202 protein-coding genes and 4 pseudogenes are annotated in these 230686 nt (G+C 59.8%); 105 read left to right on the forward strand and 101 right to left on the reverse strand.

Annotated elements, in window-relative coordinates; genetic code table 11:
- Both NCR40_RS31640 and NCR40_RS20545 read left to right on the forward strand, forming a co-directional pair.
- Positions 1-237 (forward strand): hypothetical protein (locus tag NCR40_RS31640; protein ID WP_502801009.1); only part of this gene is annotated, 237 nt, incomplete at its 5' end.
- Positions 238-840: 603 nt separating this feature from the next.
- Positions 841-1152, forward strand: coding sequence for a hypothetical protein (locus NCR40_RS20545; protein WP_250510491.1), 312 nt, complete (start codon positions 841-843; stop codon positions 1150-1152).
- 87 nt (positions 1153-1239) lie between these two features.
- On the opposite strand, the gene NCR40_RS20550 is transcribed toward NCR40_RS20545, so the two are convergent.
- The 3 genes from NCR40_RS20550 to NCR40_RS20560 all read right to left on the reverse strand — a co-directional run bounded on the left by NCR40_RS20550 (position 1240) and on the right by NCR40_RS20560 (position 3913).
- Positions 1240-2160, reverse strand: coding sequence for a LysR family transcriptional regulator (locus NCR40_RS20550; RefSeq protein ID WP_250510492.1), 921 nt, complete (start codon positions 2158-2160; stop codon positions 1240-1242).
- Positions 2161-2191: 31 nt separating this feature from the next.
- The gene (locus tag NCR40_RS20555) at positions 2192-2893 is read right to left on the reverse strand and encodes an SDR family NAD(P)-dependent oxidoreductase (protein ID WP_250493943.1); all 702 of its coding nucleotides are present in this window, start codon (positions 2891-2893) and stop codon (positions 2192-2194) included.
- A gap of 117 nt (positions 2894-3010) precedes the next feature.
- Positions 3011-3913 carry an SDR family oxidoreductase gene (locus NCR40_RS20560; RefSeq protein WP_284507818.1) on the reverse strand — a complete coding sequence of 301 codons (903 nt, stop codon included), beginning with the start codon at positions 3911-3913 and terminating at the stop codon, positions 3011-3013.
- A 268-nt stretch (positions 3914-4181) separates the two neighbouring features.
- On the opposite strand from NCR40_RS20560, the gene NCR40_RS20565 reads away from it, so the two are divergent.
- The 4 genes from NCR40_RS20565 to NCR40_RS20580 all read left to right on the forward strand — a co-directional run bounded on the left by NCR40_RS20565 (position 4182) and on the right by NCR40_RS20580 (position 6078).
- Positions 4182-4562: a hypothetical protein gene (locus tag NCR40_RS20565; protein WP_250493945.1), complete on the forward strand. Its 381-nt coding sequence runs from the start codon at positions 4182-4184 to the stop codon at positions 4560-4562.
- Positions 4563-4684: 122 nt separating this feature from the next.
- Entirely contained in the window at positions 4685-4870 is a 186-nt protein-coding gene (locus NCR40_RS20570) for a DUF2934 domain-containing protein (RefSeq protein ID WP_250510493.1), read from the forward strand.
- 105 nt (positions 4871-4975) lie between these two features.
- Positions 4976-5347 carry a CidA/LrgA family protein gene (locus tag NCR40_RS20575; RefSeq protein WP_250467901.1) on the forward strand — a complete coding sequence of 124 codons (372 nt, stop codon included), beginning with the start codon at positions 4976-4978 and terminating at the stop codon, positions 5345-5347.
- Complete coding sequence (locus NCR40_RS20580; protein WP_244831223.1) at positions 5344-6078, forward strand: LrgB family protein; 735 nt, start codon at positions 5344-5346, stop codon at positions 6076-6078. The genes NCR40_RS20575 and NCR40_RS20580 overlap by 4 nt, the downstream gene beginning before the upstream one ends.
- A gap of 15 nt (positions 6079-6093) precedes the next feature.
- Here NCR40_RS20580 and NCR40_RS20585 read toward each other — a convergent pair whose 3' ends face one another.
- From NCR40_RS20585 to NCR40_RS20600, 4 genes are all read right to left on the reverse strand, one after another.
- Positions 6094-7023 (reverse strand): LysR family transcriptional regulator, encoded by a 930-nt coding sequence (locus NCR40_RS20585; protein WP_250510494.1) that lies wholly within the window; start codon positions 7021-7023, stop codon positions 6094-6096.
- 98 nt (positions 7024-7121) lie between these two features.
- On the reverse strand, positions 7122-8240 hold the full coding sequence (locus NCR40_RS20590) for a porin (RefSeq protein ID WP_250510495.1): 1119 nt from the start codon (positions 8238-8240) through the stop codon (positions 7122-7124).
- Between the two features lie 171 nt (positions 8241-8411).
- Positions 8412-9110, reverse strand: coding sequence for a VOC family protein (locus tag NCR40_RS20595; RefSeq protein ID WP_250510496.1), 699 nt, complete (start codon positions 9108-9110; stop codon positions 8412-8414).
- A gap of 44 nt (positions 9111-9154) precedes the next feature.
- Complete coding sequence (locus NCR40_RS20600) at positions 9155-10426, reverse strand: MFS transporter (RefSeq protein ID WP_250510497.1); 1272 nt, start codon at positions 10424-10426, stop codon at positions 9155-9157.
- A gap of 527 nt (positions 10427-10953) precedes the next feature.
- Here NCR40_RS20600 and NCR40_RS20605 point away from each other — a divergent pair.
- Both NCR40_RS20605 and NCR40_RS20610 read left to right on the forward strand, forming a co-directional pair.
- Entirely contained in the window at positions 10954-11463 is a 510-nt protein-coding gene (locus tag NCR40_RS20605) for a redoxin domain-containing protein (protein ID WP_244831228.1), read from the forward strand.
- Positions 11460-11990 carry a DsbA family protein gene (locus tag NCR40_RS20610; RefSeq protein WP_250510498.1) on the forward strand — a complete coding sequence of 177 codons (531 nt, stop codon included), beginning with the start codon at positions 11460-11462 and terminating at the stop codon, positions 11988-11990. The genes NCR40_RS20605 and NCR40_RS20610 overlap by 4 nt, the downstream gene beginning before the upstream one ends.
- A gap of 100 nt (positions 11991-12090) precedes the next feature.
- Here NCR40_RS20610 and NCR40_RS20615 read toward each other — a convergent pair whose 3' ends face one another.
- The 5 genes from NCR40_RS20615 to NCR40_RS20635 all read right to left on the reverse strand — a co-directional run bounded on the left by NCR40_RS20615 (position 12091) and on the right by NCR40_RS20635 (position 18606).
- Positions 12091-14352 (reverse strand): xanthine dehydrogenase family protein molybdopterin-binding subunit, encoded by a 2262-nt coding sequence (locus NCR40_RS20615; RefSeq protein ID WP_250510499.1) that lies wholly within the window; start codon positions 14350-14352, stop codon positions 12091-12093.
- Positions 14349-14825, reverse strand: coding sequence for a (2Fe-2S)-binding protein (locus NCR40_RS20620; RefSeq protein ID WP_244831231.1), 477 nt, complete (start codon positions 14823-14825; stop codon positions 14349-14351). The genes NCR40_RS20615 and NCR40_RS20620 overlap by 4 nt, the downstream gene beginning before the upstream one ends.
- Positions 14822-16042 (reverse strand): c-type cytochrome, encoded by a 1221-nt coding sequence (locus NCR40_RS20625; RefSeq protein ID WP_502801012.1) that lies wholly within the window; start codon positions 16040-16042, stop codon positions 14822-14824. The genes NCR40_RS20620 and NCR40_RS20625 overlap by 4 nt, the downstream gene beginning before the upstream one ends.
- Before the next feature lie 163 nt (positions 16043-16205).
- On the reverse strand, positions 16206-17420 hold the full coding sequence (locus NCR40_RS20630; RefSeq protein ID WP_250510501.1) for an MFS transporter: 1215 nt from the start codon (positions 17418-17420) through the stop codon (positions 16206-16208).
- A 37-nt stretch (positions 17421-17457) separates the two neighbouring features.
- Positions 17458-18606, reverse strand: coding sequence for an FAD binding domain-containing protein (locus tag NCR40_RS20635; protein ID WP_250510502.1), 1149 nt, complete (start codon positions 18604-18606; stop codon positions 17458-17460).
- Positions 18607-18759: 153 nt separating this feature from the next.
- On the opposite strand from NCR40_RS20635, the gene NCR40_RS20640 reads away from it, so the two are divergent.
- The 4 genes from NCR40_RS20640 to NCR40_RS20655 all read left to right on the forward strand — a co-directional run bounded on the left by NCR40_RS20640 (position 18760) and on the right by NCR40_RS20655 (position 27321).
- On the forward strand, positions 18760-19689 hold the full coding sequence (locus NCR40_RS20640; RefSeq protein WP_250510503.1) for a LysR family transcriptional regulator: 930 nt from the start codon (positions 18760-18762) through the stop codon (positions 19687-19689).
- A gap of 405 nt (positions 19690-20094) precedes the next feature.
- On the forward strand, positions 20095-20736 hold the full coding sequence (locus NCR40_RS20645; protein ID WP_244831936.1) for an HD domain-containing protein: 642 nt from the start codon (positions 20095-20097) through the stop codon (positions 20734-20736).
- A 38-nt stretch (positions 20737-20774) separates the two neighbouring features.
- Positions 20775-26360 (forward strand): AAA family ATPase, encoded by a 5586-nt coding sequence (locus NCR40_RS20650; protein WP_250510504.1) that lies wholly within the window; start codon positions 20775-20777, stop codon positions 26358-26360.
- Positions 26361-26499: 139 nt separating this feature from the next.
- Positions 26500-27321, forward strand: coding sequence for an alpha/beta fold hydrolase (locus tag NCR40_RS20655; protein ID WP_244831237.1), 822 nt, complete (start codon positions 26500-26502; stop codon positions 27319-27321).
- On the opposite strand, the gene NCR40_RS20660 is transcribed toward NCR40_RS20655, so the two are convergent.
- From NCR40_RS20660 to NCR40_RS20695, 8 genes are all read right to left on the reverse strand, one after another.
- A complete protein-coding gene (locus tag NCR40_RS20660; protein WP_250510505.1) occupies positions 27308-29098 on the reverse strand; it encodes an ATP-binding protein in 1791 nt (596 codons plus the stop codon). The two genes, NCR40_RS20655 and NCR40_RS20660, sit on opposite strands and share 14 nt — an antisense overlap.
- Positions 29099-29298: 200 nt before the next feature.
- Positions 29299-30213 carry a helix-turn-helix transcriptional regulator gene (locus NCR40_RS20665; RefSeq protein ID WP_250510506.1) on the reverse strand — a complete coding sequence of 305 codons (915 nt, stop codon included), beginning with the start codon at positions 30211-30213 and terminating at the stop codon, positions 29299-29301.
- Between the two features lie 152 nt (positions 30214-30365).
- The gene (locus NCR40_RS20670) at positions 30366-31469 is read right to left on the reverse strand and encodes an amidohydrolase family protein (RefSeq protein WP_250510507.1); all 1104 of its coding nucleotides are present in this window, start codon (positions 31467-31469) and stop codon (positions 30366-30368) included.
- Between the two features lie 37 nt (positions 31470-31506).
- The gene (gene actP / locus NCR40_RS20675) at positions 31507-33150 is read right to left on the reverse strand and encodes a cation/acetate symporter ActP (protein ID WP_250510508.1); all 1644 of its coding nucleotides are present in this window, start codon (positions 33148-33150) and stop codon (positions 31507-31509) included.
- Positions 33147-33512, reverse strand: a complete 366-nt coding sequence (locus NCR40_RS20680; RefSeq protein ID WP_244831242.1) for a DUF485 domain-containing protein — start codon at positions 33510-33512, stop codon at positions 33147-33149. Before NCR40_RS20680 ends, actP begins: the two co-directional genes overlap by 4 nt.
- A gap of 16 nt (positions 33513-33528) precedes the next feature.
- The gene (locus tag NCR40_RS20685; RefSeq protein WP_250510509.1) at positions 33529-34758 is read right to left on the reverse strand and encodes an FAD binding domain-containing protein; all 1230 of its coding nucleotides are present in this window, start codon (positions 34756-34758) and stop codon (positions 33529-33531) included.
- Entirely contained in the window at positions 34755-35240 is a 486-nt protein-coding gene (locus tag NCR40_RS20690; RefSeq protein ID WP_244831244.1) for a VOC family protein, read from the reverse strand. Before NCR40_RS20690 ends, NCR40_RS20685 begins: the two co-directional genes overlap by 4 nt.
- A 179-nt stretch (positions 35241-35419) precedes the next feature.
- Positions 35420-36139 (reverse strand): TetR/AcrR family transcriptional regulator, encoded by a 720-nt coding sequence (locus NCR40_RS20695; RefSeq protein ID WP_250467922.1) that lies wholly within the window; start codon positions 36137-36139, stop codon positions 35420-35422.
- A gap of 194 nt (positions 36140-36333) precedes the next feature.
- Here NCR40_RS20695 and NCR40_RS20700 point away from each other — a divergent pair, with 194 nt between their 5' ends.
- The 9 genes from NCR40_RS20700 to NCR40_RS20740 all read left to right on the forward strand — a co-directional run bounded on the left by NCR40_RS20700 (position 36334) and on the right by NCR40_RS20740 (position 45724).
- The gene (locus tag NCR40_RS20700; RefSeq protein WP_250510510.1) at positions 36334-38511 is read left to right on the forward strand and encodes an FUSC family protein; all 2178 of its coding nucleotides are present in this window, start codon (positions 36334-36336) and stop codon (positions 38509-38511) included.
- Positions 38508-39989 (forward strand): efflux transporter outer membrane subunit, encoded by a 1482-nt coding sequence (locus tag NCR40_RS20705; RefSeq protein WP_250510511.1) that lies wholly within the window; start codon positions 38508-38510, stop codon positions 39987-39989. The genes NCR40_RS20700 and NCR40_RS20705 overlap by 4 nt, the downstream gene beginning before the upstream one ends.
- Positions 39973-40173 carry a DUF1656 domain-containing protein gene (locus tag NCR40_RS20710; protein WP_244831248.1) on the forward strand — a complete coding sequence of 67 codons (201 nt, stop codon included), beginning with the start codon at positions 39973-39975 and terminating at the stop codon, positions 40171-40173. The genes NCR40_RS20705 and NCR40_RS20710 overlap by 17 nt, the downstream gene beginning before the upstream one ends.
- Before the next feature lie 20 nt (positions 40174-40193).
- Entirely contained in the window at positions 40194-41156 is a 963-nt protein-coding gene (locus NCR40_RS20715) for an HlyD family secretion protein (RefSeq protein WP_250467925.1), read from the forward strand.
- Positions 41157-41350: 194 nt separating this feature from the next.
- On the forward strand, positions 41351-42037 hold the full coding sequence (locus NCR40_RS20720; RefSeq protein WP_244831250.1) for a response regulator transcription factor: 687 nt from the start codon (positions 41351-41353) through the stop codon (positions 42035-42037).
- Positions 42038-42347: 310 nt separating this feature from the next.
- Positions 42348-43304, forward strand: a complete 957-nt coding sequence (locus tag NCR40_RS20725) for a helix-turn-helix domain-containing protein (RefSeq protein ID WP_250467926.1) — start codon at positions 42348-42350, stop codon at positions 43302-43304.
- A 61-nt stretch (positions 43305-43365) separates the two neighbouring features.
- The gene (locus NCR40_RS20730; RefSeq protein WP_250493972.1) at positions 43366-43785 is read left to right on the forward strand and encodes a hypothetical protein; all 420 of its coding nucleotides are present in this window, start codon (positions 43366-43368) and stop codon (positions 43783-43785) included.
- 54 nt (positions 43786-43839) lie between these two features.
- A complete protein-coding gene (locus NCR40_RS20735) occupies positions 43840-45303 on the forward strand; it encodes an ATP-binding protein (RefSeq protein WP_250510512.1) in 1464 nt (487 codons plus the stop codon).
- 37 nt (positions 45304-45340) lie between these two features.
- Positions 45341-45724 carry a response regulator transcription factor gene (locus NCR40_RS20740; protein WP_250493974.1) on the forward strand — a complete coding sequence of 128 codons (384 nt, stop codon included), beginning with the start codon at positions 45341-45343 and terminating at the stop codon, positions 45722-45724.
- A 220-nt stretch (positions 45725-45944) separates the two neighbouring features.
- Here the strand turns inward: NCR40_RS20740 and NCR40_RS20745 are convergent, their stop codons facing one another.
- The 3 genes from NCR40_RS20745 to NCR40_RS20755 form a co-directional block, all read right to left on the reverse strand.
- A complete protein-coding gene (locus NCR40_RS20745; protein ID WP_250510513.1) occupies positions 45945-46868 on the reverse strand; it encodes a DNA-3-methyladenine glycosylase family protein in 924 nt (307 codons plus the stop codon).
- Between the two features lie 108 nt (positions 46869-46976).
- On the reverse strand, positions 46977-47345 hold the full coding sequence (locus tag NCR40_RS20750; RefSeq protein ID WP_250510514.1) for a hypothetical protein: 369 nt from the start codon (positions 47343-47345) through the stop codon (positions 46977-46979).
- A gap of 119 nt (positions 47346-47464) precedes the next feature.
- Positions 47465-48211: a GntR family transcriptional regulator gene (locus NCR40_RS20755; RefSeq protein ID WP_250493976.1), complete on the reverse strand. Its 747-nt coding sequence runs from the start codon at positions 48209-48211 to the stop codon at positions 47465-47467.
- Positions 48212-48374: 163 nt separating this feature from the next.
- Here NCR40_RS20755 and NCR40_RS20760 point away from each other — a divergent pair, with 163 nt between their 5' ends.
- The 5 genes from NCR40_RS20760 (at position 48375) to NCR40_RS20780 (ending at position 56366) form a co-directional block, all read left to right on the forward strand.
- On the forward strand, positions 48375-49595 hold the full coding sequence (locus NCR40_RS20760) for a pyridoxal-phosphate-dependent aminotransferase family protein (RefSeq protein ID WP_244831258.1): 1221 nt from the start codon (positions 48375-48377) through the stop codon (positions 49593-49595).
- Positions 49592-50356 carry a 2-keto-4-pentenoate hydratase gene (locus NCR40_RS20765; RefSeq protein WP_250510515.1) on the forward strand — a complete coding sequence of 255 codons (765 nt, stop codon included), beginning with the start codon at positions 49592-49594 and terminating at the stop codon, positions 50354-50356. Before NCR40_RS20760 ends, NCR40_RS20765 begins: the two co-directional genes overlap by 4 nt.
- A gap of 76 nt (positions 50357-50432) precedes the next feature.
- Positions 50433-53471: an FAD-binding and (Fe-S)-binding domain-containing protein gene (locus tag NCR40_RS20770; RefSeq protein WP_250510516.1), complete on the forward strand. Its 3039-nt coding sequence runs from the start codon at positions 50433-50435 to the stop codon at positions 53469-53471.
- Positions 53472-53754: 283 nt separating this feature from the next.
- The gene (locus tag NCR40_RS20775; protein ID WP_250510517.1) at positions 53755-55044 is read left to right on the forward strand and encodes an MFS transporter; all 1290 of its coding nucleotides are present in this window, start codon (positions 53755-53757) and stop codon (positions 55042-55044) included.
- Positions 55045-55220: 176 nt separating this feature from the next.
- A complete protein-coding gene (locus NCR40_RS20780; protein WP_250510518.1) occupies positions 55221-56366 on the forward strand; it encodes a DSD1 family PLP-dependent enzyme in 1146 nt (381 codons plus the stop codon).
- Here NCR40_RS20780 and NCR40_RS20785 read toward each other — a convergent pair.
- The 3 genes from NCR40_RS20785 to NCR40_RS20795 all read right to left on the reverse strand — a co-directional run bounded on the left by NCR40_RS20785 (position 56363) and on the right by NCR40_RS20795 (position 60108).
- Positions 56363-57373, reverse strand: a complete 1011-nt coding sequence (locus NCR40_RS20785; RefSeq protein ID WP_250510519.1) for an FUSC family protein — start codon at positions 57371-57373, stop codon at positions 56363-56365. The two genes, NCR40_RS20780 and NCR40_RS20785, sit on opposite strands and share 4 nt — an antisense overlap.
- A 124-nt stretch (positions 57374-57497) precedes the next feature.
- Positions 57498-58994, reverse strand: a complete 1497-nt coding sequence (locus NCR40_RS20790) for a sensor domain-containing diguanylate cyclase (protein ID WP_250510520.1) — start codon at positions 58992-58994, stop codon at positions 57498-57500.
- 238 nt (positions 58995-59232) lie between these two features.
- Positions 59233-60108, reverse strand: a complete 876-nt coding sequence (locus NCR40_RS20795; protein ID WP_250510521.1) for a FadR/GntR family transcriptional regulator — start codon at positions 60106-60108, stop codon at positions 59233-59235.
- Between the two features lie 179 nt (positions 60109-60287).
- On the opposite strand from NCR40_RS20795, the gene NCR40_RS20800 reads away from it, so the two are divergent.
- From NCR40_RS20800 to NCR40_RS20830, 7 genes are all read left to right on the forward strand, one after another.
- Positions 60288-61496: an ABC transporter substrate-binding protein gene (locus tag NCR40_RS20800; RefSeq protein WP_250510522.1), complete on the forward strand. Its 1209-nt coding sequence runs from the start codon at positions 60288-60290 to the stop codon at positions 61494-61496.
- A 73-nt stretch (positions 61497-61569) separates the two neighbouring features.
- Positions 61570-62430, forward strand: a complete 861-nt coding sequence (locus NCR40_RS20805; protein WP_244831266.1) for a branched-chain amino acid ABC transporter permease — start codon at positions 61570-61572, stop codon at positions 62428-62430.
- Between the two features lie 23 nt (positions 62431-62453).
- Positions 62454-63452 (forward strand): branched-chain amino acid ABC transporter permease, encoded by a 999-nt coding sequence (locus NCR40_RS20810; RefSeq protein ID WP_250510613.1) that lies wholly within the window; start codon positions 62454-62456, stop codon positions 63450-63452.
- A complete protein-coding gene (locus tag NCR40_RS20815; RefSeq protein ID WP_250510523.1) occupies positions 63449-64216 on the forward strand; it encodes an ABC transporter ATP-binding protein in 768 nt (255 codons plus the stop codon). The genes NCR40_RS20810 and NCR40_RS20815 overlap by 4 nt, the downstream gene beginning before the upstream one ends.
- Positions 64216-64914 carry an ABC transporter ATP-binding protein gene (locus tag NCR40_RS20820; RefSeq protein WP_502801010.1) on the forward strand — a complete coding sequence of 233 codons (699 nt, stop codon included), beginning with the start codon at positions 64216-64218 and terminating at the stop codon, positions 64912-64914. Before NCR40_RS20815 ends, NCR40_RS20820 begins: the two co-directional genes overlap by 1 nt.
- A 49-nt stretch (positions 64915-64963) precedes the next feature.
- A complete protein-coding gene (locus NCR40_RS20825; RefSeq protein WP_250510524.1) occupies positions 64964-66223 on the forward strand; it encodes a Zn-dependent hydrolase in 1260 nt (419 codons plus the stop codon).
- Between the two features lie 2 nt (positions 66224-66225).
- Complete coding sequence (locus NCR40_RS20830; protein ID WP_250510525.1) at positions 66226-67713, forward strand: M81 family metallopeptidase; 1488 nt, start codon at positions 66226-66228, stop codon at positions 67711-67713.
- A 3-nt stretch (positions 67714-67716) separates the two neighbouring features.
- On the opposite strand, the gene NCR40_RS20835 is transcribed toward NCR40_RS20830, so the two are convergent.
- The 3 genes from NCR40_RS20835 to NCR40_RS20845 form a co-directional block, all read right to left on the reverse strand.
- On the reverse strand, positions 67717-68508 hold the full coding sequence (locus NCR40_RS20835) for a hypothetical protein (protein WP_250510526.1): 792 nt from the start codon (positions 68506-68508) through the stop codon (positions 67717-67719).
- Positions 68509-68623: 115 nt separating this feature from the next.
- Positions 68624-69943, reverse strand: a complete 1320-nt coding sequence (locus tag NCR40_RS20840; RefSeq protein WP_250493986.1) for an MFS transporter — start codon at positions 69941-69943, stop codon at positions 68624-68626.
- A gap of 155 nt (positions 69944-70098) precedes the next feature.
- The gene (locus tag NCR40_RS20845; RefSeq protein WP_244831272.1) at positions 70099-71184 is read right to left on the reverse strand and encodes a tartrate dehydrogenase; all 1086 of its coding nucleotides are present in this window, start codon (positions 71182-71184) and stop codon (positions 70099-70101) included.
- A 108-nt stretch (positions 71185-71292) separates the two neighbouring features.
- On the opposite strand from NCR40_RS20845, the gene NCR40_RS20850 reads away from it, so the two are divergent.
- From NCR40_RS20850 to NCR40_RS20870, 5 genes are all read left to right on the forward strand, one after another.
- Positions 71293-72213, forward strand: a complete 921-nt coding sequence (locus NCR40_RS20850; protein WP_250493987.1) for a LysR family transcriptional regulator — start codon at positions 71293-71295, stop codon at positions 72211-72213.
- A 196-nt stretch (positions 72214-72409) separates the two neighbouring features.
- Positions 72410-73618, forward strand: a complete 1209-nt coding sequence (locus tag NCR40_RS20855) for an efflux RND transporter periplasmic adaptor subunit (RefSeq protein ID WP_250510527.1) — start codon at positions 72410-72412, stop codon at positions 73616-73618.
- Between the two features lies 1 nt (position 73619).
- Positions 73620-74312 carry an ABC transporter ATP-binding protein gene (locus NCR40_RS20860; RefSeq protein ID WP_250510528.1) on the forward strand — a complete coding sequence of 231 codons (693 nt, stop codon included), beginning with the start codon at positions 73620-73622 and terminating at the stop codon, positions 74310-74312.
- A 3-nt stretch (positions 74313-74315) separates the two neighbouring features.
- Complete coding sequence (locus NCR40_RS20865; protein ID WP_244831276.1) at positions 74316-75470, forward strand: ABC transporter permease; 1155 nt, start codon at positions 74316-74318, stop codon at positions 75468-75470.
- Between the two features lie 9 nt (positions 75471-75479).
- Positions 75480-76646, forward strand: coding sequence for an ABC transporter permease (locus tag NCR40_RS20870; RefSeq protein ID WP_244831277.1), 1167 nt, complete (start codon positions 75480-75482; stop codon positions 76644-76646).
- A gap of 12 nt (positions 76647-76658) precedes the next feature.
- On the opposite strand, the gene NCR40_RS20875 is transcribed toward NCR40_RS20870, so the two are convergent.
- The 5 genes from NCR40_RS20875 to NCR40_RS20895 form a co-directional block, all read right to left on the reverse strand.
- Entirely contained in the window at positions 76659-79148 is a 2490-nt protein-coding gene (locus tag NCR40_RS20875) for a glycosyl hydrolase 2 galactose-binding domain-containing protein (RefSeq protein ID WP_502801011.1), read from the reverse strand.
- An 84-nt stretch (positions 79149-79232) separates the two neighbouring features.
- Positions 79233-80246 carry a DUF1839 family protein gene (locus NCR40_RS20880; protein WP_250510530.1) on the reverse strand — a complete coding sequence of 338 codons (1014 nt, stop codon included), beginning with the start codon at positions 80244-80246 and terminating at the stop codon, positions 79233-79235.
- The gene (locus NCR40_RS20885; RefSeq protein ID WP_370652278.1) at positions 80243-81310 is read right to left on the reverse strand and encodes an amino acid--[acyl-carrier-protein] ligase; all 1068 of its coding nucleotides are present in this window, start codon (positions 81308-81310) and stop codon (positions 80243-80245) included. The genes NCR40_RS20880 and NCR40_RS20885 overlap by 4 nt, the downstream gene beginning before the upstream one ends.
- Before the next feature lie 5 nt (positions 81311-81315).
- Positions 81316-82581 (reverse strand): acyl-CoA dehydrogenase family protein, encoded by a 1266-nt coding sequence (locus tag NCR40_RS20890; protein ID WP_250510531.1) that lies wholly within the window; start codon positions 82579-82581, stop codon positions 81316-81318.
- On the reverse strand, positions 82578-82829 hold the full coding sequence (locus tag NCR40_RS20895) for an acyl carrier protein (protein ID WP_244831941.1): 252 nt from the start codon (positions 82827-82829) through the stop codon (positions 82578-82580). The genes NCR40_RS20890 and NCR40_RS20895 overlap by 4 nt, the downstream gene beginning before the upstream one ends.
- Before the next feature lie 405 nt (positions 82830-83234).
- Here NCR40_RS20895 and NCR40_RS20900 point away from each other — a divergent pair, with 405 nt between their 5' ends.
- Positions 83235-83951, forward strand: coding sequence for a YdcF family protein (locus tag NCR40_RS20900; RefSeq protein ID WP_244831281.1), 717 nt, complete (start codon positions 83235-83237; stop codon positions 83949-83951).
- A gap of 4 nt (positions 83952-83955) precedes the next feature.
- On the opposite strand, the gene NCR40_RS20905 is transcribed toward NCR40_RS20900, so the two are convergent.
- Positions 83956-86637 carry an excinuclease ABC subunit UvrA gene (locus NCR40_RS20905; RefSeq protein ID WP_250510532.1) on the reverse strand — a complete coding sequence of 894 codons (2682 nt, stop codon included), beginning with the start codon at positions 86635-86637 and terminating at the stop codon, positions 83956-83958.
- A 137-nt stretch (positions 86638-86774) separates the two neighbouring features.
- Between NCR40_RS20905 and NCR40_RS20910 the strand changes: the two genes are divergently transcribed.
- Positions 86775-87020, forward strand: a complete 246-nt coding sequence (locus NCR40_RS20910) for a hypothetical protein (RefSeq protein ID WP_250510533.1) — start codon at positions 86775-86777, stop codon at positions 87018-87020.
- Positions 87021-87069: 49 nt separating this feature from the next.
- Here the strand turns inward: NCR40_RS20910 and NCR40_RS20915 are convergent, their stop codons facing one another.
- A complete protein-coding gene (locus NCR40_RS20915) occupies positions 87070-87474 on the reverse strand; it encodes a hypothetical protein (protein WP_250493997.1) in 405 nt (134 codons plus the stop codon).
- 486 nt (positions 87475-87960) lie between these two features.
- On the opposite strand from NCR40_RS20915, the gene NCR40_RS20920 reads away from it, so the two are divergent.
- Entirely contained in the window at positions 87961-88713 is a 753-nt protein-coding gene (locus NCR40_RS20920) for a FadR/GntR family transcriptional regulator (protein ID WP_244831285.1), read from the forward strand.
- A 216-nt stretch (positions 88714-88929) separates the two neighbouring features.
- Here NCR40_RS20920 and NCR40_RS20925 read toward each other — a convergent pair whose 3' ends face one another.
- Positions 88930-89736 (reverse strand): alpha/beta fold hydrolase, encoded by an 807-nt coding sequence (locus NCR40_RS20925; RefSeq protein ID WP_250510534.1) that lies wholly within the window; start codon positions 89734-89736, stop codon positions 88930-88932.
- Between the two features lie 52 nt (positions 89737-89788).
- Positions 89789-90697, reverse strand: coding sequence for an AraC family transcriptional regulator (locus NCR40_RS20930; RefSeq protein WP_244831287.1), 909 nt, complete (start codon positions 90695-90697; stop codon positions 89789-89791).
- 225 nt (positions 90698-90922) lie between these two features.
- On the opposite strand from NCR40_RS20930, the gene NCR40_RS20935 reads away from it, so the two are divergent.
- The 3 genes from NCR40_RS20935 (at position 90923) to NCR40_RS20945 (ending at position 94208) form a co-directional block, all read left to right on the forward strand.
- The gene (locus NCR40_RS20935; RefSeq protein WP_250467954.1) at positions 90923-91765 is read left to right on the forward strand and encodes an oxidoreductase; all 843 of its coding nucleotides are present in this window, start codon (positions 90923-90925) and stop codon (positions 91763-91765) included.
- A 162-nt stretch (positions 91766-91927) separates the two neighbouring features.
- Entirely contained in the window at positions 91928-92569 is a 642-nt protein-coding gene (locus NCR40_RS20940) for a carbonic anhydrase (protein ID WP_250510535.1), read from the forward strand.
- Between the two features lie 70 nt (positions 92570-92639).
- Complete coding sequence (locus tag NCR40_RS20945; RefSeq protein ID WP_250510536.1) at positions 92640-94208, forward strand: SulP family inorganic anion transporter; 1569 nt, start codon at positions 92640-92642, stop codon at positions 94206-94208.
- A 16-nt stretch (positions 94209-94224) separates the two neighbouring features.
- Here NCR40_RS20945 and NCR40_RS20950 read toward each other — a convergent pair.
- A pseudogene (locus tag NCR40_RS20950) lies at positions 94225-94894 on the reverse strand (O-methyltransferase).
- Positions 94895-94978: 84 nt separating this feature from the next.
- Positions 94979-96256: a LysR family transcriptional regulator gene (locus NCR40_RS20955; RefSeq protein WP_250510537.1), complete on the reverse strand. Its 1278-nt coding sequence runs from the start codon at positions 96254-96256 to the stop codon at positions 94979-94981.
- Positions 96257-96407: 151 nt separating this feature from the next.
- Between NCR40_RS20955 and NCR40_RS20960 the strand changes: the two genes are divergently transcribed.
- The gene (locus NCR40_RS20960; protein ID WP_250510538.1) at positions 96408-96911 is read left to right on the forward strand and encodes a universal stress protein; all 504 of its coding nucleotides are present in this window, start codon (positions 96408-96410) and stop codon (positions 96909-96911) included.
- 6 nt (positions 96912-96917) lie between these two features.
- On the opposite strand, the gene NCR40_RS20965 is transcribed toward NCR40_RS20960, so the two are convergent.
- From NCR40_RS20965 to NCR40_RS20975, 3 genes and pseudogenes are all read right to left on the reverse strand, one after another.
- On the reverse strand, positions 96918-97364 hold the full coding sequence (locus NCR40_RS20965) for a GntR family transcriptional regulator (protein WP_250510615.1): 447 nt from the start codon (positions 97362-97364) through the stop codon (positions 96918-96920).
- 24 nt (positions 97365-97388) lie between these two features.
- A pseudogene (locus NCR40_RS31330) lies at positions 97389-97622 on the reverse strand (GntR family transcriptional regulator); the annotation flags it as partial.
- 211 nt (positions 97623-97833) lie between these two features.
- Entirely contained in the window at positions 97834-98607 is a 774-nt protein-coding gene (locus tag NCR40_RS20975; protein ID WP_250510539.1) for a glutaredoxin domain-containing protein, read from the reverse strand.
- 177 nt (positions 98608-98784) lie between these two features.
- Here NCR40_RS20975 and NCR40_RS20980 point away from each other — a divergent pair, with 177 nt between their 5' ends.
- The 9 genes from NCR40_RS20980 (at position 98785) to NCR40_RS21020 (ending at position 107017) form a co-directional block, all read left to right on the forward strand.
- Positions 98785-99672, forward strand: a complete 888-nt coding sequence (locus tag NCR40_RS20980) for a LysR family transcriptional regulator (RefSeq protein ID WP_250510540.1) — start codon at positions 98785-98787, stop codon at positions 99670-99672.
- 41 nt (positions 99673-99713) lie between these two features.
- Complete coding sequence (locus NCR40_RS20985; protein WP_250510541.1) at positions 99714-100442, forward strand: GntR family transcriptional regulator; 729 nt, start codon at positions 99714-99716, stop codon at positions 100440-100442.
- A gap of 284 nt (positions 100443-100726) precedes the next feature.
- Positions 100727-101677: an ABC transporter substrate-binding protein gene (locus tag NCR40_RS20990; protein ID WP_244831297.1), complete on the forward strand. Its 951-nt coding sequence runs from the start codon at positions 100727-100729 to the stop codon at positions 101675-101677.
- Between the two features lie 92 nt (positions 101678-101769).
- Positions 101770-102546 carry an ABC transporter ATP-binding protein gene (locus NCR40_RS20995; RefSeq protein WP_250467964.1) on the forward strand — a complete coding sequence of 259 codons (777 nt, stop codon included), beginning with the start codon at positions 101770-101772 and terminating at the stop codon, positions 102544-102546.
- A complete protein-coding gene (locus tag NCR40_RS21000; protein ID WP_250467965.1) occupies positions 102543-103301 on the forward strand; it encodes an ABC transporter permease in 759 nt (252 codons plus the stop codon). Before NCR40_RS20995 ends, NCR40_RS21000 begins: the two co-directional genes overlap by 4 nt.
- Entirely contained in the window at positions 103298-104074 is a 777-nt protein-coding gene (locus tag NCR40_RS21005; protein ID WP_250510542.1) for an ABC transporter permease, read from the forward strand. The genes NCR40_RS21000 and NCR40_RS21005 overlap by 4 nt, the downstream gene beginning before the upstream one ends.
- Positions 104075-104076: 2 nt before the next feature.
- Positions 104077-105495 (forward strand): 3-isopropylmalate dehydratase large subunit, encoded by a 1419-nt coding sequence (gene leuC / locus NCR40_RS21010; protein ID WP_250510543.1) that lies wholly within the window; start codon positions 104077-104079, stop codon positions 105493-105495.
- Positions 105492-106109: a 3-isopropylmalate dehydratase small subunit gene (leuD, locus tag NCR40_RS21015; protein WP_250510544.1), complete on the forward strand. Its 618-nt coding sequence runs from the start codon at positions 105492-105494 to the stop codon at positions 106107-106109. The genes leuC and leuD overlap by 4 nt, the downstream gene beginning before the upstream one ends.
- 35 nt (positions 106110-106144) lie before the next feature.
- Positions 106145-107017: an isocitrate lyase/PEP mutase family protein gene (locus tag NCR40_RS21020; protein WP_244831303.1), complete on the forward strand. Its 873-nt coding sequence runs from the start codon at positions 106145-106147 to the stop codon at positions 107015-107017.
- A 15-nt stretch (positions 107018-107032) separates the two neighbouring features.
- On the opposite strand, the pseudogene NCR40_RS21025 reads toward NCR40_RS21020, so the two are convergent.
- Positions 107033-108408, reverse strand: a pseudogene (locus NCR40_RS21025) (GntT/GntP/DsdX family permease).
- A 304-nt stretch (positions 108409-108712) separates the two neighbouring features.
- Here NCR40_RS21025 and NCR40_RS21030 point away from each other — a divergent pair.
- Positions 108713-109435 (forward strand): haloacid dehalogenase type II, encoded by a 723-nt coding sequence (locus tag NCR40_RS21030; protein ID WP_250510546.1) that lies wholly within the window; start codon positions 108713-108715, stop codon positions 109433-109435.
- 59 nt (positions 109436-109494) lie between these two features.
- On the opposite strand, the gene NCR40_RS21035 is transcribed toward NCR40_RS21030, so the two are convergent.
- The 3 genes from NCR40_RS21035 to NCR40_RS21045 all read right to left on the reverse strand — a co-directional run bounded on the left by NCR40_RS21035 (position 109495) and on the right by NCR40_RS21045 (position 111793).
- On the reverse strand, positions 109495-109788 hold the full coding sequence (locus NCR40_RS21035; RefSeq protein ID WP_244831306.1) for a DUF1330 domain-containing protein: 294 nt from the start codon (positions 109786-109788) through the stop codon (positions 109495-109497).
- Positions 109789-109908: 120 nt separating this feature from the next.
- The gene (locus NCR40_RS21040; protein ID WP_244831307.1) at positions 109909-110790 is read right to left on the reverse strand and encodes an isocitrate lyase/PEP mutase family protein; all 882 of its coding nucleotides are present in this window, start codon (positions 110788-110790) and stop codon (positions 109909-109911) included.
- A gap of 88 nt (positions 110791-110878) precedes the next feature.
- Positions 110879-111793: a LysR family transcriptional regulator gene (locus tag NCR40_RS21045; RefSeq protein ID WP_250510547.1), complete on the reverse strand. Its 915-nt coding sequence runs from the start codon at positions 111791-111793 to the stop codon at positions 110879-110881.
- 112 nt (positions 111794-111905) lie between these two features.
- On the opposite strand from NCR40_RS21045, the gene NCR40_RS21050 reads away from it, so the two are divergent.
- From NCR40_RS21050 to NCR40_RS21065, 4 genes are all read left to right on the forward strand, one after another.
- Complete coding sequence (locus NCR40_RS21050) at positions 111906-112649, forward strand: SDR family oxidoreductase (RefSeq protein ID WP_250510616.1); 744 nt, start codon at positions 111906-111908, stop codon at positions 112647-112649.
- Positions 112574-113452 (forward strand): sugar phosphate isomerase/epimerase family protein, encoded by an 879-nt coding sequence (locus tag NCR40_RS21055; RefSeq protein WP_250510548.1) that lies wholly within the window; start codon positions 112574-112576, stop codon positions 113450-113452. The genes NCR40_RS21050 and NCR40_RS21055 overlap by 76 nt, the downstream gene beginning before the upstream one ends.
- A gap of 35 nt (positions 113453-113487) precedes the next feature.
- Positions 113488-114843, forward strand: a complete 1356-nt coding sequence (locus NCR40_RS21060) for an MFS transporter (RefSeq protein WP_250510549.1) — start codon at positions 113488-113490, stop codon at positions 114841-114843.
- 65 nt (positions 114844-114908) lie between these two features.
- Complete coding sequence (locus tag NCR40_RS21065; protein ID WP_250510550.1) at positions 114909-116087, forward strand: alpha/beta hydrolase; 1179 nt, start codon at positions 114909-114911, stop codon at positions 116085-116087.
- A 39-nt stretch (positions 116088-116126) separates the two neighbouring features.
- Here NCR40_RS21065 and NCR40_RS21070 read toward each other — a convergent pair whose 3' ends face one another.
- Complete coding sequence (locus tag NCR40_RS21070) at positions 116127-117026, reverse strand: phytanoyl-CoA dioxygenase family protein (protein WP_284503899.1); 900 nt, start codon at positions 117024-117026, stop codon at positions 116127-116129.
- 734 nt (positions 117027-117760) lie between these two features.
- Here NCR40_RS21070 and NCR40_RS21075 point away from each other — a divergent pair.
- Positions 117761-118948, forward strand: a complete 1188-nt coding sequence (locus NCR40_RS21075; protein ID WP_250467975.1) for an acyltransferase family protein — start codon at positions 117761-117763, stop codon at positions 118946-118948.
- Between the two features lie 17 nt (positions 118949-118965).
- Here NCR40_RS21075 and NCR40_RS21080 read toward each other — a convergent pair whose 3' ends face one another.
- Complete coding sequence (locus NCR40_RS21080; RefSeq protein WP_250510551.1) at positions 118966-120351, reverse strand: sigma-54 dependent transcriptional regulator; 1386 nt, start codon at positions 120349-120351, stop codon at positions 118966-118968.
- Between the two features lie 499 nt (positions 120352-120850).
- Here NCR40_RS21080 and NCR40_RS31645 point away from each other — a divergent pair, with 499 nt between their 5' ends.
- Positions 120851-121681: a response regulator gene (locus tag NCR40_RS31645; protein WP_284507825.1), complete on the forward strand. Its 831-nt coding sequence runs from the start codon at positions 120851-120853 to the stop codon at positions 121679-121681.
- A 15-nt stretch (positions 121682-121696) separates the two neighbouring features.
- Here the strand turns inward: NCR40_RS31645 and NCR40_RS21095 are convergent, their stop codons facing one another.
- From NCR40_RS21095 to NCR40_RS21135, 9 genes are all read right to left on the reverse strand, one after another.
- Positions 121697-122632: a diguanylate cyclase domain-containing protein gene (locus NCR40_RS21095; protein ID WP_250510552.1), complete on the reverse strand. Its 936-nt coding sequence runs from the start codon at positions 122630-122632 to the stop codon at positions 121697-121699.
- Position 122633: 1 nt separating this feature from the next.
- A complete protein-coding gene (locus tag NCR40_RS21100) occupies positions 122634-126584 on the reverse strand; it encodes a response regulator (protein WP_250510553.1) in 3951 nt (1316 codons plus the stop codon).
- 280 nt (positions 126585-126864) lie between these two features.
- Entirely contained in the window at positions 126865-127512 is a 648-nt protein-coding gene (locus NCR40_RS21105) for a VC0807 family protein (protein ID WP_250510554.1), read from the reverse strand.
- Positions 127513-127585: 73 nt separating this feature from the next.
- Positions 127586-128254 carry an RraA family protein gene (locus NCR40_RS21110; RefSeq protein WP_250467980.1) on the reverse strand — a complete coding sequence of 223 codons (669 nt, stop codon included), beginning with the start codon at positions 128252-128254 and terminating at the stop codon, positions 127586-127588.
- Positions 128251-129291: an amidohydrolase family protein gene (locus NCR40_RS21115; RefSeq protein WP_250510555.1), complete on the reverse strand. Its 1041-nt coding sequence runs from the start codon at positions 129289-129291 to the stop codon at positions 128251-128253. The genes NCR40_RS21110 and NCR40_RS21115 overlap by 4 nt, the downstream gene beginning before the upstream one ends.
- 19 nt (positions 129292-129310) lie before the next feature.
- Complete coding sequence (locus NCR40_RS21120; protein WP_244831320.1) at positions 129311-130663, reverse strand: MFS transporter; 1353 nt, start codon at positions 130661-130663, stop codon at positions 129311-129313.
- A 137-nt stretch (positions 130664-130800) separates the two neighbouring features.
- A complete protein-coding gene (locus NCR40_RS21125) occupies positions 130801-131703 on the reverse strand; it encodes a LysR family transcriptional regulator (protein WP_250510556.1) in 903 nt (300 codons plus the stop codon).
- Positions 131704-131797: 94 nt separating this feature from the next.
- Positions 131798-132100 carry a hypothetical protein gene (locus NCR40_RS21130; protein ID WP_250510557.1) on the reverse strand — a complete coding sequence of 101 codons (303 nt, stop codon included), beginning with the start codon at positions 132098-132100 and terminating at the stop codon, positions 131798-131800.
- Positions 132101-132182: 82 nt separating this feature from the next.
- Positions 132183-133064, reverse strand: coding sequence for a LysR substrate-binding domain-containing protein (locus NCR40_RS21135; protein WP_250510558.1), 882 nt, complete (start codon positions 133062-133064; stop codon positions 132183-132185).
- An 88-nt stretch (positions 133065-133152) separates the two neighbouring features.
- Between NCR40_RS21135 and NCR40_RS21140 the strand changes: the two genes are divergently transcribed.
- A complete protein-coding gene (locus NCR40_RS21140) occupies positions 133153-133923 on the forward strand; it encodes a sulfite exporter TauE/SafE family protein (RefSeq protein ID WP_250510559.1) in 771 nt (256 codons plus the stop codon).
- A 151-nt stretch (positions 133924-134074) separates the two neighbouring features.
- Here NCR40_RS21140 and NCR40_RS21145 read toward each other — a convergent pair whose 3' ends face one another.
- Both NCR40_RS21145 and NCR40_RS21150 read right to left on the reverse strand, forming a co-directional pair.
- Positions 134075-134425: a hypothetical protein gene (locus tag NCR40_RS21145; protein WP_250510560.1), complete on the reverse strand. Its 351-nt coding sequence runs from the start codon at positions 134423-134425 to the stop codon at positions 134075-134077.
- 333 nt (positions 134426-134758) lie between these two features.
- On the reverse strand, positions 134759-134962 hold the full coding sequence (locus tag NCR40_RS21150; protein WP_008347993.1) for a cold-shock protein: 204 nt from the start codon (positions 134960-134962) through the stop codon (positions 134759-134761).
- Positions 134963-135204: 242 nt separating this feature from the next.
- Between NCR40_RS21150 and NCR40_RS21155 the strand changes: the two genes are divergently transcribed.
- Positions 135205-135990 carry an aldolase gene (locus tag NCR40_RS21155; RefSeq protein ID WP_250510561.1) on the forward strand — a complete coding sequence of 262 codons (786 nt, stop codon included), beginning with the start codon at positions 135205-135207 and terminating at the stop codon, positions 135988-135990.
- 9 nt (positions 135991-135999) lie between these two features.
- Here the strand turns inward: NCR40_RS21155 and NCR40_RS21160 are convergent, their stop codons facing one another.
- The 5 genes from NCR40_RS21160 to NCR40_RS21180 all read right to left on the reverse strand — a co-directional run bounded on the left by NCR40_RS21160 (position 136000) and on the right by NCR40_RS21180 (position 141640).
- On the reverse strand, positions 136000-137265 hold the full coding sequence (locus NCR40_RS21160) for an ABC transporter permease (protein WP_250494032.1): 1266 nt from the start codon (positions 137263-137265) through the stop codon (positions 136000-136002).
- Positions 137266-137334: 69 nt separating this feature from the next.
- Positions 137335-138852 carry a sugar ABC transporter ATP-binding protein gene (locus tag NCR40_RS21165; RefSeq protein ID WP_250510562.1) on the reverse strand — a complete coding sequence of 506 codons (1518 nt, stop codon included), beginning with the start codon at positions 138850-138852 and terminating at the stop codon, positions 137335-137337.
- 9 nt (positions 138853-138861) lie between these two features.
- A complete protein-coding gene (locus NCR40_RS21170) occupies positions 138862-139836 on the reverse strand; it encodes a substrate-binding domain-containing protein (RefSeq protein ID WP_250467991.1) in 975 nt (324 codons plus the stop codon).
- 53 nt (positions 139837-139889) lie between these two features.
- The gene (locus NCR40_RS21175) at positions 139890-140960 is read right to left on the reverse strand and encodes a LacI family DNA-binding transcriptional regulator (protein WP_244831330.1); all 1071 of its coding nucleotides are present in this window, start codon (positions 140958-140960) and stop codon (positions 139890-139892) included.
- Positions 140961-141055: 95 nt separating this feature from the next.
- The gene (locus NCR40_RS21180) at positions 141056-141640 is read right to left on the reverse strand and encodes a DUF1349 domain-containing protein (protein WP_250510563.1); all 585 of its coding nucleotides are present in this window, start codon (positions 141638-141640) and stop codon (positions 141056-141058) included.
- Between the two features lie 171 nt (positions 141641-141811).
- Here NCR40_RS21180 and NCR40_RS21185 point away from each other — a divergent pair, with 171 nt between their 5' ends.
- Positions 141812-143209, forward strand: coding sequence for an HdeD family acid-resistance protein (locus tag NCR40_RS21185; RefSeq protein WP_250510564.1), 1398 nt, complete (start codon positions 141812-141814; stop codon positions 143207-143209).
- Positions 143210-143212: 3 nt separating this feature from the next.
- Here NCR40_RS21185 and NCR40_RS21190 read toward each other — a convergent pair whose 3' ends face one another.
- From NCR40_RS21190 to NCR40_RS21200, 3 genes are all read right to left on the reverse strand, one after another.
- Complete coding sequence (locus NCR40_RS21190; protein WP_244831333.1) at positions 143213-143476, reverse strand: hypothetical protein; 264 nt, start codon at positions 143474-143476, stop codon at positions 143213-143215.
- Positions 143477-143533: 57 nt separating this feature from the next.
- Positions 143534-144616 (reverse strand): glycosyltransferase family 2 protein, encoded by a 1083-nt coding sequence (locus NCR40_RS21195; protein ID WP_244831334.1) that lies wholly within the window; start codon positions 144614-144616, stop codon positions 143534-143536.
- Between the two features lie 638 nt (positions 144617-145254).
- The gene (locus NCR40_RS21200) at positions 145255-146307 is read right to left on the reverse strand and encodes a LacI family DNA-binding transcriptional regulator (RefSeq protein ID WP_250510565.1); all 1053 of its coding nucleotides are present in this window, start codon (positions 146305-146307) and stop codon (positions 145255-145257) included.
- A 145-nt stretch (positions 146308-146452) separates the two neighbouring features.
- Here NCR40_RS21200 and NCR40_RS21205 point away from each other — a divergent pair, with 145 nt between their 5' ends.
- Both NCR40_RS21205 and NCR40_RS21210 read left to right on the forward strand, forming a co-directional pair.
- Entirely contained in the window at positions 146453-147511 is a 1059-nt protein-coding gene (locus NCR40_RS21205; RefSeq protein ID WP_409015514.1) for a fatty acid desaturase family protein, read from the forward strand.
- A gap of 22 nt (positions 147512-147533) precedes the next feature.
- Positions 147534-147842, forward strand: a complete 309-nt coding sequence (locus NCR40_RS21210) for a non-heme iron oxygenase ferredoxin subunit (protein WP_244831337.1) — start codon at positions 147534-147536, stop codon at positions 147840-147842.
- 12 nt (positions 147843-147854) lie between these two features.
- On the opposite strand, the gene NCR40_RS21215 is transcribed toward NCR40_RS21210, so the two are convergent.
- Entirely contained in the window at positions 147855-149810 is a 1956-nt protein-coding gene (locus NCR40_RS21215; protein ID WP_250510566.1) for a methyl-accepting chemotaxis protein, read from the reverse strand.
- A gap of 425 nt (positions 149811-150235) precedes the next feature.
- Between NCR40_RS21215 and NCR40_RS21220 the strand changes: the two genes are divergently transcribed.
- Entirely contained in the window at positions 150236-151519 is a 1284-nt protein-coding gene (locus tag NCR40_RS21220) for an MFS transporter (protein ID WP_244831339.1), read from the forward strand.
- A gap of 61 nt (positions 151520-151580) precedes the next feature.
- On the opposite strand, the gene NCR40_RS21225 is transcribed toward NCR40_RS21220, so the two are convergent.
- The gene (locus tag NCR40_RS21225; RefSeq protein ID WP_309847794.1) at positions 151581-152582 is read right to left on the reverse strand and encodes a LacI family DNA-binding transcriptional regulator; all 1002 of its coding nucleotides are present in this window, start codon (positions 152580-152582) and stop codon (positions 151581-151583) included.
- Positions 152583-152768: 186 nt separating this feature from the next.
- On the opposite strand from NCR40_RS21225, the gene NCR40_RS21230 reads away from it, so the two are divergent.
- The 3 genes from NCR40_RS21230 (at position 152769) to NCR40_RS21240 (ending at position 156049) form a co-directional block, all read left to right on the forward strand.
- The gene (locus NCR40_RS21230; RefSeq protein ID WP_244831341.1) at positions 152769-153596 is read left to right on the forward strand and encodes an NAD-dependent epimerase/dehydratase family protein; all 828 of its coding nucleotides are present in this window, start codon (positions 152769-152771) and stop codon (positions 153594-153596) included.
- Positions 153596-154495, forward strand: coding sequence for an SMP-30/gluconolactonase/LRE family protein (locus NCR40_RS21235; RefSeq protein ID WP_250510567.1), 900 nt, complete (start codon positions 153596-153598; stop codon positions 154493-154495). Before NCR40_RS21230 ends, NCR40_RS21235 begins: the two co-directional genes overlap by 1 nt.
- A 210-nt stretch (positions 154496-154705) precedes the next feature.
- Positions 154706-156049, forward strand: a complete 1344-nt coding sequence (locus tag NCR40_RS21240; RefSeq protein WP_244831343.1) for an MFS transporter — start codon at positions 154706-154708, stop codon at positions 156047-156049.
- 55 nt (positions 156050-156104) lie between these two features.
- Here the strand turns inward: NCR40_RS21240 and NCR40_RS21245 are convergent, their stop codons facing one another.
- The gene (locus NCR40_RS21245) at positions 156105-156881 is read right to left on the reverse strand and encodes a FadR/GntR family transcriptional regulator (RefSeq protein WP_404989398.1); all 777 of its coding nucleotides are present in this window, start codon (positions 156879-156881) and stop codon (positions 156105-156107) included.
- A gap of 158 nt (positions 156882-157039) precedes the next feature.
- Here NCR40_RS21245 and NCR40_RS21250 point away from each other — a divergent pair, with 158 nt between their 5' ends.
- From NCR40_RS21250 to NCR40_RS21270, 5 genes are all read left to right on the forward strand, one after another.
- Complete coding sequence (locus NCR40_RS21250) at positions 157040-157897, forward strand: NAD-dependent epimerase/dehydratase family protein (protein WP_250510568.1); 858 nt, start codon at positions 157040-157042, stop codon at positions 157895-157897.
- Positions 157898-157990: 93 nt separating this feature from the next.
- Positions 157991-158737 carry an amino acid ABC transporter permease gene (locus NCR40_RS21255; protein ID WP_250468002.1) on the forward strand — a complete coding sequence of 249 codons (747 nt, stop codon included), beginning with the start codon at positions 157991-157993 and terminating at the stop codon, positions 158735-158737.
- Positions 158734-159387, forward strand: coding sequence for an amino acid ABC transporter permease (locus NCR40_RS21260; protein WP_250510569.1), 654 nt, complete (start codon positions 158734-158736; stop codon positions 159385-159387). The genes NCR40_RS21255 and NCR40_RS21260 overlap by 4 nt, the downstream gene beginning before the upstream one ends.
- Positions 159371-160099 (forward strand): amino acid ABC transporter ATP-binding protein, encoded by a 729-nt coding sequence (locus NCR40_RS21265; protein WP_244831348.1) that lies wholly within the window; start codon positions 159371-159373, stop codon positions 160097-160099. Before NCR40_RS21260 ends, NCR40_RS21265 begins: the two co-directional genes overlap by 17 nt.
- 42 nt (positions 160100-160141) lie before the next feature.
- Positions 160142-160936 carry a transporter substrate-binding domain-containing protein gene (locus tag NCR40_RS21270; protein WP_244831349.1) on the forward strand — a complete coding sequence of 265 codons (795 nt, stop codon included), beginning with the start codon at positions 160142-160144 and terminating at the stop codon, positions 160934-160936.
- 40 nt (positions 160937-160976) lie between these two features.
- On the opposite strand, the gene NCR40_RS21275 is transcribed toward NCR40_RS21270, so the two are convergent.
- The 7 genes from NCR40_RS21275 to NCR40_RS21305 all read right to left on the reverse strand — a co-directional run bounded on the left by NCR40_RS21275 (position 160977) and on the right by NCR40_RS21305 (position 167451).
- Positions 160977-162209, reverse strand: coding sequence for an AGE family epimerase/isomerase (locus NCR40_RS21275; protein ID WP_250468003.1), 1233 nt, complete (start codon positions 162207-162209; stop codon positions 160977-160979).
- Between the two features lie 170 nt (positions 162210-162379).
- Positions 162380-163276, reverse strand: a complete 897-nt coding sequence (locus tag NCR40_RS21280; protein WP_244831351.1) for a helix-turn-helix domain-containing protein — start codon at positions 163274-163276, stop codon at positions 162380-162382.
- Between the two features lie 113 nt (positions 163277-163389).
- Positions 163390-163842 (reverse strand): MaoC family dehydratase, encoded by a 453-nt coding sequence (locus tag NCR40_RS21285; RefSeq protein ID WP_244831352.1) that lies wholly within the window; start codon positions 163840-163842, stop codon positions 163390-163392.
- Positions 163839-165032 carry a CaiB/BaiF CoA transferase family protein gene (locus NCR40_RS21290; RefSeq protein ID WP_250510570.1) on the reverse strand — a complete coding sequence of 398 codons (1194 nt, stop codon included), beginning with the start codon at positions 165030-165032 and terminating at the stop codon, positions 163839-163841. Before NCR40_RS21290 ends, NCR40_RS21285 begins: the two co-directional genes overlap by 4 nt.
- A gap of 25 nt (positions 165033-165057) precedes the next feature.
- Positions 165058-166221, reverse strand: coding sequence for an acyl-CoA dehydrogenase family protein (locus tag NCR40_RS21295; protein WP_250510571.1), 1164 nt, complete (start codon positions 166219-166221; stop codon positions 165058-165060).
- On the reverse strand, positions 166218-167021 hold the full coding sequence (locus NCR40_RS21300; RefSeq protein WP_244831355.1) for an enoyl-CoA hydratase/isomerase family protein: 804 nt from the start codon (positions 167019-167021) through the stop codon (positions 166218-166220). Before NCR40_RS21300 ends, NCR40_RS21295 begins: the two co-directional genes overlap by 4 nt.
- A gap of 4 nt (positions 167022-167025) precedes the next feature.
- Positions 167026-167451, reverse strand: a complete 426-nt coding sequence (locus tag NCR40_RS21305) for a MaoC family dehydratase (RefSeq protein ID WP_244831356.1) — start codon at positions 167449-167451, stop codon at positions 167026-167028.
- Between the two features lie 327 nt (positions 167452-167778).
- Between NCR40_RS21305 and NCR40_RS21310 the strand changes: the two genes are divergently transcribed.
- The 5 genes from NCR40_RS21310 (at position 167779) to NCR40_RS21330 (ending at position 173526) form a co-directional block, all read left to right on the forward strand.
- Positions 167779-168813 carry a TRAP transporter substrate-binding protein gene (locus tag NCR40_RS21310; protein WP_244831357.1) on the forward strand — a complete coding sequence of 345 codons (1035 nt, stop codon included), beginning with the start codon at positions 167779-167781 and terminating at the stop codon, positions 168811-168813.
- Positions 168810-169382, forward strand: a complete 573-nt coding sequence (locus NCR40_RS21315) for a TRAP transporter small permease (protein WP_250494045.1) — start codon at positions 168810-168812, stop codon at positions 169380-169382. Before NCR40_RS21310 ends, NCR40_RS21315 begins: the two co-directional genes overlap by 4 nt.
- Before the next feature lie 12 nt (positions 169383-169394).
- Positions 169395-170666: a TRAP transporter large permease gene (locus NCR40_RS21320; protein WP_244831359.1), complete on the forward strand. Its 1272-nt coding sequence runs from the start codon at positions 169395-169397 to the stop codon at positions 170664-170666.
- Between the two features lie 161 nt (positions 170667-170827).
- A complete protein-coding gene (gene poxB, locus NCR40_RS21325) occupies positions 170828-172549 on the forward strand; it encodes a ubiquinone-dependent pyruvate dehydrogenase (RefSeq protein ID WP_250510572.1) in 1722 nt (573 codons plus the stop codon).
- A gap of 113 nt (positions 172550-172662) precedes the next feature.
- Complete coding sequence (locus NCR40_RS21330) at positions 172663-173526, forward strand: alpha/beta fold hydrolase (protein WP_250510573.1); 864 nt, start codon at positions 172663-172665, stop codon at positions 173524-173526.
- Here NCR40_RS21330 and NCR40_RS21335 read toward each other — a convergent pair.
- Positions 173523-174203, reverse strand: a complete 681-nt coding sequence (locus NCR40_RS21335; protein ID WP_250510574.1) for a dihydrofolate reductase family protein — start codon at positions 174201-174203, stop codon at positions 173523-173525. The two genes, NCR40_RS21330 and NCR40_RS21335, sit on opposite strands and share 4 nt — an antisense overlap.
- 170 nt (positions 174204-174373) lie before the next feature.
- On the opposite strand from NCR40_RS21335, the gene deoC reads away from it, so the two are divergent.
- From deoC to NCR40_RS21375, 8 genes are all read left to right on the forward strand, one after another.
- Positions 174374-175384 (forward strand): deoxyribose-phosphate aldolase, encoded by a 1011-nt coding sequence (gene deoC, locus NCR40_RS21340; RefSeq protein ID WP_250468009.1) that lies wholly within the window; start codon positions 174374-174376, stop codon positions 175382-175384.
- 32 nt (positions 175385-175416) lie between these two features.
- Complete coding sequence (locus tag NCR40_RS21345; RefSeq protein ID WP_250510575.1) at positions 175417-177807, forward strand: aldehyde dehydrogenase family protein; 2391 nt, start codon at positions 175417-175419, stop codon at positions 177805-177807.
- Positions 177808-177880: 73 nt separating this feature from the next.
- The gene (locus tag NCR40_RS21350) at positions 177881-178354 is read left to right on the forward strand and encodes an RbsD/FucU family protein (protein WP_244831365.1); all 474 of its coding nucleotides are present in this window, start codon (positions 177881-177883) and stop codon (positions 178352-178354) included.
- The gene (gene rbsK, locus NCR40_RS21355; RefSeq protein ID WP_250510576.1) at positions 178351-179283 is read left to right on the forward strand and encodes a ribokinase; all 933 of its coding nucleotides are present in this window, start codon (positions 178351-178353) and stop codon (positions 179281-179283) included. The genes NCR40_RS21350 and rbsK overlap by 4 nt, the downstream gene beginning before the upstream one ends.
- Positions 179280-180323, forward strand: coding sequence for an ABC transporter permease (locus NCR40_RS21360; protein WP_250494051.1), 1044 nt, complete (start codon positions 179280-179282; stop codon positions 180321-180323). The genes rbsK and NCR40_RS21360 overlap by 4 nt, the downstream gene beginning before the upstream one ends.
- A 63-nt stretch (positions 180324-180386) precedes the next feature.
- Positions 180387-181391: an autoinducer 2 ABC transporter substrate-binding protein gene (locus NCR40_RS21365; protein ID WP_250468013.1), complete on the forward strand. Its 1005-nt coding sequence runs from the start codon at positions 180387-180389 to the stop codon at positions 181389-181391.
- A 55-nt stretch (positions 181392-181446) separates the two neighbouring features.
- Positions 181447-182976 carry a sugar ABC transporter ATP-binding protein gene (locus NCR40_RS21370; RefSeq protein WP_244831368.1) on the forward strand — a complete coding sequence of 510 codons (1530 nt, stop codon included), beginning with the start codon at positions 181447-181449 and terminating at the stop codon, positions 182974-182976.
- Complete coding sequence (locus NCR40_RS21375) at positions 182973-184034, forward strand: ABC transporter permease (RefSeq protein WP_244831369.1); 1062 nt, start codon at positions 182973-182975, stop codon at positions 184032-184034. The genes NCR40_RS21370 and NCR40_RS21375 overlap by 4 nt, the downstream gene beginning before the upstream one ends.
- A gap of 54 nt (positions 184035-184088) precedes the next feature.
- Here NCR40_RS21375 and NCR40_RS21380 read toward each other — a convergent pair whose 3' ends face one another.
- Positions 184089-184814 (reverse strand): DeoR/GlpR family DNA-binding transcription regulator, encoded by a 726-nt coding sequence (locus NCR40_RS21380; protein WP_244831370.1) that lies wholly within the window; start codon positions 184812-184814, stop codon positions 184089-184091.
- Between the two features lie 189 nt (positions 184815-185003).
- Here NCR40_RS21380 and NCR40_RS21385 point away from each other — a divergent pair, with 189 nt between their 5' ends.
- The 8 genes from NCR40_RS21385 (at position 185004) to NCR40_RS21420 (ending at position 193314) form a co-directional block, all read left to right on the forward strand.
- Positions 185004-185987, forward strand: coding sequence for a DNA-binding protein (locus NCR40_RS21385; protein ID WP_250510577.1), 984 nt, complete (start codon positions 185004-185006; stop codon positions 185985-185987).
- Positions 185988-186164: 177 nt separating this feature from the next.
- Positions 186165-186788 (forward strand): LysE family translocator, encoded by a 624-nt coding sequence (locus tag NCR40_RS21390; protein ID WP_250468015.1) that lies wholly within the window; start codon positions 186165-186167, stop codon positions 186786-186788.
- 187 nt (positions 186789-186975) lie between these two features.
- Entirely contained in the window at positions 186976-187377 is a 402-nt protein-coding gene (locus NCR40_RS21395; RefSeq protein ID WP_244831373.1) for a thioesterase family protein, read from the forward strand.
- Between the two features lie 55 nt (positions 187378-187432).
- Positions 187433-188782 (forward strand): phenylacetate--CoA ligase family protein, encoded by a 1350-nt coding sequence (locus NCR40_RS21400; protein ID WP_250510578.1) that lies wholly within the window; start codon positions 187433-187435, stop codon positions 188780-188782.
- Positions 188779-189546 (forward strand): enoyl-CoA hydratase/isomerase family protein, encoded by a 768-nt coding sequence (locus NCR40_RS21405; protein WP_250495267.1) that lies wholly within the window; start codon positions 188779-188781, stop codon positions 189544-189546. The genes NCR40_RS21400 and NCR40_RS21405 overlap by 4 nt, the downstream gene beginning before the upstream one ends.
- Entirely contained in the window at positions 189543-190262 is a 720-nt protein-coding gene (locus tag NCR40_RS21410; protein ID WP_250495268.1) for an HAD family hydrolase, read from the forward strand. The genes NCR40_RS21405 and NCR40_RS21410 overlap by 4 nt, the downstream gene beginning before the upstream one ends.
- Complete coding sequence (locus NCR40_RS21415) at positions 190259-191401, forward strand: branched-chain amino acid ABC transporter substrate-binding protein (RefSeq protein ID WP_250510579.1); 1143 nt, start codon at positions 190259-190261, stop codon at positions 191399-191401. The genes NCR40_RS21410 and NCR40_RS21415 overlap by 4 nt, the downstream gene beginning before the upstream one ends.
- Positions 191402-191487: 86 nt before the next feature.
- Positions 191488-193314 carry a sigma-54 interaction domain-containing protein gene (locus NCR40_RS21420; protein ID WP_250510619.1) on the forward strand — a complete coding sequence of 609 codons (1827 nt, stop codon included), beginning with the start codon at positions 191488-191490 and terminating at the stop codon, positions 193312-193314.
- On the opposite strand, the gene NCR40_RS21425 is transcribed toward NCR40_RS21420, so the two are convergent.
- The gene (locus tag NCR40_RS21425; protein WP_350029316.1) at positions 193311-194372 is read right to left on the reverse strand and encodes an FUSC family protein; all 1062 of its coding nucleotides are present in this window, start codon (positions 194370-194372) and stop codon (positions 193311-193313) included. The two genes, NCR40_RS21420 and NCR40_RS21425, sit on opposite strands and share 4 nt — an antisense overlap.
- 766 nt (positions 194373-195138) lie before the next feature.
- Here NCR40_RS21425 and NCR40_RS21430 point away from each other — a divergent pair.
- Positions 195139-196467 (forward strand): hypothetical protein, encoded by a 1329-nt coding sequence (locus NCR40_RS21430; protein WP_250510581.1) that lies wholly within the window; start codon positions 195139-195141, stop codon positions 196465-196467.
- A gap of 37 nt (positions 196468-196504) precedes the next feature.
- On the opposite strand, the gene NCR40_RS21435 is transcribed toward NCR40_RS21430, so the two are convergent.
- From NCR40_RS21435 to NCR40_RS21450, 4 genes are all read right to left on the reverse strand, one after another.
- Positions 196505-197737, reverse strand: a complete 1233-nt coding sequence (locus NCR40_RS21435; RefSeq protein WP_502800701.1) for an O-antigen ligase family protein — start codon at positions 197735-197737, stop codon at positions 196505-196507.
- A gap of 65 nt (positions 197738-197802) precedes the next feature.
- Positions 197803-199248 (reverse strand): hypothetical protein, encoded by a 1446-nt coding sequence (locus tag NCR40_RS21440; protein WP_250510582.1) that lies wholly within the window; start codon positions 199246-199248, stop codon positions 197803-197805.
- Positions 199249-199364: 116 nt separating this feature from the next.
- Positions 199365-201674: a polysaccharide biosynthesis tyrosine autokinase gene (locus NCR40_RS21445; RefSeq protein ID WP_250468024.1), complete on the reverse strand. Its 2310-nt coding sequence runs from the start codon at positions 201672-201674 to the stop codon at positions 199365-199367.
- Between the two features lie 477 nt (positions 201675-202151).
- On the reverse strand, positions 202152-203651 hold the full coding sequence (locus tag NCR40_RS21450) for a tyrosinase family protein (protein ID WP_250468025.1): 1500 nt from the start codon (positions 203649-203651) through the stop codon (positions 202152-202154).
- A gap of 522 nt (positions 203652-204173) precedes the next feature.
- On the opposite strand from NCR40_RS21450, the gene NCR40_RS21455 reads away from it, so the two are divergent.
- Positions 204174-205433 carry an oligosaccharide flippase family protein gene (locus NCR40_RS21455; protein WP_250468026.1) on the forward strand — a complete coding sequence of 420 codons (1260 nt, stop codon included), beginning with the start codon at positions 204174-204176 and terminating at the stop codon, positions 205431-205433.
- 47 nt (positions 205434-205480) lie between these two features.
- Here the strand turns inward: NCR40_RS21455 and NCR40_RS21460 are convergent, their stop codons facing one another.
- Both NCR40_RS21460 and NCR40_RS21465 read right to left on the reverse strand, forming a co-directional pair.
- Complete coding sequence (locus tag NCR40_RS21460) at positions 205481-206698, reverse strand: glycosyltransferase family 4 protein (protein ID WP_250468027.1); 1218 nt, start codon at positions 206696-206698, stop codon at positions 205481-205483.
- 75 nt (positions 206699-206773) lie between these two features.
- Positions 206774-207889 (reverse strand): glycosyltransferase family 4 protein, encoded by a 1116-nt coding sequence (locus NCR40_RS21465; RefSeq protein WP_250468028.1) that lies wholly within the window; start codon positions 207887-207889, stop codon positions 206774-206776.
- Positions 207890-209416: 1527 nt separating this feature from the next.
- On the opposite strand from NCR40_RS21465, the gene NCR40_RS21470 reads away from it, so the two are divergent.
- The 3 genes from NCR40_RS21470 to NCR40_RS21480 all read left to right on the forward strand — a co-directional run bounded on the left by NCR40_RS21470 (position 209417) and on the right by NCR40_RS21480 (position 211987).
- Complete coding sequence (locus NCR40_RS21470) at positions 209417-210142, forward strand: Crp/Fnr family transcriptional regulator (RefSeq protein ID WP_244831387.1); 726 nt, start codon at positions 209417-209419, stop codon at positions 210140-210142.
- A gap of 73 nt (positions 210143-210215) precedes the next feature.
- Entirely contained in the window at positions 210216-210548 is a 333-nt protein-coding gene (locus NCR40_RS21475; RefSeq protein WP_250510583.1) for a hypothetical protein, read from the forward strand.
- A gap of 65 nt (positions 210549-210613) precedes the next feature.
- Positions 210614-211987 carry a UDP-glucose dehydrogenase family protein gene (locus tag NCR40_RS21480; RefSeq protein ID WP_250510584.1) on the forward strand — a complete coding sequence of 458 codons (1374 nt, stop codon included), beginning with the start codon at positions 210614-210616 and terminating at the stop codon, positions 211985-211987.
- Between the two features lie 68 nt (positions 211988-212055).
- Here NCR40_RS21480 and NCR40_RS21485 read toward each other — a convergent pair whose 3' ends face one another.
- Positions 212056-213234, reverse strand: coding sequence for a glycosyltransferase family 4 protein (locus NCR40_RS21485; protein WP_250510585.1), 1179 nt, complete (start codon positions 213232-213234; stop codon positions 212056-212058).
- 426 nt (positions 213235-213660) lie between these two features.
- Here NCR40_RS21485 and NCR40_RS21490 point away from each other — a divergent pair, with 426 nt between their 5' ends.
- The 3 genes and pseudogenes from NCR40_RS21490 (at position 213661) to NCR40_RS21500 (ending at position 215793) form a co-directional block, all read left to right on the forward strand.
- Positions 213661-214542, forward strand: a complete 882-nt coding sequence (locus NCR40_RS21490; protein ID WP_250510586.1) for an ATP-grasp fold amidoligase family protein — start codon at positions 213661-213663, stop codon at positions 214540-214542.
- A 63-nt stretch (positions 214543-214605) separates the two neighbouring features.
- Positions 214606-214731 (forward strand): annotated as a pseudogene (locus NCR40_RS21495) (IS3 family transposase); the annotation flags it as partial.
- Positions 214732-215406: 675 nt separating this feature from the next.
- Entirely contained in the window at positions 215407-215793 is a 387-nt protein-coding gene (locus NCR40_RS21500; RefSeq protein WP_250495277.1) for a hypothetical protein, read from the forward strand.
- Positions 215794-215848: 55 nt separating this feature from the next.
- Here NCR40_RS21500 and NCR40_RS21505 read toward each other — a convergent pair whose 3' ends face one another.
- From NCR40_RS21505 to NCR40_RS21555, 11 genes are all read right to left on the reverse strand, one after another.
- Entirely contained in the window at positions 215849-216664 is an 816-nt protein-coding gene (locus tag NCR40_RS21505) for an IclR family transcriptional regulator (RefSeq protein WP_250469892.1), read from the reverse strand.
- 57 nt (positions 216665-216721) lie between these two features.
- Positions 216722-217528, reverse strand: coding sequence for a shikimate dehydrogenase family protein (locus NCR40_RS21510; RefSeq protein WP_250510587.1), 807 nt, complete (start codon positions 217526-217528; stop codon positions 216722-216724).
- A gap of 2 nt (positions 217529-217530) precedes the next feature.
- Positions 217531-219144, reverse strand: coding sequence for an acyl CoA:acetate/3-ketoacid CoA transferase (locus NCR40_RS21515; RefSeq protein WP_250510588.1), 1614 nt, complete (start codon positions 219142-219144; stop codon positions 217531-217533).
- Positions 219145-219204: 60 nt separating this feature from the next.
- The gene (locus NCR40_RS21520) at positions 219205-220056 is read right to left on the reverse strand and encodes a fumarylacetoacetate hydrolase family protein (protein WP_250510589.1); all 852 of its coding nucleotides are present in this window, start codon (positions 220054-220056) and stop codon (positions 219205-219207) included.
- Between the two features lie 22 nt (positions 220057-220078).
- Positions 220079-220840, reverse strand: coding sequence for a hypothetical protein (locus tag NCR40_RS21525; RefSeq protein WP_250510590.1), 762 nt, complete (start codon positions 220838-220840; stop codon positions 220079-220081).
- Positions 220837-221649: an enoyl-CoA hydratase/isomerase family protein gene (locus tag NCR40_RS21530; RefSeq protein ID WP_250510591.1), complete on the reverse strand. Its 813-nt coding sequence runs from the start codon at positions 221647-221649 to the stop codon at positions 220837-220839. Before NCR40_RS21530 ends, NCR40_RS21525 begins: the two co-directional genes overlap by 4 nt.
- 17 nt (positions 221650-221666) lie before the next feature.
- Entirely contained in the window at positions 221667-222509 is an 843-nt protein-coding gene (locus tag NCR40_RS21535; protein ID WP_244831400.1) for an ABC transporter ATP-binding protein, read from the reverse strand.
- A 21-nt stretch (positions 222510-222530) separates the two neighbouring features.
- Complete coding sequence (locus tag NCR40_RS21540; RefSeq protein ID WP_250510592.1) at positions 222531-223004, reverse strand: MaoC/PaaZ C-terminal domain-containing protein; 474 nt, start codon at positions 223002-223004, stop codon at positions 222531-222533.
- 62 nt (positions 223005-223066) lie between these two features.
- Complete coding sequence (locus NCR40_RS21545) at positions 223067-224071, reverse strand: ABC transporter substrate-binding protein (RefSeq protein WP_244831402.1); 1005 nt, start codon at positions 224069-224071, stop codon at positions 223067-223069.
- Between the two features lie 82 nt (positions 224072-224153).
- The gene (locus NCR40_RS21550; RefSeq protein WP_244831403.1) at positions 224154-224972 is read right to left on the reverse strand and encodes an ABC transporter permease; all 819 of its coding nucleotides are present in this window, start codon (positions 224970-224972) and stop codon (positions 224154-224156) included.
- 400 nt (positions 224973-225372) lie between these two features.
- Positions 225373-226263, reverse strand: a complete 891-nt coding sequence (locus NCR40_RS21555; RefSeq protein ID WP_250510593.1) for a DMT family transporter — start codon at positions 226261-226263, stop codon at positions 225373-225375.
- Between the two features lie 1345 nt (positions 226264-227608).
- Here NCR40_RS21555 and NCR40_RS21560 point away from each other — a divergent pair.
- Positions 227609-228526 (forward strand): LysR family transcriptional regulator, encoded by a 918-nt coding sequence (locus NCR40_RS21560; protein ID WP_250510594.1) that lies wholly within the window; start codon positions 227609-227611, stop codon positions 228524-228526.
- 156 nt (positions 228527-228682) lie between these two features.
- On the opposite strand, the gene NCR40_RS21565 is transcribed toward NCR40_RS21560, so the two are convergent.
- Entirely contained in the window at positions 228683-229837 is a 1155-nt protein-coding gene (locus NCR40_RS21565) for a fatty acid desaturase (RefSeq protein WP_250510595.1), read from the reverse strand.
- Complete coding sequence (locus tag NCR40_RS21570; protein ID WP_250510596.1) at positions 229821-230666, reverse strand: aspartyl/asparaginyl beta-hydroxylase domain-containing protein; 846 nt, start codon at positions 230664-230666, stop codon at positions 229821-229823. The genes NCR40_RS21565 and NCR40_RS21570 overlap by 17 nt, the downstream gene beginning before the upstream one ends.
- Between the last annotated feature and the right edge of the window lie 20 nt (positions 230667-230686).

Raw genomic sequence — 230686 nt, forward strand, 5'->3', positions numbered from 1 at the left:
GCATCGCCATCACGCGGCCGCGATGCGTTGATGCGCGGCTTCATCGATCAGGTCCGGGCGGTCGAGCTGATCGACCCACCATTGCAGCGCGCGTCCGACGCGATCGCTGCGCCACGCGAGATAGAAGTACGTGATATCTCGCATGCCGATGACTTCCTTGCTGACGAGCGTGCCGCGCCGGAGATGTTCATCGGCGAGACATTCGGGATCGACGCACGCACGCTAACTGATAAGTAAAAGATCGATTTGTTGGCCTTAAAGCGGCTCTTTCCAATTAGACGCTGACACCCGATATACATACTAATGTTTTAACCAACAAATTCGCTTGCATTCAATGAGCGCCATCAATTGAGCGGGAAATACTTTGACTAAAAAAATAAGACAAACCTCATGGTGGAGATTGGAGTTTGTGCTTTATTATTTTTCTGCCTTAGCATTGGCGCATACAAAGATTGTAGATGCTGACATCATAAAATTCGAAACAACGAATCATTAAAAAGCCCTCTTAATTCAGCTGGCTGAAGATGATTAAGTCGCAGGAGAGCACACTTCGGATTACGCGGTTTTAATCGACATAAGTAAAGCCGTTTTGTCGTGTTGTTTTGACGAGCAACACGACCCACGCATATGCGTGGTGATTTTAAATGTTCAATTCTTCGGAATGAAATGAATACGGCAATAATCTTACGCCGGCCATTTCCCCAAGAGGCTCTCACTACCTTCCTCAGGCAATTGGCAACCTCTTCGACGCCAAAACCTATATCATCAATTTCGTGGGATCTCAGTCGGTTTCAATTTCCGGAACACGTCAGAACGGTCGCTAATGTCACCGAATTCGATATGAACTTCATCTGGGTAACTTTTTACGCCGTCGGATTGATGTATCCAGTGCTTCAGATAATCTACCTACAGCGCCAAAAGACGCGGCGGATGATTCTGGTATGGGCGGCCGCGGCATCGCTCGTAATTGCGGGCGGGACATTGACCGCTTGGACGGCGGTTGAAGCGCCTGAACTCAATGTCATTGCAGCATTAGGAATTGCCGTTGCCACTATCGGGGCCGCGTGGGGAAGCATTGGGCTGGTGATCAATCTATGTGTCTGGTTTTATAAGCGCATCAGACGATCTCCGCGACCACCTGTATGCCGCTAAAGGCTTATACCGTTTGATCGCAGCGCGGGTCTGTATGCAACTGTTTTTAACCCGCTGCCTCGCACGAAAGGAAGCCGTGCATCGCCATCACGCGGCCGCGATGCGTTGATGCGCGGCTTCATCGATCAGGTCCGGGCGGTCGAGCTGATCGACCCACCATTGCAGCGCGCGTCCGACGCGATCGCTGCGCCACGCGAGATAGAAGTACGTGATATCTCGCATGCCGATGACTTCCTTGCTGATGAGCGTGCCGCGCCGGAGATGTTCATCGGCAAGACATTCGGGAATGGTGCCGGCCGCGATGCCTTGCAACTGCGCGTGCAGTTTGGCTTCGAGCGACGGCACGGTGAGCACTTCCTGATTCGGCCCAATGGCGATGGTGCGCGGCGCGAGTTCACGCGAGGTATCGCCGATGGCAACGGCGCGGTGCTGCGCGACGGTATCGGCGGAAAGCGGCCCTTTTGCCGACGCGAGCGGATGATTGGGCGCGACCACGAACACATGCTTGAGCGAGCCGATTGGCTTGGCGATGAGATCGGGAATGAGCGGCGGCTCGCCTGCCGCGCCGACGACGAGATCCGCGCGGCGCGTGAGCAGCGCGTCCCACGAACCGCCGAGCACTTCCTTGGAGAGCACGAGGCGCGTGTCGAGCTTGAGACTGTAGAAGGCGCTGACGGGCTTCCACAACATGTCGAACGGAATGATTTCGTCGATGCCGAGCCGCAGTTCCGTTTCCCAGCCGTGCTGCACGCGTTTGGCTTTGCGTTCGAGATCGGCGGCGGCTTCGAGCAAACGGCGGCCTTCATCGACGACGAGGCGTCCTGCCTGCGTGAGCGTCGCGCGCCGCCCGGTGCGGTCGAAGAGCGTCACACCGAGATCGAGCTCCAGCTTCTGAACGAGATACGTCAGCGACGAGGGGACTTTGTGAAGCGCTTCCGCCGCTTTTGCGAAGGTTCCGGTGCGGTCGATGGCGTCGAGGGCTTGGAGGACTTCGAAGGAGAGGTTCATGGGGAGCGTCGGTATCGAAAGGAAAATCCCCTCAAAACGTCTCCACCCAAGGCCGAACCTCGATCTCCCAGGACCACGCACTGCGATGCTGTCGCAGCAAATCCAGATAAGTTTGCGCGATGGCATCCGGATTGAGCGTGCTGTCGGGCTTGTCCACGGGATCAGGCCGATGCTCCGCCCGCACGCCGCCATCGACGACGATATGCGCGACATGAATGCCCTTCGGCGCCAGTTCGCGCGCCGCGCTCTGCGCAAGACCGCGTAGCGCGAACTTGCCCATCGCGAAAGGCGCGGAGAGCGCAAAGCCCTTGATGCCCGCTGTCGCGCCTGTCAGCAGAATGGCGCCTTTGCCCGCCGGCGTCATGCGCTTCGCCGCTGCCTGCACCGCGTAGAACGCGCCCAACGCCGTGACGCCGAGCGCTTTCCCGACCTCCGCCGGATCGAGTTCCGCAATGGGACCGCGCACTCGCCCGCTCGCGTTGTACACGACGATCTCCGGCGCGCCGATGCGCGCTTCGGTTTCCGCAAAGAGCCGCTCGACCTGAGCGGGATCGGCGGCATCGACGGTCAGGGCGATGGCGCCGGTTTCATCGACGAGCGGCTTCAGCTTGTCGATGTTGCGCGCGGCAATCACGACCGGCAGACCGGCGTCGCGCAAAAGCCGGGTGAGCGATCCGCTGATGCCGGAGCCCGCTCCGATGATCAACGCGTTGCGGTAGGGCATCTCGGTCATGGTTTCTTCGCCTAAGGGAGCATGGTTCGGTTCGGTTCGGCTCTGGCGTCGAGGCGCCAGAGCCATGACGAGCATCATAAATGTTGATCGCGAATCGCGCCCGCCCGCGCCGAGGCATCACGGCAAGTGATTGCCGCCTGTCACACCATAGACTTCTCCGGTCACGAAACTAGACTCTTGCGATGCAAGCAGCACGTAAATGGGCGCGAGTTCGGCGGGCTGGCCGGGCCGCTTCATCGGCACTTCGGAACCGAATACCTCGATCTTGTCCTGCGGCTGGCCGCCACTCGATTGCAACGGCGTCCACACCGGGCCCGGCGCCACGGCATTCACGCGCACGCCCTTCGATGCGACCTGTTTGGCGAGCGCATGCGTGAACGCAGTGATCGCGGCCTTCGAAGGCGCATAATCGAGCAAGGACGGGCTCGGCTGATAGCTCTGGATGGACGTCGTATTGATGATGGTCCCGCCCGGTGGCATATGCGGGAGCGCCGCCTTGCACAGCCAAAACATCGCGAAGACGTTCGTGCGGAAAGTGGCTTCGAATTGCTCCGTCGTCAGTTCAGCGATGGTTTCCACCGACGTTTGCTTGCCCGCCACGTTGACGAGAATATCCAGTCCACCCAGTTCGGCAACCGTGCGGCTGACGAGATCGCCGCAGAAGGCTTCGCTGCCGATGTCGCCTGGCAGCGCCACGGCCTTCACGCCTGCGGCTTGCACGAGTTCAAGCACTTCGCGCGCGTCCGGCTCCTCGGACGGCAAATAATTGAGGACGAGGTCCGCGCCCTCACGCGCAAAGGCAATCGCCACGGCGCGGCCAATGCCGCTGTCGGCGCCCGTGATCAGTGCGCGGCGGCCCTTGAGACGGCCGAACCCTTGATAGCTTTCCTCGCCGTGATCGGGACGCGGCTTCATGTCCCGAGCGAGGCCGGGCGCGGACTGCGGCTGGCGCTCGAAGTCGGGACCGGGGTACTGCTTGAGCGGGTCCTGCATCGTGTACTGGTTCTTCGTTGCGGTCATCGTTTCGTTCCTTACTTGCAAAAAGGGATGAGTGTTCGCGGCGTCATTTCAGGGCGCTGATTCTGGATTTAGCGTACGCGACGGTTACGGCTCGGCTCTGCAATGGCCATGCCTAGCGACAGCGGTAGTCGCTCGCAGCCCGATCCACAGTCTTCCGATGCATGTGAAACGCACTGCGGCCGTGCGCTTGCGCACAGTCGTCGGAGAGAAAGTCCGTCCCGGCACGCCGCCTGCTTGTCGTAACTCAAATGCTGCAACGGAGAGAGCCATGAGATTCGCATTTCTTCAGAACGTGGACTTCGAACGCGTGTCATTCGACATGGGTCGCCAGTTTTCCCAGTTTCTGAAGGGGAAAGGTCTGGTCGATGAGGAAAGCGCTGCCCAAAGGAACATCGATTCCGCCGACGTATTCGGCGCGGTCGACGACAGCTTTTCCGAAGCGGTCAACTTTCGCTTCAATGTGCGTGGCGTGGAACACCGCGGAGCCGTCACGCACGACGCCTTGCGCGATCGTCACGGCGTGCCAGGTGTGTCCGAGCCCGAACTCGCTCTGTTCATCAGGCATGCGCCGGCAATCGGCCGGGCGGCGATGATCAAGCAGGCGCGCAGCCGATCCGGCTTCGTCGTGCTGGAAAGTGGCGATCTATGACAAGACCTCGTTGGTCGGACTGGTATCGCGGCAATAAGCGTTGTTGAGGGTATTCACAATTGCCGGGGCTTCGACTTTAGGTAGCGCGTCGGCGCCGGTTCGTAGCCAATCATGGAGAAGACATGGAAGATCATAAGGAACAGGACCGCATTCGCCGCCGCGCCTATGAACTATGGGAGCGAGAAGGCAGCCCCGATGGACGTGCCGAAGAATTCTGGGAGCAGGCACGCACTCAACTGGAAGCCGAGGACCCGGATAGCTTCACGAGCGAAGAACCTGCCACGGCCAGCGCCACGCAAGGCAAATAACGTCTCTTCGCAGCCAAGGCACCCGATGCGTCACGCGGCGCATCGGAGTTCGATTGACTAGAATACGGGCGCATCGCGTACTCTCAATCGGACCACACAGACTCCATGCTCGCAGCGCTAGCCACCTTGCTCGTCTTCCAGTGTCTGGGCGAAGGCGTCTCCTATTTGTTCAGCATTCCCGTTCCTGGACCTGTCGTCGGCATGCTCATGCTGCTCGGCTTTCTCGCGATACGTCCGCAGGCAGCCAACGCGCTCGAACCCACCGCGCTCGAAATACTCCGTCATCTTTCGCTACTGTTCGTGCCTGCAGGCGTCGGCATCATGGTGTCGGCGAAAGCGCTGAGTGGCGACCTCGTCGCGGTCGTCGTGGCCATCGCGGTTAGCACGACGCTGGCGATTGCGGTCACCGCGCTCGTCATGCGCGCGATGCTGCGCCGCCAGCGCCGCCTCTCCAACGATACGAAAGGCGCCGCATGACCGCGATCCCACGCCTCGGAGGTATTTGGGTCTATCTGGCGGCCACGCCGCTGCTCGGGCTCACGATCACGCTGCTCGCTTACCTCATTGCGCAGCGCATCTACGCAGCCTTCAAATTCAATCCGCTGGCAAACCCGGTGTTGATCGCGGTGGCGATCGTCGTCGTCGTGCTAAAGACCAGCAACACGCCGTACGACACGTACTTCGATGGCGCGCAGTTCGTGCATTTTCTGCTCGGACCCGCGACCGTCGCGCTCGCGTTGCCGCTTTACCGGCAGCTCGCGAATCTGCGGCGGCTCGCATTGCCGATCATCGTAAGCCTTGCGGCGGGCTCGTTGACGGCGATCGTCTCGGCGGTGTCGGTGGGCGCGCTCATGGGCGCATCGCGCCAGACGGTGGCATCGCTTGCGCCGAAGTCGGCTACGACGCCTATCGCCATGGCGGTTGCCAAACAGGTCGGCGGTGTGCCGTCGCTCACGGCGGTGCTGGTGATATCGACGGGCGTCTTCGGTGCGGTTGCCGCGCGGGGCATCCTCAACCTTCTCCGTGTGAACGAAGTCGAAGCGCGCGGGTTTGCGCTTGGCGTGGCGTCGCACGGCATCGGAACGGCGCGCGCGTTTCAGGTGAGCGAGGAGATGGGCGCGTTTGCCGGGCTTGGAATGGGGCTGAACGGTGTGTTCACGGCGTTCGTCGTGCCGGTGTTGTTGCCGATGCTGGCGCGGTTTGTTTGATGCGGTATCGACGGACTAAGGCCCGGTTCTGACCGCATGACCCGGCGCCGCAATCGCGCGCTGTGCGAAGTCTATGAACGCATGCACCTTTCGCGAATGACGCCGGTTAGGCAGGTAAGTCGCATAGACGAAAGCGTCGCCGCCCTCCGGCGTGACCTGGGCGTCGTCGAACAAGGCAGTCAACGATCCGTCGCGTACCGACGCCCCGACGAGCCATTGCGGCAGCAGAGCGATGCCCAGCCCGCCGAGCGCCGCGCCCGCGAGCATGTCGAGATTGTTCGTCAACAATTGACCGCCGACATCGACGGACTCGCTTCTGTCAGGGTAGCGGAATACCCACTTCTGCCGGTTGCCGGGCTTATACGCAAACCGCAGACAGTCGTGTGCAACGAGTTCCGAAGCTGTGTTTGGATGGCCTCGCCTCTGCAAGTACGCCGGACTTGCCACGACGCATCGCGCACTGTGGCCGAGCCGCTTCACGATGAGACGAGGGTCGGCGGTCGGCACGCCAACGCGCAAGGCCAGATCGATCTTCTCGCTGACCAGATCCATGTGACTGTCAGACACGACCAGTTCCAGATTCACGCGCGGATGCTGCCGTAGAAACGTCGCGATATGCGGGGCGATATGCAGCCGGCTATAAGTTGCCGATACGCTCACGCGCAGCGAGCCCATGGGATCGATACCGGTGTCGATGACGCTATCGTCGGCGCCCGCCAGATCGGCCAGCACCTGGCGCACTTGCTCGACGTAGGTCACACCGGCGTCGGTGAGCGTGACGCTGCGCGTCGTGCGTGTCAGAAGCGACGTGCCGAGCGACGCTTCGAGTCCGTCCATCAGTCGCATGACGGAAGACGTCGTCTTGCCGAGTTCATGCGCGGCTGCCGTGAAGCCGCCGGATTCCGCTACCGCCAGCAAGGTTCTCAATGCCAACAGCTTGTCCATGTGCTCTCTATGAGTTCGACGCCGCGACCTTCGAGCGTCGCTGACAGTGTACTCATCCAGAAAGAGGAGGGCAGACTCGGTGCATCGAATGATCGCGTTCAGAACTTGTGACGAATGCCGAGCGTCACCACGAGCTGACGCTTGCTGCTCGACGGTCCGTAGCCGAGCACGGTGGCGTGCGTGGCATCGCCCGCAGCTTGCTGGGCGAAGGCGAGCATGGCGATATCCGTGCGCTTCGAAAGAATGTAATCCACCGTGATGTTCAGTTCGTGCCACATCGGCGACTGGTCGGGATCGTCGTATTTCCCGCGCGTGAAAACGTAGGCGGTGCCGATCAGCAAGTCGGGCCGAATGTTGTAGTTGACGCTCACGTTGAAATTTTTCAGATTCAGGTGACTCTGGTCGAGATAGCTGTAATCCACGTTCGTGAACATTGCGCCTAAGCGAAGCGGCCCTGCTACATAGAAGCCGCCGGTGCCGAGAATTCTTTGTTTGCTGGCATAGGCCTTCGAAGGCAACGCGCTGTGCGTGAATAGCAGGTACGTGGGCGAGTAATCGTTGTCGACGGCGCCCGTTTGGTTGGTGTTGCTGTAGGGCGAGTCGTACTCCGCATACGCAACGTTCCAGTTGAAGGGGCCGTGGTCGTATCGGAGGCCGAGGCTGAAGGCACGATTGTCCGCAAAGCCGCCGGATGAGTTGCTGAAGCCATACAAGGCAGTGGCCTTGATACCGTGGAAGTCCGGGCTCGCATACTTCAACGAATTCTGGATGCGAATATTGTTGAAGGTGTTGTCGCTATCGCCAATACTCCCGAGCCAGCTCCATGCCGTATTGGGTCCCAGATAGTCGACGACGGCATCGTACTGACGGCCAGCGGTAAGCGTACCCCAAGCGTCGCTCGAAAGGCCGACAAAAGCCTGTCTGCCGAACTCGCGGCCGTTGTTGCTCAATGCGCCGTTCAACGCATTGAAGCCGTTTTCGAGCGTGAATACCGCCTTCAGGCCCGAGCCGAGATCTTCGATCCCACGCAGTCCCCAGCGCGGGCTCTGATTTTGTCCGGTGATGGCCTGATACGTATGATGACCGGATTGATTCGGCGAATAAGCGACGCCCACCGATATCAACCCGTACAACGTAACGCTGCTTTGCGCATGCGCAATCGGGACTTGCAGGCCAGTCAAAAGTCCTGCCGCAACAGCGAGGTGCTTGAACTTCACGTGATACTCCATGATTTTGGCGCGACAAACGGGCTCGTCATGGTCGCGACGATCGATATCGGCAATACGAAATGGGTCGATGCGGTTGTCCCACCCGTCACGGTGAGACGGACGTGGGCGTCGGGCTAAAGGCCGGTCACTGCCTTTGCGCCGTTTGCGATGTCGGGAAGCTCAAAGCTGCACGGACGCGCGGCGGATCTCCCGTTCTCCGTCGCTCGTTCTCACGCCGAGCGCATAGAGTCCCGAGGTCTTGCCGTTGTAACGAATCTCGAACGGGAAATCGGAAGGTCGTGCAATCTCGCCGAGCCACTTGGCCAGCGCGCTTTCGTCTTCGCCGATCTCGATCCAGTCGAGACCTTCGCCGCGTACGCTTCCAGTTCCCGGTTCCACGGGCAGACTCGCGGTATGCGGAGCGTTACCGGGCTTGAAGTACAAATTTGGCTTGCCAATAGGCCACGCTGTCATCGCGCTGGGCGTTTGCAGCGCAAAGCCGCGATTGCCGTTCATCATCTGGCGCCCGGCATCCTTGCCGGTCGTGCTTTCATCGATCACTGTTCCGTGATGCCGGGCGAACGCTTTCAGTTCATCGAGCGAATCGGTCCGCAGGCACCAGCCGACGAAACAGTCGCCATTTCGTGTTTGTTGCTCGAAAAACTTTGGCAGAGGTTGATCGCGCTGGAGAACGGTGTGATCGACGATTCCTTCTACTTCGATATAAATATCCGGCGCGAGCGGTACGACTTTATGGCCGATGCCGTAGAGTGGAAAGAAGCCGCCGTCGTAGTTGCCTAAGCCGGTTTCACGGCTGAGCCGGAACGTGGCTTCATAGACGTTGAGCGCTGCAAGGCAGACATGGTCGAAGTGGATCATTGCGTCATTCCTGATGAAATAATACGTACTCGTTATGTGACTGCTCAATCGGTCGAGGTCAGTCCGAAGTTCTCTTGCCGGTGCGCGTCGCCAGCGGTGCCGTCGTAACGTGGCAGCAAGAGGAAAGTGAAGGCGGCGCCAGCTGCCAGCGCGGCGCACAGCACGAGCGCCGGTTGATAGCTGCCGAGACGATCCGCGAGCCAGCCGATACCAAGCGGGCCCACACCGGCCGCGATGCACAACGAGCCGTACTGCCATGCATAAGCGCGTGGAAACATGCGCAACCCGAAGTAGCGAGTGCACATATAAGCGACCAAATCGATCTCTCCGCCGAATGCCCAGCCGACCGTGAAGGCATAGAGCGGTGCAAAGGCGAGGCCGCCCAGTTTGAGCGACAGGACGCCGCCCATCCCGACGAGGCAGGAGAACGCCATGAGGCGCGGCGCATGCACGTGGTCGGAGAGCCAACCGACGATCAGGCGCACGAAGATCGTGCCCACGCCGATCAGGCTCATATACTTCGCCGCCGAGGTCGGTGTCGCACCGAGTTCACGAAGCATCGGCGCCATGTGCTGCGCGCTGCCTGCAACGAATAGCGTCGACAACGTGAAGGCCACGAACATGAGCCAAAAAGTCCGGCTTCGCTTGACCGCCGCAAACTCCTTCGCCAGCGCTTTCGGATCGGCGACTTCGGGATTGTTTGAAGCGTTCGAGATGTCTTGCTGATTGTCCCGAAGGATCAGTAGCGAGACGGGTGCACCAATAGCCGCGATCGCCGCGAGCATCAGATAACCGGCATGCCAGCCGGATCGGGCGATCGTCATGGCGATGATCGGCGGCAAAATGGCTCCGCACAGTCCCAGCCCGACTTGTGTCAGACCCAGCGCGAATCCGCGACTGCGGTCGAACCAGCCGCTGATTACCCGTGTGAACGTGAGGCCGCTCGTGCCGCCGCCGAAGAATCCGGCCAGGCCCACGAGCACGATATACGCGATGGGCGTGGAGATGAACGCCGCCATCCCTGCGAAGCACGCAGCCAGAGCGAGGGCGCTGCCTGCTGCGGTGCGGGCGGCGCCGAAACGCGAAAGCAGCCGTCCCCACATTTGCAGGCCAATGGCGAGTCCGAGCGTGAATGCCAGATAGCCCGCGCCGTATTGCGTCTTCGTCAGGCCGACCGCACTTTGCAGGTCTTTGGCGAACAGGCCGAGATTGTAGGAGCCCAGGCCGATTACGCCAATTCCAAGGCCGACGGTCGAGCCGATCAACTGCGCCCATCCGCGTCTGAATTCGCCTGGTGTGTTCGTTGAGACATTCATGGAAGCAATCGCCAATTATCGGTTGATCAATAGAAGTTCGGCACGACGCGTAAATGTGCGCAGCGTTGAGCGTTCAGCAGGGCAGACAGCTCAAGATGGAACAGAACTCACGATTCCACTTGAACCGGAGGACCCGGTGTATCTCCACTTGTTATGTAGCTTATTGATGCCAAAAAAATTGATAAACGGGGCTTCAAGGCAACGCAGCATTGCATTCGCTGCCATGCAGAGGGGTTGAAGCGGCGCGGAAGCAGGCGCGCCAATGCCGGCAGAATAGGGACGTGAAGAAGAAAGACGGAGTCGCGGCGGCAACTCAAGCATCGCCCACCGCCCCATTCTTTGCAAAACCGTTCCTTAAACGCACGGCAGCGTCGCCGACTATACGAAGGTCTATAGAAATCCACCTCGGTCGTGATCCGGCAATCCCCACGGATAGCTTTTTACGCAGCGACATCCGGCCTATCCTCCTCTACACGACGACCGCTGCGGCAGGGCGGTTCACCCACATCGGAGGAAACAAGCCGGCCATGACCACCTCGCTTTCTCACGCGGCACCCATCGTTCAGATTGGCACGAGCGCGCCGGACTTCACCTTGCAGGCCACGCCGGATCAGAAAATCTCGCTCTCCGAATTGCGCGGCACGCCGGTAGTCATCGCGTTTTATCCGGCGGACTGGAGTCCAGTTTGCGGCGATGAACTCGGTCTCTTCAACGCCGCGCTATCGTCGATCCATCGGCTGGGTGCGCAGCTCGTCGGCATCTCCGTGGATAGCGCGTGGTCGCACGCGGCGTTCGCATCGCAACGCAAGCTGCACTTTCCGCTGCTCGCCGACTTCGAGCCGAAAGGCGAAGTGGCGCGACGCTACGGCGTGTATCGCGTGGCCGAAGGCGTCGCCGAGCGCGCGTTGTTCGTGCTCGATGCCAACGGCGTGGTGCGCTGGGCCTACGTTTCTCCGATCACCGTGAATCCGGGCGTCGATGGAATTCTCGACGCGCTCGAGCAATTGAACTCATCCACGAAACAGGACGCGCAATGAGCCATCTTTCTCCGCCGGTCGGCCCGCTCGCTCACATTCAGGGCGACGCCGAAGCACCCGTGACGCTCGTCGAATACGGCGATTTCGAATGCCCCTATTGCGGCGCCGAGTACGGCGTAATCAAGGCCGTGCAGGCGGCCATGGGCGCGCAATTGCGGTTCGTCTTCCGGCATTTTCCGTTGACCGACATGCACGCGCATGCGCTTCATGCGGCCGAGTTCGCGGAAGCCGCGGCGAGCATCGGCAAGTTCTGGGAAGCGCACGATGTGTTGTATGAGCACCAGGCGTCGCTTGGCGATCGCGCGCTCGCGCAATACGCGGCGCAACTCGGCGTGCCCGCGCACGCGCTTTCGAATGCGTTCGATGGCGCCTTCGACGCGCGCATCCAGCAAGACTTCGATGGCGGCTTGCGAAGCGGCGTGAATGGCACGCCGACGTTGTTCATCAACGGGCATCGCTATGACGGCGAGCGCGATGCGGCGAGCTTGCTCGAAGCGTTGCGGGCGGTGCTCGATCGCGTGCAATAACCGAAGCACGAGCGCCTCAAGTCTCCAGGGGGCGCTGCCTCGCGTGAGTTCTCGTCAGTCAGCGGCATGTGTTCCAACCCGCTGCATTCGTGCGCGGCGGCTAGTCCAACCGCCGCCGCAGCTCGTCGCCCGCTAGCGGCATGTCACGCAGCCTCTTCCCCGTGGCGTCGAAGAGGGCGTTACCGAGCGCGCCCGCGGTTGGTCCCATCGACGCTTCCGCTGCACCGAGAAACGGCGCGCCCGGTCTATCGATCAGATGCACGTTGACCGCGCGGGGCACGGCGGAAAATCGCAGGATCGGGTAACTGCTCCAGTCGAAGCTGCGGATGCGCTTCGTATCGAACTGCAATTCCTCGTACAGCGTCCAGCTCGCCGACTGCAGCACGCCGCCCTCGATCTGATTGCGAATACCGTCGGGATTCACGATCTGCCCGGAATCCACCGCGACCTCGGCATGTTCCAGTACCACCTGACCGGTTTCGGGAACCACGGACACCTCGACCGCTATCGCCACATAAGCCATCAGATTCTTGTATTTGGCGAATGCGAAGCCGACGCCGTGATTGCGCTGGCGCGGCGCACGCGGCCAGCCGAACTCCTCCGCCGCAAGCGCGATGACATCGCGGGCGCGCGGGTCGTGCATATGCTTCAGCCGGAACGCGACGGTGTCCGCGTTCGCGGCCGCCGCCAGTTCGTCCATGAACATCTCGATGGTGAACACGTTCATATGCGCGCCGAGCGAACGCATGGCTGACGTATGCAGCGGCATCGTCGGCGAGAAGTTGTTCATCACGTGAAGATTGGGGAACGTGTAGAGCGGAATGGCGTTGCGGTCGCCGCCGCCTTCAGGCTGCACCATCGGCGTCGAAGGCGCGGGCGCGAACGGATGTTCCAGCATCTGCGCCGGAATCAACCGGCCCGCGTTCACGATCCGTTCGTTATGCGAGCTGCTCCAAAGCGCATAATTCCAGTCGACGATATTCCCGCCAGCGTCGAGCGACGCGCTCACTTCAGTGACCATCGCGGGCGTGTAGTGGTCCCACGTGTGCTCCTGTTCGCGCATCCATTGCACGCGCACGGGCTGGCCTTCCAGTTCCCGTGCGATGAGCGCGGCGTGCGCGGCGACATCGTCCGCGCCGTTGTGACCGTAGCAGCCCGATCCTTCGACATGGATGCAACGTACCTTTTCCTTCGGCATGGACAGCATCTCGGCGAGGCCGTCGCGTAACGGATACACGCCTTGCGAATGCGTCCATACAGTCATCGCGCCGTGCTCGAACATAGCGACGGCGCAGGATGGTCCGATCGAGCCGTGCATCATGTAGCGGCGCGTGTAGCGAGCGTCGAGCGTCTTTGCCGGCGTGCCAGCCGCGCCGTGTGTATCGGCGATCTCGATATGCTGCGTCGAGATCGTCTTCAAATCGCGATGCACGGTGGCCGGATCGGGTAACGCACGCCCCGCGCTCCACTGGCTTCCCGCGGCGAGCGCGCGTTGCGCCTGCACCGCTTGCCATTCGCCTTTGGCCACCACGGCAAGCATGCTGCCGTTTCTGATGACCTTGATGACGCCCGGCATCTTCATGATGGCGGGCGTGTCGGTTTCCATGAGCCGCGCCTCGTACACGGGCGGCATCGCCACGCGGGCGTGGACCATGCCGGGCATCGTCATGTCCTGAACATAGCTCACGCCGCCCGTGACCATGCGCGGAATATCCACGCGCGGCAACGACGTGCCGATCATGTCGAAGCTCGCGGGATTCTTGAGCGGCGAGACCGCCGACGCCACGCGATGCAGATCGATCATGCCGACCGCTTCGCCGTACGTCATGCTTCGTCCGTCTGGCGCTTCGATGACCGCATCGTGCGTGCGGAGCACATTGCTGGCGACGCCGAAATGACGAGCGGCCGCATCGACGAGAAGCCCGCGCACTTGTGCCGATGCGTTCAGCAACGCGCTGCCGCTATCGGCAATGGTGTGACTGCCCGCGGTGAGGCCTTCGTCCGGCGAGGCGCCCGTATCGGCGGTGAGGAAGTCGATGAGCGCGGGCGCCATGTCCAGTTCCTCGGCGGCGATCTGCAGGAGCGCGGTTCGCACGCCCGTGCCTAGCTCGACCTTGCCGGTGTAGACGGTGACCTTGCCCGTGCGATCGATCTTGATCCACGAATCGAGATACGGATTGGTCTTGAGGCTGCCCGCGAGCGCCTGCGTCGCCCGGCCGATGTGCACTTCGGCGCCTTCGTCGGCGATCACTTCCTGGGCCATGGCGCTCACGCCGGGAAGCATGCTGAAGCTCACGACGAGCGCGCTGGACATGAGAAAGCGTCGTCGTTTCTCGTCGATCCTGTCTTCCGCGACGCTCATTGCGCGCCTCCGTTCGGTGCGCTCAGATGCGCGACTTCGCGGATCGCGGCGAGAATCCGCATGTGCGTGCCGCACCGGCAAAGGTTCGGCTCCATGTGTTCGAGCAGTTCGCTCTCGGTCGGATGCGGATTGCGGTCGATGAGCGCCTGCGCGCGCATGATCATGCCGGCGATGCAGTAGCCGCACTGCGCGGCCTGATGATCGATGAACGCTTTTTGCAGCGCGCCGGGATGCTGGATCGTGCCGAGACTCTCGATGGTCCGCACAGGCCGCTTGCCGATGGCCGCGACAGGAATCAGGCATGAGAACACGGCTTCGCCATCCACGATCACGGTGCAAGCGCCGCATTGCCCGAGGCCGCAGCCGAACTTCGCGCCATGCAGTTGCAGGTTCTCGCGCAGGGCATAGAGCAGCGGTGTCGAAGGATCGATGTCGAGCGCGTGCTGCGCGCCGTTGACGGTGAGGTTGATCATCGCGCGTGATTCTCCTTTCTGATGCTGGCCGCCATGGCGTCGATGCCGGTCCACGGATCGCGTTGCGAGTACGTCGCCCGAATGTAGGACGCGAGATCGGCGATCTGCCGGTCGTCGTAGATCTGGCCGAAGCCGGGCATGTAGTTCGTGCTGTCTTCGCCATGCCAGCCGTTGCCGCTCAACATCATCTGGATTGCGTTGCGCGGCGTCGCGGCATTGGCGGCGCTGCTGAACGCGAGCGTGGGGCGCTCGCCGATAGACTGCATCGGCGCGGCCGGGCCGTGGCATTGCGCGCACGATGCGGCGAAGAGCGTCGCGCCACGTCGTATCGCGGGCGATGTGCCTTCCGGCGCGACGCTATCGGCGATGGCGGGCCGTGCTTTCTGTATCGACATGAGATACGCGGCGATTGCCTGCACGTCTTCTTCGGGCACGGTTGCGAGATCGCGCGTGACGGGCAGCATGGGGCCGGCGGCCGCGCCGTGTTCGCTTGCGCGACCGGTACGCAGATACGTCACGAGTTGCTCGCGCGTCCACGGCTTCGGCGCTGCATACAGTGCGTTGAGCGCGGGCGCTTCCCAGCCGTCGACGATGCCGCCATCGAACGCACGTCCAGCCTTTTCTCCGCCGATCGGATTGAGCGGCGAATGACACGATGCACAGTGACCGAGGCCATCTACGAGCAGCTTGCCGCGATTCCATTCGGCATCTTTGGATGCATCCGGATGCTCCGGGCCAGGCCGCAAAAAGAGAACGTTCCAGAAGGCGAGCAAGGGCCGGAAGTTCAACGGAAAGATGAGCCGATTGGCGGGCGCGCTTGCTTTCACGGGTTCGCGCGTCATCAGGTAGGCATAGGCTGCCGCGATATCGCTGTCAGGCATACGCGTGAAGTGGATATACGGAAAGGCGGGATACAGCAGGTGCCCGTCGCGCGCGATTCCATGGCGCAACGCGCGCGTGAAGGCTTCGAGCGACCAGTCGCCGATGCCTGTCGCAACGTCCGGCGTGATGTTGGTCGCGTAGATCGTGCCGAAGGGCGTGGCGAGCGGCAGGCCGCCCGCGAACGGCTTGCCGCCCTTGGCCGTGTGACACACGATGCAGTCGCCCAACGCGACGACGCGCGCGCCCGCGAGCCGCGTGTTTGCGTCGAACGACGCCGGCGCGGGTGGCGTGACCGGTGCGATGGCCGGTTGCCACATCAGCCATGCGGCGATCATCAGCGCGGCGGCGACCACCACGCTTACGCCCGCCAGCAATCGGGACTTGCGAGTCATTCACGCACCTTTGGAAGTGGTCATGCAACTACCGGTCAAAGTATCGACCGCCCGCGAAAATGTCCTGAAGCGGCGCTGAAATCTTGTTAAGGCAAACGAGCTTTCATTAAGCGTGACGAGCCGCATGTCCCCGTCCAATGGCGAGATAGTGCGTGAGCGCGATCAACGGAAACGCCGTTGCCACCGTTGCCACCAGCGGCCAGCCGCCATGCTCGTAAAGCGGACTCGCCAGCGCCGATCCGACCGCGCCGCCCACGAAGATGCTCGTCATGTAAAGCGCGTTGAGACGATTGCGGCTCGCCGCGTGCAGCGCATAGATCTCGCGCTGGCCGAGCACCATGTTCATCTGCACGCCGAAGTCGAGCACGATGCCTGTCGCCACCAATCCGATCACGCCCCATGCCGGATGAATCAACGCCGGCGCGTATGCCAGCGCGCCCACCACCAGCGCGATGAGCGTCGCGCGCACCGTGTGGCCCGCATCCGCGAGCCGTCCCGCTACCGGTGCCGACGTCGCGCCTATCGCGCCGACCAGCGCGAAGATGCCGATCTGCGTTTGCGACAGTCCGAAGTGACGCGTCAACTCGACGGGAATCGCGGTCCAGAAAAGGCTGAACGAAGCGAACATCAGCGCCTGATAAAACGAACGATGCCGCAAGACGGGCATCGTGCGAATCAAGTGTCCAAGCGAGCCGATGAGTTCGAAATACGTGGCCTTGTGATCCGGCTGGCGACGCGGAATGGTCAACGCGAGCACGCTCGTGACGACCGCCATCAACACGGCCGCGCAGCCGAATACCGCGCGCCAGCCGAAGTGACCGGCGGCCACGCTCGATATGGGGCGCGACAGCAAAATGCCGAGCAAGAGTCCGCTCATGATGGTGCCGACCACCTTGCCGCGCGACTCGTCGGGCGCGAGATGCGCGGCAAGCGGAATCAGAATCTGCACGGCAACCGAACTGAAGCCGACCAGGAGCGAGACGCCGAGAAACAAGCCCGCCTGATGCGTGAACGCCGCGGCGGCAAGGCTCGCGATCGACACCAGCGCGGTGATGATCATCAACTTGCGGTTTTCCAGCAGGTCGCCGAGCGGTACGAGAAAGAACAGGCCGATTGCATAGCCGATCTGCGTGAGCGACACGATCATGCTCGCCGCGCCGCCCGACATATGGATGTCCGGTGCAATCAGCTCGGTGATCGGCTGCGCATAGTAAAGATTCGCGACGATAGCGCCGCAACAGAACGCGAACAACGCAATGAGCCCGCGTGTCAGCTTGACGGGGCTGCTACTGCCCGTCGTGGTGGATGCCTGGGTCGACATGACGACTCCTCGAATCAAAAAGAAGAAAGCGGCGCGCTCAATGCCCGACGTTCATCAGGCGGTTGCCGAGCGAAATTCCTAGATCGGTCATGCGCCGGCCGAGTTGCAATTGCTGATGCTCCCAGCGTCGCAAAGCGGTATCGATGGTCTCGCCGCCATCCGCCACCGCCGACAACGCCAGCGCCAGCGCATGTGCGTTGGCCGCCGCCTTGGCGGTGCTGCCCGCCGTATGCGGCCGTGGCACGGACGCCGCATCGCCCAGCAGCAGCGCACGGCCGAACACCATTTGCGGCGAGCGCAGATCGACGATCGGCTGCATGAACGGATCGTCCGTGGATTCGACGAGTGCGCGGAAAGTCGGGCCAAGCATGGTCCGCGCTTCGTCGCGCAACTGAACGATGTCGGCGTTCTTGGTCGAACCCGGCGGCAACGAAAACGCGCGCTTCTCGCCATGACGATCGACGAGCAGTTCACCGAGCCGTTCGGCGCCGTACTTGCGATACCAGACCCAGTTCCAGCGACGCTCGCCGGGCACGGTCGAATCGTTATCGCCGGGGATGAGGTATGAAAGCCCCGAATGCCCGTCGCCGTCCTGAAACGCGAAGCGGTCGCGCAGCATGTTCGCGGCGAAAATCGGCAGGTCGGGTTCCTCGACAAGTCCGCGCCACGCCACGTAACCTGCATAGACCGGCACGATCTCGGGCAAGAGCCGCCGCCTGAGTGTCGAGCGGATACCGTCCGCGCCGATCAGCAGATCGGCCTCGACGCTGCGGCCGCTTTCGAAGCGCGCGACGACGCGCTCGCCGTCCTGATCGAAATCGACGAAGGTCTCGCCCGCATGAAGCGCCTGCGCGGGCAAGGCGTTTTTCATCGCGCGATAGAGCAGGCTCCACGACGTCTGCATCTGCGGCATGTGGAACTGTTCGAGCACGCGGTCTTCGCGATCCAGATAGATGCGATCGCCCGAATTCACGCCCGGCGGATTCGGCACCGCGACGCCCGCAAATGCGAGCGCTTCCAGCACATCCGGCTGCAACACGACTCCGCCGCCCCGGCTTTCGAGCTGGTTCGGCGAAGTTTCGAAAACATCGGCATGCCAGCCTGCCGCGCGCAGGGCGTTGGCCGTGAGTAAGCCGCCAAGCGATCCGCCGATGACGACGGCACGCGGTTTATCGAACGCGTTCATGCTGCTTTCCTTTGCGCCGCTAAACGCCGCGCGGTGATGAACCCTTCTGGAGCCGATGCACGCAGCTTATGCGTTGCGTCGCGATTGTTGAATATGGATAGAATGCAAGTTCGCGTTGCGTCGGGCGCAACGAAATGTGGATTGAGGGCGAACATGGACAAGCTCCTCGCGGTCAGGACGCTGCTGGAAGTCGCGGACGCTGGCGGCTTCTCGAAGGCAGCGCAACGTCTGGGCGTAGCCACGTCATCGGTCACGCGTCTCATGGATTCGCTCGAAGACTCGCTCGGCGCCGCGCTGCTCACGCGCACGCCGCGCAAAGTCAGCCTCACGGATGCCGGAATCGCGTATGTCGAGCAGGTTTCGAAAGTGCTCGACGACCTCGCCGAAGCCGACGAAAGCGTATTCGACAGCGGCGCGGCGCCTGTGGGCACGCTCCGGATCTCGGCGCCGTCCACGTACAGCCGCCTGTGCCTCGCACCGCATCTTGCGACGTTCCTCGCGGAGCATCCGCGCGTGTTTCTCGATGTCGTCATCGCCGATCACTTCACGGACCTCGCGCTCGATCGAATCGATGTTGCGATCCGCATCGGCCGCGCCGACCGCGACGCCAATCTCATCGTCAAAAAGCTCGCGGACAATCCGCGCCATGTCGTGGCAAGCCACGCGTATCTCGCCCGCAACGGCACGCCGCAGACACCGCAGGACCTCGACGCGCACGAGTGCCTGCGCTTCGCGTACGGCGGCGGCTATCGCACGCGCCAGGTCTGGACCTTCCGGCGCGATGGCGACGAACAGCGTGTCGATGTGCGCGGTCATCTGCTGTCGAATAATCTCGACATCCTTCTCGAAAGCGTCGTATCCGGACGAGGCATTGCGTTGCTGCCCGAATGGCAAGTCGCGCCCGACATTCGCACGGGCCGCGTGGTGCGTCTCTTCGAACAGTTCGACGCCAGTCCTCACTCGGGCGATGCCGTGGTCTACGCCGCGTATCTGTCCAATCGCCGGCAATCCAGCAAGGTGCGCGCGCTCGTGCAGTTTCTCGAAACGCGTCTGCGCGCTTCGGGCGACGACCGAGGCTCTTGAACTGAGTGCAGTGTAGGAACGCCGCGCGGCTAAAGTCCTGCAAAAAACGTGAAATGTTCTGAGGCGGCGCGTGGGCGCGGGAAAGACGCTTGAACGACATGCTTCGCCGCGCATCGGATTAAGAAGTTTTAAGGACCGTCGCGCCTAGTTGGCAGTTAGTTGGCGCGTGGTTCGGGCGTGGTGCGTTGAGACTGCCTGGCATCTCGCGTATTCACCGTCGTTCACGGTTCTTGGCGCCAATCCGCATCGCAGCGCTTAAGGCTTTTTTAGAACCCGCCAAAGCCTTTAAAGATTCGTTTCGCTACCCTCTGACAAAGAACGCGGACTGCGAACGGTCCTCGACGTCATGCGAATGCAGCGCGTCGTGACGGACCGCTCGCCATGTCTCGACACACAGGAGCGGGCATGAAGCTGACGATTGCAGGCGTGGCGATTCCCGATACCGCGATGGCTCAGGCCGCCACGAATCTGATCAGCGCCACGCAATCCGTCCTGATGTTTCATCACGCGCTTCGCTCGTTCCTGTTCGGCGCACTGACCGGCCACCGCGAGAACAGGCCCTTCGATGCCGAACTGCTCTACCTCGGTGCGTTGTTTCACGATGTCGGGCTGAACACGCGCTTCCAGCACTCGCCGAACCGTTTCGAAGTGGACAGCGCCGATGCCGCACGCGACTTCATGCGTCAGCACGGCGTGGCCGAGCGTCAGATCGAAGAGGTGTGGCTCGGCATCGCGCTGCATACGACGCCCGGCATTCCGGAACATCTTTCGACGCTGGTCGCGCTCATCGCCGCCGGCGTGCAGATGGACGTGACGGGCGCGCGTTACGACCAGTTCAGCGAGCCTGAGCGCGATGAGATCGTGCAGGCGTATCCGCGGGAAACCGGCTTCAAGAAGAAGTTGATCGAAGCGTATGCGCGCGGCATGGAGCATCGGCCGGATACGACCTTCGGCACGGTGAACGCCGACGTGCTCGATCGCTGGGACCCGAACTACCGGCGACTGAACTTCTGCGGGCTGGTGTTGGGATCGGACTGGCCGAACTGAAATCGAAGGCTATTGCACATGGCCGAAGGAGAGATGAATTGAGCACCGAGGCATTCATCGACGGGACGCGCAAGGCGTCGTCTGGCTCCGGCATCGCCGTGCATTTCGATCAGCTCTGGTTCGATCAGCTCGTACTCGAAGCGCTGCTCGTGGATGGCGAGATCGTGCGGCATCGCGCGAGAACGCAAGACGGCGCGCGGTCCTGGCTCGTCGCGGCGCCTGCCGGTCCTTCTTCCGATGCCGTGTTGCGGCGTCTCAGGCAAGAGTTTGCGCCGGCCGGGAAGCTCGATTCCGCGTGGGCCGTGCGGCCGCTCGCGCTCTTGAGGCTCGAACGCGGGCCGGTGCTCGTCTATGAAGACCAGGGTGGCGCGCCGATTCTTCCACGCGCCGATGGCACGATTGCACTCGGCCGCTTTCTGCGCATTGCCGTGGGCGCGGCGCAGTCGCTCGCGCTCGCGCACGAACGCGGCGTTCTGCACGGCGACATCAAGCCTTCGAATCTGCTGGAAGGCGCCGATGGCACGGTGCGCTTGCTCGGCTTTCGCGCTTCGACGAGCGAAGCTGCTGAGTTTATCGACCACGCCGATACCTTGAGCGGCACGCTGGCGTATATGTCGCCGGAGCAGGCGAGACGCGCGGAAGAACAGGCCGACGAGCGCAGCGATCTCTATTCTCTCGGCGTGACCCTGTACGAGCTATTGACCGGCCACTTGCCGTTCGAAGCGGCGGATGCGGTCGAATGGATCTTCAATCACGTCGCGCGACAGCCCGCCGATCCGCGCCGCTACCGCGCGTCATTGCCCGATGTGCTGGGTTCAATCGTACTCAAGTTGCTTGCCAAGAGTCCTGCGGAACGCTATCAAAGTGCGTCGAGTCTCGAAGCCGATCTGCGGCACTGTCTTGCCGACTGGAACGAGATGCAGCATATCGTCCCGTTCGAACCGGCCGCGAAAGACAACGTCAAAAATCTCGCCTTCACGCATCGTCTGTTTGGACGTGTGCATGAATATCAGGCGCTGCGGGACGCCTTCGATCGTAACGCGCGACAGGGCGCCGCCGAACTCATCCTCGTGTCCGGCTATTCGGGCGCGGGCAAGTCGGAACTCGTGCGCAGCGTGCATCGCGCGACCGCGCAAAGTGCCGCGCTCTTCGCTTCCGGCAAGCTCGAACAGTACGGTCAGAACGCGCCTTATGCGCCGTTGATGCAGGCCATCCGTTCGCTCTTTCAGCGCATTCTCGGTGAGAGCGACAGCGAACTCGACCGCTGGCGCGCCGTGCTTTGCGAGGCGGTCGGTTTGCAGGGAAAACTCATCGTTAACTTCATTCCCGAGCTGGAACTCGTGCTCGGCGAGCCGCCCGACGTAGCGGAGTTGCCGCCCGTGGAAGCGCAGTTGCGCTTTCAGGCGCTGATCTCGCGGCTTTTGTCCGTGTTCGCGACAGAAGCGCATCCGCTGATTCTCTTCTTCGACGACGTTCACTGGTTCGACGAGGCCACGCTGAACTTCATCGCCGCTTTCGTGGCGCATGCCGATATGCGTCATGTGCTCCTGATCTGCGCGTATCGCGATAACGAAGTGGATCGCTCGCCACGGTTCAAGGCGTTCCTCGATTCGTTGCCCGATGCCGGCGCGCGCGTGAGTTCGCTGGCTGTCGGGCCGCTCGATCCGGCGAATGTCGTGGCCTTGCTCGCCGACGCACTTCATTCCGATGGCGCGCATGTCTTTCCGCTCGCGGCGGTGGTGCACGAAAAAACCGGCGGCAACCCGTTCTTCATCAAGCAACTGCTGCTCGTGCTGGCGGAACATCGGATGATCGTCTACGACGGCGAGGCGCGTCGCTGGACGTGGGACCTGGAACGTATCGGCGAGTACGAATCGTCGGATAACGTCGTCGATCTGATGGTGACGCGGCTTTCGCGCCTGCCGCCAGCGGCGCAGGCGGTGCTCAGGCTGCTCGCGTTCATGGGACGACGGCTCGACCGTTCGACACTCATGCTGATCGATCCCGGCGATGGCGTCGAGTCGGCGCGGCGTCTGCAACCCGCGCTCGAAGCAGGGCTCGTCGTATCCGACCGCACGGGCTTTGCCTTCGCTCACGACCGCGTGCAAGAGGCGGCGTATGCATTGACGCCCGAGCACGAGCGCGGTGTCGAACACGCCCGCATCGCGCGCATTTTGCTGCGAGACTTCAATGCGCGGACGCTGCAATCGGCGTTCGACGTGGCGCACCATATCGAACGCGCTCAGGCGGCGGGCGCGCTTCTCGAACTCGATGCAGACGAGACCGACGTGTTCGCCACGGTTTGTTTGCAAGCGGCGCGTCAGGCGAAAGAAGCGATCGCTATCCGTTCCGCGCTGAATTATCTGGACGTCGTGCAGGCGCTGCTGCACGCGAACGGCGCGGCGCAGGCCCACGCCGCAAGCTATGAAATGGGCGTGTTGCGCGTGCAGTGTCACATCCTGAACGCCGATTTCGACGCTGCCGGTAAAGAGATCGCCACGCTCTTGCGCGAGGACCTGTCTGTCGTCGCGCGCGCGTCGGTCTACAAACTCAAGGTCGACATGCAGCAGCATCTGTCGGACTATGAAGCCGCCGTCGAAACCGCGCTCGAAGGCGTTCGGCTGTTCGGCACGATTCTGCCGCGCTTTCCGCAAGCCGCCGATGTCGAAGCCGCGTATGGCAAGCTCAACGCGTCGCTTGCATCGCGAAGCATCGCCTCGCTCGCGAACCTGCCGACGTTGCGCGACGAGAAGATCGAGTCCGAGATGAACCTGCTCGCGAGCGTCTACGCGCCCGCATCGTTCGTCGATGAACGGCTCGGTTTTCTGCATCTGTGCCACATGGTGCAGATGACCATCGACCACGGCATCACGGCAGCATCGGCGCACTGTCTGTCGTGGTTCGGCGTCTATGTCGCCGAGTTCTTCGGGCGCTACGAGGAAGGCTTCGAGTTCTCGCGGCTGGCGCGCACGCTGGTCGAATCGCGCGGCTTCAACACGGTCGCCACGAGCACGCTGGTGGCGCTCGATACGGTCGCCGTCTGGACCCAGCCGCTGCCCTACGTGCTGGCCTGCGCGCGCGATGCGTTCGAATCCGCCAGGCCGAGCGGCGACCTCACGATGAGTTGTTACGCATGCAATCACATCGTCTCCGATCTGCTGACGATGGGCGCGCCGCTCGAACAGGTCGATCGCGAAATCGACCTGGGTTTGTCGTTCGCGCGACGCGTGAGATTCCGGGATGTCGAGGACATCCTGGAACTGCAAAAGCGCTACGTACACAGCCTGACGGGCGGGCCGGGACTGCCGGGCAATTTCGGCTCGGTGGTGGACGGACGCATGACCTTCGACGCCGATCTGCTCGACACGCAGATGACGACGCTGCGTTTCTGGATCTGGCTGCTAAAGGGCATGTCCTGCTACTTTCATGGCGATTACCGCAACGCGTCGTATTGCCTCGCTGAAGCCGGCGAGCTGACGTGGGCGACGCCCGCGCACGTGCATCAACTGGACTATCACTTCTATTCGGCGCTCAATCTCGCGCAAATGTACGAAGCGGACGAAGCCATTGCGCGCATCGAACCGCATCTCGCGAAGCTTACGGTCTGGGCGAAACTCAATCCGGCGACGTTTCTCGACAAGCTGTTGCTGGTCGAAGCCGAAATCGCTCGTCTGCTCGCCAAGCCGCTCGAAGCGCTGGCGCGTTATGAGGAAGCGGCAGCCGCAGCGTCCGAAAGCGGCTTCAGTCATATCGATGCACTCGCGCATCGGCTGGCGTGCGCGTGCTGCGAAGCGAACGGGCTCTTTACGGCCGCGCGGGAACATCGGCGGCGCGCGATCGACGGTTATGCGCGCTGGGGCGCGCATGCGCTCGTCGGCCGACTCGAACGCGATGCGGGTCCGGCACGCGCGACGGCCGTGCGTCAAGCGCTCCCCGAGGTTCCGGTGGCGTCCCGTCCATCGGTCGAAATCGAGGATGCGCAGCATCGCTTCGATTTGCTGTCGGCGCTGAAGTCGTCGCAGGCGCTCTCCGAGGAGATCGTGCTCGACAAGCTGATCCGCACGCTCGTCACGCTCGCCATCGTTCACGCCGGCGCGCGCAGCGGCATCCTGATTCTCATGCAAGGCAACGTGCCCGTGGCCGAAGCGCGCGGACAGGAGACGCCCGAGGGCGTACAGGTTCAGCTGGCCGGCGAAGCGCCCGTGCGCGAGGATTTGCCCGCTTCGGTCCTGTACACGGCGCTGCGCACGCGTAAGCCCGTGGTGGTGGAAGACGCGCAGCACGATCCGCGATTTTCCTTCGATGCAGCCTTGTCCAGCAGGCCGGTTCGTTCCGTATGCTGTCTGCCGCTCGTGAAGCAAGGGCATGCCGTCGGCGCGCTTTACCTCGAAAACGATCTGACGACGGGCGTGTTCACGGAGAGCCGCACGTCGGTGCTCGAAATGCTCGCGTCGCAGGCGGCCATATCGCTCGAAACGGCGCGTCTTTATGCCGAGTTGCTCGAAGAAAACAAGCGTCGCAAGGAAACGGAAGCGGCCTTGCGCATGAGCGAGGAAGCGCTCGCGCTCGGGCAGCGGATAGGCCGCTCGGGAAGCTATATTTGGAACACGCTGACGGGCGAGCGCTATTGGTCGAAAGAACTCTACAACGTGTTTTGCTTGCCAATGGATGCGAGCGGTCCCGCGACACGCGCGATCATGGAGCGCATTCATCCCGAGGACGTCGCGTTTTATCGGGAGATGGTCGAGCGTGCCGCGCACAAGCGCGTGCCCTTCCGGCAGAAGTTTCGCGTGGTCGCGCCGGACGGCGCCATCAAGCATCTCGAAGTGCTGGGAGAACCGTCCGGCGTAAGCAGCTTCGTCGGCGTGGTCACCGACCTGACCGAACGGCACGTGACCGAACTCGCCTTGCAGAACGCGAAGAGCGAACTGGCGAAGGCATCGCGCGCATCGACGATGGGCGAACTCGCCGCTTCGATCGCGCACGAGATCAATCAGCCGCTGGCTTCCATCGTGTCGAACGCGAGTGCGTCCGTGCGCTGGCTCAACCGGCCCGAGCCGGATCTGGCCGAGGCATCGAGCGGCCTGCGCGAGATCGTCAAGGACGGCAAGCGGGCGGGCGATATCATCCGCGCATTGCAGACGCTTGCGAAGGAAACCAAGCCTATTTTCGCGCCGGTCTATATCGATTACGTCGTGCGCGAAGTGTTCGAACTGGCGGCGGCGGAAATAGAACAACGCGGAGTCCTCGTGCGGCTCGACTTGGCTGCGCGTTGTTCGGTAACGGCTGATCGCGTGCAACTGCAACAGGTGCTGTTCAATCTCGTCATGAACGCCGCCGATGCCATGAGCCATCTCGATGCGCGTCAGCGCCTGCTCGCCGTCACGTCCTGCATCGACGACAGGGGCACCGTGATCGTGTCCGTGCAGGACAACGGCGATGGCATTCGCGAAGACATTGCCGAGCGCATCTTCGACGCGTTCTTCACCACGAAGGACACCGGCATGGGCATGGGGCTCGCCATTTGCAGGTCGATCATCGAGGCGCATGGCGGGACGCTCACCGCGGGACCGGCGTATCCGCGTGGGACGGTGTTCGTCTTCACGCTGTCGGCGGTCGCTTGAAGTCGTTGCGTGAAGCTATCGTGCAAATCCACAAAAGCCGGGCGATAACCAAGCGTGCCGTGCCACGAATCGCGAATACTCCCTTCACGCATGACACACCGGCACGGGCCGGTCAATCAATCGAGAAGGAGTAGCGGACATGGCTTACATCACGACCAAGGACGGCACGGAAATCTATTACAAGGACTGGGGCACGGGCCCGGCGATCACGTTTTCTCACGGCTGGCCGCTCGATGCCGACGCGTGGGACGCGCAGATGATGTTCCTCGCCGAACGCGGTTATCGCGTGATCGCGCATGACCGTCGCGGCCACGGCCGTTCATCGCAACCGTGGAACGGCAACGAGATGAACACTTATGCCGACGATCTTGCCGAGCTGATCGAAGCGCTCGATCTGCAAGACATCATGATGGTCGGCCATTCGACCGGCGGCGGAGAAGTGGTGCGCTATATCGCGCGTCATGGCGCAAAGCGCGTGTCGAAGGTCGTGCTGGTTTCGGCCGTGCCGCCGATCATGCTCAAGACCGAAGCGAACCCGGGCGGCCTGCCGCTATCCGTGTTCGACGACATTCGCAAAGGCGTGCACGATAACCGCGCGCAGTTCTTCAAGGACCTCGCGATGCCGTTCTACGGCTTCAACAAGCCCGGCGCGAAAGTGTCGCAAGGCACGATCGATTCGTTCTGGCTGCTCGGCATGCTGGGTTCGATCAAAGGCATGTACGACTGCATCAAGGCGTTCTCGGAGACGGACTTCACCGAAGACCTGAAGCAGGTCACGGTGCCCGCGCTCGTGCTGCAAGGCGACGCCGATCAGATCGTTCCGCTCGACGATTCCGGCAAGCTCTCGTCGAAGCTCATGCCGAACGCGAAGCTGAAGATTTACGAAGGCGCGCCGCATGGCATGTGCACCACGCACGCGGATCGCGTCAACGCGGACCTGCTGGAGTTCATCCAGTCGTAAGCGGCGTGGCGGTCAGCGCAGGCTTGTGCAAGCGCCTGGAAAGCGGCCAGCGGGCGGGTCGCGCAGGCAGCGGCGGCGTCTCGTGGACCACGGGCGCCGCCGCTGTCAACGCCGCGCGCAGCCGCTTCTCGATCGCTGCGTCTGCCGTTCCCGCCGGCAGCTTCGCGATGGCATCGACGGCGAGCGCGGCGCGCATGCGGCACTCGTCGAAAAGATGCGCGACGCTTAGTGCGCCGACGAGATGCGACGCCAGTTCGATACCCACGCGGACATCGCCGTCCACGGACATCGCCCAGTCGAGCGCGACGCGCGCATCGTCCAGCGTGTGCTGGAAGGCGGCCGGATGGTCGTCGAGGCCGCAGGCTGTGGCCGCGATCTGTCGTGCAACATGACGCGCATTGCGGCGGATGATCTCGCGCAATTCGCCGTTGGCGCGCAGCTTTTCCAGCGCATAGGCGCGCGTCGATTCCGACAGACGATAGCGCGCGGTGGCGCGCTCGAATTCGACGCTCACGAGCGACTTCGCGACCAGTTCGGTGATGCCGCCGATGGCGTCCGCTGTCGTGTGCTCTTCGTCGCAGACTGCCGCGCACATCGACTCGAAAGAGAACCTGCCGCTAAAAAGCGCGAGCCGCCAGAACACGGATTGCGTGTCGCGGTCCAGCAGCGCGAAGCTCCAGTCGAAAGTGGCGCGCAAGGTTTGATGACGCGGCAGCGCGGTGCGGTAACCGCCCGCGAGAATCGCCATGCGGTCGTCCAGCCTGCGGCAGACGCCTTCCACGCCGAGCGCGGCGACGCGCGCGGCGGCCAGTTCGATGGCAAGCGGGAGGCCGTCCAGACGCCGGCAGATTTCACCGACGAGCCGGATCTCCGCGCTGTCGGTCGCCACGCTTTCCTGCAACGAATCGGCGCGTAGGATGAAGAGGCTCACGGCGGAGCATCGGAGAATATCGGCGTCCGTGGCATCGGCGGGAGGCACGTCGAGCGGTTCCACTCGGAAGATGCTCTCTGCCATCACGCGCAACGGCTCACGGCTCGTCACCAGCACGCGCAGCTTTTCGTTGCCGGCGACGAGTGCATCGACGATCTGCGCCACGGCGCCGACCACATGTTCGGCGTTATCGAGCAGCAGGAGTTTCGACTGGCCGGCGAGTGTCGCGGCCACGCGCGCTACATCGATATGCGTATCGGGCAAGGCAATGCCGCAACTCTCCGCGATGGCGCACAGCACGCCCTCGCGCGTCGTCAACGCGGCGAGTTCGACGAAGCACACCGGTTCTGGAAAGTCTTCGGCACTATGACGGGCCGCCTCGATAGCGAGCCGCGTCTTGCCGATGCCGCCCGCGCCCGTCACCGTCAACACGTGCGAGTTGCGCAGCATGGCGCGGATCGTGGCGATTTCCGTATCGCGTCCGAGCAACGCGGATTTTTGCGGCGGAAGACGGCGGCCGCAAGCGGGCTTGAGCCGCGCTTCATCGGATGGCGTGCTCGGCTTGCGTTGCAGGAGTTGATAGCCACGGCCGGGCACGGTGAGAATCAGGTCGCGGTCCGCGCCGAGCACCTTGCGCAACGCCGAGAGATGAACATGAATATTGTTCTCCTCGACGACGGTGTCGGGCCATACGGCGTTCATCACCTCGTCCTTCGAGACGAGACGGCCGCCAGCCGCCGCGACCACGGCGAGGATATCGAAAGCGCGCGAGCCGAGACGCACGAGTTCGCCGTTTCGCCATAAGGCGCGCATCTCCAGATCGATCTGAAATCCGCCTATTTGCATCGTGACGTTTCCAGGTTGGGGAAAGGGAGCGAAACGCGAGGGAGAAGCTAAGGTCGGCGCGGGATAAGAAAGTGGCGTGCGCAGCCTCGGCACGATCAAGTTAGCGCAGCGCCGTTCATGCGTATTGCACGTAAGTGCGATGCTTTGTATGAAAGTCTATGGATGTGACGACGCGAGGTATCGACTGAAGAAAGGCTGTGTCAATTACCCGCTTGCCTGCGCCAGTTTCCGGGCGGCGTGCCGACCAGTTGCGAGAACGTGCGGCTGAAGTGGCTTTGATCGGAGAAGCCGCATGCAATGGCGATCTCCGCAAGCGACCACGTCGATTTGCGAAGCAGCATGCGCGCATGTTCGATGCGTTGCTCCAGCACCCATTGATGCGGCGTGCGCTGCGTGGTCTCGCGAAACGCGCGGATGAAGTAGCTGCGCGACAAGTTGCATGCACTCGCGATGGCTTCGAGCGATACGTTGTCATCGGTTTTGGCGAGCAGCATCTCCTTGGCGCGCGCTTCCTGAATACTCGAAAGACGCGGCCCCGGCTTGAGCGCTTTCGCGGTCGCGTCGCCGTATCGATCCACGAGATGCGTGCCGATGGTGACGCCGAGTTGTTCGAGGAAAAGCGCACTGGTCTCGGACGAACGATCCAGCGTCAGCGCGAGCACCTGCGCGAGCTGGCCGAAGATGGCGTCCTCGCGTCCGGGCGGCGCCGAGAAGCCGGAAATGGTCGTGCCGTTTCGCTCATAGCCCGTGTTCACGATGAACGACCGCGAAAATTCCATCAGCACGAAGTCGAACGCGCCGTGCAGATCGGCGCGGTAGTCGTCCTCGAAATTGCGGATATAGACCGAGTCCTTCCTGAACTCGTGCAGCGCCGAACGGCTACCCGTGATGATGCGCCGGCGATGTCCCGCCGCGAGCGAGACACCGATGAGAAAGCCGCGATCGGACGCGGGCGTGACGACTTCGCTCGTCTTTTCCTCGCGCCTGCATTTGCGATAGAACGTGAAGTCGCCCGCGCGCAGTTCGAGGTCCTTGTGCAGCTGCGTCGAAAGACAGCCGAGCGAGTCTTTCTGACGCGGCGCCGTGGTGCTGGAAATATCTGTCTGGTTGAACATGGTCCGTCACCCTTGCTCGTCACGCTGCACTCACGCATGCGGCGTTTGCGTTGCCATAATCAAGCGATGGTCATAACCGGCGGAATCCGTGGATTATCTTGGAAATTGTCCGCGACAAATATTAATTTTCGTTCAGTCGCCGGGCGTCAATCTCATATCTTGAGCAATTGCGCCGCGTTGCCGCCGAGGATCAGATTCTTCTGCTCGGGCGGCAGCTCTAGGCGGTCCAGAAACGTGACCGGCTGTTCATAACCCATATCGAAGCAGTAGTCGCTGCCGAGCACGAGCCTGTCTATGCCGATGTTCTTTATCAGGAAATCGAGCACCGGCCCGGAATGCGACACCGTGTCGTAATTGAAGCGGCGCAGGTAGCTGCTCGGCTTCTGCGCAAGCCTCCGCGTTTCGGGCCGCACGTTCCAGCCCGCATCGATACGGCCCATGAGGATAGGCAACGCGCCGCCCGCGTGCGGCAAGGTGACGTTGAGTCGCGGATGCCTGTCCATGACGCCACCGAGAATCAAATGCGATCCGGCAATGGCGGTATCGAATGGATTGCCGAGCAGATTGCTCAGGTAGAAGTCGGTGAGCCGCGCGCCGCCGACCGTCTGTTGCGGATGCAGGAACACCGGCAAATCGAGTTGTTCGATGCGTGCGAAGACCGGCTCGAACAACGGATCGTCGAGATCGCGGTTGTTGATGTTCGTGCCCATATAGACGCCGCGTACGCCCGGCAATTCGGACGCACGTTCGAGTTCGTCGATGGCGTCGTGCGCGTTCAGCATCGGCAGCGTCGCGAGGACGACGAAGCGCGTCGGATGCTGCACGTGAACCGCGGATGCCGCCGTGTTCCATGTCGTTGCCAGCTTCGCGTTGAAGGCGCGGTCGGCCCAATAGGCCATCGGCACGCTGAGCGAGAGCGCCTGTACGTCGACGCCGGACGCGTCCATATCGGCAAGCCGTTCGTCGATACGGATGAATTTGAGCGGCAGCGGACCGAGGCCGCCAGCAGGCGTCTGAAAGCTGAAGGTGCTCGCATCGCAGGTGAACTTGCCGCCGAATCTGTCGCCGTCGCTGCCGACGAGTTCGCAATAGCTTTCGGGGTAATAGTGCGCGTGAATGTCGATCGATTTGCCTTTGACTGTCGCATTGGCTCGGGCGGATGCGTTCGGAAGGCCCGAAGCGAAGCCGCCCGCGAGCGCGGCCATGGTTCCAAGCAGACGACGGCGCTTCGGCGAGATGCAGCAAGTGCAATCCATGAGTCATGTCTCCGTGATGGATTTCGATCGGCCTGTCTCAGCCGTTTTTGATCATGCCGAGCTCGCAGTCCACGAGCTGATTGCCATAGAGCGCACGTTCGCGCACGGCGCGCGCCGAGTGATCGGTGATCGAGAAGAAGACCACGCTCGCGAAGGCGACGAGCATGGAAAAGAGCGCGGGATATTCGTACGGATAGATGGCGTGCGCGTGACCAAGCACTTGGACCCAGACGGTCGGGCTCAGGATGGTGAGCGTGACGGCCGAGATCAGACCGAGCGAACCGCCTATCACCGCGCCGCGCGTGGTTAGGCCGCGCCAGTAGATCGACAGCAACAGCACCGGAAAATTGGAGCTTGCCGCGATCGAGAACGTGAGACTCACGATAAACGCGATGTTCTGCTTCTCGAACGCAATGCCAAGCAAGATGGCCAGCACGCCGAGCACGAGCGTGGTGAGCCGCGACACGCGCATTTCCTCGCGATCCGTCGCGCGTCCGCGGCGCAGCACGTTCGCATACAGGTCGTGCGATACCGCCGAGGAACCGGCGAGCGTCAGGCCTGCGACCACGGCCAGGATCGTCGAGAACGCGACCGCGCACATGAAGCCGAGGAACACGTTGCCGCCCACCGCATGCGCCAGATGCAGGGCCACCATGTTCACGCCGCCGATCACGCCGCCGGATGCGCTGTGATAGAGCGGATCGGTCGCCACGAGCGCAATCGTGCCGAAGCCGATGACGATGATGAGCGCATAGCCGATTCCCACGATGCCCGTCGCGTACAGAATGCTCTTGCGCGCGGCGCGGGCGTCGCCGACCGTGAAGAAGCGCATCAGGATATGCGGCAGTCCGGCCGTGCCGAAGATCAGCGCGAGGCCGAGCGAAACGGCGGAGACGGGATCGGATACCAAACCGCCAGGGCTCATGATCGCGGCGTGTTTTGGATGCGCGAGGATCGCCTGTGCAAAGAGCGCGTTCATGCTGAAGCCGAAGCGGCTCAACACCATGAACGCCATGAAAGCCGCGCCCGCCAGCAGAAGCGCTGCCTTGATGATCTGAATCCATGTGGTGGCGAGCATGCCGCCGAAGAACACGTACACCACCATGAGCACGCCGACCAGCACGACCGCCGCCGTGTAGTCGAAGCCGAACAGCAGTTCGACGAGTTTGCCCGCGCCGACCATCTGCGAGACGAGGTATAGCAGCACGATCACGATGGAGCTCGACGCGGCGAACGCACGAATCGGCCGTTGTTGCAGGCGATAGGACACCACGTCGGCGAGCGTATAACGGCCGAGGTTGCGCAACGGTTCGGCGATCAGGAAAAGGATAATCGGCCAGCTCGCGAGAAAGCCGATGGAATAGATGAGACCGTCGTAGCCGCTCGTGAAGACCAGCGCGGAGATGCCTAGCAGCGACGCGGCCGACATGTAATCGCCCGCTATTGCCCAGCCATTCTGGAACGCGGTGATCTTGCCGCCCGCAGCGTAGTGATCGGACACGCTGTGGTTCTTCCTTGCCGCCCAGCGCGTGATGAACAATGTCGATGCGACGAAAACGAGGAACATGCCGATCGCTATCGGATTATGCGAGCGTGACGCCGACGCGACTTCGGCGGCATCGGCAGAGATCGAAGTGACAGCGCAGATCAACGCGCCGAGCGAAAGAGAGATACGTTTCATTGCCGTGCTCCTTGTCGGATTTCGTTCACGGCGCGGTCATGGAAAGTGTTGGCTCGCGCGACATACACCGCCACGATGCCGAACGTGAAGACGAACATGCCGAAGCCGACTGGAATGCCCCACGTCGCGGGATAACCGGCGACAATCGGCCGGCCGAGCAACGCGGGCGCGAATGCCAGCGTGAGGATGAAGGCGAAGTACACCGTGAGCATGAGGAGCGTGAGCATCCACGAGAAGGCGCGGCGTTTTTGCACGAGCGCCTGAAAGCGCGGGTCGTCGAGCAACGGGTTCGCCATGTGCGGCGGCGGTTCTTCGGCGATGACGTGCGCGTTCATCGCATAGGTTGGGGCGCTGTGATCCACGTCGTCTCCTTTGTCATCAGAACCGCGCGGGAACGGCGGTCTCGCGCATGACGGCATCGGGCGTGCGGTAGCGCTCGGCCATCTCGCGATCGACTTCCGTCTTCAACTGCGCCTGCATGTATGCGCCGAGATGGCGCGCGTGCTGCACGATAGCCGTGCCCACTTGCGTGCGTTCGAGGCTGTAGCCGGCAAGCGCGTCTTGCACATCGCCATGCGTCTTCAGTACCTTGACGAGCGTCATGGCGTCGCTGGCTGCCTTGGTCACGCCCATGCCGCAATGCGGACGCGCAACGAACGCGGCATCGCCCAGCAGCGCGATGCGGCCGATGGCCATGCGCGGCACTTCGAGATCGAAGATAGGCTGAAAGAGCGGTTGCGTCGCGCGCGTCACGACTTCGCCGAATTGCGGTGCGAGCAGCGTGAGCGCGGCGTCTTCCATGTCGGCGAGCACGTCGGCGCGAATGAGCGTCGGCGGAATGCCGCCGGTCCAGCGCTTGCCCGATGCATCGGTCAGCAAATCGGGAAGCTGGACATCTTCGCTCGTCGCGCGATACCACACGAAGTTGTAGCGGCGCTCGCCGGGCGTCGTGCTATTGCCTTGACCGGCCACGGGATAGCCGAGAATCTGCTCGCGCGGCGGCAGGCAGAACGCGAACTTGTCGAAGAGCGCGTCGCGGGTTTCACGCGACAGCGAGGCTTCATCGACAAGACCGCGCCACGCAATATAACCGGCATATTGCAGCTTCACTTCGGACATCAAGCGCTCGCGAATAGCCGATTTGAAGCCATCCGCCGCGATGACGAGATCGGCGTGCAATATCGCCCCGTCGCCGAGCGTGACGGTTGCACGATCGCCGTCATCTTCCACCGATGCCACCGTTACTCCAGCGTGATAGTGCACGTCGGGAAGCGCAGCGCGCAGCACGTGATACATCTTGCCCCACGCGGTCAGCGTTTGCGGCAGATCGCGTTCGGACAGCACCGCGCCGTCCTGCGCGAAGGTCACGCGTGAACGCACCTTCACGCCGATGCCATCGTCGATTTGAATGCCGGCTGCGCCGAGTGCATCGAAAAGTTCGGGATGGGTTACGATGCCCGCGCCGCGTCCGGCGAGTTCATCCGGCACGCGCTCGAACACGTCTACATCCCAGCCGTTACGCACCAGCAGGTTCGCTGCGAAAAGCCCGCCGAGCGAACCGCCGACGATGATCGCTCTGGATCGTTTGGAACTCTGGACCATGCTCATTCTCCTTCGCTGACGGGGTTTTGCTTGCTCGACGGTCGTGCGTGCGTGAGGCGGCTCAGTTCTTCGGCGGGGAAGTTGAGTTCGATAGTCACGCCCGACGGATCTTCGATGAACACTTGATGCAAGCCGAGGCTTGGCACCGTGCGATCGCGCCACGCGATGCCTTCGCTCGTCAGCGTCTGCCACATCTCTTCGACGCCCGTCGCGAGAAACGCAATGTGATCGACCGTGCCCGTTCCGCTCGCGGGCAAGGCCTTGTCGCCGAGATATGCGGTGAGTCCTTCGGGATTGTTCGGATCCACGCCAATGATATGAACCGTGCCGAAGTCCACTTCGTCGCCGCCTTTGTAGAGCCACGCGCCGGGAAAGTCGAAGGGCGGACGATAGCCGCGCTTGAAGCCGAGGATGCGTTCATAGAAGTGGCACGACTGTTCGAGATCGGTCGTGCGGATCGAGTAGTGGGCAAGTTTCGTAACAGGCATCTTCGGCTCCTAACAAATTATTTATCGATCGATTAGTGATCGTTTGATAAATTGTAGGTGAAGCGGGGAGCGGGATAAAGCGGCGCATCGCCGGTGTTTACCCTGAAAAACCACGAGGCGGGAGTGATGCGATGGGAATAAGACGAACGGCCGGCGCGTTTGCCGGCCTGGAAGCGGACTCAGGCTTTGGCGCCCGGTTTGATGCGCGCGGGCTGCTTGGTTGCGTGTTTGAGCGCGGCGGGCACGCCGTTCAAGAAGGCGTCGACCTGACGCGCGATGTGATCTTCGACGTCGTCGGTGACAGGCAGACCGTAGATCCACTTGCGCACGCCGAGATAGAAAATGCTGGCGTGCAGGCTCCAGATCAGTTCGAGGTCGATCTCCCGCTGACGCGCGCTGGCGGGCGCGGGCAGTCCATAGGCAAGACGAATCTCCGCCATCACCGGAAGAAACACGCGCTCACGCAGACGCGTCAGATATTTCGAGTTGATGCCTTCGCGCGTCAGTCCCGCGAAGATAAAGATGCGAATCCACTCGCGCCGCAGGATCACCACCGAATACGCCGAATAGAAACGCACCATGCGTTCCTGAATGGGCAGGTCGCGGTCCTTGATGAGGTTCTCCCAGCTCGTGTCCCACTGATAGACCTCTTCATACACGCGGTCGATCAACGCTTCCTTGCTCGGAAAGTAGCGGTACAGAAGCGGCTGCGTGATGTCGAGTTGACGCGCGAGTTCACGCGTGCTGCCGGAGAATCCATGCGTGGCGAAATGATCGACGGCCTTGAGCACGATCTGCCGTTCGCGAACCTCCGGCGCCAAGCGGCGCGTGACGAGCTTTTCCTGTTCGACGTCTTCGATCTTCGGCGGGGTTTCGCTGTTCCGCGCTTTTCTCGGCATGGCTGGCTGGTACCTGTTGTGTTGGGACGCATCATACAAAGATTAGCCGGACCTGACTACGCGAGCACGTCTCATGGCCGGTCATTTCATGCAGCGCATGCGCAAAAAGCGTGCGATTGTGCAATTGCCTGGTCCGCGTTCGCAGCAGACTCCATACCACGCGAATATCCGCACGAACAAGCGACGAGCGCCCCATGACCCTGCAAGCCGATGCCGGCAGCGCGGCCCTGCCTCGATGGCGGGAAGAGCTGAAGACATACTGGAACGACGACGGACCCCGCTTCAGGCATATCGCGAAAGTGGCGCTTGCCATGTCGCTTGCAATGGGCGTGTGCATGCGGCTCGAACTGCGCACGCCGGCCACCGCCATGGTCTCGTGCATCATCGTGATGATGCATCAGCAAAGCGGCATGGTGATCGCGCGTGGCTTCTATCGCGGGCTCGGCATGGTGTGCGGCAGCTTTGCGGGGCTCGTGCTCATCGCGCTGTTTCCGCAGCAGCCGTGGCTTTTTTTGATCGCGCTCGCGGTGTGGATCGGCGTGTGCGTGTTCGGCGCGTCCTACTACCGCAATTTTCAGTCGTATGGTTTCGTGCTGACAGGATACGGCACCGCCATCACGGCCATACCGGCGTGGTCCAATCCTTATGGCGTGTACGACAACGTCGTATTCACCGTGAGCGAGGTGGTGATCGGCGTGGTCTGCGCGAGCGTGGTCAGCGCGGTGATCTTTCCGCGCTCTGTCACGCCCGCGCTCTATGCGGCCAGCCGCAAGAACTTCACGGACTTGCTCAACGCCATGCACGCGATGCTCGACCGCACCGCGACGCTTACCGGTTTCGACACCTTCCTCTCGCTGATTCGCGAGCGTGTGGAAGTGGAAAGCCTGCGCAGCGGCGCCGTGTTCGAAGACCCGGCTATCCGTCTTCACAACCATGTCTATCTCGATCTCGACCGCGGTTTTCTCGATACCGTCGCGTGGATTCACGCGCTGCATCAACTGAAGTTAAGTGTCGCCGCCGAAGCTGACCCGCGCGCTCTCGCGGCCGCTTACGATCTCATCGACGCGTTGCTCGCCGTCGTGCCGAACGAGGCAGACGCGCAACTCGTCACGCTCGAAGCGGTGGAAACGCTGATGCGCGATCTCGATGCCTTCGAGGATGCCTTGCCCACGCGCCTCGGCAAGCTGTTGCAGGCGCTCGCGGATCTGTCGGCGCATCAGCGTCAGTTCGTATCGACGACGGGCGCGGCACTGTTCTTTTCGATGGCCGATCTGCGCCTGATGTGCCGAAGCTATATCGACGCGCGCACCATCGGCCGCTTGCCGTGGTCGCAGTCGGTGCTGCAGGCAATCGGCCGCATCGGCAGGACTCGGGCCACGGCTAATCGCACGGCCGCGACCATCGCCGGTGCGCGCGCCGCCGTCGCCGTGCTTGCGGTCGGCGCGGCGTGGATCGCCTCGGGCTGGGTCGGAGGCGCAACCGCCATCGTCGCGGTGGCGATCACGAGCGCGTTATTCGCGCTTGCACCGAACCCGACGGTTGCGAGCTGGCAAATTTTCGGCGGCTGTCTTGGAGGATGGCTTGCAGGCTTCGCGTTCAATTTCTTCGTGCTGCCGCGCATCGAGACGTTCGAGTTGCTGGCGGCGTCGATGGCGATCGTGGTGATGATCGGCAGCTATCTGAACACGTTCCCGAAGACGGCGATACTCGGGCTCGGCTTCAGCTTGTACTTCTGCTTCATCGTCGGCATTACGAACCCGACGGTCTATAACCCGAGCGCTTATCTCGACACCGGCTTCGCGCTGCTAGGCGGAATCGCGGTGGCGGCGGTCGCGTTCTCGGTGCTCGTTCCGCGCGCGGGCGACTGGATCTCCGCGCGGTACATGAAGCAGATTCGCGGGTTGATCGTGCATGACGCGCGCAATGGCGACCTCGCCGACCTGCTCTATACATTCGAACTGAGCTTGCGCGATTTCATCTTGCAGATTGCATCCGCGCCGGTAGATGCCCGCGTGAATCGTGACCGTCTGATCGGCTGGGCGTTCGCGGCGCTCGAGATCGGCCGCTCGATGATTCAGATTCGTCTCGACACCGCGCAACTCGGCGCGACCTTGCCGGAAGGCTGGGCGGCGGAACAGGACGCATGGCTTGCGGCGCTGGCGAGCGTGTTCTCGAACACGACGCCCGAAGCCGCGCAGAACGCGCTCATAGCGACGCGCCGGGCGCTCGACATGCTGCCGCTCGGAGACAACATCGCGACCGATACGGCGACGCTCAAGCGGTATCGCATGCGCGCGTTGCTGCATTTCACCGAGCTGACCTTGCGCGATGACAGCCTCGCGTTATGGCAAACGAAGGAGACGCCGGCATGAACACGCGCCGCCTGTCGTGGTTCTTCTCGTCGAGCGGCTGCGCGCTGCTTCTTTCCGCCTGCATCACGAGCGGCGGCATCCACCCACACGAGTCGATGATCGACCCCGCCACGCTCGATGCCGGTGCCGCTCTGCGCGCGACCCAAGCCGATGCGAAATGGCCCGCCGACGCCTGGTGGCGTCAATGGAACGACCCGCAGTTGAATACGCTGGTGCAGGACGCGACCGCAGGCAATCCCGGGCTGCGCGCGGTGCAAGAGCGAATCGACGCGGCGCGTTTTCAGGCGCAGATCGCAGGCGCGGCCGAATTGCCGCAAGTCAGCGCGAACGGCAGCTTCGAGCGCAGACGTTATGCCCGCTACACCACGCCCGCGCCGCCTGGCGGCACGACCGTGTGGAGCAACAACGTCGAGGCTGACCTTTCATACGATCTCGATCTGTGGGGCAAGAATCGCGCGATCCGCGAAGCCGCGCTCGACAACGTGCAAGCGGTGGCGGCCGACGCGCGCTTCGCCGAAGTCGAGCTGCAGACGGCCGTGGTGCGCAGCTATGTGCAGTTGTCGCTGCAATACGCATTGCTCGATGTCTATCGCGACGTGCAGAACGAACAGCAGCGCACGCTCGATATCGCCACGCGCCGCTGGCATGCGGGCGTCGGCAGCGGTCTCGAAGTCAGTCAGGCGCAGACGCAACTTGCCATGAGCACGACACGCGTGCAGGAAGCGCAGCAACAACTCGCGCTTTCGCGCATCGGCATTGCGGGGCTGGCGGGCAAGGGGCCGGGTTATGCCGATGCCTTGCGCCGTCCCGGCCTCGCGCTGAGCGTGCCGGTCGATCTGCCGGCGACGCTGCCGGCCGAGCTCGTCGGGCATCGCGCGGACGTGGTGGCCGGGCGCTGGCGCGTGTTGCAAGCGGACAAGGGCATCGACGCGGCGCATGCGGATTTCTATCCGGACATCAACTTGCTGGCGACGGCATCGCTGGGATCGGCGGCGACTTTCGGCGGCTTCTTCAACTTCGTCGATAGCAACGGCATGGGCCACGGCGTGGGCGCGGCGATCTCGCTGCCGATCTTCGACGGCGGACGGCGGCGCGGCAACTACGGCGTCGCGGTGTCGTCGCGCGATGCCGCCGTCGACGCCTACAACCAGAGCGTGATCGGCGCGATGCAGGGCGTTGCCACGCAAGTCGTAACCTTGCGTTCGCTCGGCGAGCAGCAGGCGTCGATCGAGGACACGCTCGATTCGGCGCGCAAGTCGTTTCAGCTTGCCGACACGGGGTATCGCAGCGGCATCACCGAGTTTTTGAACGTGCTGGCCGCGCAGGATGCGCAGTTGCAGCAGGAACAAAGCCTCGCGACGATTCGGGCGAAACGTCTCGATGCCTGGGCGTTATTGATGAAGGAACTGGGCGGCGGCTTTGCATCGTCCATGCCGCGGGAAGCAACGCAAGGAGTCGCCGATGCCACGCGAGATTGACGTCTTCTCGCTTCTCATGCCCGGCTTGCTGCCGATACTTGCTGGCTGCGTGCTGCTGTTCGTCGTTCTCGATCTCGTGCTGGCGCGGCTCGGGTTTTATCGCTTTACGTGGCACGCGAGCCTCTTTCGCGTCGCGCTCTTCGCTGCGATGTTCAGCGGCGCTTCGCTGCTCTCATGGCGATGAAACCACCCAATGACATCAAGATGAAAACGCAATCCATCCTGCGCGCGGGGTTCACGCTCACGATACTGGTCGTGGCGATCGTGCTGGTTCGCATGCTGTGGCTCGACTACATGTACTCGCCGTGGACGCGCGACGGGCGCGTGCGCGCGCAGGTCGTGCAAGTCGCGACGGATGTTTCCGGCCTCGTCAGCGACGTACGCGTGAAGGACAACCAGCTCGTGCGCAAGGGCGACATTCTGTTCGTGCTCGATCCGGCTCGCTTCCATTACGCCGTGGCGCAGGCCGATGCCGATCTCGCGCGTGCGCAGGCGCAAATGGCGCAGGCGAAGGCGCGCATGGCCGCGAGCGAATCCGGTTTTGCGATGAAACGCGCTCAGGCGGCGCGCCGCGCCAATCTTGCGGGCGACGTGATATCGGACGAAAGCCGGCTGGATTCGGCATCGCTCGCCAGGCAATCGGCGTCGGATCATGCCGCCGATGTCGCCGCCTACAACGCGGCCGAGGCAGCCGTGAAGGCAGCGGTAGTGGCGCAAGAGACGGCCGCGCTGAACCTGACGCGCAGCGAGGTGCGCGCGCCGTCCGATGGTTTCATCACGAACCTGAACCTTTATCCGGGCGATTTCGCCACGGCCGGGACCGCGCGCATGGCGCTGATCGACTCGCACTCGTTCTGGGTCTACGGCTACTTCGAGGAAACGAAGCTGCCGCACGTGCAAGTGGGCGATCGGGCGACGATCAGACTGCTATCGGGCGGTGAAGACATTCAAGGTCACGTGGATAGTCTCGCAAGCGGGATCGCCGACCGTGACAATCCGACGAGCGGCGATTTGCTCGCCGACGTCAACCCGATTTTTACGTGGGTGCGGCTTGCGCAGCGAGTGCCGGTGCGGATTCATATCGATCGTGTTCCCGAGGGAATGAGGCTCGCGATGGGGATGACTTGCACGGTGACATTGCAGCCGCATGGGAGCGGTCGTGGGTGAGCGTCGCGGCGCCGCCTTTTGAACGATTAAGGAAAAATAAGTACCGTCGCGTGGATGGCCTCGCGCATCATCGCTTGGGAAGCACGCTTTTCCTGGAGCGCGTCACTTCGACCGCTCCTTCCAGCGCGCTTTCGGCGATGTAAAAGGCCGCGCGCCTTTACATCTTCTTCTGTCCGCTCACGAAGGGAGATGTGATGAGCAGTCATCCGCGCAGCGATGCGAGCGCTGACGCCAGTAACAACACCGCGAGCGCCATGGTGTACGTGGTGGACGACGACGAATCGATGCGCCAAGCCGTCAGCAATCTCCTGCGTTCGGTGGGCCTCAAGGTCGAAACCTTCGGCTCCGCGCAGGAGTTTCTGGCGTTCGACATGCCGGATGTGCCGAGTTGCCTGATCCTCGACGTGCGTCTCAAGGGACAAAGCGGACTTGCGGTGCAGGAGCAGATTGCATCGAGCGAACTGAGTCTGCCGATCATCTTCATGACGGGGCATGGCGATATCGCGATGACGGTCAAGGCGATGAAGGCCGGCGCGCAGGACTTCCTGGCCAAGCCGTTCCGCGATCAGGACATGCTCGATGCAGTGGAACAGGCGCTGGCCAACGATGCGCAGCGTCGCGCGACGAACCGTTCGGTAGCGGATTTGCGGCATTGCTACGACACGTTGACGGCACGTGAGCGTGAGGTCATGGCATTCGTCGCCTCGGGCCTCATGAACAAGCAGATCGCGGCGGAGATGGGCCTGAGCGAGATCACCGTGAAAATCTATCGCGGGCAGGCCATGCGGAAGATGGGGGCGCGCTCCCTTGCTGATTTCGTGAGGAAGGCGGAGGCGTTGGGAGTCGCATTGCCGGTGAGGCGCGCGCGGGGTGGGGTTTGAGATGGTTGGCCTTGGGCGAGGGCGATTGGCACTGCGCAGTGTGCGTACTGAATCACGCGACGACGAACCGCTCACACCCTATACCCACGTATAACTCACCTGCCGCCTCCGTCTGAACAACCGCACCGCGTTAGACCTCGCGCTAGTCGACCCGCCCGCGCCGCATCGAACCCCGACTAAACCTCCGTATGATCTGAACCAACCATCGGTCATTCAAGCCACCCCAACGTACGACTGGCTGTACGAATTGCCGTGCGATACCGTGGAGTCCATGCAAAGTCGCTCAAACAACTTCACTGGATGACCGGTCATGACCATTTCGTCGATGTCGTATCCCGAACCCGTAATCGAGGTCGCGCAGAAGAGCCGGGCGAACGGAATCGGAATGGAACATGCATGGCGCACACCTCCCGACGACGCTGCCAGCAGCCGTCCGCGCGGCGGCATTCTCCTCTCGCGATGGACCTGCAACGATAAGTCGCCGGTGGAAGTCGCGAGTGTCGAGAGCGCGACGCATCATTGCATTGCACTGAGTCTCAAGTGCACGTCACTCACGTTTTCTCATGCAGGCAAGACGCTCGTGCGCGGACGCGTCGCCGCCGGAGCCGTGCAGATCACGGCGCCCGACGTGCGCTGCAGCGCAGTGTTCGAGTCGCCTGCCGACGTGCTGCATCTTTTCGTCGGGCAACAGGTCTTGAGCGAATGCTTCGAGGACATGTTCGGGCGGCCGCATGCAGGCGATATTCGTATCGACGATCCCAAGCTCGTGCGCGACCCCGCGCTGGAACGGCTCGGACAGGCGCTCGCGGTATCGCAATCGGAGGACGCGGCGGTGGGCAAGGTGTTCACCGATAGCGTCAGCTTCGCCATCGTGTCGCGCCTGGTCGCACGGCACTTCACGCTGGCCGACCGGCAAAAGCGCGAGGCCAGCGCCTTGCCCGCGTGGCGGCTCAATCGCGCGATCGAATTTATCGATGCCCATCTCGCCGATTCGATCGGCCTCGCGGATATCGCCGGCAGCACAGGGCTCACGCGCATGCATTTCGCCTCGCAGTTTCGCCGCGCGACGGGCATGCCGCCGCACGAGTTTCTCCTGCGCCGCCGCGTGGAATACGCGCAGCGCCTGCTGCGTGAGTCGAAGCAAAACATGCTCGATGTCGCCCTGAGTTGCGGCTTCCGCTCGCAGGCTCACTTCACGACCGTATTCAAGCGAATGGTCGGCGATACCCCGTACTGCTGGAAGACGAAGACGAACGTCGCCGGGTAATGCGTGTTGTTCGATAAAGGCCGCGTCGTTACGCGCGGAAGTCCGCCAAGGAACCACTGTCATGCGCTTTCTCGACGATCCAGTCTCCTCACGACGAGCCAGTTCTGCCGATACGTTCTTGAGCGGCCGCATCGCGCTTGGGGCGTGGACGCGCCGCTTGATTCTCGCGACCGGTCTATGGGCGCTCGTCGAGTTGCCGTTCGAGTTATGGATCAGTCTCTCGGCGCGCGATGCGCTTGCATGCATCGTCGGCAAACTCTTGTGGCTGGCGCTTGTTGGGTTCGTGCTGACTGGCAGCCGCGTCGCGCGCATCGTCTATGCGTTGCTCTGCACGATCGGTCTGATGGCAATGTCATTCGGGCTGCCGGTCGAGTTCCGCGTGTCGCCGCTGCTGTTTCTGCTGTCTTCGGTGGAATGCGTGCTGAAGGCGAGCGCCTTCGTGTGTCTCGTATCCGCGGATGCTCGTCCGTACGAGGACTGATTGCGCATGCGCGCAACGTGGCGGTTCCGTTAACCAACCAGGCGTGAGTGCGGCATGATCAAGATCGGTCGAATCGTAGTGTCGCTGGAAATGCGCGAGGCGCGTCTGGATGGGCGACTGCTCGAGGTCGGCTCGCGCGCGTTCGACATCCTCGAATTGCTGATTCGCGCAAATGGCAAAACGGTCACGAAGGATGAGATTCTGCGCCACGTGTGGCCGAAATCGGTGGTCGGCGAGAACAACATCCATGTGCAGCTTTCGACGCTCAGGCGTGTCCTCGGCGCTGACGGTCAGGCTATCCATACCGTGTCCGGTCGAGGTTATCGGCTCGCGAATGCGGTCGACGTGTCCGCGCCTGCCGATTCAATGGATCCGAAAGCGACGCATCTCGACGCCCTGCCGCATCATCGCGCGGCTTTGATCGGACGCGAGAGCGCGCTTGCAGAGATCGTCGGTGCCTTGCAGGAAGCGCATCTCGTCACGTTGCTGGGCTCGGGCGGTATTGGCAAGACGCAGCTTGGCATCGCGGCGGCGCGTTCGATTGCGGCTAACGCAAAGATCGATGTGTGCTTCGTTTCGCTCGCGGCCGTGAACGATGCGCGCATGGTCGCGGACACCATCGCCGAAGCACTTGGCATCGAGCGTTCCATGAGCGATGGTTCGATCAAAGCGCTCATCACGGTTCTTCAGAGCCGCAAGATACTGCTGTTGCTGGACAACTGCGAGCATGTAATCGAGGCAGCCGCGTCGCTCGCCCAACAACTCGTGGAAGCATGCGCGGAGCTGCGAATTTTGGCGACGAGCCGTGAGCCACTGCGCACGCACGACGAAAAGTGCTACCGGGTCGCGCCGCTCGACATGCCCGATGTCGAGGCCACCTCGCAAGCGATTCTCGCCAGCGCCTCGGTGCGGATGTTTCTCGCGCAGATGAGCGCGTTGAATGTGTCGGTCGAACGGGACCGCGGCAGTCTCGACATGCTCGCGACGATCTGCCGCCGGCTCGACGGCATTCCGTTGGCACTCGAACTCGCCGCAGCGCGGGCGGCTGTGTTCGGCATACGCAGGCTGGCCGCGGAACTCGATGATCGGTTCCAGTCGCTGACGGGCGGGCGCAAGACTGCGCCGCCTCGGCAGCAGACCTTGGCCGCTTCGCTCGACTGGAGCTACAAACTGCTCGGCGCGGCCGAGCGCGTAGTGCTGCAACGGCTCGCCGTATTCCCCGACCGCTTTTCGCTGGATGAGGTTTGCACGGTCGCCGCGTGCGAATGGTTATCGCGAAACGAGGTCATGGAGGCGATCGTCGGCCTCGCCTCGAAGTGTCTTCTGATGACTTCGTTCGACAGCACGACTCGTGACTATTTCCTGCTGGAGACGACGCGCGACTATGCGTTGCGCAAGTCGGGCGAGTCCGACGATGCTGGCGTCGTGACGTCTGCACGCACTGAGCCGCGCATGCGAACGCTAGGTGCTGCGGCGCGCGGCGGCAGGCTCGTGTTGGTATCGGCCGCTTCCCGATGAATCTGCCGCGACGCGAGCCACGGGAGCATTGGCATACATGAGCTTTGTCTGCATCGTCGATGACGACGCCTCGGTAAGACGCGGCGTCGGCAATTTGCTCAAGGCCGTTGGCTACGCGACCGCGATGTTCTCGTCGGGCGAGGAGTTTCTTGCATCGTCGGCCGTCGACGATGCCATGTGCGTTCTGCTCGATATCAAAATGCGAGGGATGCAGGGGCTCGATGTGCAACGTCGATTGAACGCCGAGCATCGGGACATTCCGGTGGTGTTCATGTCCGCGCACGGTGACGACGATACGGTTCAGCGAGCCATGCAGCGTGGCGCGGTGGGTTTTCTGCGCAAGCCTTTCGATGAAGAGGGGTTGCTGGTTTCGATCGAGCTTGCGATTGCTGCGGGGAGAAGGGGTGCGGCGGGGGCTTAAGCCTTTCGGTGGAAGGCGGGTCAGTTTCTTGAAATCTGGCTCGCACGCGACTTTTGCATGCAGTCGACCATATGCATTTGCGTGGTATTCAATCGACCGAATGCGATCTTGTTCAAACCTGATGGCGTCTGATGGCTTGGCGAAATTCGGGTTCCCTGGAGCTTCGTTTGGCCGGTGGCATTGCATGCAGTCGACCGCATACATTCGTCTGGTATTCAATCTACCCGCCTCGCGCTGCCCCAGTCTCCATCGCCACTCCATTCCACAGATGTACTGCGGCATAAGCGCGCCAAGGCCGCCAACGCTCGATATGCGCTCGTTGCTGCGCGGGCTTGAGCAGGGCCGGATTGCGCCGCGCGATGGCCTGCATCAACACGAGATCGGCATCGGGCCATGCGTCTGGATCGCGCAGGGCGCGCATCGCGACATAACCGACTGTCCACGGACCGATACCCGGCAGCGCCAGCAGATCGCGCTTCAACGCCTCGGCATCAGCGTCCGGTTCGTCGAGCGGCAACGCGCCTGTTGACACCGCATTCGCAAACCGCTGCACGGCTTCGACACGTTTCGTGGGCATGCCGATCTTATCCAGGTCCGCGGCGGCAAGCTCGGCGGGCGTCGGGAACCGCCAGGCAGTGGCCTCGTGCGAATGCCCATCGATCATTCTTCCCGCGCGCTGCACGATGCGTCCCATGATCGTCGAAGCGCCTTTCACGCTCACTTGCTGGCCCACGATGGTTCTGACCACCAACTCGAACCCGGACCAGGCGCCCGGCACGCGTAGTCCCGGCGAGGCATCGACTAGCGGCGCCAACAACGGGTCGCGCGACAACACGCTTGCAATCCGGCGGGGATCGGCATGCAGATCGAACATACGAGCAAGCGGTTCGGCAAGTTGATCGGCATGCCGCTGCGCATCGCCGTCGACGGTCACGACAAGGCGATGTTTGCGCTCATGCGGCCTGACTTCGACGGTGCCTTCATCGCCATGCCATTCGATCGCGCGTCGATAAACGCCGCCTTCCACCGACTCGACGCCCGCCGCCGCCCGGCCGCCTATGAAGGCGAGCAGGCGAGTCCAGTCGAAGGGCCGCTTGAAGGGCAACTCGATCGTCGTCGAATTGCCGTGAGATGTGGATTGCATTCTGAATGCCGAATGATGCATGCGATTGCCTCGCAATGGATGCCGATGTTACTCCATCGCCTGGCGGCCTATGTCGTTCGACCAACGTCGTGCTTCGAGAAGGCGATGTCAGGGTCGCTGTGCAATGCGCATCGTGCTTTCGCTGAGCATGCGCCGGAACTCGGTATCGTAGGCGAGAGTTTGACGCGCGCTCGCGACGAGTTGCGAGCGCCGGTCCCACTGATCGGCGCGTAGTACGCAGCGCGACAGAACATCGGTGTAGACGCGACGCATGTTCGCGTTATCGTGATCGACGGTCAGGCGGGCAATGCTGACCTTCTCATCATGCGTGAGCTGCTGCGTGAGGCAATCGACCGTTGCGCGGTCCGTATCGGCTTGCGCGACGCTCACGTCCTTATCGTCGTAATAGAGCGTGAAGCCGCCAACGACGAGCGCCGCCCCGAGCGCCAGGCATGTACCTCTTATTGTGTTCAACATGTCCCCCGATGTCAGGCTCTTCGGCCATTGGCGCGAATCGTAGCGAAGCTTGCGAGGATTCGGCCGATCGAACTGTGCGCGGGGGAACGCAGCGTTCGATGCGCTTGAGTATGGCGTTTTCAGCCAGCGTCGCCGGTGTGCGTCCGCTTCCTGGCAACCGGCGCCTTCACCGTGGTCAGCGTGCGCTCGGCGAGAACGGCATCGCGTTTGCCGAGCAGGTGATGACGAAGAATGGTCGACATGCGCCTGCCATCGCGCGTTTCCAGCGCTTCGATCATCTCTTCATGCTCTCGTATCGCGCTATCCCACTTGGGCGTCTGGAAGTTCGATCGAAAGCGCATGGCCTGCAAGCGCCGGTTGATCGACACGTAGGTTTGCCGTAGCGCCGTGTTGCGCGCGGCTTCATTGATCTTGTCGTGAATAGCCTGATTCCGGCTGTAATAGCCCGACAAATCATTGCGCGCGCGGCATTCCAGCATGACCGCGTGAAGCGCCTTGATGTCCGCGATCTCCTGCGGCGTGATTCGCTCGCAAGCCAGTTCGCCGGAGAACGCCTCCAGTCCGCTCATCAGTTCGAACATCTCGCGGATTTCGAGTTCGCTCATCTGCGAGACCGATGCACCCCTGTTCGGCGCTATCTCGATCAACCCTTCCGCGGCCAGCACCTTCAGCGCTTCACGCAAGGGCGTGCGCGAAATGCCGAGCGTCTCGCAAAGCTTGCGCTCGTTTAGCTTCACGCCCGGCGCAAGCAGGCCTTCCACGATGAATTCACGCAAGTGATCCACCACCGTGTCGTGCAAACGCATGCGCTCGACCTTCTGTAGGAGCGGCGAAAGACTGGCGTCGGGCAAGTCGCGATTTTGCATTCAATACCTCGAATTCGTTTGCGGCAATTTTAACCCTAGCTCGCCGGAAAAAACGTCCAGCGGGTTATCCCTAGGCCATTTGGCCTATTTAAGCCTTTCCGCGGCCGCATCGCTGCGCTACAGTATTTTGCATGCAAAATTCAATTTAAGAGGATGCGCATCCATGCTGAAACTCGATTACCACCCCGCTGGCCGTCACTTCCTGCAGATTCCGGGACCCAGCCCGGTGCCCGATCGCATTTTGCGTGCGATGAGTTATCCGACCATCGACCATCGCGGGCCGGAGTTCGGTGCACTCGGCCTGAAGGTGCTCGATGGCATCAAGAAAATCTTCAAGACGAGCCAGCCGGTGGTGATTTATCCGGCTTCCGGCACCGGTGCATGGGAAGCGGCGCTCGCCAATACGCTCAGCCCCGGCGACACGGTCCTCATGTACGAAACCGGCCACTTCGCGACCCTATGGCAAAAGATGGCGGTCAACCTTGGACTGAAGCCGGAGTTTCTGGGCTTGCCCGGCATCGAGGGCTGGCGCCGCGGCGTGCAGGCCGACATGATCGAAGCGCGCCTTGCCGAAGACAAGCAGCGCACGATCAAGGCGGTATGCGTCGTTCACAACGAGACGTCCACGGGCGTGACCTCGGACATCGCGGCGGTGCGGCGCGCCATCGACGCGGCTGGCCACCCGGCGCTTCTGATGGTCGACACGATCTCCGGTCTCGCATCCGCCGACTATCGTCATGACGAATGGGGCGTGGACGTGACCGTGTCCGGCTCGCAGAAGGGCTTGATGCTGCCGCCGGGAATCAGCTTCAACGCGGTGTCGCAGAAGGCGATCGAGGCATCGAAAGAGGCGAAGCTGCCGCGTGCTTTCTGGGACTGGAAAGAGATCATCGAAATGAACAAACAGGGCTACTGGCCCTACACGCCGAACACCAACCTGCTGTACGGCCTGTCCGAAGCGCTCGACATGATTCTCGGCGAAGGGCTCGACAACGTGTTCGCGCGCCATCAGCGGCTCGCGGCCGCCTGCCGTGCGGCAGTCACCGCGTGGGGGCTCGAAATCCAGTGCGCGGATTCGTCCGTGTATTCGCCGGTGCTGACCGGTGTGATGACGCCCGAAGGTGTCGATGCGGATGCGGTACGCAAGCTCATCTACGAGCACTTCGATATGTCGCTGGGCACGGGTCTCGGCAAGGTGAAGGGCCGCATGTTCCGCATCGGGCATCTGGGCGATTGCAACGATCTCACGTTGATGGCCGCGCTCACCGGCTGCGAGATGGGACTGAAGCTCGCGGGCATCAAACTCGAAGGGAGCGGCGTGGCCGCGGCGATGGACTATCTGACGAGCCACGTCGCGAAACCCGAACTCAAGGCGGCGGCATGAGCGCGGCCTTCGACGCCGACGCGCTCGCGCGGCTCTTCGTGGAAGCGCGTGCGCATCGCGCGAAGCTCGAAGCATTGCCGGAAGACGCGCGGCCATCGAACGCGGAAGAAGCCTACGCCGCGCAAAAGGCGACTTTGCATGCACTCGGCGCGAGCGTCGGCGGGTGGAAGGTCGGCGCGAAGACGCCCGATGGTCCGATCCAGGCTGCGTTGCTCCCGGCCGATGGCGTGCATGCCTCGGGCGCGCGGCTATCGATGTCGGCTTTCGGACGAGCAGGGCTCGAACTCGAAGTGGCTTTTGTATTCAATCGCGCATTCGAGGCAGGCAGCGGACCGTATAGCGATACCGAAATCATCGGCGCGATCGGTTCCGTGCATGCGGCGATCGAAGTGGTGGCGAGTCGCTTCGCTGCGTGGCCCGACGTCGAGAAGCCGTGGCAACTCGCGGATCTGCAGAATCACGGCGCGCTACTCGTCGGCGCGGGCGTGCCTTACGACGAAGCGTTCCCGTTCGTCGCCCCGGCGATGAGCTTTGAATGCGACGGCAAACCGCTGTTCGAAGGCCCACCGGCGAACCCGGCGGGCGATCCGCGTCGTCTGCTTGCGTGGACGGTCAATCACGCGGTCTCGCATGGCATCGCGTTCGCCGCGGGCACGGTGATCACGGCGGGCTCTTACACCGGACTTGCCTTCCCGGATGGGGCGGGCCACGCCGTGGGCTCGATCGACGGCCTGCCTACCGTCGAACTGCATTTCGAATAATGCATGCGGTGTGCCGGCATAAAGCATTCAGCATGCAAAAGCCCAAGCAGGCCTCCCGCACTAACCGATAGCGACGATGCTCAATACACCCACAGACCGACTCGTCAAGCCGATCCATCTGATGCCAGCGTCCGCGCGCGCCGGTCGCGCAGCGGCGCCGACCCCTTTGGAGATGCGTCTGCAACGCGAGCTGAAGGGTGATGTGCTGTTCGATCGCGCGTCGCGCGGACGCTATGCAACCGACGCGTCGATCTATCAGATCATGCCGCAAGGTGTGGTCGTGCCGAGGGATCAGGAAGACTTGCGGCTTGCTTTGGAGATCGCGCGCGAGGCAAAGGCAAGCGTGCTCGCGCGCGGCGCCGGGACGAGTCAGTGCGGTCAGACGATAGGCGAGGCGCTCGTCGTCGACACGAGCAAGTGGCTCAACAACATCGTGCACTTCGACAAGGACGCTCGAACGGTGACGGTCGAGCCGGGCGTCGTGCTCGATCACCTGAATGCATGGCTCAAGCCGCATGGCTTGTGGTTTCCTGTCGATGTCTCGACGAGCGCGCAATGCACGATCGGTGGCATGGCGGGCAATAACTCGTGCGGTTCGCGCTCCATGGCATACGGCATCATGGTGCATAACGTGCTCGCCATCGACGCGATTCTTGCTGACGGATACGAGGGCAGCTTCGGTAAGCTCTCGGCAATGAAGTTCGATGCACGCATGCGTGAGCTCGTAGAAAGCGTGCGCGACGTTGCATTGCGCGAACGCGATGAAATGCGTGAACGCATACCCAAGGTTCTGCGCCGCGTGGCTGGTTATAACCTCGATCTGTTCGATTGCCAAAGCCCGTTGCCCTTCAGCGAAGACGGCGAGCCGAATCTGGCGAACCTGCTGGTGGGATCGGAAGGCACGCTTGCCTTTAGCCGGCAACTTACGTTGAAGCTCGCGCCTTTGCCCGAGCACAAGACGCTTGGCGTGGTTAACTTTCCGAGCTTCTACGATGCAATGGAGATGACGCAACACATCGTCAAGCTCGGACCTGTTGCCGTGGAACTGGTCGATCGCACCATGATCGATCTAGCAATGTCGAATCAGGCGTTTCGCCCTGTCATCGAAAAGGCGCTGGTGGGTGAGCCGGAAGCAGTCTTGCTGGTCGAGTTCGCGGGCGCCGATCGCGCTGAACAAGTGACGAAGCTTGCAAGCCTTGTCGATCTGATGAGCGATCTCGGCCTGTCCGATTCGGTCGTACAGATGCCCGACGCCGGCCCGCAGAAAGCGTTGTGGGAAGTGCGTAAGGCCGGCCTCAACATCATGATGAGCATGAAGGGCGATGGCAAGCCCGTGTCCTTTATCGAAGACTGCGCGGTGCCGCTCGAACATCTGGCGCAATACACGAGCCGTCTTACCGATGTCTTCAGAAAGCATGGCACCGAAGGCACTTGGTATGCCCACGCGAGCGTCGGCACGTTGCATGTGCGTCCGATCCTCGATATGCGTCGCGATGGCGGATCAAAGATGCGAGCTATCGCCGAAGAAGCCGCTGCGATGGTGCGCGAATACAAAGGCGCATTCTCGGGCGAGCACGGCGATGGACTATGCCGTGGTGAATGGGTTGCGTGGCAATATGGGCCGCGCATCAACGAGGCGTTTCGCGAGATCAAGCAGCTCTTCGATCCGGACAATCGCCTGAGCCCGGACCGAATCGTGGCGCCCCCGAAAATGGACGATACGGTGAATTTCCGCTTTCCGCCGTCGTATCGTGAACGTGCATTCGAGCCGCAACTCGACTGGTCGGCTTGGAACGTGACGCGTGATCCGTTGACAGGCCTGGAGGGTGCGCCGGGCTCTGGCAATGATCTTTCGAACGGACTGGCCAAGGCAGTCGAGATGTGCAATAACAATGGCCATTGCCGCAAGTTCGATGCGGGAACCATGTGCCCGAGCTATCGCATTACGAAAGACGAGCAACATGTCACGCGTGGACGTGCCAACACTTTGCGTCTCGCGCTCTCGGGACAATTGGGTGAAGAGGGCCTTGCGAGTCAGGACGTGAAGGACGTGCTCGATCTGTGCGTGTCGTGCAAGGGCTGCAAACGCGATTGTCCGACAGGCGTCGATATGGCGCGCATCAAGATCGAAACGCGTGCTGCGCGCACCACACGTCACGGTGTGAGCGTGCGTGAACGTCTTGTCGCTTATCTGCCGCGTTATGCGCCCTATGCGAGCCGCTGGCCGTTCATGAGCGGCGCTATCGAAGCGCGTATGCCGGTCTTGGCGCGCTGGCTAAAGACAAAACTCGGCCTGGCGCCGCAACGCGCATTTCCCCGTTTTGAAAAAGCCTTTCTGTCGGATGCGTCGACGACAATAGTTGCAAATGCAACTAAGGAGGTTTTGCTCTTCGTCGATACCTTCAACAACTACATGGAGCCGGCCAATGCGCGTGCCGCACAGCGCGTGCTTGAGGCGGCGGGCTACACGGTTCATCTCAATACGAAAGCGGGAGAACGGCCGTTGTGTTGCGGACGGACGTTTCTCTCCGCCGGGCTCGTCGACGAAGCCAAGACTGAAGCACGGCGCACGCTCGATACGCTTCTGCCATATGTCGAACGCGGCGTGGCAATTGTCGGCCTCGAGCCTTCGTGTCTTCTGTCGCTGCGCGACGAGTTCCTCGGCTACGGCTACGGCGATGCCGCGCGCAAGCTCGCGGAGGCATCCTTTCTCTTCGAGGAATTTTTGGTTCGCGAGCGCGTTGCGGGACGACTCGATATCGACCTCAAGCCGCTAGATCACAGTCGCGCGTTGCTGCATGGCCATTGCCATCAAAAGGCATTCGATGCCGTGCGTCCGGTCGAAACCGTGCTCAAGTGGATTCCCGGTCTGGAAGTGAAGACGATCGAATCGTCATGCTGCGGCATGGCGGGCAGCTTCGGTTACGAAGCGGAGCATTACGAAGCCTCGCAGGCGATGGCGGAACTGTCGCTGCTGCCGGCGGTACGCAAGGCAAGAGATGCACGCGATGCCGTGATCGTCGCGGATGGCACGAGCTGCCGTCATCAGATCGCGGATGGTGCACAGACCGAAGCGTTGCACGTGGCGCGGGTGCTTGCCAATGCGCTTGCATGAGGTCGCCTGAGCCCGCAAAACGACGTGCATATGAGTTGAACCATCGACAACATGACAGCGGGCCATCGACGACCCGCGAAAGGAGACACGCAATGACAATGCCGCGCAAGCCACGCATCCGACGGTTCCATGACCGCACGGAATAACACGCTCATGGCATATCCGTTCGCCATCGATCGAAGCAGTTCATAGACGTACCGAGATCAGATTTGCAGGCCACGTTCACGGGCATCTGGCATCGCGCCACACGCCTCGGACACGCTCGCCACTACTCAAGGAGACGATGATGTTCCGTCGAGCCACCACACGCGTGCTGTTGCTGCTTTGCGCGATGTATTTCATCACCTATATCGACCGTGTAAATGTAAGCACCGCGGCAAGCCAGTTCGGCGCCGAACTGGGCTTGTCGCACACGCAGGTAGGCTTCGTGTTTTCGGCATTCGCCTATCCGTATCTCGTGTTTCAGATCATCGGCGGATGGGTGGGCGACCGCTTCGGTCCGCGCCGCACGCTCACGCTCTGCGCGATCATCTGGGCGGGAGCGACAGTGCTCACCGGCTTGTCCGGCGGCTTTCTTTCGCTGATCGTCGCGCGCGTGCTGCTCGGCCTCGGCGAAGGCGCGACCTTTCCCACCGCAACGCGTGCCATGTCCAACTGGATGCCGGCCGATCAGCGCGGGTTTGCACAAGGTATTACGCATGCAGCATCACGCATTGGTAATGCAGTCGCGCCGCCGTTGATCGTGTGGCTCATGGTCGCGACCAGCTGGCGCGGCGCGTTCATCATCACGGGGATCATCAGCTTCATCTGGGCGCTCGTGTGGGTCTTCTACTTCCGCGATAATCCGCGCGATCATCCGCGTATCACCGAAGGGGAGTGTGCGACGCTTTCGAGCTATTCCGGCGTGAAACAGCGCTCACCGGTGCCGTGGCGCATTCTGCTCGGCCGCATGGCACCCGTGACCGCCGTCTATTTTTGCTACGGATGGGTGCTCTGGCTCTTCCTTGGCTGGATTCCGCAATACTTCCTGCACAGCTATCACATGCAACTCGGCAAGTCGGCGCTATTCGCGTCAGGCGTGTTCTTCGCGGGCGTGCTGGGCGACTGGCTCGGCGGCTCTCTCACGGACCGTATCCTTCGCAAGAGCGGCAACGTGCGCATGGCTCGTAACGTGATGGTCGGCGTCTGCATGCTGCTCACGCTTCTTTCGCTTGCGCCGATCATGCTCGTGTCCGACATCTCGATCACGCTTGCCGCGGTCTGCCTCTCGGCCGGCTTCTTCTTCAATGAGATGACGATCGGTCCAATGTGGTCCGTGCCAATGGACATCGCTCCGAAGCACTCGGGAACGGCATCCGGCATTATGAATTCAGGTTCGGCGCTCGCGGCGATCATCAGTCCGGTGGTGGGCGGCTGGCTGATCGACCGCACCGGCAACTGGAATCTGCCTTTCACCGTGTCGATGATTCTGATGGCGGCGGGCATCATCCTCTCGTTCACGATGCGTCCGGACCGAGCGCTCGAAGTCGACGAGGAGAAGCCGGGCACAACACCGGCGCGAAAGTACGTTTGAGCGCGCCGGGCCGACCTTGTAAGTGAAACCTGGTGCCGTGCGCATTCACGGTGGCCGGGTTTCGCGTTTGCATGTTTCGAAGCGGCAGAAGGCGGGTGTGTACTGCTTGCATGCAATATGCAAAGCACCGTCGGGCGCTATCATGCATTTTGTCTACCAATCCGGCCGATCACCGCATGACGTTCGCTCCTCCTCCCGCTGCCCGTCCGGGCGATACGCTCGACGCCGTTGCCACGCCGTCGTTGCTTCTCGACCTGGATGCTTTCGACGTCAATCTCGCCGCCATGGCGGCGTTTGCGAAACAGAAGGGTGTCGCGCTCCGACCGCATGCGAAGGCGCATAAATCGAGCGTCATTGCCCGCAAGCAGATCGAGGCGGGTGCCGTTGGCGTATGCTGCCAGAAGCTCTCCGAGGCTTATCCCTTCGCGGCGGCGGGCGTTCGAAGCATTCATATCAGCAACGAATTCGTGGGCGCCGACAAACTGGCGATGGCAGTGGAACTCGCCGCGCATGTACGGCTTTCCGTTTGCGTCGACGCGTTGCCGCAAGTCGCAGCGCTCGGCGATGCCGCCGCACGCGCGGGCGTCGAGATCGACGTGCTGCCGGAAGTCGATGCAGGCCAGCATCGGTGCGGCGTCACCAATGAAGATGCCCTTCTCGCGCTCATCGACGTGATTCATGCGCAAGCCGCGCTGTGCTTCACTGGCATTCAGGCATACCACGGCGGCGCTCAGCACATTGTGCAGTGGAGCGCCCGCAAGGAAGAAGCGCAGCGCGCCGCCGAGCGCACGGCAGCCTATGTTCATGCCATCGAAGCGCGCGGAATCGCATGCGGCATCGTGACCGGCGGAGGCACCGGTACAGTCGAGTTCGACGCGGCCAGCGGCGTCTATACCGAAGTGCAGCCCGGTTCCTACCTCTTCATCGACGGAGATTATGGGCGCCTCGATTGGGACGGCGCACTTCGCTGGCGGCATGCATTATTCATTTTGTCGACCATCATGAGCGCGACGCGGCCCGGCATGGCTGTCTGCGATGTCGGCCTGAAGGGGCTGGCGGTCGATTCTGGCTTACCGCGCAGCGTGCGTTGGTTGCATGCATCGGACGATGCACCCGCTTTGGCATACACATCGGCCAACGACGAGCACGGCATGCTGGAAGCCGGCACGACTGTGAACATGAGCGATGCTATCGGCGCGCGTCTGCTTCTGCCGCCCGGCCATTGCGATCCCACCGTGAACCTCTACGATCGATACGTGTGCTATCGCGGTGATCGCGTCGTCGACCTGTGGCCGGTGGATGCCCGCGGCCTTTCGCGCTAAGCCGGCGCGGACGGCGCGGCGGGATAGATGGCCGAGATCAACGCATCGACATCCGACACGATCAGCTTGATGACGAACTGCGCGACATCGTGCGAGCCTTCGCTTCTCATGCACGCGTCCTTCAGCGATTCCAACGTTGCACGCACGTGGTCGAGTTCGGTGTCATCCCGATGCACGTTGCCGAGCACTTGCGCGAGCTTGTCGAAGAGGGTCTGCAGCGCCGCAGCGCTTTGTTGCAGATGATCGCTTCGTGCCGCTTGCGGGTCACGCGAGACTGCCTTGGCGAGAAAGAGGGTGTCGCTGTGCAGTCGCCGCAGAAAGGGCGCGGCCTTGTCGATGGCATCCGCGCGGCGGCTTTGCAGGGGCACGATGATGTGCTCGCGCTCCGCTTCCTCGAGGGCATCGTCGAGCGCTTGCTGCGCCTGAGCGCTCTTCTTTTCGAGCTGCGCCGCTCGGGCTTCATGGTCGTCTGCGTCGTCGGAAAGATGCAAGGCGACTAACTGGCCAAGACACTTCAGCGTGTCGGCCACGCAGCGATGCGCGGTCGTAAGCGAGCGGTTCGGCAAGATAGCCGCGACGATGAACGCGGACGCCGCGCCGATGAGAATCTCCAGCACGCGATGCAGCGGCCGCTGAAACAAGGGCCCGCCGCCTGTCGGAATCAGCACGACAATGACAAGCGTGATGCATGCAAGCCGCAACGCGGGCCGCGCCGCAGCAAGCGCGGCGAGCGGCACGAGTTCGATCGCGAATACGGCGAGCGGCGCGGCGCCATGCTCGATGGCGATGAGCCCGATCACCCCCGCCACCGCGCCGATGCAAGCGCCGACGATCTGATCGCGCGCGGCTCCCAGCGCCTGCGTGAGGCTGGGCTGAGTGACCACGACGAGCGTGGTGATGAGCGCCCAATAACCTTCGGGAAGCGCGATCAGTTTTGCGGCGCCGTAACTAATCGCGCAGCCCAGGAGCGTACGTGCAAGCCGGCGCCCCTCGGGGACGCTGAACATGCCGCGAGGTCCGCGACGGATGAAGGTCAACGCGTTCATGCGGTCCCTGGACGACGATATTTTGTATGCATTATGCCAATGGAGCGCGACTGGTCGATTGATCTCGAGAGAGGATTCGAGCGCGTCAGCCGCCGCCCGCTGCGCTATTTTCGTGGACAGCCCGGTTCCGGCCTGCGCGCTTCGCACGGTAGAGCGCCGCATCCGCGTTGTTCAGCAACTTGAGCGCGTCATCGCTATGGCGCGGATGGGCCGTCGCGCAGCCAATGCTCACGGTAAGGAAGCCTCTCGGCGAACCGCTGTTCGGAATCTCGAGCGCTTCGACCATCATCCGCAGACGTTCAGCAAAGGTCACCGCGCCTTCCTCCGCTGCTGAAGGCAGCACGATCACGAATTCCTCACCGCCGTAGCGCGCGACGATATCGCCCGGTCGCTTGACTGAATGCTGTATGCAATCGGCCACGGCGACGAGCGCATCGTCGCCCATCGCATGACCGTAGGTGTCGTTGTAGAGCTTGAAGTGGTCGACATCGACGAACAATGCGGAAAGCGGCTGATCCGCCCGCCGCGCACGTCGCCATTCCTCGTCGAGACGGCGATCCAGCGCACGCCGGTTAGCGAGACCGGTGAGTGAATCGGTACCTGCGAGCCTTTGCAACTTTTCCTGAGCGATGGCGCGCGAACGCAACGAGATCGCAAGCAGCCACGACAGAACGATGAAGCCAGCGCCGAACATGAGAGTCAAGCCGCCGATCATCGTGCTGCGTTCGCGCCAGCCTTGAAGTACATCATCTTCCGCAGGCGCGACCGCCGCGATGAGTTGCGTGCCCGGCACATGCGCAAAGGTATAGATGCGGCGCACGCCGTCCAGGGGCGAAGTCGAAATATAAGAGCCGTTGAGTTGATCCGTCATCGACGAAAAGGTAGGCGAGCGAACCACGGTGCTGGAGGCGCCAGCGGGCAAGGGAGGCTTGCGGGCAAGCATCAGGCCGTCTGGCTGCACGATGAAAACGGAGCCCGCTCGGCCGACATTGACGCGCGAGAGTAATGCCTTGAGATAGTCGATATTGAGCGCGATCACCGCCACGCCCGCAAACGAGCCATCCGGTGCGTTAATGCGGCGGCTTAGCGCGAGCGAATATGCGCCGTTGCGCAAGCGCGATTGATACGGCTTTGAAATATAGAGCCCGACGTCGGCTCTTGCTGCGTGCGCCGTGAAATAGTCGCGGTCTTTAAAGCGCAATTCGTTAGGAACGGACGCATCGCGCTCGACTACGATACGTCCTTGCCCGTCCATCACGAATGCGCCGCCTATGTAATTCGTCGCGGTTGCGCCATCGAATAGGACGAGCTTGCGCAAGTCGTCGGACAAGGCCATCACGGCCGGATTTTCCATTCCACTTACGATGGTGCGCAAAGAAAGATCGATGGATTCGATGTTGCGTGAAATATCGGCAGTGAGCGTCGCGACAACATTGGCGGACGCCTCATGTGCGTTCTGCAACGCCTGCGCACGGCCTTGCCAAAGCGCGGCAAAGGAAAGCACCGCCATGGAAATAGCGATAGCCGTGCCGATCAGGCCGGCAAGCAATGGAAAGCGCGAGAAGGCATCTGCCACGCGCATCGTGGCGCTGCTATTGCGTCGGACTAGCCGACGCCGGACCACACGGCCCGTTTTGCGCACGACGTCGAATCTCGGGGACATTCATCTCTCCGCATGAGACACGCTTCGCTCAGGCGACGCCATTAGCACGACGCTGCCAGCGTGAAACTTTCGAAAACCCCACAAAAACAGGGTTCAAATACGCGCTTGGAGAGCGGCGCGCTCGTCAACAGGATTGTAATCGGAAGAAGAAATTCGCTTAAGCTTTACCGCCGCGCTTAATGACGCGCTTGCGAATCTCTGAATCGAGTATGAGCCTGCCGCGAATTTTGCCCTTCATGCGTTTGACGTAGCGCGGCGCTTCCGTCATGTGTATCACCATCAGTTCGCGTACTTTTTCAGCGTCGCGCGCACGTGCTGCTTCGGTGATGGCCTTGTGAATCTTGACGTTTGCACGGCCGAAACGTTCGTGCTCCGCTTGCGGTGTATCGTTTCGAAATTCGATCAGTTGCCGGATCATTTCGTTGATCAGCTCGCAGCTAAACCGCAAGAACGGATTGGGATTGGCCGCAGCGAGAATGTCGTGGAAATTCACGTCTTCCTGACGTTGCCTGACAATATCCCGGCTCTCGTGCGCGCAAGCGGGTTCGTCGCAACTCGCTATATTTTCTTCGAGCGCGGCCAAATCCTCTTCCGTCAAATGCGGCACTGCCCCTGCAGCAAGTTCGGGTTCGAGCAACTGACGCACCGTATAGATGTCGTCGATGCTTACGTCCTTAAAGAACAAATAATTTTGCAAGAGCTGAAGGGTTCTATCCAGCGGCACTTCAACGATGGTGCCGCCGCCTGAAGGACCGGTCGTGACCTTGATAAGCCCTTGCACTTCGAGAGACTTGAGCGCTTCGCGAATCGTGCTCTTGCTAACGGAAAACAACTGCTGCAACTCGACTTCGCGCGGCAGCTTGTCGCCCGGCTTGAGATCCTTTTCCGTAATGAGCCGTTTGATTTCCTCAGCGACGAGGTCCGCGCGCTTGGGTTGCTTGATGGGCTTGGCAAGCGGCTGCCTTGAGACTTCCTGTCGAGTCGGGTCGACTCCGGCCGCCGCGCTGGCGCGCTTAGCACGGTCCATCACCATATCGATGCTCCTTTACACACCCCGGAATATTGCCTTATTGACACCCGAATTTATTGTACCTAGCATCGGATTCGTTCTATTTATCATGATAAATAGGATGAAGCTAAACCAACGCATGAACGTACCACGAAAAAAACGCAAGGTGGCCGCGCAGGTCTTCTTCTCAAGGAGCGTCAATTTTGAATCGCCGAAATATGTTGAAGCTGGCCGCGCTGTCGGCCGTTCCCGGATCGTTTGAGGCGCTCATGTCGCGCAGCGCGCTCGCTCAAGGTTCGCCGATTCAGTTTGCCTGCCCGGTGCCGATGTCCGGACCCTTTGCGGCAAACGGCAAATACGCCGATCTCGGCATGAAGCTCGCGATCGAACAGTATGGCAAGGTGCTCGGTCAGCCGCTCGCATATACCACGCTCGATACCGAAGGCAAGCCCGCGACCGCGGTGCGTCGCGTTCAGGAAATAGCCCAACAGAAAAATGCGCGCTATTTTGCAGGCGGCATTCTTTCGTCCGAAGCGCTTGCAATGGGTAAGGAAGTGGAGAAGGCCGGCGGCATTTTCATTACTACGGCGGGCGCCGACGAGCTCACGGGGAAAGACTGCAATAGCGCGACGTTTCGGTGGTCGGTGCCGACCTTCGGCGCGATAGAGCAGACGGTTCGACCGCTCATTCAGACGTTCCCCAAGGCCAAGCGTTGGTACACCATCACGCCGCAATACGTCTTTGGCGATGGTCTTTTATCCGCTGCTAAAGCCATCTTCAAGGAAAAGGGCATCGAGCATGTGGGCAACAGCTATCACTCGCTAAACGAAAAAGAATTCAGCGGATATCTGACCAACGCTGTCGCGGCCAAGCCGGACGTCCTGCTTATTCTGAACTTTGGCTCACAGTCGTCGGATACGTTGCGACAAGCCGTGAGCTTCGGCATGAAGAACAACTGCACGATTCTCATGGCCTGGGCGTCCGGTCTGGAGCAGTTCGAAGCGCTCGGTCCGGACATCTGCGAAGGGGTGTATTTCGGCGCGCAGTACTGGCACGCAATTGATTCCCCGCTCAATCAGGATCTCGTCAAGCGCGCCAGTGCGGCCTTCAAGGCGAACCCGAACTACAGTCTTGCGGGATCGTATATCTGTACCAAGATTTTGCTGGACGGCATCGTGAAGGCAGGTACGGCAGACCCCAAGAAAGTCATCGCGACGCTGGAAGGAATGAAGTATTCAGGTCTGACGGGCCCTGAGGAAATCCGCGCAGGCGACCATCAGGTGCTCAAGAATTATTATTTGCTCAAGGGTAAGCCAAAGAGCAAGATGAAAGACAAGGACGACTACGCCGATATCGTCAGTTCAGGACAATCGTTCCTTCCGCTCGACAAGACGCAATGCAAGATGGCTTGACAATGCTTAGGCACAAGCTGGAAACGAATGCGCTTGAAGCGCGTTCGCGCCGTTTCTCTTTTGAGCCAAGGCCATGAACGTTTATCTGTTGCAGGTCGTGAACGGCATCGGCGTGGGGATGCTGTATTTTCTGCTCGCGGTCGGCTTGTCGATCGTATTCGGGCTTCTGCGCTTCGTGAATTTCGCGCACGGCGCGTTCTACCTTCTTGGTGCGTATTTCTGTTATCAGGCGATGCAGTGGTCAATGAGCTTCTGGATGGCGCTCATCGTCGTGCCGGTTGTAGTAGGCGTGCTTGCGTGGATAGTAGAAAAGATCGTATTGCGGCACGTCTATGCGCAGCAGCACGAGTTTCATATTCTCGCGACAGTGGGCCTCGCACTCGTGCTGCAGGAGTGCGCAATCATCCTATGGGGACCGCTCGGCGACAACGTAGCGGTGCCGGATGTGCTGAATGGCGTCGTGATCTGGGGCAGCTTCGTCTATCCGAAATACCGCCTGTTCGTGATCGGATTCACGGCTGTGCTCGCGGCCATTCTCTGGTGGGTACTCGAAGGCACGCGGCTCGGTAGCGCCGTTCGCGCGGGCAGTGAATCCAGCGAGATGGTGTCCTTGCTCGGTATCAATGTGACGCGCGTCTTCAGTCTCGTGTTCGCGCTCGGCGCGGGCACGGCAGCGCTTGCAGGCGTCCTTGCCGCACCCATACGCGGCGTCGATCCATTCATGGGTATCGAAGCTTTGGGCGTGGCTTTCGTGGTCGTCGTGGTGGGCGGCATGGGTAATTTCCTTGGCGCGCTTGTTGGCGGCTTGTTGGTCGGTATTGTTCAAAGCGTGATGAGCACGTTATGGCCCGAAGGCGCGCGGCTCATGATCTATGTCGCGATGGCCGCTGTCCTATTGCTGCGTCCGAATGGATTGCTCGGGAGGGCAGTGTGATTTCCAAACAGGATTCGAACGCGCTGGACGTCGACGCGCCGCAAAGCTCGTCGCCCCGGCAAGCGCTTCATCGCTATCGCTTCTTGCTCCTTGCCTTATTGGTCGTTTGCATATTGCCCATGACGATACGTTCGGGTTCGCTTGCGACCGAAGTACTTGTCTACGCGCTTGCGGCCTTGGGGTGCAATCTGCTCCTGGGACACACAGGGTTGCTCTCTTTTGGACAAGGCATTTTCTTTGGACTAGGCAGCTATAGCGCGGGTCTCATCCTGACGAAATTCGGTCTACAGGCTCCCGTCGCCTTATTAGGGGCGGTGCTTGCCGGAGCGGTTGCCGCAGCCATCGTCGGATGGTTTTCCATCCGTCAGCGCGGTGCCTATTTCGTGATGTTGACGCTCGCATTCGGCCAGATGTTTTACTTTCTCGCCTACACGACGCCCGATCTAACTGGCGGTGACAACGGTCTTCTCGATATCCCCCGTCCCGCTTTGTCCATCTTCGGCAAGACGCTCTTTTCGATAACCTCACCCTGGCAGTATTACGCGTTCGTGGCGGTGCTTTTCTTGCTCGCATTCTGGCTGATGATGCGTGTCTCGCATTCGATATTCGGTCGCACATTGCTGGCTATTCGCGACAATGAAGCCCGAGCGGCCGCGGTTGGGTACGACGTCAGGCGCTTCAAGCTCGCGGCCTTTGTCATCTCCGGTGCGGTCACGGGTTTGGCGGGCGCGCTGCACGCCATGATGACCGGTATCGCGCCGCTGTCTAACATCGACTATCACACGAGCGAGATGATTCTCGTGATGACGGTGATCGGCGGTACGGGCAATCTGTTTTCATCGGTCCTCGGTGCGGCCTTCTATGTGCTGTTCGCTGATTGGTTGAGCACGCTTTGGCCGCGCTGGCTGCTCCTGCTTGGGCTCGTGTTGATCGCTGTAAGCCTTTTCATGCAGCGTGGCTTGTGGGGCCTTGGCGAACGCGTCTGGCGCGCGGTCAGGCGCAATCAGGGAGAGGCAACATGAGCACGGCCCTTCTCGAAGCAAGGAATGTCGTCAAGCGTTATGGGAAATTCGCCGCCTTGACCGAGGTGAACTTGCGTATAGCGAGCCATACGGTCCATTCGGTCATCGGTCCGAATGGCGCGGGCAAGACGACGCTATTCCACGTGCTCACGGGCACCGTGCCCATCACGGCAGGCAATATCGTGTTCGACGGACACGATGTCACACATGAGCCCGATCATCGGCGCGTGAAGCGTGGCATCGCGCGATCGTTCCAGGTAACGAGTCTCTTCGCCAATCTGACCGTGCGCGAGAATCTTCGCCTCGCGGCTCAAGGCGTGGACGCAAAGCGCGCGCTCAATGCGTGGACGCCGCCGCGTGGTGCGCTCGAGCATTGCGAGACAGTGGATGCCGTCCTTGAACGCCTTTCTTTGCAACGTTTCGCGTCGACGTTCGCAAGCGCGCTTTCGCATGGTCAGCAGCGGCGTCTTGAAGTAGGCATGGCGCTCGCGGCTCGTCCTAAGGCAATTTTCCTCGATGAGCCGACTTCCGGGATGGGAATCGACGATCTCGACGACATGAAGCAACTGATCCGCAGTTTGCGCGACGACTATACCGTCGTTCTCATCGAGCACAACATGGATATCGTGATGGATATCTCCGACACGATCACGGTCATGCAGCAGGGGCGTGTCCTGGTCGAAGGCAAGCCTGCCGATATTCGCGGCGACGAGCGCGTGCGTACCGCATATCTCGGCAACATGATTACCGGAGGCCGTGCCTGATGCTCGAAGCACAGAATATCCACGGATACTATGGGAAAAGTCACGTCTTGCAAGGCGTGACGCTTAGTGTTCGGGACGGCGAGACTGTCACTTTGCTTGGCCGCAATGGCGCGGGAAAGTCGACGACGTTAAAGAGTGTTGCCGGCGTCGTAACCCCGCAACAGGGCAGTGTGAAGTTCAAAGGCATTGAAGTAGCGAAAATGCAGCCGCACAAGATTGCCGCGCGCGGGATATGTTTTGTTCCGGAGCATCGCGGTATCTTCAAGCTGCTTTCAGTGGAAGAGAATCTTCGTCTTGGCGCCCGTAAGCAATCGCCTTGGCAGTTGACGGACATCTATCGCATCTTTCCTCGTCTGAAGGAACGCCGCACGAATGGCGGTGGTCAACTGTCGGGTGGTGAGCAGCAGATGCTGGCGATCGGCCGTGCGCTCATGAATCATCCGCGGCTTCTGATGCTCGATGAACCCGTGGAAGGCCTTGCACCCGTGATCGTCGAAGAGATCGTGGCGCAACTCAAGCTGATTCGAGAAGCGGGCGTGGCAATCCTGCTGGTCGAACAGAATCTCGAGGTCTGTACTCAGCTTGCGGATCGACATTACATCATCGAGCAAGGCCGTATCGTGTACGAAGCCAGCAACGACGTCTTCATTTCCGACGACTCCGTTAAAGACCGCTATCTAGGTGTCGGCGTCGTTTGAGTTCATCGAAGGCTGACAATTTTCATCTGCAACTATCGAAGGAATTCCGATGCAAGTGCTCGATCTGCCAGCGCATGCTGGCTTGCGCGTCGACGGCGCGCGACTTTGGAACAGCCTGATGGAACTCGCGCGCATCGGCGCGACGCATAAAGGTGGCGTGTGTCGCCTGGCGCTAACCGGACTCGACAAGAAAGGGCGCGATCTCTTCGTCGCTTGGGCGAAGGGAGTTGGATGTACGGTGCGCATCGATGCAATCGGCAACATCTTCGCGCGTCGTGCGGGCTTGCGTGACGACCTGCCTCCCGTTATGACCGGCAGTCATATCGACACACAACCGACAGGCGGAAAGTTCGATGGCAACTATGGCGTACTCGCCGGCCTCGAAGTCCTGCGCACCCTGAACGACAACGATGTACGCACTGTCGCGCCGCTCGAAGTCGCGGTCTGGACCAATGAGGAAGGGTCGCGCTTCGTTCCAGTCATGATGGGCTCAGGCGTCTTTGCTGGCGCGTTCACGCTCGATTACGCGCTAATGCAAAAGGATCGCGAAGGCATCTCCGTGCGCGATGCGCTCGCGTCGATCGGTTATGAGGGTGAACACGTCGCGGCGCATCGCGTCGGTGCTTATTTCGAAGCGCATATCGAGCAAGGGCCAGTGCTCGAAGCGAATGACAAAGTAATTGGCGTGGTGCAGGGAGCGCTCGGTCAACGATGGTACGACGTGACCATTGAGGGGATGGAGGCGCATGCAGGACCTACGCCGATGGAACTGCGCCGTGACGCGTTGCTCGTGGCAGCCGATCTTATCCGCGAGGTCAATCGCATTGCGATCTCGCATGCTCCGCATGGACGCGGTACGGTCGGTTGGGTGGACGTACATCCGAATTCGCGCAATGTCATCCCGGGCCGTGTGAAGCTAACCGTCGACTTCCGCGCTGCCGACGACGCCACGCTCGATGAGATGGATGCCGCCCTGCGTGACATGTGCGCCAAGTCGTCGTTGCCTGTAGCGGTAGACGAAGTGGTCTACTTTGCACCGCAACCGTTCGATGCATCGCTGGTCGATTCGGTGCGTGACAGCGCCAACGCACTAGCCTATACGTCGATGGATGCGGTAAGCGGCGCGGGTCACGATGCAGTGTACCTTGCGCGCGTCGCGCCCGCTGCCATGATCTTCGTGCCGTGCAAGGATGGCATCAGCCACAATGAAATAGAGGATGCGCAGGCCGATCATCTCGAAGCAGGCTGTAACGTGCTGCTTCAAGTCATGCTGCGTGCCGCAAATGCACCGGCTCAAGAAGGAGCGTAAGCATGAAAATTCTGATCGCCCGGATGAATCATGAGACCAATACTTTCTCGCCTGTGGCGACACCGCTCGAAGCATTCGGGCACGACGGCCCTTGCTATAACGAAGCCGCATATCAGGAAAACGCGGGTATGCGCACCGCGATGTCTGCTTTCATCGACGCCGCTGAACGCGTAGAAGCGGAGATCGTCACGCCTATCTCCGCATCGGCGAATCCTAGCGGCCCGGTCGCCGCAGCAGCTTACGACGCGATATGCGCATCTATCGTCCAAGCCGCGCAAGGATGCGACGCAGTGATGCTCGACCTGCACGGCGCCATGGTTGCGGAAAATTCGCCGGACGGCGAAGGCGATTTGCTCGAACGTGTACGCAAGGCGGTGCCGCACGCGCCCATTGCGGTCTCGCTCGATCTGCACGCGAACGTCACGCAGAAGATCATCGACAATGCAAATGTGATCGTGAGCTTCAAGACCTATCCGCACGTGGATATGTATGAAAGCGGCGAGCACGCGGCCCGCCTGCTTTTCAATCTCATCGATGAAAAGGTGACCCCGGTCATCGCGTGGGCGCAACCGCCGCTCCTCACGCATACGTTGAGAAGCGCGACGGCAAGCGGTGCGATGAAGCGCGCCATCGAAGCGGCACGCGCAGCGGAGGGAGAGGAAGGAGTGCTCGCAGTCTCGGTGCTGTCGGGCTTTTCTCTCGCGGATATCGCGTCGCCTTGCATTAGCGTAGTCGTGGTTACAAATGGCGACATCGACAAAGCGCAAAAAGTCGCGAACCAGATCGCGCAGCAGATCTGGAATGAACGCGAGGCCTTCGTTTATCGCAGCGCACCGCTTGCAGCATCTATCGCGGAAGGCGTGAAGCTGGCGCAAGAAGCCGACAAGCCCGTCTTGCTGCTCGATCACGGCGACAATTGCATGTCGGGCGGCACGTGCGACACCACCGACGCATTCGAAGAAGCCCTTGTACAAGGGCTCGATGGCATCGTCGTCGGCCCGCTATGCGACCCGCAAGCAGTGGCAACCTTATTCGATGCTGGCATCGGCGCGACGGTCACAGTCGGCATAGGCAACAAGCTCCCGAGCGTCGCATCGCGCGGCAAGCCTCCGCTCGAGGTGACAGGCGTGGTGCGTGCCCTGACGAATGGCGAGTACATCATCAGCGGTCCGACTTATACCGGCCAACGCGCTTATATGGGCCGCGCCGCCGTCATCGAGACACCGGCCGCGCGGATTCTTGTCACCGAACGCACGCATGAGCCTTGGGATCTCGGTGTATTCGAGAGCGTCGGTATCGATCCACGCGGCGCGCGCTTTCTTATCCTCAAGTCGCGCATGTATTGCCGGCCGGTGTTCGTGCCGATTGCCGGTGGTCTGGTGGAGTGCGACAGCCGGGGCGTCACGAGCTCGGACTATGAGCTCTTCTCGTTCAGCAATCTCAAGCGGCCGGTTTATCCATTGGATTCGAACGCGACGTTCGACGCTTGAGCGTCATTTCACGAGATTGAGCCGCTTGGTGACGATGGTTCCCGTCTTGCGATCGATGAGCCAGACGGCGTCGACGCGACCATGCAGCGTGGATGTCCTACGCGTGATGTCGGTCGGCTCTTCATCCGTGGGGTCGTTATGTTCGACGCGGTCGATGAGATATGGCGGCTCTAGCGTGCAGATCAGCAGAATCGCAAAGTCGCCGTCGCCGTGCGTCTTATCGAAATCGGCCAGGATTGCACCGCCGCGCACGTTCGTTCTTGCGCGGCCTTCAACGCCAAGCTGTATCACGTCGAAAGTCTGGACGAAGCCTTTAGCCTTGGCCTCGGGCGCCACGACCAGTTTGCGACCGCTCTGGCCCTTCACCGTCTCCTTGAGCAGGATGGCGTCCGGTTGCGTGGGCGCGGCAAGGGAGACGTTCACACTAAGCAGCTTCTTTTTCGTCTGGTATCGGACGCCGTAAGACGCTGGAATAACGAATGCAAAAGTGGGATCGGCTTGCGCATTTGCCTGTGCTTGCGCCGCTGTCTGCGTCGCGGATGCGGATTGCGTGGACTTGCGCAAGCGTTGCAGCGGACGGTCCAGAAAGCCGCGCAGGCGGCTAGTAATGGAAGGCGGCTGGCTGGGCGACGGCTTGCCGCTAAGCGCGTCTCTGACGTGTTGAGGATCGTCGCCGGTGAAGTCGGCAGGGAGTGCGTCCGCCGACAAAATGCCCGCGCCGCTCGCAACGCCTGCATCGGCCGAAGCACTCCACGCGCAAGGTGCATGCAAAATAATGAATACACTTAGCAGCATGCCAGCCGCGCCGATAGCCGTCTTACTCTTTCTCTTCGATAAAAGCACTTCGCTTCCTCTGGCGCACGCGCTGAGTCTGATGAAGCGGCTATCTTAAAATAAAAGCCGCGCAGCTTCACATTCGCGCGGCCGCCGCATGCTCCCGCTCGCTCTTCGCCTTGCGGCTCAACATTAGCGTGATGACCGCCGACATGGCGAGCGTCGCGCCCACGACGTACAGGCCCGCGGCATAGCTACCGGTTGAATTCTTTAGCCAGCCGATGGCGAACGGTCCCACGAAGCCACCCAAGTTGCCGATGGAGTTGATCATCGCAATGCCTGCCGCCGCGCCTGCACCGGAGAGGAACATGCTCGGCATGGCCCAGAGCGGAGCCTTGGCGGCGCTGATGCCCACGTTGACCACGATGAGCGCGAGTACGATAAAGAGCGCCGTCGTCGCCTGACCTGCAAAGAAGAAGCCGACGCAAGCCAGCGCACATGGAATGACCACGTGCCACGTGCGTTCCTGCGTGCGGTCCGAATGCCGGGCCCACAGGATCATCGCGATGACGGCGATCACGCTCGGAATGCCGTTGATGAGCCCCGTCTCCAGCGCGCTGAAACCGTACTGACGGATGATGAGCGGCGCCCACAATCCGAGCGTATAAAGACCCGCCGACGTGCCGAAATAAATGAGCGCTAGCGCCAGCACACGCGGATCGCGTAATGCATTCAAAGCGCCTTCCGTATGCCCCGCATTCGCTTGCTTCGCGTCGGCTTCGCTTTTCAGCCTTGCAATGAGCCATTCGCGCTCTTCGCTCGCGAGCCAGTGTGCCTGGGCGGGCGTGTCGGTCAGATATTTGAGGACGACGAAGCCGAGCACGATAGCCGGAATCGCTTCGATGATGTAGAGCAACTGCCAGTCTGCGAGCCCGAAGATCGGCGGCATCTGCATGATCGCGCCAGACAACGGTGAGCCGATGGCGGTCGAGATCGGCGCGGCTGCCATGAACCATGCGGCGGCCACGGCGCGCTGCTTGGCCGGAAACCAGAGGCTGAGATAAAGAATCACGCCGGGGAAGAATCCGGCCTCCGCGACGCCGAGCAGGAAGCGCAGGACGTAGAAGCTCGTCGGACCTGCCACGAATGCGGATGCAACGGAGACGATGCCCCACGTGACCATCACGCGTGCAATCCAGATGCGCGCGCCGACTTTATGCAAGATTAGATTCGACGGAACTTCGAACAGAAAGTAGCCGATGAAAAACAATCCGCCGCCCAGTCCGAAGGCGGTGGGCGAGAGGCCGATGGCCTTGTTCATCGTCATGGCGGCAAAACCGACGTTGACGCGGTCGAGAAAGCTGATGAAGTAAAGCAGCATCACGAACGGAATGATGCGTAATGCCAGCTTGCGATTGACGCGGGCTTCCACGCCGGACTCGGATGGGGTATGCATGTGTCTCCTCCTTGGGAGGCGAGCGGTGCTCTTTTAAGGAACGGTGCGGAAAGACTCAGGCGTTAGGCGCGAGCGTCCTGTTGCCGCGATGTGCGTTGCATCGCGGTCAAGCGCCCCGGCACGCGGCCGGGGTCCATCGCATACAAAATGCGGATTCAGGCGGCTGCGGCTTCCACGCGTTCGACAAACGCGCACACGGCAGCCGTCACTTGCGCTGTCGTCGCCTTGCCGCCGAGATCGCCGGTATGCAGCGATTCATCGGCTGTCACGGCTTCGACGGCATCCATCACACGCTTGGCGGCTTCCGTTTCGCCCAGATGTTCGAGCAACATGACGAGCGACCAGAAAGTGCCGATCGGGTTGGCAAGCCCCTTGCCCATGATGTCGAAAGCGGAACCGTGGATCGGCTCGAACATCGACGGATAACGGCGTTCTGGGTCGATGTTGCCGGTCGGCGCAATGCCGAGGCTGCCCGCGAGCGCGGCGGCCAGGTCGCTCAGGATGTCGGCATGCAGATTGGTCGCGACGATCGTATCGAGCGTGGCGGGACGGTTGACCATGCGCGCGGTGGCGGCATCGACCAGTTCCTTGTCCCACTTCACGTCCGGGAATTCTTTTGAAATCTGCAGCGCGATTTCGTCCCACATCACCATGGCATGGCGCTGCGCATTGCTCTTGGTGATGACCGTGAGCAGTTTGCGCGGCCGCGACTGCGCGAGTTTGAATGCAAAACGCATAATGCGTTCGACACCGGCACGCGTGAGGATGGAGACGTCGGTTGCCGCCTCGATCGGATGACCCTGATGCACGCGGCCACCCACACCCGCATATTCGCCCTCGGAGTTCTCGCGCACGATCACCCAGTTGAGGTCCTCGGGCTTGCAACGCTTGAGCGGCCCGTCGATGCCGGGAAGAATGCGCGTCGGGCGCACGTTGGCGTATTGATCGAAGCCCTGGCAGATCTTCAGGCGCAGGCCCCACAGCGTGATGTGATCGGGCACGCCGGGGTCGCCTGCCGAACCGAAGAGAATTGCGTCCTTGTCGCGGATGGCATCGAGGCCATCGGCGGGCATCATCGAACCGTGCTGACGGTAATAGTCCGCGCCCCAGTCGAAGCTCTCGAATTCGAATGCAAAATTACGCGACGTCTTGGCAAGCGCTTCGAGCACTTGCTGGCCAGCGGGGATGACTTCCTTGCCGATGCCGTCGCCGGGGATGGTTGCGATGCGATAAGTTTTCATGTCTCCGTTCCTCGATGTGGGTGTGTGAGCTCACTCTACCCAACTTAAGGATAAGAAACCGGTGCTAAACTCAAAGCATCTTTAACTTTGATTCACAAGTGAGGGCGCATGGCCGAGACCGTTCAGCCGGCCGATCTGAGCTTTTTCTCGACGCTCGCGACATCGGGCAGCCTGAGCGCAGCGGCGCGGGAACTGGGCCTCACGGCAGCGGCAGTAAGCAAGCGCCTGACACAAATGGAGGCGCGGGCAGGCGTGCCACTCGTCAATCGCACGACGCGCCGCATGATGCTCACGCCCGAGGGCGAGCTTTATCTGGAGCGCGCGCGGCGCATTCTCGACGAAATCGACGAACTTGCGGAGCTGCTTGGCAGCGCGAAGAAGAGTCCAAAAGGCCTGCTTCGCGTGAATGCGACGCTCGGCTTCGGGCGCAGTCATGTGGCGCCCGCCATTTCTCGATTCGTTGCGCGGCACCGCCAAGTGTCGGTGCAATTGCAGTTGTCGGTCGCGCCGCCGCCGCTCACGGACGACACGTTCGACGTTTGCATTCGCTTTGGCGAGCCACCGGATACGCGTGTGGTCGCGCGGCGTCTCGCGTCGAATCGTCGGCTGCTATGCGCGGCGCCGGGCTATATCGCCACGCACGGTTTGCCTGCGACGCCGCACGATCTCACGCGGCATAACTGCATCGGCATCCGGCAGGGCGACGAAGCGTACGGCGTTTGGCGGCTGACGAGCGGGCGGGGTGCTGCGCAGAAGACGGAGGCGGTGCGCATCAAGGGCAATCTCACGACCAACGATGGCGAAATCGCCGTCAAATGGGCGCTCGAAGGACACGGCATTCTGATGCGAGCTGAATGGGACATCGCAGACTATCTGGCGGATGGCCGGCTCGTCGCCGTATTGCCCGATTACGAGACGCCCAATGCGGACATCTACGCCGTGTACTCCGGACGGCATCAGATGTCCGCGCGCATAAGGGCTTTCGTCGATTTCATTGCGCTCGATCTCAAGCATGCGCGCGGCACTTGAATTTCCGACTATCGTTAAAGACATGGCATTTTGTAGTCGGCATACCGCATGCAAAATTCCGTCGACCCAGTAAAGGCAATGAAAGCGGGCGGCCTGCGGGCGCTATACTGGTTGCCTGTCCATTGCATGACGACCCACGACCGGATAGCCGTCCGCAAGCGGCTCCAAGGTCACCCGCGGCGCGACTCCAGATAAATTGGCTGAACACGATTTAGACAAACTCAAGATCGACCGCAGTCCCGCTGCCGTCGTCCCGCGACGCAGGCGTCCGTGGCTTCGCTATGTGCTCGTCGCGGCGATCATTCTCGTACTCGTGGGCCTCGGCTTGCGCTTTGCCGGGCCGCAAACGGTAGAGACCGCTACGGTCACGTCGGTTTATCCATCGCAAAGCTATACGCTTCTCAACGCGACCGGCTACGTCGTGCCGCAACGCAAGGCGGCGGTCGCATCGAAGGGACAGGGCCGCGTGGAATGGCTTGGTGTACTCGAAGGTACGCCTGTAAAGGAAGGCCAGGTGATTGCGCGGCTCGAACGCGATGATGTGTCCGCTTCGCTTGCACAAGCCGAGGCGCAAGTTAAAGTTGCTCAAGCCAACCTCGAGTTGCAACGCGCCGAGTTGAGGGACGCAGAGATCAGTCTCAAGCGCTCGGATATCCTCGCTCCCCAAGGCGCGATTCCCGCGTCTCAGCACGACAGCGACCGCGCCCGCTTCGACAAAGCCAAGGCAGCCGTGAATAGCGACGCAGCCACGATCGTGTCGGCGCAAGCCAATGCGCTCGCGGCGCGCGTAGCCGTCGACCAGACCATCATTCGTGCGCCTTTCGATGGCGTTGTGCTCGAAAAGCATGCGAACGTGGGCGATAACATCACGCCGTTCTCGTCGGCATCGGACAGCAAGGGTGCGGTCGTGACGATTGCGGACATGAAGACGCTCGAAGTCGAGGCGGATGTCGCGGAGTCGAACATCGGCAAGATCACGGTCGATCAACCATGCGAAATGCAGCTCGACGCGCTGCCCGATGTTCGCTTCTCGGGACGTGTATCGCGCATCGTGCCAACGGTCGATCGTTCGAAGGCCACGGTCCTCGTGAAAGTGCGCTTCGTCGAACACGATCCACGCGTGCTGCCCGACATGAGCGCGAAGGTCGCGTTCCTTTCGAAGCCCGTACCGCCTGAACAGAAGAAGGCGCTGGTGGCCGTTCAGCCCGCAGCAGTGGTCACGCGCGATGGCAAGCAGGTCGTGTTCATCGTCGAGAACGACAAGGCGCTTCAGAGGCCCGTGACAACGGGTGAACATATCGGCGACCTGCTCGCGGTGCAAGGCGTCAAGCCAGGCGATACGCTGGTACTCGCGCCAAACGACAAGATCAAAGACGGCACCAGCGTTACGCTGGCGAAGAAGTAACGTGAGCACCGCACCTCTGGTCCAGATCAGTCACGTCGTGAAGTCATACCGGCGCGGCGTGCAGACGGTGCCCGTGCTGACCGACATCTCGTTGTCCATCGCCGAAGGGGACTTCGTCGCGTTGATGGGACCGTCCGGCTCGGGCAAGAGCACGTTGCTCAATCTGATCGCGGGCATCGACCGACCGGACAGCGGCGAGCTTCTTGTCGGCGGGCTCGATATCACGCGTTTGCCGGAGTCCGCGCTTGCCGACTGGCGCGCGGCTCACGTCGGCTTCATCTTCCAGTTCTACAACTTGATGCCGGTGCTCACCGCATTCGAGAACGTCGAATTGCCGCTGATGCTCACGCGTCTCTCGCGCGCCGAACGGCGTGAACGTGTCGCGATGGTGCTGGACATGGTCAACATGAGCGAGCGCACGACTCACTATCCGTCGGAGCTATCCGGCGGCCAGCAGCAGCGCGTGGCGATTGCACGCGCCTTGATTACCGACCCGAAGCTGATCGTCGCCGATGAACCCACGGGCGATCTCGACCGCACCTCTGCGGCCGAAGTCCTAACGATGCTGCAACGCCTGAATGAACGCGTTGGCAAGACCATCATCATGGTCACGCACGACGCGCATGCCGCCAATGCCGCGAAGGCGCTGGTGCATCTTGAGAAGGGCGAGTTGATCGACGGCGCGGCGCGCTGAATCATGTTCGTCTTCAAGCTCATTCTGCGCAATGCCACGCGTCACAAGCTCCGCACGGCGCTCACCGTGCTGGGCCTCACGATTGCGGTGCTCGCATACGGCCTGCTGCATACGGTCGTTGATGCATGGTACGCGGGCGCGGCTGCGGCATCCAACGCGCGCCTGGTCACGCGCAATGCGATCTCGCTGGTGTTTCCGCTGCCTCTTGCATACGAGAATCGCATTCGCGGCGTGGATGGCGTGACGCTGGTTGCACGCTCGAACTGGTTCGGCGGCATCTATCGCGACCCCAAGAATTTTTTCGCGCAATTCGCGGTATCGGACAACTATCTGGATCTCTATCCCGAGTACATCGTCACGCCGCAAGCGCGCTCCGATTACCAGCGCGATCGCAAGGGCGTGCTCATCGGGCGACAGCTTGCGACGCAATACGGCTTCAAAGTGGGCGACGTCATTCCTCTCAAGGGGACGATCTATCCAGGAACGTGGGACTTCGTGGTGCGCGGCATCATGGAAGGGCGCGACGAATCGACCATCACGCGGCAACTCATCTTTCACTGGGAGTATCTCAACGAGACGATTCGCAAGACCACCAAGCGTCAAGTGGATCAGGTCGGCGTGTATGTCGTGGGCATCGGAAATCCGGATCAGGCGGCCACCGTATCGCGCAATGTCGATAACGTCTTCAAGAACTCGCTTGCGGAGACGCTTACCGAAACCGAGCAAGCGTTTCAGCTGGGCTTCGTCGCGATGTCTAATCAGATCATTGCGGCCATACGTGTCGTCTCTTACGTGGTGATTCTCATCATCATGGCCGTGATGGCCAATGCAATGGCCATGAGCGCACGCGAACGCACCGTCGAATACGCCACGCTCAAGGCGCTTGGATTCGGACCCACGTTTCTTAGCGTGCTCGTCTTCGGCGAGTCGCTGGCGATTTGCACGATGGGCGGTGCAATCGGCATACTCGCGACACCGCCGGTCGCCGATTTCTTCAAGAATGCGACAGGCGGCGTGTTTCCGGTCTTTCGCGTCTCGCACGAAACGATGATGCTGCAAGCTGCCTGCGCGTTCGTCATCGCGCTGGCGGCGGCGATCGTACCGGCGGTGCAGGCGAGCCGCGTGCGGATCGTCGAAGGCTTGCGAGCGATCGGATAAGGCGAGCATATGGCCATTCCCGTTTCATACATCGCGCGCAATCTATGGGCTCGCCGTCTCACGACGATGTTGACCGCCGGCGGTCTCGCGCTCGTCGTCTTCGTGTTCTCGACCGTGCTCATGCTCGATGCGGGACTCAAGAAAACGCTCGTGTCCACGGGCGAACGCGATAACGTCGTGGTCATTCGCAAAGGCGCGGAAACGGAGATTCAAAGCTCGATCGACCGCAGTCAGGCGAACGTGATGGAGATGCATCCGTCTGTCGCGATGAATGGCGAGGGTGAGCCCTTCGCATCCAAAGAGACCGTGGTGCTCATCTCGCTCTATAAGCTCGGTTCGAATACGCCAGCGAATGTGGTGATACGCGGCGTATCGCCGACTGGCGTCGAACTGCGGCCGCAAGTGAGGCTTACGGCGGGGCGCATGTTCAGTCACGGGTCATCGGAGATCATCGTCGGCAGCAGTATCGCCAAGGGCTTTGCGGGCACGCGCATTGGCGATCATCTGCGCTTCGCTCAGCGCGACTGGACCGTGGTGGGCCATTTCGATGCAGGCGGCAGCGGCTTCGATTCGGAGATATGGGGCGATGTCGATCAACTCATGCAGTCGTTTCGCCGCACGAGTTATTCGTCGATGGTCGTGAGGCTTGCCCGCAGCGATGCCTTCGACCGCTTTCGCGCGGATATCGACGTTGATCCTCGTCTTGCCGATGAAGCCAAGCGCGAGCAAGTGTTCTACGGCGATCAGTCAAAGGCGCTATCCACGTTCATCAATATTCTTGGCATCACGCTTTCGATAATCTTTTCGATAGCAGCGATGATCGGCGCGATGATCACCATGTATGCCTCGGTCGCGAACCGGGTCGCGGAGATTGGAACGCTTCGCGCGTTAGGTTTCAAGCGCTTCGATGTGTTGATTGCGTTTCTGCTCGAAGCGCTGCTTTTGGGACTTGCCGGTGGACTCGTCGGCCTCGGCTGCGCGGCACTCATGCAGTTCGCTTCGTTTTCGACGACCAATTTTCAGACGTTCGCGGACCTGTCGTTCCGGTTCGTGCTCACGCCATCGGTCGTTATTCAAACGGTTTTATTCTCGATGATCATGGGGTTCGTCGGTGGCTTTCTGCCTGCCGTACGTGCCGCGAGGCTGAGCATCGTCGATGCGCTGCGAGCCCGATAATCGCGAGACTGCTCAACCGCGATACACCGCACCTTTCGATCCATTGACCGCGAACACATCGCCTTCGGGCGCCGCGCGAACATGTGCGCTTCGCGCAACGAGCGGCACGCGACGCGGCACGCCGGGCGCAAGATGGAACCAGTCGATGCTCGCGTAATAGTCCGGATCGACCACGTGCACCCATCGTGCAAGCTGTGTCGTTGCAATGTCGAGGAACCAGCCTTTGTCATCCTGACCGATGGTCGCGTTCAATCCGACATCACGTCGCTCGCCAATGGAAGGATCGGGAAAATGGAAAGCTTCTGACAATACCGCGCCGGTACCCTGATCGCGCAGAAGCACATGCGTGACATCGTGCGCGCGAGGACCGAAGCGATATGCATAGGCGATGTCGAAGAACGCGCCCAGCAGCGAAGCCGATTTGATACGCTGCACGCTGCGCGGAGATAGCACGACATCGCTCGCACCGCCTGCGACCTTCACCGCGCCATCGCGCAAGCACGACAGTTCGACGCGTGCGCGTATCTCGCGAGCCGTCTCGTTGACGAGATGCACATCGAGGCCGTCGAGGCCTTCATCGGTAATCAGCGCCTGAATAGGTTGAAGCACGCGCGCAAGCCCATGCAGCGCGCTTTTGGGCTTGTGACGCGCATCGATCACACCCCAGCCCGCGCCCGGACGCAGATCCAGCAGATTCCATACGATGCCGCCCGCGCAGGTCGAACCTTCGCGACGCCATTCGGAAAACACAGCGCCGATCACATCGGCGACGACGGCGCGAGACAGTTCGAGATAGCGCTCGGGGTCTTCATAACGCAGACGCGCCACATCGACACGATACAGTTCGCGCAGATAGTGCTCGCGCACATCGTCGAAGTCCCATGCGGAACCGGGATCGCGCGGCACGCTTGTCTTCCAGCGGGGCTCATGCGCGCGCGCCGCATTGGGTACAGAGCGCAGCGTGACATCGTCGGGGACATTCGCGAACGCAAGGCATTCGGAAGCGAAACGTACTTGCGCACGACGCGCGTCGTCGAAGGGGCGCTGATATGCGCCGACGCCGTAGTAATGCGTGATGCCGCCGCGCGTGCCGAAGGGCATCGAGACGCTGTCGCCGGGCGCGGCGCTCGGTGAGTTCACGACATACGCCACATCGGCGCGATGCTTGGCGATGACTTCCGGAAGCAGTTGCGTGAAAAGGCCTTGTTGATAGGCATCGAATGGCAGACCCAGCATGGCCGCTTGCTGATGCACTTCGCTGCCGCCGCATAGCACTGCAAGCGATGCAAAACGCCGCGTGCGCGCAAGAAACTGTTCTGCTTCGAGTTGCACGCTTCGGTTGAATGCCTCGTCCGAGGGATAGTCGAAGTTGGCAAACGCAAAGTCTTGCCAGATCAGAATGCCGAATTCGTCCGCGAGTTCGTAAAAGGTATCGGATTCATAAAGCGTGATGCCGCTTACGCGAATGATGTTGAGCCCCGCACCGCGGCACAGGGTGAAGATGGCCGCGAGCTTGTCGCGCGATGCGTCGAGCGCGACGATATCGGCGGAAGTCCAGCATGCGCCGCGCGCGAACACCGGCACGCCGTTGACGATGATCTGAAAGCCCGTCTTGTCCGCACCGCGATCCACTTCGATATTTCGAAAGCCAATCTGACCAAGCGCGATACGACCAAGCGTTTCGCTCGTCAAGGTCACGGCATAGAGCGATGGCGCGCCATGCGTATGCGGCCACCAGAGCCGCGCTTGCGGCACGCGCACTTGTCCCGCGAGCGTATGCGCGTCACGCCATTGCAGCGGCGCCGTGGCCTCGCCATCGCCACATTCGACATGCATTTCCTCCGGCTCTTGCGGATGATAGAAATGTACAGTGACGTCGAGCAGACCATCGGCACGATCGATTGAAGGCGCAAGCTCGATACGCTCGATGCCATTGCGCGCTTCGCCGATCAGTTCCACTGCGCGCCACGGACCCACTGGCTGAATCGGCGGGCACCATCCGGGCATGTGTCCAAGCAAGGTCGTGCGTACGTTGCGCAGCGTCGCTGGCTGCGCGAGCTTCGGACGCCAGCGCGCACGGCCGCGTTTTGCGGCAAGTGCAGGCTGAATGGAACGAAAGCACAGATAAAGCGTCGCGTCGCCTTGCAGATTCAGATCGACATCGTGCGCGACGAACATAGAATCGGAGTCGAGCAGCTTGTCGTTATCGAGCCACACTTCGGCAATTGTCGCGAGGCCATTGAAGCGCACGCGCCGCTTGCCTTCACCCTGCAAGCGCACGCGATACCAGTGATCCGACATCGCGTAGGGCTGCGCGAGCGCATCTTCGCCAACGCCGTTTGCACGTTGCGCCGATGCAATCGTGCCGGGCACGGGCGCATCGATCCAATGCGCGCTTTCATCGAGCGATGCAGGCGTCGCACAAGCGCCCGCAGCCGTGCTCGTGCACGTCCACCCTTCGGAGAGGCGTTGCGGCAGGCAAGCGTTGGACATATCGGACATGGAATGCATGTTCCTTCCTTCTATGGGCGAAGATGAACATGGTGAACGAAGCACGGGCCACGCGAGCAGCGTGGCCCCGGTGCTTCAAACAAAACGCGCGGCGAGCGGTTCGATGACCTTCTCGTAAGATGCTTCGAGCGAATCGAGGCAGTCGGTACACGGGTCGAGCCGTGAACGCATGCGCGCCCGCGCAAGGCGGAACTGCATGACCATCGCTTCGTTCGCCATGGATTGCGCGCTCGTCTGGATTGCCTCAGGCACTTCGACGCCGTGCGCATTGAGCCACACCAGATACTTCGACAGCAACTCGAAGTTCGAACCGAGCTGGCGCATTACGTTGAACGTGTAGAGGTGGTAGTAAGACACATCCCGCTCGAGCAATGCACGTAGATGCTCGGGAAACTCCGCGCGCCACTGCGAGACGGGGTTCGATGTCGGACGATCGAGCAAGCGCAGCTTGAGCAGATCGACCGAACGTTGCACCAGCGCCTGACCTTCGAGCGGCGCACGCGTGCGCTTGACGAACTCCACGTACGGAAAGAGCGCATGCACGTCGCTTGCAAGGTCTGGCATCAGGCGAAACACGCCGTCATAGTCCTCGCCCGATAACGCGAAATAGCCCGCGTTATGGAAGTACGTGATGCGCTTTGCCGCTGCATCGATGGAGTCGACTGCAATGGTCGTCTTCGAATGCGACTGCTTGTACGCGGTTGCACGCGTGTCGGGCAGATAGAACGCATCCACTTCGGCGACCACTACGTGACCGCGTTTGGTCTGCTCGCGCACGTGAGCTTCGAGCGTGTCGAAAATCGCGAGCTCCTGGGCCTGCAAGCCGTAGAGCCGCGAGATATCGTCGAGCGAGAACTTGGGGAACGTGAACTGATCGCCTTCGAACGCCTGCGTCACGGTGAAGCTCAATGCGGCGTGCGGATCGCAGCCGTAGTGGTGCAAGAGCTCGATCCACAGATCGACGTAACAGTTGGTCTCCAGCCAGACGCGCTCGCCGCGATGCAACGCATGGCGGCTCGCTTCGTCTTGAGCGGCAGACTGTTCGTTGGACGCGCCAGTCACGGCGTGCTCGGGCGAGCGTGCGTTCATGCGTCTTTGCCCAGTGTGCCGAGGCCATCGGCGACGAGCGGCGCCGCATTGCCCCACAGCAGTTCACGCACTGCGGCGGGCCACGCGTTCACATCGAGACCGTGATGACGGAAGAGCGCAAGCGTCGTACGTTCCATGCCGAAGCCCACGCATGCGGTATGCGCCACTTCGCCATTGCCCTGACGGATGTTCCACAACTCGCCGAAGTGGTCCATGTGATAGTTGAACGACAAACATGCGGTCGGACGGTCGGGCGTTGCAACCGGCACGAGCAGTTCGAACTTGAGTTCTTGCGCACGCTGGCTGTCGGCCACGATCTTGCCGCCGCGTCCGAAGAACGGGTCGTTAGCCAGATCGATTTCGAACGGCAGTTGCAGCAGATTCACGAGCAGCGAGCCACGCTCGATCCACTTCTGACGGAACGCCATTACTTGCTCGGGGCTGCCCACGCGAATGTACTCGCGCATGCGGAACATCTGCATGCGGCCCGGATCGATGGACGGTTCGTGACGGAAGCAATACGAGAACGCATCGAAGATCGCGCCGTCTTCGGCGAGGTTGCCGCGCTTGGCAACGAGCGGATAGATCGGATAACAGGCCGCGGGCGTGAGCACGAGACGCGTCGGCTTTTGCTGATCCATCCAGTCATCGGAACGCTCTTCTTCTTCGCCGATATGCACGATCTTGTCGAGCGCTTCGAGCAGACGATGATGTCCGCGATCATTGCCCTGGAACGAGTGAATCGTGCCGGCAAGGTTCGGGAAGCTCTTCAGGTACTCACTGTCTTCGAAGTCGCGGCGGCGCATGGCCGGCGGAAAGCGCAACGATTCCGCGTGCTGGTCGGCGCCGAGCAACGTGATCGCGTTGTTGAGACGGTCCACCACATCCTCGAACACCGCGCTGCGGCCATAGAGGCCGTCTTCGCCCGTATCGATGAGAATGCCGGCGGCCATCAGCCGGTCGCGCAAGGTCAAATCCGATTTATCGTAGGGCACTTGACTGGTCTCGTTATGTGCTTGTTCTTCGGCCTGCATGAGCGCGGCCTGTTCGTTCGGCATGTTCATAATCGTTATAGGGTCCCGGTTGCGGAACGCTGCGCGAGCAGCAGATTCGCGGTGTTCAGTTCGATGCGGTCATTGCTGATCATGAGCGGCGCCGAGTGCAGATCGCGCAAGTGCCGCCCCACGCTGAAGGGCGTATCGTTCTTGTAACCCGCCATGCCGCAGATCATCAGCGTCTCTTGCACGACGTGCACGGCCGATTGCGAAATGGCGAGCTTCAGCATGTTCAGATCGGAGGCAATGCCGATGGACGCGGTCAACGGTGCGTCGCTGTCGTCGGTCTGCAATGCCTGCCTTGCGAGCCGTTCCGCTTGCGCAGCCTCGACCGAGGCGAGCGATTCGCGCAGACGCGCCTGCATCATGCGCACGAGGGTGACGGCTTGCGAAAGACGCGCGGCCGAAGGCGGCAATGCGCCCGGCTTGCCACGCGCCTGATTACGGAAGAACTGATGCGCGCGATTCACGGCATCCGACGCAATACCGATCCACACCGCGGACCACAAGGTATGCGAAACCGGCAGCATGCTTTCATCGGCGATCTTCGAGAAAGGCGAGGGCAGAATCTGTTCGGCCTTGCCGCTTGCAGTGAGACGATGCCCCTGACTGCACGTGCCACGCATGCCGAGCGTGTCCCACGTACCACGCGATTCGAGCGTGCACGTCGAACGAGGCGCGACGATCAGCACCTGATCGGACGGCGGCGCGTCGGGATGACGGCGTGCGGTTACGAGAATGCAATCGGCATACGTGCCATACGAAATCGTCGGCGCGAGCTTTTCGATGTTGAAGGCGTCATCGGCAAGATCGACCGCACATGCGCTCGTGCGCATGTTGCCGCCGATATTTTCTTCCGATGTCGCCGATGCCAACAGCAGTTGCTCGTTCACCATGCGCGTGAGAAACGCGCGCTGCCAGGGCACATTCGCGCCGTGATCGACGATGCAGACGACCTGACTCTGATGCATGGCGTAGATCATCGCGGCGGATGCGCAGCCTTGCGCGAGCGTTTCGCACAAGCGGGCCACGCCCGTGAGCGAGAGCCCGTCGCCGCCGAAGCTTGCCGGCACCATTGCAGAGAAGAGACGCTCCGTACGCATTGCGGCCACGGCTTCAGCGGGGAAGCGTGCATCCTTGTCGACCGCTGCCGCATGCTTGCCGGCGATGGCCGAGACGCGACGCGCGGCTTCGAGCAACTCGCCTTCGCTGCGCGGCGCGATCACGCCGTCGCCTTCAACGTGTCCTGCTGCTTCGAGTTCTTGCGTGGCGGCGTTCATGCGTCCGCCTGCGAACCTTGCAGCTCCTTGACGGCGGCCGCGAGCGAATCGACGCTCGAGAACAGACGTCGCGTAAGCATTTGATCCGGAATTTCGATGCCGAACTCGTCTTCGATCGCGAGCATGACGTGCACGGTTGCAAGCGAGGAGAGGCCGGCTGCGTACAGGTCGTCGCTGTCGGAGAGAGTGTCGATCGACACGTCGAGGCGTGCGGACTCGGCAAGGATGCGGCGCAATTCAGTTTTCATTTTCTCTGGTTTCCCTTGAACCATGGCCAACGGTGCAAACGGACTGAAGCGGGTATCAAACGAATATTCGATTTTTTGGACCGTGCTCAGTCCCGTTGCTAACGGGCGGTGGTGCACTCGGTGAATCGCTGGTCAAACGACTCAAGAGCACTCGCAACACCGTCGAATCTTGTTTGATCGTATTTAACGAATTACGGGGGGTGATCGTCCGTGCGATGGCGCACGGTGAGGCCCGGAAGACAACGCGTTGCGTGTGCGATATCGACCACGCTTGATGTCACGCAAATCGTTCAGACTGATACTTGTCGCGGCGTTACGACGGTATTCGTACTGCATAGCCTCGCCTTGCAAGTTTCATGCGCATGATGCAAGGTATTTGAAACCTTAAAACGACGGGAAACGTAATTGGATCTACTCTGCCTGCTGCTTGTCTTCGTCGCCTTGTTCATCGTGTGGCGCAAACGCCGCCTCGTGATCTTCCTCGTGGCCGGAACCGTGTTCTGGCTCTTCGGTAGCTGGCTTGCAGGGCCGATGATAAGCCTCGCGCAGATCGGCTATGGGTCGAAGCAGGCGCCCCGGCTCGCGGACCGTACGGCGATCATCGTGCTGGGCGGTGGGACCGAATACGATCGCAACAAACATCTCGTTCCACTGGCCGATTCCATCTATCGCGTCGACCTTGCTGCCGCCCTGTACAAAACCTGTGTCGAAACGGACAAGCAGTGTCAGGTCATCATGAGCGGCGGAAATCCGCAGCATCACGAACAAACCGAAGCGCAACTATACGGCGGTCTGCTCGTGGATCGTGGCGTGAAGCCTGCGGATCTCATCCTCGAAGATCAGAGTCTCGACACTTACGAGAACGCGCGCAATACGTACAAAATCCTACGCTCGCGTCAATACGACACGACCATCCTCATCACGTCCTCACTGCATATGCGCCGCGCGTTGCTCGCATTCGATGCTTTCGACCTACACCCGCAGCCTGCGGTTGCATTCGTGCGCAATCCAAAGTCATGGCTCGTGCCGCACCCGGAAGGATGGATCGATTCCGACAGCGGATTGCACGAGATGCTCGGCACGTTGAAGTTTCACGTGTGGCGCTGGCTAGGCTTGTATTGATTGCTCAGGTCAATGCGTCTTGTAGATAAGGCGCCGTGCGGCTTGCGGCCAGCGTCGCCACACTCGCAGGCACGCCGGCCGCGACTATCTTGCCGCCATCTTCTCCCGCGCCCGGACCGATATCGATGACCCAGTCGCTCTGGGCCGCGACGCGCATGTCGTGTTCGACGACCACGACCGTATTGCCTGCGTCGACGAGTCCTTGAAGTTGCGCCATTAGACGATCGACATCGGCGGGATGTAGTCCGGTTGTGGGCTCGTCGAGGATATAGAGCGTGTCGCCGCGATGCGCGCGCTGCAGTTCGGTTGCCAGCTTGATGCGCTGCGCTTCGCCGCCCGAGAGTTCGGTGGCAGGCTGACCGAGCCGCAGATAACCGAGGCCGATATCGCGCAGCACGGCAAGCGCGCGCATCACATTGGGCTCATCCGCGAAGAAGAGACAGGCGTCATCGACGCTCATCGCCAGCACCTCGGCGATGTTTTTGCCATTCCACGTGACTTCGAGTGTCTCGGCGTTATAACGCGAACCGTGACACGTCGAACACGACGTGTACACGCTCGGCAAAAATAACAGTTCGACGCTCACGAAGCCTTCGCCTTCGCAAGTCGGGCAACGCCCCTGCGCGACATTGAAGGAAAATCGGCCGGCACTGTAATGGCGTTTGCGCGCGAGCGGCGTATCGGCGTAGTGCTTGCGCACGTGATCGAAAAGTCCCGTGTAAGTCGCAAGATTCGAACGTGGGGTGCGGCCAATCGGCTTTTGATCGACGCGCACTAGGCGCCGTATAGCGTCCATGCCTTCGACGATGGAGCCTTCCGCAGGCGCTTCGACGACCGTGAAGAGCGGATCGGCTTCGTCTTCGTCGGGCTCATCGAGCGCTCTTCCCAGATGCTGCGCCACGAGTTCGGGCAATGCCTGACTGACGAGACTCGACTTGCCCGAGCCCGATATACCCGTCACCGCCGTGAAGCAACCGAGCGGAAACGCAACTTCGATCTCATGCAGATTGTTTCGCGTGATGCCCGCGAGCTTCAGCCAGCCGCGCGGCGTGCGTGGCGCGCGGTCGGTGTTCGAATGGGACGCGAACAGATGCAGACGCGTTTGTGACGCCTCCACCGATGCGAGACCCGCGGGCGGGCCGCTATAAAGCACATGTCCACCGGCTTCGCCCGCAGCGGGACCGACATCGACGAGCCAGTCTGCGCGACGCATCGTCTCCATGTCATGCTCGATCACGAAAAGCGAGTTGCCGGCAGCCTTGAGCCGTTGCAGCGCGGCAAAGAGCGCTTCGTTGTCAGCGGGATGCAAACCGGCGGAGGGTTCATCGAGTACATACACCACGCCGAAGAGTTGCGAGGCCAGTTGCGTGGCTAGCCGCAAGCGCTGCAATTCGCCTGACGACAAGGTGGGCGTCGCGCGATCCAAAGCAAGATAGCCGAGGCCGAGATCGATCAACGTGGCAAGACGTTCTTCGAGATCGGCTGCTATGCGCTCGGCGGCGGCGCGCTTCTCATTGGACAAGTTGGGCGTGCGCCGTACATCGGGCGATGCTTTATGCGCCGATCCACCCGCCGCGACACGCTTCGCAATTGCCGCCTGCCGCACGTCCCTGGCAAGCACGTCTTGCTCGCGTGCTTCTTCATGATCGGGCCATTCGCCGCGCGCAATGGGCGCGAGCATCTGCGCAAGCCGCGTAAGCGGCAGACGCGAGAACTCCGCGATATCCAGTCCCGCGAAGGTCACCGATAACGCTTCCTGCTTCAGTCGCTTGCCGTGACACGACGAACAGTCGCTCCCGACCATATAGCGCGACACGCGCTTCTTCATGAGCGCGCTTTGCGTGTGGGCGAAGGTATGAAGCACATAACGGCGCGCGCCCGTAAAGGTGCCTTGATAACTCGGCTCCGCGCGACGCTTGAGTGCGGCACGTGTCTCGGCGGGTGTGAGGCCCGCATAGACCGGCACGGTGGGCGTATCGTCGGTGAAGAGAATCCAGTCGCGGTCTTTCTTCGGCAGATCGCGCCAGGGCGTGTCGACGTCGTAGCCCAGCGTGACGAGTATGTCGCGCAGATTCTGACCGTGCCACGCTGGCGGCCATGCGGCGATGGCGCGTTCGCGGATGGTGAGTGAGTCGTCGGGGACCATCGACTTCTCGGTCACTTCGTAGACGCGGCCGAGACCATGGCAGACGGGGCACGCGCCCTGAACCGTGTTGGGAGAAAAGTCTTCCGCGTAGAGCATGGGCTGCTTCGGCGGATAGCTGCCCGTGCGTGAATACAGCATGCGAACGAGACTGGAAAGCGTGGTCACGCTTCCCACCGACGAACGTGCGTTGGGCGTGCCGCGCTGCTGCTGCAGGGCGACGGCGGGCGGCAATCCTTCGATGGAATCGACTTCCGGTACGCCGACCTGCTCGATCAGACGCCGCGCGTAGGGCGCGACTGATTCAAAGTACCGCCGCTGCGCTTCTGCATACAAAGTTCCGAATGCAAGTGACGACTTTCCCGATCCGGACACGCCTGTGAAGACGACCAGCGCATCGCGCGGGACGTCTACATCGACATTTTTGAGGTTATGCTCCCGCGCGCCGCGAACGCGCACGAAACCTGCTGGAGAGACAGTCGGCGTTTCGGCTTTATTGCGCCGAGGCGGCTTGGCTGGGCTTTTGACTTTGGGCGCATCCATCTTATGGCTTTTGGACTTTGCAGGCGAATACGTCTGGCGAGCAGGTCTCATGCCAAGCCGCTCGCCGATTGCATTCGGCATTCAAAAGCCTGCACGGTGAATACACACTCGACTGACTCTACGCAAAAAGGAACGACATGAAGACGAATGGATTGGCAGCACTTATCGCCCTCACTGCGGGTTTGATGCTGGGCGCGTCGGGCGCGGCGATGGCGCAAGGTGGCAACGGTAATGGCGGCGCTGGCGGCGGCAACGCGCACGGCGCAGCGACGGCCGCGCCGACGGCAGGCGGTGACAATACTTCGGCTGCCACTGGTACGAGCAAGGGTTTTCACTTCAAGCACAAGAAGAAAGCGAAGCCCGTGACCGCACCAGCGCAGTAATCAAGCAAACGTTTATTGCATACAAACGATTGAATGTGATCGCGGCGGGTCAGGCCGCCGCGACTTCCGCGTCGATATCATCAGTGCCCAGGCGCGAGAAGATATCGCATACGGCGCGCATTTCGGCTTCGTCGCGAATGCTGACGAAAACTCGGGTTATACCGTATGCAGCGGATTCATCGTTATCGAAGCCAGGTAGGATGTCGTCGCTGCCCGTCGATGCAATCCCATACCCGCCGTCGGTGGTGGCTAGATCGGCATAGCCTGCAAATTCGGCGGTGATCCACTGTGTCGGTGAACTGGTGCTCAGTTCCATGCTGGCGGTGAAATCGGCGAACCCGGACATGCTCGCGACGCGAACGCGGTCGCTCGTGATGCCCTCCGCCTTGAGGTCTTCCAGTGCTTCGTCCAACTTGCGGGAGCCAAAAAAAGCTCCAGTCACTTCACGCATCATTGCTTGTCTCCTTGCTGCCCACTTGGTGCCGCGCTCCACGAAGGCGTTCGCACGAACGCAACTTGGAGGCTCTAAGCACACCGGTTTGCCGCGTAATCGGAGAGTGAGAGGCGCGACGCGGTAAGCCGGTGAACCGCTTCAGGGAGGCTCGCGAGTGCGCGAGGTGATGGCGAATCCAACGGATGCGGACGAGGATTCGCGAGCCTTCGACCGGAAGTCGACCGCTTGAAAGCGAGGCGCGCGCCTTGAATGCTTACATGCCTTGCAAAACATGACACACGCGCTTTGACTTCAAGCGGTACTTGAACTTTACGCTCGGTCAAATGGTTGATCAACAGTTTGTTACATTTTTAGTTGCCTGAACCATAACGGTTTTTTGTGTTTTGCGTTGAGCGCTTAAGGCATTTTGTATTCGATCAGGCATCAGTCGTCGTACAAGCAAGTCTGCGCCCCTATAATGGCTCGTCTACCTTTTTCAATCGCCCTATGTCACCAGCTCTCGCAGCCGGCGGTCTTCGCCGCTCTCGCAATCTGACCGAGGAAGTTGTCGCCGAACTTTCGGAACGGATTCGCAGCGGCGCGCTTCAGCCTGGCGACAAGCTTCCGACCGAATCGGAGATCATGGCGCAACTGGGCGTTAGCCGTACGGTCGTACGAGAATCGATATCGCGCCTTCAAGCGGGGCGCCTGGTTCAAACGCGTCATGGCATTGGCACTTTTGTACTCGAAGCGACCGATCACGATCGCTTCCAGATCGAAGCTGCGGGCGATCTCACCGTGCGCGACGTCATGGCCATCCTCGAACTACGCATCAGTCTCGAAGCCGAGGCCGCAGGTCTCGCGGCAATGCGGCGAAGCGAAGAGAATCTGAAGCACATGCGTCATGCTCTGGACGAGTTCGAGCGGCACATTGCAGAAGGCACGGGCAACGCGGTTGCCGCGGACGTCGCATTTCACCTCGAGCTTGCCAAGGCTACGGGCAACCGTTATTTCCACAGCATCCTTAGCCAGTTGGGCAACACGATCATTCCACGCACGCGTGTAAATTCCGCTGCGCTTGCGCATAACGACCCCGGCAGTTACCTCGATCGCGTGAACCGCGAACACGAGGATATCTACGACGCCATCGAGCGGCGTGATCCGGAAGCTGCCCGCGCCGCCATGCGCATGCATTTGTCGAACAGCCGCGAACGCTTGCGGCGGTCACAAGAAACAGCGGTTAAGCCTGCGGAGGCTTGAGCCGCATTCGTCCTTCGGGCGAGTGGTTTGTTTAAGCAGTTAGAGCCCCTGAGGGTTCGCTCGCTCGAGACGAACAACGTCGATTTAACCGCAATAAAAGATGCATTGGACCGACTGCGATCATCTGCCCAAACGCGCGGCACGGTCACTTAATCGCCGTGCGGGCTTGCGCGATGGCATCATGGCGCAGACGGCCTTTCGATTGATCGCTCGAGTTCACGGCAGAGACGAGCGGGTAACGAAATCTGCAATTGCATCATTGACCGCCTGAGTGGCATCCCTATGCGGTGAATGTCCGCAAGCCGCTAGCTTGACGAGATGAGTGTGATTCACGGACGCCTTGATCTTGTCGATCTGAAGCATCGACGCGTATTCATCGTCGTGGCCTTGTATTGCGAGCAATGGCCGTTTGATCGAGCGAATTTCGTCTGTAATGTCCCAACGCAGAAATTCCGGATTGAGCCATGCGTCGTTCCAGCCATAAAAGGCGGAATCTGCGTCCTCATGGTAGCCAGCGAGCTTTGCTCGCAACGCACCGTGCTCATAGGCGCTTCGCACTTCCTTTATGGCTTTGACTGTGATCGCTTCCACGAATACATGTGGTGCAAGCACGATCAGTCCGGCAAGCGCTTCGAGAAAGGTGCTTGCGTAAAGCAGTGCGATTGTCCCGCCATCGCTATGGCCTACGAGCCACATGCGAGAACGTTCGAACGCATTTACCTTGAGCGCATCTAGAAGCGCAGGCAATATCTTCGTCGCCTGACGATGCATGAAGGTCACAGGCCACTTTTCATGCGGAGGGCGCGGCGTCGACCGTCCATAGCCAGGACGCGAATAGACGAGACCACGGCAGTTCAATCGGTCGCATAGCCGCTGCGGCCAGTCTTTCCACAATGCAACTGAACCCAGCCCCTCATGCACAAATACCGCGATTGGAGCATCGATGCGCGAAGGATTGATCCACTTATATTCGATGCGCAACGGATAGGGTCCGCACTTCAGTTCGACGAAGGCTTCGTTCATGCGTTTGGTAGCAGGATTGATCTGCGTGGAAGATTAACAGACGATCCACGCATCAATGCGATGACACATAGCCCGAACCCGGTCCGGGATCTGGCAGCGCGAAACTGTCTTTGAGACGCTGGGCTTCATCGACGGGACTGCGCCCAAACAAACGCTTGAATTCGCGGCTGAATTGCGAAGCACTTTCGTAGCCCACTTGCGCCGATGCGACGGCTGCGGTGACATCGTTCCGCACCATGAGCAGCCGCGCCTGATGCAGCCGGGTCGACTTCAAATATTGCATTGGTGACGTGTTGGTCACGGTCTTAAAATGCAAATGGAACGCGGGCACGCTCATGTTGGCTTCGCTTGCAAGCAGCGCAACATCGAGCGGCTCATCGAAACTTTGATGGATCTTGCGCAATGCTCGCGCGACTTTCCCGAACTGACCTTGCCGTGTCAAAGCCGCGCGCACCGAAGGACCTTGTTCGCCCGTCAACACTCGAAAATAAATCTCGCGCACGAGAGCCGGCCCAAGAACCGGACCTTCGAGCGGGTCACTCATGGTTTCGAGAAAGCGCAGAACCGTCGCGCCGAGTTGTTTGTCCAGCGGCGTTGAGATCATGCCGTGAGGTTCGGACGTTACGGTTGCGCCGTGTTCATCGAGTTGCATGATCAACTCTGCTGCAACGTTGAGATCGAGCCGGAAATAGATGGCAAGCAAAGGTTTTTGCGCGCTGGCATCCGTCTCCATGGAAAAGGGTACGGGCACCGACACGGCCAGGTAATGCTGCTCATCGTATAGATAAACTTGCTCGCCGAAATAGCCACGCTTGCGGCCCTGACAGACGATGACGATGCCCGGGTCATAAAGTACCGGCGTGCGACGCAGTGGTCTGTTCGAACGCAGAAAACGCACGTCTGGCAATGCTGTGAGGTTATAGCCTTCCAAAGGGGCAAGCCGCATCAGCAGCTCGATCATGCGGCGTCTGGTTTCGGTGGCTAGCGTTCGGCGGGTGATCACGGTGGCTCCGCAAGATGTGTCGACAGCCCTTAATTTGCCAGCTTTGCAGCCGCGAATCCATACGCCAATAGCTTTAGGCAAACATGCGAGAAGAACCGGCGTATCAAGAACGATGCGCGCTCTCTAATATTGGACAGGTGTTGCGGCATGGTGCGCGCGACGAGTCGAATAGGAGAGGTTCACATGGAAAACACAAACGGCAAGACGTTTATCATCACCGGCGTGAGTTCGGGTTTTGGACGCGCTTTCGCGCAAAGCGCGCTGGATGCAGGACACACGGTTATCGGCACAGTTCGCAATGGTGACGCCCTCAAGGAATTCGAGGCTATCAAGCCCCGATCGGCACATGGAGTCGTGCTCGACGTGACGGCGTTTGACCGCATAGGCCCTGTTGTCGAGGAAGTAATGCGCACATACGGCCCGATCGATGTGCTCGTCAATAACGCTGGCTATGGCCACGAAGGCACACTTGAAGAATCGCCGCTGGAGGAAATGCGCCGGCAGTTCGATGTCAACGTATTCGGTGCGGTCGCCATGATCAAAGCCGTATTGCCTTCCATGCGGGAGCGCCGTGCCGGCCACATCATCAACATCACGTCCATGGGCGGCTTCATCACGATGCCGGGCATTGCATACTATTGCGGCAGCAAATTCGCGCTGGAAGGCATTTCAGAGACGTTGGCCAAAGAGGTCAAGGACTTCAACGTAAGAGTAACGGCCGTTGCGCCCGGATCGTTTCGTACCGATTGGGCTGGCCGCTCGATGGTCAGAACGGAGCGCAGCATCGCAGACTATGACGCGCTGTTCGACCCGATCCGCGCGGCGCGTGAGGCCAAGAGCGGCAAGCAATTGGGCGATCCAGCCAAGGCCGGCCAAGCCTTGCTAAGCCTCATCGAAGCCCATGATCCACCTGCGCATCTTCTTCTTGGGAGCGATGCAATCTCTCTTGTCAAAACGAAGCTAGTGGCGCTCAACGAAGAAATCGACAAGTGGGAGCATTTGTCGCGCTCGACCGATTTTTCTTGAGCGTGTGTTAGCGTCGTCCAAGGAAAATCTCAAGAGAAATAAATAGCGAGGCGAATTATTTTCTCTTGGACGGCGCTGAACTTTCTCGGCGAAAGTGATTCGTAAGGATTCGCTGCACTGCAACGCGGGTGCAATCCATCGAATGCTCGTCATGAGAACGCCATGAATCGACCGAAACGCATGCTTCTGGAAAACATTGCCTGGGCTCGCGAAACCGCGCAGGCGGACACGCAATTTTTCCCACGCCTTGCAGAGGGGCAAAGCCCCAAGGTGTTGTGGATCGGGTGTTCGGATAGTCGCGTGCCTGCCGAAACGATCACGAACGCTAACCCCGGCGATCTTTTCGTTCATCGCAACATCGCGAACTTGCTCTCGCCGTCGGACGACAACACTGTGAGCGTCCTTGAATATGCGGTGCGAGTGCTGAAGGTCGATCATGTGATCGTATGCGGACATTATGGATGCGGCGGTGTGCGAGCATCGTTGTTGCCGCTCTTGAATGAAATACCGCACGTCAATCGCCGTATTGCCCCGGTGTGCGCTTTAGGCGAGCGGCATCGACGTGAACTCGACGACTTGGAAGAGTTCGATGCGCGCGCTGATCGCCTGGCGGAACTCAATGTGCTCGAACAAGTGCGGCTTCTGCGTCAGACGCGGATCGTAATCGATCGCGATGAGCCTCCGCTCGTGCACGGCTGGATTTTCGGCCTGCACGACGGGCTTATCAAAGTGCTCGCCTCCGGCTATGACGCGCCTCGTATGGTGCCGTTGTACGCGGAACTCGTCGAAGCCGCCGGACGCTGATTCGATCGTCGCTCATTTCATGCTGCGTGAATTCGTTAAACGTAGCAGGCACCCACATGACTAAATCCTTATGAACCTTAGCAATCGTCTAAGCCAGTTCCCGCGCGACCTGTTCGCCGGCACAGTCGTATTTCTCGTGGCGATGCCTCTGTGTCTTGGCATTGCCAATGCGTCGGGCGTGGAGCCCTTTGCGGGGCTTTTGTCCGGAATCATAGGCGGCATTGTCGTGGCATTGCTTAGCGGCTCGCAATTGAGCGTAAGCGGACCGGCAGCGGGGCTTATCGTCATCGTGGTCGATGGCATCGCGGGACTAGGCAGTTTTTCTGCATTTCTACTAGCGGTGCTTTTGTCGGGCGCAATTCAATTCGGCTTTGGCTTGCTCAAGGCGGGACGTTTTGCAGCGTATGTGCCGTCGTCGGTGATCAAGGGCATGCTTGCGGCCATTGGCCTATTGCTCGTCATCAAGCAGATACCCCTGGCCGCGGGCTTCGCCAATGCAGGCGCACCAGCCGCGAGCGGACCGGGCTTGCTCGATACGCCTTTCGGTCCGGTATCTTTCGCTGCTTGTGCCGTGGCCGTGATGTCCCTTGCCATGCTCGCTGGCTGGGAAACGCGCGCCATGCGACGTTTTGCCGTGGTGCGCGCCGTGCCCGCGCCGCTTGCCGTGGTGGCGTTCGGTATTGGCGTAACGCTTTTACTCGACATGTTCGCGCCGGGCTTGGCGCCGCCCGCGCAACATCGCGTGGCATTGCCTTCGCTTGAAACGTTCGCAGCATTCACGAATGCGCTTGAATTGCCCAACTTCTCGCAATTCGTCAACCCGGATGTCTGGCGTCTCGCATTCACGCTTGCCATCGTCGCGAGCCTTGAAACTTTGTTGAGCCTGGAGGCGGTCGAGCAACTCGATCCCAAGAGACGTAGTGCACATCCCGATCGCGAATTGAAAGCGCAAGGCATTGGCAACATGATGGCGGGCGCTATCGGCGCATTGCCAATTACATCGGTCATCGTGCGTAGCTCGGCAAACGTTCACGCGGGCGCGCAAAGTCGCTGGTCTTCATTCGTACATGGTGTCTTGCTGCTTGCAAGCGTCTTTGCGTTGACGAGCGTGATCAACCTCATTCCGCTTGCATGTCTGGCTGCGATATTGATTTTCACCGGGCTCAAGCTTGCCAAGCCGTCGCTGTTTGTCGCCATCGCCAGACAAGGCTTCGAGCGATTTGCACCCTTTGTCGTGACAATCGCTGGCGTGTTGCTGACCGATCTCCTCATGGGTATTGTGCTTGGCATCGCATGTAGTCTCGTGCTTGCCGTGCGCGCAAATCTCAAGCGGCCGATCACGATGACGCAGCACGACGATCATTACCTGCTCTCGTTTCGAAAGGACGTGTCGTTTCTCGGCAAGGTCACGCTAAAGCATCTTCTGCGCACCATTCCTGACAACGCGACTGTCATTCTCGATGCTTCTCGTGCGGACCATATCGACCCGGACGTACGCGAGATCATCGATGACTTCGTGAGCGAAGCACCCGCCAGAGGCATGCATGTCGAGTGCAGGCAAATGCCGCTTGCAGAAGCGCGGCTTGCCATGCCGCGCATGCGTTCCCGCTGGCAGCAGTGGAGAAGGCGCCTGGCTTGAGCTTCTAATAAAGCTGCTAGCTCGTTACGATGGACAGCGAGAATCCGTCCCATCCCTTGCTGCCCACCGTTTGCACGGCGGTGGAGGAGAGCCGTGGATCGGTTGCGAGCATGTCGAAATAGGCGCGCAATCCGATCACATCGGGCTCGGTGCTGTCAGCATCGGCGATACGGCCACGACGGATAATGTTGTCGCCAACGATCGCCGTGCCCGGCTTGCTAAGGCTCAACGCGAGACGCAGATACTCGGGATAGCTTTTCTTGTCGGCATCGATGAATATGAAGTCGAAAGGGCGCATGCTTTTTCGCACGAACCCTTCAAGCGATGCGGCCGCCGCGCCGACCACGACTGTTGCAACCGAAGCAAGTCCCGCGCGTTCGAGATTCTTGCGCGCCACCTCGGCGTAGTCGGGATTGGCCTCCAAGCGAAAGCAGCGTGCCGTCAGGCGGCAGGGCGCGTGCGAGCCATATGGTGCTGTAGCCGCCTAGCGTGCCTATTTCAAGAATATGGCGTGCGCCACGCAGGCGTGCGAGCAGGTTCAGCAGCTTGCCCTGATTCGGTGCGACATTGATGGGAGGCAGTCCCGACGCATTGCTCGCCGCGAGCGCTGCTTCGAGTACCTCGTCGTGTGCCTGGGTTTGCTGGCACAGGTAGGCGTCCATGGCATCCCATTGCTGCTGGTCCATCCGAAATCCTCGTCTTGAGCGAACTGCCACGATACTCCGCCCGCCGACATGCATGCAAAAAACCACGCGGTGGCATTCAAAATTTCAAACACGATGCGTCGTGCCGGTCTCTTTCCGAGCCGTTTCACGCCGCAATGTATGGCCGACCTCGTCCACCGTCAGCCGAATGGCGTCGATCAGCGCTCGGGCAGCTGGCGAGGGAGTGCTACCGGCGCGCAAGGTCAGACCGATATCGCGTTTTGTATTTTGCATCGCTATGTCGAGCACCATGAGCTGGCCCGACTCGCATTCATAATGCAATTGCTGCGCTGAGACCGCCGCGAGCATGTCGGTGTTCATCAGCAAACCGCGAATGACCGCGAGGTCGGCGGTTTCGACAGTCGGCATAGGCGGCTTCATTTTCCATCGCTTGAACTGCGCCTCGAACATGCCACGCGCGGGGGCGTGGCTGCGCGGCAAAATCCATTGTGCCGAGACGAGTTCCTTAAGAGTGAGTCCGTCGATTTCGGCAAGCGGATGACCACGCCGCCCGATCACGACCATGTCCTCCGACATGAAACGTTCGTTGGTCAAACCGCTCGATGCATCGTTCTGCCGAAGCGCGCCGAGCACGAAATCGATATCGCCCGCCCGCAGGCCGGCAACGAGCGTCTCATAGGCGCTTTCGTCGGTGATAATGCGCACGCCCGGATATTGCGCGGCCACTCTCGCTATCGCGCCCGGCAGGATCAACGTACGCCCGAGCGGCAGCGAACCGACCGTGACGAAGCCCTGAATCGTCCCGCGCAATGCGGCGATATCGTCGGGAATATGGCGCAGTTCGTTAAGCGCGCGACGCACGTGCAAGACAAAAGTTTCGCCTTCGCTCGTGAGCAGCAAGCCGCGCGGGCTGCGATAAAAAAGCTGCATGCCCGCGCCCGTTTCCATGATGCGAATGGCGCTAGACACCGCGGGCTGACTAAGTCCGAGCGTCTGCGCCGCGCTCGGCATATGTCGATGACGCGCCAGCGCGGAAAACAACTGGAGGCGCCGCGTGTTCAGCAGAAACGCCGGCAGGCCGTCGCCGCTGCTGACGCGGCGCCGTGACTGGCGCGCTGCACACCACTGTGCAAGGGTTTCCAGCTCCGTGAAGATGCGTTCGCAACGCAGAAGAACGGCGCGGCCGGCCGGCGTAGGAAGCATGCCCGATGACCGGCGTTCGAGCAGCGTCTCGCCAACGGCGGCTTCGAGTTCCTGTAGCGAGCGCGTGACTGCCGACTGAGCGCGGAACAAAGCGACGGCGGCGCGCGTGGCGCTGCCCGTCTGCGCAACGAGCCGGAAAGCGCGCAGATAGGCGAGATTGAGCAGTTCGCGATGGTCCATTCGAGCCGCAATGAGGGTAGAAGCCTATCAGTTTAATTTATCGCCCCGACGTGGTGCATTCAGAATGCAATCTCCTCACTGTTTGCTAATTCTTGACGACGATGATGACGACATGCACCAACCAACAAACGTATCGACAGGAGCTAGCGCCATGTACCAACATATTGTCGTCGCCGTGGGTCCTGGCTTCAGCGAAGCCGCCTTGTCCGTCGCGATCGCGCGTTCACGTGAAAGCAATGCCCGGCTGACCATGCTGCATGTCATCGACAGCGCTCCGTGGTGGACGGCATCGCAAGCAGATGTGATTTGCTGCGATACGGTCGATCTCGTCAACCAGCTTGCGCTCGTCGTCTATCGCAGTAGCACCAAGATGCTGGAGGAGGCAGGGGTCGAAGCTCACTGGGAGACGCGCAGAACGCCTGCCGATGGTCACAACGTCGGACGTATCATCGCAGAGGCTGCAGACGAGCTCGACGCGGATCTCATCGTGCTCGGTGGCGGCAAGCGCAGTCTCTTTGGCATCGGCGTGCGACGCGTAAGCCATGTGGTGTGCCGTCATACCGACCGTGAAGTGCTGATTGCGTCGGAGCGCGCGAATGAGCGGGCTTGCACTGAAACTCTGTCACGCACGGTGTGGGAAGCAAGTCACGCGTAATCGGTCTCACACGTCGAGAATCCGGTAGCGTTGCAGGGCTTCGATCTGCGTTTGAAGGCTCCGTGCGCGATGTTCACGGCAAAGCATTTCGGCATTCGTGGCATCGCCATTTCGCAACGCGGTGATGACATCGCGCAGGACGCTGGTGCTTGCGTCGTCAAGCTTGATGAGCTTTAGCGTGAGTTCGCGCACGCGGCGCACTTGATCGGCACATTCACCGACTATTTGCGCCAGCCTCGGGTTGTCGCTCATTTCGACGAGGTGCGCATAGAAAAGCTCGCATGCCGCCGCCCACGCATCGCGATCGTCTTTAGCAAAAGCGCGCTCCATATCCGCGCAGGATTTTTCGAGTAGTTTGATATCACGCGCGCTTGGTTTGCGCGAAGCTACTGCTGCCACCGCAGTTGCTTCGAGACTTGTCTGCACCTGGAAAACTTCTTCGAGATCCGCCATCGACACATTGCGCACGCGCACACCGTGACGTGGAATGATCTGTACGAGATGTTCGTTTTGCAGTCTGATGAGCGCCTCGCGAACGGGTGTGCGGCTTACGCCGAACATCTGCACCAGTTCTTGCTCGAGCAATTGCGTACCCGGGCGCAGCTCGTTGCGCAGGATCATCTCGCGAATTCTCTGATAGACCGTAGCGGTCGATTTTTCTCGCGGCTTGCTGATCGCTTCGGCGGTCCGGGCTTCAGCCATGATGGGCATTCCAGATGCGTTATCGCCCGGGCATGGACGAAAATCCGCCTTGGAAGACGGACGGAATGCCTTACATTATAAGAGAAGAAGCGCCTTGTATCGCTCAACGTATACGTTATGCCGCAGCGAAAAGGCGGATGATTTGCTTAGCATCAGACTAAAAAAAGCCGCCCTAGGCGGGCGGCTGAATGGGCCTGCTCGCTTCCGTCTTGGCCTGAAGTTATCTGTCCCAGACTTCGTCCGGCAAAGGCAGGCCCCCGAGGTCGTCCGCGCTCAAGGGTCGGTCCACAGTGACTCCTTCGCTTTCAAGCATGAGCATTACCTGCCGGGTGTGTTGCGCGCTATGCCATGCGGTGCGTTCAAGCACTTCGTGCATTGAGCGGCGGCCGTAGTAAGTCGGCACGTCATAGGCAAGCGTGCGATCGGTTTCCTGTTCCCACCACTTTAGTAGTTCGACGCGCACGCTTTCTCCCCAACGCGCGATGTCTTCTGCGGTCCAATTGTCAGGCGGCACATCGTCAAAGCCCTCGAAGCGCAATTCAATCTGATGCGCGGCTTGCACACCCATTTCGGCGACGCGGAATACGTGAAACGTCAAACCAGCCGGCGTGCGATTGCGATTACGAAACGGCTTTCGAAAATGCTCAAGACCGAACTGCCTCGCATAGCGCGCGTTCGACTCGAGTACGTGCGCGAGCTTTGCGACGAGCTGTTCGGGAGGCAACGGCGGCGCTGCCGTGGTCTTGAGATCGAGAAAACGGATGACGTCGTTGATGGATTGGCAAAACGTGTATCTCTGTCCGAGCGCGACCACCGGAACGCTACGTGCACCAAGCGCCAAGAGCGCCGCGCGGCCTTCCGGATCGTTATGCACGTCAATCGATTCGTATTCGATCCCCTGACGCGTAAGAAATTCCTTGGTCCGCAGACACGACGAACATCCCGGTTGCCAGAACACGCGAATACGCGTGGCTTGAGCGACTTCGGCTTCCATTTTCATGCTCCTAAGGTCAAGGCCTTCAACGACGTCCTGGAGCTAATTCTGTTTGATGCGGTGAGTGTCGCAAAGCAACGCTTCGTCATGCCGCCATCGCGATATGCGATGACGAGTCAAATTTCAGTACACTGCGATTGCCGCTCTTAACGATCATCAACGGCCTGAACAAGCCCTATGCATTCGATCGATCCGCTTTCGCTGAGACTCTTCGTCGCGGTCGCCGAGGCAGGCACCATTGCCGCCGCGGCTGAACGTGAACACATTGCGGCAGCTGCGGTAAGTCGACGTATCAGCGAGATTGAAGCCATGTTCGGCGTGCCTTTATTGCATCGCACGAATAAAGGCGTAGTGCCGACCGAAGCGGGGGAACGGCTCGTCGCTTTGGCGCTTAGCGCGCTGCATCATTTCGACGATATTGCCCTGCAAATGCGCGACTTCACCAATGGCCTTAGCGGTATGGTGCGCATCGCGGCGAACAACTCGTCCATCGTGCAATTCCTGCCTCAGGATATTCAGTCTTTCGCGGCCAGTCATCCCAATGTTCGCTTGCAAGTGGACGAAAAGCCCAGTATGCAAGTCGTGCGCGCGATCGCCGATAACGCGGCCGACATAGGCGTCTTTACAGCCGTGCCGCATGGTCGTGCTATTCAGACGCTTCCCTATCGTACCGACAATCTCGTGCTCGTCACGCCGCCGGGTCACGCGCTTTCGCTAAGAAATTCGATAGCTTTCGCCGAAGCACTAGACTTCGAATTCGTCGTCTTGCCGGCCGATACCGCTATAAGCCAATGTCTTACGCGAGCCGCGAACGAAGATGGCCGCGCCGTCAACGTGCGCATTCAGGTGACAGGCTACGATGCCCAATGTCTGATGATCGGTGCAGGCCTTGGTCTTGGTGTCATGCCCGATGCAGTCGCACGCCAACATGCAAGGTCTTCGGGGCTCTGCGTCGTCGCTTTAACGGATAAATGGGCCGCGCGTGAACTCCTGATAGGAATGCGCTCGCTCGATGCCCTGCCCGAAGCCTGCAGAAAACTCGTCGCGCATCTGGCAGCCGTATAACGTCATTGCCGGTGCTAACATCGGCTAAGGAGACGCAAATCATGAGCGCCACGCGCGTAAAGATCGTGCAGGACGAGCCACCGGTCGCAACCGCTAACGGAACGAAACCCGTCAAGCGCAACACGACCGAGCTTGCATATGCCGAATTACGCCGCAGAATCATCGAAAGCGAATTGACGCCTGGTTCCTACATGCTCGAACAGGAACTCGGTTTGATGCTGGGCTTCAGCCGCACGCCGATTCGCGAAGCCGCAATTCGTCTGCAGGGCGAGGGACTCGTGCAGATCGTGCCTAGGCATGGCATTCGTATCGTGCCAACTTCCATCTCCGACATCAGGAACATCTACCAGGTCCTCATCAGCCTGGAATCGACGGCTGCCAGCCTTATTGCGTCGAAGAAGGGCGTGGACATCACACCCCTTGTCACCGCGTGCGAGGCGATGAGCGCGGCATACGAACGCGGCGACATGTTGGCTTGGGCTGCCGCGGACGAAGTCTTTCACGAAACGCTTGTCGCGCTTAGCGGGAATGCCCGATTGCAAAGCGTGGTCATGAATTGTCGCGATCAAGTGCATCGCGTGCGACGCTTTACCCAAATGGTCAAACCGCATCCGCAACCCGTGAAATCCGTGCAAGAGCATTACGGCATCATCGACGCGATGCAATGCGGCGATGCGGCAACGGCAAGCGCGCTATATCGTGCACATCGAGAGCGCGGCTGGCGCGACCAAACGAGCGTACTGCAACAATTCGGCATTCAACAGGCCTGAAGCAGCGCCTTCCTTAAGGCACGCGACAAGAGTCGAGCCAGCTCGAACACGGGTATGTCCGCCCCCGGCATTTCTGGACTTTAAAGAATTTAATGCATACATTAACTTGCACGGTTAAGGCAGACGTGCGAGCTCGATTTCGCGCGCGGCTGAATAGTCCGCTTAGTCAGGAAGCTTAAAAACATAGTGCGGCCGCATGCGCCAAGCACGATGCGAGACCGCCCAACATGGATGGAGACGCCTACATGTCTGGAATACGGAGAATCGCCCGTAGTGTTCTTTTAATGTCTCTCGCTGCTGCGTCCGTTTGCGCGACGCATGTGCAGGCCGCGCCGCTTACCGTGACGCATTGGGGTGACGGCATGTATGGCGTGCCTTTTGCGGTCGCCATGGAAAAAGGCTTCTTCAAGGAAGCCAACGTGGACGTAACGGGCTTCATCACATCGGAAGGCGGCGGCACCACCGTGCGCAATGCGATGGCTTCCGAGATTCCTTATGGCGAGGTCGCCCTGCCGGCCGCTATTTCCGCAGTCAAACAAGGTGTCGACCTGACAATTGTGCATGGCGGCGTGCAGAGTCTCGCCGACCTTGTCTGGGTGGAACTAAAGAACGGCACCATCACCAACATCAAACAAATGAAGGGCAAGACTATCGGCTATAGCAGCCCGAAGTCGACTACGGATACGGTCGTGACGATTGCGTTAGACCGTGCAGGTCTCGCGGGCCAAGTGCAGCGCAAGCCGGTCGGTAGTTCTAGCGGTATGCTGACTTCGCTGCAACAAGGCGCTGTCGATGTCGCTTACATGACGGAGCCTTCCTATAGCGGGAAAAAAGATCAGTTGCGCATTGCTTTTCGCTCTTCCGATATCGTGCCTAACGAGACACAGACCGTGGGCATCGTGCGCACCGACTATCTCAAGTCGCATCCTGAGGTGATACGCGGAATTATCAATGCGCGTCGCAAGGCGGTGCAGTACATTGCCGCGCACCGTGAAGAATCGGCGCAGATTCTGGCGAAGCAATACAAGATGGACCCCGCTGTCGCGACGTCGGCGGTCAATAACGTGCTCGAGTCCGATCCGAAGTACTGGAGCGAAGGAAGCTTCGATCGCAAAGGCATGGAAGAAGTGCTCAAGGGCCTGATACTCGTCAAGGCCATTCCGGAAGGCCCGTTCGATTGGTCGAAGATCGTCGACGAGTCTCTGCTTCCCGCCGATCTGCAAACGAAAAAGTGAGGCACGCGATGAGCGTATTGTCACGTCGCACGCGAATTTCCGTTGTTTCCACAGACGCTGCGACACAGGCGGGGGATCGTGTGCAAGCGCGCGTGACCGATGTCACGCGCATTTATCCCGGCATTGCAGGCAAGCCTCCTTTTCATGCGCTCGGCCCCGTAAGTTTGGAATTGCGCGCGGGTGAATTCTTTTCGGTTGTCGGCCCTTCCGGTTGCGGTAAGTCCACTTTGCTGGATGTGCTCGCAGGCCTTAATCCCGCAAGCGGCGGCACTGTCGAATTCGAAGGGCATGCAGTGGGACGCGAGGTTCCGGATGGCGTGGCCGTCGTGTTTCAGGAAGACGCGAGCTTTCCATGGCTCAACGTCTTTGACAACGCAGCCTTTGCGGCGCGTCGCGCAGGCGTGGCAGAGAACGAAGTAAAGGCGCGCGTCGATCATGCATTGTCTTTCATGGGTCTCAAGTCTTTCGCGCGTGTTTATCCCGCGCAACTCTCGGGCGGAATGCGGCAACGCGTTTGCATCGCGCGCGCCATGGTCGTGCGTCCGCGTCTCATGTTGCTCGACGAACCATTCGGCGCATTAGATCAGCAGACACGTCTCCTCATGGGCGATGAGATGCTCAAGCTTTGGCGCGATACGGGCGCGACCATCATGCTCATTACGCATTCGATCGACGAAGCGGTGCTGCTGTCCGATCGCATTGGTGTGATGTCGGCGTGTCCGGGACGCTTCATATCGACCATTGAAACCGGCTGGCCGCGTCTTCGCGACAGCAAGATCGCACTCGATGCGCGCTTCGGCGAACTGACCGCGCAAGTGTGGGGGCTGTTGCGCGAAGAGGCCATGAAAGCGCTAGGGAGCCAGTCATGAGCGTTGCCGCACGCTGGCGCGTGGGAATAGTCATCGGCTTCATTTTGTTGCTGGAGATAGCGACTCGTTTTGCATGGATCAATCCTGTCTCATTCATTCCGCCTTCGCGTATGGCGGTGAGCGCCTGGGACATTCTCGCGTCAGGGCAATACACCGTGGATATCGTGCAGACGCTTAGCAGCGCATTGCTGGCGGTTGCGCTTGCGGTGGTAGTGGGCTTTATCGGCGGCGTGTTGCTGTTCAGATTGCCGCGCGCAAGGCGTGTGCTGGACCCCTTGCTGCTTTCCTACTATGCGGTGCCCGTCTTCGTGCTGTATCCGATCTTGATCGTGATCTTCGGCTTGAACCGCTGGCCTCTGGTTGGCATCGGGTTTCTCTTTGCGGTCGTCGCCATGGCCGTAAATACTTTGAATGGTCTTGAACGTGTGCCTCGTGTGCTGTTGCGCACGGCGCGCGTATGCCGCTTAAATACGCTAGACGAGGTGCGCCTCATCACCTTGCCCGCGAGTCTTCCGTTCGTATTTACAGGCATCAAGCTCACCGTGGTCTACGCGTTCATCGCGGTGGTAGCGGGTGAATTCGTGTTGTCCGGGTCGGGCTTCGGTTATCAAATCGCATTCGCCTACAACGCGTTCGACAATTCGACGATGTACGGCCTCATGCTCCTGATGCTGATTTTCGTTGCCACGCTCAACGCCCTTTTACGCACAGCGGAAACGCGTCTCTATCGGCGCATCAGAAGGGAGGCCGCATGAGCACTGTCGTCGTCACGCATACGGCAAGGCCGCGACACACGCGGCGATGGATGGACGCGCTCGTGCTCGTCGTGGTGCTGGTCGGGCTTTGGCAAGGCGCAAGCGGGTGGCTTGGCCCCGATGTGCTGACCACGCCGCTGCATACCGTCCAACGTGCAATGCATATAGTCAGCGACCCGGATTTTCCGGAGAGCCTCTATGTCACATCGCTTGCATTTGCTTCAGCGTTCGCCATCTCTGCCGTAGCAGGCGTTTTTCTCGGTCTGCTTCTTGGCGTGCGACGCTTGGCCGGTGAGGTGATGGAGCCGCTAATGATGGGCTTTTATTCCATTCCCAAGGTCACGCTTTATCCGGTCGTGCTGCTCGCTTGCGGTCTCGGGTTATGGGCCAAGATCGTATTCGGTGTGATACACGGGATCGTTCCGATTACGCTCTTCACCATGAATGCGGTAAAGAATATGCCGCCTATCTACGCACGCGCGGCCCGCACTTACCGCATGAACCCGATGGATTTCGCGCGTCATGTGTTGCTGCCCGCATGCGTGCCTGAAGTCGTAGCGGGACTGCGCATCGGCTTTTCGCTTACCTTGCTTGGCACGCTTATCGGCGAGATGTTCGCGTCGCAAAGCGGTATCGGCCGCATGTTGATGATCGCCATGAACCGCAACGAAACGAGCACGATCATGGCGCTTGCGCTCATGCTTTTCGTGTTCGCCACACTGGTAAATCTCATGTTCCTCAAATGGCAGCGTCATCTCACGCATAGCGATTGATCATGCATACGCTCTTCGACAAGTTGTGGGACAGTCATACCATTGCTCATCTCGCAGGTGGCGCCGATCTGCTGCACGTGGATCGTCATCTGATGCACGAGCTCACCGGCGTGGAAGCGGTCCGCGTGCTTGAAAAGCGCGGCCTTGGCGTGGATAGTCCCGCGCTTACCTTCGCCACCGTCGATCATGTGATTTCGACGGCCCCAGGACGCCGCGCAGGCGATGCCGACTGGAGCACCGAGATGGTCGAATCGATGCGCACGCAGATGACGCATCACGCGATTCCCATCTTCGACATAGGCCAGGCAGGCCTTCAGGGCATCGTGCATGTGATCGGACCGGAGCTCGGCCTTTCTTTGCCAGGAACGTCCATCGTTTGCGCGGATAGTCATACATGCACGCATGGTGCAATGGGCGCGCTTGCCTTCGGTATCGGTTCGACGGAGGTCGTGCATGTGCTTGCGACGCAAACCATTCGACAGAAGCGCCCAAAGACGATGCGTGTGCGCTTCAATGGCAAGCTGCGCGAAGGCGTGACCGCGAAGGACATGATTCTGTATCTCATCGGAAAGATCGGCGCGGCTGGCGGCACGGGCTATGCCGTCGAATATGCGGGCGATGCGGTCGAAGCATTGAGCATGGAAGGCCGCCTCACACTGTGCAATCTAAGCATCGAGCTGGGGTCCAAGTTTGGCCTCGTCGCGCCCGATGAAACCACGTTCGCTTATCTGCGCGACAAGCCTTATGCACCGCAAGGCGAGCAGTTCGGCCAGGCTGTCGCCGACTGGAAGATGCTTGCAAGCGATTCGGAGGCACAGTTCGATCGCGAGATCGGTATCGATGCGTCGTCCATCGGCGTACAGATCACGTGGGGCACGAGTCCCGAGCACGTGATTGCGCTGGACGATGTCATACCCGACCCCGCATCGCTCGATGATGAATCGCGCCGTCATGCCGCCGAAAATGCGATCGACTACATGGGCGTGCGTGCCGGACAGCATCTGGATGAACTAAGCGTGGACCGCGTATTCATAGGCTCGTGTACGAATAGCCGCATCGAAGACTTGCGTGCGGCAGCACATGTGGTCCATGGTCAGCATGTCGCCAGCAACGTGAAGGCTTGGGTCGTGCCGGGATCGCTCACGGTGGCGCGTCAAGCCGAGCAGGAAGGGCTCGATGCGATCTTCCGTGCCGCTGGCTTCGAATGGCGCGAGCCGGGCTGTTCGATGTGCGTGGGCGCAAATGGCGACGTGGTTGGGCGTGGCGAACGTTGCGTATCGACCTCGAATCGCAATTTCATTGGCAGGCAAGGTCCCGGTGCGCGTACGCATCTGGCTAGCCCTGCAGTTGCCGCAGCTAGCGCCATTGCGGGGCATATCGCCGCGCCACGTGTGCGTCAAACGGAAGGGGCGTCGCAATGAAAGCGGTGACGATCATCTCCGGAGCAGCGGCTCCGCTCATGCGAGACAACGTCGATACGGATCTCATCATCCGCATCGAAAGAATTTCGCAACTCGTGCGCGGACAGTTGGGACCCTATCTGCTCGAGACCTTGCGTTATTGCGGCGACGGTCCGCAAAGTGGTGAACGTGAGGACTTCGTTCTCAATCAGCCCGCATTCAGAAGCGCATGCACAGTCCTCGGTGGTAGCAACTTCGGTTGTGGCAGCTCGCGCGAAATGGCGGTGTGGGCGCTTGAGGAAGCGGGCATTCGATGCGTCATCGCTTCATCGTTCGGCGACATCTTCTATAACAACTGTCTTCAGAACGGACTGCTTCCTGTGCGACTCGACGCTGCCGAGATCGAGCGCATAGCGGTTGCTGCTAGCGATGGAACGCCCATCGAGGTCGATCTCGGTGCGCTCGAAATTCGCGCACATGGGTTGGAAACGATTCACTTCGAATTCGATCCGGCACAGCAGCGAGCGCTTCTGGAAGGACTCGACGAGATCGATCAGACGCGCCTTCTTGCAGACGATATTGCGCGCTTTCTTTTGAAGGATCGAAAAGCGCGCAGTTGGGCTTACTTCGCTTGACACATCGACATCATTCAACTTGCCGGAGAATCATCTTGACCCGTTCAGCCCGTTTTCGCGAATTATTTAAAGAGGGCCCATTCGTTTGCATGGGCGCGCACGATGCGTTGACCGCGATGCTAGCGGAACAGGCCGGCGCCAAGTCGCTATACGTTAGCGGTTTCGTTGCATCCGGCGTGATTGCAGGGCAGGCGGATATCGGCGTACTCTCGCAGACGGAAATGTTCGAGCATATCCGCCGCATTTGCCGCGTGACGACGGTGCCCATATTCGCGGATGCCGATACGGGCTACGGCGGCATCCTCGACGTGCAGCGCACGATCCGTCTATGGGAAGAAGCGGGCGCATCGGTGCTGCATCTCGAGGATCAAGCATTGCCCAAGAAATGTGGACACTATGCGGGCAAGCAGCTCGTATCGAAAGACGAGATGGTGCTCAAGTTGCGCGCAATGATCGAGGCGCGCACCGATCCGGACTTCTTCATCGTGGCCCGTACGGATGCGATTGCAGTAACCGGAATCGACGATGCGATCGCGCGGCTCGAAGCCTACGCCGAAGCAGGCGCGGATGGCCTCTATGCCGATGCGCCCGAAAGCCTCGAACACATGCGCGAGCTCACGCGTCGTCTCAAGCCGTTAGGCAAGCCGATTCTTTTCAATCAGGCGCGAACGGGAAAGAGTCCGTTCGTCTCGATGAAAGAGGCCTACGAAATAGGCTTCGATTACACCCTCGCCCCAATCGAGTCGATGCTTGCCATGCATAAAGCTGTCAAGGAAGTCATGATCGACTTCATGCGCGAAGGCACGACAGATGCCATTGCAGACCGGCTCACGACCTTCGAGGAATACAACCGCTTTGTTGGGCTCGACAAAGCGATGGAAGTCGAGAAGCACTTTGCGACCTCGTAAAGATTAAAGACATCGCTAGTTGAGCAGCGCCCACAAGGCGAGGGTCAGCACGAGTCCGACGACCGACACGATGGTCTGCAAGACCGACCAAACGGCTACGGTGCGCTTGAGCGTTAAGCCGAAATATTCGCGCACCATCCAGAAGCCCGCGTCGTTGACGTGACAGAAGAACACGGAGCCGGCGCCGATGGCAAGCGCCATCAACGAGTTGTGCGTGGCAGACAAGCCGCTAACCACGGGCGCCACGATACCGGCTGTCGTCGTCGTGGCGACTGTTGCCGATCCGGTGGCTTGCCTTAGCGCCACTGCGATCAGCCACGCAAGCAAGACCAGCGGCAGATGCGCGCCCACGGCGATCTTGCCGATGGTCGTGCTGATGCCTGCGGCGACGAGTGTCTGCTTGAGTCCACCGCCTGCGCCGATGGTGAGCAGAAGCGCCGCGATTGGCGGCAGGCTCTTGCGCAAGATGCCGCCTACGCGATCGCGCGCCATGCCGCGCGACCAACCGAGCATCACGATGGCGAAGAGTACCGTTAGAGCAAGCGCAATCAACGGTTCGCCTACGAAGTCGAGCGTGTCGTAAAGCAGCGTGTCCTTGGTAAGCGCGAGCTTGGCGATAGTGCGGCCGAGCATCATCACGACGGGTAGAAGTATCGTGATAAGCGAGATTGCGAAGCCCGGTGTCGCTGCGCCATCCGCATGCTCGGTAAAGAGTATGCCCATCTCTTCTGGCTCTTCGACGTGCATGCGCTTCGAAAGCCAGATGCCGTAGAGCGGACCCGCCAGAATCACGGCCGGCAGCGCGACGATCAAACCGAGCCCGAGCGTCAGTCCAAGATCTGCATGCAATGCGCTCACGGCAATGAGCGGCCCTGGATGCGGCGGTAATAATGCATGCAAAGTCGTCATGCCGGCGAGCGCGGGGATCGCGATGCGCAGGATCGGCTGCTTGGAGCGCCGTGCCATCACGAAGATGATCGGCACCATCATACAAGGCCCACTTCGAAGAAGAGCGGCAGGCCCACGATGATCGCGACAAGCGCCATCATCCACGGCAGACTGCGGGGCGTGGAAAGATCGAGCAGGGTCGTCACCAACCGATCCGCTGCCCCCGACTCGGCCATCAGCGCACCGAGCATGGCGCCGAGCGCGATGATGATGCCGACATCGCCGAGCAACGCTCCCGCACCCTTGCTAAAGGCCTGCGCAATGGCTTCCAACGGTTGATGCGCAGCGAAACCGGCAACGAATGTACCCACTAGGATAGACAGGAACGGCGCGAGCTTGAGAACGCCGATTGAGAGGATGATGACCGCAAGGCCGAGCGCGCAGGCGATCAGAAGCTGAGTATCGTGGGCTGACCACGAAGCAAGAGTTGTCGTTGGGTTCACAGTGACTTTGTGCTGGCGCGCGGCGGCGGCATGCCGGAGCGCTTACGGTTTGCTTTCGTCCGCTCTTGAGCAGACGCGAGGCCTCGTCGTAATAGCATTTTTTTTCGCGATGGTCAAAATATGGCGTCGTCACGTTTTGCATTCGGTGTCTTGCATGATGCATGCAATCGACAAAATGCAGTGTCACAGTGTCATTTAACGCGCTTTGGCCATACTGCGAACAGTCTTACGCGGTAGAACCAAGCGCAGGGAGCTGTGGCCTTGCTAGACTAGCTTTGAGAATTGAAGCCAACGGAGAAGTCTCGTGACCCAGCCCTTAGTAAAGGCTTTCGTATTCGACGTTTTCGGTACCGTGGTGGACTGGCGCGGCGGCATAGCGCGGGAAGCTGCGTCGTTTCTAAACGCTCTCGGTCAAGCGAACGCGTCGCCGGAAGCGTTTGCCGATGCATGGCGCAGTCGCTATGCACCCGCAATGCAGAAAGTCCGCAGTGGCGAAAGACCGTTCGTAAGGCTGGATGTCTTGCATCGAGAAAATCTGGACGACGTGTTGCCCGAATTCGGCATCGACAAAGATGCCGTTCCAACGCATGTGCTCGATGAGTTGAATCTCGCGTGGCATCGTCTAGACCCTTGGCCCGATTCCGTAAAAGGACTTGCGCGCCTCAAGACGCGCTACATCATTGCGCCGTTATCGAACGGCAATATCAAGTTAATGGTGGACATGGCGAAACACGGTGGTCTGCCATGGGATGCGATTCTCGGCGCGGAAACAGCGCAGGCTTATAAGCCAACGCCGCAGGCTTATCTGCGTGCGGTCGATGCGCTCATGCTCAAGCCTGAAGAGGTGTGCATGGCGGCGGCCCATAATAGCGATCTCGTCGCGGCAAGAGCGTGCGGTCTGAAGACTGCATTTATCGCTCGGCCTTATGAGCACGGTGCGGGACAAGCCACAGACCTCAAAGCAGAAAGCGATTGGGACTTCATCGTGAACGACTTGAACGAACTGGCCGATGCAGCCGGCGCTTGAATGGCGACTCAAGGCGATGACGAGGGAACGTCATCGCCTGTCGAACAAAGCGCAGGACGTTATTCAACGCCTTCGACAATGCGGAAATCACGCTCCACTGAATCGCCTAACGTAACGAGCGCGTCCTGATAGGTCTTGCTGTCGTAAGCGGCTTTAGCAGCATCGAGTGAGTCGAACTCGATGATTACCGTGCGTTCCTTAACGCCATCGCCCTGAATGAACGACGCCACGCCGCGCGCGAGAGGGCGTCCGCCGCCTTCCTTGATCGCAACCGTCGCCTGCTTCGCGTACTCCGCGGCCTGATCAGCGTTGATGATCTTGCGGTATGCGCTGACCCAATATCCCTTTGCCATCTCTATCTCCGTTTTGTTACCTGAGTGATTGAGCGCCGGACTTCGTCACGTGCGACTCGTCCGGTTCGAAGGCAGCATAGCAAACTCTCGCTTGAGGCATGCGAGCGCTAAGAGCAGCCTTTAATCGGCTGCGTATTTGCGGTCCAGCTCGTCGTACAGCGGCTTGTTCACGAGCCGCTGACGTTCCGAAAAAGGTGCAACTACGCCTGGATCTTCATCGAGACGGCCTTGTGTCTTTAGTGCCGACAACGCCGTCTGCATACCACGCACGGCGCCTTGCAACGCGGCGTTGGCATAAAGGACGAGGCTAAAGCCAAGGCGCTCGAGGTCCTCTCGCGCTGTTACCGGCGTCTTTCCGCCGATGACGAGATTGATGAGTTGCGGCGCTTCGACGAGTTCGGTTAGCGAGGCAATTTGCTCTGGCGTCTCGATGGCCTCGATGAAAAGAATGTCGGCCCCGGCTTCGACAAATGCGCGCGCCCGCTCTATGGCGCGGTCGAAGCCTTCCACCGCGCAGGCATCCGTGCGTGCAATGATCTGGAAATTCGCGTCCTCGCGTGCGTCGACCGCGGCGTGGATCTTGCCGACCATTTCGCTGGTCGAGACCACGTTCTTACCCGCGAAATGGCCGCATTTCTTAGGCATCACCTGATCTTCGAGTTGAATGGCGTCCGCGCCCGCGCGCTCGAGCGTGCGTACGGTGTGGCGCACATTGAGTGCATTGCCGAAGCCGGTATCCGCATCGACGATGAGCGGAACATCGACGGCATCGCGAATGCGAGAGGTATGTTCCGCGACTTCCGCGAGGCTGATGAAACCAAGATCGGGCAGTCCTAGCGACATATTCGTAACGCCTGCGCCGGTTATATAAATTGCTTCGAAGCCGAGGTCGACGGCCACGCGTGCGCTCATCGCGTTGAAAGCGCCCGGTAACAGCAGTGCGCGGCGCGCGTTGACCAGTTCGCGAAAGGCGGCGCGGCGGCGAGAGGATGACGTGGTCATGGCTTGATTCCGTAAGTAAGAGATTTTTGCGTTTCGTTCATGTTAAAGCGTGCAGCGGTTTGGCGCTTGGCGTCAAGCGCGTCGTCGCTTAACCGGGGACACGCGCATCGGGAATGGCGCGGCCTAGGCGCTGCGCATTCTTATAGACTGCCTGCATGAATAGAACCGCGTTGCGCGATGGCGGCGCAAAGCGCGAATAAACGAAGCTTGCCGTCAAATGTATGTGTTCGCGTAGCGGGCGTATGGTGAGAGCTGTTCCTGCCGTGGCGAAATCATCGACGATGGTCACGCCTAGCCCGCCTTCGACGAGCGCTAGTGCCTGATCGGCGCGCATCACGTCGATTGTCGACTTGAGTTCGACGCCCGCTTGCTGGCACGTCTGTGCGATCACGGTTCCAAACGGAATGTCTCGCTTGAACAGCACCACGGGTTCGCTTACCAGATCGGCAAGCGACACGACCGATGCCGCTTCAAGTCTGTGCCCCCTTGGCAAGGCGCAAACCATGCTGCCGTACATGAACGAAACGTTTTCCAGATGTTCGTGCGTGACCGGCATTGCGGCGACGGCGACCTCTGCTTCCTTGCTCAAGATTTCCATCGGCATGTCCGCCATTAGTGTCGTCTGCCAGCCTACAGTCAGTGCAGGCAGCTTGGCCTTGATATCGACGAGCGCGGGAGCCACGACGCTCATTGCGAGCGATGCACTGCAAGTGACGCGCAACAGGCTCGACGGCCCTAGCGAAAGCGCGCGCGCGAATTCATCCACGCGCACGGCAGCCTGATAAACCTGCTCGATTTCCCTGAATAACGCATGTGCCTCGGCCGTGGGAACGAGGCGGCTCTTGGAGCGCTCGAACAGGCGCAGGTCCAGTGTCGTCTCGATGTGAGACACGAGCTTGCTCACTGCAGGCTGCGATACGTAGAGCAACTTGGCTGCCGCGTTGATGGAGCCTGTGAGCATGACCGCACGAAAGACTTCCATATGGCGGAGTTTGAAGCGCATCGGTTCGCCGTGCAGCTTAACTAAAAGTTATAGCTTAAAGGAAATTCAGCATACGACAAAGCCAGCGTTTGTCCTTAGTATCGGTTCGAGTGATTTCTATCGCAAAGGGACCATGAACAAACTGGATTTGCAGGACCGTGTATGTGTCATCACCGGCGGCTCTGGTGGTATCGGATATGCGATTGCTGAGCGCTTCGTTGCGTCGGGTGCCAAGGTCGTGCTTTGGGATATCGACAGCGAGGCTGCCTTTTCCAAGGCCGAGCAGGCTCACGCGGCGTTCGCTTCTCAAGTAGATGTGACGAATGCCGCCAGTGTAGCCAACGCGGCGCAGGAAGCACACAAGCGCTTCGGATCGATCGATGTGTTGATCAACGCTGCGGGTATCAATGGAGATATCGGTCCGGTAGAGACTTATTCGATCGACGCATGGCGGCGCGTACTCGACATCAATCTCACGGGCGTTTTTATTTGTTGCCGCGAAGTGCTTCCTTACCTGCGTCGCGCGCGGCATGGACGTATCGTGAGTCTGTCGTCGGTCGGAGGCAAGGAGGGCAACCCGAACCAGGGTGCTTATGGCGCGTCGAAGGCAGGCGTGATCGCATTGACGAAGTCGCTTGGCAAGGAGCTCGCGGATACCGAGATTCGCGTCAACTGCGTGACGCCCGCGGCAATCGAATCCGACATGCTGCGCGGCATGACCGAGAATGCACGCAACTTCGTGCTCGCCAAGATTCCGCTAGGACGCGCGGGCCGTCCAGACGAAGTTGCGTCGATGGTGACATGGCTCGCCACGGAGGAATGCTCGTTTTCCACCGGCGCGGCGTTCGATTTGACGGGTGGAAGGGCAACGTATTGATGAAACCCCTATCGCTCGCTCATCTCACGGTACTGCACGTAGGCCCGCCAGATCTTATCGAACTGGCGGCGAGCGCTGGCTTTCGAGCGATCAGCATTCGTCTTTGCTCACCCGTGCACGGCGGTATCGAGTATCCATTGCTTGCGAGGTCATCTGAATTGCGTTCGACCAAGCGCTTGCTGCATGAGCTCGACGTGAAGGTGACCGATATCGAAGTGATTACTCTTGCGGCCAATACTTCCATTGGTGACTATGAAAGCACATTCGAGGCAGGCGCGGAACTCGGAGCACACCGTGCATGCGTGAATATCGACGATACCGACCGCGCACGCGTCATCGATCGCTTCAGCGCATTATGCGATCTCGCGGCGCCATTCGGTTTGTCGCTCGATGTCGAGTTCATGCTATGGCGTCCTGTCGCGCGTCTAGCCGATGCTGTGAATATCGTGCTGTCCTCTGGCAAGCCCAATGCGTTTGTTCTGATCGACACACTTCATCTCATTCGTTCAGGCGGAACGGTGGAAGAGGTCGCGGCGCTTGATCCGCAAATCATCGGCAGCGTTCAGCTTTGTGATGCGCCAATGGCGTCTCCCGCTGACATCGTTTCAGAGGCACGTGGAGATCGGTTGTTGCCCGGGGAAGGGGAGTTGCCCTTACGCGCGCTGCTTGCCGTGTTGCCCGATAACCTTCCGCTAGCAGTCGAAGTGCCGCTTAAGCGCGAAACCAATCCGCTTAAACGCGCGATACTCGTACAACATGCTAGTCAAAGCCTTCTTGAGACGAGCGCTCGCGTAACACGATAGAAGCTTCGACTTCCATAAAAAAACACGGAGACAATATGACGACAGAAACGATTGGTCGAACCTCGGAGACGACATCATCGGGCGTGCTAGGCGGCAAGCATGCCAGAAAGGCCGCAATCGCGGCGTGGATCGGCAGCGCGCTCGAATACTACGACTTCTTTATCTACGGCACTGTCGCCGCGCTCGTCTTTCCAAAGATATTCTTCCCGCCCGGCGACATGACCGCCGCGACGCTTGCATCGATGGCGACCTTTGGCGTGGCTTATGCCGCACGTCCTTTAGGCTCGTTCCTCATGGGCCACTACGGTGACAGGCTCGGCAGAAAGGTCGTGATGGTCGGCACCTTGCTCTTGATGGGGCTCTCGACGTTCTTAGTGGGATGCTTGCCGACTTATCAGACCGCGGGACTGCTCTCACCTGCGCTACTCGTGTTGATGCGAATCTTGCAGGGCATCTCCGCAGCAGGGGAACAAGCCGGGGCGAATTCAATGTCGTTCGAGCACGCGCCAGCGCATCGTCGGGGTTATTACACGAGTTGGACTTTAAGCGGGACGCAGGGCGGTCAGGTGCTTGCGCCCGCTGTAGTCTTGCCGCTTGCGGCTTTGTTACCTGAAGACCAATTGCTGTCGTGGGGCTGGCGCTTGCCTTTCTGGTTGAGTGTGGCGGTGGTGATCGTCGGCTTTATCGTGCGTAGCCGACTCGAAGAGACGCCCGCCTTCGAAAGCGAAGCCTCGCATGGCGAGGTGCCGAATATGCCGCTCAAGACGCTGCTTACGGGTTATCGCAAGGAGTTGCTACAGGTTTTCTTTGCCGCGCTCATTGCGTCTATAGGCACGACGTTCGCCGTGTTTGCGCTTTCGTTTTCGCGCGCACAGGCGCAACCCATCAGCACTTCGGTCATGCTGTGGACGGCTATCGTCGCTAACTTCATCGCGGTCTTCACCATTCCGTTATGGGCCACGCTATCCGACCGTATCGGCCGACGACCTGTATTTATCGCGGGAAACTTGCTGTGCGCAGTTAGCGTCATGATCTTTTTGTGGTCGATCACGACGGGGAGCAATGCGCTCGTCTTTGCAGCGGGAGTAGTGCTCGGCGGCTTCGCTTATAGCATCACGAATGCAGTGTGGCCGGCGACATACGCGGAGGGCTTTCCGACGCAAGTCCGCCTTTCCGGCATGGCGATCGGCACGCAGTTTGGCTTCGCCGTGGCCGGGTTTGCGCCGCTAGTGGAATCCGCGCTCATAGGTAAATACAGTACGGCGTCGTGGGTCATGCCGGCTGCATTCGCGGTGCTGGTGTGTCTGTTGTCCGCAGTGTCCATCTTTTCTATGCGGGAGACTTATGACGTTCCGCTCGAGCAGCTCGGCAAACGTAATTCGATCCTCTAGCGCTGACGCCTACGCAGCCCTCGCGGCATGAAGCATAATGGCTCCGAACTCGACAGGAGCCATGCATGACCGAAACGTTGAAGGATCTGCCGTTGCCCGATGGCATCCGCTCACGCCTGATCGACAACGGCAATGGCCTCTCCATGCACGTGCTGGAAGCAGGTTTCGAAACGCCGGGCAGGCCATGCATCGTGCTCTTGCATGGCTTTCCCGAGCTTGCTTTTAGCTGGCGCAAGGTGATGCCGGCGCTTGCCAATGGCGGCTATCATGTCGTCGCGCCCGATCAGCGCGGCTACGGGCGTACCACGGGCGCGACTGCTATGTTCGATACGGATCTCGACGACTTCAATTTTCCAAATCTCGTGCGGGACGTGCTTGGGCTTATAAGTGCCTTGGGCTATCACAGCGTGGCAGCGGTCATCGGCCATGATTTTGGTTCGCCCGTAGCAGCTTGGTGCGCGTTGATCAGGCCGGATGTCTTCAGGTCGGTGGTCATGCTTAGCGCGCCGTTTGCGGGGCCGCCGACATTTCCATTTGGCACCGCATCGGAACATGCGCTGCATGAGGCGGGCGATACGGCATTGAACGAGATGGCCACTGTCTTGGCGGCGCTAGACGCGCTCGACCCGCCCCGTAAGCACTATCAATGGTATTACTCGGGTGCCGATGCGAATGAAGACATGTGGCACGCGCCGCAAGGCATGGCCGCATTTCTGCGCGCTTATTTTCACGTGAAGAGTGCGGACTGGCCGGAAAATCATCCTCATCCTTTAGCGGCGTTGAGCGCGGAAGAACTCGCTACGTTGCCGACTTACTATGTGATGGAGAAAGATAAGAGCATGCATGAAACGGTCGCACCGCATATGCCTTCGGAGGAGCAGATCGCATCATGCGCATGGATGCCGGAACGCGATCTCGACGTCTATGCGGGAGAATATTCGCGCACCGGTTTTCAAGGCGGGCTTAACTGGTATCGCTGCGCGACTAGCGACGCTCACACGGCCGCGCTTAAGACATGGTCAGGCAGCACGATAGACGTGCCTGCATGTTTCATTGCTGGAAGTAGCGACTGGGGCATGTATCAGCGACCTGGCCAATACGAAGCGATGCGCATGCGCGCATGCAGCAATTTCCGCGCGGTGCATATGATTGAAGGTGCCGGGCATTGGGTGCAGCAAGAACAGCCGGTCACGGTGGCTAACCGAATTCTGCGATTTCTCAGGCAGGACGCGTTCGGCTTTTAGACTGCCGCACGCGTCCTCTTTCCCTGATGCTTCTAATTCTCAACCGGCGGTGCGCTTACCCTTGATAAGACGCGCTACGCGTTCGGCGCCGAGCCGCCATTCATAAGGATTCGTGTAGTCGAACTCGCGCACCTTGCGGGACAAATATGGCCAAAAGCTGTCTCGCGTCCTGGAGTCGTTCACACGCGCCTGCCGTGAGAGACGGCGATTGTCGTTCCAGGGAAAGCTGCGGACTTCTTTCGATGCCCGTCGTGGCAAGCCAAACACCATCGAATACGCATAGCGCGGTGCATCCGAATGATTCGGACCCGCGAAATGCAGCGTACGTCCCGCATGAATGGTGCAGTCGCCGAGTTCGAGCGGACAAACGACCGCCTCGCCAGCATTGAAGCCCGTGACGCATTCAAGGCCATGCGTGCTCGGATCGCCGCCAATGGGGCCATGCGGAAGCACGGGTCCAATATGCGAGCCGGCGATGAACTGCATGCACCCGTTGGTCAGCGACACCGGCTGCAAGGGGAACCAGAAATTCACCTCTCGATGTTCGATGCGCGGGTCGGTGAATGCTTCATCCTGATGCCAGGGTGTCACGGCCTCGGTATGAGCGGGCTTATGAAAAAAGCTGTCGCTCACGAAGCGTGCCTTGGGGCCGAGCAGTTGCATGGCGACACGTTGCACGCGCCGATTCAACTCGCTCTCCATGAGGCTTCGCTCGAAATGCGACGGACCATGCAATTGCGCGAGCTTAGGCTTGTCCGGACCCTCACCTTCCGGATAAAAGTCGAACAGCATGCCTTGCTTGAATCCCGCCTTTTCGCGCAGCAGGCGGTCGCCAATTGTACGCAAGGTCTTAATCTCCGCATGCTCCGCAACTTTCTCAAGACGGAGAAATCCGTCCTTCCAAAAGCCCTCGCATTGCGCTTGGGATAACGATGTCATCTCCCTTGTCGCCCCGCTCAAAGAAAGAAATGCATATCACTGGAATAAAGCTTCAACAGTGAAACAGCACACAAAACAGCGTTCTGTACGGTCTCGCACAAAGCGCCCCCATGGCCCTCGACGTCTGGCTGAACTTGCCGACTTTGATTTTTTTGAAGTCTTTAGCACGCAGCACACGGTTGAACTTTACGCGAAAGATGCTTTCACCTTTGTTCGCTGCCGCTTACTGAGAGAACAACAAGCGATACCAAATTGACGCTAATCTTGAAGAAATCGCTAGCAATCGCGCCGAGGTCCATCAAATGTGCTAGCTGCCAACCTTAGTCTACGTGGTGGAGCATACATCATGCTTTCATTCGTTGGGCGTTACAGTCGCTTGCAACGCACCCATCTGGCGGATTCGAGCGGCATTGGCGGACAAAGCCTGGCTGAGAGCGGCAATCAGCCAGCAACATTTCCCGCTTAAACGTTTTACTGTTAAGCGGTTGCAACGATTTAATTGCCATGTCATCTCGATCATTTTTTTTAATATTGTTGCGAATCGCAGATATGCCGCTAAGACATATTCAACTCGAACAGTTTTCCGTCAACAACGACGCCGGCCACATTTACGCAAAGGTGTTTCGGCATGTATCGAATTGCGCGCGCTGGAGAAATCAGGGAACTCGTTGAAGTCATCTATGTCCACGCACCTCGCGGCTGTGAAGGCCGCTATGCATGCAAGGAGGATATCGATGCAGCAAGGACGCGTTGCCGCACTCGACGCTGGTCGTGCGCTCGCGATTGTCGGGGTTGTCGCAGTACATCTATCGTTTCAGTTCCCCAATCTGCCGGGAGCGGTGACGCTGCTGACGCACATGGGGCAGTACGGCGTGCAGTTGTTCTTCGTCATCAGCGCAATCACGATCTTCATGACCCTCGAGATGGACCATGCGCGATGTGTCGACGCGCGCCACGTCGCGCTACGCTTCTACATCAAGCGCTTTTTTCGCATCGCTCCGCTTTACTATGCGGCCATCGTCATCTACGGCCTTATCAGTTACGGGGCGACGCGCTCCGGTTACGAACACGCTTGGGTGCTCGGCGTGCATGGCCCGGTCGATATCCTCCTCAACATGCTTTTCCTGCATGCGCTCTCGCCAACGGCCATCAATAACGTGGTCCCGGGAGGATGGTCTATTGGCGTCGAAATGCTCTTCTACTTGATTGCACCGCTATTGTTTTTCCTGGCGATGAATCGCAAGCGTCTGCTCCTCGCCACCGTAATACTGCTGGCGCTTTCCTTTGCCATTACATCGATGAGCGAATGCCACGGCGTGCTCGATTGCGATGTGACGAACAACTCGTACAGTTACTTCTGGCCGCCCGTGCAGGGACCGTGCTTCATCGTTGGCATGTGGGCGTGGTATGCCTTTCGGTCGCACTTGACGGGCAACGAAAGAGTGACGCGACTTAAGTCGTACCTCTACGCTTCGCTGGCGCTTGGCTTTGCCATCGTGACCGCGATGCTCGGCGTATGGCTCGCTAAAGCTCATGCCCTCGCACCGTTATTCGCGGCATGTAGCGCCGTAGCTTTCCTGCTGTTCGTTTGCACGCGCCGCGCGCACAAAGCAAGTACGCCGCCTATCATGCGCAAGACACAAAGCCCGTCGATGATCCGCCGCTGTGCCGCCGCGTTAGGCCGTGAGAGCTACGGAATTTATCTTTGGCATTTCATTTGTGTCTACGTGACCTTCCATTTCTTTGAGGGAAGGTTCAAGGAGACAAGCAACGAGACAGCCTTGGCGCTATACGGCGCCACGCTGACGGCGGTGCTGGCGGCGTCGTATGCGTTATCGAGATTATCGGATCGAGCGATTCAGGGCCGCGCGACGCGACTCTCGCAGCACTTACTGGCAGCGCTCGACCGACACTTTAATTAGTCTTCGCCTCGTGCGTCTTAAGCGCTCGATGCCTCAAGCGTGCGATCTGCTTTAGCGCGCAGACCATAAGCCGTCAACATACGATAAAGCGTGACTCGCGAAATGCCCAACTCATCGGCCGCTTCACCCAAGCGGCCGCGATGACGCAAGAGTGCGACTTCAATGGCTTGCCGCTCTGCGGCTTCGCGTGCTTGCGCAAGCGTCGTCGGCGCAGCTTCGGCGTATTCGCCGAGTTCGAGATCGCTAGCGAGAATCTGACGTCCTTCCGCCATGACAATGGCGCGACGCACGCGATTAATCAATTCACGCACATTGCCCGGCCAGCCGTAATTGTGAAGCGCCGCGATGGCGCACGGCGAGAAGCCACGCAAGCGTCGGCTCGCATCTTTTCTATAGCGATCGAGCATATGATTGGCGAGCAGTTCGATATCCTTGCCGCGTACGCGCAAAGGGGGCTCGTCGATCTGCAAGACGCACAAACGGTGGTATAAGTCCGCGCGAAAACGGCCTTCGATCATCGCGGTTTGCATATCGACGTGCGTGGCCGAAATGATGCGCACATCCACGTCCGTCGAGGTCTGGCCGCCAAGACGTTCAATTTTGCGTTCTTGAAGAAAGCGCAAGAGACTCGCTTGACTCTCGAGCGGCAGATCGCCGATTTCATCGAGAAAGAGCGTACCGCCATCCGCGGCTTCCACACGACCGATCTTGCGTTGATTTGCGCCCGTAAATGCGCCGCGCTCGTAGCCGAACAATTCGGATTGAAGCAGATGCGGTGGTATGGCGCCGCAGTTGATTGCGACGAATGGTTGATCGCGACGTACCGAGCGTTCATGAATTGCAACCGCCGTTAATTCCTTGCCGGTGCCTGATTCGCCGGAAATGAACACCGGTGCGTCCGTCATGGCGACTTTACGGATTGATCGATAAAGCGCCTGCATGGCGTCACATGAACCGACCATGCTGCCTTCCTTGCCATCGTCCTTACGCGATTCGTTGCCGGTCGCGCTGCTCGCCGTATCGTGCAAGGCGACCATGCCATACGCATGACCGACTGCATCGACTATGCGATCCGCCGATGAAGGCACGGTCACGTAATCGAAGCAGAAGTCGCGGATAAGCCGACAGATCTCGGGATTCTCGACATGCTCGGCGTCGACCGTTGCAACCCAGCCAATCTGGCAGAGTGCAAGCAATTCGGCGACAACGGCCGTATCTTTTGCGAGCCCGCGTTTAGTCAGGTCGACAATGCCGGCGGCAGCGCGCTTGCCATGACGGGCGGCTTTAGGTGGCTTGGCGGGATCGATTTGCTCGATCGTCCAGCCGCGAGCATGCAAGCGCTCGGAAAGTTCTTCCGATACGGTGCGCCCGGCATAATAAAGCGTCCTGTTTTCCCCGTGCATGGCTTTTCTCATCTTATTTGTATATGCCGATAGTATGCGCTTTATTCCTAAGAGCTTAAACGCCCCGCAAACGATAACGCGTTTTTGAATGTTTGCATTGATCTGTACAAATCGATTAAAAACGAAAGAGAAAAATTTGCGGATGCGGTTTGCGATCTGTGTCTGTACGCTTGCGCACTGCCGATCGGCCCTGTCGGAGCAAGGGCAAACGTTGAAAACGCGCCGTACATTTTACTTGCTGGTTTCAGGGACCGCATCGGGTGAACGAATTTTTAGCGCTGGTTTGAGCCTTAGCGGAAATATCGGATAATTTGTATTCTCAAATGAACTCGTCTGCCAGACACCAGAATTTTTGAAGGCAAGGCGTAACGTCGTGGAGTGTGCCCGCCCGATGAATACCAGTCAGAAAATGGATCAGCTCAGCACCCTTGCATCCTCTCGCCAGCCGCGTTTGCTATTCGTCGAGGACGATCCGGCCATGATTCGCATCGTGGGCGAAATGCTTGCGGAATTTCCTGATCAGCGCTTTGCCATGACAGGCGAAGCGGCCTTGACGCTCGCTCGCCAATCGATCCCCGACCTGATTTTGCTCGACGCGAATCTGCCAAACATGACGGGCTTCGACGTTTGCGAGGTTCTTAAGCGCGACCCTAAGCTTGCACACGTGCCCGTCATCTTCGTGACGAGTCATGACGCGCCCGCGTTAGAGGTCGATGCTTTTCGCATGGGCGCGGCCGACTACGTTATCAAGCCGCTGGTTGCTGCACGACTGCAGGCACGTGTGCGTGCTCAACTGCGCTTGCGCCGCCGAGTCACGGAAGCACGGACGCAAGCTGTGAGCGCAGACACAACGCCGCAGGTTCAACGCAAGGCAGCGAGCATCTATGTCGTGGGCATTCTCGCGGACGATACAGCCGACGCGCATCGCGACGCGCTCGAAGCGATCGGCGCGCTGGATATCGTGGCCGATTGCGAATCCGCGCTGGTTCTTGCAAGCCGCCATGCGCCCGCCGCGATCGTGCTCGATTCACGTTGCTGCGAAAATGGTATCGACGAAACTTTGAGCCAATTGGAAGCCTCGCATCCGCATGTGCCGATAGTCGTACTCGTCGAAGCATGCGATGTCGCAATCGAGCAGCGCACGCTGGATAGCGGTGCGGCGGATGTCATCGCCAAGCCGGCAAAGCCCGCAGTATTGCAGGCTCGCGTGCTCAACGCATTGACGGCGGCGCGCAAAGTCGAAGAGGAAATCAATGCGCTTCGTGAATCGCCGGGCGGCGCGAGCGTGCATTCGTTTCCAGCGGCTTCGCGCGAAGGCCGTGATGCGTGATCGCTGCGATTTATTCTAAGGTGCAAGAGCGAAGCGCGCACGTCCGGCGCGCTTTGCCTCGTAAAGAGCGTCGTCTGCGGCCTTGATGAGCACAGCGGAGGTCAGCAGTTCGCGCGATGGCAAAACCGCGGCCACACCCGCCGACAAGGTCACATGCTCATCGACGTCCGAAAGGCGATTCGCAATGGCCAACGCACGCACGGCGTCCAGCATCTTCTGCGCGACCAGTTTGGCACCATCGACATTCGTATTCGGCAAGAGGCACGCGAACTCTTCGCCGCCATAGCGCGCAAGCTTGTCATAGGGCCTGCGCAGACTCTTCCCCAAAGTCTTGGCAATCGTCTTTAAACAAGCATCGCCGGCCTGATGGCCATAGTGATCGTTGAAGCGCTTGAAGTAATCCACATCCAACAGGATCAACGAAAGCGGCGAATTCTCACGTGCGCAATGCCGCCAGTCCGCAAGCAAGTCTTCATCGAACTTGCGTCGATTAGCGACACCGGTAAGACCGTCCAGCAGGGCGCTTGCGCGCAAGCGGTCGCCTTGCAGCTTGAGCGTCAGATGCGTGCGCACTCGTGCTCGCGTGATGACAGGATTGATCGGCTTAGTGATGAAATCAACGGCGCCGAGTTCGAGCGCTTTGACTTCGTCGTCTTCGTGATCCTGCGAGGTGATGAAGATGATGGGTGTATCGCGCGTCAACGGATCGGACTTGAGGCGGCGGCATACTTCGTGTCCGTCGAGATCGTCCATCACGACATCGAGCAGAATCAAATCGGGCAGTTCGTTTTGCGCGACTTGAATAGCTTGCGCGCCGCTCGTCGCCATGAAGATGTCGCACGTGTCGCGAAAGAGTTCATACAGCACGCGAATATTGACAGGCTGATCGTCCGCGATTACAAGCTTGGGACGACGGTGCACATGCATGAGCCATTGCTCAAGCTCTTCCATATCAGTTTTGCTCCAGCATGTCGCGCGCAAGTCTTGATGCGCGCTCAAAGTCGAGAGCGCGTACACGCGCAAGCAATTGTTCAAAGGCAACGCGCTGGTCATCCGGCGCTTGCGGCCACAAACTCTCGGACATTGCAATCGCTTGAAGATTCGATGAATCGAGCAACGCAACAATGTCGTTGAGGCGCGCGCGCCAGTCTTCGTCGGCAAGAGGCTGTATTTGCGGCTTCTCTTGCGTACTTGCATGCCTTTGCGGGAATGCCTGCGTGAGGCGCTCGACGCTCGTTGCAAGCAACTGCTGCATGCGCGCGAGTTGTGCGTCGATGGAGGCGAGCGCGCGCGCCGTATCGTCCGAGGCTTTGAGATCGTTTTCGAGCCGCGCAGCGAGCTTCGCCAATGCCGATGCGCCAACAGTGCCCGCGCTACCCTTAAGCGTATGCAGTACCGATGCCACGCCCTGAACATCGCGCGCGGCAAGCCGTGCAACAAGCCGCGTCAAATGCTTGGCGGTCTGTGGTCCAAAGCCATCAATCGCGTTACGAATCAGATCATGATTGCCGCCGAATCGCGCGAGCAGCGACGCGGATGGCTCGACGATGTCATCGTCTTCCGCATGACTCGATGCCGCGTCTTCCACGACGGCTCGTGCACTGAGCACTGCCACCAGCCGCTCGACATCGATCGGCTTGCCGACGTGATCGTTCATGCCCGCAGCGAGACAGGTGTCGCGATCCGCATTCGATGCATTCGCCGTCATCGCGATGATCGGCAACGCGCCGAAGCGGCCATCCGCACGTATCAGTCGGGTGGCTTCCAGTCCATCGAGGTCGGGCATCTGCACGTCCATCAGAACGGCGTCGAAGCGCGCGTTGCCCTGGAGCACGGCATGCACGCCTTCACGTCCGCTTTCCGCAAGCGTCACGGTGGCGCCTTCCGCGCGCAACAAACCTTCCGCGACTTGCCGGTTGAGCGCATTGTCTTCGACTACGAGCAGTTCGAGTCCGGCGAGACGCCGCTTGCGCGGTGCGCTTGCCGGGACAGGCGGTGCCTCTTTGTCGTTTGCATTCGATCTTGCCACGCGAATCGCGGCGACGAGTTGCTTGGGCGTGACCGGCTTGGTCAAAAAGCCGGCGAAGGGCGGCGCGCCGCCTTCTTGCGTTTCCCTCAGCACTTCGCGTCCGAAAGCGGTGACGAGCAACACGAGCGGCGGCGCGGCGCGGCCTTTCATCGTGTGGATCAGGCGTGCGGCATTCAAACCGTCGAGCCCTGGCATGCGCCAGTCCATCAGGGCGATGTCGTAAGGCTGGTTGTCGCGTGCCGCATCGCCGATGCGTTCCACGGCTTCGATGCCGCTCTCGACCACATCGGCGTGCCATCCCAGCGAGCGCACCGTGCGCAATAGGATTTCGCCCGCGATGGGGTTGTCGTCGGCGATCAGGAGGCGCACCGGATGATCGAAGTCGATGTCATCCGTTTGTATTTTGTGTACCGCCGATTGAATGCCGAATTCAATATCGAACCAGAAGCGGCTGCCCACGCCCACTTCGCTCTCTACCTGCAGTTCGCCGCCCATCATCGCGACGAGCCGTTTGCAGATCACGAGTCCGAGCCCGGAGCCGCCGAAACGGCGTGTAGTCGATGCTTCCGCTTGCGTGAAGCCTTCGAAAATGCGTTCGAGCTGAAGCGCGCTGATGCCGATGCCGCTATCGCTAACCGCCACGCGCACGCGCACCGACGCGTCTTTGACCGCTTCGATGCCATGCACGCTCACGACGATCTGCCCGGCCGTCGTGAACTTGAGCGCGTTGCCCGCAAGGTTGATGAGCACCTGCTGCAGGCGAAAGCCGTCGCCCAAGAGCGTGTCGGGCAATTCCGGGTCGAGGTCGAACAGTACTTCCACGTCCTTCGTGCCTTGATTACCGGAGAGTACGACACCGAGTTCTTCCATCAGCTTTTCAGGCTCGAACGGATGACTGTCGAGTTGCAGCTTGCCTGCTTCGATCTTCGAATAATCGAGAATGTCGTTGAGCAGGTTGAGGAGCGACTTGGCCGCGGTTTCGGCTTTGCTCACGTAGTCTTGCTGACGACGATTGAGCGAAGTCAGTTGCACCAGATGCAGCATGCCGAGGACCGCATTCATCGGCGTACGGATCTCGTGGCTCATGTTGGCGAGGAAGGTGGATTTGGCCGCGCTCGCTGCATCGGCCTGTTCCTTCGCGTGACGCAGGTGGTATTCGAGTTCGTATTGATCGGTGACGTCGTAATTCACGCCGGTCATCGAGACGGCGCGGCCGCTCGCATCGCGTTGAATGCGCAGTCCGCTCTGAATGCGCCGGATCGCGCCATTCGCCAGAACGATGCGAAAGGGCGGCATGACGACAGGCGCTCCGTCGATGGCCGCCTGCAGACTTTGCAGCGTCGCGTCACGATCGTCCGGGTGGATGCGCTGCTGCCAGTGCTCGATATTCAATCCGTGGTCGAGTAGTTCGGGCGGATAGCCGTAAATCTCGAACATGCGCGGCGTCCAGTGCAGCCGCCCGGTAACGATGTCCCATGACCAGATACCGAGTTCGGCGATATCGGCCGCGAGCAACAGCTGGTCGCGCGCATCGGCGAGTTCACTGCGCTCCTTCTTTTGCCGCGAGATGTCCGTAATGACGCATACAAAATGCAAAGCGCCATCTAGTTGCATCGCGCCCGTGGAGACATGAGCGGGGAACGACGTGCCGTCCTTGCGAAGTCCGGCGAGTTCGCCATTCGCCGTGGGCACGCCGGTGCCCGTAGTGAATTGCGTTGTGTATTCGTTATACGTTTCGAGCCAGGCCGGCGGCACGAGCAGGCGGATGTTCTGTCCGATCAGTTCGCTCGCGGCATAGCCGAAGACCTTCTCTCCCGCCGTGTTGAACGAGCGTATCGCGCCGCGTTCGTCGACGGTGATGATCGGGTTGATCGCCGTATCGAGTACGGTTCGGGTAGTGGCAAGACTGCGCGCGAGCTCCTGCTCGATCTTGATGCGGCTCGTAATCTGCCGCACGATCTTGAAGCCGAACAGCGCGAGCGCAAGTGCCAGCAATGCGGTGACCGCCGCGTGCCAAAGCGTGTCGCGCCACCACGGCGCGATGATCTCGTCACGCGAGAGCGCCGCCGCCACGAAAAGCGGGTAATCCTCGAGCTCGCGGTAACTGTTCAGACGCGTGACGCCATCCTGCGACGAACTGGTTATGAAGCTTCCTGAGCGGCTATCGGCGCGATGCATGCGAAAGAGCGTCGTGTCGACCATGCTCTTACCGACGAAACGGTCCTCGAACGGTCGGCGCACGATCATCGCGCCCTCATTCGAAACCAGCGCCGCCGCGCCGCCCTGGCCGAGGTCGAGACTGTCGTAGAAGCGCGAGAAGAAGGCCACGTCGATGGTCGCGAGCGCCACGCCCGCGAAGCTGCCGTCGGGCGCATCGATGCGCCGAGATATCGGCACGATCCACTTGCCGGACGAGCGGCTCTTCACCGGCAAGCCGATACGCGGCCCGCGCCCGGTGTGCGTGCGATGGTATTCAAAATACTCGCGGTCGGCATTGTTGAAACGTTGGCTGAGCGCCGGGCGCGAGTTGACGAGCCACGCGCCGTTTTTGTCGTAGATGAAAAGACCGTTGAGTTGAGGCAACTGTTCGACCCGCGTCACGAGCGAGCGATGCAGCCGTTCGAGCGCGGCCGGTTCGGTGCCTTCCTGCTCGACACGTTCGACCATGCCAATGAGCGTGGTATCGGCTTCCTTGAAGGTGTCGTTTGCATGCTGCGCCATGGCGCGCGCGAGGTTGGCCGTGGCCGTGGTCATTTCTTCGAGCTGCACGCGCCGTGCGGCAACGCTGCGCCACACGTCGGTACCGATCAGCAGGACACAGACGGCCACGATGAAGGCCGTCATCCTGAAAGTGAGGGATTGGCGACTGGACACGCCGGAATCTCCGTTTAAGCGAGTGCCAATGGCGCAGGCCGGGGTTCTGTTCTGAACGCTGCCGTATCTTATCGTGCCATTTCGGAGGAGACCGTCGAGGGGCGGGCCTGGCGTGTACGGGGTCGTGCGCGGTTATCCGACATGTTTACGGCAGCCACAGGAAAAATCTTGATGGCGGTTTGTCCGGGCATCGGTAAAAAGGAAGAATCGTGTTTTGCATGCAGCATGCATGGTACCGGCATGCTGCATTCGGCATGCAAAATGCCAGGCGCGAGCACGTTCAGCCAAGCAAGCCATCCCGCGACGGATCGCCTCCACGCTGCCGATTGACGAGTCGTCCCCGAAACCAGAACGTCCATGCGAGCAGACCGCCATAGATTGCGTAGCTGATGAAAGGCGAGACGACGAGGTAGCGTTCGACGGGCCAGTTCCACGCTAACCAGAACCGCAACGCCGTTTCGATGGACAGTCCAACGCCCCAGACGAGCGTCATGAGTCGCAATGAGTCGCGCAGCGTTGCGCTGTCGCGCCAGTAACCCTCGAAACGCTCGGCACCGCCTTTCTGTTGGCGGGCGACGGTTGCGCGCGCGAGATAGAAGATCAGTGGACGCTCGAACAGCATCGACACGAGAAATACGACGCCCGTCGCGCCCGACGCAAGCGATTCGCGCACGAGCAGGATGCGCGGACTACCGCCGAGCGCGAGCAAAACGATAGAGAGAGCAATGCCGAACAGCACCAGCGCGGAGACCGCATCGACGCGCCGTGAGCGCGTGAACTCGAATAGGCTCCATGCAAGTGGTGGCGCGGCGGACGCATAGAGCGCGCCGACGTTGCCCCAATGCGGCAGGGCGAGGCGATATGCAACCCACGGCAGCAGCAGGTTGGCGACGAGTTCCAGTGCTAGTGCGGGTTTGATCTTTTTCATGGACTCATGACGTGACGCCTTCGCGATGAGGCGCGGCCTTGAGCCCGAGTATAGAAGATCGCGACCGGTTACTTCAGCCCTTCATCGACCGTTCGAGTTGCGCGGCAATCCAGCTTCGGTCGAACGTGCCTTCAGCGATGGATCGCAAAGCCTGTGCTTCTTTTTGCTCGGTCTGACGCGCGCGCTCGATCACATCGGCTGCATCGGCTTGTGCGATGGCGAGCACGCCGTCTTCATCGCCGACGATGATATCGCCCGGATACACGACCATGCCGCCCACCGTCACCGGCACGTTGATCTCACCGGGTCCGTTCTTATAAGGCCCACGATGCGTCACGCCGCGTGCATACACTGGAAAATCGCGCGAACGCAATGAAGCGACATCGCGGATCGCGCCGTCGATGACGAGGCCCACAATGCCGATGCTCTCTGCATAGCTCGACATGATGTCGCCCATCAACGCTTGCGTGAGTTCTCCGCCGCCGTCGATCACGAGAACGTCGCCGGGGCGGCAAAAGTCGAACGCGCGATGAATCATCAGATTGTCGCCGGGCCGCGTGCGCACCGTGACAGCCGTGCCCGCCAGCGTGTTTGGCCGATGATAAGGCGTGAGTCCTATCGTGCCCGAACTGCGAGCCATGCTGTCGGAGAGAAGCGATACCGCAAGCGACTTCAATGCCGCGAGCACTTCGGGACTTGCCTGCGCGGCAGATTCATTCTGCCGCCATCCGGGGGCGTTCATTGCGAGACTCCTTGCCGTGAGCTTTGACGTGCGATTTGTGAATCGAGACGCGCATAAACAATGCGCGCGTTGTGCTCAAAGATACGCTGCCGGTCTTCATCCGCGAGCCATGTAATGCCGTCGATATAGCGGCGCGTATCGTCGTAGTGATGACCCGTTTCTGGATCGATACCCTGCACCGCGCCGATCGTCTCCGAAGCGAAAAGGATGTTCTTCGCCGGAATGACCTTGGCAAGCAGCTCGGCGCCAGGCTGGTGATAAACGCAGGTATCGAAGAACACGTTGTTGAGCAAATGCTCATCGAGACGCGGCTGCTTCATGTCTTGCGCCAGCCCGCGATAACGTCCCCAGTGATACGGCACCGCGCCGCCGCCGTGCGGAATGATGAACTTCAGCGTCGGAAAGTCCTTGAAGAGATTACCCGCCAGCAACTGCATGAACACCGAGGTATCGCCGTTGATGTAGTGCGCGCCCGTCGCATGAAAGTTGGGATTGCACGATGACGACACGTGAATCATCGCAGGCACGTCGAGTTCGACGAGCGCTTCGTAGAGCGGATACCAGTGGCGGTCGGTCATCGGCAAACCGGACCAGTGACCGCCCGAAGGATCGGGATTGAGATTGCAGCCGATGAAGCCCATCTCTTCGACACAGCGTCGCAACTCGGCAATGCAATTTGCAGGATCGACGCCCGGTGCCTGAGGCAACTGACATACGCCGATGAATTGCCGCGGGAACAGCGACACCACGCGATGAATGAGGTCGTTGCATTCCTTCGACCATGCTTCGTTGGCGCTTGCATCGCCGAGATGGTGGCCCATGCCGGCCGCACGCGGCGAGAAGATCGTGAGGTCTATACCGCGTCCGCCCTGTACGCGTAATTGCCCGTTTTGGATGGTTTCGCGTATCTGGTCGTCGCTGATCGATGGACGAGGCGGCACGGGCACGCCGTCCTTCAGCGCGCCGATCTGCTTCGTACGCCAGGCTTCGTGTTCTGGCGGTGACGTGGTGTAGTGACCGTGACAATCGATGATCATGGAATGAGTCTCGCGATGTTTAAAGCGTTTGTTGGGCGCGGCGAGGCGTGGTACTGGCTTCGTCTTCTGGCGGACGTACACGCATCACGAGCGCGATGATCGTCGCGACCACGAGAAACGCGGCGATGGTGACGAGCGCGAACTTGAAGCTGCCCGTTGCGTTGCGCACGAGCCCTATGCTCCACGGTCCCACGAGACCGCCAAACTGCGCGATGGTATTGATGAGCGCAATGGTCGCCGCGCCTGCCGCACCCGTGCGAAACGAGGCAGCAAGACTCCAGAACAACGGATTGCCCGCATAGATGAAGAGGCCAGTCACGCACAGAAGCGCATAAGCAATGATCGGCGAGGGCGCGTAAGCGCTCCCTGCAATAGCGACGGCGCTCATGCCATAGACGAAGGCTAGATGCTTCTTGCGGTCGCCCGTGCGGTCAGAACTGCGGCTGATGAGAAAGGTGCCGAGCACGCCGAAGAGCGGAGGTGCAGCAGAAAGAAAGCCCACTTCGATATTCGACAGATGGCCGAGGCTCTTCACGATTTGCGGCAGCCAAAGAAAGAGTCCATAGATGCCAACGAGCGCGCAGCCGAAGAGACATGCAAGGCTCCACACGCGAATATCGGCGGCTACACGCCACATCGAAACATGACCGCTGCCACCAAGCGCCGCGCGTTCCGTTTCGAGCGTGCCTTCGAGCCAGTGCTTTTCTTCAGCGGTGAGCCAGTCGGCATCGGCGGGACGTTCCTGCATCACGCGCAACGTGATGATGCCGAGAAGAATGGCGGGCACGCCTTCGCAAATGAACATCCACTGCCAGCCTTGCAGACCGAGAATGTCGTTGCCGTAGGTCATGAGCGTCGTCGAGATCGGTCCACCCAGCACCGCTGAAAACGAGCCTGCGATGATATAGCCGCCCACTGCACGCGCCCGATAACGTTCGGGGAACCACTTGGTCAAATACACGGCGACGCCCGGCAAAAAACCTGCTTCCATCACGCCGAGCAGAAAGCGTACGGTGTAGAAGGTCGTATCGTTGAAGACGAACGCAGTGGCCGCCGCGACCGCGCCCCATGTGATCAGAATACGTGCAAGCCAGCGTCGCGCGCCGACCTTATGCAGGAGCAAGTTGCTTGGCACTTCGAGCAGCATGTAGCCGACGAAGAACACGCTGCCCGCAAAGCCGAAAACCGCTGGACTGAAGTTCAGCGCGCGATTCATATCGAGCGCTGCAAAGCCGATGTTGATGCGGTCGAGATAGTTGAAGAACATCATCGCGAAGAGCAACGGCATCAGGCGGCGATACACCTTGGCCATGGTCGCTTTCGCTATAGGGGAATCGCTCGTGGCTATTGCTGCGTTCGTTGGCTGAATCATGTCGTCTCCATGCCGCGCTTGCTCGATGCAGGCGTCTTTGCAATCCGCGCTCCTGTTTGCAGAGCGCAAGGGACATGATAGGGACGTGAGCCGTCCTCCGTCCAACACGGATTGCGCATGCTTCTATGCGTTTTAGCTTATAGCGCGCTGTCAGCGTGAGCTTCGTTCGGCAGGCAAGCGAGAAACGCTTGCAGATGCGGCGAGCTGTCATCTTCACGAAAGCTCGCTGTCAACGATGTGATCTGACTCGCGCCCGGTCCCGTGAGATGCTTGCAGACGACGTCGGCGCGCCCATGCCGCGCCACCGATTCACCGACATACGTTACGCCAAGGCCCGCGGCCACGAGTGCAATCGCGGTCTGTATCTCGTAGGCTTCATGTCCGACAATGGGCGTGATGCCGGCGTCGCGATAGAGCGTGGCGATGAAGCGCGGAAACTGCGCAGCCGGATGCTTCGGATAGACAATGAGCGGCGATGTCGCGAGGTCATCCACGCGCACGCTATCACGTTCGGCGAACGCATGATCGACGGGCAGAACCGCCATCACGCGCTCATGCAGCAGGATGCGTCTCGTGCAGCCAGGACGTTCGGGTGCTTGTCTGCCAATGCCGATATGAATGCGTGCATCGCGCAGTGCATCGGCTTGCTCCTCGGTGAGCATCTCGAAGAGCTTGAGTTCGACCTTCGGATAAGCCGCATGGAAGGCCTTCAACGCGGGCGGCAAGACGCTGTACATCGCCGAACGCGTAAAGCCGACGGAGAGCCAACCATGCGTGCCGGCATCGATCGCCCGCACGCCTTGCGTCGCTTGTTCGCAATGGTCGAGAATCTGGCGCGCTTCGGTATAAAAATAACTGCCCGCTTCGGTAAGCCGCAAGGGACGGCTTCCACGATCGACGAGCTGACTGCCAAGGCGTTCCTCTAGCGCGCGAATCTGCTGGCTTAACGCAGGCTGCGCGATATGCAAACGCTCGGCCGCGCGGCTGAAGTTCAGTTCTTCAGCTAGCACGATAAAGCATTGCAGTCCCCGTAGATTCATTGCAAAAAGGCTCCCCAGGCTCCCGCTTCCGATTGATGGCATCGCTCATGATAAAGGGGAGCCGCATTGAGAGCCCGGGAAATGTGCCTTGCAATTATCTGGACGGCGGCGTGCCACCCGTACCCGGCAGAACATGTGGTCCGCCTGTGACAGGAGTGGGCGTATTAGCGGTATTTGCCGCGTTTGCGGCATTCGCGGAATTCGCTTGCCCGTTCGAATATCCCGGCGACGACTTCGGCTGCTTCGGCTGAAGCGACTGATTGATAACGCCGATCTGCCCGAGCTTCTGCGCTGCGCGATTGTCGGCCTGCGCGGCTGTGGTGACGGCAAGGCTTGCCGTGCCGAGGACAAACGCCATTGCAATGCGCCATGGCATACCGTTGCGATGATTTCTCATGATGACCTCCTTCAAGCGGCTGTCTGCAAGAATCAGACAACCTACTGCTAGCATGCGCAAGGATTGCGCCCAGCATGATGCATTACGTATGCAACATCAGTTGCTGCGCGAGAAGTGACGCGTGCGGCGTGAGCGCATCGAAGGCGCGTGCGCACAGATGCAGGCGCCGCGTTGCCCACGGTTCGGAAAGCGGCACGACGGCAAGACCCGGCCTTCGAACGAGCTCTGCGGATGCTTGCGACAGAATCGCCAAGCCAATGCCCGCTTCCACTAGCATCGCCACGTTGTCGATACTGCGCATATGAATGCGGTATTCAAGCTGGCGTCCGAGCCGCGACGCGCGTTCGGCAAGATGCATTTCGAGCGCGGCATCGGCAAGACCGACATATGCATCGCCGACAATCTCCGCAAAGGCCACTGCGTGCTCATTCGCCATGCGATGCGCACGGTTCATCATCACCACAAGCTGATCTTCCGCCACGAGATGCGTCTGCAGATTGCCGAGGTCCGTAAAGTCCGCGACGATGCCTAAATCCGCACGTCCTTCCGCTATGGCTTGCACGATGTCGGCGCTAGGCCGTTCATCGAGATCGATGGAGAGATCGGGATAAGCCGCAAGGAAGTGCGCAAGCCGCGGCGGCAGAAACGCCGCGAGCGCAGCGGTATTCGACAGCAACCTGATGCGTCCTTTGAGACCTGTTGCATAAGTGCGCAACTCGCCGCGCATCTGCTCGACTTGAGCAAGGATCATCCGTGCATGGCGCGCGAAGGCATCGCCTGCGGCAGTGGTCTGCACGCCGCGTCGATTGCGTTCGAAGAGTGACGCGCCGAGCGCGGACTCCATGCCCGCGATGCGCTCACTCGCCGATGCCAGCGCGAGATGCATGGCCTGCGCGCCCGCCGTAATGCTGCCACGCTCGATCACGGTCAGAAAAAGCCGCATGTCGGTTAGGTCGAAGCGCATGTTTGTCTCCGGTCGCTTCGGTTGAGCCGAAGTCTCTCATTGGAAAAGCCAGATTGTATGCGCGCTCACGCAACGCTAGCATCGGGCGATGGAACCTCTTCTCATCGTCATTGGTGCGGGCTTTCTGGCGGGAGCGATGAACGCGCTTGCCGGTGGCGGATCGTTCGTCAGTTTGCCCGCCCTGATCGCCGCGGGCTTGCCACCGGTTCAGGCGAATGCGTCGTCCACGGTCGCGCTGTTTCCAGGCGGCCTGGTGAGCGCGTGGGCCTATCGTGATGGCCTCGCGCCAGTCGGCTCGGTCGCGATCCGCAAGATGCTCGTCGTGACGCTTATCGGCGGCTTGGCGGGCGCGGCGCTCTTGCTCTGTACCTCTTCCAAAACCTTTTCGTTTGTCCTGCCGTGGCTCTTGTTGTGCGCGAGCCTTGCGCTGGCATTCGGCCGCAAATTCGGTGAGGTATTGCGGCAGCGGTTTCGTATCGGCGCGGGTGCGATGTTGTCGATTCAATTCGTGCTTGGCGTCTATGGCGGCTACTTTGGCGGCGCAGTGGGGATCATGATGATGGCTGTGTGGGGCCTTTTTGACTCGCGCGACCTCAAAAGCCTCAACGCGCCACGCACTTTGCTCGTGAGCGCGGCGAATTCGGTCGCGGTGCTGACCTTCGCGGCGGCACAGGCGGTGCGTTGGCCGGAAACGATCGCGATGCTCGTCGCTGCCATTGCAGGTGGATACGGCGGCGCGCAAGTGGGACGCCGCGCGCCGCCCGCTGTGATTCGCGCCGGTACGATGCTGGTGAGCGCTGGCATCACGATCGCATTCTTTATACGAACGTACGGCCCGATGTTGGCGCATCGGGCCTGATGCGTCCGTTTATTCGATGGGAGAGCCGCCATGATCGATGCCTTGCTCGAAACCCTGGGTGCGCTTTCGGTGTTGGCCAGCGTGGCGGCAAAAATCGCGTGGGCGGGTGATGCGCGCGTGCACGCTTTGCGATCAGCGCCGTCAAAGCCGCTCAATGCCCGCCGGTTTGAAGCGGCGGCAGGCCGAGCGGTTTCTTCGCGGCTTCATAAGCGCGCACGAAGCGCGGATCGTCGCCGAGTTCGCGCGCCATCCACTTCGACAAATCCGTGCCGCAGGCGGGGTTTGCCATGTCGGTGAAGCAGGCACCGTTCGCGGGCATCATGCTTGCGGCCCAATAGAAGCTGAAGAGCGTCTGTTTCTCGGCCGGTTCCATGCCGATGGCATTGGGATCGGCGCCCGACAGCCATCGGTCGAGCTTTGCTTCGAGCGTGGCTTCCGTGTCCTGCTTGTCGTAAGAAAACACATATCCGCCGCCTGCCTGCGCGGTATGGAAGTCGTTCATGACGATTGCATTGACGAAGCGCGCGGCGCGAGCGTTTGGCACATAGCCTTCGGCGTAGGCGCTTGCGGTTAAAAACCACAGCAGCGCGAGCAATGCATTTGTTGTGTACCGCGTCGATACGCGGCCGATTTGTCGATTGCTTCGCGAGTTCACGCAAGTAACGAGGATGGTTTTTTGGGCAGATGAGGCGAACTTCGAAGGCTCGCGTCGGCTGGCGCTGATTCTACTGAGTTATTAAGAAAACTGACGGCGACGCGCCTAAGATTTTGTGGCGTTTCCAATGAAAAACGGCCCCGAAGGGCCGTTCCTGCGCTAAGGCGAGATCAGCAGCTATTACAGCGGCTGGATCGTCGAAGCTTGCTTGCCCTTAGGGCCTTGCTTGACTTCGAAGCTCACCTTCTGGTTCTCCTGGAGCGACTTGAAACCCTTTGACTGGATTTCGGAGAAATGTGCAAACAGGTCTTCGCCGCCGTCATCCGGCGTGATGAAACCAAAACCCTTTGCATCGTTGAACCACTTAACAGTACCTGTTGCCATTTGTCCAAACCCTATTGAGACAAGTTACGTTGAAAATGCGCCCTTAATTTCGAGCGGCATAGATTTTTACCACGCCAAAGAGTTTTTTTCCAATACGCGTTTTTGCTAAGGTTATGGTCATACGCGCGTCATAACGGGCGATTTTTCCTGATCGCCCTTCGAATACGGATCAATTTGCCGATGTTGCTTAAGGAAATGCCGTTTTTATAGGCAGAAAACATTCAGACAGAAGACCACACGCAATGGCTCATACGCTTGTCACCGGTACGGCCGCTTTAGCGTCTGCGCATCGGCTCGATGCACCCGCTATCGCCGAAGCTCGCTGCGAACTCGCGGCGTGTTTTCGCTTAGCCGCGCTGTACGGGCTGGAGGAGGGCGTATGCAATCATTTTTCCGCGACAGTGCCAGGGCACGACGACCTTTTTCTGGTTAATCCCTATGGTTATGCCTTTAGCGAGATCACGGCGTCGCATCTGCTGATCTGCGACTTCGACGGCAACGTGATCGAAGGCGAAGGCCAGCCCGAGGCAACTGCATTCTTTATTCATGCGAGGCTGCATCGGCTGATGCCGCGCGTGAAGGCCGCATTCCACACACATATGCCGAGCGCGACCGCGCTCTGCCTACTCGAAGGGCCGCCGCTCCTGTGGCTTGGGCAGACGGCGCTGAAGTTCTACGGCCGCACGGCCGTGGATGAGCACTACAACGGCCTCGCGCTCGATGCAACGGAGGGCGACCGTATCGCGGCGGCAATGGGCAACGCGGACATACTCTTCCTCAAGAATCATGGCGTGATGGTGGCGGGCGCGAGCATCGCCGAGGCCTGGGACGATCTCTACTACCTCGAGCGCGCGGCCGAAGTGCAGCTCCGTGCGATGAACACGCAGCGCCCGCTCAAGCCCGTGCCGCATGAAGTAGCGCAGGCCGCCTACGAGCAAATGCGCGCGGGCGACGCGCAGAGCGCGCGGGCGCATCTGGCGAGCGGCATGCGGCAATTGCGGGCGCGGGGTATCGCGTTCGACATCTGAGTGCATTATTCAAGATCGGCGCACGAGGCGCTTAAGCCAGCCGCGCCGCCGCCCGACGTCGGTCTGTTGTAAAAATACCGCGATCACGATAATCAAGCCCTTCAGCACAAGCTGCGTGTTGCTGTCGATGCTATTGAGCAGAAGGATGTTGCTCAAAAAGCCGAAGATCAGCACGCCCGCCACGGTGCCCGAGACGCGTCCTACGCCGCCCGAAAGACTCGTCCCGCCTATCACAACGGCGGCGATTGCATCCAGTTCCCAGCCCATTCCGGCATCGGCCTTGCCCTGTCGATACTGCGCTGCATACAAAACGCCAACGAGCGCCGAGAGCATGCCCGAGATGGCATACGCCGCCATCTTGTGGCGTCCCACGTTCAGGCCGGAGACGACGGCGCACTTCTCGTTGCCGCCGATTGCATACAAATACTTGCCGAAGATCGTGCGATTCATCACGAAGCCGACGACCAGCGCGATCGCCAAAAAAAACAGCGCGGGCACGGGAACGATGTCGAAGAGCAGCGCGCGCAGCGCTTCGATATCGGTGGTGGCATTGCTGCCGCTGTAAATCGAATACACGGCGGTGTCTTGCCCGGCGATAAGTCGCGCCGCGCCTAGCACACCGACCATCGCGGCGAGCGTGACGATGAACGGCTGCATGCGGCCACGCGTGATGATCCAGCCATTGAGCGCGCCGAGCGTGAAGCCCGCGAGCGGCACGATCCAGAGCACGGCTATAAGCGGCATGCGATGCCCGCCATGTAACGCAATATAGGCGCATGCAAAAGCCGCCACGACGAGCGCTATGCCGAGGTCCATCGTGAGCGGTGCCTGCGTGGCGGGCGCGCCGCGAGCACGCCTGAAGCCGCGGACGACGTTCATCGCGGCGAGCGCGATCGCAAAGACCGCGATTGCATTCAAAATTATGGATGCCGACACCGCGCGATTCCAGGCGTCCGTGGTGAGCAGCATGGCCGTGAGCACGCTGCCGAGACCCATGATCGCGCCCACCGAGAGATCGATTCCCGCCGTGATGATGACGAGCGTCATGCCGATGGAAATCACGCCTACGTTCGCCACCTGGCGAAACACGTCGGAGATGTTCGCGCTGGACAAAAAGATATTGCTGCCATCGGCCGCGTGAGGCGACGTGAACGCACCGACCACGAGCAACACAATCAAACCGAGGTAATACTTGAGGTAAGTCAGCAATGCGCTCAGGCGCCGCTGGCGCGCGGTGGTCACCGGCTCGGCGAGTTGGTCCCGGGCGTGCAGCATGGTGTCCTTCTCCGTTTTGCATGTTGCGTTTTGCATTCGGCATCCCAGCATTTGGCATTCAAAATGCCGTCAGGGCGACGCCATCCTGACGAGTGCATCGACTGAAGATTGCTCGCGCGGCAAAATTCCGCGAGCGCGTCCTTCGCACATGACGAGAATGCGGTCGCTAAGCAGCATGAGTTCGTCGATCTCCGAACTCGCCACGATCACCGTGACGCCTTCGCGCGCGGCGGCGAGAATCTGGCGATAGATCTCGGCTTTCGCTGCTACATCGACGCCACGCGTCGGTTCATCGAGCAAAAGAAGACGCGGCTTCGTCATCAGCCATTTACCGATGATGAGCTTCTGCTGATTGCCGCCCGACAAGGTGCTCGCATCCTGCGCGAGACTGCGATGCTTGACGTTCGAAGCGTGCGCTTGCGCATCGGCCCATGCTTGTAGCTTGCCGCGTCGATAAAACGGAAAGCCCGGCGCGCGCGAAAGCGAAGGCAACAGCAGGTTCGCCTCGAGCGACTGATCGAGCACGAGGCCGTCTTTCTTGCGGTCTTCGGTGACGAAGGCCAGCCCCGCCGCGGCCGCGCGATCGGGTGAATCGAATGCATGCGCATGACCGGCTGCGCGTATCTCTCCATCGCGACGATACGGCGACACACCGAAGATCGCTTCCAGTATCTCGGTCTTGCCCGCGCCGAGCAGCCCCGAAATGCCGAACACCTCGCCTTCCTGCACCGCGAACGACACGTCTGCCACGAGCGCACGAGCCGCATTCCAGAGCGTCAGGTTGCACACATCGAGGGCGCACGCGCGCTCACGCGGCGCTTCGGCTTCGCTGCGCTCGGGCGGCGCGAAGTCCTTGCCGATCATCATCGAGACCAGCGCCGCCGACGATTCGACCTGTGGCATCTGCAAGGTCGCGATGCGCCGGCCATCGCGCAATACGGTCACTCGATCCGCCACCGCGAATACTTCGCCAAGCCGATGGCTGATCAGCACGATACCCATGCCGCGCTCGCGCAGATCGCGTGTGAGGGTGAGCAGCGCCTGCGTCTCGGTATCGGATAGCGCGGACGTGGGCTCGTCCATGATGAGCACGCGAGCATCGGCAAGCAAAGCCTTCGCAATCTCGACGAGTTGCTTCTCGCCTACGCGCAGCGTGCCCACGAGCGCACTCGGCGGCACACGAAAGCCAAGTTGCGCGAGGACCTTAGTTGCCGCCGCATGCATCGCGCGCCGATCCGGAAAGCCGAAACGTGTACGCAGTTCCTTGCCAAGAAAGATGTTGTCGACCGCCGACAAGGTGTCGACCAGATTCAATTCCTGATGAATGATGGCGACGCCCGCGAGCGCCGCATCGTTCACGCTGGCAAGACGCGTTGCTTCGCCGCGCACGCGGATGCTGCCCGCGTCCGGCGTATAGAGGCCGCCCAGGATCTTCATCAAGCTCGACTTGCCCGCGCCGTTTTCGCCGACGAGCGCGTGTATCTCGCCCGCCGCGACATCGAAGTCGACGCCCGACAATGCGGCGCTGCCGTTGAAGGATATCGACAGGCCTTCGGCTTCGATGAGCGGCGTGGCTACGGTGGCCATCGATCGAACTCAGTGAGTGGCGATATATTGCTTCGCGTTGTCCTTGAAGATGCCTTGCGTCGGCAACGTCAGCTTCTTTTCCACCTTCTCGCCTTTCAGCACCTTGAGCGATTGACGGATGCCTTCCGCGCCTGGCGTCGGATACATGAAGGTGCCCGCGAGCAGGCCTTGTTCGACCCACGTCGCGCCTTCTTGCGGCAAGCCGTCGATACCCACGAACTTGATGTTCTTCTCGCGTCCCGCATCCTTCGCGGCGAGATATGCGCCGTAGGCCATCGGGTCGTTATGCGCATAGACCACGTCGATCTTCGGCTGCACGCGCAACACGGTCTTCATGTAGTCGTAGGCCTTGTCCTGCTTCCAGTCGCAGTCCACGCGTTCGCCTACGCGCTTGATGCCTTTCTCCGGCGCGATGGCCTTATCCGCGCCATCGTGACGATCGTGCGCGGGCTGCGCACCGAAGCCGCCCCATATCTCGACGAGATTGCCTTGCGCCTTGCCAGACCCGCCCATCACCTTGACAATGAAGTTGCCCGCTTCCTGACCGATCTGTACGTTGTCGCCACCGATGAACTCCGTGTATTGATCGCCGTTCACTTCGCGGTCCAGCACGAACACGGGAATGCCCGCCTTGAAGGCCTTCTCGACGACGCCCGTCAGCCCCGCGGACTCCTTGGGCGAAATGAAGATCGCGTCCATCTTCTGCGCAATGAAGTTTTCCATGTCGGCGTTTTGCTTATCGGTACGGTCCCCCGCGTCGGCAATGATGAGTTCGACTTCCGGATGCTTTGCCGCTTCGGCTCGCATGTCCTTGTTGAACTGCACGCGCCACGGCTCGACGGTCGTGACCTGAGAAAAGCCGAAACGGTACTTCTTCTGCTGCGCGAATGCGGTTTGCGTGAAGAGTGCGGAGAACGTTCCCACTGCGCCGGCAAGCGGTATAGCGAGAAGACTTGCGGTAACGATGCGTCGTTTGCTGTCCATTTTGTCTCTCTCCTTCGTCTTATGGTTGCGGGCCCTGCATGGCGAATAAAACGTTATAGCGTGGCGGATTTGCGCGTTCGCTTTCGAGCGGCTTGATCGATAGCTTTCATCGGAGGCGCCGTGCTTTCACGCACGAGCAGATCGGCCTTCATGCGCAGATGCACATGCTCGCCGGTTTCACCTTGCAACTGCTTGTGGAGCAACTGCCAGATCGCACGCCCCACGGCTTCTACCGGCTGATGTATCGAACTGATACGCGGATGAAGCACCGACATCCACGGGGCGTCGTCGAAAGAGAGCAAGGAAACCTCTCCAGGCAGGCGCAATTCGGCATCGCGTATGGCACGCAGTGCGCCAAGCGTGGCCACGTTCGCACCGGTAAAAAGCGCGGTGGGGCGTTCGCTTGCAGACAAAAGCCCGAGCGTCGCCGCGTGGCTTTCCGTATCCGTCATGCCGCATACCACCACGCGCGCATGTCGCGTAAGACCGGCGCGTTTCATGGCGTCGAGATAGCCGTCCGCGCGTTCGCGGCTATTCACGAGATCGAGCGCATTGACGATGAATGTAATGCGCCGATGCCCGAGCGCGATGAGATGTTCCGTGCCATCGCTCGCGGCGCGGCGGCTGTCCGTCGTCACCGTGTTCGCCGGAAAGCTGTTGTCCACGCGGTCCGCCATCACGAGCGGCACGTCGCATTCGCGCAATTCGTCGATGGCATGTGCATAGCCATGACACGGAATGATGATCATGCCCGCCACCTGACGCGACAACACGAAACGTATGCGCTCGGCCTCGCGCTCGGGGTCTTCCTGCGCATGCGCGAGCAGCAGCCGATAACCGCTTGCCAGCGCATGATCTTCCACCACGCATAGCAGTTCGATAAAGAACGAGTTCGTGAGATCCGGCACGACGAAGCCGATGGACGTCGAACGATTGCTGCGCAATTCCGCCGCAAGACTGTTGCGCCGATAACCCAGCGCTCGCGCGGCTTCCCATACTTGCTGCCGTCGCAGTTCGCTTACGCCTTCGGCGCCTGCCAGCACTTTCGACGCCGTGCCAAGCGAGACGCCCGCCGCACTGGCGACATCCTTCAAGGTGCTGGCAGTCTTTTTACGTGAGTCCACGAGTGCTTTTGCCGTCTTTTTTTGAAACGTTTCAGAATTCTAGAAAGCGTTCGAAAACGGGGCAAGTGAGTACTTGTACGGAGCACGCTACCGCGCTACAGAGAGGTATCGTGCAGGTCCTTTACGATAGGCGGCCCGATCTTGAAGTCGGAGAAGCTCACGGTGAGGCCGCCGCGCTCGGGCGTGCAACACATGGGTCCGACGAGCCAGTGCGGCGACGCGGTAGTCGACGCGAAGGGCGCGATACGCATGAGGGTCCAATGACGCTCGTCCGCGCTGCACTGCATCTTGAGCACGCCATCGGCGACGGTCATGCGCAGCCTGAAGCGGTTGCCGCTGGCGGGCGAACCAAGCGACCAGTCGGAGAAATCATTGGTCAGCACGGTGCTGAAGGTCAGCGCGCCGTCGTTGTACTCCGCGCCTGCCTTGACCCAGCGCTCGGCGCTCTCGCGCACCATCAGGCCCGCTTGGTCGTAGAGCGCGGAGAAATCGCCATCGACGGTGACTTCGGCGCTGAAGTCACCGTTCGCGCTCGCGGCGAAAACATGGCCGTTATCGCGGATGAAACCGTAGTGCGTCTTGCGCCAGAAGTCCGTGCTGGCGTCCGTGGTGACGAACAGCGTGCCGTCTTCAATGCGCCATTGCGCGGGCTCGTTGATCCACTGACATTGGTCGAACATGGCAGCCTCGCTACGTGGAAAGGGCGTTGGCAGTATGGCACATCGTGCATGCCGAATCGAATGGTCGTACTTAACGAAGCGGACAGAGCGATTTCATTTAAGGCCCGCACTGCACTAACATGAATGCGCGAGGCTTCTCTGCGCTCATGCAACGACACGAAAGGCAAATCCATGGTCAAGTTAATGATGATCCTGCTGGGCGTGGACTATTTGCGCGGACGCTGGCGCAGTCTGATGGTGACAGGATGGCTGCTGCTTGTCGTTGGCTTGGGCATATTCATCGATGCACTCGACGGTTCGCTCGGCTTTCCGATTCCACTCGTTGGCTGGTTGTTGTTGATCGAAGGCGCGCTGACGCTTGCGGTTGCATGGGCCGGCGTCGGCGGGCAACGCAGGTTGCGCTATTCGAAGGGTATCGTGTTCGTCCTTGCGGCCGTGCTGGTGCTTCAGGGGCCACGTCATCACGCGAACTTCATTCTTTCGTTGTTCATTGGCGCGGCCTTTCTCTCGGATGGCCTCTTGCAAGCCGCATCCGCTGTTGTCGTGCGATATCGACGTTGGCGCGTGGCGCTTGGTTTTGCGATCTTCGAAATATTGCTGGCGGTCTTCGTCATTCAACCGTACCCGACGCATTACAAGAGCACCGTGGTGTATTGCGTGGGCGTGCTCTTCATGTTCGCAGGTTGGAATCTCGTGATGATCGCGTCGCGCGTACGCAAGCTGAACAGCAATCCGGCAGTCTGGGGCGATGCAAGCGCCGAGGCCGCGAGCGCAGCGAGTGATACGAAAGACGGTACGCCAGTCGTCTTGCCGGCAAGCGAATGGGACGGGCCGCCCGCGGACAACGAGCCCGCATTGACCGTGCATGTGTGGACGCCCGTGGGTACATCGAAGGGCGAGGTGCAACGGCATCTGATCGTCGACCGGTACATTGCGGCGGTGGATCGCAATGGAGTGATATCGACGGGACATGCCGCGCTCGAATCGCCTGAGGGCGTATATGTGAGCCTTTATCCGGCAGTCGAGATAGACCGCTCGCCCGATGACTTTGCGCGCCTCTTGCGTGCCACGAGCGATAACGACGTGCCAGGCGTGTTTCAGCCGAGCTACCCGATCGAGTCGAAGACATGGTGTCCTTCGACCACGCGAGTGCGCATTCGCAATTACGATCCAACGCGGCTAGCGCGCTTCTGGAGCACGTATCGCGAGGACACGACGTACAACCTCACGCATCGCAATTGTTCGAGCAGCGTCTCGCGCGCACTGGAGGCGGCGCTCGAAGGGGCGGCTGGGCGGCTCTATGGCGCGCGGGCGGGCTGGGGCGCGCTGTTTCGTATGCTGGTGACGCCCGAACTATGGGTGGCCGCGCAGATCCGAAAGCGTGCAGTGACGATGGCCTGGACGCCTGGCCTCACGCTCGACTATGCACGTGCGCTTAGCATGGTTGCCGATCCACGTCCGTATGGCTGGCTCAAGGTGGCGCGCATGGCGCTAGCAAAAATGCGGCAATCGCGGCGTCAATGGCGGCATGAAGGCTCTTCGTCGATGGACCCGCCTGCAAACGCCTGAGATTCAAGCGCCTTCGTCGAGATCGTCTGCGGCCTTGCGTTCGCGTCGCGCTTCGTTGGCGCGGCGTGCACGCAGTCGCTGCTTCGACAGCTGCGTAATGACCTCGCCCGTGCTCGCGCCGGCCGGAATCTCGTTGCGAATGACCTTGGGCACCATGGGCAGACCCAGGCGCTGGCGGCGCAGGGCACGCGCGATGAACGTGCGACAGGTCTGTCCATGGCAGTCCCACTCATCGCGAATTCGCTCGCAGTAAGGACATTTTTCCATGCAAACAGTTTACCGCGAAACGCAAAGCGCTTCGCGGGCGGGCCTGGGCGCGTGTTTCTAGCCGCTAAACTGATTCGTCGGACTATGCCGGCGCTCGCGCTGATGATGGTCGAGACTGCGGCGCAACATTTTCTTCAGCAGGCCCTTGATGAAGTAGATCGAGCGATCGGCGCGCACGTTGAAATCGAACGGCTTGAGTGCGACGACTTCGCGACCGTTGCGTTCCGAGAGCTTGGCGCGAGTTCTGCGATGATCCACCGCCATTGCCGCCAGTGTCTCCGATGCCGCCTTGAATTGTCCCCGATCCACCCGCGCGCACACATGACATGCGCGATGAAACGCCTTGTCGAAGATCGTGAGCCAGTAATCGTCCATCTCGCCGCCGTCGCAACGCGCGAGCGCTTCGAGCCCGTTCGTGCGGAGGTCCTTCATATCGGTAAGCGTCGCTTTCTGCGTGATGCTCCCAAAACGTCGGCGATAACCGATCAGCGGGTCTGCAATGCGATAGATACTGCTTGCGCGAAGGTACATGGACGGCACGACCGCCATGTCTTCGTAGTGCCGGCCCACTGGGAACTGCGTGCCGTTGAACATGTCCGTGCGATAGATACGCGCCCAGACGAAGGTATGAAAGCCGTCCGCGAAGTGCTGAAGCGCGGCGCGGTTCATCGCGTGACCGCCGCTTGCGTGATGCATGACGAGATCGATGCCGTCGATATGGCGGCCGTCGTCGTCGATGATCTTCACGTTGTATTCGACGAGGTCCCACACGCGTTCCTTGAGTGCGGGAATCACGCTGCTCGAAAAATTCTCGAGATAGATGTCGTCGCCGTCGAGGAAGCCGACGTAGGGCGTTCGCACTGCCGCAAGCCCGGTATTGCGTGCCGCGCTCAGACCGCCATTGCGCTGCTTGATGAGCTGAATATGACGGCCGCCATCGCGCTCCACGATCGCTTCCGCGGCCGCATAGGTCTCGTCGCGAGAACCGTCGTCCACCACGATGATGCGCATGGCGTCGATATGGGGCTGCGACAGTAGGGACTCGAGTGCTTCCTCGATGTATCCCTCGATATTGTACGCCGCGACCACGATGGTCAGTAGCGGTTCTGTGTCTCGCAAAGAGTCACTTTCAAACGGCATATCGGATGCTCCGTCGGATGAAGGGGCTCAGGGGCGTGCCAGTGCATGCCAATGCACTGGCCTGTTTACGCGGTCTCCTTCTGGCGGCCGGCGTGTCGATTTGCACGCCTGTTTGGCCGGACTGCCGAGGCTCATCGGCTTCGGCTTGCTGTGCGCGATGCGAAGAGCAATCGCAGTAGATCAGATTGATTGAAGCAGGTTCCCGCAAGCTGTGATTGTCGGCTTGGGCAGAGAGGAAGGCCCAAGTTCCGGACCGGATTCTGCTGCATATTACCGGGTCAAAAAAACAATGTAATGACAATGGCATGTCGGTTAGTCGACGCAGCGACTCCAACAGACTTGCGATGCATTCTTCAAAGAAGCTGCAGCGATTACCTGTCGGTTTTGTTCAGGCGCTTTAGCGCTAGTCATCTCATTCGCTTGCAATCTCATCGATGTTTGTCCTTCATGTTGCTGCGCTCCGTGCGCTTAAGCACATCAAAATATAAGTTGATGCGTCTATGAAACGCGTATGCGCCCATGCGATACCGCTTGTTTAAGTAACCTAAAGCAGATTGAAAGATTCGGCGCTTGGCGAACGCTCTGAGAAGCTCACTAAGCATGACCTCTTCAGCAAGGCGAATGCCATGCAAGGACGGTCAGACGTTCTCGGACGTAAAAAGTTGCGCCGGAAGTGGATATTGGCTTGCTTGCGCTGTCTCTCCAGGCAAGGTATTCAACGCGCGAAGCATGGCAAGCACTGCGGTCTGAGCGATCTGTTGCAATGGCGTATCGATGACCAGATCGATGATGCCGTCCACGAGCGCGTCGTGACGGTCGGGCATGAGATCGGAGCAAACGGTGACTATGTGTCGTCCTATTGCTTCCTCGCGCAGTGCGCGTATCACGCCACCCACGCCGCCGCCTGGAATGTAAAGACCAGCGAGATCGTCATGCCGCGCAAGCATGGCAAGCGTCGCTTCATAGGCCAGTTGCTTGTCTTCCAGGTTGATTTGCGTGTCGAGCACTCGCAGCCCGGGTGCATGTTCACGCAGGTAAGAGCGAAAACTGATTTCGCAGCTTTCTTGTCCCAGATAGCGGGGCGTGCCGACGAATACGCCAACCGTACCTGCCTTGCGATGCGTGAGCCTGCTCACGGCCCACGCGGCAGTGCGGCCGCTCTTGCGCGGGTCCACGCCGATATAACCTGCACGCAATGGCGCGCTCAGGTCGGACAATAGCGTGACCGTTGGCTTGCCCGCTGCATGCAAGGTTTCGATGGCCGCGGTCACATGCGGATGATCGACCGCCACGACGCCGAGCGCATCCGCTTCTTCTCCAAGCGACAGCAACGTACGCGCGATGGACGCGGGATCGAGTTCGTCCATATACGCGATCACTGCCTTGCAACGTTCGGGTTCGTGACGCGTGACCGTCTCCGTCAGAATGCGCGCGAACGCCTGATAAAACGGGTCGGCGCGTTTCTGCAGACAGAAGCCGAGCGTGCGCGGGGCATCGATGGCTCCTAGTTGAGCGCGCATGCGTTCGCGCATCAGTTGAGCACCGTGATAGCCGATGCGCTCTGCCGCTTCTATCACGCGCAACGCGGTGCCTTCGCGCACGGTCAGGCGTCCGTTGAACACGCGATCCACCGTGGCCGAACTGACGCCAGCGGCTTCCGCCACCGACTGAAGCGTGGGACGCTTGGTCATTTTGATGGAAATGATGGATTTGCGAGGGCACGCAATGATGCTTAAAGATAGCAAATTCATACGTTCCTTGCGCTCGCCCGGGCTCGCTCATATCATCGACTTAAATAAAAATAAATGATGTATTCCAATCATCGGATGAGGTGACATGATGGAATCGGAGGAGACGCAGCGGCGGCGCTATCGGCTGATAGGCGGGGCAGGCGAAGAGGCGAAAGCCGCGGGCCTTGCCAATGGCACCTGGTATAGATGCCCTTTGCCGCGCCCCGTGCTCAAGCAACTCACGCAACGCAGTGATGCAAGAGCCATTCGCGACACCGTTCTTTGGTACGCAGCCATCGTCGCGAGCGGCGTCCTTGCCTGGTTCGCATGGCAGGCGCATTCGCTGTGGGCCATCCCCGCGTTTCTGCTCTACGGGACGCTTTACTGCGGCCCCGCCGATTCGCGCTGGCATGAGAGCGGACACGGCACCGCATTCAAGACCGCGTGGATGAACAAGGCGCTTTATCAAGTGGCGTCCTTTCAGGTGTTTCGGCGACCGACCGTATGGCGCTGGAGTCATGCGCGCCATCACACCGATACCTTGGTAGTGGGCCGCGATCCCGAGATCGGTGTGCAACTGCCGACGGACTGGCTTGCGCTGGTGCTGAACGTCTTCGCGCTGAAGCACGTGGCGAACGAATTGCCCAAGGTCGTGGCGTCTGCGTTCGGCAATATCGGTGAAGAAGAAAAGACCTTCGTGCCTGAGACGGAATGGCCGAAGGTCGTGCGCGAGGCGCGCATCTGGCTCGCGATCTATGCAGCAGTGATCGTGACATGCATTGCGTTTCGCAGTGTTTTGCCGCTGCTTTATATCGGCTTGCCGAGTCTTTACGGCGCATGGCTTTATCTATACTTCGGGCTCACGCAACATGCGGGCATGCCGGAGAACGTGCTCGACCATCGCAAGAATTGCCGCACCGTGATGATGAATCCCGTGTTTCGTTTTCTTTATCTGAACATGAACTATCACGTCGAACATCACATGTTCCCGATGGTGCCGTATCACGCGCTGCCGGATCTGCACGATGCCGTCAAGCACGACATGCCGCCGCCTTACACGAGTTCCATCGCGGCTTATGCCGAGATCATCCCGGCGCTCATGCGGCAGACGCGGGATCCGTCGTATCACGTCGAGAGGCCGGTGCCCATCGCCACGCAAAGCTGAGTATAAAAAGGAGACATGCCCCATGACGCAATGGATCGACGCCGCCGCGTTGGACGACATCGACGATGAAGACGTCAAACGCTTCGATCACGATGGCCGCACGTTCGCGATCTATCGAGTGAACGACGAGGTGTTTGCAAGCGACGGCCTGTGCACGCACGAACAAGTTCATCTGAGCGAGGGCTTCTTGTTCGACCATGTGATCGAATGCCCGAAGCACAACGGGCAATTCGATATTCGCGACGGCCGCGCGCTCGGGGCGCCCGTGTGCATCAACTTGCAGACATACCCCGCAAAAGTGCAGGACGGACGCATCTTCGTGGAGATTTGAAGCGCCGATGCCTCAAACGCGGAACATGCTGACCACGCGTGCAAGGCGCTCGGCCTGATCGCGCAACTCGACGGTCGAGTGTTCCGCTTCGCTGACGAGCGCCGCATTCTGCTGTGTGGCTTCGCCAATCTGCATGACGGCCATGTTCACCTGCTCGATGCCGCTCGCCTGTTCCCGCGATGCCACGCCGATCTCATCGACGATAGCGTTTACGCGCGTCACCTGTTCGACGATGCCGTTCATCGTGCTGCTGGCTTCCTCGGCGATTCTGTAGCCGTGCGATACCTTGCCCGCCGATTCGCTGATCAACACTTCGATTTCCTTCACCGCGCCCGCACTGCGTTGCGCAAGCGCGCGCACTTCCGATGCCACCACGGCGAAGCCTCTGCCATGCTCACCCGCGCGCGCCGCTTCGACGGCAGCATTGAGCGCAAGGATATTCGTCTGAAACGCAATGCCTTCGATGGTCGCCGTGATATCGGCGATACGTCGTGACGATGCATCGATCTCGCCCATCGTCGAAACCACGCGGCCCACGGCTTCGCCGCCCGCACGTGCAGCCTCGGATGCCGACGCGACCAGCGTGCCCGCCTGCGCCGTATTTGCCGCGTTCTGCTGCACGGTCGAGGTGATCTGTTCCATGCTCGCGGCCGTTTCCTCGACGCTCGCAGCCTGTGTCGCGATGCGCGATGCGATATCCGTGCTGCCGGATGCGATGCGAGCAGTGCCATCGCTCATGTCGGATGATGCGCTGCGAACCTGCGCGACGATGCCCGCCAGTCCGCGCGCAACGCCGTCGATGGCGCGCATCAGGCGGCCGATATCGTCTTCGCGCGTGGTATCGATACGAACGGTCAGATCGCCAGCGGCGATATGTTCCGAGGCATGCGTGACGTCGTCGAGCGGCCGGCTGACGAGCTTTGTCACGGCATAGAGCAACACGCCGACTAGCGCCGCGATCACCACGAGGCCGATCAGCAAGAAGCGGTTGCGACTTGCGTGCACATCGGCGAGCAGTTCATCGCGATACGCAATGCCACCGATCATCCAGTTCCATTGCGGCACGGTCATAAAGACGATTTCCTTCGCGCCGCCATGCACGCGCGCATCCGCGCCCACAATTTTGGCGCCTTCGAAATCGAGCTGGCCTTCCTGTTTGTCGAGCATCGCCTTGAACGGCGCAACGCGTTCATCGGCCATCTCGCCTTGCGCGTCCGGATGCACCAGAAGCTTGCCGCGGTTCGCACCATTCGAAGCGTCGACGACGAAGTGATAGCCGGTCGCACCGATCGTGAGCTTGCGGATGTTGTCCTGCAACGCCGCGATTTCCGCGGAAACATCGACGCCCACGAACAGCGCACCGACGACGCGGCCCGATGTATCCGTCACGGGCTTGTATTCGGTGATGTACTGCTTGCCGAACAGCGCCGCCACGCCTATGTACGACTTGCCCGCGAGAATCGGTGCATAAGCCGGTCCCTTGCGATCGAGCAGCGTGCCGATGGCGCGCGTGCCGTCCTGCTTCTTGAGCGAGGTCGTCACACGCACGAAGTCGTCGCCGGTGCGCGCAAAAACGGTCGCGATTGCGCCGCTTTCCGCGAGAAACGCATCGGGAATGGCGAAGTCGCCGTTGAGTGGCTTGTCGCCCGCGTTGATCGCAGGCGTCGCAACGCCGCCGATGTCGACCGTATGCGATTCGTCGAGTGAGAAGGCAGCAGGCAGGCGATTCGAGAACATCGTCATGAAGCGCGAGACTTCGGCGCTCACGGCCGTGTTGTAGAGGCCGATCATCGATGCGATCGAGCGATTCTCACTTTCGACGCGTGCGAGCGCGTGCGCATCGACTTGCTCGCCGGCCGAGCGGGTGACGACAAGTGTGAGGGTGGCGACGACGACGGCCGCGAGAGAACACGCCAGCGCGGCGAATTTGGTGCCGACGTTCAAGCGGGCTAGACGAATACGAAGCATGGGGAGCACTGGGCGATGTGAAAGACGTAAGTGACGGTTATCGGCAGCGAAGCCACCTGCCTTTAGCGTTTCGCGGCGCGTTTGGCATGCAAAACACAAGATGCCGCATGACTGAATGCAAAACACCAGATTCAACCGGCGTGGGAGCCAAGCTTTGTTGGAAACAACGCAGAAAACGATTAACTAAATCTTTCAACTACATTTCGTTTAGCAGCGAGGCCTTATGTGGAGCGGCTCTGGCGGCATTAGGGAAAGTACAGGGATAGGCAACACGCACTGAAGCCATTATTCTTCAAAAAACGTTTTCCAAAACCTGGCCGGCAAGCGCGTTCTAGTCACGCGATAAGCCGAAGCCCACGGCGCTCGTCGCCGTCAATGCAACAAGTCACGCGGCACGACGAGCGCCGCCGCGTACGGAGACATTCATGCAAACAGCCGTCGTAGGCGTCGTGCGCGCAGCCAGCCGTTATCGCTGGACCGTGTGTGCGCTGCTCTTCTTCGCCACCGTCATCAACTACATGGACCGGCAGATTCTCGGTCTGCTCGCACCGGTTCTGCAGCATGACATCGGCTGGACGCAGGTTCAGTACGGGCGCATCGTGATCGCGTTCTCGGCGTTCTATGCAATCGGACTGTTGTGCTTCGGGCGTATCGTCGACTGGCTCGGTACGCGCATCTCCTACGGCCTCGCCATGTTCGTCTGGAGCATCGCCGCCATGCTGCACGCGGCGGTCGGCTCGGTCATGGGCTTTGCCATGGTGCGCGCGCTGCTCGGTATCGGCGAAGGCGGCAACTTCCCGGCGGCCATCAAGACGACGGCCGAATGGTTCCCGCGTCGCGAACGCGCGCTCGCTACTGGTATTTTTAATTCCGGCGCGAACATCGGTGCGGTGTTCGCACCGGCGATCATCCCGGCGCTCGCCGTTGCCTTCGGCTGGCGCGCGGCGTTCGTGATGATCGGTGCGATCGGTCTCGTGTGGCTCGTGGTGTGGTTCGTGATGTATCGCCAACCGGACGCGAGCGCGCATGACGACGATATCGAACGCGACGACACCGAAATCGCCGATGCCGCCAACGCTCACGCAGGCGCTCCCGGCTTCAAGGTGCTCATCAAGAAGCGTGAAACCTGGGCCTTTCTGATCGGCAAGTTCCTGACCGATCCGGTGTGGTGGTTCTACCTGTTCTGGCTGCCGAAGTGGCTCAACGAGTCGCGCGGCATGGACATGCAGCATATCGGTCTGCCGCTCGTCGTGATCTATGCGATCACTACGGTGGGCAGTATCGGCGGCGGCTGGATTTCATCGGCGCTGATGCGCGCGGGCTGGAGCGTGAACGCGGCGCGCAAGACGGCCATGTTCATCTGTGCATGTTGTGTTTTGCCGATTGCATTCGTTTCGCTGGCGCAGAATCTGTGGGTCGCGGTCGCTATCGTCGGTCTCGCTGCAGCGGCGCACCAGGGCTGGTCGGCAAACCTGTTCACCACGGCGTCGGACCTGTTCCCGAAGCGCGCGGTCGGTGCAGTGGTCGGTATCGGCGGCATGGCCGGCTCGATCGGCGGCGTGCTGTTCTCGGAAGTGATCGGCCAAGTGCTCCAACGCACCGGTCAGTATTGGGCGCTGTTCGCCATCGGCGCATCGGCTTACCTGATCGCGTTCGCCATCATGCACGTGCTCACGCCAAAAATGACGCCGGCCAAGCTGGAATCCTGATCGCATGCAAAATGCCGCCGACACTCGAAAGATGCCGGCGGCATATTGCGTTATGAATACATCATGCAGTAGCAGTCACCGCGGCTGTCGATTCACGCACGATCAGGCGCGGCTCGAACATGGAATTACCCGGGTCGGGATGACCGGCGAGGGAATCGATGAGCTTCTGCATTGCGAGTTCGCCCATCTTCTCGCTCTGGATATCGACGGTGGTGAGTCCGGGCGCGGCGTAAGCGCCGTACGGCACGTTGTCGATGCCGGTGACGGAGACGTCCTCCGGCACGCGAATGCCGAGGGTCGCGGCTTCCTTCATGAAGCCGAGCGCGATCAGGTCGTTGTAGCAGATAACCGCCTGGGGACGCCTCGGGCCGAGCATCACGCGCGAGCAGGCGTGTTCGCCGGCAAGCGAAGTGGGCGCGTGGGCGTCGTGGACATCGAGTTCGAGGCCCACGTCTTCGAGACACTCGCGCACGCCGCGAATCCGCTCGTCGTTGATGCGCGCCTGGCCGAAGCCGAGGTATGCAATGCGCCGGTGCCCGAGGTTGAGCAGGTGCCGCGCGAGCATATGGGCGGCGAGGCGGTTGTCGATACCGACGCTTGGAATCGGCAGCGCTTCCGCGTTGCGCAGAAGCACGACGGGCTTGCCGAGATCGAGCATCCAGTGTGCTTCTTCGTCGGGTAGCCGCGAACTGACGATCAGACCGTCCACGCGTTGCGCGAGGGCTTCGATCAGCGGACGTTCGCGGGCCTGGGTTTCGTCGATATCGACGAGCAAGAGCGTGTAGTCGTGCCGGAGCGCAATGCGGTTCGCGCCTTTCACGACGTTGGTGAAGTGCGGATTGCTGATGTCGAGAATCGTGAGGCCGATAGTGCGCGTGCGGCCGGTGATCATCGAGCGCGCAAGCGGGTTCGAACGATAGCCAAGCGTTTCGATCGCCGCCTTGAGCTTGGCCTCGACGGGTGCCGAAAAGCGCTGCGCGCCGTTGATGTATTTGGACACCGTCGCGACCGAGACGCCCGCTGCGGCGGCGACATCGCGAATGGTTGTAGAAGTTTTCTTCATTCGGAGGGTAACGTTTACTTTGGCTTTTTCCAATGTTAACGGATTTTGACGTCGGTTCGGGAAACGTCGCATCGATAAAATCGATGAGGGGCGCCTTCGCTGTGGCCGTATCGGCATCACTATAAAGCCGAAAACGTTTTCTTCCATAGAGCTTTCAATTTATCTCACGTATCTCAAGGAGTTTCGATGAACCAGCCATCCGCAACGGGCAAACCGTTCAAGCGTCTGCTTCTGACCGGCGGGGCCGGCAATCTCGGGCGCCAGTTGCGGCCCGCGCTTGCGCAGTGGGCCGATGTCGTGCGCGTTTCGGACATCGCACCGCTCGATGACGCAGCCTCCCACGAGGAAGTCAGCGCGGTCGATCTCGCGGACCGCGACGCGGTAATGCGCATGGTGGAAGGCGTCGATGCGATCGTGCATCTCGGCGGCATCTCCATCGACGCGCCCTTCGACGATCTGATCGAAGCGAACATTCGCGGCACTTACAACATCTACGAAGCGGCGCGCCGGCATGGCGTGAAGCGCGTCGTGTTCGCGAGTTCGAATCATGCGATCGGTTTTCATCCGGTCACCGAGGTGCTCGACACGGATTCGCCGCATCGCCCGGACAGTCTCTATGGCGTGACGAAGTGTTTCGGCGAGTCGCTGTCGCGCTACTACTTCGATCGCTTCGGCATCGAGACGGTCAACTTGCGCATTGGCTCGTCGTTCGAGGAGCCGAAGAATCCGCGCATGCTGGTGACTTATCTGAGCTACCGCGACTTCATCGAGCTCGTGCGTTGCTCGCTCTTCGCCAACCGCGTCGGCCATGCGGTGGTGTACGGCGCATCCAACAATCCGGTGAAGTGGTGGGACAACTCGGGCGCGGCGTTTTTGGGCTTCCGTCCGCAAGACAGTTCGGAACAGTTCAACGGACTCTTCCCCACAACCGCGCCGACAGCCGACCGCGACGACCCTGCACAACGCTTTCAAGGCGGTCCATACGTCCTCGGCGAACCGCTGGAGCGCAAGTAATGGCGAGCGTGGAGCGCCTCGAAGCGGCGGGACACGCGGCGGTCGGCGAGTGCCCGGTGTGGCGCGCGGAAGAGGGCGCGCTCTACTGGGTGGATATTCCGGCGCGCAAGTTCGTGCGTCTCGTCGTCGCGAGCGGCGAGCGCAGCGAGTGGACGTTGCCCGAGCAGATCGCGTGTTTTGCATTCGATCCGACGGGAACTGTCGTGGCGGGCATGGAGAGCGGCCTGTTTGCATTCGGCATGCAGTCGACAAAAGACATTCGACCATCGAAGCTGGCCGCACCGAGTTTTCCCGCGCCGGGCATGCGCTTCAACGACGGCCGCTGCGACCGTCAGGGCCGCTTCTGGGCCGGCACGATGGTGCAGGACATGTCGCTCGCAAGTCCGGCCGGCGCGCTATTCCGGTTCGATACGGACGGCGTGCTGTCGGAGCCTATCGTCGATGGCCTCGTCACACAGAACGGTCTCGCCTGGTCGCCGGATGGCCGCACGATGTATCTGTCGGATTCGCATCCAACCAAGCGTGTGATCTGGGCATTCGATTTCGATCCCGACACGGGCACACCGCGTAACCGTCGCGTCTTCGCCGATCTGCATGACTATGCGGGCCGTCCCGACGGCGCGGCCGTGGACGCCGACGGCTGTTACTGGACTTGCGCCAACGACGCCGGCCGCCTTTTGCGCTTCACGCCGCGAGGCGAACTTGACCGTGAAATCGCGTTGCCGGCCAGCAAGCCGTCGATGTGCGCGTTCGGCGGCAGCGACCTCTCGACGCTCTACGTAACGTCGATTCGCCCCGGTGCGAACGCCACCGAAGACGACGGCTGCGTCTTCGCGCTGAATCCCGGCGTCAAAGGCCTGCCCGAACTGGCATACGGTGCGATGTTACCGGTCGCATAACGACGGCCTCAAGGAGCGGCAAGTCCGCTCCGCACCTTCAGCAATGCGCGCCGCACCGCAATGGCGCGCAAATATTTAGCGCTAAAGCGAACGAAAGTTCGTGAGGCAGGCTAAACACCACTTCTGTCGTCTCCGCTTAAAGAGTAGGCTGCGCGAGTATCCCAACGTATGCCAGCCAACTACCGGTTATTCAATTCGGAGGAGACATAGATGGAGCTTGAAACTCGCACCATGAAGCGCGTGATGTTTCGTCTCGTGCCGTTCCTGATTCTGTGTTACTTCATCGCTTACCTCGATCGCGTCAATGTCGGTTTTGCCGCCTTGCAGATGAACAAGGCGCTCGGCTTTTCGGCGAGTATGTTTGGCTTTGGCGCCGGTATCTTTTTCATTGCCTATTTTTTCTTCGAGGTCCCTTCCAACCTGCTGCTCGAACGTTTCGGCGCACGCCGCTGGATCGCGCGCATCATGTTCACGTGGGGCATTCTTGCGGCCTTGATGGCGTGGATTCCGCACATCGCTCAAGCAACGGGCTTGTCGAACGCTTATGTGTTCTATGGCTTGCGCATTTTGCTTGGCATCGCCGAAGCGGGCTTTTTCCCCGGCATTATTTTCCTGCTAACGCTTTGGTTTCCGGCTAAGTATCGCGGGCGAGTGGTGGGCTACTTCATGGCCGCGATTCCGCTTTCGACCGTGATCGGCGGGCCTATCTCCGGCGCCTTGCTGCAAATGGATGGCTTGGCCGGCATGCAAGGCTGGCAATGGCTTTATCTGATCGAAGCGCTGCCCGCATTGGTGCTTGCATTCGTGGTGTTCTTTTATCTGACCGACAAGCCCTCCGACGCTCATTGGCTCGCTGAAGACGAGCGCAAGTGGCTCGTCGAACGTCAGGCGCATGAGCGCGCGCATCGCGAGTCGGTTCATGCGTTTAGCGTGAAGGAAGCGATCTTTAATCCGCGCGTGCTTGCCATTGCCTTGATTTACTTCGGCGCCAACGCAACCAATTACGGCTTGAGCTTCTTCTTGCCGCAGATCGTCAAGGCATTCGGCTTGACGAATTTGCAGACTGGCTTTGTCACGGCCATGCCTTACGCGGTCGGTGTGATCAGCATGGTGCTGTGGGGTCGCCACTCGGACCGCAAGCTCGAGCGTCGCTGGCACGTGGCCATTGCATTGATGGTAGCGGCAGGCGGTATCGCGGCTTCAGCTGGCCTGGATAATCCGGTAGCAAAGATGATTGCGCTTTCCATCGCCGGCTTCGGTATCTTCGGCTGTCTGCCGATTATCTGGACCTTGCCCGCTTCGTTCCTTTCGGGCGCGGCGGCGGCTGGCGGTATTGCCGCAATCAACTCGCTTGGCAATCTCGCGGGCTTCTTCGGGCCGTATGCAATGGGCTGGATCAAGGACAGCACGGGCGGCTTTGGTGCAGGTCTGCTTTGCCTGGCCGGCGCGGGGATGGTGGGCGTCGCGGCGGTATTGCTGCTGCATCACGACCCGGCGCTTGAGAGTATCGATCCGCACGACGAAGTCGATGCCGAGCCGAATCTGGCAAGGTAAAACGCTTAAGGGCCGCCTGAATTTTCGGCGGCCCTTTTTAATTTTGCGGCTGGATTCACGCCGTGGCCTGAGCTCTTCGCAATCTCTCCCTGCTGTTGATCAAGTGCAAGCGCATTGCCGTGCGCGCCGAGTCCGCATCGCCGCGTTCGATCGCATCGGCAATCTGCTCGTGCTCGCGATTCACGCGAACCAGATAATCGGCGTAATGGTCGTGTGGAATGGCGGTAGCGGTTAGCCGTGTCCTTGGAAACATCCTTAAACCAAGATGCTCCATGATCTCGACGAAATAGCGATTTCCCGTGGCATGCGCGATTTCTAGATGAAAGCGAAAGTCCGGCGATACGGTGCCATCTTCCTGACCCACGCCGCGCGCAAACTCCGCGAGCGCCGCGCGCATGGTCGCTAGTCTGCCGGCATCGCAACGCATGGCAGCAAGGCCCGCCGATTCGGTTTCCAGACTGATACGCAATTCGAGGATCGCGAGTGCATCCATGGAGCCGGCGACGTCGGCGGGATCGAGCTGCAATAGCGACGAGGTACTCGCTTCGCACACGAACGTACCGATGCCATGACGCGTCTCGACGAGGCCCGCGGCCTGCAGTCGCGATAACGCCTCGCGCACCACGGTGCGGCTCACGCCGAAGCGTTGCACCATCTCCGCCTCGGTCGCGATTCGGCAACCTGCTCGCAATTCCCGCGCGTCGATCTGTGCGCGCAGTGCATCGACGAGCTGTGTGGTCAGACTGCGGCGTGTGCCGTGAGAAGGGGCGGCGACATCCATGGATGCGGATACATTGAACACGTCGACGGAAGGTTCGGGCGTTAGTGTCACAGCGCTCTCTTAGTGTTTTCCAGAGGTTCTGGGAATCGGTCTTTCAACACGTTGACAAATCATTCTGCAAATGATGATATGCGGCATAGAGTGATATGACAACGTACAAGAAATGCGCGCAGGGTAATCCCTAGCATTGCACGCAGGAGACAAAACTCATGGAATCACAGACGGACGCATTGCCGTTGCAGGGCACCCTCGAACCCGAATTGCGCTTCGACCGCTTGCTGCTCACGGGTGCGGCGGGCGGTATCGGTAAAGCCATTCGGCATCGTGTCGCAGAGTTTGCAGAGCATGTGCGAGTGTCGGATCTGCCCGGCGTATTGTCGGGCGATGCAGCGCCTCACGAAGAAATCGCGCCGTGCGATCTGGCAGACCGTCAAGCAGTCGATGCACTCGCCGCCGATTGCGACGCCATTGTCCATCTCGGCGGCGTATCGGTGGAGCGTCCGTTCGAAGAGATCCTCGAAGCCAACATCAAGGGCGTCTTCAACCTCTACGAAGCGGCGCGGCTCAACGGCGTAAAGCGCATCGTATTCGCCAGCTCGAATCACGTCACAGGCTTTTATCGGCAAGACGAACGAATCGATGCCAGCGCGCGCAAGCGTCCCGATGGCTACTACGGCTTGTCGAAGTCGTTCGGCGAGGACATGGCGCAGTTGTACTTCGACCGCTATGGCATCGAGACGGTGAGTATCCGCATCGGCTCCGTTTTTCCCGAGGCCAAGGACCGCCGCATGATGGCGAGCTGGATGAGCTACGACGACTTCCATGATCTGCTGCGCCGCGCGCTGTTCACTCCGGACGTCGGACACACGATCGTTTTCGGCATGTCGGCAAATGCGCATACCTGGTGGGACAACCGTGACGCGTCGGTACTCGGCTTCGAGCCGCGCGACTCGTCCGAGCGGTTTCGCGACAAGGTCGAAGCCACGCCGGCGCCCGCACCGACCGATCCAGTTGCGGTGTATCAGGGCGGCGTGTTCACGGTGACGGGTCCTTTCGATCCGGTGTAATGCATGTGGCATGAAGAATGCCGAACTCGCGTAGTCAGTCGTCATACATCCAGAAGTGTCTGACTCGCTCCTTCGAACTGAGGCACGACCGCCATGTTCTCTCTCGACTTTGCTCCGTTGTTGCCGTACTGGCCGACGTTCCTTTTAGGCGCGTGGCTCACGCTCAAGATGACGTGCGTGGCGGTGTTCTTTGGCCTTATCCTCGGCATGCTCGTGGCATTTGCCAAGCGCGCGAAGGTGCCGGTGCTGACGCGCCTCTGCATCATCTATATCGAGGCGGTGCGCAACACGCCGTTTCTCGTGCAGATCTTCCTGCTGTATTTCGGGCTGGCGAGTATAGGCTTGCGCATGCCGACCTTTGCCGCGGCTGCGCTCGCCATGACCATCAACATCGGCGCTTATGCCGCCGAGATCATTCGCGCGGGTCTGGAATCGGTGCCACGCGGGCAGATCGAAGCAGCAGAGTGCCTGGGTCTTTCGCGCTGGCGCATCGGCTGGAACGTGATGTTGCAGCCCTCTATCGAGAAGGTCTATCCGGCGCTCACGAGCCAGTTCCTGTTGATGATGCAAGCCTCGGCGATCGCTTCGCAAATCTCCGCCGAGGAACTGACCGCCGTTGCCAACACCGTGCAGTCGGATACCTTCCGCTCGCTTGAAACCTATATCGTCGTCGCGCTGCTCTATCTCGGGCTGTCGCTCATCATCAAGCTCATTGCATGGGCTGTCGGTGAGCATCTGTTCAAGCGGCGCCGCGCCATCCGTCTTGCCGCAAAACGCGCGGGCAAGACGCCGCCGGACTCCCCGCGCATCGATACCGTCATTCCCGGAGGTGCGGCATGAGCGGCGGATTCACGGCATCGCATTTTGTGTACCTCGTGCAATCGATCGGCTGGACGCTAGTGCTCTCCATGCTTGCGTTCGTGCTCGGCGGTATCGGTGGATTCCTCGTCATGCTGGCGCGCATCTCGCCGCGCCTCTGGCTCGCGCGCACAGCCATCGTGTTTATCGAGGCGATTCAGGGCATTCCGTTGCTGATCCTGCTCTTCATCGTGTACTTCGGGTTATCTGTGTATGGCTATCAGGTACCCGCGCTCCTTGCGGCGGGTCTTGCGCTGATGGTTTATTCGAGCGCGTATCTCGGCGACATCTGGCGCGGCTGCGTCGAAGCCATGCCTAAGCCGCAATGGGAAGCCGCCGAGTGCCTGTCGCTGTCGCGCTGGCAGAGTCTGAGGCTCGTCATCATCCCGCAGGCGATGCGGCTCGCCTTGCCGCCCACGGTCGGCTTTCTCGTGCAGATCATCAAGATGACTTCGCTCGCCTCCGTGATCGGCTTTATCGAACTCACGCGCGCAGGGCAGATCATCAACAACTCGATCTTTCAGCCGTTCCTCATCTTCGGACTGGTCGGCGCTTTCTATTTCGTCCTGTGCTATCCGCTTTCGCGCTGGAGCCAATCGATGGAGAACAAGCTCAATGTCAGCAATCGTTAAGGTCGACGAGGTCTACAAGAGCTTCGGCTCCAATCAGGTGCTAAAGGGCGTCTCGTTCGATGTCAACAAGGGCGAGATGATCGCCGTGATCGGTGCGAGCGGTTCCGGCAAGAGCACGGCGTTACGCTGTATCGATCGGTTGGAAACTATCGACCAAGGGCAGATAGAGGTATGCGGCATTCGCGTGGACGATCCGAAGGTGGATCTGCATCTCTTGAGGCGCGAAGTCGGCATCGTGTTTCAAAGCTATAACCTCTTTCCGCACCTAACGGTCGAAGAAAACATCATGCTCGCATTGCGGCACGTGAAGAAGTTATCGCGTGACGAAGCGAGACGCGTCGCGCTCAACGTGCTCGAACAAGTCGGGCTTGGGCAGAAGGCCGATGCCTATCCCGAGCAATTGTCGGGCGGACAACAGCAACGCGTGGCGATCGCACGATCGCTTGCGATGAACCCCAAGGTCATGTTGTTCGACGAAGTGACTTCCGCGCTCGATCCGCAACTCACGGGAGAAGTGCTGCGTGTCATGGAAGACCTCGCGGCCGATGGCATGACCATGCTGCTAGTCACGCATGAAATGGCGTTCGCCAAGCGCGTGGCGGACCGCATCATCTATATGCATCAGGGCAAGGTGTGGGAAGTGGGCGATGGCAGCATGCTCGATGCGCCACGCACGCCCGAATTGCGAGCGTTTCTGAACAACGGCCTTTGAACGGCATCTTTTTTGTTTAATCCAAGAAGACGGAGACATCACTTGAAAGCACAGAAACACATTGCACGCGCATGCGTGGCGGCATTGATGATGGCAGGCGCCATTCACAGCGCAATGGCCGATCAGCTCGATGACATCAAGAAGGCCGGCGTCGTGCGCGTTGCCATCGCAATGGGCACGCCGCTCTTCAGCTACGCCGACGAGAACCTCAAGCCCGCAGGCTCGGATGTCGATACCGCCGCCGCGCTCGCAAAAGATCTCGGCGTCAAGCTCGAACTCGTGCAGATCACCAATGCCGCGCGCATTCCGACCTTGCAGGCAAAGCGCGCCGACCTCGTTATCGCCGACTTGTCGATCACGCCGGAGCGCGCAAAGGTCGTCGATTTCTCGATTCCCTATGCGGTGATCACCATCATCGTGGGTGGGCTTAAGAGCATCAAGGTGAAGGACTATGCGGACCTCGATGGCAAGACCATCGGGCTCACGCGTGCAACGGTCAACGACACCCTGACGACGCAGCAAGCGAAGGGCGCGCAAATTCAGCGCTATGAAGACGACGCCACGCTCATCACGTCGATGGTCGCGGGTCAGATCGACATCTTCTCCAGCACGCCGTCGAACCTTCAGGAAATGCAGAAACGTGCGCCCGCACGCAATATCGAACTCAAGTTCGAACAGAAGAACTTCGATCTCGGCATTGCGATGAACAAGGATCAACCGGCTCTGAAAGAGTGGGTGGACAAGTGGGTCAGCACGAACCAGAAGAACGGCAACCTCAACGCGATCTACAAGAAGTTCCACGGACGCGATCTGCCCGACGCCGTCCGCAAGGGCTGAACGAATGCCGGCGACATGCGTATGTCGCCGGCATTGTTCTTTACGCTAGAGGAATGCGCGGTGCGTCGAGCGGGCGCAGCTTGCCCGGATGCACGACACGACACAAGGCTTCGACAAAGAAGAAGTCGCCGAACATGGTCGCGCCATCCACGCCAATGTTGTGCGGCTTCGAATAGCAGGAGTTGTGCAGCAGGCCGTGTTCGCCGTCCTTAGTGAACTCATCGCGGCACAACGCTTCGAGCATCGCGACTCCGTGACGGCTCCATTTTGCAGCGGCATCCGCCGATGGATGAATGCGCGCCAGTTCGAGCAAAGCCGATGCGACGATAGCGGCGGCGGCCGTGTCCTTGATGTCGGCATCGCTGCCGGTTGCGTCGAAGTCCCAAGGGGGAATCTGACGGCCATCGAGACGGCGCAGATAGTATTCGGCCAGACGCTCGGCGAGTTCAATGTACGCGAGCTTGCCCGTTTCGCGCGCGGAATTCGCATACCCGTAGATCGCCCAGGCCTGACCGCGGCTCCATGCAGACTCGTCGAATGCGCCTTGAAAAGTGTAGCCACGTTTGCGCGCGCCCGTTTCGAGATCGTATTCGACGGCGTGATACGTCGAGTCGTCGGGACGCACGAAGGCGCGTGCAGTCATCGCGGCATGCGCGTCCGCTGCATGCCGATAGCTGCCGTCATCGGCATGATTCGCCGCCCAGTAGAGCAGCGAGAGATTGGCCATCGTATCGATTGCGGATGCACTTCTGCCGCGCGGATCGGCGAGCGGTCCCCATGACGCGAGATAAGCGCCATCGCGCGTGGTGACGAGGCGGGCGCGCAGTTTGTCCGCCGCCTTCAACGCGATATCGGCAAAGCGTGCATCGCCCGTGATGTGATGGCCGGGCACCGCGCTGCTGTCGAAGATGAAGCCGATGTCATGCGTGTTCGGATCGTCCGCGCGTTGTTCGACCAGCAGCATGCGCGCACGAGCCCATTCGAGAAATTTCGCGTCGCCGGTATGAAGATGCGACGTGAGCAAAAGGCCTACCCAGAAGCCACAGAACCAGTTGCCGTGACTCCAGGCGTCGCCGTCATAGCCGGCGGATAGCGAAGCGGGCAGACGCACCCATTCGCCATCGGGACCCGTGACTTGCGGAAACTCGACACCGAAACTCAATTCATCGGCCGCGACTTTTACAGCCGTGCGGTCGAGCGTTTCGCGAAAGAGCCGTGTCTGGTCCTGCGTGAGTGAATAGATATCGGAAAGCGGGGTTGTAGCGTTCGACACTTTGTCTCCTGTGGACGAGAGCGGACGCGCTTAATTCGCGCTTGTCTCATGCAAGTGGGTTGCAGAATACGTTGAACACGCACGTCGATTCTAAAAACCCATGCTCACGCGACGTTAGGATGAAACGCGGGATCTGTTGGACATTTCTGCATGGAATACCGAATGCGCGTTCAAATATGCAACTTGTCGAGGCTGCGGCGATAGTCGATCGGTGAGCGGCCTGTGTGCTTGCGAAAGCACCGGCTGAAATAAGCGGGGTCGTCGAAAGAGAGTTGCGATGCGATCTCCGCGACGTTCACTTCGGAATGCAGCAGCAAGCGCTTGGCTTCGAGCATGACGCGTTCGCGTATCAGCTTTGCAGCCGTGCTGCCGAGCGCCGCGCGCGTGGCTTCGTTGAGCGCGCGCTCGGTCACGTTGAGCAGACGCGCATAGTCGGCGGCATCGTTCATCGAGCGAAAATGCTTCTCCAGAAGGCTTTTGAAGCGGCGCGACAACAACACGTTACGCGACGTGCCCGACTCCGTGACCGCTGCCGCGCTGCTCATGCGCGCGGCCTTGAGCAAAAAGATACGCAGATAAGCCCAGATTGCATCCTGATGGCCGTGCAGTTCCGAGCGATACTCGTCCATCATGCCGTCGATGAGACGCATCATTTCATGCGCTTGCGCGTCGTTCAGATAGACCGCTGCGGCAAGCTGATCGAAGTCGTGCACCGGCACTTCGGTTTCCGAATGCCGGTTCTGCACGCGAAACGAAAAGAACTCGGATGAGAAGCTGATCGACCAGCCGACCGTATCGGGGGATAGAACGAAGTCGTGTATCTGGCCTGGTGCCATGAAGAACAGCGACTGCGGACGCACCTCGTAACGCACCGAGTCGATGACATGATGACCCGTGCCCGTCACCACCCAGGCGATGTGATAGAAGTCATGCCGATGCGGATAAGGCAGTGTCGACTTCATGACTTCGAGCGGCGCAAAGTGGAAGTCCATCGACTTGACGTGCGCGCCATATTCGTAGTTCTCGATCTTGATGACCGGAACGTGGCAACCACATGCGGTACTCAACTTTCGTCTCCTGCGGGCGGCGCTTCATTCGTGCTGCGCTCGTTTTCGCGGCGCTGCATCGAAGTCTAACGAATGCTTGCGCCGCCCGTAACTGGCGAATTCCCCGACGCGTCTCATTCGAACTTGAGTTCTTTTAGCGCGGAAAGCCCGCTCAGCACGACCTTGCCGCGTTGATTGCGAACCATGGTGTCCATCACGAGAATTCGCTTGGCGTCCTTCTTCTCCACCACGGTCACGTTGATGGTGATGGTGTCGTCGATGAACACTGGCCCCAGAAAACGCAGTTCTTGTCCGACATAAGCGAAGCCCGGACCGGTCAGTCGCGTGTGTGCGGCCGAGACGAGCGAGGCCGTCAACAGGCCGTGCACGACGCGTCTTCCGAACGGTGAGCGCTCCGCAAACGCTTGCTCCATGTGCAGGGGATTCAGATCGCCCGACAGATGACCGAACGCATTGACCGCCGATTCGACCACGGTGTGGACGTCCACCTGCGAGCGGCCGATTTCCACATCGTCGAAGCGCAGCAGTTCGGGTGCTGCGGGAGCAGCGTGTAGTTGGGCGCTCATGCATTTCTCCTCGAAGTCAGCGCGATGCCGGCATCGACCAGTTCGTCGATCCGCGTAGTGTCATAACCCAGTTCGGCCAGCACCTCACGTGTGTGCTCGCCCTGTCGCGGCGGATGCCGTCGCATGGGCGGCGCCTCGCCGTCATAGCGCACCGGATGCGCAAGTACGCGTATCGGTCCCGCCTCTTCGTGTTCGAACGACATGATCATCTGGTTATGCGCGACTTGAGGGTCGACCTCGACCTGCTCGTAGTCGTTGACCGGCGCGAACCAGATATCGTGCTCCTCGAAGACGCGCATCCATGTTTCTGTCGTGCGCCTGGTCAACGCGTCATAGACCAGTCGATTGATTTCATCGCGACGCCGCACGTTGTCTTTCGGATGCGTGAACTCGGCGAGCGCAGGGACATCGAGCGCATTGGAGAGCTTCTGCGTCGGTGTAAGCGAGATCGCGATATAACCGTCGAGCGTTTTATAGACGCCATAGGGCGCAGGATGAAAGCGGCTGCCCGTTGGCGGCTGGGTGCGCTGCCAGAGCGGTCCCTTGTTCATGTAGTACGTGAAAGGCTCGATCTGCAAATCCAGTGCCGCGTTCAGCAAATTGCTCTCGACACGCGTACCCACACCCGTGCGTTCGCGCGACTGAAGTGCAGCAACCACGCCAAACGCTGCCAGCACCGCTGCATGTTGATCGACAATAGCGGAGCCTACAGGCGTCGGCGGCGAATCGGCTTCACCTGAAAGCATGGTCATGCCGCTCATCGCTTGTAATAGCAGGTCTTGTCCCGGGCGCTTGAGATAGGGACCCGACGATCCATAACCCGTGCACGAGCAATACACGAGACGCGGGTTGACCTCGTGCACTTGCGCATAGCCGAAGCCCATCTTGTCGAGCACACCGGGGCGGTAGTTCTCTATCAATACGTCGGCTTCGCGGATCAGACGCCACACGATTTCACGCGCGGCTTCCTCACGCAAGTCGAGCGAGATGCTGCGCTGATTGCGATTGCCCAGCAGAAAGAACACGCTCACGCCTTCGACGAAAGCGTCCGCGCCGGTCCAGCTTCGCTCGAACGCGCCGCCCGGTGGCTCGATCTTGATGACATCCGCGCCGACATCGGCGAGCATCTGCACGGCGGCGGGCCCTTGCAGAAAATGGGTGAAACTCAGTACCTTGATGCCTTCCAGCATAAACTCCCCCTTCGTCCGCGCGTTATCAGGCAAGCGCCGCACGCGCGATGATCATGCGTTGTATTTCGGATGTCCCTTCGACGATCTCGAGCACCTTGGCGTCGCCGAATGCGCGCGCTACCGGATACTCCGCCATCACGCCGTAACCGCCGTGTATCTGCAAAGCCTGATGCGCTGCGTGCATCGCCTGTTCGGAGGCGAAGAGCTTGGCTTGCGATGCCTGCATGTCGAACGGCGCGCCGCTGTCCTTCAATGTAGCGGCGTCGTAAAGCATGAGACGTGCGGCATGCGCGTGCGTCGCCATGTCGGCGACCTTGAATTGCAGGCCTTGAAACTCCGCTATCGCGCGGCCGAACGCGCGGCGCGTCTTCATGTATTCGACGGACCGTTCGAGCGAGCCTTGCAAGATACCGAGCGCAAGCGCGCCGATTAAAATGCGGCCTGTGCTGATCTGCGCGAGTGTCTGACGCAAACCCGCGCCGCGTTCGCCAAGCAGATTCTCTGCGGGAATCGCGCAGTTTTCGAAGAACAACTCGTGCGTGATCGAAGCGCGCCAGCCGATCTTGCGCAGCTTGCGGCCCGTTTGATAGCCAGTAGTGTCCGAAGGCACGATGAAGTTCGAAATCTCTTTCTTGCCATCGGCACGCGCACCGGTCACAGCCGCGATTACCACCGGCCCGCCGAGTTCAGTGCCCGAATTGCTGATGAAAGTCTTCGCACCATCGATGACCCAGCGCTCGCCATCGAAGCGCGCACGTGTGGCGATGTTGGCCGCATCCGATCCCGCATCGGGCTCGGACAAACCGATCGAACCGATCTGGCGGCCTTCGAGAATAGGCCTTAAATAAAGGTCCTTTTGCGTCGATGTGCCGTAGTTCGACAAGAGACTCGCGACAGTCGAATTGGCCATCAAGGCGTTCGCGACCGCGCAATCCACGCGCGCCAGTTCTTCGAGCACGATGACAAACGAAAGCCAGTCGCCACCGCCACCGCCCCATTGCTCCGCATAGGGCAGGCCGGTGAAACCAAGCTCGCCGGCTTGACGCCAGATATCGTAGGGAAAGGTTTCTTGCTCCCAGAGCTCCTCGGAATGCGGTGCAATCTCTTTGTCGGCAAAGCGGCGAACGGCTTCACGAATCATGGCGTGCTCTTCGCCGAGCCAGTGAGGCAAACGATGTATCGTGCTCATTCGGTCACCGTCACGGTCGAGGCGCGCCGTGCAAGGCGCTTTTCCATGAACTGCCTCAAGCCCGCGCGCGCGCCTTCACTCGTGAAATTCACCGCATATTGCGCTGCTTCAAAGTCGAGTCCTGCGGACAAGGGCATTTCGTTCGCGCGATTGAGCGCGCGCTTCGCCATTTCCATTGCGAAGGGGTCGTAGACGGCGAGTGTTTCGGCGAATTCGCGCACTGTATCGAACAATGCATCGTGTTCGACGATCTCGTGCAGAAAGCCGAACGACGCGCATTCCTGAGCCGTATGACGCCGCCCGCTCAACACGAATCGCTTGGCGCAGGCGAGCCCCATCTTGGCGACGGCGAGTTGCGTGCCACCCCAGCCTGGCATGGTATTGAGCGTGATCTCGGGAAACCCGAAGCTCGCTTTCGTCGATGCAATCACGAAGTCGCAGGCAAGCGCCAATTCGAAACCGCCGCCTAGCGCGAAGCCATTGACCATTGCGATGGTCGGCTTGGCGCTTTCATGCAGGCGCAACAACGCGCGCTGCCCGGCTACCATGTCACGATACGCGCCCGCGCTGTCGAGCGTGACCAGCCGCTCGATATCGTTGCCGGCAGCGAAGGCCTTGGGACCGCTACCCGTGATGGCGATGACGCGCGTTGCATCGTCGGCGAGTGCATCGTCGAGTCCTGCTTCGAGCGCCGCGAGCATTTCCGGCGTGAAGGCATTGAGTTTATCGGCGCGGTTGAGCGTCAGGAGACGCAGCGCGCCGTGCTGTTCCGCTATGACGGGCGAGGTGTTCATCAGCATCGTGTCACAGCACCTTGAGGTAAGTCTTGCCCGATGCCACGACCACGCCGTCTTGCCGCGTGACATCGGCGACGAATACGCACACGTTGCGCTCTTCATCCTTCTCTTCGAGCGTGAGACGCGCAGTGACCGTATCGCCTATAAACACCGGCGCATTGAACGTGATGTCATAGCGATACGACACCGCGCCCGGACTCGGCGCCTTCGCCGCCATATGGCCCATGACTGTCGAAAGAAAGCCGACCGAGAGACAGCCTTGCGCAATGCGCTTCTCGAAGCGCGTGGTCTTGGCGAACTCTTCGTTCAGATGCACGGCGTAGAAGTCGCCGACTATCCCGGCAAATCCATAGATGTCGTATTCGGATACGGTCTTTGCGAAATCGGCGGTATCGCCGATTGCATAACAGTCCATGTGCGGGCGTTTGGCCATGTTGACGAACCAGTGTATTAGGTGGGGTAAACACGGCGTATCGCTTGCGAGCGACACACCGTCAACGTGGAAGTCACTTTAAAGATGCGCTTGGTTCACGCGGTAGGACGGTTCGCGCGATCTTTTGGACTTTTTAGCGTCACGTCGCGTTTGCATGGAAACCAGCGTTAAAAAGTACAAGAAATCTGGAGCCTGGTCCTAACGCACCGTTGACGCGATCACAAATACTTGCGTCAACCCGTCGCTCTTCGACATGCACGACACATGAGGCACAAGAAGAGGCAGAAGGCGGTGTCCATATCGTGAAGAACGTGGGAAGGAGACAACATGAATTCGCTTTTCAAGGCGCATCGCTCGTTGCGCGTGACGATGAGCGCCGTGCTCGCCGCATTGTGCGTCGCCGCAACAGGCAGCGCGATGGCGCAGGACAAGGTCGTGATGAAGCTTGGCCATACGCTCGCACCGGACAATCACTATCAACTGACCGCGCAGGTCTTCGCCAAGGAAGTCGCGCAACGCACGCATGGCCATGTCGAGATTCAGCTCTTTCCCCAATCGCAACTCGGGGGCGAAGTGCAGATGGCGCAGGCGTTGCGCACCGGCACGCAGGAACTCATGATCTCCGCGCAAGCGCCTATCGACAATACGATCAAGCAATGGCAAATTTTCGACATGCCTTATCTCTTCAGCAGCATGGATGAGGCGAACAAGGTGCTGCAAGGACCCGTCGGCCGCAAGTATCTCGACATGATGCAGCCGGTCAACATGGTCGGTCTTACGTGGCTTGCTGTCGGCGAACGCAATCTCTTCACGACCAAGCGTCCGGTCACGTCGCTTGCCGACATGAAGGACCTGAAGGTGCGCGTGATGCAAAGCCCCGGCTATATCGCGGGCTATAAGGCGCTCGGCGCGAACCCCACGCCGCTCGCCTATAACCAGTTGTTCCTCGCGCTGTCGCAAGGCCTCGTCGATGGCGCGGACACATCGCCCGAGCAATTCGTGCAGGACAAGTTCTCCGACGTCGCCAAGCATTTCTATGTGACGCACGTGAACTACCTGCCCGTCGTGCTCGCGATGAGCAAGAGCGCCTGGACCAAGCTGTCGCCTGCTGACCAGAAGGCTTTTCAAGAGTCAGCCGCGGTCGCCGCCGATTTCGACCTGAAGGAGTACAAGCGCGAATACGACGCCGCACTCGCGACGATGAAGGCCAAGGGCATTCAAGTGACGATGGTCGACACTGCGCCGTGGGCCGAAGCCACGAAGTCCGCGCGTGACGAACTCGTTGCGAAGATTCCGGATGGCGCCGCGCTCTACGCCGAGATGAACGCGGCCAAGCAGGCCTCGTCCGTGGCATCCAAATGACGCCTTTGTCACCGGAAGTGCCGGAGGAAACCCGTATGGAAAAGCTCGCGCGTGGCTTGATGTTCATCGACGACATGGTTCTGAAGCTGAACCTGTTCGTCAGCAGTTGCCTCTTGCTGGCAGCGGTGATCGTCGCCGGTCTCGGGGTCGTGTTCCGCTTCGTGCTGCACGACTCGCTTTCGTGGTCCGACGAAGCCGCGGCGTATCTCTTCGTCTGGCTCACGTGCCTGGGTGCGGCGGCAGGCGTCAAGTTACGCGCACATCCTGAAGTGCGCGTGCTGGCCGATCGCGTGCCGGCGGCGATCGCGCCCTTGCTCAAGGACTTCACGGACTGCGCGATTCTCGCGCTCGGCGCCGTGTTCGTCGCGTATGGCTCGGACATGCTCGCGTTGATGGGCACGGAGACAGCCGCATCGATTCCCATCTCGATGGTCTATCCGTATCTTTCCATTCCCGTGTGCGGCGCGTTGCTCGTGTTTCATTCGCTGGTGCGCATCGTCGTGTCGCACCTCGCGCCGCAGACGCAGACCAACGCCACTTTGATCGAAGGCGTGTCCGACCATCTCTAGGATAAAGACATCATGTGGGCAATCGCTCTAGGCGCAGGGCTGCTTGGCCTCGGTGTACCGGTGGCCATCTGTATTGGTATCGCGGCGACGCTGGCGTTGTCGATCAATGGCACGCCGCTGCTCGTCATTCCGCAACAGCTCTTCTCGAACCTCAATAACGTGGGTCTGCTCGCGATTCCGTTCTTCATGCTCACGGGCGCGATCATGGATTCGGGCGGCGTTTCGCGACGCATCATCGAGTTTTCGCAAGCGCTCGTCGGCTTCATGCGTGGCGGTATCGGACAGGTCACGATTGTTGCGAGCATGTTCTTCGCGGACCTCTCGGGATCGGCCACGGCGGATACGGCGGCGATCGGCTCCGTGATGATTCCGGGCATGGTGAAGAAGGGCTATTCGCGTGCGTTCGCGGTGGCATTGCAATCGGCGGCGGGGTCGCTCGGGCTGCTTTCGCCGGTATCGATGAGCATGCTCGTCTATGCTTACACGGCGAATGTATCGGTAGGCACGATGTTTATTGCCGGTATCTTGCCGATGCTCCTAGTGGTCGCTTCGTTCATGATCGTGAACTACGTGACCGCCGTGCGCAACGACTACAGCGCGGTTGAGCCGTTCAGCGCACGCAAGTTGTGGACTACGTTTCGCGAAGCATTCTGGGCCTTGCTCACGCCGATCATCATTCTGGGCGGCATCCTTGGCGGCATCTTCACGCCGGTCGAGGCAGGCGTGGTTGCGGCGGTGTACGTCACGCTGGTGAGCGCGTTCATCTTCCGCACCTTGAAGCTCTCGCATTTCAAGGAGATTCTCGTCAAGACGTCGGTGAACACGACGCGCGTGTCGTTCCTGTTGGGTCTTGCCTTCGTGCTCGGCCGGTATCTGATCGAAGCGCAAATTCCCTTGCATGTGGCGAACAGTTTCCTTGCGATCACGACGAGCGCCATCATCCTGCTCATTCTCATCAACCTGTTTCTGATCGCGGCGCATACGGTGCTCGAAACCATTTCGAGTATCGCGGTGATAATCCCGGTGTTCCTGCCGCTCGTCGTGCAGATGCATATCGATCCCGTCGTATTCGGCGTGATCGTGCTGATCAATTCGGCTATCGGCATCAATCTTCCACCTATTGGCTTCTGCCTCTTCACGGCGGCGTCCATTGGTGGTGTATCGGTCGAAAAGGCGACGCGTGCGATTCTGCCTTTCATTCTCGCGCTCGTGATCGACTTACTGCTGATCATTTTCTTCCCGCATATTCCGCAGTTTCTGCCGCATCTGATGTCGATGAAATAACGTTCGACGACCTTTGAAAACGCTTCACCAGGGGCCTGGTCTTCGGACCGGGCCCTTGGTATGACAGCACGGTTTACGACGTGTCAGCGTGCACTGTGATATTTCTTCTGTCTGAGTACACGTGCAACCGTCCAACGAACCTGTATGTCATTGGAGTGAACATGGCCAAAAGCACCATCGCCGATTATCTGGCAAAGACGCTTGCCGCTGCGGGCGTCGAACGCATCTGGGGCGTGACGGGCGACAGCCTCAACGGGCTTGCCTACAGCCTCGATAAAGTCGGGTCTATTCGTTGGATGCATACTCGCCACGAAGAAGCCGCGGCCTTTGCCGCGGGCGCGGACGCAGCTTCTTCCGGCAAGCTCGCCGTCTGCGCGGGCAGTTGCGGTCCCGGCAATCTGCATCTCATCAACGGGCTTTACGACTGTCATCGTAACCAACAGCCCGTGCTGGCCATTGCCGCGCATATTCCATCGACGGAAATCGGCCTCGGATACTTTCAGGAAACGCATCCGCAAGAGCTCTTCAAGGAATGCAGTCACTTCGTCGAACTGGTGTCGAACGCATCGCAGTTCCCGCGCGTGCTCGAACGTGCGATGCGCGCGGCGCTCGATCAACGTGGCGTCGCGGTAATCGTGCTGCCGGGCGATGTTGCCTTGAGCGACGGACCCGGAGTCGAACCACGGTGGACCGCAAGCGAACCGAGCGCAATCGTTCCAGCCGAATCGCAACTCGACACACTCGCGGCCATGCTCAACGGCTGCGAAGCCGTGACCATCATGTGCGGCAGCGGTGTAGCGGGCTCGCACGACGAAGTGGTCGCGCTTGCCGATACACTCGGAGCGCCGGTCGTGCATGCGTTGCGCGGCAAGCAATTCATCGAATACGACAATCCGTTCGATGTCGGCATGACGGGCTTGATCGGCTTCAGCTCGGGCTATCACGCCATGATGTCCTGCGATACGCTCGTGCTGCTCGGCTGCGACTTCCCTTATCGGCCGTTCTATCCGCCGCACGCGAAGGTCGTGCAGATAGACTGGCGCGGGGCGCAGCTCGGCAAGCGCACGCCGCTCGACATGGGTATCGTCGGCACCATCAAGGAGACGCTCACGGCGCTCTTGCCCAAGCTCACGCGCAAGACGGAACGACGCTTCCTCGACAACGCGCTCAAGCACTATGCAGATGCACGCAAGGACCTCGATCACTACGCGACACCTTCGGCGCCTGGCCGTCCGATTCATCCGCAATATCTCACGAAGCTGGTCGATGACATCGCCGCCGAGGATGCCATCTTTACCGTCGATGTCGGCACGCCCACGTTGTGGGCCGCGCGCTACCTCACGATGAATGGCAAGCGTCAGTTGCATGGCTCGTTCAATCACGGTTCCATGGCGAACGCAATGCCGCAGTCGCTCGGCGTGCAAGCCGCACATCCGCAACGGCAAGTGGTCTCACTGTCGGGCGATGGCGGTTTGTCCATGTTGCTAGGCGATCTCTTGAGCGCCATTCAGTTGAAGCTGCCGATCAAGGTCGTCGTGTTCAATAACAGCTTGCTCGGCTTCGTGTCGATGGAGCTCAAGGCGGGCGGTTATCTCGACACCAATGTCGATCTCAGCAAGACCGACTTCTCGCAGATTGCGAAGGGCGCGGGCATATGGTCGGTGCGCGTGGAAGAGTCGGAGCAACTGGAGGGCGCATTGCGCGATGCCTTCGCGCACGACGGCCCCGCGCTCGTCGATGTCGTCACCGCCAAGCATGAATTGGCGATGCCGCCGACCATCGAGCTATCGCAAGCGAAGGGCTTCAGTCTCTACATGCTGCGCGCTATCTTGAGCGGCCGTGGCGACGAAATCGTCGAGCTGGCGCGCACGAATCTGCGTTAAGCAAACTAACCGGCCGCGACTCGTATCATCAAAACGAGTTGCAAACAGAGTTGCGGCCGATTTCGCGTTCGTGGTTTATGCTGTCGGACCACATCCAACGCAGACAGCGAGCCATGAGCGATTCATCAGCGGGCGCATTGCCGCTCGACCAGGTTTTCGACTTCGAAGGTCAGGCTATCCGTTATGGCGCGATAGGCGAGGGCGCGCCGCTCGTGATGGTGCACGGCACGCCGTTCTCATCGCAGGTATGGCGGCGGATTGCGCCGGTGATGGCGCGGACGCATCGCGTGCATTACTTCGATCTTCTGGGATACGGCGAGTCGGACAAGCGCGAGGGGCAGGACGTATCGCTCGGCGTGCAGAATCGGGTGCTCGCGGCATTGCTCGATCACTGGAAGCGTGACTGGAAGGGCGCGTTGCCCGACGTGCTCGCGCACGACTTCGGTGGCGCCACTTCGTTGCGGGCCGCGTTATTGAACGGCTGCGTTTATCGTTCCTTGATGCTGATCGACCCTGTCGCGCTGTCGCCGTGGGGATCGCCCTTCGTGCTGCACGTTCGTGAGCATGAGAGTGCGTTCGCGGGCGTGCCGCCCTACATACCCCGCGCCATGGTCGATGCTTATGTGCAAGGCGCGGCGCATCGGCCGCTTTCGGAAGACGTGCTGCGCATCTACACGCGGCCGTGGATCGGCGAACCGGGACAGGCGGCTTTCTACAGACAGATCGCGCAGATGGACCAGCGTTATACCGATGAAATCGAAGCACGCTTTGGCGATTTGCGTTGCCCCGTGACGGTTCTTTGGGGCGAGGAAGACCAGTGGATTCCAGCGAAACGCGGCGTCGAATTGGCTTCGCGCATTCCGGGCGCGCGGTTCACCCGAGTGGCGTGCTCGGGGCATCTCATGCAGGAAGATGCGCCCGAAGCGATTGTCGGCGAATTGCTGGCGTTCCTCGCGCGCGTGGATGCGTTAGCCTAGTCCTTGCGCTTATAACGCAGCCACACCATGTCGTTATCGAGCGTCTTCGCCGAATCGAGCTTGAGATAAGCGGGCTTTTGCCATTTGTCCGTCGCCACTTCGAATGAAGAGGGATGCGCCTCGCGGCCGTCGACGAGCGGCACGATCAGCACGCTGACTTCATCGACGAGTTGCGCATTGACGAACGCGCCCGATACATGCCCGCCGCCTTCGACTATCAACGTGCCGATCTTCAACTCGCGCTCGAGCGTTTCCACGACGCGCGCGAGCTCGATATCCTTCTTCCCGCCGAATACGTACGACGCGCCGATGGATTGCAGATAGGCGAGGTAGTCGTCATCGACATCTTCCGCGAGCACTTCGACGATATGCGAATCGAGTGCCGTGTTCGTCTTCCACGTCACGCGGCCCTTAGGGTCGATTGAAATTGCGTACTGGCTTGCGTCGCGTTTGGCGAAATGGTCCGTGCGTTCGATAGGATCTTTGGCGAGGCCACGCGGATAATCTTTGTCCTTGCCGTGCGAGATTTCCTGCATGGTGACGCGACCGCACGCCCAGGCATCGGCCTTGAAGGTCGCGGCGGTTTCTTCATAACACGGCGATGCAAAGTCGAGATGCCAGCCGTCGGTAAGGCTGCGGCCATCGAGCGAGGACATCATGTGGCAAATGATATGCATGGGGACTCCAGCGTATAAGGAAGCAAACCGTCCGCAAGCCCCATGCCCTAAATCCTCCCATAGCGCCTCCGAACTTTCCCTATGTTACGATCTTCACAAACGTGATTTAGAATGAGATCAATCTATCAAAACATGTTGTGCGTCGCACAAGACCGCAGCACCCCGATCTCATGCTGGAAACTGCAACGAAGTCCGTCGTCGCGTGGCCCGGGAAAGTCCAAGCCGGGCACGTGAGCGATCGTAATCCTGGCGTGCCCTTCGACCTCTCATGGCTCGATGGCCTGCGTGTGAATCAGTCAGCCGTGCTGCGCCGCGCGTCCACGCTTGGCACGCGTCGCGCGGTCAAGAAGGACGCACAGGCCGCGTGGCTGCTCAAGGCGATCACCTGCATCGACCTCACCACGTTGAGCGGCGACGACACCACCGCGCGCGTCGAACGTCTTTGCGCAAAGGCGCGTCGCCCGGTGCGAGACGATTTGCTCGAAGCGCTCGGCATGACGCCTGGATCGATCAGGACAGGCGCGGTTTGCGTGTATCACCGCTATGTCAAAGCCGCCGTGAACGCGCTCGAAGGGAGCGGCATTCCGGTCGCGGCCGTCTCCACGGGTTTTCCCGCTGGTCTCAATCCGCACGAACTCAAGTTGCGCGAGATAGAGGCCTCGGTGAAGGACGGCGCAGCAGAGATCGATATCGTCGTCACCCGCGAGTACGTGTTGACCGGTAACTGGAAGGCGCTCTACGACGAGATGCGCGACTTCCGCGCCGCTTGCGGCAATGCGCACGTCAAGGCGATTCTCGGCACGGGCGACATCCGCACGCTGTCGAACATCGCCAAGGCATCGATGATCTGCATGATGGCCGGCGCGGATTTCATCAAGACATCGACGGGGAAGGAAAGCGTCAACGCCACGCTCGACGTCTCGCTCGTCATGGTGCGCATGATCCGCGAATATCTGGCGCGCACCGGCGTTGCCATCGGCTTCAAGCCTGCGGGCGGCGTTTCGACGGCCAAGACCGCGCTCGAATATCAGATCCTCATGAAGGAAGAACTCGGGCGTGAATGGCTCGAACCGGAGTTGTTCCGCATTGGCGCGTCGAGCCTTCTCGCCGATATCGAGCGGCAACTCGAACATCATGTGAGCGGACGGTATTCGTCGTTCAATCGCCATCCCGTCGCCTAAATCACGCATCACGCATCCAACAGACAGCCCTCATGAGCGTAGCCGAATATTTTTCTTCGATGGAATACGGACCCGCACCGGAAGACGATCGCGCCGTGCGCGCGTGGCTCGATCAACACGCCGGCCGTTTCGGTCATTTCATCAACGGCGCATGGCGCGATGACGACAACGCCGAGCGTTTCGAATCGCGCGAGCCGGCGACAGGGCGCGTACTTGCGTCCATCGCGCAAGGCACCGATGCCGATGTTGCGGCTGCCGTGGCGGCCGCGCAAGCCGCGCTCGAAGGCTGGCAAGCGATTGGCGGTGCGGGACGCGCGCGGCATCTCTATGCGCTTTCGCGCATGGTGCAGCGACATGCGCGGCTCTTCGCCGTGCTCGAATCGCTGGACAACGGCAAGCCGATTCGCGAGTCGCGCGACATCGATATCCCCCTTGTTTCGAGGCATTTTCTGCATCACGCGGGTTGGGCGCAGTTGCAGGATCGCGAGTTCGCCGACTGGGCGCCGCTCGGTGTCATCGGGCAAATCGTGCCGTGGAATTTTCCGCTGCTGATGCTTTCTTGGAAGATCGCGCCTGCTATCGCGCTCGGCAATTGCGTGGTGCTCAAGCCGGCCGAATACACGCCGCTTACCGCGTTGCTCTTCGCCGAACTGGCGCATCGCGCGGGCTTGCCGGCAGGCGTGCTCAATGTCGTGACGGGCGATGGCCGCACGGGTGCGGCGCTCGTCGAGCATCCACGTGTCGCGAAGATTGCGTTCACGGGATCGACCGAAGTGGGTCGGCAGATTCGCGCGACGACGGCGGGCTCGGGAAAATCGCTCACGCTCGAACTGGGCGGCAAGTCGCCCTTCATCGTATTCGACGATACCGATCTCGATAGCGCGGTCGAAGGCGTGGTCGACGCCATCTGGTTCAATCAAGGACAAGTGTGCTGCGCGGGTTCGCGTTTGCTCGTGCAGGAAGGCATCGAAGCGGCTTTCGTCGACAAGCTCAAGCGCCGCATGGAGACGCTGCGGGTCGGGACGTCGCTCGATAAAGGCATCGACATGAGCGCTATCGTCGATGACGTGCAACTCGAACGTATTCGTTCGCTCGTCTCCAAGGGCGAAAGCGAAGGCTGCGCCATCTTCCAACCGTCGCGTCTCACGTTGCCCGAAGGCGGCGCGTTTTTTCCGCCGACGCTCGTGACCAACGTGGCGCCTGCAAGCACGCTTGCACAGGAGGAGATCTTCGGTCCGGTGCTCGTGACGATGAGCTTTCGCACGCCCGAGGAAGCCGTCGCACTGGCCAATAACACGCGCTATGGTCTCGCGGCCAGCGTGTGGAGCGAGAACATCAGCCGCGCGCTGGACGTTGCGCCGCGCCTGCAATGCGGCGTCGTGTGGATCAATGCAACCAATCTCTTCGACGCAGCCGTGGGCTTCGGCGGATATCGCGAGTCGGGCTTTGGCCGCGAAGGTGGACGCGAAGGCATCTACGAGTACCTGAAACCGCGTGCCTGGGCGAAGCTGCCGGTTCGCGGTGAAACGAAGGCAACACCGGCACAGCCCGATGCGTTGCTCGATACGGGCAATGTCAGCACCATCGACCGCACGGCGAAGCTCTTTATCGGCGGCAAGCAAGCGCGGCCCGATAGCGGCTATTCGCGGCTCGTGCGTTCGCCGTCGGGCGAGATTGTCGGCGAAGTGGGCGAGGGCAATCGCAAGGACATTCGCAACGCGGTGGCCGCTGCGCGCAGCATGACGAAGTGGACGGCCGCAAGCGCGCATAATCGCGCGCAGGTGCTGTATTACCTGGCCGAGAATCTCAGTGCGCGCGCCGATGAGTTCGCAAGGCAACTCGTCACGCGTGCCGGGTCCAGCGAACGCGATGCGAAGCGCGAAGTCGAAGCATCCATTGCGCGTTTCTTTACGTATGCGGCATGGTCCGACAAATTCGACGGTGCGGTGCATGCGCCGCCTTTGCACGGTGTGGCGCTCGCCATGCACGAAGCGCTCGGCGTGATCGGCGTGGTGTGTCCCGACGAAGCGCCGTTGCTCGGCTTCGTGTCGCTGGTGGCGCCCGCGCTTGCGCTGGGTAATCGCGTGGTCGCGGTGCCGAGCGAGACGTGTCCGCTGATGGCGACGGACTTCTATCAGATTGCGGAAACGTCGGATGTGCCAGGCGGTGCGCTCAATATCGTCACGGGCGATGTACGCTCGCTAGCTCAAACGCTCGCGCAGCACGACGATGTCGACGCGCTCTGGTGCTTCCACGGCGCGGCCATTTCGACGCTGGCCGAACGTGAGTCGGTGGGTAATCTGAAACGCACGTTCGTCGATAACGGTCGCGTGTTCGACTGGCACGATGCATCGAGCGAAGGCTTGCCGTTCTTGCGGCAGGCCGTGCAGGTGAAGAATATCTGGGTGCCGTACGGCGATTGATCGACGGTACGCATGTGAGAATTGAAGGGCGAAGACTTCGGGACGAAGCGCGCCCATGCATGGAGGAGACGCTGTGCTGAAGAATATCGATCCACTATTGAATGCCGACATCCTGTACGCGCTTGCCGCGATGGGACATGGCGACGAAGTGGTGATCTGCGACGCTCATTTTCCCGCTGACTCGGTGGCCCGGAAAACGGTGTTAGGCAAGGTGCTGCGCATGGATGGCGCGAGCGCGCCGCGTGCGGTGCGTGCCGTGCTTTCGGTTTTGCCGCTCGATACGTTCGTCGAAGATCCGGCAGGCCGCATGGAAGTAGTTGGCAATGCAACTACTTTGCCTGCTGTGCAACGCGAGGCGCAACGCGAAGTGGACGACGCAGAAGGGCGTGCACAGGCTTTCGCGCCGATCGAACGTTTTGCGTTCTACGAACGCGCCAAGAATGCGTATTGCGTGATAGCCACGGGCGAAGCGCGCGGTTATGGCTGCTTCATCTTCAAGAAGGGCGTGCAGCTCGCTGCCGACGCGTCTGAAGGAGAAGCGCGATGAGCGTGGTCATTCTCGGCATCTACGTCACCGACCTCGCGTTCCGTGCACAACGCATGCCCTTGCTTGGCGAAACCGTGGCAGGCTCGGCGTTTGCAATGGGTCCGGGTGGCAAGGGCTCGAATCAAGCCGTGGCGGCCGCGCGTGCGGGCGCCGACGTGATCTTCTGCACGCGCATTGGCAACGACGCGTTCGGCCAAATCGCACAGGCAACGTGGGCGGCTGAAGGCATCGCATCGCGTGCGACCGTGCTGGACGACATCGCCACGGGTGCCGCGCATATTTACGTCGACGAAAACACGGGCGGCAACGCGATCATCGTGGCGGCCGGCGCTGCGGGCACGCTTGGACCCGAAGACGTCGAAGCGATCGAAGCGGATATCGCACGTGCATCCGTGTTCGTCACACAACTCGAACAGCCGCTGCCCGCTGCGCGTCGTGGTCTCGAACTCGCGCGCAAGCATGGCGTGATAACGGTGTTCAATCCCGCGCCGGCGCTTCCGCTCACCGACGACATCTATCCGCTCTGCGACTACATTACGCCCAATGAAACGGAAGCAACCGCGCTCACGGGCGTGGCGATCGAATCGGTCGATGACGCTCGCCGCGCAGCGGATGTCTTGCTCAAGAAGGGCGCGCGTGCGGTGATCGTCACGCTCGGAGAAAAGGGCGCATTGCTGCATACGTCGGGCGGCACATCCGAACTCGTGCCGGCCTTCGACTGCGGCCGTGTAGTCGAGACCGCAGGCGCGGGCGATGGCTTCACAGGCGGCTTCGCAGCGGCGCTTGCACGCGGCGATTCGGCACTGGCTGCCGTGCGCTTTGGTTGCGCGCTGGCGAGCCTTTCGGTGACGCGCGCGGGCACCGCTCCGTCGATGCCGCGTCTCGATGAAATCAACGCTGTGCTCGGCGAAAGGAGCGAGGTGCGATGAAGGGATCGAAGTGGCTCGCCGATCGCCAGCTGAACTTTCTGGTCGGCGTGAACTTGCTGGTCGTGATCATCGCGACATGGCTTTCCAAAGGACAGTTTCTCGACATCGACAATCTTCAGTCGATGGGCGGACAGTTGCCCGAACTCGGGCTGCTCGCACTCGGCATCATGCTGTCGATGGTGTCGGGCAATGGCGGGATCGATCTGTCCGGAGTGGGGCTCGCGAATCTGTCCGGCATGGTCGCGGCAATGTTGCTGCCGCAAATGGTCTCGGGCGACGATTCACCGGCGCTCTATACCGGCGTGTTCGTATGCATCGTCGTGGCAATGGGTGCGCTTGGCGGTATCCTAAATGGCGTGGTGATCGCGAAGCTGAGGCTGACGCCCATTCTCTGCACGCTCGGCACGCAACTGCTGTTCACGGGTATCGCGGTGGTGCTGAGTAACGGTGCTTCGGTGCGGGTGGAATATGTCGATCCGCTTTCCAACATCGGTAACGGCACCTTCCTGCAAGTACCCATATCGTTGTGGATTTTCGTCGCCGCCGTCTTGTTGCTCGGTTGGATATTGAAGCGCACGCCGTTCGGTCTGCGGCTGTATCTCATGGGCACGAATCCGAAGGCCGCGTTTTATGCGGGCATTCCGCGCACGCGCATGCTGATCGTCACGTATGGTCTTTGCGGCGTGCTTGCATCGCTTGCCGGACTCATCAGCGCGACGCATACGTCGAGCGCGAAATGGGATTACGGCAATTCGTATTTGCTGATCGCAATCCTCATCGCGGTCATGGGCGGCGTGAATCCCGCTGGCGGCTATGGACGTATAGTCTGCGTGTTTCTTGCCGCGACCGTCTTGCAGTTTCTGTCGAGCCTGTTCAATCTGCTCGGCGTGTCGCAATTCTTCGGTGACTGCGCGTGGGGTTTCTTGCTGCTTGCATCGCTTGCATTCGCAGGTGGCGAACGCGTGCGCGCAATCTTCGGTATAGGCGGCGCGAAGCCTTCTAGCAAGGTGCCGCAACCGCCCGCATCGACCGGACGTTGAAACGCTTTTATTTCCCCGTGATTCATAAAGAGGCCAAGTGACAGAGGCAAAGGAGACAGCACAATGAAACTCAAGAAAATCACCACCGCGCTCACGGCAATCGCGCTTGCAGCAGGAGCCATTGCAGCCGCGCAAGCTGCGAACAACGAGACCATCGTGACGGTCGTGAAAGTGACCGGCATCAACTGGTTCAATCGCATGGACGAAGGCGTAAAGCAGTTCGGCAAGGACAATCCGAACATCTCCGTGTATCAGACAGGGCCGGGGCGTGCCGATGCCGCGCAACAGCTGAAGATCATCGAAGACTTGATCGCGAAGAAAGTCACGGCGATTGCAGTCGTGCCGTATGATCCGCCGACGCTCGAACCCGCGCTCAAGAAGGCGATGGATCGCGGCATCAAGGTCGTCACGCATGAAGCGGACAACGCGAAGAACACCATGGTGGATATCGAAGCGTTCGATAACACCGCCTACGGTGCGGGCTTGAACGAACGTCTTGCGAAGTGCATGGGAAGCCAGGGTAAGTGGGCCGTGCTGGTGGGCTCGCTCGGCAGCCGCTCGCAAGTGCAATGGGCCGATGGCGGTATCGGCAATGCAAAGGCCAAGTATCCGAAAATGGATCTGGTCGAGCCGAAGCTTGAAACGAATAACGACGGCGAGCGTGCTTATCAGGTCGCGAAGGAAGTGCTGCGCAAGCATCCGGATCTGACGGGCTTTCAGGGCTCGTCGTCGCTGGATGTGATCGGCATTGGCCGTGCAGTGGAAGAAGCGGGCAAGGTCGGCAAGATCTGCGTGTATGGCACGGGCCTGCCGACTGAAGCAGGCAAGTTCCTCGAAAGCGGAGCGGTCAACGGCATCGCGTTCTGGGACCCGAAGCTCGCCGGTCTCGCAATGAACAAGGTCGCGCAGATGTTGGTGGAAGGCAAGACCATCGACAACGGTACGGACCTCGGCATCACCGGATACAACAAAGTCACCGTGAGCAAGGGCCCGGGCAAGGGTGTGATCGTGCGCGGTACCGGTTGGGTTGATGTCGACAAGACCAACTACAAGCAGTATCCGTTCTGATGTGACGTACGCGGCGCGTGGTTCATTGCCGCGCGCTGCCTGCTTTCTATAAGCCATGACCAAAGAGACACCGCTCCTCGAAGTCGTCGATATTCATAAGCGTTTCACAGGCGTTTATGCGCTGCGTGGCGTGAGCCTCTCGTTTGAACGCGGGCAGATCTATCATCTGCTCGGCGAGAACGGCTGCGGCAAGAGCACGCTCATCAAGATCATCTCGGGTGCGCAACCGCCCGATGAAGGCGAACTCGTGATCGAAGGCGTGAGACATGCGCGGCTATCGCCGCTCGAATCGCTTTCCGCGGGTATCGAGACCGTTTATCAAGACTTGTCGCTGCTGCCGAACATGAACGTGGCGGAGAATGTCGCGCTCACATCCGAGCTTGCCGAACACAACGGCAAGCTCGCGCGCACGTTCGATCGCCGCGCGCTTGCCGAAACCGCTGCACGGGCGCTGGAAGCCGTGGGCTTGCCGGGCGATGCGGATTTTCAGAAGACCTTGATCGAGCAATTGCCGCTCGCCACGCGGCAGCTCGTGGCAATCGCACGCGCCATTGCCAGCGAAGCGAAGTTCGTCATCATGGACGAGCCCACCACGTCGCTCACGCAAAAGGAAGTGGACAATCTCATCGCCGTGCTCGCGCGTTTGCGTGCCGACGGCGTCGCCGTGCTGTTCGTGAGTCACAAGCTCGACGAGTGCTACGCAATCGGCGGCGAAGTGATCGTGCTGCGCGATGGTCAGAAAATGGCGCAAGGTCCTATCGAAAACTATACGAAGGCGCAGATCAGCGAGCTTATGACGGGCAAGCATCTTTCAACCGAGCGTTATCGCGCGCAAGGGGAAGAAGGCGCATCGCAGATCGTGCTCGACGTGCAGGCGCTCGGACGCAAAGGCCAGTTCGCCGATGTATCGTTCAAGCTGCACAAGGGCGAGATACTCGGTGTGACGGGGCTGCTCGATTCGGGCCGTAACGAACTCGCGCGCGCACTGGCAGGTGTCGCGCCCGCCGACATGGGCACGGTCACGCTCGACGGCATGCGCGTGCGCCTGCAAACGCCGGCGGATGCGAAGACGCAACGCATAGGCTATGTCCCGGAAGACCGCCTGAACGAAGGGCTTTTTCTCGACAAACCGATTCGCGATAACGTCGTGACCGCGATGATTTCGAGCTTGCGGGACCGCTTCGGTCAGATCGATCGCAAGCGCGCGCAGGAGCTTGCCGAGCGCACCGTGAAGGACTTGCAGATCGCCACGCCCGACGTCGACAAGCCCGTGCAATCGCTTTCGGGCGGCAATCAGCAACGCGTGTTGATCGGGCGGTGGCTTGCCATCGATCCGCGCGTGCTGATCCTGCACGGACCGACTGTCGGTGTCGACGTGGGATCGAAGGACATCATTTACCGCATCATGCAGCGGCTTTCGAAGGAGGGCATCGGCATCATTTTGATCAGCGACGACTTGCCCGAACTGCTGCAAAACTGCGACCGTATCTTGATGATGAAGAAGGGCCGGATTTCGAGCGAGTATCGCGCGGATCGTCTGAGCGAGGCCGAGCTTTATCACGCGTTACTTTCAGAGGCAGCATGAGTATGAGCGAATCCATCCGCCGCACGGGAAGCGAGCCGGTGCCGCAAGCCGTGAGCGACGTCGCGCCGCGCGTGCGCAAGGGCAGTCTTTATGCGCGGCTGATGCGCAATCCCGAGTGGTTCACCCTAGGTCTGATTCTCGTAACGTGTCTGATCGTGGGTGGCCTGAACCCGCGGTTCTTCCAATTCGCCACGTTGTTCGACTTGTTGCATTCGGCGACCACCGTATCGCTCTTTGCGCTGGGTACGCTCGTCGTGCTGGCTTCGGGCGGTATCGACGTGTCGTTCACGGCGATAGCGGCACTCACGATGTATTCGATCACCAAGGCCGTCTTCGCATGGTGGCCGGAGTGTCCGTTCGCGTTGATACTGATCGCGGGCGCGCTGGGCGGCGTCTTGCTTGGCATCATCAATGGCATGCTCGTGCATCGGTTGAAGGCGCCTTCGCTGATCGTGACGATCGGCACGCAGTATTTGTATCGCGGCTTGTTGCTGACTTTCGTGGGCACGCAGTTCTTCATGAACATTCCGCACAGCATGGATACGTTCGGACGCCTGCCGCTCTTCTTCTATCACACGTCCGATGGTTTGCGTGCCGTGTTGCCGGTCTCCGTGCTCGCGCTCGTGATCGCGGCGGTCGTCACATGGTGGCTGCTCAATCGCACGATGATGGGTCGCGGCGTCTACGCGATGGGCGGTAGTCTCACCATCGCCGAACGGCTCGGTTACAACTTGCGCGCGATCCATCTGTTCGTGTTCGGCTATACGGGATTGCTTGCGGGCGTCGCGGGCATTCTGCATGTATCGACCAACCGGCTTGCCAATCCTTTCGACTTGGTCGGCACGGAACTCGATGTGATCGCCGCCGTGATTTTGGGCGGCGCACGCATAACCGGTGGTACGGGAACGGTGGTGGGCACGTTGCTCGGCGTCGTGCTCGTGACGCTCATCAACAGCGTGCTGATTCTGGTGGGCGTGCCGAGCACTTGGCAGAAGGTGATCATCGGCGCATTCATTCTCGTCGCAGGGACGTTGTTCGCGCTCGGACGACGGCAGTAGTGGGTTGGTCGTTCAGAAGCCGCAGAGAGCCCGCATAGCGTTTTGCGGGCTTTTTTACGCGTGCTTGCGTCTGCGCTGCCCTTCCTCGGTGATGACCGAGTCGAACTCGGAAATCTGTGAGAAGCGCACGGCCTTGACCTTGCCGAGCTTGCTTGCATCGACGACGAGATGGCGCTCCACGGCGCTTGCCATGGCCGCCTGCTTGATGGCCACTTCGTGAAAGTTCCAGCACGTCACACCGCGCGCTTCATCCACGCCACCCGCCGACATGAACGCCTTGTTGATGCCCATACGCCTCAGCGTCTCGACGCTTTCATCGCTCGCAAACGATTCGGATGACGGCACATAGACGCCACCAAGAAGGATCAGCCGGACATTGGGCTTGCGGCGCAAAATCTCGGCCACGTTGAGCGAATAGCACACGACGGTGAGATGCATGTCCGTGGGAATCTGCCGCGCGAGCGTGGTAAGCGTGGTGCCGCAATCGATGAAGATGGTCTCGCTATCGGTAAGCAGATGCGCGGCATGGCTCGATGCAATCGCCTTGGCCTGAGCGAAGTGATCCTTCTCTTCCTCGATGGTATAGCCTGCTGCATTGGGCAAATCCGCCGCGCTGACGATATAGCCGCCGAGGTAAGTGAATTGACCGGGATGCGCTGCGATATCGCGGCGAACGGTCATCTCGGAGACGCCGAGCAAGGCGGCTGCATCGCGCAAGCGCATCACGTTCTGCTTTTCGAGCGCGCTTGAGAGCACGCGCAGGCGTTCGGGTTTGGCCATCGGATTACGGCTTTTATGCGGTGTTAGGTTTTAGTCGTGGGTTGAAAGGATTATAACAATGCGGACCGGCGTGTGAACGCTGGCGCGGGTAAGTACGGGGTTGTCCATATGGCCAAGCAGTCGAGCGAGCGTTAATTATCGGCCGCTCTACGCTATATTCTTGCTCCTCCAAGAACTGACCAAACCGCAATGTCCGAACCGCTCTCCGATGACACACGACTGGCCGCCGCCATTGACCGCCTGAAAGTCGAATTCCCGAAAACGCGCGAGCTCTACCGGGAAGTCTGCACGCTCCTGTTCTTTCGATTCGGCGTGCCGCCAACGGCCAATCGCCTTTACAGCCTGGTTCGGCGCGGCACCATGAGCACGCCGGCATCGGTGCTGGGCGAGTTCTGGGCCGAGTTGCGAGAGAAGAGCCGGGTACGCATCGAGCATCCGGACCTGCCGCCGGATTTGAGCGATGCCGCTGGCGAACTCATCGGCACGCTTTGGACGCGCGCAACTACGTCGGCACAGGCCGAACTCAACACGCAACGCGAAGAGCTTGACGCGCAACGCGCCGAGGCCGAGCAGAAGGTAGTTGCGGCGCGCGAGGAACTGGGGCGCATGGAAACGACGCTGGAACAGCGCACGGTTGCATTGTCGGCCGCACAGGCGGAGATTCGCGAGTTGGAGCGGCAACGCGCCGAAGACGCGGCCACGCGAAAGGCAGTCGATGCCGAAATCAAACGGCTCAACGACGAAGCAAGCGCACGCGCCCGAGAACTGGACAAGGTGCGCGAAGGCTTTTCGCGCGATCTCGAGAAGCTGCGCGAAACGGCGAGCCGCGCCGAGGAGCGTTTGAGAGCATCGGAGAAACGCGCGCTGCTCGAAATCGATCGCGAACGCAGCGCCACGGCCAAGCTTCAAAAGGAACTGGCCGAGGCGGTCAAACGGGCCGACAAGCGCGATGTGGACCATCGCCGTGCCGTCGATGTCTTGCAAGCGCAAGTTGGCGACGGCCGTCATCATGCCGGCGTGCTCCAAGGCAAACTGGCCGCGCTGGAAACGGCGCATGCGTCGTTGAAAGACGAGCTCAAGTCGATGCGTGATATCGATAAGACGACGCCCAAGCGTGCGACGCGTAAGCCCGCGGTTAAAAAGACCGTCGCGGCACGCAAGAAAGGCGGCTAAAGCCTTCAGTGCGCGTCGTGAGTCAGCTCCCGCCAATCCGATGCCAACGCAAGGAGGGTGTCTGCGCGCATCCGCATGAACAACAATGGCTTCCATCGCAAACGTTTCGGGAGCCAGCATGTCAGCACGTATTCAAGCCTCTTCCGTCGACGCATACGCCACGCGTGGGAGCTAGCCGTGACTACCGCCACCTGGCTTGCCTTTTCCATTGCAACGCTCGCCGCCACGGGCTCCCCGGGCCCCAATGCCATGCTCGTCGTGCGCAATACCGTGCGTCACGGACTGTATGCCGCGCTCTTCACGGTCTCGGGCAATCTGTGTTCGCGCTTCGTCATGGCAAGCGGCGTCATGCTCGGCTTGAGCGCCTTGCTCAACGCATCGCCGTGGCTTGTCATCGGTCTGCGGCTAGCGGGCGCGCTCTATCTGATCTGGCTCGGCATACGCGCCATGCGTGGACAAGGCCCACAAGCCGCGGTCACGCATGTGACGCCGCACGTGAGGCAGCCTTGTCTGCGCATCTTTCTTGAGGCCGCTACGGTATCGCTCGTCAATCCGAACACGCTCGGCTTCTTCGCGGCCGCCGTGCCTCAGCTAGTCGATCTGCATACGCCGATACTGCCGCAACTCGCCACGCTCATCGCGATCGATACAACCGTGGTGCTCACTGTGATGTCGACTTACGCGTTCGTCACACATGCCGTGCATCGGCGTATCACGAGCCACAGCCGTCTCATGATGATTCGGCGCGGCGGCGGTGCTGCGTTGGTTATCGTCGGACTGACGATGCTGCCGCTTCGTTGATACGCACAATCTCGCATCGAAACCCGTTAAGCAAAGCCGACGACCGTTTCGATTCGCAACGTTAAGAATCTTTACGGTCAGCCCTTTCGACCATTCAGCGATTTGCGGCGAGTCCCGCCAGCCGGGGCTTTCGCATGATTGGCCCAGCCCTTGCATTGATAGCTCCGATAACAAACCGGAGCCGTCCATGATCGAAGCAGGCCGAACCGCCACGCTTACGCATACCGTCTCATCCGCCGATCTCGCCTCTGCTCACGCGCATGAAGCGGATGAGCGCTATCCCGACGTGCTATCCACGCCCGCATTGTTGTCCCTTATCGAGCGCGCCTGCGCGGAACTCATGCGCGACTCCCTGCGCGACGGGCAGCTCTCCGTGGGCGTCACCACGCATCTCAATCATCTCGCACCGACACCACATGGCGCCGATGTCTCCGCCACCGCGACGTTTCGTGCAATCGAAGGCGCGCTGTACTGGTTCGACGTTGTCGCAGCCGATAACGGCGGCCCCGTCGGCAGCGCGAGCCATGCACGGGCCATCGTCGAGAGAAGCGTCATCGAGGCGCGCGCCGCGAAGCGCCGTTCGTCATGAGCGTGCCCGCCATAACGAAGAATTCGCGGCAAAGGCCGCTCAACCGAGGAAAGACATGGACGTGGCTGTGACTGCCCCAACGCATGGCGTGTACTTCGACGAAGCCTTCGAAACGCTGCCGTCAGCCGGCGTGCGTCGTCATCAGGACGCGCTCTGGTCGACGCAATGGACGTATCTGCGTGCGATGTCGGCGTTCTATCGTTCGAAGCTTGCACGCTGGATCGAACGCGACGACATCACGCTCGATTCGCTGCAGGACCTGCCCTTCACGGAGAAGGACGAGTTGCGCGTGAGTCAGGAGGGTGCGTCGCCATTCGGCGATCACGTGGCCTGCGCGGAAAGCGCCATTGCGCGCTTGCATCGCACGTCGGGCACGACCGGGCGCCCTTTGATTCTCGCGAACAGCACACGCGATGCATTGGACATTGCACGCGTCGGCGCACGCTCGATGTGGGCGGCGGGTCTGCGCCCCGATGATCGCGTGATCCACTGTCTCAACTATTGCATGTGGACCGGCGGCTTCACCGATCACACCATTCTCGAAGCCACTGGCGCGACGGTGGCGCCGTTCGGCGTCGGCAACACGCGGATGTTGATCGACTCCATTCTGAGTCTTGGCATCAACGCAATCTCTTGTACGCCTTCGTATCCGGCGCTTATCGAGCAAGTGTTGCGCGAAACAGGCGGACCTACACCGCGCGAACTCGGCCTGAAGCTCGGACTGTTCGGTGGCGAAGCAGGTCTCGACAACCCCGAGTTACGCGCGACGATGGAAGACAAGTGGGGCTTCAAGGTGCGCAATGCGAACTTCGGCTTATCGGAAGTTCTGAGCATTCTTGGCGGACAGACGGACTGGACCAACGACCTCTTGTTTCATGCGGCGGATGTCGTGTTCGCGGAGATCATCGATCCGGAGACACTCGCGCGTTTGTCCATGGAAGAGGGCGTCACGGGCGAGCTCGTGTGCACGCATTTGCGCAAGCAATGTCAGCCACTCGTGCGTTATCGCACCCGCGACGTGGTGACGGTGACTGCCGTCGATGCCGGCGAGGATGGACGCACGGCATGGCGCTTTCGCGTGACGGGTCGCACCGACGACATGTTCAACGTGCGCGGCATCAACGTATTTCCGGGTGCCGTCCGGCTCGCTGTGGAAGCGCTGCCGCAATGGGCCTCGGGACAGTTTCGCATCGTGCTCAAGGGCGATGGCCCTTACGACCGCATCGCGATGACTGTGGAAGCGGCGAGCGGTCTCGATATCGCCCGCTGGGGCGATGCCGCGCATCACATCGAGGCGGCCGTACGCAATCGCATAGGCGCGAGCGCAACGGTCACGATGGTGCCATTCGAACATTTTCCGCGTACCGAAGGCAAGACGCGCTGGATCGACAAGGAGCTCGCATGAGCGACGTAACGCTACACATGGAAGGACCGGTTGCCATCGTCACGTTGAATCGACCAGAGCGCATGAACGCAATCGGCGGTGCGTTGCTCGACGATCTACACGACGCGCTGCAAGGCGCGCTCGGCGATGCATCATGCCGCGTCATCGTGCTCACCGGTGCGGGACGCGCGTTTTGCGCGGGCGACGACCTCAAGGAGTTCGACGCCCAAAGCGAAAGCGATGAAAGTATCCGCAGTCATATCGGGCGCATTCAGCGCATCACACGCGATCTGATGTTCGGTGCCAAGCCCGTGGTCGGCGCGGTGCATGGTTATGCCGTCGGCGGCGGCTTCGAGTGGATGCTCAATTGCGACATCGTGGTCGCATCGGACGATCTCGTGTGCTTCTTTCCCGAGATGGAGTGGGGACAATTCGTGACGGGCGGCGTCACGCATCTGCTGCCTCAGGCGATAGGGCATCAACGCGCGATGGAGCTTTGGTTGCTCGGCGAAAGGCAGAGCGCGCAGACGCTGCTATCGATGGGTTTGGTCAATCGCGTGGTTCCGCGCGATGCCGTACTGGAAACCGCGCTCGAACTTGCAGCACGTATCGCACAACGCTCATCGACGTCCGTATCGAAGCTAAAGAAACTGGTGACGAGCGACCTGTCGGGCTTGCTGGCTCGCAGTCTCGAACTCGAGAGTGCCGTCACCATCGAGGCATTCGCGCTGCCGGATGCCGCCGAGCGCGTGAAGGCCTTCGCGAACAGGAAGACGTCGCAATGAGTCCCAAAGCCCTTACGTTCGATTACTTCGGCACGCTCGTCGATGTGGATCAAGGCGGCACGCTCGGCATGGCGGAAGTCCTGCGGCGCATCTCGGTCGAGGCAGACGAACCTGTCTCCCAGATCTATCTCGATTGGGACATCCGCAACGTGCGTCTTTATCGAGGCCAGGCCTACGCGCGCTATCGCGATGTTGCGCAACAAGCACTCGCCGATTGCCTCGATACGCACTGGCCCGGCGCGCGTAAAGGCCATGCGATGGAAACGCTGAACGACGTGTTCCTCTCGCATCTGGTCGAAGCATCGCCGGCACACGCCGATGCTGAGCCGTTCCTCGATTGGGCTGCGGCGCGCTATCCGCTCATGCCGATCACCAACATGGACAGCGATCTATGGCGGCGCACGCGGCTCACACGCTATTTCGAGCATGTGACGACAGCGGAGATGGCGCAGGCCTACAAGCCATCGCAGGCGATCTTTGCGCTCGCGCTCGACCGCCTGGCGGTAAACGCGCACGACGTGCTGCATTGTTCGCTCGCGAGCTGGGCCGATATCGACGGAGCAAAGCCTCTTGGTATGGCGGTGGCCTGGATCAATCGCACGCGAGAGACGCTCGGAACGTGGCAGCCACGTCCCGATTTCGAATTCGACACGCTGTCGCCGGTACGGGACGTTCTTGAAGGTCTGTCATTGACTGCGACTGGGGAAACGATATGAAACGATTCAACTTGGCGATGGCGTTCATGGCATGCGCATTGACAGTGGTCGGCGCAACGCGCGCGGCATACGCGCAGGAAGTGATTAAGATCGGTGTGGCAGGGCCGCTCACCGGCAGCGCGGCGCAAAGCGGCAAGGACGATGAGCGCGGTGTACGGCTTGCCATCGACGAACTCAATGCGAAGGCTTTCACAATTGCAGGCAAGCCCGTGCGCTTCGAACTGATCTCGATGGACGACCAGGGCGATCCGAAAGTAGGCGTGAGCGTAGCGCAAAAGCTCGTGGACGATGGCGTATCCGCCGTCATTGGCCATTACAACTCGGGCGTGAGCATTCCCGCCGCGCGCATCTACAACGATGCGCACGTGGTGATGATGACCGGCGCGTCATCAAACCCGCAACTCACACACCTCGGCTATCCCTATGTCTTCCGGCTCGCGACCAACGACAACGTCATGGGTGGCCGCATGGCGCTTTATTCGGCGAAAGTGTTGAATGCACAACGCGCCGCGGTAATCGATGACCGCACCGCTTATGGCGTGGGCGTCGCCGATGTATTCGTCGACAGCGCAAAGAAGGCGGGCTTGCAGGTCGTCGCGCGTGAATACAGCACGGACAAGGCAACCGACTTCAAGGCCATTCTCACGCAGATCAAGTCGCGTAATCCGCAGGTCGTGTTTTATGGCGGCTACTATGCACAGGCCGCGACGCTTGCGCGGCAAATGGGCGAACTCGGCATCAACGCAACGCTCGTAGGCGGCGACGGTATTTGCTCGCCCGAATTCGACAAGCTATCGGCCGGAGCCGCCGACAAGCGCATGTTCTGCGCGCAAGGCGGCGCGCCGCTCGACTCGTTACCGGACGGCAAGACCTTTCGCACGAAATTCAAGAGTGCGTTCAGCGCCGATGTCGATACCTATGCGCCCGCGTTCTATGCCGCAACGCTCGTCGTCGCGGACGCGATGCAGAAAACGGGATCGTCGAAGCCCGAGGTGTACGTCAAAGCGCTGCGCGAGCAGGCGTTCACGAGCATTCTCGGCCCCGTGCGCTTCGATGCAAACGGCGATTGGGTCGATGCGCCGGTCACGGTGTATCAGTTGAACAGCGGCGCGCTCACTGCGATTGCGCATAAGGATTGACGCGTCCGCTCTGAAAAATCGCAGTGCGGCGGCGGGATTTTGAACTGCTATATTCGATGACGTTGCCCGACCGCTTGCAGGAAGACATGGCCACCGTCGCGCTCGATCCCGATACCGTCACGCTCGAAGGGGCACTCGCCAGCACGAGATGGACGAGCGCGCGCGTGCTTGCCGCAAACGAAGCACGGGTATGCCTGTTCACGCTGGATCGCGCGGGGCACGTGCTGGAAAGCATCGACGAATTCACGAAAGTGGACGCGGCGACACGCGATACGTTCTTTGCGCATTGTCCGTCCGCGCAGCTTGCCGCGTTGGCGGAAGCGGCCACGTCGATGTCGGATGGACGCTGCGTGATGCTGACGCTCGCGGGACGCGCCGCATCGTTTGCGCAGGCGTTCGCGCTGCGAGTCGAGACGCATGGGCGACGTGTTTTCCTCGTCGCATTGCGTGTGCTTGACGCAAGCGGCAACGGCAAGGGCTCGCCTGCAAGCCTCATCACGCTGCTGGGTGCAACGCTCGACGTGCTCCTCCAAAGCGCCTTCGATCTCGCCGTGTACGACACGCTCGTCGAAGAGCAACGCGCGATCATCGACCATATCGGCGATGGCTTGATGGTGATCGGGCAGGGCCATGTGCTACGCCACGTCAACTCGGTGGCGGGGCGTATTCTCGGCATCGATCCGAAAGCGAGTATCGGCAAGACGCTCAACGAGGTGATCGACTTCGAGCCGATTATTGGCCCGATCTTTCGCACCGGCGTGGGCTATGTGGATCGCGAGTTGATCATCGACTCTCCAGCGCGCCATCTTCATCTACTGGATACGGCTATTCCCATCAAGAACCGCTGCGGGGAAGTGGTGTCTGTCGTCAACACGTTCCGTGAGATGCGTCGTGTGCGGAAGATGGCGGGACGCTATGCGGGCAACCATGCGCGCTTTACCTTCGACAGCGTGATCGGTTCGAGTGCCGCTTTGAAGCGCGCGCTCGATGCGGCGAAGAAGGCGGCGCGCGGCGCGTCCAACGTCCTACTCTCGGGCGAAAGCGGTGTCGGCAAGGAGGTTTTCGCGCAGGCCATTCACAATGCGAGTGTGCGCAGCACGCTGCCGTTCATCGCAATCAATTGCGCGGCGCTTCCTCATGCGCTCATCGAGAGCGAACTCTTCGGACATGCGCCTGGCAGCTTCACGGGCGCGGCGCGAGATGGTCGTCCAGGCAAGTTCGAATCCGCCGATGGCGGCACGGTATTCCTCGACGAGATTTCGGAGTTGCCTATCGACGTGCAGGCGAAACTGCTTCGCGTGTTGCAGGAACGCGAGGTCACGCGTATTGGCGATACACGCGGCATTCCGGTGGACGTTCGCATCGTCTGCGCGAGCAACCGTGATCTTGCGGCCATGGTGCGGGAAAAAACCTTCCGCGAAGACCTGTTTTATCGATGCAACGTAATCGAGATCACGATTGCGCCGTTGCGCGAGCGGCGCGAAGACATCGCGGCAATGACGGCATTCTTCCTCGAACGATACTGCACGCGGATGCACAAGCCGACGCCATCGCTCTCGAAGCATGCGCTGCAACAGCTCGAAGTTCACGCTTGGCCCGGTAACGTGCGCGAGCTGGAAAATCTCGTCGAGAAGATGGTGAATTTGAACGAAGGCGATTGCATTGCGGATGTATCGCCGTTTCTGCGCAGTACGACGAGCGCGCAGCCAGGCAGCGATACGCGCAACGCTTCACGTCAAGAGCCAGTGTCGCTTCAGGAGGCCGAGCGTATTGCGATCGAGAATGCGCTCGAAGCATGTCGCTTCAATGTTACGACCTGCGCGAAGTTGCTGCGCGTATCGAAGCCCGCGCTTTACGCGAAGATGAAGCGGCACGGCATTCGTATCGAGCGGTCGCTTCGACAGCCGTTCTAGAATCTCGTTTCCAAGAGCCACCCTATGTTCCTGAGGTTCGCCTCGATTTGCTCGAGAGCGAATAACAGCGTAGCCAGCGCCTGCAGTTGTTGCGACGACTCATTACGACGTTCGGCGGCCTCTACGAAGCGCGCTTTGACGGATGCGGATGCATCGCCGAGCGGCTTTAGAAAATGCTCGCTGGGTGGAAGCGCGGCGCCGTCGCGCAGGTACGCGGCGAGTTGTTCCAAGTAGCCGCTCGCGCATTCGCCTACTGCGTTGACGCTTTCGCGCAGCAGCTTGCGCTCATCTTCGGGAAGCACCCTGCATTGCGATTCCCCGACACGATCGAGCAGTACCAGCCCATGCCACAAGGTTTCGAACGCTGTCAGCGCCGCACTGAGCGTCGGTCCTGCGCGAAAGCGCGCCTTGACGCGAGCATCGCTACTGACCGCGCGAGCGTCCACGAGATGGCGTAAAAAGCGCTCATGCAAGGCGTCGACGGATGCGCGGTTCTCTACGGCGCTCAAGATCGGCAAGGCATGCAGCAATGCGCGGCAATCGTCGATGAGATCCCCCATGATGCCGAACGCACGCGAGCGCGCCAGTTGCGGCCAGACGCTCACCGACACCACGATGCCGATGGCAGATCCCAACACGATGGCCTCCGCACGCGACATGGCGCCCGCGAAGCCTGCCGAAGGCTCGAGCGCGATTGCGGCAGCGACCACGATGCTGTAATTGGTCGTCGGGAAGATCGACGACATCAGGCATGTTGCGAGCGTGGCGACGCCTAACCGCAGTATCGCGTCGCCGGCATCCGGGAAGACATGCAGGGTCGCCAGGCCGACAACCGTACCGGCCACCGCGCCAATCATCTGACCGATGCCATGTTTGAGACTGCGGTCGAAATTAGCCTGAAGGGTGAACAGACTAGAGAAGACGGCCCAAGTCAAGCTCGTCGAGCCCATCAGCTTCATGCACGCATAAGCGAGCGCGCTTGCAATCAGAGACTGGAGACAGATGCGCAATGCATCGAACCGATCAATGCGTCGGTAACGATTCGATAGGGCGGTCACTTAGGGGCGTGAGGGCTTCGATTGAACGAAATGCGGGTTTGCCATACGGAGGAGCGCTTTATTTCTCATGCAGCGCTTGAGCTAAGAAAAAAATAGAAGCGGAAAAAACCGCGTTTATGAAGGCAGATTTTGGCGTACGCACCTTCGTATAAACAGTCGAATCTCGGGTAAATTTTTTGACGCGATGATTCCACGATATGAGAGTTCACGCCTGAGGCCACCGTCCGACATGGCCTTACGCCCAATAAATTAACAAAAGGTAAGATCTACTTAGCAACAATGACATCAAAATAAAAAAGGTACAATTTGCCCTTAAGCGGCGATTGACTAGCGTCATTTGTTCCGCTCAGACTAATTCGAACAGCCCTTTTCTTGCTTTTCTTCCAGAAAGTACCGAACGAGGGTTCACGAGGCGTGTCATTTTAGGTAATATCCTCTTATCGTATGACCTCTAAGGCAAGCGTTTGCGCTCCACAAGGTGCGTATCTGCCATGTCTTCTGCAAATCGCGGAACCACTGTGTCTCTCGGAGTCGTCAGAAGTTCCTTAGTTTTTTGATGCAGCAAGGGTTAGTCACCGCGCAACGGCCGTTATTTCCGGCATCGCGCATCGGTGATCACCATCCTTAGAGCTTCCAAGGTCGACACGCTGCCAAATAGCGCAAGTACCTTGGTTCATCCGTTAGCAGTCCTCTTTAAAGGGGGCACGAAGACATCCATCTCTAACCTCAGGGAGTTTTCCGCCCGACTTGGCGGAAGTACGAAACGATGATTAATCGACGGAAATTTCTAGCTAGCATGACCGCGCTGCCCGGAACCTATATGCTGTCCGCTTGTGGTGGCGGAGGTGTGGGCGAACTGCCGGAGTCGTCGGCAAAGGCTTCGGATGACTCCGCCTTGCCGGATTCGACTGCCAAGGCAGCAGCGAACGCGTCAGCGGATGGCACGACCATCCCTAACGGAACGTCGATCATCGATAAGACGGGAGCCGTGTGGACGCTCTCAGGCGGTATGGTCTACAAGAACAAGACCTCTGTGTCGATTGCAAACGTCGTCATGCTCCTTTGGTCGGGCGGCAAGATCTACCAGAAAAACAAGAGCAATCAGTTCTATGTTTGGTCGAACAAGTGGCTCGCATGTAACGACCCGCGCGTCGACGTCGCCGCACCGGCAGGCACCTTCTTCGGCATGAATGGTCACTGGGACTATCGCTATACGCCCGCCGAGACCATCTCTATTCTGAAGGCCTTGGGCTGTACCATGTATCGCCTCGGCAGTAACGGCACCACGCAGCAGAACAACGCCGTAGTCAAAATGGCTTCGGCCATGAATGGGACCGGTATCAAAATCCTTGCGCTCGTTCAGCAAGGCTTGACCGACGCTTCGGGCAATCTGTTCGGTAGCGAGGCAGCGGCTTACGCTACGGCCTACAACACCGGCATGACTGTGGCCGCCGCGCTCAAGCCGCACGGTGTGACCATGTACGAGTGTGGCAACGAACTCACCCGTCGCTCGCAGACCGTGCTGCATTCGAACCGTGCGGGTACGGACGTAGTGGATTTCAACAACGCGAACTGGCCCGTCATGCGCGGCGTCATGCGGGGCCTGATGGCTGGTGTGAAGGCCATTCAGCCGGACGCAAAGTGCGGCATCAACTTCTGCGTGGCGGACATCGGTGCATCGGATGCACTTTGGGACGGCATGCAGCCGGACGGTACGAGCGGGCATCCCAAGGTTCGCTGGGACATTACGACATGGCACAACTACGAGGTGTACGGCGACTTGTTTGACATCGGTTCGGACGGCGCGGGACCTCACTTCGATTTGCCGCAGTACTGCAAGGCACGCTACGGTGTTCCTTTCATGATCACCGAGTGGAACGCGAATCCCGAGCAGACCGATGCTTACCGCGCCACGTTTGTCCAATCGCGCCTGCAGTCGTTCTACAACGCACGCAAGACGCACAACATCCAGTCGACCATGTACTACGTGCTCGATAGCGGCGATCACACCTTTGGCATCATGACCAACGGCGTGCCAATCAACCCGGTGTACTCGAGCTACACCAACTTCGCCCGTGCGCGCTCTGGTGCTTGATTGCCCGCGCTAGTGACCGGAAACACAGTGGTCGAGTTCACTGTGGTTCCGGCCGGACGGCGAGCGCGCTTCTGACCGGCGCTCTCGCCGTGCGCGAGCGAAGAAAGCGCATGGAAAGTCCGCGAGACGACACCACAAGAGACAGCACAAGCGCCAGAGGTAACACGTTGGACGGCGACGTCAAGCGGTGTTCCGTGGCCGCCATGACCATCAGGCAGACCGAAGAAAGCTCCACGAAGCGAAGCGCAACGAAGTCGCGCGAGCCTCTCAAGAGCAACGATTCCTGTGCCTTCCGCTGACACCAACCCGTCAGCCTCCAGTAGAACGACAACATCAACACCAAGCCAACGATCCCGAGTTCTGCGAGGAAGTTGAGGTACGAGTTGTGCGCATGCGAGTCGCTATGATGCGTGGTGATCCGCAGCGGTTGGGCGAACAGGTGAAAGTAATTGATGTATGAGGCTATTCGATCATCGAACGATCCAAAGCCCATTCCGACGATAGGACTCTGCTCGAAGTACGCCAGCGCACGAGGCCATAACCATTCATAGCGGATGTTAAGATTCGCCACTTTCTCGTCGGGATCGCTGATCGCGAACGTGTAGCCCATGTAATTGATGTGCGGTAACGTATGCCACTGCGCCACCGCTAGCGACGCCAGGATCATCCCCGCGATCATGGTCGCCAGCACCCAGCGTTTGCGACCCAGCACAATGTAAGGCACGATCATCACGATGCCGAGCAACGAGCCGCGGCTGTAAGTCGACCAAAGCATCAAGAAGTTCGCGCCCATGAGCGCAAGCATTGGCTTGCTGGGTTTATGCATGTAGTTTGCAATGCCCAGGCAAAGCAGCATGGCAAGGAAGCCGCCCGCCGCATTTCGTGCGATGAACAAGCTCCCGTAGCTATCGCTCGGATGCTTGAGAATCGAGAGCAGTCCGGCGTGTGCCAGATAATAAGCGTAAAGCGGAGCGTTGACGCAGACCGCGAAGATATAGAAGCGGCGTAGAAGCTTGTTCAGATCGAGGTCGTGCGTGTATAAGAAGCCTGCGAGTATCGGCGCGTAAGAGATGTAAAAGTTGCCATCGCGACGATAGAATTCGAAATCGACGAGAGAAGCGGGATCATAAAATATGGTCGATATCGTCGCGAACGCGGCAAAGGCCACGAGCGGCGTGACGAACGAAGGGTAAGAGCGTCCGAAGAAACGCCACCCGTAAAGAAGGATCGGCAGAAATCCTATCGCGCTTAACGGCACGAAGTTCGTCACTGTCAGCAACAACGCAATCAGCGTTATGTAGACCATGCTGAGTCCCCTTGATTTAATGCTTGAGCTCAGGCCTTACGCCGCAGAACAAGATAGCTGAGATGCTTTTTTTCGCCGGTGCCGAGTGCGGCAGGCGTAGAAAAGCTCACGTTGATCTGACTGCCCTGACGCTTTTCGACCTGAGCCGTCGACACGGCGCCGGTAACTGCATCTACCAGCGATGCATCCAATCCGCCGCTTGCAAGCTTGCTACCATCACTCAACTGTACGGTCGATTGTCCTGGGGAAGAGCCGACCAGGACGATCAGATCGTTGTCCGAGTACAGCGCCTGAGGACTCTTGTCGTCGCTTGCCGTGACTTGGCCTGTATAGGGCGAAAGCGTGCCGCGAAGAGTCGAGCAGAGAACGATCAGTGTGCGGCCGGGGACGTTATAGGTACGTGGCGTGCCACGCTTGGTGAGTCGGAATGGATCGTAGCCGTCCCAGTGATAAATCATCGAGACATATTTGTTCGGATCGTCCCATCCGCGCTTAAGCGCCCATACCGCGAACGAAAAAAAATACTGAGGCAGGTAATGTGGATCGATCATGTAGCGGTCGCCGATCTCCGTCTGCCAGATGCCTCGAACCGTCCCAGGCTGCACGTAACGCGAGTAAAGCTTGTCCAGATCCTTGACGCTCATGTAGTGAGTGTCGAGATAATCGACATTGTCGATCATGCGAGTCTGGTAAGTGCCGCTGCGATAATCGAGCCACTTCACGTACGAATCCACGCCGCCTTGATCGGGCCAGCCGCCATAAACAACATAGCCTTTGTACTTCCTAATGATGGCCGCCGCCGGAAGATGGATCTTGTCTACATAGTCCTGCATGGCGCTGTCATAGCTGGACGAGAGCTTACGGTCCTTGTTATATCCCGATCCGTGCCAGAAAGTCGCCTGCGGCGATCCCCCCGACAAGCGCCCGGCCGCTTCATTCCAGATCTGGAAATACTTCACGTTGTACGGAGGCGCGCTGTACTTGCTAACGGCCGCTTCGACATATTTCTGCCAATAGCTCACGTCCTTAGGCGCGGATTTCGAATCGCCGTCAACGCTCGCGTTCCACTTCGGCGTATAGCCAAGATAGAGCAGCGTATGCACGCCGTTTTGATTGTTCCTTAAAATGCAGCTCGACAAGTCCACGTCGAAACCCGGACTCGTCTTCGAGACGATCATTGCGTCGCTTGAAGAATTCGGCTGACCAGGTCCCACCGAGTCACGGCCCCAAGTCAATCCCATTTCGCGCCACATACAGATGTCGGTAGGCGTCTGAGGAAAACCATTCGAGCCGATGAGGTCTGTAATGCGTCGCGGTCCGGTGCTAAGGGCTGGACAATTGCCTTGCGCTTGTGAATTCAACGCGTGAACGCTTAGCGCCGGCGCTGCGCTAACGCAGGCCAGTCGCAAAAGCGTGCGTCGCTTTTCAAATAGCTTGGAAAATGCGCTTTCTGGGATCGAAGGATCGTTAGTCAAGGTATTCAGGCAAAGAGACTGTAATGCCGCGGGCAAGCCGCGCAAGGCGGCGACGAATACTAGTCGCTAAGGCGGCTAGCATTCGCTGCAAGAAGAAACGCGATGTGCTTCGTTGCTTAGCCCGGTTGTGCCGCCGCTGCGGTGTCCGCCATGATGTAGCTATAGCTCTTGTCGCTACGGCGTATCGGAATAGCGTTGAAGACCGCGCCGAGCACGCGCGCGTCGGATCTCTCAAGCTTCTTGACCGTCTCCGAAATTTCTTTCTCACTCTGCAAGCCCGAACGCAGCACGAGTAAAGTGGCGTCGGCCTTGGTTGCAACGATAGAAGCGTCGCCCACCGCGAGCATCGGCGGCGTGTCGATGACGATCACGTCAAAGAGCGGTCTCAAGTCCCTCAATACCTCATCGAACGATGTCTTCATCAAGAGCATGGCTGGATTTGCGCCGCGCGATCCGCATGACATGAATGAAAGGCCATCCACGCCTACAGACCGTACCACCGAGTGTAGATCACGATCGCCGCGCAGTACTTCATGCAGGCCGCCAGCGTTGCCTTGACCGAATAGCGATGCAAGACGTCCACGACGCATGTCGCCATCGATGAGAAGCACGCGATGACCGATCTCCGCAAGCACTGCCGCGAGATTAGCCGCGATAAAGCTCTTGCCAGCGCCTGGTGTCGGTCCGGTCAGACAGATGACTTTGTTTGGGATATGACTGAGGTCATTGAGTAGGGGCGAGCACACCTCTCTGATCGCTTCGACCGCCGGGTCTTGCGGGTATTGCGCGGCAAGCAACGCCAGATGATCGTCACGGAACGGATCAGCGCTTCTACGTTTGGACCGGTAGGGCGCCGCAATGCCAGTTGAACGCTTGCCCGGAATTCTTGATGAGCCGGAAGGCAAGGCGAGCCGTTGGGCAGCGCTCTTCGAATACATCATCTGATGCTGGCTGAAATAGACGGCACCGATGAGCGGAACGCTAAGCTCTTCGATGTATGACGGGTCAGTGACGCCAGTCATGACGTGCTTGCGGATGAAGACCGAGAACACGCCAAAGATGAGCCCGACAAACACACCGCCACCAATCACGAGAAGTCGATTAGGTTTGACCTGATGCAAAGGCGTGATGGCGTAGTCGACAATATGCGCGCCACCTGTCGAGCTCGCACGCCGCACGGAGAGCTGCTCCGACTTCTGCACCATCCCAAGGTAAATCGTTTCGGCAACTTTGGCGTCACGTTCAAGATCGAGGCTCTGGCGCTCGGAGGACGGCATCTCGGAGAAGCGCGTGTCCAGCGTCGACATTGCGCGCTTGAGATCGTTGAGCTGATCGTCGATATTCACTATCCAGCGGCTGCTCGGCTGGAAGCGATTCAGAAGCTGAGTCCTCTCCATCTGCAAAGCTGCATATTGCTTTTGCAGTTCGATGCCACCTTGAAGATACGCTTGCGACTCTGCGGTCGGTTGCAATGCCTTGGCTCTGGAACGGTATTCGTTGAGCGCCAGTTCCGAGCGCTTGAGATCCGCCTTCAATCTCGGCAATTCCTGATTGATAAACTCCAACGTGGCGCTGTCCGAGCGTTGCTTCGCGGCCACCGCGGTGGCAATGTACTGATCGACAAGTGAGTTCGTCACTTGAGCCGCTTTCCAAGGGTTGCTGTCGAGGAATGTAAATTCGATGACGCCCGTGTCTTTAGCCATGTCCTGCACTTGCAGCAGGTCGGTGAAACGCGCTACGGCATCGCGCGAGTTATAGCGGATCAAAGTGAAGTCGGTACCCGGGCGAGCGACGATTTTCTTGATATCGAGCGATACACCGTTGGCGCTGGCCGGCTTGCCAGCGACGCCCGCAATGAGCAATTCGCCGGAGGGACCCGAAAGCTGATAATGCCCATCAGCACCTGCCGTCAAAGTGAATTTCTCTTCTTCCAGTTCATGCGGCACGTCGAACGAAGCAACCTGCAGTTGCTCGCCACCCCACGCGAATGAGCTGAGCCCAAGCCAAGGAGACGCGGGCCTTCCCGGCGTAGCCAATTTATTCGCGAGCGACCCGATAATAGGGATCTGCTTCGGAATCACGGCGACATCGAATCGATATTTTTCGATGACCGGCTGAAGCACGGATCGGCTCGTCATGACCGCCATTTCGGCGCCAGGAGACGGGTTCATCAATACTTGCGCATCCTGATTCTGCAGGGCGATGCCAAGCGCATTGGGCTCCGTTGGATCGACTCTGACCACCGCATCGCCTTGATATTGAGGCGTGGCGAGAAATGCATACGCGACCGCGATCAATGTGACGCCAAGCGCCACAAGGAGAATTTCCTTGTAATGATCTCTCATGAGAGCCAACATGGCGCGCACAGATAACTGGCCGCGCTCGTGGCTAAAATCAGGCATATGTGTGGCGACGGAGTCTTTCACGTGTATTTCCCGGAGCGTGGAACAGGATAGAAAGCTTACGAATGCCCGGTTAAAACCGGGCCGCACTATCACAAACGCGCTACGCGTGAGCGGCGATCAATCGCAAGACGAGGCTAAGCACGGTGGAACCGCGCAAACGAAGACACGTTTGACCTTGGTTGGTCGCCGCGTCTTAGACGATCTTTCTTTCAAATTAGTGACCTTCGAAATAAAGAACTCTAAATGTCACATCAGAGTCAGGCTTTAACGCCTATCGTGCCTTTGAAGAGGCTGAACCCAATTTACCTTGGGAGAGTTTTTTGGAAATGTGGTCCTCCTCACACACGTACGGAAGCGCGCTTCGCGCAAGTTGCATTGACAAAATTTGCGCGCATACGGCAAACGCATGCCAGGCGGTTCTGAACCGGCCCAAAAAGGGATAAGTGAGGCGTCTTCATCTAAAAAAATAGAACGATAAACACGACGCCTCATAAGCATTTAATAGGCATCGCCCGGTTTGCGCGAGACTGCGGGCTGAACGATAAACGGCGCGTCGTTGGTTAATTCGACGCGAACTTCGCCTACTGTCATGACCTCGCCTTTTGCCGTCTCGGATCCGTTCACGCGCACTAAGGAAACGACATACTCTCGGGTCGCGCCAGCGCCCATCTTGGCAAGCGCCTCGGTTGCGGGAAATTCAAGCTCGACGTCGCCGTGATGCGCAGCCCCGGCTATCTCGAATGGACCGAGCGTGCCAATAAAATAGGTGGATTTGGCGGTTTCGGCGTCGACCTTATCTGGCAAGTTGAGATAGACGTTATAGAAGTATCCGCCAGCAGCGCCTGCGCGCGTCAAGGCGAGTCCGTCGAAGACAATCTTGACCGACCGATAACGACTTGCAGGGACGGCTAGCGCCTGCGTTGCCGATGAGCTTTTAGCGTCCGTGGACGAGGCAATCGACTTTGCGGATAGTAAATCCTGAAGGTCTTGCGTCGAACTCGCTTCCGTCGTTACGCGAACGCTGACCGATGCTTCTCGTAGTGCCAAGCCTTTCACGCCGCCTATTGCGCGTCGTCCGGTGGCAAGCGTGCGTGCGGGTGTGGCGGCAAGGCTCACGAGTGCCGGGCGCGAGCGAAGCGGTGTGATTTGCGCCTGGACGCGAATAATGTGCGCTGCATTTGCCTGCGGCGGAAGCGCGGTAGGGCGATTGGTGTTGGCGTAATCGTAGCCAAGCGTGCGACGGTTCGAATAACAGTCGGACTTTTTGATGGTTAATCCCGTTGCATAGGTGAACGTGCCTGCCCAGTAAGCTGCAGTCGGAACAGGCATGGTTCTGCCATCAGGCAAGGCCCATGCATGCCAGAGGCGATCCACGTTTGCATGATGCAGGTAAAAAATAGGATCGCGCGGCGATTGCATTGTTGCCATGACGTTGCCGATCAGGTTGTGCACCGGATTGTGAGGCGCGGTTTCGAATTTTTCCTCGAAGGAGTTAGCGGTCCCGCGCTGAAAATTTACGGTCGTGGCGGCGAATGGCGACAGGTCCAGCGACGAGTACACATTGTTGTTTAGCCGCGGACAAAAAAGCGGGTTGCCGCTAGCCGAATCGGTGAATTCTGGTGGGATGCTTGGTGTGTGAAACCAATCCCAGTACGGCAGCGTCAGAGCGTTGTCACCGGACACGATCCGCAACTGCTTCTCCAGGTAATAAAGATATCCGCGATGCCAAGCCAAAAAATATGGCATCTTATGCGGACAGTAATTAGCATGCACGTTCGCCCAGTACAGCCAGGAATTGGGACTGCTGGCCGTCTTGTTTGCCATCATGGTCTGCAGAGCGTTAATGAACGATCCATATTGTGGCGTCAGCTTGAATTGCTCCCATTCGAGGCGTACGTATGTCGTGGTAGCCAGTGCGTTTTGTGGAAAGGGAGCCACAAGTAATGCGGACGCAGAGGCGCCCAGGAAAGTGCGACGGTCAAGTTTGAGATACGACATCAGCGCTCCATAACGTAGTTTGCCTAAGTAATGCGGGTCCGTCGAAGCGCGATCTTGGTGCGCTTTTTCGTGTCGGAAGAGGTTCAGGCAAGGGCGGATCGGACGAGCCAAGGGCTCGATCAGCCTGCTTCAGGCGGGTGGCGACTTCGAACGTTCGCGTAGCCGAGGAATTGACGTGTTGATATGAAGTTCTACTGCATTCGATGCCGTTCTGATCGTACGGTCTCGCACACGACAAAGTGTTTTCACCGAGCTTTCGACACGAACGAATTTATACCGCTGCAGCCCCGCCCGTAAGCCCGCATAGTAGGGCTTGAATTTTTCGAACTTGTGTTCTTAACCGGCTAAGCGCACCTTTGCGAATGACGCAGTGCGATAGTTTGAAGGACTTAATGGTCTTTCATGCGATTTTTCGAGCGCTGCTTAGCGCGGCTGTGTCTGTCGCTGTTTGCCGCACTCATCGCGTGTGCTCGCCCGTGACTGGAATGCGACACGTGAAACCCTTCACGCTCGAGTACATATATGGCTTCTTCGTTCCGGAAGAATTTTGCGGTTTTGTTGCTTCTTCAGGTATCGACCTACGCGGTTCCACTGCTCACGCTTCCCCTGCTCACCCGCGTGCTTACACCGGAGGGGTACGGGCGCCTCGCGTTTGCGCTGGCCTTCATTAATTATTTTATTGTCTTGACGAACTACGGCTTTGGCTTAACTGCTACGCCGCAAATCTCCGTCAACCGCGCCAATCGCGAAGAGCGCTCTCGAGTCTTCTGGTCGACGCTTTGCGCGCAGGGTGTGGTCACGATTGGCGGCTTTACCATCTTGCTGACCCTGTCTTTCGTGTTTGACCGCCTTGCACAAGATCGCGAACTTCTCCTCCTAGGCTTTGGCCTTGCCGTTGGCGCGATGCTCACGCCGACGTGGTATTTCCAGGGCATCGAAGACTTGCGCATCACGGGCGCCATTGTCTTTGCGAGTCGCGTGCTGAGCGTTCCCGCGATGTATTTGCTCGTGCACAGTCGAGACGACATTTACTGGGCAATGGGCGTCAATTCGCTCGTACCTTTGATGTCGGGTCTGACCATCATGACGTACCTTTACTTTCGTCGTGAGCTCGACTTTGTTTCCGTATCGCTGGATTCGATTGCAAAGTCTCTCAAGGACGGCTGGAGCGTCTTCCTCGCGACAGCCATCAATGAATACAGCGCGTCGAGCAACACGGTGCTGTTAGCCCTTATCTCCGGGAACGTTGCCGCCGGCTACTTCGCTGCGGGCGATAAGCTGATCCGCGCCGCCATAGGCATCATGAGCCCGCTCAAAACCGCCGCTTATCCGCGCATCAGCTATCTGATGCATCATTCGCGCGATGCGGCTTTTTCCTTCTTGAGAAAAATGCTAGCGTTCCAAGGGACGGTTGTTGCGTTGATCTCTTTGACCATCTTTACAGCCGCGCCATTAGCGGTGAAATTGCTTTACGGTCCGCACTATCAGCCTACAGTCGACGTATTGCGTCTCATGGCGTTCGTGCCGTTCCTGTCAGGTATTGCAGATGTTTTTGGCGTGCAGACCATGCTGCCCCTTGGAATGAAGTCGCAGTTTGGGCGCGTGCTTTTGGGCGCGGCGGTTCTTAACGTTGCGCTTCTGACCGTTCTATCCACTTTCTTTGCGGAACTAGGCGCCGCAACAGCGCTTCTCACAGTGCAGGCATACGTCGCGATCGCCATGGCGACAACGCTCTATATGCAGCGAGTTCCGTTCTTTTTGAAGCAGGGCGTTCCCGAATGAAGCGGCAGGCGCCGCCTCGGCGAGATAGATTGTGCGATGGGGTTGCTTTAAGCGACGTTCTTGAGAACAGGCTTAGTCAACGCAGTTTGATAGACGTCGATATAGGCATCGACCATCGCGGCAACGCTAAAACCTTCGGCGTATTGGCGCAAGCGGTCGTGCAATGACGTGTCCTGCAAGAGCTTCACGGCATCGCGGAGTTTGTCTATAAGCGTGTGCGGCTGCTCCATATCGAAGAGAAGGTTGGAGCCCGGCTCGATTACTTCCGGAATTCCACCTGTGTTTGCAGCCACGACCGGCACGCCGTGTGAGTAAGCTTCGACCGTCACGCGTCCAAAGGGCTCATTCCATTTCGATGGCACGATGAGAATGTCGATAGCTTCCAGAAATTCGCCAGGCTTCACTTGCCCCAGGAATTCGACGCGCGGGTCGGCATAGTTCTCTTTCAGCTCCCCCAGATATTCCGCATCGCCCTTACCACCGATGGCAAGCGTCCATTCGAGCGAATGATCCGCAAGAAGCTGCTCGAACAAAACCTCAAGTCCTTTTTCCGGCGAAACGCGTCCGAGCACGCCAAGCCGTACAGGGCCGCTTTCGTACTTTGAAACGCGCTTAATGGGAACAGCATCGTCCAGCGGAACATAACAATTGCTGATGACCTCGGTGCGCATTGCGCTTGGGAAGAAGCCATTATCGACGTGCTTCTGCAAGACAAATCTGCTTACGCCGACGGCCACGTCCACACTCGCGGATGCGGCACGCTTTGGTCCCGCATACAACGAGCACATGCCGCATTGACGCTCACAAGGTTTCGCACCGGAAAACATGGTGGACGTCGGGCACATGAGATAGTAGTCGCGAGCTGTATGCACTATAGGCACGTTGGCATTACGAGCCACGCGCCAGATGTCAATTGAGAGGCAGGAAAGGTTGCTCGTGTTGACTATGTCGGGCTTTTCCCGCGCAATGATATTTTTGAGCTTCCGCGACATGATCACGTTGTGCAGATCGATGGCGTGCCAGATGAGCTTGACGACAGACGAATGCTTCTTCGGTTTGTGCGGCCAATAAACATTGACCGAGCGAAGATGGTAGACCTTTACGCCGTTAAGTCTGCTGATCCGATCCACGCCGGCGCCTGTAGCGCAAACTACGCACACTTCCATTCCGGCCTTGACGAGACCCTCTGCAAGGAGTCGCGTCGATATCTCTGCCCCGCCGACGGAATCCGGATGATACAAAGTGTTCGCGATGAGTATTTTCACGGCATCCGCAGTAGTTGGTGTTATCGCTGATCCAGGAAGCGTTCCGCAAGTCATCTGTAATACTACGGTATTTATTTAATCCTTGGTAGGTTGCGTCTTTAAGTAAAGCGCACTTTCGTGGCGTTCGCCATAGAGAATTTGCGCAAGCGCATACGCAGCGCGGTCCCACCTGAACTGGTTGGCTCGCGCGTATCCGCGTTGACGATGCCACTCGCGGACATCGTGTTGTGTGGTCATCACTTCGATCTTCGCAGCAATATCAGCGGCTGAAAGCGGATCACAGTACATGGCCGCGTCGCCACAGACCTCGGGAAGCGAAGCTTCCGAAGACGTAATGACCGGACACCCGCAACGCATGGCCTCTAGCGGCGGAAGTCCGTAACCCTCATACAGAGATGGGAAAACGAGGCAAGCAGCGCTTCCATACAGCGCCTTCAATTCGCCGTCCGATACAAAACCTGCCCAAGTCACCTTATCTGATTGCGCGACGCCCTGCACGTCCTGTGCGGCGAAAACACGCGGATTTGCTCCTCCCGCCACGACAAACTTGATATCGGATTTTTTTTCGAGCAGCTTCGTAGCATCGAGCACGCGCTGCAGATTCTTGCGAGGATCCAGGCTCCCGACTAGAACGCAGAATTTCCCTTTCTCAAGCGATAGATGAGTGAGAATAGCCGGATCAGGCTCTATGCGATCCATGTGATCCGCGCCGGGACGAATAACCTCGACATGCGATTCCGCTAAGCCTAGATGGTGGCAAATGCGCCGTTTCGAGAAGTCCGATACGGTGAGAATCAGTCGGGTCTGCTTAGCGAGAACTGAGAACTTGAATCGGTACCAAAAAGAAAACTTTTTCGAGAATGCTTGAGGGACGTCGTAAACCGCCATATCGTGAATCATCACCAGTTGGCGACGTTTAAGCAACGGCCCGGTATTGCACAAGCTGATCAGTGTGTCCTGTGCCGATTCGAGCGGTAAAACGACTTGCTCCCACAGGTTTCCCTTGAGCAACCGCGGCAAACGCCATTTGCGGCTGGCTAGTCCAAGGTCTTTGGCGTCGGGTGGCACCACGAGCGGCAGATCGTTCGGAGTCGAAGCCTGCGCCTGCAACGCCCGCGTCAATTCAAATGCAACGCGTTGCACGCCTGTGATGCGTTGAGATGCAAATTTGCCATTAATGGTAAACCCCATGGACCCCCCGTCAATACTGCGAATTATTCCGGTGCGTACCGGCTACGACGTGGTACGAAGGCTTATCGTTCGGCCACGGGAATTTGTGAACTTGCATTTGTCAGACGTTCCAATTCGGCCGTCTCAGCTACTTCAATTAGAAGCCGTAAGTCCGACACGAGAACGGCGGATGACCGCAGGTTCAAGGCATCAGCGGTGTTAATCGACTTCCTAATTCGCTCCAGCGCAAATTGCACTGCTTTCATGGAAAGCTCTCCGAGGAAGATAACCATTGCTCAACGACAAGGAAGGCGAGTCCCGGACAAAATAGTCCGAGATGGAGGAGCCCAGCCCAGCGACACGTGCAGTCGGCGTCAGTGGTGCACGCGCATTGGTGTGATGAAGACACACAGGAAGTTTTTCTTGCCGCTATATTTGGCTCTGTGCGGGAAAACACTGACGTACATGCCATACAAAAAAGCAAGCACTAAGAATCGTTTTGTTTCAAAATTGAAAAACGTTGCCGCTTTTTAGATCGTACGTTCACTCTTTAATGACTCCGCGCTTTACCTTTACGCTTGGCGAAATCCCCTGATAAAATCGGCTTCATCCTTACATGTGCTTGACATCTTAAAATTGGTGGTCCCAACTAACGTTTTCGCGCAAAGGTTTGCGCGAAACTCATCAGACAGAAAGCATGCAGCTCGATCAAGCACGTCGGCCAATTAGTCTGATGAATGCGGCATAGCGTATTTGTTGTTTTTTGTGGTAAGCAGACCCGATTTCCGCTAGCTAACTGGGCACCTAATACCTGAGTACTTGATCGCATAAAGCACTTTGCAGCTGGCACGCGTTTTATCGTACTCCTCATTGGTTGAACAAGACTTTTTTCGTTTTGATGGAATGTGAGCATTGAAATTTCGAGCGCTTTGGACTTTAGTGCCCTAGACCACATTGAACCTCGTAAGCAATCTACGATAGTTAGTAGGCCTAGGACCTGTTCTCTGGAGGTGCATTCGACTGATACGCAGCATTCGACAACATCTTTAGAGCAAAGTAGGGCGCCGCTCGTCTAAGGACGATCATGCGGAAAGTCAACAGCCCTATTGGACAACGCGTCGGTGCGAACGCTCCACCGTGTGTCCGCCGTCCCGCCAGTACGAGATGCCGACGGTCTCCCTACAGAGGCACGCGGTTGGCCAATCTCGACTTGAAGGGATTTGGACTACGAACCTTCGTTCACGGAGTCGTCTATGTGGATCATCGACCGAGCGCGCGCATTCTTCGCTCTCATCGCTCGTGCGGCTTCAGTTGTCTGGGTGTTGTGCACATTTGTTTTTTTGGTCGTTCTCATGTCGCTTTTCAGCAAGTTGGAGCAGCGATCGGAAAGGTTGTCGAAATTCCGCCAAGACCGGAAGAATCGTCATCCGATGGGTGCAAACCCCTCCACCGTGCCCGCTAGCGGAAAGCTACGAGATTCGAACGAATAGCTGATTCACCTTCTAGAGCGCGTGTTGTTACGCGCCCCAAAAAAACGAGAGCGAGTTTATGCTGAATCTTCAATCGGATCTGCACGGAAATCATTTGTTGCGAGCGTTGCCACTGGAAGAATGGCAGGCGCTCGCACCCGATCTCGAGATCATCGAGTTGCGAGCGGGACAGGTGCTTTGCAATGCACATGACTCGTTTCTTCATGTGTACTTTCCGGCGTCCGCGGTCATCTCGCTGTCACATGCGTTGGACGGCAATTGCTCGGTCGAGATTGCAACGGTAGGGCGTGAAGGCATGGTTGGCGTGCCCGTTTTAACGGAAGGTGACACCATGCCCACGATGGTCACAGTGGAATGCAGCGGCACCGCGTACCGCATGGACGCGCATCTGCTGCGAGAACACTTGCAGCGCTCGCGGCTCCTTGATCGCCTTTCCATGCTTTATATCCATGCGTTCTTCACGCAGATCGCGCAGAACGCGGCATGCAATCGGTATCACTCGCTAAGCAGTCAACTCTGTCGATGGCTTCTGGTCGGGCTCGACCGGGCTTCATCGAATCAATTGCGCGTCACGCAGCAGCACATCGCCGACTTGCTGGGGGTGCGTCGCGAAGGCGTCACCGAAGCAGTCGGAAGATTGCACTCGCACGGCGTCGTGTATCAGACGCGCGGCTGCATTCGCGTTCTTGATCGCAAGGCGCTCGAAGCGCGTGCTTGCGAATGCTACGGTCTTATCAAGGCGGAGTTCAATCGCTTGCTACCGGCGACGATCACGACCCCGTAAAGAGAATGAGCTTGTCGCTTGCAAAAGAGCAGGTGCATCAACGAGCTTCAGACACCGAACAGGAGATGCTGTGATGGCCCGTGTGCTCATTCTCAATCTTGCTGCGTCATCGACGGACACCGCCGACAACGATCTAACCGTGCCGGTCGAGATACGGAACGAGGCAGGATCGGTAATAAAGCGCGTGATACTCGCGAGGGCGTGGCCAACGAGAGTCGAATTGCCGGACGACTTCGAAACGCGTGGTGTTCCAGCCGATGAGGCAAAGCCGCCTAGCGGCCTGGCCGTAATCATCGTTGCAACAAAAACATACGGCGGTCAAGAAGCACAGCGTCGGCTCATGCTCATTGGTCGCTTTAGCCAGCATACCGTCGATTTCATGCTCGACGTCTCAAGAAGTGGTTAGTAAGGCCTTTTGACCGTCGCGCCGCTTAGACGGTCCCTTTTAACTTTTCTATTGTGAGCGGGCTTATGAAAGTAACCGTCGTTGGTACGGGCTATGTTGGCCTTGTTACAGGCGCATGCCTGGCCGAAGTGGGCAACAGCGTTCTTTGCATGGATGTCGACCAAGAAAAAATTGATTTGCTTAACCGGGGCGGCATTCCCATTCACGAGCCAGGACTCAAGGAGCTGATTCAGGGCAACGTGAAGGCAGGACGAATCAGCTTCACGACGAGCGTCGCCAAGGCGGTAGAGCACGGAGACGTACAGTTCATTTGCGTAGGTACGCCACCTGATGAAGATGGTTCCGCAGACCTTCAATACGTATTAGCGGCTGCCGAGCAGATTGGCAAGTACGCGCAAGGTTTCAAGACGATCGTCGACAAGTCGACCGTTCCGGTCGGCACAGCAGATAGAGTCGCCGACACCGTGCGAAAAGCGCTTGATGCCAGGGGCGTAAATCATCAATTCTCGGTCGTGTCTAATCCTGAGTTTCTGAAGGAAGGCGCAGCCGTTGTCGACTTCATGCGCCCGGACCGGATCGTACTTGGCTGCGCGTCCGATACCTCGGGCGAACGCGCGCGCGCCATGCTTACGCGTCTTTATGCGCCATTCAATCGGAACCACGAACGTACGATGTATATGGATGTGCGCTCCGCCGAATTCACGAAGTACGCTGCTAATGCAATGCTTGCGACGCGTATCTCGTTCATGAACGAGTTGGCGAATCTCGCCGATATGGTGGGCGCGGACATCGAGGCAGTGCGGCGTGGCATAGGATCGGACCCGCGCATCGGCTACGATTTTCTTTATGCGGGTTGCGGCTACGGTGGCTCGTGTTTCCCTAAGGATGTGCGTGCATTGATTCAAACAGCGCATGAGTACGGCCGCGATCTGCAGATACTGAACTCGGTGGAGTCGGTGAATCATGCGCAAAAGGACGTGCTTGTCAGCAAGGTCTGCGCGCGGCTTGGTGAGGACCTGACGGGGAAAACACTTGCGGTTTGGGGGCTGGCCTTCAAGCCGAACACCGACGACATGCGCGAAGCACCGAGCCGCAGGTTGATTGCCGAATTGCTCAAGCGAGGCGCGACTGTTCGTGCATACGATCCAGTTTCTTCGGATGAGGCGCAACGGGTTTTCGCGCTTGACTTGGCAGACGACCCTTCGTACGGCGCAAGGCTTAAATTTTGTAGCAACCAGTATGAAGGAGTGAAGGACGCCGACGCGCTTGTAATCGTCACCGAATGGAAAGCGTTCAAGAGCCCCGATATCGCAGCGCTGCATGCTGGTTTGAAGAAGCCGTTAATCTTCGATGGGCGCAACTTGTTCGATCCCGAGAATATGGCGGAGCTGGGCTTTGTCTACGAGGCCATCGGTCGGCCCACGGTTGAGCCGAAGTAATCGCTAAAAGATAAAGGCGTTGCGGGTTGATTACTCGCAACGCCTTTTTTCGCATCCGAGGTGTTCGGTCACACTTGCGACTCGGTCACCGCTACATTGCTTCGACTTGGTACAGGAGCCACTTCTTTTTCGGCACGGAAACGAGCAAGCCTGACTTCGATGAACGCCGAGAACGACGCCTTGAATTTTTCGGTCGAAAATCTTTCGGCATTCTCGCGGCATGCGCGCGGATCGAACAGATGCGCGTTGCGCTCAAAGCGCTCGATGGCATCGATAAGCGACTCACACGTTGGCTCCTTGAAGAAGAGGCCTGTGGGGCGTTCGCGTGGCAGGCCGATCACCGTCTCCAGTGCGCCGCCTTTGCCGAACGTGACGACCGGCGTGCCGCATGCTTGGGCTTCTATGATCGATATGCCGAAGTCCTCCTCGGCCGCATACACGAAAGCGCGCGCGCGCTGCATGTGGTCACGCAAGACTTCGAATGACTGATAGCCGAGGATCTGGACGTTCGGACCTGCGGACGCACGAATCTTTTGCATGTCAGGACCGTCCCCGATCACGACAAGACGCCGCTCCGGCGTGCGGGAAAACGCCTTTACGATAAGGTCGATGCGCTTGTACGGTACAAGTCGCGATGCGGTCAAATAGAAGTCGTCTTTCTGCGTTCGCATGGGAAGTGAACGCACATCGACCGGAGGATAAATCACAGTCGAGTCACGTTGGTATGCCTTCCTGATACGGCGCGCGATGAAGTGCGAATTGGCGATCAGATAATCCACGCCGTTGGTTGAGCGTGCGTCCCATACGCGAATATAGTGCAGCAAAAGCCGCGCCATGACCGACTTCAACCCCTTGGTCAGGCCCGCTTCGTTGAGATATTGATGCTGTAAGTCCCAGGCATAGCGAACCGGCGAGTGAACATAGCTGACATGAAGCTGATCCGGCCCGGTAATTACTCCCTTGGCAACCGCGTAAGAGCTGGAAATGATGAGATCGTAGCTTGAAAGATCGAGCTGCTCGATTGCTATAGGCATTAGCGCCAGATAAGACCTGTAGCGCTTTTTTGCAAAGGGCATTTTTTGAATGAAGGACGGGTGTACTTTGCAATCCTTGACGCAGGCGCGGTCTTTAAGAAAGTCAACGATGGTGTAAATCTCGGCGCCTGGAAAGCACTCGATAATTTGCTGCAGAACTTTTTCCGCGCCTCCAGACACCACGAGCCAATCATGGACAATCGCAATTTTCACGGTTTTCCCTCGTTTAGAGAAACGAATGAGGAGACTTTCTTAGGCTTAAGGCCTTATGGTCCTAGGTAGAAATCCCAATTTTTGTGGTGTACCTAACACTTCGATGGCCGCCAACGAATTGCAAGGGAATCCTCAAAATAGGTGAAATTGTTTCGGGCGTTTTGCCCTGCTGCGTATATCGTTTCCAGTAAAGAATGACCGGACGTCGTGCTTAAAAACGCAGATCGTACGTCTGTTGGTTAGCGCACAACGTCGAGCATTCGAGCTGTTCATACTGTGGTCAACCAATCGAAAGTTTCGAGAGTTCTTCCTTGCATGATCGTGCATTCACAAGACGAGGTCACCGAGTAAGGTGACGCAGTGACTTGTGGGCTCGAATGGATGGATCACAGCAAGCGCTACATAGAAATTCTTAAGGAGAGAGGGATGTCGCTTCCGAGGAGACTGTTCAACGGTGCAAAGGGGTGGCTCCCTGATACCGCGTATCTCATGCTCTACCATCGTCACAAGGTAGGACGTTTTCCCAACGTGCGCGCTCCCGAGACGTTCAACGAGAAGATTCTTTACCGGTGTCTTTTTCCGGACCCCCGGTATGCGGACCTTGCGGACAAGCTCAACGTGCGCGACTACGTTCAGCGCAAGGTCGGTAAGCAATATCTGACCGAGATAATCGCCACACCAGAGAGGTTCACCCGCGAGGAGTTCGATTCTCTGCCGATAAGCTTTGTGATGAAGGCGAATCACGGTAGTGGATTCGTCAAGCTCGTTCGCGACAAGGCCGAGACGTCCTTCGAGGAGCTCGACGCGCTTGCGCGCGAATGGCTGATCACCGACTTCTATCGCATAGCGCGGGAGCGTCACTATCGGACCATCAAGCCGCGCATTTTCTTCGAAGAGCTTTTACTCGATTCCAGCGGTGCCGTTCCTGCTGACATCAAGATCCATTGCTTTTTTAACGGAAGAGACAGCCAGCCCACGATTTACATTGCGCTCATTTCGGATCGGTTTGGCGAGCATCCACGTGGCGACATGTATGACGGGAACTGGAACCGGCTCGATATTGCGATCGGCCACTATCCGCGTAGTGAGGTCGCGGCGCCGCGACCGCAGTGCTTTGACGAGTTGATCTCGGTCGCCGTTAGCCTTGCGGAAGGCTTCGAATATGTACGCGTAGATCTTTACGCTCCGGACGATCGAATCCTCTTCGGCGAGTTGACCTTCACGCCGGGTGCAGGCGTGTTTCCCATGCATCCGGATATCGTCGATTATGAGTGGGGGAGGTTGATGGAGGTTAAGGGGGTTGGTTAGATCGGTCGCTTATGCCTTTGCCCGGACGTCGGGCGAAGGCTATGCGCCGCCTGCTTGTGCCGCAGCACCGATCAATTCATTGAGGCCGTTGACTCGTACATTCGCTGGTACAACGAGAAGCGGATCAAGATCTCGCTTGACGCACTCAGTCCGATTGAATACCGGGCGAGCCTCGGGCTGACGATATAAGGCAGTCCAAGAATTCCGCCGCATCCCCAAAGCGGACATTACGGCTTAGCCACTACAACAAATGTCGAGGCTATTTTGAAACGTCGGGTGTCTGGCTCATTAGTGAAGTCCGGTTTTTGGACTTCCCGATCTTTCCATCTGATTCTCCTTTGCGGCGGACGTGCCGAACCAGCAATGTGGCACGCTCTCGTCAATGGAGCTCGGGCGACGGATGAACAGTTAAGGCAGGAGGCGACCATTCCATCTAAAAAGCTCTGACACAGTAAGATGATCGATAAATTATATTATGTCTAATACAACCGCGCCGACCACAAATGACGCAACACTTCCAATCCACACTTACTTTCCCTGAACCTACGAAGTTCCCGCACGGCTACGAGTTCGACCAGTTACCGACGCGACCAGCTACAGCGCTCAAAACGATCCCCGTCACCATTTGCTAAAGGCCTTCCCGCACCTGACACGAACCGCAAAATCCAAGCCGGACGTCGAAACGAAAATTACACGAAGTCCTAATCCCGAGCCTTCCTACAAACTCCGCCCAGCTACCCCATAAACGGCCACTTAAACTCCTGTAACATAAGACAAACAACTATCGAGACGCCTGGACGCCAGCACGAAGCCATTCGTGCGCTACGCTCGCTGACGAAGCGAAGTGGACCGGGACCCCATGAGATGGCTGCAGGCCTCCGCAAGCAAGAATCTTATGCCCTTATCACCGTGTCTTTAGCATGGTGCGCGTTGGATCAGGCCCATGATGACGATAAACGCAGGCTGGCCGAGCAGGATTTGCGCGCGTCGATAGAAAGACTGGACATGATACAAGAGGCGATTCGCAAAGCCCTGCCATACAAAGGCGGCTTTACCAGGTGCGCCTCGTGCAGAAATATTTTTAGCGACGAAGGAAGCTATCTCGCACATTGGGCTTACATACAAGGTGAAATCACCTGTGTATTTCTCCCGCCCCTTTTGATGGCCTTAGGTTTTATCGTCGAAGAACACAAGATCGGCGAACGTTCATCCCCTGATTACGTTCTCCGCCATCCTTTGTATGTCACATAGCCTGCGTGAAATTCTTCTTCGATGCATCCGATTTCCACAGTCGCCCACCGACCTCTCAAGCCACCATCGTCGTTCGCTCACGCAGCGCGGTCCCGCTTGGTCTCAGCGGCCACAGTTCCGCGAGTTCGGACGCCGTGCTCTGCAACTTCGGGGCGATTTCCTCGATCTGCTCGGTCGTCATGCGAACACTTGGACCCGCAACACTGACCGTGCCGAGCGCGGTTCCAAGACCGTTCACCCTTATCGGCACGGCAACAGCCGAAACACCAGGCTCGGCCTCGCTGACCGCAACCGCATAGCCACGCTTTTCCGTAAGCGCGAGTTCCTTCAAAAGGTCCTCGATAGACCGCACGACATTGGGCCCTTGCCGGTCGGCTTCTCCGAAGCCCATGCTGGCCACGATTTGAATCGCCCGGTCACGAGGCATCGAAGCGAGCCATGCCTTGCCGGTTGCCGTCGAGTAGACCGTGACTCTCCCAGTCGCGGAACTGGGTGGCTGGTAGATGAGACCTGCCGTCGCGCCCTGCGCCTGCGCGAGCCAGACGAGGGTGTCGCCGTCCGCAACGGCTAGACGCACGAACTCTCGCGTCTCGTGCGCAAGCCTGTCGAGTACCGGCTGACAGATGTTCGGAATGCCGGTGGCCGCGTAAAACCGCTGCCCCATGACCGCAAGGCGCATGGTCAGCCGATAGAAGCCGGTGTCGGGCTCCTTGGCAACCCAGCCAAGATCGACGAGCGTCGAGAGCAGCCGGTGTGCCCCGCTCTTCGGCAATGACAGGCGCTCGGCGATTTCCCCGAGGGGCAAGGTGTTCGCGCCCTCGGCAAGGAGCGCGATGATTTCCAGACACCGTTCAGCGGGAACATGCGACATAGCGATCCAGACGTGTTGAGGTTGAAATTTCGCCGCGTGCGCCACTGACGACACATGCTATCTATCGGTCAGAAAAAACGAAGTGATGGATTCGATCTGACCGGTATGCATGTCCTTTCCGTTGACCCATGCACAGCCGAATCGCTGCGCATGGGCGATGAGCGCCGTCGGCTCTTCCGATAAAACCACATCGCCCACGAGCACGTCTTTCTTCAGCGGGCCGAGGTTGCCGGGCAAGCCGTCGCCCGCGGACATGCCAACCGGCGATGCGTTGACGATCAGGTCGAACTCGCCGCGCGCGTCCGATACGCCAGCAGCTCGCGTATGCGGAAACGCTTCGCTCAAATTTCTTGCCACGATAACCGCGCGCTCGGCATCGATATCCAGAATGGAGATTGAAGCGACGCCGGCTTCGGCAAGCGCCGCGGCAATCGCGCTGCCCGCGCCTCCCGCCCCGAACAACAGTGTGCGCCTGCCGGAGACGCTCAAGCCCCGCGCCTCGATGCCGCGTACGAAACCGGCGCCGTCGAACATGTCGCCGGTCCACGAACCGTCGGCCTCGCGCCGCAGCGCATTCACCGCGCCGACTGTCTTCGCGGCCACGCCGAGTTGTCGGGCAAACGCGCAAGCAAGCTTCTTGAACGGTGCGGTGATGAGCAAGCCGTCGAGGTTCGAAATCTCCAGCAGCGCGGGGAACGCGTCGTCGAAGCGATCTGCATGGACGTGCAGAGGGACGAGCACGGCATCGACACCTTCCTGCGCGAAGCGCGCAGTATAGACCGCCGGAGATCGAACCTGCACGACAGGATCGCCTACGATGCCATAGACACGCGTTGCACCTGAGATCTGAATGCTGTCCGCCATGTTCAGCCTCTCCCGCGCGATTCGTACCATTGCGCCACGCGCTGGCTACGGTGGCGACGCGCCTTGGCGCGCACGTCTTGCGCCAGGTTCATTAAGCCCGGTTCGAAGAGTCTGGCATCCATTTCACGCAACTGCGGCGACACCACGGGCCGAAAACCCATGTGGGCGACGACATCGCGTTCGGCATCCAGCCCCGGAGCGATCTCGATCAGCTCGAGCCCTTGCGGCCCGACGCGAAACACGGCCCGTTCGGTGACGAAAAGCGTGAGTTGCTTGCGTTGCTGACCAATCCGGGCGCTATAGCAAACCTGTTCGAGTTTCGGCACGAACTTCATGTGCCGCCCTTCCCTGCGAATGACGGTCTTCCCGTTCTCCCAGCCAATGTCGAGATCGCCCGCCGTGAGCGTTCCACTGAAGATCACGCATTTCGCGTTCTGGCTGATGTTGATGAAGCCGCCAACACCGATGATCTTGTCGCCGAACCGGCTGATGTTCACATTCCCCTGAGCGTCCACTTCGGCAAACGAGAGGAAGGCGAGATCGAGGCCGCCGCCATCGTAGAAGTCGAACTGCGACGGTTGTTCGATCATCGCGGCGAAGTTCTGGGCGCCGCCCGAATCGCGACCCGTAATGGGCGCGCCGCCGATAAGCCCCTGCTCGTTGGTCAGATGCACCGCTTCGAGCAGCCCCTCTTCGGCCGCAACGGTGGATAGCCCCGTGGATACGCCCGCACCCAGGTTGCAAATCGCCTCGGGGAACAATTCCATTGCCGCGCGCCGGACGATGACCTTCCTCGGCCCGAACGGCAGCGGTCTGATCTGGTCGACAGGAACACGCAACTCGCCGGAATAGCTCGGGTCGTAGTCGGTCGCGTAGGTCTGGCGCTGTCCCGGTTCCACTACGACGAAATCGACGAGAATGCCGGGAATCTTGACGTGCTTGGCGGGCAGCGTACCGTTTCGCGCCATGCGCTTCACCTGAACCACGACGATGCCGCCCGCGCGCCGCGTCGCTTGCGCCATTGCCAGCATCTCGCCGAATACGGCTTCCTGCTCCATTGTCACGTTGCCGTCTTCGTCGGCCGTCGTGCCCCGCAGGAACGCGACATCGACCGGAATGTGCTTGAAGAACAGCCACTCTTCGCCGGCAATCTCGGTCACTTCGACGAAAGCGGGCGGCGTGCAGGGGCTTTGCCGCGCACCCTGCTGCCTCGGGTCCACGAAGGTGTATAAGCCCGTCTTCGTGAAGAGACCCGGACGGCCGCCCGCCATCTCGCGCATCAATTGCGACAGCACGCCCTGCGGGAATGTGTAAGCCTCGATCTTGTCTTCCGCCGCGAGTCTTACGAGTCCCGGCGAATCGACGAGCGCGCTTGTAATGGCCCGTCGCAGCAAACCTTCGTGAGCGAGGTGCGATGCGCCCAGTTCACCGCGGTCGCCCACACCCACGATGCTCACCGAGGTCAATCCAAGCGGCTTCCGTTCCGCCAGGAAGCGGCGCTCGACGGCAGCCAGAAGCGCCTCGGGCACGGAATGCCCGCCGCCGGAACCGCTGATCAGGATGGCATCGTTATCGGCGACGAGTTGAGCCGCTTCGTCCGCGGTGATTCGTTCCATGATTCGCTGATCGCTCCGTAATCGGGATGGGAAATCGGTCTCGTCAGGCTGTCGCGCCGGTCATCGGTCGCGCCATTCGACGACCCGCTGCGCTTGTACGCCCAGGCCTTCGATACCCAGCCGCATGCGATCGCCTGGCTTCAGGTATTTCGGCGGTTTCATGCCTAGGCCTACGCCGGGCGGCGTGCCTGTCGTCACGATGTCGCCGGGCATGAGACGGACGTATTGGCTCATGTCCGACACGAGTTTCGCGACCGTGAAGATCATGTCGTTCGTGTTCGAGTTCTGAATGCGCTCGCCGTTGAGTTCGAGCCACAAGCCGAGGTTCTGCACGTCCTCGATCTCATCGGAGGTAACGAGCCACGGACCGATGGGGCCAAAGGTCGGCGACATCTTCCCCTTCACCCACTGACCGCTGCGTTCGAGTTGAAACTCGCGCTCCGAGACGTCGTTGCAGATGAAGTAACCCGCAATACGGCTCAGCGCTTCGGCTTCACTCACGTAGTACGCTTCCTGGCCGACGACGAAGGCCAGCTCCACTTCCCAGTCCGACTTGACGGAATTTTTAGGCAGGATGACGTCGTCATCGGGTCCGCAGATGCAGGACGGCGCCTTGTTGAAGAGAATGGGGTCCTTTGGGATATCGGCATGGGTTTCGATTGCGTGCTGAACGTAGTTCAAGCCGACCGCGATGAAATTGCCGGGCTGCGCCACGCAAGGGCCGAGGCGCACGGACGCATCGACGAGGGGCAGCGTGTGCGGATCGATTGCGCGCAAGCGCTCGATGCCGCCGCTTGCAAAGAACGCGGGATTGAAGTCATCGCAATGGCCAGTGAGATCGCGCGCGCGACCGTCGCCATCGAGAATGCCGGGTTGTTCCTGGCCGGGTTGGCCGTGTCGGACGAGTTTCATGTTCTGGTTGAGCGGGTTGAGTTCAGGATTGGTGCGAGGAAGCGCCAAGGCGGCAGATTTCAAGTGCATAGACAGCGGCGTCGGGCCTGATGTGCAAGCCTGCATCGCGCAAATGCGGAACGTCGATCAGGGCATGCACCTCGCTTGCGGCCGCTTCCGTCGATGCCTCGACGAGAACGATCCACGCCGGAACATCGAACTCGCGCGTGCGCGCCTCTTCGGTGTCGAAGAAGCTCGCCTGATCCGACGCGAAGAGATGACACGCGAGCACGCCGGTCGCGCGCATCGCCTGTGGAAAAGCCACGTCGCGCAGGTAAGCTTCCGGCGTGTTGTTCGCTGCGCCCGTCCGGTCGATACGAACGGCAAACAAATAGCCGCCGCTGCTCTCGCCGATACTGCAAACGGGCTGACAAACGGCTCGCGAGGTATTGCGAAAGTACGTAAGCGTCTTCGTGGTCGCGGGCGTCGGGGCATTGAGGCGCGCCATGTATGCGGGCGAAACCATGACGTCGAGATCGGCCGCCTCGTACATGGTCAACCACTCGGGCGAATGGCCTGCCCGGCGAAAACGCCTGCCGCGCCTGAAGCCAGGAATGGCGAGCCGCTCGGGAATGTGCTCCTTGTCGTGCCACGCGTAGAACTGCTCGCGTCCTTCGAATTCGATGTCGTTCCACACGAGAACGATGCCATGGCCTAGCAGCGCGGCGCTGGTCGCACCGGGCATGTCGTGCGTGGGCGCGCTGGCAGCAAGGCTATCCGGCGTGGTTTGGCTGTCGGGTTTCATCGTGCGAGGAACTCGGGTTCTCGTTTGGCAAAGAACGCGGCGACGCCTTCGTGAAGGTCGTGGCTGTCGAAGATCCTTTGCTGAACGACGGTTGAAAGCGACAACGCGGCATCGAGCGGCTGATCCTGCGCGGCATCGACGAGTTGCTTGGCCAGGCGGTTCGACAGCGGGCCGCGCGCGCAGATCTCGAGCGCCAGCGCGCGTGCTGTTTCGAGTGCGGCGCCCGTCTCCGCGATACGGTTGACGAGTCCCCAGGCCAGCGCCTGTTGCGCGCTGATCGTGTTTCCGGTGAAGAGCATCTCCTTCGCGCGAGCCGGGCCGATGAGCCGCGTCAGCCGCAGCGAACCATTACCTGCCAGACCGCCAAGACGCGACTCGGTCAGTCCAAGCACCACCTCGGCACGACAAACGCGAAGGTCGCACGCGAGCGCGATTTCGAGGCCACCGCCGAGCGCGGGGCCGTCCATTGCGGCAATGGTCGGCGCGGGCAATCGGGCGAGGCGCCGCAGCACCATGTCCTCGAAAAGAATCTTTCTCTCGCTCGCGTCGGCGAAGATTTCCGCGAACTCCTTGATATCGCTGCCGGCGCAAAAGGCCCGCGCCGAGCCGCCGTGCACGATGACGCACCGCAGATCGGCTTGCGCCTCCAGTGCGTCGATCGCCTTGTTGAGCGAACGCAGCAGAGCACGCGTGACGAGATTGAGCGGACCGTTCGAGAGCCCGATCTCCGCGACATGGCCGTCTATCCACAAGGTGACTTCGCTCGCGGCATCAGCGTGTGAGATGGGGGGCGAACCGGATTTGTCCATGAAAAGGTCTCCGTTCTTCACGTCTGCTCGCTGCGGGAACGCGGAACGTCGATACCGCGCAACACGCCCATGCGTGCGAAGTGGCCATAGATGCTGTCGACATAGCGCGCAAACTCCGGAGCGTCGCCGAGCACGATCGGCCGAGGGCGCGGCAGCTCGACGACGATCTCGTCCACCACTTCTCCCGGTGTCGGACTCATGACGAAGATGCGATCGGACAGTCCCACGGCTTCTTCGACGCTATGCGTGATGAACAGCACAGTGGGACGGCGCCGCATCCACAGTGCTTCGAGATCCATGCGAACTTGCAAACGCGTGAGTGCATCGAGCGCGCCGAAAGGCTCGTCCATGAGAATGAGCGAAGGGTCGTGGACCAGCGTTCGAATTAGCGACACGCGCTGGCGCATGCCGCCGGAAAGCTGCCGGGGATACTTGTCGACCGCAGGCTGCAAACGCAACTGGTTGAAGAGCTCACGCGCCCGCGCTTCGATCCTGTCACGGGGCAATCCGCGAATGTCGGCCTGCAGGAGCACGTTTTCCATCGCCGTGCGAAAGTCGAGCAGCAAGTGATCCTGAAACGCGATGCCGACATCCGTCACGGGCCGGTCCACGGTCCGGTCGCCCACCACGATCGTCCCGTCGGAGCGCGCAAGCAGACCCGCGACCATGAGCATGAGTGTGCTCTTGCCGCAGCCCGATGGTCCCACGACGGACACGAACTCGCCCGCCTCGATGTTCATGCTGATTGGCTTCAGCGCGCGAAACGGCTTCTCCGTGTCCTCGCCGAAAGTCTTCGAGACGCTCTCGATGCGGATCGGCACACCGGCCGGCGTTATATCGTCGTGTACGGAAGTAGGCATGATCGGCTCGATGTCATTGATTTAGGCGGACTTCTCGACCGCGGCCAGCGGCACCTTGGAGCACAAAAGCGCCTTGGTGCCCTGCTGCACGACTTCGCCATCCTGATTCACGATCTTCACGTCGAAGAGCGCGATCGCCTGCGTGGGCTTCGACTTGCTGTCGCGCAGCTCTCTGATCGCGTAGTCGACGAACATCGTGTCGCCAACGAACAGCGGCGCGACGAACTTCCAGTCATTGATGCCGAGAAAGGCAATCGCGGTCTCGCGCAACTCGCCGGTGCGCGCCCACATCAAGCCGTGCGCGTACGCGAGTCCAAGCATGCCGTGCGCGACGCGCCGCCCGAACTGGCTGGCTCTGGCGTACACATCACTCGTATGCAACTCCGAAAAGTCGCCCGTCAGTCCCGCGAACCCGACGAGGTCCGCGTCCGTGATCGTTCGTCCGGGACTGCGAAATTGCATGCCTACGTGAAGATCCGAGTAGCGGTATCCCATGTGTTTCTCGTTAGTCGTGATTCGATATCCGTCGTGCGAAAAAGTCTGTCCGAACGGACGGCTCATTTGCACGCGCGCAACTGGTTCGCCGGCGGCAAGAAGTCGTCCGTGTAGTACGTTTTCGGATTCTGTCCGGCGGGAAGCAATTTGACCTGTGCGAGCAGATCTTGCGTCCTGGTCCATGACGCATCCTCGGCCTTGCCTACGCTTTTGGCGCCGCCGCTGCAGAACAACGGCGTGATGGCGGCCAACTCGGCGGTAGCGAGCTTCTCGTTGACGTTGGGGAACACCGTCTTGAGATCCTTTACCGCCTTCGCCGGGTTATCCATGGCGAAGCTCCATCCTTTCAGGCTCGCGGCAACGAACTTCTTCACGAGATCCGGATTGGCCTTTAGATATTCGTTGGATGCGAAAATCGACGTGCTCACCGTCGGAACGCCATAATCCGCAAACCGGAAATTCACGAGTTCGGCGCCCTGGGCTTCGAGTTGCAACTGGTAGGAATCCATGGAACCTAGGATCGCATCGACCTGGCCTTGCAGCAGCGCGGGCACCATGCTTGCCACGGGCATGCTGATGAGCGTCACGTCCGACTCCTTGAGGCCATTTGCCTGCAGGAAAAGCGGAAGCATGGTCGTTTGCGAGGAGCCGGAAGGAACGCCCACTTTGTGCCCGGCGAGATCCTTGATCGATTTGATGCCCGACTTCTTCAATGCCGACACTTCGTTCGGGTTCGATTGATAGATCGTGGCGATGACTCGCATCGGCGCGCCCTTGGCAATCAGCTGGCTCACGGCAACAGCGTCGGCATAGGCAAGTTGAGCGCGCCCGTTTGCGACGAGTTGCGCCGTATTGCCGGAGCCGTTGCCTTCGGTCACTTTCACGTCGAGCCCGACCTGCTTATAGAACCCTTCCGCCACCGCTGCCGCAAAACCGGCGTTCGCGCCGCCTGCGGTCCAGTTCAGCTGGAAAGGAACCTCGGTGTCGGCGACGGCCGTCCCGCACAGACCCGTCGCGAGCGCGCAAGTCAAGATTGCCGAAGACAGTTTGCCGATGGTGCTGCGCATAGTCGCGCTCCCTGTGTAGTTGGACCCGCTCGGTCCGTTTGTTGTAGGCGACTGGCCTCAGGCCAATGCGCGAGCGTTGACCTCAGTTGAACTTCGCACGTTGCCACGGCGTCATGGCCCATTCGGCGAATTCGACGACATAGTTGATCGCAATGCCGATCAGCGTGAGGACGGCAAGGACGGCGAAGGTCAGTTCGACATCCATCGTGCTGGTCCCGCGCAGGAGCACGTAGCCCAGACCTTTGTTCGAGCCGACGAACTCGGCGACGATTGCCGCGGTGGACGCGATCGTGGCGGAAGTCTTGATACCCGAGAAAATCACGGGCAGCGCCGCGGGAAGGCGAAGGAAGCGGAAGGTCTGCCAGGACGATGCGCCCATCGACTTCGTCAGATACAGCAAGCGAGTGTCGAGAATCTGGAATCCGCTGATGCTCGCGAGCAAGAGCGGGAAGAAGGTCATCAACACGGTCAAGAGCACCTTGGACTCCATGCCGAATCCAAGCCACACGAGAAAGAGCGGCGCGACCGCGATCTTTGGCACCAGCTGCATGAACATGAGCGGCGGATACACGATCTGCCGCGCAACCCGTGAAAGCGCGATTGCAAGACCAAGCGGGATGGCGGTCACCACCGTTACGCCGAAGCCCAGCAAAATCTCCGCGATGGTGATGAGCGAGTTCGACCAGATATCCCGCCAGTCGGTGACGATGCGCGCAAACACCCCCGCCGGGCTAGGCACCAGATAAGGCGGGATCTTGAATACAGGTATGGCAACCGCCCACAGCACGATGAGCGCAATGAACGTCGACGGTGGCAGGCATAGCCAGCCGATCCGCTTCGCGCGCCTTAGAGCCGCCGAAGGTGGATGGGTCGCCGGTGCTCGCGCCGATGCTTGATTCATGAAGAACGCTCCCGAAGCAGAACTTTTCGATGCCTTGACAAACGGCAACCCGATGAAGATTCAGCGCCGTTCTTAGATTGAATGTCGTTCAATCTTGGTTGGTTGAACATTGGGGCAAACCCAGAGAACTGTAAGTTTGAGAAGGAACTTCGGTCGCTTGGCCTAAGAGTGGCCGGTGAGCCTTACGCTGATATCTCAGTCGACGGCTTCATCGCTGGCGGGACGGATTTCGATGATCAACGCCGTCGCTGCGGGCTGATGTACGTGAACATCGATGTGGGATTCGACGCAGATGGGTCGATGAATCTCGTTGTCGACGTTATTCCGCGCGGATGCGTTTCATCGTTCTATCGTCGGGGGAAGGAGTGCGCGGCATTGGAAAACGCGATGGGCAACCAACTCACTGGGCTATCGCGCGCCGCAGTTTGATCGGCGCCCATCCCGTTTTGACGCCGAGAATACCCAGCAGCACCAGTCCCGCGCCGAGCCATTGACCCATGCTGAATTTGTGGCCGTAGACGATGTAGTCGAACGCAGCGGCGGACAGAGGGTAGATGAATGAAAGTATCGCGATCGCCTTGACGCTGAGTTTCTGATATGCGGAGAACACCAGGCAGTAAAGAAAAAACGTGTGAACGACGCCGAGGGTCGCGAGGCAAGCCCATTCGCTGGTGCTCGTCGGCAAAACCGAGAAATCGGCGAGCGGAGCGAGTAACAGCGAGCCCACCGCTGTCTGCACCAGGACGACGACAGCGGGAGGAACGCCCGCGGAAGCCTTAGACAACAACACTGTGCCGGCGTACAGCGCGGAGGCTGAGAGCGTCAGGACGACGCCGGCAAACACGTTCGAGCCCAGCATTAGAGCGCCATTGGCGGTCCCGACCAGGCAGACCAAACCGGCGAACGCCACGGCCGACCATAAGATGTCGTTCCGGCTTACCGCTTGCCGGAGGACCACGGCGCCGCCCAAAATCACCAGGAACGGGTTGACGTGGTAAATGACCGTAGCCAGCCCGATGTCGATAAGAGGATACGCTTTGAACAACAGCAGCCAATTTATAACGAGAAAGATTCCCGAGACGATGATGGGCAAAAGCAGCCGGACTTGAAAATACTCTCGGCGGATAAGACCACGGGCAGCGCAATACGGAACCAGACAAATGAACGCGATAATACATCTGAAGAAAACGACGTTCGCGGGTGGCTGATTCGAGGAAACGACGAAAATGCCGATGCTCCCCGAAAGAAGCATGGCAAAGACAAGTTCCAAAATTCCGCGACGCTCTTTCATTGCCTTTCCCTGCTAAATTACCTGAAATCTACAGACTCCTTTTAATACCGCCCAACGAATTATCCTGATGGCGGCCATTCACCTTAGAGATGAGTTCGGCCGGAAGTAAAGGCACCTCGGACGGCCTACGTGAACGCTCTCCGCTGACTCATTCGCGTCGCTGATATGCCTAATGAAGTTTATGAATTGGCCGTTAGAAAGCACGCATACGAAAATTTGTCACAAGACGTTTCGCCTTTTGCGCGGGCGTATGTTGTGACGCGTAGCGTTCGCCTTGCGTGAGCGTTCCCAGATTCGTTGAAGTCGGAGGAGCGACTGGAGCGACAGCGTATCGCTTGTCTCGTTTGCGCGTGAGGGACCTGAGAGAGCAGTCGATAAGCAAGCAGAGCCTTGTCTGCCCTGCGCCCCGGTCGGTCGCCAAGCCGGCCGGGGCGCAGGAATCAATCTTAGCTTCCCTTCTTCGTTATCGTGACTCGCGCATTTCGGCGTCCGTGAACAACCTTCTGTTCCTCTCTTTTCCGCACTTGCAGGCTTCGTCGGCGCGTGGTGCTAGTGTGTTCTCTCGATGCTGCAAATTCGTCGATTTGCCCGCTTCGATTATTCATATGAACTTGTCGCTTTTAACCGCGATTGGACGGCTCATACGCATTTAAGCTATAGATTGACGCTCGACTTGTTACCGATTTGGATCTGCGGCGCCCTCAAATAAAGCTATTGGCGAATCTTCCTTCTTTTTTAAGTCGATGCAAGGATCAATAGCAGCTCTTAAATAAGCTTCGAGCCTTTACTTCACAAAGATCGATGCTGCGATACGACGCCCTTTACAGATGGCCATCGCTGGATCGCTCCCGTTCATCAACGCTGAGCAACCGCTCATCAAGAAGCTTTGCCTTATTCAAAGGCCAAAATTGCTGAATATAACCTTGACGACGCCCCACCATTTTTGGCGTTGATAATATGATGGAGCTAACCTTTGAGGATGCCTCGATTTTCGCGGTTTTCGTTTAGGCGCCACCGTGCGATCTACGGCGATAGAAGCGCCTGACGGGTTGCATCAGGTGAAGGTCCGTATCGAGCAGGTAAGAACTGAATTATTAATCATACTAAAACTAGGCGGCGGTGAATTTTATAACTGACTGGGCGGTTTTACGAGGTAAAATACCTGAATCCACTGACTATAACTTTCGTTATTTTGCGATTACAAGGTCGAACGGAGCAGACTCAACTACTGCGGCCGTGCAGATTCGAACTTGGTTAAGCACGTAAGGCGCACTGGATGTTTGATCGACATGAGAGAAATCGCCGTAGCCGACTTGGCGCACGCGTTGTTTAGGGAGAAGGCCAGGTGAGGCCACAAGACTTTGATTTAGATCTTGTCCGAGCGTTCGTTGCGGTCGCGGACACGCGCAACTTCACGCAGGCGGCCGCGCGTCTTCATCGTACTCAGTCGGCTGTGAGTATGAAGATCAAGCGTCTCGAAGAATCGATAGGCGAGCGCCTGTTCGAAAGAGACACCGTCGCCGTAACGCTAACCTCGATCGGCGAGCGGTTCGTCGGAATCGCCCAACGGCTGATCGAAGCGCATGAAGACGCGTTTCTCTCGCTCAAGCATAGCCTTGCGGCCGGCAAACTCACGCTCGCGACTTCAGAAACATTCGCGTCGTGCTTGTTGCCGCCCATTCTCGGCGCGATTGGGACGACGTTTCCCAACATCGAAATGGAAATCCGCTGCGGCCATAGCTGGAAGATGCTTGAGTCCATGGAGACTGAAAACATCGACCTGGTTATCGCGACAAAATATCCCTCCCGCCCCGACGGCGTGCCCTTGGGACATGAGCGTTTGATGTGGGTCTGCAAACAGGGTAGCGACGTCTATCAGCAAAAGCCTGTGCCGCTGGCGGTGTTTCCAGACGGATGCCTTTATCGGCGCGCGGGAATCGCAGCGCTCGACGCGAAAAAGAAAGATTGGCGCATTGCCTACACGAGTCTGAATCACGAGGGACTTCTCGCTGCCGTGGAAGCCGGCAGTGCCGTGTCGATCATGATCGAGAGCGCCGTGACCGAGCATCACCGAGTTTTGGAACCTTCGGACGGTTTTCCAACGTTGGAGCCGACCGCGATTGAATTGTATTCACGCCGATCCGATATATCACCGGTCGTTCGCAACGTCTCCGAAATCATCCGCAAGCATTTTGCGGCACGTCTGTGCGAGCGCAAAGTCAGCACCATACAGTCTTTAACTGCGCCGGCGATTATCGACTGACGAGCCGAGATAAGCCATCTGCGGATGTCCGGGCTGATGGCTTCATCGCGCTTCACTCGCCCTACGCGCGGTGACGAAAATGCGTCTTTGTCCTGACGCAGTACGGTGAGCCTTTAGGCGCGACACGCTTTTCGGCGGTCTCGTCTTGATACGGCTTCAGATTTCCGCTTCGCTCGCCGCGTCTGAAGTACCGGCATCGACATGCGAAGCTGTCTTAGCCATTCCATTGAAGACATGCGCGATCGCATTGTGAAGACCCCAGAACTCCTGGTAAGGAGGCCAACGTGAGTCACCCGATCTCAGGTCTTCTTCTCGTGCGTACGTTGCGGTAGTCCAGCGCAAGGTAGATGGCATTCGATGATGAAAATCGTGTTGCGATAGATCGCCGGGAATGACAAACAAACGGACTGGCAAATGGTAAATCGCGTGCTCGACGGCCCATGCAATCCAGGACAAAACGTAAAGCGCGACATGCCTTTCGTCCCGCTCAGGAGTTCTTCGTCCGCAAAAACGCCCCCACGAATGCGTCGCATGGATGTACTTGGGCTGATCCCACCTTTGCGCCGGCACAAACCACGCGTGCTCGCTGATAAATTCAAGCAGCACGCTTATTTGGTAAAGAACAACGATTGGAAACAGCAGGCCGAAAACCAGCGCTGTTACGGGGCAGAGTTCAATTGCGCCCCAACACGCTAGTGCACCGCCAGCCGCAGCGATTAGCTTGAATTTCGGTGGCAGATTTCGAACCAGGCTCATGAGCCTATGCATGAAGAACGAGGCGTGGAATCGCGGCGACAGCAGAGTGACGAAGAGCTTAAGCCAGAGTGCCCCGACCGACATTCCAGACTTAAAGCCAGCGCGCCATAGAAAGGCGCCAGCCGGATCGCTGATTGTCGTGAATACGGCAGGCCGATGATGCTGGTTGAAGTGCTCTTCACGATAGTCACCCGCGGTCTGTGTCAGCGTCATTACTGCGAGAAGATCGGCGATGAAAAGATCACGAGAAGCTATTCCTGTAAAGCGACCGTGAATGCACTGGTGTGCGACCGTGCTGATCATGCGACGCGCTCCATTCACCGCCATAATCCAGCCGCACGATAGCGCGAGAATGAAGCACGGACCTCCGGTCTTGAAGGCAATGACGGCAAGCGAGAGACCTGTCAAATAAGTCGCCACCGCACTCAAGGCGTAAAGCGTCGGCGTCGGTTCGAACAGAGGTGTTTGTCCGGGCGCCGGCTTTCCTGTCAACCAGGTCCAGAACCTGGCTGTCCACCACGGAAATACCTGATAACTTTCACGCGTCGAGGCCAATTCGCACCTCGTCTTGCAGCGTGAAGCGCTCGCCGACACTGCGTTTGTCGCGGAGAAAACGAACATAGCGATCTGCCTTCGATCGCAACGAGGCGTCGCGCGAATGTTCCGCTACGTAAGGCAGCCACTCGAAGAACTCGGCGATATGCGCTTGCCGAAAGAAATGGACTTTCGATAAAAGCCCAACCGCCTGATGAAAGTTTGCAAGAGTGAGCGTGGCGGCGAGTGAACGAAGCTCTTCCTGGAATGAATCACCCAGAGGCATTCGCTGCACGACTTCGGGTCGATTCACGACGTGCCCGGTTGAGCCCGCACCGGCATTGAATACGCTCTCGATGGGCAGCTTGCCCAAATCAAAGTCGAGACAAAGATTCAAGCGGCGCCCAGCCGAGTAATTGATGGCCGAATGCAGATTCGATGCATCGAGAAACCAGATCTCGTCTGGACGCATGCGAAAGACCGTGTCGCCATCGGAATGCAGACAGATACGATTCGTCAGTAACGGTACATGCACACGAGTCCATGGCGCAGCCGCGAATTCCACAAAATCTCTGTGGGGAACCAACACGCCGTCGCCAAGCGAATGAATTCGAACAAGTCGAAGCAACGACGTGTCGAACGTCGCGCTTATCCAATCGTTGAGCGCAGGGAGAAGATTCCCGCGTGATGTCGGCCTGACCGATGACCCGCGTTCTAGCACGACGCCATCGTCGTCGCTTCCTGTTTGATTCCAGATAACGAAGCTCTTCCAGTCTCCGAAGTGAAACTCGCTGTAGTGCTTGTTGTCATCGGTAAAAGCAAGAACTGCGTTGAGTTCGCACGGAGCCATAATAAAGTGCGACTTACCAA

The organism is Caballeronia sp. GACF4 (assembly GCF_023631025.1).
In the GTDB taxonomy this organism is placed as follows: Bacteria; Pseudomonadota; Gammaproteobacteria; order Burkholderiales; family Burkholderiaceae; genus Caballeronia.

Bases quoted from the DNA above. Each gene is read 5' to 3' on its own strand.
- NCR40_RS20545 (WP_250510491.1), top strand. From the start codon at position 841: ATGAACTTCATCTGGGTAACTTTTTACGCCGTCGGATTGATGTATCCA.
- NCR40_RS20550 (WP_250510492.1), bottom strand. From the start codon at position 2,160: ATGAACCTCTCCTTCGAAGTCCTCCAAGCCCTCGACGCCATCGACCGC.
- NCR40_RS20555 (WP_250493943.1), bottom strand. From the start codon at position 2,893: ATGACCGAGATGCCCTACCGCAACGCGTTGATCATCGGAGCGGGCTCC.
- NCR40_RS20560 (WP_284507818.1), bottom strand. From the start codon at position 3,913: ATGACCGCAACGAAGAACCAGTACACGATGCAGGACCCGCTCAAGCAG.
- NCR40_RS20565 (WP_250493945.1), top strand. From the start codon at position 4,182: ATGAGATTCGCATTTCTTCAGAACGTGGACTTCGAACGCGTGTCATTC.
- NCR40_RS20570 (WP_250510493.1), top strand. From the start codon at position 4,685: ATGGAAGATCATAAGGAACAGGACCGCATTCGCCGCCGCGCCTATGAA.
- NCR40_RS20575 (WP_250467901.1), top strand. From the start codon at position 4,976: ATGCTCGCAGCGCTAGCCACCTTGCTCGTCTTCCAGTGTCTGGGCGAA.
- NCR40_RS20580 (WP_244831223.1), top strand. From the start codon at position 5,344: ATGACCGCGATCCCACGCCTCGGAGGTATTTGGGTCTATCTGGCGGCC.
- NCR40_RS20585 (WP_250510494.1), bottom strand. From the start codon at position 7,023: ATGGACAAGCTGTTGGCATTGAGAACCTTGCTGGCGGTAGCGGAATCC.
- NCR40_RS20595 (WP_250510496.1), bottom strand. From the start codon at position 9,110: ATGATCCACTTCGACCATGTCTGCCTTGCAGCGCTCAACGTCTATGAA.
- NCR40_RS20600 (WP_250510497.1), bottom strand. From the start codon at position 10,426: ATGAATGTCTCAACGAACACACCAGGCGAATTCAGACGCGGATGGGCG.
- NCR40_RS20605 (WP_244831228.1), top strand. From the start codon at position 10,954: ATGACCACCTCGCTTTCTCACGCGGCACCCATCGTTCAGATTGGCACG.
- NCR40_RS20610 (WP_250510498.1), top strand. From the start codon at position 11,460: ATGAGCCATCTTTCTCCGCCGGTCGGCCCGCTCGCTCACATTCAGGGC.
- NCR40_RS20615 (WP_250510499.1), bottom strand. From the start codon at position 14,352: ATGAGCGTCGCGGAAGACAGGATCGACGAGAAACGACGACGCTTTCTC.
- NCR40_RS20620 (WP_244831231.1), bottom strand. From the start codon at position 14,825: ATGATCAACCTCACCGTCAACGGCGCGCAGCACGCGCTCGACATCGAT.
- NCR40_RS20625 (WP_502801012.1), bottom strand. From the start codon at position 16,042: ATGATCGCCGCATGGCTGATGTGGCAACCGGCCATCGCACCGGTCACG.
- NCR40_RS20630 (WP_250510501.1), bottom strand. From the start codon at position 17,420: ATGTCGACCCAGGCATCCACCACGACGGGCAGTAGCAGCCCCGTCAAG.
- NCR40_RS20635 (WP_250510502.1), bottom strand. From the start codon at position 18,606: ATGAACGCGTTCGATAAACCGCGTGCCGTCGTCATCGGCGGATCGCTT.
- NCR40_RS20640 (WP_250510503.1), top strand. From the start codon at position 18,760: ATGGACAAGCTCCTCGCGGTCAGGACGCTGCTGGAAGTCGCGGACGCT.
- NCR40_RS20645 (WP_244831936.1), top strand. From the start codon at position 20,095: ATGAAGCTGACGATTGCAGGCGTGGCGATTCCCGATACCGCGATGGCT.
- NCR40_RS20655 (WP_244831237.1), top strand. From the start codon at position 26,500: ATGGCTTACATCACGACCAAGGACGGCACGGAAATCTATTACAAGGAC.
- NCR40_RS20660 (WP_250510505.1), bottom strand. From the start codon at position 29,098: ATGCAAATAGGCGGATTTCAGATCGATCTGGAGATGCGCGCCTTATGG.
- NCR40_RS20665 (WP_250510506.1), bottom strand. From the start codon at position 30,213: ATGTTCAACCAGACAGATATTTCCAGCACCACGGCGCCGCGTCAGAAA.
- NCR40_RS20670 (WP_250510507.1), bottom strand. From the start codon at position 31,469: ATGGATTGCACTTGCTGCATCTCGCCGAAGCGCCGTCGTCTGCTTGGA.
- actP (WP_250510508.1), bottom strand. From the start codon at position 33,150: ATGAAACGTATCTCTCTTTCGCTCGGCGCGTTGATCTGCGCTGTCACT.
- NCR40_RS20685 (WP_250510509.1), bottom strand. From the start codon at position 34,758: ATGAGCATGGTCCAGAGTTCCAAACGATCCAGAGCGATCATCGTCGGC.
- NCR40_RS20690 (WP_244831244.1), bottom strand. From the start codon at position 35,240: ATGCCTGTTACGAAACTTGCCCACTACTCGATCCGCACGACCGATCTC.
- NCR40_RS20695 (WP_250467922.1), bottom strand. From the start codon at position 36,139: ATGCCGAGAAAAGCGCGGAACAGCGAAACCCCGCCGAAGATCGAAGAC.
- NCR40_RS20700 (WP_250510510.1), top strand. From the start codon at position 36,334: ATGACCCTGCAAGCCGATGCCGGCAGCGCGGCCCTGCCTCGATGGCGG.
- NCR40_RS20705 (WP_250510511.1), top strand. From the start codon at position 38,508: ATGAACACGCGCCGCCTGTCGTGGTTCTTCTCGTCGAGCGGCTGCGCG.
- NCR40_RS20710 (WP_244831248.1), top strand. From the start codon at position 39,973: ATGCCACGCGAGATTGACGTCTTCTCGCTTCTCATGCCCGGCTTGCTG.
- NCR40_RS20715 (WP_250467925.1), top strand. From the start codon at position 40,194: ATGAAAACGCAATCCATCCTGCGCGCGGGGTTCACGCTCACGATACTG.
- NCR40_RS20720 (WP_244831250.1), top strand. From the start codon at position 41,351: ATGAGCAGTCATCCGCGCAGCGATGCGAGCGCTGACGCCAGTAACAAC.
- NCR40_RS20725 (WP_250467926.1), top strand. From the start codon at position 42,348: ATGACCATTTCGTCGATGTCGTATCCCGAACCCGTAATCGAGGTCGCG.
- NCR40_RS20730 (WP_250493972.1), top strand. From the start codon at position 43,366: ATGCGCTTTCTCGACGATCCAGTCTCCTCACGACGAGCCAGTTCTGCC.
- NCR40_RS20735 (WP_250510512.1), top strand. From the start codon at position 43,840: ATGATCAAGATCGGTCGAATCGTAGTGTCGCTGGAAATGCGCGAGGCG.
- NCR40_RS20740 (WP_250493974.1), top strand. From the start codon at position 45,341: ATGAGCTTTGTCTGCATCGTCGATGACGACGCCTCGGTAAGACGCGGC.
- NCR40_RS20745 (WP_250510513.1), bottom strand. From the start codon at position 46,868: ATGCAATCCACATCTCACGGCAATTCGACGACGATCGAGTTGCCCTTC.
- NCR40_RS20750 (WP_250510514.1), bottom strand. From the start codon at position 47,345: ATGTTGAACACAATAAGAGGTACATGCCTGGCGCTCGGGGCGGCGCTC.
- NCR40_RS20755 (WP_250493976.1), bottom strand. From the start codon at position 48,211: ATGCAAAATCGCGACTTGCCCGACGCCAGTCTTTCGCCGCTCCTACAG.
- NCR40_RS20760 (WP_244831258.1), top strand. From the start codon at position 48,375: ATGCTGAAACTCGATTACCACCCCGCTGGCCGTCACTTCCTGCAGATT.
- NCR40_RS20765 (WP_250510515.1), top strand. From the start codon at position 49,592: ATGAGCGCGGCCTTCGACGCCGACGCGCTCGCGCGGCTCTTCGTGGAA.
- NCR40_RS20770 (WP_250510516.1), top strand. From the start codon at position 50,433: ATGCTCAATACACCCACAGACCGACTCGTCAAGCCGATCCATCTGATG.
- NCR40_RS20775 (WP_250510517.1), top strand. From the start codon at position 53,755: ATGATGTTCCGTCGAGCCACCACACGCGTGCTGTTGCTGCTTTGCGCG.
- NCR40_RS20780 (WP_250510518.1), top strand. From the start codon at position 55,221: ATGACGTTCGCTCCTCCTCCCGCTGCCCGTCCGGGCGATACGCTCGAC.
- NCR40_RS20785 (WP_250510519.1), bottom strand. From the start codon at position 57,373: ATGTTCAGCGTCCCCGAGGGGCGCCGGCTTGCACGTACGCTCCTGGGC.
- NCR40_RS20790 (WP_250510520.1), bottom strand. From the start codon at position 58,994: ATGCGCGTGGCAGATGCCTTCTCGCGCTTTCCATTGCTTGCCGGCCTG.
- NCR40_RS20795 (WP_250510521.1), bottom strand. From the start codon at position 60,108: ATGGTGATGGACCGTGCTAAGCGCGCCAGCGCGGCGGCCGGAGTCGAC.
- NCR40_RS20805 (WP_244831266.1), top strand. From the start codon at position 61,570: ATGAACGTTTATCTGTTGCAGGTCGTGAACGGCATCGGCGTGGGGATG.
- NCR40_RS20815 (WP_250510523.1), top strand. From the start codon at position 63,449: ATGAGCACGGCCCTTCTCGAAGCAAGGAATGTCGTCAAGCGTTATGGG.
- NCR40_RS20820 (WP_502801010.1), top strand. From the start codon at position 64,216: ATGCTCGAAGCACAGAATATCCACGGATACTATGGGAAAAGTCACGTC.
- NCR40_RS20825 (WP_250510524.1), top strand. From the start codon at position 64,964: ATGCAAGTGCTCGATCTGCCAGCGCATGCTGGCTTGCGCGTCGACGGC.
- NCR40_RS20830 (WP_250510525.1), top strand. From the start codon at position 66,226: ATGAAAATTCTGATCGCCCGGATGAATCATGAGACCAATACTTTCTCG.
- NCR40_RS20835 (WP_250510526.1), bottom strand. From the start codon at position 68,508: ATGCTGCTAAGTGTATTCATTATTTTGCATGCACCTTGCGCGTGGAGT.
- NCR40_RS20840 (WP_250493986.1), bottom strand. From the start codon at position 69,943: ATGCATACCCCATCCGAGTCCGGCGTGGAAGCCCGCGTCAATCGCAAG.
- NCR40_RS20845 (WP_244831272.1), bottom strand. From the start codon at position 71,184: ATGAAAACTTATCGCATCGCAACCATCCCCGGCGACGGCATCGGCAAG.
- NCR40_RS20850 (WP_250493987.1), top strand. From the start codon at position 71,293: ATGGCCGAGACCGTTCAGCCGGCCGATCTGAGCTTTTTCTCGACGCTC.
- NCR40_RS20865 (WP_244831276.1), top strand. From the start codon at position 74,316: ATGTTCGTCTTCAAGCTCATTCTGCGCAATGCCACGCGTCACAAGCTC.
- NCR40_RS20870 (WP_244831277.1), top strand. From the start codon at position 75,480: ATGGCCATTCCCGTTTCATACATCGCGCGCAATCTATGGGCTCGCCGT.
- NCR40_RS20875 (WP_502801011.1), bottom strand. From the start codon at position 79,148: ATGTCCGATATGTCCAACGCTTGCCTGCCGCAACGCCTCTCCGAAGGG.
- NCR40_RS20880 (WP_250510530.1), bottom strand. From the start codon at position 80,246: ATGAACGCACGCTCGCCCGAGCACGCCGTGACTGGCGCGTCCAACGAA.
- NCR40_RS20885 (WP_370652278.1), bottom strand. From the start codon at position 81,310: ATGAACATGCCGAACGAACAGGCCGCGCTCATGCAGGCCGAAGAACAA.
- NCR40_RS20890 (WP_250510531.1), bottom strand. From the start codon at position 82,581: ATGAACGCCGCCACGCAAGAACTCGAAGCAGCAGGACACGTTGAAGGC.
- NCR40_RS20895 (WP_244831941.1), bottom strand. From the start codon at position 82,829: ATGAAAACTGAATTGCGCCGCATCCTTGCCGAGTCCGCACGCCTCGAC.
- NCR40_RS20905 (WP_250510532.1), bottom strand. From the start codon at position 86,637: ATGGATGCGCCCAAAGTCAAAAGCCCAGCCAAGCCGCCTCGGCGCAAT.
- NCR40_RS20910 (WP_250510533.1), top strand. From the start codon at position 86,775: ATGAAGACGAATGGATTGGCAGCACTTATCGCCCTCACTGCGGGTTTG.
- NCR40_RS20915 (WP_250493997.1), bottom strand. From the start codon at position 87,474: ATGATGCGTGAAGTGACTGGAGCTTTTTTTGGCTCCCGCAAGTTGGAC.
- NCR40_RS20920 (WP_244831285.1), top strand. From the start codon at position 87,961: ATGTCACCAGCTCTCGCAGCCGGCGGTCTTCGCCGCTCTCGCAATCTG.
- NCR40_RS20925 (WP_250510534.1), bottom strand. From the start codon at position 89,736: ATGAACGAAGCCTTCGTCGAACTGAAGTGCGGACCCTATCCGTTGCGC.
- NCR40_RS20930 (WP_244831287.1), bottom strand. From the start codon at position 90,697: ATGATCGAGCTGCTGATGCGGCTTGCCCCTTTGGAAGGCTATAACCTC.
- NCR40_RS20935 (WP_250467954.1), top strand. From the start codon at position 90,923: ATGGAAAACACAAACGGCAAGACGTTTATCATCACCGGCGTGAGTTCG.
- NCR40_RS20940 (WP_250510535.1), top strand. From the start codon at position 91,928: ATGAATCGACCGAAACGCATGCTTCTGGAAAACATTGCCTGGGCTCGC.
- NCR40_RS20945 (WP_250510536.1), top strand. From the start codon at position 92,640: ATGAACCTTAGCAATCGTCTAAGCCAGTTCCCGCGCGACCTGTTCGCC.
- NCR40_RS20955 (WP_250510537.1), bottom strand. From the start codon at position 96,256: ATGGACCATCGCGAACTGCTCAATCTCGCCTATCTGCGCGCTTTCCGG.
- NCR40_RS20960 (WP_250510538.1), top strand. From the start codon at position 96,408: ATGTACCAACATATTGTCGTCGCCGTGGGTCCTGGCTTCAGCGAAGCC.
- NCR40_RS20965 (WP_250510615.1), bottom strand. From the start codon at position 97,364: ATGGCGGATCTCGAAGAAGTTTTCCAGGTGCAGACAAGTCTCGAAGCA.
- NCR40_RS20975 (WP_250510539.1), bottom strand. From the start codon at position 98,607: ATGGAAGCCGAAGTCGCTCAAGCCACGCGTATTCGCGTGTTCTGGCAA.
- NCR40_RS20980 (WP_250510540.1), top strand. From the start codon at position 98,785: ATGCATTCGATCGATCCGCTTTCGCTGAGACTCTTCGTCGCGGTCGCC.
- NCR40_RS20985 (WP_250510541.1), top strand. From the start codon at position 99,714: ATGAGCGCCACGCGCGTAAAGATCGTGCAGGACGAGCCACCGGTCGCA.
- NCR40_RS20990 (WP_244831297.1), top strand. From the start codon at position 100,727: ATGTCTCTCGCTGCTGCGTCCGTTTGCGCGACGCATGTGCAGGCCGCG.
- NCR40_RS21000 (WP_250467965.1), top strand. From the start codon at position 102,543: ATGAGCGTTGCCGCACGCTGGCGCGTGGGAATAGTCATCGGCTTCATT.
- NCR40_RS21005 (WP_250510542.1), top strand. From the start codon at position 103,298: ATGAGCACTGTCGTCGTCACGCATACGGCAAGGCCGCGACACACGCGG.
- leuC (WP_250510543.1), top strand. From the start codon at position 104,077: ATGCATACGCTCTTCGACAAGTTGTGGGACAGTCATACCATTGCTCAT.
- leuD (WP_250510544.1), top strand. From the start codon at position 105,492: ATGAAAGCGGTGACGATCATCTCCGGAGCAGCGGCTCCGCTCATGCGA.
- NCR40_RS21035 (WP_244831306.1), bottom strand. From the start codon at position 109,788: ATGGCAAAGGGATATTGGGTCAGCGCATACCGCAAGATCATCAACGCT.
- NCR40_RS21040 (WP_244831307.1), bottom strand. From the start codon at position 110,790: ATGACCACGTCATCCTCTCGCCGCCGCGCCGCCTTTCGCGAACTGGTC.
- NCR40_RS21045 (WP_250510547.1), bottom strand. From the start codon at position 111,793: ATGCGCTTCAAACTCCGCCATATGGAAGTCTTTCGTGCGGTCATGCTC.
- NCR40_RS21050 (WP_250510616.1), top strand. From the start codon at position 111,906: ATGAACAAACTGGATTTGCAGGACCGTGTATGTGTCATCACCGGCGGC.
- NCR40_RS21055 (WP_250510548.1), top strand. From the start codon at position 112,574: ATGGCTCGCCACGGAGGAATGCTCGTTTTCCACCGGCGCGGCGTTCGA.
- NCR40_RS21060 (WP_250510549.1), top strand. From the start codon at position 113,488: ATGACGACAGAAACGATTGGTCGAACCTCGGAGACGACATCATCGGGC.
- NCR40_RS21065 (WP_250510550.1), top strand. From the start codon at position 114,909: ATGACCGAAACGTTGAAGGATCTGCCGTTGCCCGATGGCATCCGCTCA.
- NCR40_RS21070 (WP_284503899.1), bottom strand. From the start codon at position 117,026: ATGACATCGTTATCCCAAGCGCAATGCGAGGGCTTTTGGAAGGACGGA.
- NCR40_RS21075 (WP_250467975.1), top strand. From the start codon at position 117,761: ATGCAGCAAGGACGCGTTGCCGCACTCGACGCTGGTCGTGCGCTCGCG.
- NCR40_RS21080 (WP_250510551.1), bottom strand. From the start codon at position 120,351: ATGCACGGGGAAAACAGGACGCTTTATTATGCCGGGCGCACCGTATCG.
- NCR40_RS31645 (WP_284507825.1), top strand. From the start codon at position 120,851: ATGCTTGCGGAATTTCCTGATCAGCGCTTTGCCATGACAGGCGAAGCG.
- NCR40_RS21095 (WP_250510552.1), bottom strand. From the start codon at position 122,632: ATGGAAGAGCTTGAGCAATGGCTCATGCATGTGCACCGTCGTCCCAAG.
- NCR40_RS21105 (WP_250510554.1), bottom strand. From the start codon at position 127,512: ATGAAAAAGATCAAACCCGCACTAGCACTGGAACTCGTCGCCAACCTG.
- NCR40_RS21110 (WP_250467980.1), bottom strand. From the start codon at position 128,254: ATGAACGCCCCCGGATGGCGGCAGAATGAATCTGCCGCGCAGGCAAGT.
- NCR40_RS21115 (WP_250510555.1), bottom strand. From the start codon at position 129,291: ATGATCATCGATTGTCACGGTCACTACACCACGTCACCGCCAGAACAC.
- NCR40_RS21120 (WP_244831320.1), bottom strand. From the start codon at position 130,663: ATGATTCAGCCAACGAACGCAGCAATAGCCACGAGCGATTCCCCTATA.
- NCR40_RS21125 (WP_250510556.1), bottom strand. From the start codon at position 131,703: ATGAATCTACGGGGACTGCAATGCTTTATCGTGCTAGCTGAAGAACTG.
- NCR40_RS21130 (WP_250510557.1), bottom strand. From the start codon at position 132,100: ATGAGAAATCATCGCAACGGTATGCCATGGCGCATTGCAATGGCGTTT.
- NCR40_RS21135 (WP_250510558.1), bottom strand. From the start codon at position 133,064: ATGCGCTTCGACCTAACCGACATGCGGCTTTTTCTGACCGTGATCGAG.
- NCR40_RS21140 (WP_250510559.1), top strand. From the start codon at position 133,153: ATGGAACCTCTTCTCATCGTCATTGGTGCGGGCTTTCTGGCGGGAGCG.
- NCR40_RS21145 (WP_250510560.1), bottom strand. From the start codon at position 134,425: ATGAACGACTTCCATACCGCGCAGGCAGGCGGCGGATATGTGTTTTCT.
- NCR40_RS21150 (WP_008347993.1), bottom strand. From the start codon at position 134,962: ATGGCAACAGGTACTGTTAAGTGGTTCAACGATGCAAAGGGTTTTGGT.
- NCR40_RS21155 (WP_250510561.1), top strand. From the start codon at position 135,205: ATGGCTCATACGCTTGTCACCGGTACGGCCGCTTTAGCGTCTGCGCAT.
- NCR40_RS21160 (WP_250494032.1), bottom strand. From the start codon at position 137,265: ATGCTGCACGCCCGGGACCAACTCGCCGAGCCGGTGACCACCGCGCGC.
- NCR40_RS21165 (WP_250510562.1), bottom strand. From the start codon at position 138,852: ATGGCCACCGTAGCCACGCCGCTCATCGAAGCCGAAGGCCTGTCGATA.
- NCR40_RS21170 (WP_250467991.1), bottom strand. From the start codon at position 139,836: ATGGACAGCAAACGACGCATCGTTACCGCAAGTCTTCTCGCTATACCG.
- NCR40_RS21180 (WP_250510563.1), bottom strand. From the start codon at position 141,640: ATGTTCGACCAATGTCAGTGGATCAACGAGCCCGCGCAATGGCGCATT.
- NCR40_RS21185 (WP_250510564.1), top strand. From the start codon at position 141,812: ATGGTCAAGTTAATGATGATCCTGCTGGGCGTGGACTATTTGCGCGGA.
- NCR40_RS21190 (WP_244831333.1), bottom strand. From the start codon at position 143,476: ATGGAAAAATGTCCTTACTGCGAGCGAATTCGCGATGAGTGGGACTGC.
- NCR40_RS21195 (WP_244831334.1), bottom strand. From the start codon at position 144,616: ATGCCGTTTGAAAGTGACTCTTTGCGAGACACAGAACCGCTACTGACC.
- NCR40_RS21200 (WP_250510565.1), bottom strand. From the start codon at position 146,307: ATGACCAAGCGTCCCACGCTTCAGTCGGTGGCGGAAGCCGCTGGCGTC.
- NCR40_RS21205 (WP_409015514.1), top strand. From the start codon at position 146,453: ATGATGGAATCGGAGGAGACGCAGCGGCGGCGCTATCGGCTGATAGGC.
- NCR40_RS21210 (WP_244831337.1), top strand. From the start codon at position 147,534: ATGACGCAATGGATCGACGCCGCCGCGTTGGACGACATCGACGATGAA.
- NCR40_RS21215 (WP_250510566.1), bottom strand. From the start codon at position 149,810: ATGCTTCGTATTCGTCTAGCCCGCTTGAACGTCGGCACCAAATTCGCC.
- NCR40_RS21220 (WP_244831339.1), top strand. From the start codon at position 150,236: ATGCAAACAGCCGTCGTAGGCGTCGTGCGCGCAGCCAGCCGTTATCGC.
- NCR40_RS21225 (WP_309847794.1), bottom strand. From the start codon at position 152,582: ATGAAGAAAACTTCTACAACCATTCGCGATGTCGCCGCCGCAGCGGGC.
- NCR40_RS21230 (WP_244831341.1), top strand. From the start codon at position 152,769: ATGAACCAGCCATCCGCAACGGGCAAACCGTTCAAGCGTCTGCTTCTG.
- NCR40_RS21235 (WP_250510567.1), top strand. From the start codon at position 153,596: ATGGCGAGCGTGGAGCGCCTCGAAGCGGCGGGACACGCGGCGGTCGGC.
- NCR40_RS21240 (WP_244831343.1), top strand. From the start codon at position 154,706: ATGGAGCTTGAAACTCGCACCATGAAGCGCGTGATGTTTCGTCTCGTG.
- NCR40_RS21250 (WP_250510568.1), top strand. From the start codon at position 157,040: ATGGAATCACAGACGGACGCATTGCCGTTGCAGGGCACCCTCGAACCC.
- NCR40_RS21255 (WP_250468002.1), top strand. From the start codon at position 157,991: ATGTTCTCTCTCGACTTTGCTCCGTTGTTGCCGTACTGGCCGACGTTC.
- NCR40_RS21260 (WP_250510569.1), top strand. From the start codon at position 158,734: ATGAGCGGCGGATTCACGGCATCGCATTTTGTGTACCTCGTGCAATCG.
- NCR40_RS21265 (WP_244831348.1), top strand. From the start codon at position 159,371: ATGTCAGCAATCGTTAAGGTCGACGAGGTCTACAAGAGCTTCGGCTCC.
- NCR40_RS21285 (WP_244831352.1), bottom strand. From the start codon at position 163,842: ATGAGCGCCCAACTACACGCTGCTCCCGCAGCACCCGAACTGCTGCGC.
- NCR40_RS21290 (WP_250510570.1), bottom strand. From the start codon at position 165,032: ATGCTGGAAGGCATCAAGGTACTGAGTTTCACCCATTTTCTGCAAGGG.
- NCR40_RS21295 (WP_250510571.1), bottom strand. From the start codon at position 166,221: ATGAGCACGATACATCGTTTGCCTCACTGGCTCGGCGAAGAGCACGCC.
- NCR40_RS21300 (WP_244831355.1), bottom strand. From the start codon at position 167,021: ATGCTGATGAACACCTCGCCCGTCATAGCGGAACAGCACGGCGCGCTG.
- NCR40_RS21305 (WP_244831356.1), bottom strand. From the start codon at position 167,451: ATGGCCAAACGCCCGCACATGGACTGTTATGCAATCGGCGATACCGCC.
- NCR40_RS21310 (WP_244831357.1), top strand. From the start codon at position 167,779: ATGAATTCGCTTTTCAAGGCGCATCGCTCGTTGCGCGTGACGATGAGC.
- NCR40_RS21315 (WP_250494045.1), top strand. From the start codon at position 168,810: ATGACGCCTTTGTCACCGGAAGTGCCGGAGGAAACCCGTATGGAAAAG.
- NCR40_RS21320 (WP_244831359.1), top strand. From the start codon at position 169,395: ATGTGGGCAATCGCTCTAGGCGCAGGGCTGCTTGGCCTCGGTGTACCG.
- poxB (WP_250510572.1), top strand. From the start codon at position 170,828: ATGGCCAAAAGCACCATCGCCGATTATCTGGCAAAGACGCTTGCCGCT.
- NCR40_RS21330 (WP_250510573.1), top strand. From the start codon at position 172,663: ATGAGCGATTCATCAGCGGGCGCATTGCCGCTCGACCAGGTTTTCGAC.
- NCR40_RS21335 (WP_250510574.1), bottom strand. From the start codon at position 174,203: ATGCATATCATTTGCCACATGATGTCCTCGCTCGATGGCCGCAGCCTT.
- deoC (WP_250468009.1), top strand. From the start codon at position 174,374: ATGCTGGAAACTGCAACGAAGTCCGTCGTCGCGTGGCCCGGGAAAGTC.
- NCR40_RS21345 (WP_250510575.1), top strand. From the start codon at position 175,417: ATGAGCGTAGCCGAATATTTTTCTTCGATGGAATACGGACCCGCACCG.
- rbsK (WP_250510576.1), top strand. From the start codon at position 178,351: ATGAGCGTGGTCATTCTCGGCATCTACGTCACCGACCTCGCGTTCCGT.
- NCR40_RS21360 (WP_250494051.1), top strand. From the start codon at position 179,280: ATGAAGGGATCGAAGTGGCTCGCCGATCGCCAGCTGAACTTTCTGGTC.
- NCR40_RS21365 (WP_250468013.1), top strand. From the start codon at position 180,387: ATGAAACTCAAGAAAATCACCACCGCGCTCACGGCAATCGCGCTTGCA.
- NCR40_RS21370 (WP_244831368.1), top strand. From the start codon at position 181,447: ATGACCAAAGAGACACCGCTCCTCGAAGTCGTCGATATTCATAAGCGT.
- NCR40_RS21375 (WP_244831369.1), top strand. From the start codon at position 182,973: ATGAGTATGAGCGAATCCATCCGCCGCACGGGAAGCGAGCCGGTGCCG.
- NCR40_RS21380 (WP_244831370.1), bottom strand. From the start codon at position 184,814: ATGGCCAAACCCGAACGCCTGCGCGTGCTCTCAAGCGCGCTCGAAAAG.
- NCR40_RS21385 (WP_250510577.1), top strand. From the start codon at position 185,004: ATGTCCGAACCGCTCTCCGATGACACACGACTGGCCGCCGCCATTGAC.
- NCR40_RS21395 (WP_244831373.1), top strand. From the start codon at position 186,976: ATGATCGAAGCAGGCCGAACCGCCACGCTTACGCATACCGTCTCATCC.
- NCR40_RS21400 (WP_250510578.1), top strand. From the start codon at position 187,433: ATGGACGTGGCTGTGACTGCCCCAACGCATGGCGTGTACTTCGACGAA.
- NCR40_RS21405 (WP_250495267.1), top strand. From the start codon at position 188,779: ATGAGCGACGTAACGCTACACATGGAAGGACCGGTTGCCATCGTCACG.
- NCR40_RS21410 (WP_250495268.1), top strand. From the start codon at position 189,543: ATGAGTCCCAAAGCCCTTACGTTCGATTACTTCGGCACGCTCGTCGAT.
- NCR40_RS21415 (WP_250510579.1), top strand. From the start codon at position 190,259: ATGAAACGATTCAACTTGGCGATGGCGTTCATGGCATGCGCATTGACA.
- NCR40_RS21420 (WP_250510619.1), top strand. From the start codon at position 191,488: ATGGCCACCGTCGCGCTCGATCCCGATACCGTCACGCTCGAAGGGGCA.
- NCR40_RS21430 (WP_250510581.1), top strand. From the start codon at position 195,139: ATGATTAATCGACGGAAATTTCTAGCTAGCATGACCGCGCTGCCCGGA.
- NCR40_RS21450 (WP_250468025.1), bottom strand. From the start codon at position 203,651: ATGTCGTATCTCAAACTTGACCGTCGCACTTTCCTGGGCGCCTCTGCG.
- NCR40_RS21455 (WP_250468026.1), top strand. From the start codon at position 204,174: ATGGCTTCTTCGTTCCGGAAGAATTTTGCGGTTTTGTTGCTTCTTCAG.
- NCR40_RS21465 (WP_250468028.1), bottom strand. From the start codon at position 207,889: ATGGGGTTTACCATTAATGGCAAATTTGCATCTCAACGCATCACAGGC.
- NCR40_RS21470 (WP_244831387.1), top strand. From the start codon at position 209,417: ATGCTGAATCTTCAATCGGATCTGCACGGAAATCATTTGTTGCGAGCG.
- NCR40_RS21475 (WP_250510583.1), top strand. From the start codon at position 210,216: ATGGCCCGTGTGCTCATTCTCAATCTTGCTGCGTCATCGACGGACACC.
- NCR40_RS21480 (WP_250510584.1), top strand. From the start codon at position 210,614: ATGAAAGTAACCGTCGTTGGTACGGGCTATGTTGGCCTTGTTACAGGC.
- NCR40_RS21490 (WP_250510586.1), top strand. From the start codon at position 213,661: ATGTCGCTTCCGAGGAGACTGTTCAACGGTGCAAAGGGGTGGCTCCCT.
- NCR40_RS21500 (WP_250495277.1), top strand. From the start codon at position 215,407: ATGGCTGCAGGCCTCCGCAAGCAAGAATCTTATGCCCTTATCACCGTG.
- NCR40_RS21505 (WP_250469892.1), bottom strand. From the start codon at position 216,664: ATGTCGCATGTTCCCGCTGAACGGTGTCTGGAAATCATCGCGCTCCTT.
- NCR40_RS21510 (WP_250510587.1), bottom strand. From the start codon at position 217,528: ATGGCGGACAGCATTCAGATCTCAGGTGCAACGCGTGTCTATGGCATC.
- NCR40_RS21515 (WP_250510588.1), bottom strand. From the start codon at position 219,144: ATGGAACGAATCACCGCGGACGAAGCGGCTCAACTCGTCGCCGATAAC.
- NCR40_RS21520 (WP_250510589.1), bottom strand. From the start codon at position 220,056: ATGAAACTCGTCCGACACGGCCAACCCGGCCAGGAACAACCCGGCATT.
- NCR40_RS21525 (WP_250510590.1), bottom strand. From the start codon at position 220,840: ATGAAACCCGACAGCCAAACCACGCCGGATAGCCTTGCTGCCAGCGCG.
- NCR40_RS21530 (WP_250510591.1), bottom strand. From the start codon at position 221,649: ATGGACAAATCCGGTTCGCCCCCCATCTCACACGCTGATGCCGCGAGC.
- NCR40_RS21535 (WP_244831400.1), bottom strand. From the start codon at position 222,509: ATGCCTACTTCCGTACACGACGATATAACGCCGGCCGGTGTGCCGATC.
- NCR40_RS21540 (WP_250510592.1), bottom strand. From the start codon at position 223,004: ATGGGATACCGCTACTCGGATCTTCACGTAGGCATGCAATTTCGCAGT.
- NCR40_RS21545 (WP_244831402.1), bottom strand. From the start codon at position 224,071: ATGCGCAGCACCATCGGCAAACTGTCTTCGGCAATCTTGACTTGCGCG.
- NCR40_RS21550 (WP_244831403.1), bottom strand. From the start codon at position 224,972: ATGAATCAAGCATCGGCGCGAGCACCGGCGACCCATCCACCTTCGGCG.
- NCR40_RS21555 (WP_250510593.1), bottom strand. From the start codon at position 226,263: ATGAAAGAGCGTCGCGGAATTTTGGAACTTGTCTTTGCCATGCTTCTT.
- NCR40_RS21570 (WP_250510596.1), bottom strand. From the start codon at position 230,666: ATGGCTCCGTGCGAACTCAACGCAGTTCTTGCTTTTACCGATGACAAC.